The sequence below is a fragment of the Nocardioides sp. NBC_00163 genome (assembly GCF_045206295.1).
In the GTDB taxonomy this organism is placed as follows: domain Bacteria; phylum Actinomycetota; class Actinomycetes; order Propionibacteriales; family Nocardioidaceae; genus Nocardioides.
The window spans coordinates 2,431,423-2,657,522 of the sequence record NZ_CP108155.1 but is presented as its reverse complement, the minus strand read 5'-3'; the positions used below and the strand labels follow the sequence as shown (position 1 = coordinate 2,657,522).

The 226,100-nt window shown below is 69.5% G+C and carries 210 protein-coding genes, 2 tRNA genes and 1 pseudogene (2 of these 213 only partly in view); 130 read left to right on the top strand and 83 right to left on the bottom strand.

What is annotated here, in order from left to right; translation table 11 throughout:
• Together OG801_RS12790 and OG801_RS12785 are read left to right on the top strand one after the other, a co-directional pair.
• Nucleotides 1–307: the 3' portion of a sensor histidine kinase gene (locus OG801_RS12790; protein WP_406035982.1), read on the top strand. 893 nt of this gene lie to the left of the window's left edge; 307 of the gene's 1,200 nt are visible here — the last part of the coding sequence; its start codon lies beyond the left edge, outside the window; the stop codon is at nucleotides 305–307.
• Nucleotides 304–966: a response regulator gene (locus OG801_RS12785; RefSeq protein WP_406035981.1), complete on the top strand. Its 663-nt coding sequence runs from the start codon at nucleotides 304–306 to the stop codon at nucleotides 964–966. The genes OG801_RS12790 and OG801_RS12785 overlap by 4 nt, the downstream gene beginning before the upstream one ends.
• Nucleotides 967–988: 22 nt before the next feature.
• Here OG801_RS12785 and OG801_RS12780 read toward each other — a convergent pair whose 3' ends face one another.
• Nucleotides 989–1,555: a hypothetical protein gene (locus OG801_RS12780; protein ID WP_355017584.1), complete on the bottom strand. Its 567-nt coding sequence runs from the start codon at nucleotides 1,553–1,555 to the stop codon at nucleotides 989–991.
• A gap of 116 nt (nucleotides 1,556–1,671) precedes the next feature.
• Between OG801_RS12780 and OG801_RS12775 the strand changes: the two genes are divergently transcribed.
• From OG801_RS12775 to OG801_RS12755, 5 genes are all read left to right on the top strand, one after another.
• The gene (locus OG801_RS12775; protein WP_406035980.1) at nucleotides 1,672–2,493 is read left to right on the top strand and encodes an alpha/beta hydrolase; all 822 of its coding nucleotides are present in this window, start codon (nucleotides 1,672–1,674) and stop codon (nucleotides 2,491–2,493) included.
• Nucleotides 2,490–3,230, top strand: coding sequence for an ABC transporter ATP-binding protein (locus OG801_RS12770; RefSeq protein ID WP_406035979.1), 741 nt, complete (start codon nucleotides 2,490–2,492; stop codon nucleotides 3,228–3,230). The genes OG801_RS12775 and OG801_RS12770 overlap by 4 nt, the downstream gene beginning before the upstream one ends.
• Nucleotide 3,231: 1 nt before the next feature.
• Nucleotides 3,232–4,062 carry an ABC transporter permease gene (locus OG801_RS12765; protein WP_406035978.1) on the top strand — a complete coding sequence of 277 codons (831 nt, stop codon included), beginning with the start codon at nucleotides 3,232–3,234 and terminating at the stop codon, nucleotides 4,060–4,062.
• Between the two features lie 5 nt (nucleotides 4,063–4,067).
• Nucleotides 4,068–5,129: a fatty acid desaturase family protein gene (locus OG801_RS12760; RefSeq protein ID WP_406035977.1), complete on the top strand. Its 1,062-nt coding sequence runs from the start codon at nucleotides 4,068–4,070 to the stop codon at nucleotides 5,127–5,129.
• A 100-nt stretch (nucleotides 5,130–5,229) separates the two neighbouring features.
• Entirely contained in the window at nucleotides 5,230–6,450 is a 1,221-nt protein-coding gene (locus OG801_RS12755; protein WP_406035976.1) for a cation:proton antiporter, read from the top strand.
• Between the two features lie 41 nt (nucleotides 6,451–6,491).
• Here the strand turns inward: OG801_RS12755 and OG801_RS12750 are convergent, their stop codons facing one another.
• The 3 genes from OG801_RS12750 to OG801_RS12740 all read right to left on the bottom strand — a co-directional run bounded on the left by OG801_RS12750 (nucleotide 6,492) and on the right by OG801_RS12740 (nucleotide 8,751).
• The gene (locus OG801_RS12750; RefSeq protein WP_355017590.1) at nucleotides 6,492–7,049 is read right to left on the bottom strand and encodes a hypothetical protein; all 558 of its coding nucleotides are present in this window, start codon (nucleotides 7,047–7,049) and stop codon (nucleotides 6,492–6,494) included.
• Nucleotides 7,050–7,095: 46 nt separating this feature from the next.
• Nucleotides 7,096–7,506, bottom strand: a complete 411-nt coding sequence (locus tag OG801_RS12745) for a hypothetical protein (RefSeq protein ID WP_406035975.1) — start codon at nucleotides 7,504–7,506, stop codon at nucleotides 7,096–7,098.
• Between the two features lie 81 nt (nucleotides 7,507–7,587).
• Nucleotides 7,588–8,751: a beta-1,3-glucanase family protein gene (locus OG801_RS12740; RefSeq protein ID WP_406035974.1), complete on the bottom strand. Its 1,164-nt coding sequence runs from the start codon at nucleotides 8,749–8,751 to the stop codon at nucleotides 7,588–7,590.
• A gap of 178 nt (nucleotides 8,752–8,929) precedes the next feature.
• On the opposite strand from OG801_RS12740, the gene OG801_RS12735 reads away from it, so the two are divergent.
• From OG801_RS12735 to OG801_RS12700, 8 genes are all read left to right on the top strand, one after another.
• Nucleotides 8,930–9,631 (top strand): NAD-dependent deacylase, encoded by a 702-nt coding sequence (locus OG801_RS12735; protein WP_406035973.1) that lies wholly within the window; start codon nucleotides 8,930–8,932, stop codon nucleotides 9,629–9,631.
• A gap of 31 nt (nucleotides 9,632–9,662) precedes the next feature.
• Nucleotides 9,663–10,379, top strand: coding sequence for a hypothetical protein (locus tag OG801_RS12730; RefSeq protein ID WP_406035972.1), 717 nt, complete (start codon nucleotides 9,663–9,665; stop codon nucleotides 10,377–10,379).
• A 109-nt stretch (nucleotides 10,380–10,488) separates the two neighbouring features.
• Nucleotides 10,489–11,928: an MDR family MFS transporter gene (locus tag OG801_RS12725; protein WP_406035971.1), complete on the top strand. Its 1,440-nt coding sequence runs from the start codon at nucleotides 10,489–10,491 to the stop codon at nucleotides 11,926–11,928.
• A gap of 45 nt (nucleotides 11,929–11,973) precedes the next feature.
• Entirely contained in the window at nucleotides 11,974–13,122 is a 1,149-nt protein-coding gene (locus OG801_RS12720; RefSeq protein WP_406035970.1) for an acyl-CoA dehydrogenase family protein, read from the top strand.
• Between the two features lie 94 nt (nucleotides 13,123–13,216).
• The gene (locus OG801_RS12715) at nucleotides 13,217–13,732 is read left to right on the top strand and encodes a hypothetical protein (protein ID WP_406035969.1); all 516 of its coding nucleotides are present in this window, start codon (nucleotides 13,217–13,219) and stop codon (nucleotides 13,730–13,732) included.
• The gene (locus OG801_RS12710; protein ID WP_406035968.1) at nucleotides 13,716–14,450 is read left to right on the top strand and encodes a VIT family protein; all 735 of its coding nucleotides are present in this window, start codon (nucleotides 13,716–13,718) and stop codon (nucleotides 14,448–14,450) included. Before OG801_RS12715 ends, OG801_RS12710 begins: the two co-directional genes overlap by 17 nt.
• A 33-nt stretch (nucleotides 14,451–14,483) precedes the next feature.
• The gene (gene thpR, locus OG801_RS12705; protein WP_406035967.1) at nucleotides 14,484–15,044 is read left to right on the top strand and encodes an RNA 2',3'-cyclic phosphodiesterase; all 561 of its coding nucleotides are present in this window, start codon (nucleotides 14,484–14,486) and stop codon (nucleotides 15,042–15,044) included.
• Between the two features lie 85 nt (nucleotides 15,045–15,129).
• Nucleotides 15,130–15,657, top strand: coding sequence for a DoxX family protein (locus tag OG801_RS12700; RefSeq protein WP_406035966.1), 528 nt, complete (start codon nucleotides 15,130–15,132; stop codon nucleotides 15,655–15,657).
• Between the two features lie 96 nt (nucleotides 15,658–15,753).
• Here OG801_RS12700 and upp read toward each other — a convergent pair whose 3' ends face one another.
• Nucleotides 15,754–16,395, bottom strand: coding sequence for a uracil phosphoribosyltransferase (gene upp / locus OG801_RS12695; protein ID WP_406035965.1), 642 nt, complete (start codon nucleotides 16,393–16,395; stop codon nucleotides 15,754–15,756).
• An 81-nt stretch (nucleotides 16,396–16,476) separates the two neighbouring features.
• Between upp and OG801_RS12690 the strand changes: the two genes are divergently transcribed.
• The 3 genes from OG801_RS12690 (at nucleotide 16,477) to OG801_RS12680 (ending at nucleotide 17,581) form a co-directional block, all read left to right on the top strand.
• Nucleotides 16,477–16,989: a tRNA adenosine deaminase-associated protein gene (locus OG801_RS12690; RefSeq protein ID WP_160026513.1), complete on the top strand. Its 513-nt coding sequence runs from the start codon at nucleotides 16,477–16,479 to the stop codon at nucleotides 16,987–16,989.
• 26 nt (nucleotides 16,990–17,015) lie between these two features.
• Nucleotides 17,016–17,483, top strand: a complete 468-nt coding sequence (locus OG801_RS12685) for a nucleoside deaminase (RefSeq protein WP_406035964.1) — start codon at nucleotides 17,016–17,018, stop codon at nucleotides 17,481–17,483.
• A gap of 10 nt (nucleotides 17,484–17,493) precedes the next feature.
• A tRNA-Ser gene (locus OG801_RS12680) sits at nucleotides 17,494–17,581 on the top strand.
• Between the two features lie 46 nt (nucleotides 17,582–17,627).
• Here OG801_RS12680 and OG801_RS12675 read toward each other — a convergent pair.
• From OG801_RS12675 to OG801_RS12660, 4 genes are all read right to left on the bottom strand, one after another.
• Complete coding sequence (locus OG801_RS12675; protein WP_406035963.1) at nucleotides 17,628–18,485, bottom strand: fructosamine kinase family protein; 858 nt, start codon at nucleotides 18,483–18,485, stop codon at nucleotides 17,628–17,630.
• Nucleotides 18,482–18,943: a low molecular weight protein-tyrosine-phosphatase gene (locus tag OG801_RS12670; RefSeq protein WP_406035962.1), complete on the bottom strand. Its 462-nt coding sequence runs from the start codon at nucleotides 18,941–18,943 to the stop codon at nucleotides 18,482–18,484. The genes OG801_RS12675 and OG801_RS12670 overlap by 4 nt, the downstream gene beginning before the upstream one ends.
• 54 nt (nucleotides 18,944–18,997) lie before the next feature.
• Nucleotides 18,998–19,390 carry a phage holin family protein gene (locus tag OG801_RS12665; protein ID WP_355017604.1) on the bottom strand — a complete coding sequence of 131 codons (393 nt, stop codon included), beginning with the start codon at nucleotides 19,388–19,390 and terminating at the stop codon, nucleotides 18,998–19,000.
• Nucleotides 19,391–19,466: 76 nt separating this feature from the next.
• Nucleotides 19,467–20,138, bottom strand: a complete 672-nt coding sequence (locus tag OG801_RS12660) for a GntR family transcriptional regulator (RefSeq protein WP_355017605.1) — start codon at nucleotides 20,136–20,138, stop codon at nucleotides 19,467–19,469.
• A gap of 133 nt (nucleotides 20,139–20,271) precedes the next feature.
• On the opposite strand from OG801_RS12660, the gene OG801_RS12655 reads away from it, so the two are divergent.
• Both OG801_RS12655 and hisC read left to right on the top strand, forming a co-directional pair.
• Nucleotides 20,272–21,162: an arginine deiminase family protein gene (locus tag OG801_RS12655; RefSeq protein ID WP_355017606.1), complete on the top strand. Its 891-nt coding sequence runs from the start codon at nucleotides 20,272–20,274 to the stop codon at nucleotides 21,160–21,162.
• 11 nt (nucleotides 21,163–21,173) lie between these two features.
• Nucleotides 21,174–22,253, top strand: coding sequence for a histidinol-phosphate transaminase (gene hisC / locus OG801_RS12650; RefSeq protein WP_406035961.1), 1,080 nt, complete (start codon nucleotides 21,174–21,176; stop codon nucleotides 22,251–22,253).
• A gap of 100 nt (nucleotides 22,254–22,353) precedes the next feature.
• On the opposite strand, the gene OG801_RS12645 is transcribed toward hisC, so the two are convergent.
• Nucleotides 22,354–22,860, bottom strand: coding sequence for a hypothetical protein (locus tag OG801_RS12645; protein ID WP_406035960.1), 507 nt, complete (start codon nucleotides 22,858–22,860; stop codon nucleotides 22,354–22,356).
• A 603-nt stretch (nucleotides 22,861–23,463) separates the two neighbouring features.
• Between OG801_RS12645 and OG801_RS12640 the strand changes: the two genes are divergently transcribed.
• The 9 genes from OG801_RS12640 (at nucleotide 23,464) to OG801_RS12600 (ending at nucleotide 34,355) form a co-directional block, all read left to right on the top strand.
• Complete coding sequence (locus OG801_RS12640) at nucleotides 23,464–26,718, top strand: DUF2126 domain-containing protein (RefSeq protein ID WP_406035959.1); 3,255 nt, start codon at nucleotides 23,464–23,466, stop codon at nucleotides 26,716–26,718.
• Nucleotides 26,715–29,183 carry a circularly permuted type 2 ATP-grasp protein gene (locus tag OG801_RS12635; RefSeq protein ID WP_406035958.1) on the top strand — a complete coding sequence of 823 codons (2,469 nt, stop codon included), beginning with the start codon at nucleotides 26,715–26,717 and terminating at the stop codon, nucleotides 29,181–29,183. The genes OG801_RS12640 and OG801_RS12635 overlap by 4 nt, the downstream gene beginning before the upstream one ends.
• 120 nt (nucleotides 29,184–29,303) lie before the next feature.
• Entirely contained in the window at nucleotides 29,304–29,801 is a 498-nt protein-coding gene (locus tag OG801_RS12630) for a hypothetical protein (RefSeq protein ID WP_406035957.1), read from the top strand.
• Nucleotides 29,798–30,709, top strand: a complete 912-nt coding sequence (locus OG801_RS12625) for a transglutaminase N-terminal domain-containing protein (protein WP_406035956.1) — start codon at nucleotides 29,798–29,800, stop codon at nucleotides 30,707–30,709. Before OG801_RS12630 ends, OG801_RS12625 begins: the two co-directional genes overlap by 4 nt.
• A gap of 16 nt (nucleotides 30,710–30,725) precedes the next feature.
• Entirely contained in the window at nucleotides 30,726–31,196 is a 471-nt protein-coding gene (locus OG801_RS12620) for a hypothetical protein (protein WP_355017613.1), read from the top strand.
• Between the two features lie 19 nt (nucleotides 31,197–31,215).
• Nucleotides 31,216–32,217, top strand: coding sequence for a putative zinc-binding metallopeptidase (locus OG801_RS12615; protein WP_406035955.1), 1,002 nt, complete (start codon nucleotides 31,216–31,218; stop codon nucleotides 32,215–32,217).
• Nucleotides 32,218–32,272: 55 nt separating this feature from the next.
• The gene (locus tag OG801_RS12610; protein WP_406035954.1) at nucleotides 32,273–32,884 is read left to right on the top strand and encodes a CDP-alcohol phosphatidyltransferase family protein; all 612 of its coding nucleotides are present in this window, start codon (nucleotides 32,273–32,275) and stop codon (nucleotides 32,882–32,884) included.
• Nucleotides 32,881–33,342, top strand: coding sequence for a hypothetical protein (locus tag OG801_RS12605; RefSeq protein ID WP_406035953.1), 462 nt, complete (start codon nucleotides 32,881–32,883; stop codon nucleotides 33,340–33,342). The genes OG801_RS12610 and OG801_RS12605 overlap by 4 nt, the downstream gene beginning before the upstream one ends.
• Nucleotides 33,343–33,380: 38 nt before the next feature.
• Nucleotides 33,381–34,355, top strand: a complete 975-nt coding sequence (locus tag OG801_RS12600; RefSeq protein ID WP_406035952.1) for a glutathione S-transferase family protein — start codon at nucleotides 33,381–33,383, stop codon at nucleotides 34,353–34,355.
• Nucleotides 34,356–34,379: 24 nt separating this feature from the next.
• On the opposite strand, the gene OG801_RS12595 is transcribed toward OG801_RS12600, so the two are convergent.
• Nucleotides 34,380–35,417 carry a DUF2855 family protein gene (locus OG801_RS12595; protein WP_406035951.1) on the bottom strand — a complete coding sequence of 346 codons (1,038 nt, stop codon included), beginning with the start codon at nucleotides 35,415–35,417 and terminating at the stop codon, nucleotides 34,380–34,382.
• Between the two features lie 258 nt (nucleotides 35,418–35,675).
• Between OG801_RS12595 and pdhA the strand changes: the two genes are divergently transcribed.
• The 4 genes from pdhA to OG801_RS12575 all read left to right on the top strand — a co-directional run bounded on the left by pdhA (nucleotide 35,676) and on the right by OG801_RS12575 (nucleotide 41,219).
• Nucleotides 35,676–36,812 (top strand): pyruvate dehydrogenase (acetyl-transferring) E1 component subunit alpha, encoded by a 1,137-nt coding sequence (gene pdhA, locus OG801_RS12590; RefSeq protein ID WP_406035950.1) that lies wholly within the window; start codon nucleotides 35,676–35,678, stop codon nucleotides 36,810–36,812.
• A complete protein-coding gene (locus tag OG801_RS12585) occupies nucleotides 36,809–37,786 on the top strand; it encodes an alpha-ketoacid dehydrogenase subunit beta (protein ID WP_355017620.1) in 978 nt (325 codons plus the stop codon). Before pdhA ends, OG801_RS12585 begins: the two co-directional genes overlap by 4 nt.
• Entirely contained in the window at nucleotides 37,780–39,039 is a 1,260-nt protein-coding gene (locus tag OG801_RS12580) for a dihydrolipoamide acetyltransferase family protein (protein WP_406035949.1), read from the top strand. Before OG801_RS12585 ends, OG801_RS12580 begins: the two co-directional genes overlap by 7 nt.
• Nucleotides 39,040–39,152: 113 nt before the next feature.
• Nucleotides 39,153–41,219, top strand: coding sequence for a calcium-binding protein (locus OG801_RS12575; protein WP_406035948.1), 2,067 nt, complete (start codon nucleotides 39,153–39,155; stop codon nucleotides 41,217–41,219).
• A gap of 93 nt (nucleotides 41,220–41,312) precedes the next feature.
• Here OG801_RS12575 and OG801_RS12570 read toward each other — a convergent pair whose 3' ends face one another.
• The 5 genes from OG801_RS12570 to OG801_RS12550 all read right to left on the bottom strand — a co-directional run bounded on the left by OG801_RS12570 (nucleotide 41,313) and on the right by OG801_RS12550 (nucleotide 47,204).
• Nucleotides 41,313–42,950, bottom strand: coding sequence for an ABC transporter permease (locus OG801_RS12570; RefSeq protein ID WP_406035947.1), 1,638 nt, complete (start codon nucleotides 42,948–42,950; stop codon nucleotides 41,313–41,315).
• The gene (locus OG801_RS12565) at nucleotides 42,950–43,885 is read right to left on the bottom strand and encodes an ABC transporter ATP-binding protein (protein ID WP_355017624.1); all 936 of its coding nucleotides are present in this window, start codon (nucleotides 43,883–43,885) and stop codon (nucleotides 42,950–42,952) included. Before OG801_RS12565 ends, OG801_RS12570 begins: the two co-directional genes overlap by 1 nt.
• Before the next feature lie 55 nt (nucleotides 43,886–43,940).
• Nucleotides 43,941–44,612, bottom strand: a complete 672-nt coding sequence (locus OG801_RS12560; RefSeq protein ID WP_406035946.1) for a TetR family transcriptional regulator — start codon at nucleotides 44,610–44,612, stop codon at nucleotides 43,941–43,943.
• 47 nt (nucleotides 44,613–44,659) lie between these two features.
• On the bottom strand, nucleotides 44,660–45,562 hold the full coding sequence (locus OG801_RS12555) for a hypothetical protein (RefSeq protein ID WP_406035945.1): 903 nt from the start codon (nucleotides 45,560–45,562) through the stop codon (nucleotides 44,660–44,662).
• Between the two features lie 100 nt (nucleotides 45,563–45,662).
• Nucleotides 45,663–47,204: a carboxyl transferase domain-containing protein gene (locus OG801_RS12550; protein WP_406035944.1), complete on the bottom strand. Its 1,542-nt coding sequence runs from the start codon at nucleotides 47,202–47,204 to the stop codon at nucleotides 45,663–45,665.
• A 106-nt stretch (nucleotides 47,205–47,310) separates the two neighbouring features.
• Between OG801_RS12550 and OG801_RS12545 the strand changes: the two genes are divergently transcribed.
• From OG801_RS12545 to nagB, 6 genes are all read left to right on the top strand, one after another.
• Nucleotides 47,311–48,432, top strand: a complete 1,122-nt coding sequence (locus tag OG801_RS12545) for an LLM class flavin-dependent oxidoreductase (protein WP_406035943.1) — start codon at nucleotides 47,311–47,313, stop codon at nucleotides 48,430–48,432.
• Nucleotides 48,433–48,781: 349 nt separating this feature from the next.
• On the top strand, nucleotides 48,782–49,237 hold the full coding sequence (locus tag OG801_RS12540) for an HNH endonuclease (protein WP_355017629.1): 456 nt from the start codon (nucleotides 48,782–48,784) through the stop codon (nucleotides 49,235–49,237).
• Nucleotides 49,238–49,378: 141 nt separating this feature from the next.
• A complete protein-coding gene (locus OG801_RS12535; protein WP_355017630.1) occupies nucleotides 49,379–50,497 on the top strand; it encodes an ROK family transcriptional regulator in 1,119 nt (372 codons plus the stop codon).
• Nucleotides 50,497–51,948, top strand: coding sequence for a glycoside hydrolase family 3 N-terminal domain-containing protein (locus tag OG801_RS12530; RefSeq protein WP_406035942.1), 1,452 nt, complete (start codon nucleotides 50,497–50,499; stop codon nucleotides 51,946–51,948). Before OG801_RS12535 ends, OG801_RS12530 begins: the two co-directional genes overlap by 1 nt.
• A complete protein-coding gene (locus OG801_RS12525; RefSeq protein ID WP_406035941.1) occupies nucleotides 51,945–52,850 on the top strand; it encodes an ROK family protein in 906 nt (301 codons plus the stop codon). The genes OG801_RS12530 and OG801_RS12525 overlap by 4 nt, the downstream gene beginning before the upstream one ends.
• 1 nt (nucleotide 52,851) lies before the next feature.
• A complete protein-coding gene (gene nagB / locus OG801_RS12520; protein ID WP_406035940.1) occupies nucleotides 52,852–53,649 on the top strand; it encodes a glucosamine-6-phosphate deaminase in 798 nt (265 codons plus the stop codon).
• Here nagB and galT read toward each other — a convergent pair.
• The 4 genes from galT to OG801_RS12500 are packed head-to-tail and all read right to left on the bottom strand — an operon-like array spanning nucleotide 53,646 to nucleotide 58,484.
• Nucleotides 53,646–54,740: a galactose-1-phosphate uridylyltransferase gene (galT, locus tag OG801_RS12515; RefSeq protein ID WP_406035939.1), complete on the bottom strand. Its 1,095-nt coding sequence runs from the start codon at nucleotides 54,738–54,740 to the stop codon at nucleotides 53,646–53,648. The genes nagB and galT overlap by 4 nt on opposite strands.
• Nucleotides 54,741–54,764: 24 nt before the next feature.
• The gene (locus tag OG801_RS12510) at nucleotides 54,765–56,333 is read right to left on the bottom strand and encodes a serine/threonine-protein kinase (protein WP_406035938.1); all 1,569 of its coding nucleotides are present in this window, start codon (nucleotides 56,331–56,333) and stop codon (nucleotides 54,765–54,767) included.
• Entirely contained in the window at nucleotides 56,330–57,664 is a 1,335-nt protein-coding gene (locus OG801_RS12505; RefSeq protein ID WP_406035937.1) for an FHA domain-containing protein, read from the bottom strand. Before OG801_RS12505 ends, OG801_RS12510 begins: the two co-directional genes overlap by 4 nt.
• Nucleotides 57,657–58,484 carry a PP2C family serine/threonine-protein phosphatase gene (locus OG801_RS12500; RefSeq protein WP_355017637.1) on the bottom strand — a complete coding sequence of 276 codons (828 nt, stop codon included), beginning with the start codon at nucleotides 58,482–58,484 and terminating at the stop codon, nucleotides 57,657–57,659. Before OG801_RS12500 ends, OG801_RS12505 begins: the two co-directional genes overlap by 8 nt.
• A 232-nt stretch (nucleotides 58,485–58,716) precedes the next feature.
• Here OG801_RS12500 and OG801_RS12495 point away from each other — a divergent pair, with 232 nt between their 5' ends.
• The 4 genes from OG801_RS12495 to OG801_RS12480 are packed head-to-tail and all read left to right on the top strand — an operon-like array spanning nucleotide 58,717 to nucleotide 69,508.
• Nucleotides 58,717–65,022 carry an Ig-like domain-containing protein gene (locus OG801_RS12495; RefSeq protein ID WP_406035936.1) on the top strand — a complete coding sequence of 2,102 codons (6,306 nt, stop codon included), beginning with the start codon at nucleotides 58,717–58,719 and terminating at the stop codon, nucleotides 65,020–65,022.
• Between the two features lie 10 nt (nucleotides 65,023–65,032).
• The gene (locus OG801_RS12490) at nucleotides 65,033–66,001 is read left to right on the top strand and encodes a MoxR family ATPase (protein WP_355017639.1); all 969 of its coding nucleotides are present in this window, start codon (nucleotides 65,033–65,035) and stop codon (nucleotides 65,999–66,001) included.
• Nucleotide 66,002: 1 nt separating this feature from the next.
• Nucleotides 66,003–67,274, top strand: coding sequence for a DUF58 domain-containing protein (locus tag OG801_RS12485; RefSeq protein WP_406035935.1), 1,272 nt, complete (start codon nucleotides 66,003–66,005; stop codon nucleotides 67,272–67,274).
• On the top strand, nucleotides 67,271–69,508 hold the full coding sequence (locus OG801_RS12480) for a DUF3488 and transglutaminase-like domain-containing protein (RefSeq protein WP_406035934.1): 2,238 nt from the start codon (nucleotides 67,271–67,273) through the stop codon (nucleotides 69,506–69,508). Before OG801_RS12485 ends, OG801_RS12480 begins: the two co-directional genes overlap by 4 nt.
• A gap of 1 nt (nucleotide 69,509) precedes the next feature.
• On the opposite strand, the gene OG801_RS12475 is transcribed toward OG801_RS12480, so the two are convergent.
• A complete protein-coding gene (locus OG801_RS12475) occupies nucleotides 69,510–69,875 on the bottom strand; it encodes a PPOX class F420-dependent oxidoreductase (RefSeq protein WP_355017642.1) in 366 nt (121 codons plus the stop codon).
• 89 nt (nucleotides 69,876–69,964) lie between these two features.
• Between OG801_RS12475 and OG801_RS12470 the strand changes: the two genes are divergently transcribed.
• Both OG801_RS12470 and OG801_RS12465 read left to right on the top strand, forming a co-directional pair.
• Nucleotides 69,965–70,516, top strand: a complete 552-nt coding sequence (locus tag OG801_RS12470) for a DinB family protein (RefSeq protein WP_406035933.1) — start codon at nucleotides 69,965–69,967, stop codon at nucleotides 70,514–70,516.
• 1 nt (nucleotide 70,517) lies between these two features.
• Nucleotides 70,518–70,919, top strand: coding sequence for a VOC family protein (locus tag OG801_RS12465; RefSeq protein ID WP_406035932.1), 402 nt, complete (start codon nucleotides 70,518–70,520; stop codon nucleotides 70,917–70,919).
• A 73-nt stretch (nucleotides 70,920–70,992) separates the two neighbouring features.
• Here the strand turns inward: OG801_RS12465 and OG801_RS12460 are convergent, their stop codons facing one another.
• A complete protein-coding gene (locus OG801_RS12460; protein ID WP_406035931.1) occupies nucleotides 70,993–72,150 on the bottom strand; it encodes a PucR family transcriptional regulator in 1,158 nt (385 codons plus the stop codon).
• Between the two features lie 95 nt (nucleotides 72,151–72,245).
• Here OG801_RS12460 and OG801_RS12455 point away from each other — a divergent pair, with 95 nt between their 5' ends.
• The 3 genes from OG801_RS12455 (at nucleotide 72,246) to OG801_RS12445 (ending at nucleotide 75,437) form a co-directional block, all read left to right on the top strand.
• Nucleotides 72,246–73,406: a ferredoxin reductase gene (locus OG801_RS12455; RefSeq protein ID WP_355017646.1), complete on the top strand. Its 1,161-nt coding sequence runs from the start codon at nucleotides 72,246–72,248 to the stop codon at nucleotides 73,404–73,406.
• 32 nt (nucleotides 73,407–73,438) lie between these two features.
• Nucleotides 73,439–74,689 carry a fatty acid desaturase family protein gene (locus OG801_RS12450; RefSeq protein ID WP_406035930.1) on the top strand — a complete coding sequence of 417 codons (1,251 nt, stop codon included), beginning with the start codon at nucleotides 73,439–73,441 and terminating at the stop codon, nucleotides 74,687–74,689.
• Between the two features lie 196 nt (nucleotides 74,690–74,885).
• On the top strand, nucleotides 74,886–75,437 hold the full coding sequence (locus OG801_RS12445; RefSeq protein WP_406035929.1) for a hypothetical protein: 552 nt from the start codon (nucleotides 74,886–74,888) through the stop codon (nucleotides 75,435–75,437).
• Here OG801_RS12445 and OG801_RS12440 read toward each other — a convergent pair.
• On the bottom strand, nucleotides 75,434–76,147 hold the full coding sequence (locus OG801_RS12440) for a Type 1 glutamine amidotransferase-like domain-containing protein (RefSeq protein WP_406035928.1): 714 nt from the start codon (nucleotides 76,145–76,147) through the stop codon (nucleotides 75,434–75,436). The genes OG801_RS12445 and OG801_RS12440 overlap by 4 nt on opposite strands.
• Before the next feature lie 72 nt (nucleotides 76,148–76,219).
• Entirely contained in the window at nucleotides 76,220–79,288 is a 3,069-nt protein-coding gene (locus OG801_RS12435; protein WP_406035927.1) for a M4 family metallopeptidase, read from the bottom strand.
• Nucleotides 79,289–79,489: 201 nt separating this feature from the next.
• On the opposite strand from OG801_RS12435, the gene OG801_RS12430 reads away from it, so the two are divergent.
• The gene (locus tag OG801_RS12430) at nucleotides 79,490–79,753 is read left to right on the top strand and encodes a WhiB family transcriptional regulator (RefSeq protein WP_292649912.1); all 264 of its coding nucleotides are present in this window, start codon (nucleotides 79,490–79,492) and stop codon (nucleotides 79,751–79,753) included.
• Here the strand turns inward: OG801_RS12430 and OG801_RS12425 are convergent.
• A complete protein-coding gene (locus tag OG801_RS12425; RefSeq protein WP_406035926.1) occupies nucleotides 79,750–80,652 on the bottom strand; it encodes a sigma-70 family RNA polymerase sigma factor in 903 nt (300 codons plus the stop codon). The two genes, OG801_RS12430 and OG801_RS12425, sit on opposite strands and share 4 nt — an antisense overlap.
• A gap of 145 nt (nucleotides 80,653–80,797) precedes the next feature.
• On the opposite strand from OG801_RS12425, the gene OG801_RS12420 reads away from it, so the two are divergent.
• A complete protein-coding gene (locus OG801_RS12420) occupies nucleotides 80,798–81,262 on the top strand; it encodes a carboxymuconolactone decarboxylase family protein (protein ID WP_406035925.1) in 465 nt (154 codons plus the stop codon).
• A gap of 16 nt (nucleotides 81,263–81,278) precedes the next feature.
• Here the strand turns inward: OG801_RS12420 and pgm are convergent, their stop codons facing one another.
• Entirely contained in the window at nucleotides 81,279–82,961 is a 1,683-nt protein-coding gene (gene pgm / locus OG801_RS12415; protein ID WP_406035924.1) for a phosphoglucomutase (alpha-D-glucose-1,6-bisphosphate-dependent), read from the bottom strand.
• A 38-nt stretch (nucleotides 82,962–82,999) separates the two neighbouring features.
• Here pgm and OG801_RS12410 point away from each other — a divergent pair, with 38 nt between their 5' ends.
• Nucleotides 83,000–83,791: a crotonase/enoyl-CoA hydratase family protein gene (locus OG801_RS12410; protein WP_406035923.1), complete on the top strand. Its 792-nt coding sequence runs from the start codon at nucleotides 83,000–83,002 to the stop codon at nucleotides 83,789–83,791.
• Here OG801_RS12410 and OG801_RS12405 read toward each other — a convergent pair.
• The 3 genes from OG801_RS12405 to OG801_RS12395 all read right to left on the bottom strand — a co-directional run bounded on the left by OG801_RS12405 (nucleotide 83,773) and on the right by OG801_RS12395 (nucleotide 86,312).
• A complete protein-coding gene (locus OG801_RS12405) occupies nucleotides 83,773–84,606 on the bottom strand; it encodes a hypothetical protein (protein WP_406035922.1) in 834 nt (277 codons plus the stop codon). The two genes, OG801_RS12410 and OG801_RS12405, sit on opposite strands and share 19 nt — an antisense overlap.
• An 80-nt stretch (nucleotides 84,607–84,686) precedes the next feature.
• Nucleotides 84,687–85,628 (bottom strand): oxidoreductase, encoded by a 942-nt coding sequence (locus OG801_RS12400; RefSeq protein ID WP_406035921.1) that lies wholly within the window; start codon nucleotides 85,626–85,628, stop codon nucleotides 84,687–84,689.
• Nucleotides 85,629–85,703: 75 nt separating this feature from the next.
• Entirely contained in the window at nucleotides 85,704–86,312 is a 609-nt protein-coding gene (locus OG801_RS12395) for a LysE/ArgO family amino acid transporter (protein ID WP_406035920.1), read from the bottom strand.
• A 74-nt stretch (nucleotides 86,313–86,386) separates the two neighbouring features.
• Here OG801_RS12395 and OG801_RS12390 point away from each other — a divergent pair, with 74 nt between their 5' ends.
• On the top strand, nucleotides 86,387–87,289 hold the full coding sequence (locus OG801_RS12390; protein ID WP_406035919.1) for a LysR family transcriptional regulator ArgP: 903 nt from the start codon (nucleotides 86,387–86,389) through the stop codon (nucleotides 87,287–87,289).
• A gap of 5 nt (nucleotides 87,290–87,294) precedes the next feature.
• Here OG801_RS12390 and OG801_RS12385 read toward each other — a convergent pair whose 3' ends face one another.
• The 4 genes from OG801_RS12385 to OG801_RS12370 all read right to left on the bottom strand — a co-directional run bounded on the left by OG801_RS12385 (nucleotide 87,295) and on the right by OG801_RS12370 (nucleotide 92,279).
• Nucleotides 87,295–87,651, bottom strand: a complete 357-nt coding sequence (locus OG801_RS12385; protein ID WP_355017659.1) for a hypothetical protein — start codon at nucleotides 87,649–87,651, stop codon at nucleotides 87,295–87,297.
• Nucleotides 87,652–87,741: 90 nt separating this feature from the next.
• Complete coding sequence (locus OG801_RS12380; protein ID WP_406035918.1) at nucleotides 87,742–88,965, bottom strand: MFS transporter; 1,224 nt, start codon at nucleotides 88,963–88,965, stop codon at nucleotides 87,742–87,744.
• A 99-nt stretch (nucleotides 88,966–89,064) separates the two neighbouring features.
• Nucleotides 89,065–90,918 carry an acyl-CoA dehydrogenase gene (locus tag OG801_RS12375; RefSeq protein ID WP_355017661.1) on the bottom strand — a complete coding sequence of 618 codons (1,854 nt, stop codon included), beginning with the start codon at nucleotides 90,916–90,918 and terminating at the stop codon, nucleotides 89,065–89,067.
• Nucleotides 90,919–91,034: 116 nt separating this feature from the next.
• Nucleotides 91,035–92,279, bottom strand: coding sequence for an MFS transporter (locus OG801_RS12370; RefSeq protein ID WP_406035917.1), 1,245 nt, complete (start codon nucleotides 92,277–92,279; stop codon nucleotides 91,035–91,037).
• Between the two features lie 72 nt (nucleotides 92,280–92,351).
• Between OG801_RS12370 and OG801_RS12365 the strand changes: the two genes are divergently transcribed.
• Nucleotides 92,352–92,804: a nuclear transport factor 2 family protein gene (locus OG801_RS12365; RefSeq protein WP_355017663.1), complete on the top strand. Its 453-nt coding sequence runs from the start codon at nucleotides 92,352–92,354 to the stop codon at nucleotides 92,802–92,804.
• Between the two features lie 91 nt (nucleotides 92,805–92,895).
• Here the strand turns inward: OG801_RS12365 and OG801_RS12360 are convergent, their stop codons facing one another.
• The 5 genes from OG801_RS12360 to OG801_RS12340 all read right to left on the bottom strand — a co-directional run bounded on the left by OG801_RS12360 (nucleotide 92,896) and on the right by OG801_RS12340 (nucleotide 96,790).
• The gene (locus OG801_RS12360; protein ID WP_406035916.1) at nucleotides 92,896–93,528 is read right to left on the bottom strand and encodes a DUF2461 domain-containing protein; all 633 of its coding nucleotides are present in this window, start codon (nucleotides 93,526–93,528) and stop codon (nucleotides 92,896–92,898) included.
• A gap of 35 nt (nucleotides 93,529–93,563) precedes the next feature.
• Entirely contained in the window at nucleotides 93,564–94,940 is a 1,377-nt protein-coding gene (locus OG801_RS12355) for an adenylosuccinate lyase family protein (protein WP_355017665.1), read from the bottom strand.
• 158 nt (nucleotides 94,941–95,098) lie between these two features.
• Nucleotides 95,099–95,174, bottom strand: a tRNA-Gly gene (locus OG801_RS12350).
• 49 nt (nucleotides 95,175–95,223) lie between these two features.
• A complete protein-coding gene (locus OG801_RS12345; RefSeq protein WP_406035915.1) occupies nucleotides 95,224–96,006 on the bottom strand; it encodes an SGNH/GDSL hydrolase family protein in 783 nt (260 codons plus the stop codon).
• Nucleotides 96,007–96,088: 82 nt separating this feature from the next.
• A complete protein-coding gene (locus OG801_RS12340) occupies nucleotides 96,089–96,790 on the bottom strand; it encodes a hypothetical protein (protein WP_406035914.1) in 702 nt (233 codons plus the stop codon).
• Nucleotides 96,791–96,847: 57 nt separating this feature from the next.
• Here OG801_RS12340 and dcd point away from each other — a divergent pair, with 57 nt between their 5' ends.
• Both dcd and OG801_RS12330 read left to right on the top strand, forming a co-directional pair.
• On the top strand, nucleotides 96,848–97,423 hold the full coding sequence (gene dcd / locus OG801_RS12335; RefSeq protein ID WP_141794788.1) for a dCTP deaminase: 576 nt from the start codon (nucleotides 96,848–96,850) through the stop codon (nucleotides 97,421–97,423).
• Between the two features lie 7 nt (nucleotides 97,424–97,430).
• Complete coding sequence (locus tag OG801_RS12330; RefSeq protein WP_355017667.1) at nucleotides 97,431–98,393, top strand: serine/threonine-protein kinase; 963 nt, start codon at nucleotides 97,431–97,433, stop codon at nucleotides 98,391–98,393.
• Here the strand turns inward: OG801_RS12330 and OG801_RS12325 are convergent.
• Nucleotides 98,390–100,336 carry a vWA domain-containing protein gene (locus OG801_RS12325; RefSeq protein ID WP_406035913.1) on the bottom strand — a complete coding sequence of 649 codons (1,947 nt, stop codon included), beginning with the start codon at nucleotides 100,334–100,336 and terminating at the stop codon, nucleotides 98,390–98,392. The two genes, OG801_RS12330 and OG801_RS12325, sit on opposite strands and share 4 nt — an antisense overlap.
• Nucleotides 100,337–100,415: 79 nt before the next feature.
• Between OG801_RS12325 and OG801_RS12320 the strand changes: the two genes are divergently transcribed.
• From OG801_RS12320 to OG801_RS12280, 9 genes are all read left to right on the top strand, one after another.
• Nucleotides 100,416–100,919 carry a DNA-binding protein gene (locus OG801_RS12320; RefSeq protein ID WP_355017669.1) on the top strand — a complete coding sequence of 168 codons (504 nt, stop codon included), beginning with the start codon at nucleotides 100,416–100,418 and terminating at the stop codon, nucleotides 100,917–100,919.
• A gap of 39 nt (nucleotides 100,920–100,958) precedes the next feature.
• Nucleotides 100,959–101,561 (top strand): DNA-3-methyladenine glycosylase I, encoded by a 603-nt coding sequence (locus tag OG801_RS12315; protein WP_355017670.1) that lies wholly within the window; start codon nucleotides 100,959–100,961, stop codon nucleotides 101,559–101,561.
• Between the two features lie 106 nt (nucleotides 101,562–101,667).
• Entirely contained in the window at nucleotides 101,668–102,699 is a 1,032-nt protein-coding gene (locus OG801_RS12310; protein ID WP_406035912.1) for an iron-siderophore ABC transporter substrate-binding protein, read from the top strand.
• On the top strand, nucleotides 102,696–103,727 hold the full coding sequence (locus OG801_RS12305) for a FecCD family ABC transporter permease (RefSeq protein WP_406035911.1): 1,032 nt from the start codon (nucleotides 102,696–102,698) through the stop codon (nucleotides 103,725–103,727). The genes OG801_RS12310 and OG801_RS12305 overlap by 4 nt, the downstream gene beginning before the upstream one ends.
• Nucleotides 103,728–103,749: 22 nt before the next feature.
• Nucleotides 103,750–104,790 (top strand): FecCD family ABC transporter permease, encoded by a 1,041-nt coding sequence (locus tag OG801_RS12300; RefSeq protein WP_406035910.1) that lies wholly within the window; start codon nucleotides 103,750–103,752, stop codon nucleotides 104,788–104,790.
• Nucleotides 104,787–105,602 carry an ABC transporter ATP-binding protein gene (locus tag OG801_RS12295; protein ID WP_355017674.1) on the top strand — a complete coding sequence of 272 codons (816 nt, stop codon included), beginning with the start codon at nucleotides 104,787–104,789 and terminating at the stop codon, nucleotides 105,600–105,602. Before OG801_RS12300 ends, OG801_RS12295 begins: the two co-directional genes overlap by 4 nt.
• A gap of 1 nt (nucleotide 105,603) precedes the next feature.
• Nucleotides 105,604–106,542 (top strand): siderophore-interacting protein, encoded by a 939-nt coding sequence (locus OG801_RS12290; protein WP_406035909.1) that lies wholly within the window; start codon nucleotides 105,604–105,606, stop codon nucleotides 106,540–106,542.
• Nucleotides 106,543–106,625: 83 nt separating this feature from the next.
• Nucleotides 106,626–108,356: a sodium:solute symporter family protein gene (locus tag OG801_RS12285; protein ID WP_355017728.1), complete on the top strand. Its 1,731-nt coding sequence runs from the start codon at nucleotides 106,626–106,628 to the stop codon at nucleotides 108,354–108,356.
• Between the two features lie 10 nt (nucleotides 108,357–108,366).
• The gene (locus tag OG801_RS12280; RefSeq protein WP_406035908.1) at nucleotides 108,367–108,648 is read left to right on the top strand and encodes a hypothetical protein; all 282 of its coding nucleotides are present in this window, start codon (nucleotides 108,367–108,369) and stop codon (nucleotides 108,646–108,648) included.
• Between the two features lie 15 nt (nucleotides 108,649–108,663).
• Here the strand turns inward: OG801_RS12280 and OG801_RS12275 are convergent, their stop codons facing one another.
• The 8 genes from OG801_RS12275 to OG801_RS12240 all read right to left on the bottom strand — a co-directional run bounded on the left by OG801_RS12275 (nucleotide 108,664) and on the right by OG801_RS12240 (nucleotide 118,737).
• Nucleotides 108,664–109,425 carry a DUF4097 family beta strand repeat-containing protein gene (locus tag OG801_RS12275; RefSeq protein ID WP_406035907.1) on the bottom strand — a complete coding sequence of 254 codons (762 nt, stop codon included), beginning with the start codon at nucleotides 109,423–109,425 and terminating at the stop codon, nucleotides 108,664–108,666.
• A gap of 74 nt (nucleotides 109,426–109,499) precedes the next feature.
• On the bottom strand, nucleotides 109,500–110,090 hold the full coding sequence (locus OG801_RS12270) for a toxin-antitoxin system HicB family antitoxin (protein ID WP_406035906.1): 591 nt from the start codon (nucleotides 110,088–110,090) through the stop codon (nucleotides 109,500–109,502).
• 231 nt (nucleotides 110,091–110,321) lie between these two features.
• Entirely contained in the window at nucleotides 110,322–113,648 is a 3,327-nt protein-coding gene (locus OG801_RS12265) for a (Fe-S)-binding protein (protein WP_406035905.1), read from the bottom strand.
• Between the two features lie 182 nt (nucleotides 113,649–113,830).
• A complete protein-coding gene (locus OG801_RS12260) occupies nucleotides 113,831–115,114 on the bottom strand; it encodes a choice-of-anchor P family protein (protein WP_355017680.1) in 1,284 nt (427 codons plus the stop codon).
• A gap of 265 nt (nucleotides 115,115–115,379) precedes the next feature.
• Complete coding sequence (locus tag OG801_RS12255) at nucleotides 115,380–116,438, bottom strand: hypothetical protein (protein ID WP_406035904.1); 1,059 nt, start codon at nucleotides 116,436–116,438, stop codon at nucleotides 115,380–115,382.
• A gap of 171 nt (nucleotides 116,439–116,609) precedes the next feature.
• Entirely contained in the window at nucleotides 116,610–117,473 is an 864-nt protein-coding gene (locus tag OG801_RS12250; RefSeq protein ID WP_406035903.1) for an HpcH/HpaI aldolase/citrate lyase family protein, read from the bottom strand.
• 1 nt (nucleotide 117,474) lies between these two features.
• A complete protein-coding gene (locus OG801_RS12245; protein ID WP_406035902.1) occupies nucleotides 117,475–118,545 on the bottom strand; it encodes an HpcH/HpaI aldolase/citrate lyase family protein in 1,071 nt (356 codons plus the stop codon).
• A 57-nt stretch (nucleotides 118,546–118,602) separates the two neighbouring features.
• Complete coding sequence (locus tag OG801_RS12240) at nucleotides 118,603–118,737, bottom strand: hypothetical protein (protein ID WP_355017684.1); 135 nt, start codon at nucleotides 118,735–118,737, stop codon at nucleotides 118,603–118,605.
• A gap of 70 nt (nucleotides 118,738–118,807) precedes the next feature.
• Here OG801_RS12240 and OG801_RS12235 point away from each other — a divergent pair, with 70 nt between their 5' ends.
• Entirely contained in the window at nucleotides 118,808–119,776 is a 969-nt protein-coding gene (locus OG801_RS12235; protein ID WP_406035901.1) for a GlxA family transcriptional regulator, read from the top strand.
• Nucleotides 119,777–119,780: 4 nt separating this feature from the next.
• Here OG801_RS12235 and OG801_RS12230 read toward each other — a convergent pair whose 3' ends face one another.
• From OG801_RS12230 to OG801_RS12215, 4 genes are read right to left on the bottom strand one after another with little or no spacing between them, the layout of a single operon-like run.
• Nucleotides 119,781–120,323 (bottom strand): DUF1992 domain-containing protein, encoded by a 543-nt coding sequence (locus tag OG801_RS12230; protein WP_406035900.1) that lies wholly within the window; start codon nucleotides 120,321–120,323, stop codon nucleotides 119,781–119,783.
• A 25-nt stretch (nucleotides 120,324–120,348) separates the two neighbouring features.
• On the bottom strand, nucleotides 120,349–121,788 hold the full coding sequence (locus tag OG801_RS12225; protein ID WP_406035899.1) for an MFS transporter: 1,440 nt from the start codon (nucleotides 121,786–121,788) through the stop codon (nucleotides 120,349–120,351).
• Nucleotides 121,785–123,089, bottom strand: coding sequence for a M20/M25/M40 family metallo-hydrolase (locus OG801_RS12220; RefSeq protein WP_406035898.1), 1,305 nt, complete (start codon nucleotides 123,087–123,089; stop codon nucleotides 121,785–121,787). Before OG801_RS12220 ends, OG801_RS12225 begins: the two co-directional genes overlap by 4 nt.
• Nucleotides 123,090–123,141: 52 nt before the next feature.
• Complete coding sequence (locus tag OG801_RS12215; RefSeq protein WP_406035897.1) at nucleotides 123,142–124,437, bottom strand: C39 family peptidase; 1,296 nt, start codon at nucleotides 124,435–124,437, stop codon at nucleotides 123,142–123,144.
• Between the two features lie 96 nt (nucleotides 124,438–124,533).
• Between OG801_RS12215 and OG801_RS12210 the strand changes: the two genes are divergently transcribed.
• Complete coding sequence (locus OG801_RS12210) at nucleotides 124,534–125,682, top strand: GTPase (protein WP_355017690.1); 1,149 nt, start codon at nucleotides 124,534–124,536, stop codon at nucleotides 125,680–125,682.
• A 9-nt stretch (nucleotides 125,683–125,691) separates the two neighbouring features.
• Here OG801_RS12210 and OG801_RS12205 read toward each other — a convergent pair whose 3' ends face one another.
• Nucleotides 125,692–126,180 (bottom strand): helix-turn-helix domain-containing protein, encoded by a 489-nt coding sequence (locus tag OG801_RS12205; RefSeq protein WP_355017691.1) that lies wholly within the window; start codon nucleotides 126,178–126,180, stop codon nucleotides 125,692–125,694.
• A gap of 109 nt (nucleotides 126,181–126,289) precedes the next feature.
• Between OG801_RS12205 and OG801_RS12200 the strand changes: the two genes are divergently transcribed.
• Nucleotides 126,290–126,958, top strand: a complete 669-nt coding sequence (locus tag OG801_RS12200; RefSeq protein WP_406035896.1) for a dihydrofolate reductase family protein — start codon at nucleotides 126,290–126,292, stop codon at nucleotides 126,956–126,958.
• Nucleotides 126,955–127,485 carry a dihydrofolate reductase family protein gene (locus OG801_RS12195; protein ID WP_406035895.1) on the top strand — a complete coding sequence of 177 codons (531 nt, stop codon included), beginning with the start codon at nucleotides 126,955–126,957 and terminating at the stop codon, nucleotides 127,483–127,485. Before OG801_RS12200 ends, OG801_RS12195 begins: the two co-directional genes overlap by 4 nt.
• 19 nt (nucleotides 127,486–127,504) lie before the next feature.
• Here the strand turns inward: OG801_RS12195 and OG801_RS12190 are convergent, their stop codons facing one another.
• Nucleotides 127,505–127,933, bottom strand: coding sequence for a peptidoglycan-binding protein (locus OG801_RS12190; RefSeq protein ID WP_406035894.1), 429 nt, complete (start codon nucleotides 127,931–127,933; stop codon nucleotides 127,505–127,507).
• Nucleotides 127,934–128,069: 136 nt separating this feature from the next.
• On the opposite strand from OG801_RS12190, the gene OG801_RS12185 reads away from it, so the two are divergent.
• The gene (locus OG801_RS12185; RefSeq protein ID WP_406035893.1) at nucleotides 128,070–128,963 is read left to right on the top strand and encodes an SDR family NAD(P)-dependent oxidoreductase; all 894 of its coding nucleotides are present in this window, start codon (nucleotides 128,070–128,072) and stop codon (nucleotides 128,961–128,963) included.
• Between the two features lies 1 nt (nucleotide 128,964).
• On the opposite strand, the gene OG801_RS12180 is transcribed toward OG801_RS12185, so the two are convergent.
• Nucleotides 128,965–129,561 carry a nitroreductase family protein gene (locus OG801_RS12180; RefSeq protein ID WP_355017696.1) on the bottom strand — a complete coding sequence of 199 codons (597 nt, stop codon included), beginning with the start codon at nucleotides 129,559–129,561 and terminating at the stop codon, nucleotides 128,965–128,967.
• Nucleotides 129,562–129,727: 166 nt separating this feature from the next.
• Between OG801_RS12180 and OG801_RS12175 the strand changes: the two genes are divergently transcribed.
• The 14 genes from OG801_RS12175 to OG801_RS12110 all read left to right on the top strand — a co-directional run bounded on the left by OG801_RS12175 (nucleotide 129,728) and on the right by OG801_RS12110 (nucleotide 147,260).
• Nucleotides 129,728–129,850, top strand: a complete 123-nt coding sequence (locus OG801_RS12175; protein ID WP_350659950.1) for a hypothetical protein — start codon at nucleotides 129,728–129,730, stop codon at nucleotides 129,848–129,850.
• 139 nt (nucleotides 129,851–129,989) lie between these two features.
• Complete coding sequence (locus OG801_RS12170; RefSeq protein ID WP_406035892.1) at nucleotides 129,990–132,899, top strand: AAA family ATPase; 2,910 nt, start codon at nucleotides 129,990–129,992, stop codon at nucleotides 132,897–132,899.
• Nucleotides 132,900–132,989: 90 nt separating this feature from the next.
• Nucleotides 132,990–133,130 carry a hypothetical protein gene (locus OG801_RS12165; RefSeq protein WP_176883792.1) on the top strand — a complete coding sequence of 47 codons (141 nt, stop codon included), beginning with the start codon at nucleotides 132,990–132,992 and terminating at the stop codon, nucleotides 133,128–133,130.
• A gap of 59 nt (nucleotides 133,131–133,189) precedes the next feature.
• Complete coding sequence (locus tag OG801_RS12160; RefSeq protein ID WP_406035891.1) at nucleotides 133,190–136,120, top strand: AAA family ATPase; 2,931 nt, start codon at nucleotides 133,190–133,192, stop codon at nucleotides 136,118–136,120.
• A gap of 69 nt (nucleotides 136,121–136,189) precedes the next feature.
• The gene (locus tag OG801_RS12155; protein ID WP_406035890.1) at nucleotides 136,190–136,780 is read left to right on the top strand and encodes a hypothetical protein; all 591 of its coding nucleotides are present in this window, start codon (nucleotides 136,190–136,192) and stop codon (nucleotides 136,778–136,780) included.
• A gap of 50 nt (nucleotides 136,781–136,830) precedes the next feature.
• On the top strand, nucleotides 136,831–137,682 hold the full coding sequence (locus tag OG801_RS12150; RefSeq protein WP_406035889.1) for an aldo/keto reductase: 852 nt from the start codon (nucleotides 136,831–136,833) through the stop codon (nucleotides 137,680–137,682).
• A 236-nt stretch (nucleotides 137,683–137,918) separates the two neighbouring features.
• Nucleotides 137,919–139,778, top strand: coding sequence for a molecular chaperone DnaK (dnaK, locus tag OG801_RS12145; RefSeq protein ID WP_355017701.1), 1,860 nt, complete (start codon nucleotides 137,919–137,921; stop codon nucleotides 139,776–139,778).
• Nucleotides 139,775–140,467, top strand: coding sequence for a nucleotide exchange factor GrpE (gene grpE / locus OG801_RS12140; protein ID WP_355017702.1), 693 nt, complete (start codon nucleotides 139,775–139,777; stop codon nucleotides 140,465–140,467). Before dnaK ends, grpE begins: the two co-directional genes overlap by 4 nt.
• A gap of 81 nt (nucleotides 140,468–140,548) precedes the next feature.
• Complete coding sequence (locus OG801_RS12135) at nucleotides 140,549–141,739, top strand: DnaJ C-terminal domain-containing protein (protein WP_406035888.1); 1,191 nt, start codon at nucleotides 140,549–140,551, stop codon at nucleotides 141,737–141,739.
• Between the two features lie 2 nt (nucleotides 141,740–141,741).
• Entirely contained in the window at nucleotides 141,742–142,179 is a 438-nt protein-coding gene (locus OG801_RS12130; protein ID WP_355017704.1) for a heat shock protein transcriptional repressor HspR, read from the top strand.
• Nucleotides 142,180–142,654: 475 nt separating this feature from the next.
• Entirely contained in the window at nucleotides 142,655–143,968 is a 1,314-nt protein-coding gene (locus OG801_RS12125; RefSeq protein WP_406035887.1) for a hypothetical protein, read from the top strand.
• Nucleotides 143,965–144,966 carry an Abi-alpha family protein gene (locus OG801_RS12120; protein WP_406035886.1) on the top strand — a complete coding sequence of 334 codons (1,002 nt, stop codon included), beginning with the start codon at nucleotides 143,965–143,967 and terminating at the stop codon, nucleotides 144,964–144,966. The genes OG801_RS12125 and OG801_RS12120 overlap by 4 nt, the downstream gene beginning before the upstream one ends.
• A gap of 81 nt (nucleotides 144,967–145,047) precedes the next feature.
• Nucleotides 145,048–146,370: a hypothetical protein gene (locus OG801_RS12115; protein WP_355017707.1), complete on the top strand. Its 1,323-nt coding sequence runs from the start codon at nucleotides 145,048–145,050 to the stop codon at nucleotides 146,368–146,370.
• Nucleotides 146,367–147,260: an Abi-alpha family protein gene (locus tag OG801_RS12110; RefSeq protein WP_406035885.1), complete on the top strand. Its 894-nt coding sequence runs from the start codon at nucleotides 146,367–146,369 to the stop codon at nucleotides 147,258–147,260. The genes OG801_RS12115 and OG801_RS12110 overlap by 4 nt, the downstream gene beginning before the upstream one ends.
• Here OG801_RS12110 and OG801_RS12105 read toward each other — a convergent pair.
• Complete coding sequence (locus tag OG801_RS12105; RefSeq protein WP_406035884.1) at nucleotides 147,229–148,092, bottom strand: DUF692 family multinuclear iron-containing protein; 864 nt, start codon at nucleotides 148,090–148,092, stop codon at nucleotides 147,229–147,231. The two genes, OG801_RS12110 and OG801_RS12105, sit on opposite strands and share 32 nt — an antisense overlap.
• A gap of 124 nt (nucleotides 148,093–148,216) precedes the next feature.
• On the opposite strand from OG801_RS12105, the gene OG801_RS12100 reads away from it, so the two are divergent.
• Nucleotides 148,217–150,490, top strand: a complete 2,274-nt coding sequence (locus OG801_RS12100; RefSeq protein WP_406035883.1) for a transglycosylase domain-containing protein — start codon at nucleotides 148,217–148,219, stop codon at nucleotides 150,488–150,490.
• Between the two features lie 35 nt (nucleotides 150,491–150,525).
• On the opposite strand, the gene OG801_RS12095 is transcribed toward OG801_RS12100, so the two are convergent.
• The 4 genes from OG801_RS12095 to OG801_RS12080 all read right to left on the bottom strand — a co-directional run bounded on the left by OG801_RS12095 (nucleotide 150,526) and on the right by OG801_RS12080 (nucleotide 155,153).
• Nucleotides 150,526–151,377 carry a GTP-binding protein LepA gene (locus OG801_RS12095; protein ID WP_406035882.1) on the bottom strand — a complete coding sequence of 284 codons (852 nt, stop codon included), beginning with the start codon at nucleotides 151,375–151,377 and terminating at the stop codon, nucleotides 150,526–150,528.
• Nucleotides 151,378–151,573: 196 nt separating this feature from the next.
• A complete protein-coding gene (locus tag OG801_RS12090; protein WP_406035881.1) occupies nucleotides 151,574–152,794 on the bottom strand; it encodes a lytic transglycosylase domain-containing protein in 1,221 nt (406 codons plus the stop codon).
• Between the two features lie 114 nt (nucleotides 152,795–152,908).
• Nucleotides 152,909–153,922 carry an HAD family hydrolase gene (locus OG801_RS12085; protein WP_406035880.1) on the bottom strand — a complete coding sequence of 338 codons (1,014 nt, stop codon included), beginning with the start codon at nucleotides 153,920–153,922 and terminating at the stop codon, nucleotides 152,909–152,911.
• 13 nt (nucleotides 153,923–153,935) lie between these two features.
• Nucleotides 153,936–155,153: a helix-turn-helix domain-containing protein gene (locus OG801_RS12080; protein ID WP_355017713.1), complete on the bottom strand. Its 1,218-nt coding sequence runs from the start codon at nucleotides 155,151–155,153 to the stop codon at nucleotides 153,936–153,938.
• A gap of 288 nt (nucleotides 155,154–155,441) precedes the next feature.
• On the opposite strand from OG801_RS12080, the pseudogene OG801_RS12075 reads away from it, so the two are divergent.
• From OG801_RS12075 to OG801_RS12025, 11 genes and pseudogenes are all read left to right on the top strand, one after another.
• Nucleotides 155,442–155,885: pseudogene (locus tag OG801_RS12075) on the top strand (ABC transporter ATP-binding protein); the annotation flags it as partial.
• Between the two features lie 600 nt (nucleotides 155,886–156,485).
• On the top strand, nucleotides 156,486–157,208 hold the full coding sequence (locus tag OG801_RS12070) for an ABC transporter permease (RefSeq protein ID WP_355017730.1): 723 nt from the start codon (nucleotides 156,486–156,488) through the stop codon (nucleotides 157,206–157,208).
• Nucleotide 157,209: 1 nt separating this feature from the next.
• Nucleotides 157,210–158,052, top strand: coding sequence for an ABC transporter permease (locus tag OG801_RS12065; RefSeq protein WP_355017714.1), 843 nt, complete (start codon nucleotides 157,210–157,212; stop codon nucleotides 158,050–158,052).
• Entirely contained in the window at nucleotides 158,049–159,341 is a 1,293-nt protein-coding gene (locus OG801_RS12060) for an MCE family protein (protein ID WP_406035879.1), read from the top strand. Before OG801_RS12065 ends, OG801_RS12060 begins: the two co-directional genes overlap by 4 nt.
• Nucleotides 159,338–160,369 carry an MCE family protein gene (locus tag OG801_RS12055; protein WP_406035878.1) on the top strand — a complete coding sequence of 344 codons (1,032 nt, stop codon included), beginning with the start codon at nucleotides 159,338–159,340 and terminating at the stop codon, nucleotides 160,367–160,369. The genes OG801_RS12060 and OG801_RS12055 overlap by 4 nt, the downstream gene beginning before the upstream one ends.
• Nucleotides 160,369–161,382: an MCE family protein gene (locus OG801_RS12050; protein WP_406035877.1), complete on the top strand. Its 1,014-nt coding sequence runs from the start codon at nucleotides 160,369–160,371 to the stop codon at nucleotides 161,380–161,382. The genes OG801_RS12055 and OG801_RS12050 overlap by 1 nt, the downstream gene beginning before the upstream one ends.
• Nucleotides 161,379–162,407, top strand: coding sequence for an MCE family protein (locus OG801_RS12045; protein ID WP_355017718.1), 1,029 nt, complete (start codon nucleotides 161,379–161,381; stop codon nucleotides 162,405–162,407). The genes OG801_RS12050 and OG801_RS12045 overlap by 4 nt, the downstream gene beginning before the upstream one ends.
• Nucleotides 162,408–162,430: 23 nt before the next feature.
• On the top strand, nucleotides 162,431–163,756 hold the full coding sequence (locus OG801_RS12040) for an MCE family protein (RefSeq protein WP_406035876.1): 1,326 nt from the start codon (nucleotides 162,431–162,433) through the stop codon (nucleotides 163,754–163,756).
• Nucleotides 163,756–164,901: an MlaD family protein gene (locus OG801_RS12035; protein WP_406035875.1), complete on the top strand. Its 1,146-nt coding sequence runs from the start codon at nucleotides 163,756–163,758 to the stop codon at nucleotides 164,899–164,901. The genes OG801_RS12040 and OG801_RS12035 overlap by 1 nt, the downstream gene beginning before the upstream one ends.
• On the top strand, nucleotides 164,898–165,524 hold the full coding sequence (locus OG801_RS12030) for a hypothetical protein (protein WP_406035874.1): 627 nt from the start codon (nucleotides 164,898–164,900) through the stop codon (nucleotides 165,522–165,524). Before OG801_RS12035 ends, OG801_RS12030 begins: the two co-directional genes overlap by 4 nt.
• Nucleotides 165,521–166,024 carry a hypothetical protein gene (locus tag OG801_RS12025; protein WP_406035873.1) on the top strand — a complete coding sequence of 168 codons (504 nt, stop codon included), beginning with the start codon at nucleotides 165,521–165,523 and terminating at the stop codon, nucleotides 166,022–166,024. Before OG801_RS12030 ends, OG801_RS12025 begins: the two co-directional genes overlap by 4 nt.
• Nucleotides 166,025–166,069: 45 nt before the next feature.
• On the opposite strand, the gene OG801_RS12020 is transcribed toward OG801_RS12025, so the two are convergent.
• Complete coding sequence (locus OG801_RS12020; RefSeq protein ID WP_406035872.1) at nucleotides 166,070–166,297, bottom strand: hypothetical protein; 228 nt, start codon at nucleotides 166,295–166,297, stop codon at nucleotides 166,070–166,072.
• Complete coding sequence (locus tag OG801_RS12015) at nucleotides 166,285–166,719, bottom strand: hypothetical protein (protein WP_355017724.1); 435 nt, start codon at nucleotides 166,717–166,719, stop codon at nucleotides 166,285–166,287. Before OG801_RS12015 ends, OG801_RS12020 begins: the two co-directional genes overlap by 13 nt.
• A 156-nt stretch (nucleotides 166,720–166,875) precedes the next feature.
• Here OG801_RS12015 and clpB point away from each other — a divergent pair, with 156 nt between their 5' ends.
• The 4 genes from clpB (at nucleotide 166,876) to OG801_RS11995 (ending at nucleotide 171,935) form a co-directional block, all read left to right on the top strand.
• Entirely contained in the window at nucleotides 166,876–169,467 is a 2,592-nt protein-coding gene (gene clpB / locus OG801_RS12010; protein ID WP_406035871.1) for an ATP-dependent chaperone ClpB, read from the top strand.
• An 85-nt stretch (nucleotides 169,468–169,552) separates the two neighbouring features.
• Nucleotides 169,553–170,098 (top strand): phosphotransferase-like protein, encoded by a 546-nt coding sequence (locus OG801_RS12005; RefSeq protein WP_355019658.1) that lies wholly within the window; start codon nucleotides 169,553–169,555, stop codon nucleotides 170,096–170,098.
• Between the two features lie 59 nt (nucleotides 170,099–170,157).
• Entirely contained in the window at nucleotides 170,158–171,243 is a 1,086-nt protein-coding gene (locus OG801_RS12000; RefSeq protein ID WP_406035870.1) for a hypothetical protein, read from the top strand.
• A gap of 41 nt (nucleotides 171,244–171,284) precedes the next feature.
• Nucleotides 171,285–171,935, top strand: a complete 651-nt coding sequence (locus OG801_RS11995) for a hypothetical protein (protein ID WP_406035869.1) — start codon at nucleotides 171,285–171,287, stop codon at nucleotides 171,933–171,935.
• Nucleotides 171,936–171,937: 2 nt separating this feature from the next.
• Here the strand turns inward: OG801_RS11995 and OG801_RS11990 are convergent, their stop codons facing one another.
• Together OG801_RS11990 and pyrE are read right to left on the bottom strand one after the other, a co-directional pair.
• Nucleotides 171,938–172,612, bottom strand: a complete 675-nt coding sequence (locus tag OG801_RS11990) for a DedA family protein (protein ID WP_350661231.1) — start codon at nucleotides 172,610–172,612, stop codon at nucleotides 171,938–171,940.
• 68 nt (nucleotides 172,613–172,680) lie between these two features.
• Nucleotides 172,681–173,217: an orotate phosphoribosyltransferase gene (gene pyrE, locus OG801_RS11985; protein WP_406035868.1), complete on the bottom strand. Its 537-nt coding sequence runs from the start codon at nucleotides 173,215–173,217 to the stop codon at nucleotides 172,681–172,683.
• Nucleotides 173,218–173,236: 19 nt separating this feature from the next.
• On the opposite strand from pyrE, the gene OG801_RS11980 reads away from it, so the two are divergent.
• Nucleotides 173,237–174,403, top strand: coding sequence for an aminotransferase class I/II-fold pyridoxal phosphate-dependent enzyme (locus OG801_RS11980; protein WP_406035867.1), 1,167 nt, complete (start codon nucleotides 173,237–173,239; stop codon nucleotides 174,401–174,403).
• Here OG801_RS11980 and OG801_RS11975 read toward each other — a convergent pair.
• Nucleotides 174,400–175,128, bottom strand: coding sequence for a VTT domain-containing protein (locus OG801_RS11975; RefSeq protein ID WP_355019654.1), 729 nt, complete (start codon nucleotides 175,126–175,128; stop codon nucleotides 174,400–174,402). The genes OG801_RS11980 and OG801_RS11975 overlap by 4 nt on opposite strands.
• Nucleotides 175,129–175,232: 104 nt before the next feature.
• Between OG801_RS11975 and OG801_RS11970 the strand changes: the two genes are divergently transcribed.
• Complete coding sequence (locus OG801_RS11970; RefSeq protein WP_406035866.1) at nucleotides 175,233–175,922, top strand: TrmH family RNA methyltransferase; 690 nt, start codon at nucleotides 175,233–175,235, stop codon at nucleotides 175,920–175,922.
• Between the two features lie 134 nt (nucleotides 175,923–176,056).
• On the opposite strand, the gene OG801_RS11965 is transcribed toward OG801_RS11970, so the two are convergent.
• The 3 genes from OG801_RS11965 to OG801_RS11955 form a co-directional block, all read right to left on the bottom strand.
• Nucleotides 176,057–176,620, bottom strand: a complete 564-nt coding sequence (locus OG801_RS11965; protein ID WP_406035865.1) for a dihydrofolate reductase family protein — start codon at nucleotides 176,618–176,620, stop codon at nucleotides 176,057–176,059.
• A gap of 68 nt (nucleotides 176,621–176,688) precedes the next feature.
• Entirely contained in the window at nucleotides 176,689–177,180 is a 492-nt protein-coding gene (locus OG801_RS11960; protein ID WP_406035864.1) for a SigE family RNA polymerase sigma factor, read from the bottom strand.
• Nucleotides 177,180–178,307, bottom strand: coding sequence for a hypothetical protein (locus OG801_RS11955; protein ID WP_406035863.1), 1,128 nt, complete (start codon nucleotides 178,305–178,307; stop codon nucleotides 177,180–177,182). Before OG801_RS11955 ends, OG801_RS11960 begins: the two co-directional genes overlap by 1 nt.
• 162 nt (nucleotides 178,308–178,469) lie before the next feature.
• Between OG801_RS11955 and fbaA the strand changes: the two genes are divergently transcribed.
• The 4 genes from fbaA to OG801_RS11935 all read left to right on the top strand — a co-directional run bounded on the left by fbaA (nucleotide 178,470) and on the right by OG801_RS11935 (nucleotide 183,192).
• Nucleotides 178,470–179,492 (top strand): class II fructose-bisphosphate aldolase, encoded by a 1,023-nt coding sequence (gene fbaA / locus OG801_RS11950; protein WP_406035862.1) that lies wholly within the window; start codon nucleotides 178,470–178,472, stop codon nucleotides 179,490–179,492.
• Nucleotides 179,493–179,771: 279 nt separating this feature from the next.
• The gene (locus OG801_RS11945; RefSeq protein ID WP_406035861.1) at nucleotides 179,772–181,445 is read left to right on the top strand and encodes a fibronectin type III domain-containing protein; all 1,674 of its coding nucleotides are present in this window, start codon (nucleotides 179,772–179,774) and stop codon (nucleotides 181,443–181,445) included.
• Between the two features lie 368 nt (nucleotides 181,446–181,813).
• The gene (locus tag OG801_RS11940; RefSeq protein ID WP_406036270.1) at nucleotides 181,814–182,536 is read left to right on the top strand and encodes a FadR/GntR family transcriptional regulator; all 723 of its coding nucleotides are present in this window, start codon (nucleotides 181,814–181,816) and stop codon (nucleotides 182,534–182,536) included.
• The gene (locus OG801_RS11935) at nucleotides 182,533–183,192 is read left to right on the top strand and encodes a cache domain-containing protein (protein ID WP_406035860.1); all 660 of its coding nucleotides are present in this window, start codon (nucleotides 182,533–182,535) and stop codon (nucleotides 183,190–183,192) included. Before OG801_RS11940 ends, OG801_RS11935 begins: the two co-directional genes overlap by 4 nt.
• On the opposite strand, the gene OG801_RS11930 is transcribed toward OG801_RS11935, so the two are convergent.
• Nucleotides 183,184–184,662 (bottom strand): DHA2 family efflux MFS transporter permease subunit, encoded by a 1,479-nt coding sequence (locus tag OG801_RS11930; protein ID WP_406035859.1) that lies wholly within the window; start codon nucleotides 184,660–184,662, stop codon nucleotides 183,184–183,186. The genes OG801_RS11935 and OG801_RS11930 overlap by 9 nt on opposite strands.
• Before the next feature lie 87 nt (nucleotides 184,663–184,749).
• Here OG801_RS11930 and OG801_RS11925 point away from each other — a divergent pair, with 87 nt between their 5' ends.
• The 5 genes from OG801_RS11925 (at nucleotide 184,750) to OG801_RS11905 (ending at nucleotide 190,340) form a co-directional block, all read left to right on the top strand.
• Nucleotides 184,750–185,163: a DUF3151 domain-containing protein gene (locus tag OG801_RS11925; protein ID WP_350844192.1), complete on the top strand. Its 414-nt coding sequence runs from the start codon at nucleotides 184,750–184,752 to the stop codon at nucleotides 185,161–185,163.
• A gap of 107 nt (nucleotides 185,164–185,270) precedes the next feature.
• Nucleotides 185,271–186,725, top strand: a complete 1,455-nt coding sequence (gene lysS, locus OG801_RS11920; protein ID WP_406036269.1) for a lysine--tRNA ligase — start codon at nucleotides 185,271–185,273, stop codon at nucleotides 186,723–186,725.
• Between the two features lie 151 nt (nucleotides 186,726–186,876).
• Entirely contained in the window at nucleotides 186,877–187,857 is a 981-nt protein-coding gene (locus OG801_RS11915) for a helix-turn-helix domain-containing protein (protein WP_406035858.1), read from the top strand.
• A gap of 157 nt (nucleotides 187,858–188,014) precedes the next feature.
• Nucleotides 188,015–189,313, top strand: a complete 1,299-nt coding sequence (locus OG801_RS11910) for an adenylosuccinate synthase (protein WP_406035857.1) — start codon at nucleotides 188,015–188,017, stop codon at nucleotides 189,311–189,313.
• Between the two features lie 199 nt (nucleotides 189,314–189,512).
• Nucleotides 189,513–190,340, top strand: a complete 828-nt coding sequence (locus OG801_RS11905; RefSeq protein WP_406035856.1) for a hypothetical protein — start codon at nucleotides 189,513–189,515, stop codon at nucleotides 190,338–190,340.
• Between the two features lie 4 nt (nucleotides 190,341–190,344).
• Here the strand turns inward: OG801_RS11905 and OG801_RS11900 are convergent, their stop codons facing one another.
• From OG801_RS11900 to OG801_RS11890, 3 genes are read right to left on the bottom strand one after another with little or no spacing between them, the layout of a single operon-like run.
• Nucleotides 190,345–190,629, bottom strand: coding sequence for a hypothetical protein (locus tag OG801_RS11900; RefSeq protein WP_406035855.1), 285 nt, complete (start codon nucleotides 190,627–190,629; stop codon nucleotides 190,345–190,347).
• Nucleotides 190,630–190,651: 22 nt separating this feature from the next.
• Nucleotides 190,652–191,938 (bottom strand): phosphoribosylamine--glycine ligase, encoded by a 1,287-nt coding sequence (gene purD, locus OG801_RS11895; protein WP_406035854.1) that lies wholly within the window; start codon nucleotides 191,936–191,938, stop codon nucleotides 190,652–190,654.
• Nucleotides 191,939–191,963: 25 nt separating this feature from the next.
• Nucleotides 191,964–193,178 (bottom strand): DUF4032 domain-containing protein, encoded by a 1,215-nt coding sequence (locus OG801_RS11890; RefSeq protein ID WP_406035853.1) that lies wholly within the window; start codon nucleotides 193,176–193,178, stop codon nucleotides 191,964–191,966.
• Between the two features lie 39 nt (nucleotides 193,179–193,217).
• Here OG801_RS11890 and purB point away from each other — a divergent pair, with 39 nt between their 5' ends.
• The 3 genes from purB (at nucleotide 193,218) to OG801_RS11875 (ending at nucleotide 195,998) form a co-directional block, all read left to right on the top strand.
• Entirely contained in the window at nucleotides 193,218–194,648 is a 1,431-nt protein-coding gene (purB, locus tag OG801_RS11885; RefSeq protein ID WP_406035852.1) for an adenylosuccinate lyase, read from the top strand.
• A gap of 62 nt (nucleotides 194,649–194,710) precedes the next feature.
• Nucleotides 194,711–195,058, top strand: coding sequence for an NUDIX domain-containing protein (locus tag OG801_RS11880; RefSeq protein ID WP_406035851.1), 348 nt, complete (start codon nucleotides 194,711–194,713; stop codon nucleotides 195,056–195,058).
• Between the two features lie 40 nt (nucleotides 195,059–195,098).
• Complete coding sequence (locus OG801_RS11875; protein ID WP_406035850.1) at nucleotides 195,099–195,998, top strand: oxygenase MpaB family protein; 900 nt, start codon at nucleotides 195,099–195,101, stop codon at nucleotides 195,996–195,998.
• Here OG801_RS11875 and OG801_RS11870 read toward each other — a convergent pair.
• Nucleotides 195,985–196,302 (bottom strand): antibiotic biosynthesis monooxygenase family protein, encoded by a 318-nt coding sequence (locus OG801_RS11870; protein ID WP_406035849.1) that lies wholly within the window; start codon nucleotides 196,300–196,302, stop codon nucleotides 195,985–195,987. The two genes, OG801_RS11875 and OG801_RS11870, sit on opposite strands and share 14 nt — an antisense overlap.
• Before the next feature lie 58 nt (nucleotides 196,303–196,360).
• Here OG801_RS11870 and OG801_RS11865 point away from each other — a divergent pair, with 58 nt between their 5' ends.
• Nucleotides 196,361–196,939, top strand: coding sequence for an antibiotic biosynthesis monooxygenase (locus OG801_RS11865; protein WP_406035848.1), 579 nt, complete (start codon nucleotides 196,361–196,363; stop codon nucleotides 196,937–196,939).
• Here the strand turns inward: OG801_RS11865 and OG801_RS11860 are convergent.
• The gene (locus OG801_RS11860; protein WP_406035847.1) at nucleotides 196,936–197,265 is read right to left on the bottom strand and encodes an ArsR/SmtB family transcription factor; all 330 of its coding nucleotides are present in this window, start codon (nucleotides 197,263–197,265) and stop codon (nucleotides 196,936–196,938) included. The two genes, OG801_RS11865 and OG801_RS11860, sit on opposite strands and share 4 nt — an antisense overlap.
• 85 nt (nucleotides 197,266–197,350) lie before the next feature.
• Here OG801_RS11860 and OG801_RS11855 point away from each other — a divergent pair, with 85 nt between their 5' ends.
• Entirely contained in the window at nucleotides 197,351–198,559 is a 1,209-nt protein-coding gene (locus OG801_RS11855; protein ID WP_406035846.1) for an MFS transporter, read from the top strand.
• 11 nt (nucleotides 198,560–198,570) lie between these two features.
• Here the strand turns inward: OG801_RS11855 and OG801_RS11850 are convergent, their stop codons facing one another.
• The gene (locus tag OG801_RS11850) at nucleotides 198,571–199,170 is read right to left on the bottom strand and encodes a nucleoside deaminase (protein ID WP_406035845.1); all 600 of its coding nucleotides are present in this window, start codon (nucleotides 199,168–199,170) and stop codon (nucleotides 198,571–198,573) included.
• Nucleotides 199,170–199,766: a hypothetical protein gene (locus OG801_RS11845; RefSeq protein WP_406035844.1), complete on the bottom strand. Its 597-nt coding sequence runs from the start codon at nucleotides 199,764–199,766 to the stop codon at nucleotides 199,170–199,172. The genes OG801_RS11850 and OG801_RS11845 overlap by 1 nt, the downstream gene beginning before the upstream one ends.
• A 159-nt stretch (nucleotides 199,767–199,925) precedes the next feature.
• Between OG801_RS11845 and OG801_RS11840 the strand changes: the two genes are divergently transcribed.
• Nucleotides 199,926–200,822 carry a hypothetical protein gene (locus OG801_RS11840; protein ID WP_406035843.1) on the top strand — a complete coding sequence of 299 codons (897 nt, stop codon included), beginning with the start codon at nucleotides 199,926–199,928 and terminating at the stop codon, nucleotides 200,820–200,822.
• Here the strand turns inward: OG801_RS11840 and OG801_RS11835 are convergent.
• Entirely contained in the window at nucleotides 200,806–201,792 is a 987-nt protein-coding gene (locus OG801_RS11835) for a sulfotransferase family protein (protein ID WP_406035842.1), read from the bottom strand. The two genes, OG801_RS11840 and OG801_RS11835, sit on opposite strands and share 17 nt — an antisense overlap.
• An 83-nt stretch (nucleotides 201,793–201,875) precedes the next feature.
• On the opposite strand from OG801_RS11835, the gene OG801_RS11830 reads away from it, so the two are divergent.
• The 3 genes from OG801_RS11830 to OG801_RS11820 all read left to right on the top strand — a co-directional run bounded on the left by OG801_RS11830 (nucleotide 201,876) and on the right by OG801_RS11820 (nucleotide 205,538).
• Nucleotides 201,876–202,784, top strand: coding sequence for a phosphoribosylaminoimidazolesuccinocarboxamide synthase (locus tag OG801_RS11830; RefSeq protein WP_406035841.1), 909 nt, complete (start codon nucleotides 201,876–201,878; stop codon nucleotides 202,782–202,784).
• A gap of 117 nt (nucleotides 202,785–202,901) precedes the next feature.
• Nucleotides 202,902–204,464 carry a long-chain-fatty-acid--CoA ligase gene (locus OG801_RS11825; RefSeq protein ID WP_406035840.1) on the top strand — a complete coding sequence of 521 codons (1,563 nt, stop codon included), beginning with the start codon at nucleotides 202,902–202,904 and terminating at the stop codon, nucleotides 204,462–204,464.
• 102 nt (nucleotides 204,465–204,566) lie between these two features.
• A complete protein-coding gene (locus OG801_RS11820; RefSeq protein WP_406035839.1) occupies nucleotides 204,567–205,538 on the top strand; it encodes a hypothetical protein in 972 nt (323 codons plus the stop codon).
• Between the two features lie 43 nt (nucleotides 205,539–205,581).
• Here the strand turns inward: OG801_RS11820 and OG801_RS11815 are convergent, their stop codons facing one another.
• Nucleotides 205,582–206,196, bottom strand: a complete 615-nt coding sequence (locus OG801_RS11815; RefSeq protein WP_406035838.1) for a hypothetical protein — start codon at nucleotides 206,194–206,196, stop codon at nucleotides 205,582–205,584.
• A 150-nt stretch (nucleotides 206,197–206,346) separates the two neighbouring features.
• Nucleotides 206,347–207,597, bottom strand: coding sequence for an MFS transporter (locus OG801_RS11810; protein ID WP_406035837.1), 1,251 nt, complete (start codon nucleotides 207,595–207,597; stop codon nucleotides 206,347–206,349).
• A 79-nt stretch (nucleotides 207,598–207,676) separates the two neighbouring features.
• Between OG801_RS11810 and purS the strand changes: the two genes are divergently transcribed.
• A complete protein-coding gene (purS, locus tag OG801_RS11805; protein ID WP_179659934.1) occupies nucleotides 207,677–207,928 on the top strand; it encodes a phosphoribosylformylglycinamidine synthase subunit PurS in 252 nt (83 codons plus the stop codon).
• Nucleotides 207,925–208,596 carry a phosphoribosylformylglycinamidine synthase subunit PurQ gene (gene purQ / locus OG801_RS11800; RefSeq protein ID WP_355019626.1) on the top strand — a complete coding sequence of 224 codons (672 nt, stop codon included), beginning with the start codon at nucleotides 207,925–207,927 and terminating at the stop codon, nucleotides 208,594–208,596. The genes purS and purQ overlap by 4 nt, the downstream gene beginning before the upstream one ends.
• On the opposite strand, the gene OG801_RS11795 is transcribed toward purQ, so the two are convergent.
• Nucleotides 208,562–209,812, bottom strand: a complete 1,251-nt coding sequence (locus OG801_RS11795; RefSeq protein WP_355019625.1) for an ROK family protein — start codon at nucleotides 209,810–209,812, stop codon at nucleotides 208,562–208,564. The two genes, purQ and OG801_RS11795, sit on opposite strands and share 35 nt — an antisense overlap.
• A gap of 245 nt (nucleotides 209,813–210,057) precedes the next feature.
• On the opposite strand from OG801_RS11795, the gene OG801_RS11790 reads away from it, so the two are divergent.
• Entirely contained in the window at nucleotides 210,058–213,450 is a 3,393-nt protein-coding gene (locus tag OG801_RS11790; protein WP_406035836.1) for an alpha-N-acetylglucosaminidase TIM-barrel domain-containing protein, read from the top strand.
• 66 nt (nucleotides 213,451–213,516) lie between these two features.
• On the opposite strand, the gene OG801_RS11785 is transcribed toward OG801_RS11790, so the two are convergent.
• On the bottom strand, nucleotides 213,517–214,959 hold the full coding sequence (locus OG801_RS11785) for an MFS transporter (protein WP_406035835.1): 1,443 nt from the start codon (nucleotides 214,957–214,959) through the stop codon (nucleotides 213,517–213,519).
• A gap of 187 nt (nucleotides 214,960–215,146) precedes the next feature.
• Between OG801_RS11785 and OG801_RS11780 the strand changes: the two genes are divergently transcribed.
• From OG801_RS11780 to OG801_RS11760, 5 genes are all read left to right on the top strand, one after another.
• Nucleotides 215,147–215,698, top strand: a complete 552-nt coding sequence (locus OG801_RS11780; RefSeq protein WP_406035834.1) for a TetR/AcrR family transcriptional regulator — start codon at nucleotides 215,147–215,149, stop codon at nucleotides 215,696–215,698.
• A gap of 24 nt (nucleotides 215,699–215,722) precedes the next feature.
• Nucleotides 215,723–216,229 carry a general stress protein gene (locus tag OG801_RS11775; RefSeq protein WP_355019621.1) on the top strand — a complete coding sequence of 169 codons (507 nt, stop codon included), beginning with the start codon at nucleotides 215,723–215,725 and terminating at the stop codon, nucleotides 216,227–216,229.
• 101 nt (nucleotides 216,230–216,330) lie between these two features.
• Complete coding sequence (locus OG801_RS11770; RefSeq protein ID WP_406035833.1) at nucleotides 216,331–216,750, top strand: hypothetical protein; 420 nt, start codon at nucleotides 216,331–216,333, stop codon at nucleotides 216,748–216,750.
• 10 nt (nucleotides 216,751–216,760) lie between these two features.
• Nucleotides 216,761–218,557, top strand: a complete 1,797-nt coding sequence (locus tag OG801_RS11765; protein WP_406035832.1) for a M91 family zinc metallopeptidase — start codon at nucleotides 216,761–216,763, stop codon at nucleotides 218,555–218,557.
• Between the two features lie 4 nt (nucleotides 218,558–218,561).
• Nucleotides 218,562–219,152, top strand: a complete 591-nt coding sequence (locus tag OG801_RS11760) for a hypothetical protein (RefSeq protein WP_406035831.1) — start codon at nucleotides 218,562–218,564, stop codon at nucleotides 219,150–219,152.
• A 44-nt stretch (nucleotides 219,153–219,196) separates the two neighbouring features.
• On the opposite strand, the gene OG801_RS11755 is transcribed toward OG801_RS11760, so the two are convergent.
• Nucleotides 219,197–220,549, bottom strand: coding sequence for a glycoside hydrolase domain-containing protein (locus OG801_RS11755; RefSeq protein ID WP_406035830.1), 1,353 nt, complete (start codon nucleotides 220,547–220,549; stop codon nucleotides 219,197–219,199).
• A 58-nt stretch (nucleotides 220,550–220,607) separates the two neighbouring features.
• Nucleotides 220,608–221,999: a sulfatase-like hydrolase/transferase gene (locus tag OG801_RS11750; protein ID WP_406035829.1), complete on the bottom strand. Its 1,392-nt coding sequence runs from the start codon at nucleotides 221,997–221,999 to the stop codon at nucleotides 220,608–220,610.
• 182 nt (nucleotides 222,000–222,181) lie between these two features.
• Here OG801_RS11750 and OG801_RS11745 point away from each other — a divergent pair, with 182 nt between their 5' ends.
• Together OG801_RS11745 and purL are read left to right on the top strand one after the other, a co-directional pair.
• Nucleotides 222,182–222,850, top strand: coding sequence for a hypothetical protein (locus OG801_RS11745; RefSeq protein WP_406035828.1), 669 nt, complete (start codon nucleotides 222,182–222,184; stop codon nucleotides 222,848–222,850).
• Between the two features lie 41 nt (nucleotides 222,851–222,891).
• Nucleotides 222,892–225,180, top strand: a complete 2,289-nt coding sequence (gene purL / locus OG801_RS11740) for a phosphoribosylformylglycinamidine synthase subunit PurL (protein ID WP_406035827.1) — start codon at nucleotides 222,892–222,894, stop codon at nucleotides 225,178–225,180.
• Here purL and OG801_RS11735 read toward each other — a convergent pair.
• Nucleotides 225,099–225,848 carry a DUF2306 domain-containing protein gene (locus OG801_RS11735; RefSeq protein ID WP_406035826.1) on the bottom strand — a complete coding sequence of 250 codons (750 nt, stop codon included), beginning with the start codon at nucleotides 225,846–225,848 and terminating at the stop codon, nucleotides 225,099–225,101. The two genes, purL and OG801_RS11735, sit on opposite strands and share 82 nt — an antisense overlap.
• 103 nt (nucleotides 225,849–225,951) lie before the next feature.
• Here OG801_RS11735 and OG801_RS11730 point away from each other — a divergent pair, with 103 nt between their 5' ends.
• Nucleotides 225,952–226,100, top strand: partial view of a TetR/AcrR family transcriptional regulator gene (locus OG801_RS11730; protein ID WP_229788632.1) — the 5' end (the start) only. Its footprint extends 583 nt past the window's final position; the window shows 149 of its 732 coding nt (coding positions 1–149); the start codon lies at nucleotides 225,952–225,954; the stop codon falls past the right edge of the window.

Sequence of the window (226,100 nt, the reverse complement as noted above, 5' to 3'; positions counted from 1 at the left end):
CGTGCAGGAGGCACTCAGCAACGCCCGCCGTCACGCTCCCAGCGAGCCGGTCGGCGTCGATCTGACGTTGGGGGAGAAGGACCTCGAGATCCGGGTCGCGAACGCTCTCGACGGCGCCGCGCCGGCCTCCGACAAAGAAGCCGCCGGCGGTGGTCATGGGTTGATCGGCATGCGCGAGCGCGCGGGCGCCGTCGGTGGCAGCCTCACCGCCGGAGCAGGCGACGGCGGCGAGTTCGTCGTCGAGGCCCGGCTCCCAGTCCAAACCGCCGTGCACACGCCCGCCAAACGCGGTAGGAAGACCCCGTGACGGTGAAGATCGTGGTCGTCGACGACCAGGAGATGGTGCGCTCCGGCTTCGTGGCGCTGCTCAGCACCCAGCCGGACATCGAGGTGGTCGGCACCGCCGCCGACGGCTCCGAGGCGTTGCAGGTGGTGCGGCGTACGCATCCCGACGTGGTGCTGATGGACGTCCGGATGCCGGTGATGGACGGGATCGAGGCGCTCCGGCAGCTCTCCGAGAACCCGGCCACCGCACAGACCAAGGTGGTCATGCTGACCACCTTCGACGCCGACGAGTACGTCCACGAGTCGCTCCGTCTCGGCGCCAGCGGGTTCCTGCTCAAGGACGCCTCGCCCGACGAGCTCGCCTCCGCGATCCGGGTGGTCCATGCCGGCGAGGCGCTGCTCTCGCCGTCGGTGACCCGGCAGGTGATCGCGCAGTTCGCCCGCGCACCGCGCCGCCGTCGCGCCGACCCGCGCCTCAAGCAGCTCACCGAGCGCGAGCGCGAGGTGCTCGAGCACATCGCCCGCGGCAGCTCCAACAGCGAGATCGCCGCCGAGCTCTTCCTCGCCGAGCAGACCGTGAAGACCCACGTCAGCCGCATCCTCGGCAAGCTCGGCCTGCGCGACCGCGCCCAGGCCGTCGTCTTCGCCTACGAGAGCGGCCTGGTCGCGCCGCACGTCTAGTGGCGTCCCAGAAGTCGGCGGGCTACCGAGCGTGCCGGGTGCGCCACGCGTCCAGGGCGATGATGCCCAGCATGGCGAGTCCCGCGATCACGGCGGCCGCCGCACCCGCCGTCACCGTCCAGACCGCCGCGAGCAGGAGGCCGACCGCGCCGATCGTCATCAGGGTCGCCCCGATCGTGATGAACAGCGGCGCGTGGAAGGCTCGGGCGTACGGCAGGAAGTGCGCCCCCACGAAGAAGGCGATCACCGCCCCCTCCGCCCCCTCGAGTCCTTGGGCCCCCAGGAGCTTGCGGCCGAGGAAGATGCCGAGAAGCATGAAAGCAATCCCGGCGAGGTAGACGAGCCCGGCTAGCGGCCCCACCTGCTCCGGGGGCGTGAACCGCCGGGGAACCACGAAGACAGCCCAGACGTACGCGGTGAGCGCCAGGACCCATGCGGCCAGCGCAGCGGTCGGCCAGCCACCGTCCAGGAGCCCACGGTTGACGAACACGAACACCGTCGCGCCGACCGCCCCGATCGTGGTCCCCCACACCCGGGGGTCGTGCATCCGCGCACCCCCGCGCGACACCGTTCCCGCGACCTCTGTCATGGCCAGGATCGTAGCGACAGGCTCGTCTAGGGGGCATCCCGCACTACCCCGGTAGGGGGTCGAATGGCTCCCGGGAGTGACGCGCGGATCGACACCTGATTCCTACCGTCACGGCCATGACAGTTGTGACGCCGCTCAGATACGGCCTCAACGAGGCCGATGGAACCATCGGGCCCAACCTCCTCGCCTGCGACCCTCCCGGAGGGGCACGGGTCGTCGAGGCTTTCGGGGACGTCGTGACCGCCGACCACATCGCGGTCCTGGTGCCCGGCAACGGCCACCACCTCGGCAACTACTTCACCAGCACCGAGGCCCACAGTCCGCGCTCACGTGGGCAGCTGCTGCTGCGTACGATGCAGGCGACCGCGCCCGAGAGCCGGTCGGCCGTCGTGGTCTGGCTGGGCTACCACTCGCCGCCGGAGTGGTACAACGCGATCACCAACGGCCCCGCCTACGCCGGCGCGCGGGACCTGGCGAACCTCACCCACTACCTGCCGCGCGCCGCCCACCTCACCCTGGTCGGCCACAGCTACGGCTCGACGGTCGCCGGGCTCTCTCTCGCCAGTGCTCGCGCCGAGGACTGCGTCGCGCTGGGCAGCCCCGGGATGGGCGTGGTGCACCGCTCGGAGCTCGGGTCACGCACCCGGCTCTGGGCCGCGTACGGCGAGACCGACCGGATCCGGCTGGTCCCGCAGGTGCGGGTCGGCCGCCTCGGTCTGGGCCGCGGCCCGCTGCATCCCGAGCTCGGAGCGACCCGGTTCGGCACCGGCGACATCCCCGGCCACTGCGGCTACTACGCCGACGGCAGCGAGTCGCTGCTCAATATCGCCCGGATCGCTCTGGGCCGCTACGACGAGGTGACCCCGGCCGGCCTCACCACCACCCCGCGCACACCCCGACCCGCACGATCCATCGCAGCCATGGAGGCAGCAGCATGATCACCGACGAACCCGCCATCTGGACCCAGGCACTCCGCAAGAGCTACCCCGGCCGCGGCGCCGCCCTGGACGGCATCGACCTCGCCGTCCCCGCCGGTACCGTCCACGGCCTGCTCGGCCCCAACGGCGCCGGCAAGACGACGACCGTACGCATCCTGGCCACGCTCGCCTCGTTCGACTCGGGCCAGGCCTGGGTCGCCGGCCGCAACGTCGCCCGTGACCGGGCGGGCGTGCGAGCGCGCATCGGCATCGCCGGACAGTACGCCGCCGTGGATGGCATCCTGAGCGGCCGTCAGAACCTGGAGATGTTCGCCCGCCTGCACCGGATGCGGGCCCGGGAGGCACGAGCCCGCGCGGACGAGCTGCTCGAGCGTTTCGACCTCGTCGAGGCCGCCGGCCGCCCGGTGAAGGGTTACTCCGGAGGCATGCGCAGGCGGCTCGACCTCGCGGTCAGCCTCATCCGCAGCCCTCGGGTGCTCTTCCTCGACGAGCCCACCACCGGCCTCGACCCGCGCAGCCGGCTCGAGGTCTGGGACGCGGTCCGCGAGCTGGCCGACTCCGGCACGACCGTGCTGCTGACCACCCAGTACCTGGAGGAGGCCGACCGGTTGTGTTCACGCATCACGATGGTCGACCGCGGTCGTGTCGTCGCCGAGGGGTCGCCCGCCGAGCTGAAGTCCAGCGTCGGCGGCCGTGACCTCGACGAAGCGTTCCTGCTCATCACCGAAGGAGCCTGAGATGACCACGCTGACCGACACCACCGTCCACGGATCACGCATCACGTGGGCGGCGGTCGACACCTGGGTCGTGGCCAAGCGCCACCTCCTCCATCTCGTACGCCGCCCCGACGAGCTCCTCGGCACCCTGATGATCCCGGTGATGGCCGTGGCCATGTTCGGCTTCGTCTTCGGTGAGGCCTTCGGGGTCGCGATGGACGTGCCGGGCGCGGAGTACCGCGAGTTCCTGCTCCCCGGCCTCTTCGCGCTCACCATGGCGTTCGGCATCGGCAACACCACGATCTCGGTCGCCGAGGACGTACGCGGCGGGGTGCTGGACCGGATGCGATCCCTCCCGATGTCCCCGGTGGCGGTGCTGGCTGGACGCGCCCTGGCCGACATGATCCTGGCGGTGGTCGAGCTGACCATCCTGCTGGCGCTGGGGACGCTGTTCGGCTGGCAGGCCCATCTCGGCCTCGGAGCGGTGATCGCCGCACTCGGGCTCCTGGTCCTCCTCCGGATGGCCTTCTCCTGGGTCGGCATCCTGCTCGGCCTGCTGGTCAGCGGTCCCGAGGCGGCGATGAAGTACTTCGCGCTCGTCTTCCCGCTCGCCATGGTCGCCGACACGATCGTGCCGACCGACCTGATGCCGGGCTGGCTCGCCCTCCCCGCCGAGTGGAACCCGCTCTCCTCCACCGTCATCGCCACTCGCGAGCTCTTCGGCAACATGGCCGCCCCGGCCACCACCTGGGTCGGCGAGCACGCGCTGACCATGGCCGTCCTCTGGCCGGTCGCCATCATCGCGGTCTGCTTGCCGCTGGCCATGGCGCGGTTGCGCCGACTGGGCCGGTGACCACGATGACCACGCTCCCAGGTCAGGCGCACCGTCAGGTCAACGCCTACACCGAGCTGATGAGTCGGGTCAGGCAGGAGGGTCTCCTGGCGCGGTCGCCGAGGACGTACGTCCGGCGTGCGGCCCTCCTCGGCACCGGCTTCGCGCTCGCGCTGATCGCCCTGCTCGCCCTCGGACAGACCTGGTGGCAGCTGCTGGTCGCGGCAGCCTTCGGGGTGCTGTTCACCCAGACGGCGTTCCTCTCCCACGACGGCGCCCACCGTCAGATCTTCGCCTCGGGCCCGAAGAACGAGTGGGCCTCGCGGATCCTCGGCAACCTCGTCGTCGGGCTGAGCTACGGCTGGTGGATGCGCAAGCACACCCGCCACCACGCCAACCCGAACAAGGTCGACGCGGACGAGGACATCCGCCCCTCGGTCCTGCTGTTCACACCCGAGGACGTCGAGCGACGTACAGGGCTCAAGCGGTGGCTCACCGCCCGCCAGGGATGGCTGTTCTTCCCGCTGCTGACCCTCGAAGGCATCAACCTCCACGTCGGTGCCGTCCGCACCGTGATCGGCGACAGAGACCTCAAGCATCGGCGTACGGAGGCAGTGCTCCTCGCGCTGCGGCTGATCGGCTGGCCGGTGCTGGTCTGCTCGGTCCTGGGCCTCGGCCTCGGCGCGGCGTTCCTCGGCGTGCAGCTGGCCGTCTTCGGGGTCTACATGGGCGCCAGCTTCGCCCCGAACCACAAGGGCATGCCGCTGGTCCCGCGCGACACCAGGATCGACTTCCTCTCCCGCCAGGTCCTGACCTCCCGCAACATCCGCGGCGGGCGCTGGGTCGACTGGCTGATGGGTGGCCTGAACCTGCAGATCGAGCACCACCTCTTCCCCAGCATGCCGAGCAGCAGCCTCCGTCGCGCCCAGCCCCTCGTCCGCGCCTACTGCGCCGAGCAGGGCGTCCCCTACACCGAGGCCGGCCTCCTGGAGTCGTACGTCATCGTCGTCCGGCACCTCAACCGCGTAGGCCTCGGCGACCGTGACCCCTTCGCCTGCCCGTTCGTCGTGGCCAACAGGACAGGCTGACCGTACGGCCGGAGATCGCCCATCGTGGGTGAGGGGGCGGCCCCGGCGTCCAACTACCGTGCCGACGGAGTCCAGGGCCGAATCCGGGGAGAGGAATCGCATGCCTTCCGTTGCCGAGTCGCTGCTCTGGATCTCGATCGTCGCCGTCGTGGCCCCCATCGTCGCTGGCTTGATCCCACGCCGCCTGGTCCCGGAGGTCGTCCTTCTCCTCGGACTCGGAATGCTGATCGGGCCGTTCGGGCTCACATTGGCCGTCGAAGGCCCACCCATCGAGCTGCTGAGCGAGCTCGGCCTGGGCATGCTGTTCCTTCTGGCCGGCTTCGAGATCAAACCTGCGGAGCTGATCGGGCGGGCCGGACGACGCGCGGGTCTGACCTGGTTGACGTGTCTCGGCCTGGCGTTCGCCCTCACCGCCTTGCTGGCTGCAGCGGGGGTGGTTGATGGAGAAGTGGCCCTGGCCATCGCCCTGACGTCGACCGCCCTGGGAACCCTGCTGCCGATCCTCAAGGACTCCGGCATGACCACAGGTCGGGTGGGCGAGTCGGTCCTGCGCCACGGTGCGTACGGCGAGCTCGGGCCCGTCGTGGCCATGGCACTGCTTCTGGGCACCCGCGGCGCGACGACATCGCTCCTGATCCTGCTGGTCTTCGCCGCGGTGGCTCTCCTGCTGACGATCCCGTCGCTTCGGCTGCGCGGTGGCAGCTCGTGGTTGCTCGTGCACATTCGTCATGGGGCGGAGTCGACCAGTCAAACCCCAGTTCGGCTGACTCTCCTGCTGCTGGTCACCCTCAGCTTCGTCGCGCACGAACTGGACCTGGACATCGTGCTCGCTGCGTTCGCAGCCGGCTTCATCCTCCGGCTGGCCCTCCCGGACGGCGACGAGAGGTTCGAGGCGCGGCTCGAGGGCATCGCCTTCGGACTGCTCGTGCCCGTGTTCTTCGTGACCTCGGGAATGGCCATCGATCCACGAGCCATCGGGCGCAACCCCGGCGCCTTCGCGGCCGTGCTCGCGCTCATCCTGATCGCCCGCGCCCTTCCCGTGTTCATCGCCAGCCGCTTTCTCGGGCCACCCCAGGACCGCTTCGATACTCGCGACGGCGCGGCGGTGGCGCTCTTCGCCGCCACCGGGCTGCCCATCATCGTCGCGGTGACCTCGGTCTCGGTGTCATCGGGTGAGATGTCGACCGAGAGCGCCTCGGTGCTCGTGGGCGCCGGCGCTACCACCGTGCTCTTGTTGCCCATGCTTGCGACTGTGCTGTTGGGCAGGTCGCAGCCTCGCGATGAGTCCCGGTCCGGAGCGGACACGCCGACTGGCTCTTGAACCGCCCTGAAGCGCCTACCTTCCAGTCGAGACGGCATGCCCTACGAGGTCGGATCGGCGAGCACCGCTGCCCGGACCCGCCCGTGATCGGAGTAGCCCGCATCAGCCTCCACGGTGCCGGCGCCGCCGAGCTCCCTCTCCCACTCCCGGGTGAGGGACTCGGTCTCGCCCGCCTCGCGGGCTCGCCGGTCGAAGGTGACCCGGGTGACGTACCCGTCTTCGGACCAGATCAGCACCCCGTCGACCTCGGCCTCGAAGCGCTCGCCGTCGGGCAGCACCAGGTCGATCCGGTCGCTGTTGTAGTCGCGCATCCCCGGGAACTCCTCGTTGTCCTCGGGCAGGCTGGAGAGCTGGATCGGCTCGCGCAGGTCGAGCTCGATGGTGTCGGGGTCGCGGGTGAGCTGGGCGAACACGACGAGCGTGGCGATGAAGAGCACCGGCACCGCGAGCACGCCGACCCCGGACCAGGCCAGTGGCTTGGGATTCTTCCCTGACAACCGGACCACTCCGGCGGCCACGAGCAGGATCACCCCGACGGCCACGAAGAACAGCAGGATCGCCCCGACGACGATGATCAGAACCGCCCCACCCGCACCCATGGCCCCCAGTATCCCGGCCGTACGGTGCTCCGCACGCCCGAACGGGCTAGGAGACGGTCGCGACGACGCAGACGGCCAGGGTGGAGAAGTAGACGACGCCGGCGAACAGGGCGTGGAAGCCGACCCGGAGCGGCAGCCTGCGTCTGAAGATCGAGCGGATGGCGACCTTGTAGGCGTTGACCGTCGAGAGGTGGCTGCCGCCCATCCGTCGCGTACGCCACAGCAGCATGTTGTCGCCGAAGCCGTTGCCGATGGTGATGAGCAGGAGTGCGGACCACGCCCAGAGGACCTGGTCGACCAGGACGTACGTCGTCCAGCAGGCGAGTCCGAGGACGGAGAGGCCGACGTGGGTGAGCACCACCGGCGAACGGACGCGGCCATGCCGGAACCAGCCCGTCAGCAGCAGGACTCCGACCGCGGCCTGGACGAGCCACGCCACGAGGACGACGTACGACATGGTGCGACCGTACGGGCCCTCGTGGCGCGGTGGACGAGTCGAGCCGGCGATCCCCGATAGAGGGGATCGCCTCCCGGACCCTCAGAACGGGGTCAGCGTCACCGCCATCTCGGAGGCGTTGTCCTCGACGTACGAGGCGAAGCCGCCGACGTCGTCGAAGGCGAACCCGTAGGCCTTCCCGTCGACCGTGTTGTCGTGCATCGCCTTGCAGTACGCATGGACCGGATCGCCCTGGTAGAAGCCGCCAGGGTCGCTCGTGGGCTGGTCGGCGGAGGCCAGGAGAGTGGTCCGGTTGAAGCCCGCGCCGAGCACGGCGGCGACCGGACCGGTGATGCCGTCGTTGGGAGCGGCCAGCGCGCCGTCGCAGAAGAGCACGTCCCGGGTCGAGGGCCGGGTGAACGCCTTCACCCCGCCGTCGAAGACGAACTGGTCGCCGCTGACCCGGCCGGTGAAGGTGGTGTTGTTGGCCTTCACGACGAGCGACTCCGCGGCGTACTTCGACCACACCTGGTCGATGTAGGAGTCGAAGTAGGTGGCGGAGAACCGACCCGCGTCCAGACCGTGTCCCGGTGCGATGATGCGCCGGTCGTCGACGACGAGGGAGCCGAAGTCGGGCGAGGCCGAGACGGCGGAGAAGATCTTCGCGCGGCCGCCCTCGACGAGGGTGCCGGTGGTCGGGGACTCCTCGCCGGTCAGCGCGATCGAGAGCGGGACGCTGAACATGTCGACCATGGTCGTGTTGCAGTAGATCCGGCCGCTCTTGTAGGTGAACTCGACGCAGTCGTGCAGCACGCCGTAGCTGGGGTCGGACTCGACCCACGCCGCCGGATAGGCGAGCGCGTTGCCCTCGTTGACCTTGAACTTCAGCTTGTCGCCGAGCGAGAAGTAGATCCGGCCGGACATGTCGGCGGGGATCTGGGAGAGCGTGTCGCCGCTGCCCGAGAACGGGATCGCGTAGTCGGCGTAGCCGTCGGCGCCGTTGTCGGCGAGCGAGACGGGCACGAGCGTGCCCTCGGGCGTGACCCGGGACTGCTCGCCCGTGGTCAGGTTGGTGCCGACGATGTAGAAGTGGATGGAGGCGTTGTCGTACGCGCCGGTCCGGTTGGCGAAGCGGAGCCGGATGGTGGCCTGGGCTCCGATTCGTTGCGGGCGCATGGCTTGCGCGGCCTGCCAGCTGGTCCCGCCGAGGAGCGGCACGGCGAAGGCGGCAGAGGTGGCGGCGAGTACAGATCGTCTGGTCAGCATGGGACCTCCCGAGTGGGGAACTGTAGGAACCCGAATTACAGTAAGGGGCCTTTACAGTAAAAGTCCATACCTTCGGCGAGAGGCGTCGGGACGGCCTCGGTTCGATCACAAACACCGATCGAGTGACCAAAACGGCGGTCCGGGGGCAGCGGATGTCTCGTCAACCTCGCTAGCCTGAATGCTTGTGAAAGTTGTCGTGCTCACCGGAGCCGGGATCTCCGCCGAGAGCGGTCTCGCGACCTTCCGGGATGCTGATGGGCTCTGGCAGGGTCACCACGTCGACAAAGTGGCGACACCCGAGGCGTTCCATCGTGATCCCGCGACGGTCCATCGGTTCTACGACGACCGCCGCCGGGAGCTGCGCGCAGTGGTGCCCAACCCGGCCCATATTGCGCTGGCCAGGCTCGAGCAGGTCCTCGGCGACGAGCTGCTGGTGGTCACGCAGAACGTCGATGACCTGCACGAACGCGCCGGCTCCCGCCGGGTGGTGCACATGCACGGCGAGCTGCTCTCGGCCCTCTGCGACTCCTGTCAGGGCCGGTTCGCGTGGGACGACGACCTCGCCGACGCTCCCGCCTGCCCGGGGTGCGGGAACGACACGCTGAGGCCCGACGTGGTGTGGTTCGGCGAGATGCCTTACGACCTCGACCTGATCGAGCAGGCGCTCGCCCAGGCCGACCTCTTCGTCGCCATCGGCACCAGCGGCGCGGTCTACCCGGCCGCCGGTTTCGTACGCATGGCCGCCCGCGCCGGGGCCAAGACGCTCGAGCTCAACCTGGACTCGTCCGAGACCTCGCACCTCTTCGACGACGCCCGTCAGGGGCCGGCCGGCAAGCTGGTGCCCGAGTGGGTCGCCGACGTACAGGCCCTCGCGCGTTGACCGCTTCGTAAACTCTGTCACGATAGGCCGCGTGCTTCGCCATGCCGTGCTCACGACCGCCCTCATCGTCGCGCTGACCAGCGCTCTCGCCGGCTGTGGTGACGAGGAGGGATCGCTGTCCCAGGCGCGCGACTACGCGAAGGAGCCCGGCAACCAGATCGCCGAGGACGCCCGCACCGCGATGCACGACATCAAGACCGTGCATGTCGAGGGTGACGTGCTCGACTCGGAGAGCACCAAGATCACCGTCGACCTCGACGTCTCCGCCGACGACGCCTGCGTCGGCAAGGTCAGCATCGGCGACGGCCAGATCTCGCTGCGCTCCATCGACGGCTCGGCCTGGTATCAGGGCGACGAGGAGTTCTGGAAGTCGATCGCGCCGGCCAAGGGCGAGGGTGAGCGCATCGCCAAGCGGGTCGGTGAGAAGTGGGTGAAGCTCGAGGGCGAGCTGGCCAGCCTCCGCGCCTTCTGCAGCATCGACAGCCTCACCGACCAGATGGTCCCGGCCGAGGCCGAGGCCCAGGCGATCGGCCCGGCGATGGCCGCCGACGGCCCCGCGGTCCGCCTCGACGTCACCCACGGCGAGACCGAGAGCCGGACGTACGTCCGGGCCTCCGAGCCCCACCGGATCGTGAAGTGGACCCAGGGCAGCTCCGGCGAGCTCACCTTCTCCGACTTCGACAAGGAGTTCCAGGTCGAGGAGCCCGCCGCCGACGAGGTCTTCGACCTCGCCGAGCTGGAGAAGTGAGAACAACTCCGCAGCTATTCTCACTTTTCAGGAAAAGTGAGAATAACGCGTACGCATCGCGGTCCGCGCGCGAGGAATGAATGGGCAGTCGTGAGGCTTGCTAACCAATGTGTCCACTTCGATCAGGCCCACCCGCAGCTCGGTAGGACTTCGTAGCGAACGCGGGCCGATCCTGCTCGCGGTGATGGTCTCGCTCAGTCTGGTCGCGATCGACATGACGATCCTGGCGACGGCGGTGCCGAGCGTGGTGAAGGACCTCGGCGGTTTCGAGCAGTTCCCGTGGCTCTTCTCGATCTACGTGCTCGCCACCGCGGTGACCACGCCGCTCTACGCCAAGGTCGCCGACCGGCTCGGGCGCAAGCCGGTGATGGTCGCCGGGATCCTGGCGTTCCTGGTCGGGTCGCTGCTGTGCGGTCTGGCTTGGTCGCTGACCGCGCTGATCGTCTTCCGGGCGATCCAGGGGATCGGCGCCGGGGCGATCCAGCCGATGGCGATGACGATCGTCTCCGACATCTACACGCTGGAGGAGCGCGCGGTCGCGACGTCGTACGTCGCCTCGGTCTGGGCCACCGCCGCCATCGTCGGGCCGACGCTCGGCGGCCTCTTCGCCGACTACCTCGACTGGCGGCTGATCTTCCTGATCAACCTGCCGGTCGGGGCGGTCGCACTGTGGCTGCTGCGGCACTTCCGCGAGGACCGTCGGCCGGCCGACGATCAGGCCATCGACTGGACTGGTGCGGGACTGCTGACGGTCGGCGGGATCGCGCTGCTGCTCGGCCTGCTCGAGGGCGGGCACGCCTGGGCGTGGGCGTCGTGGCCGTCCTTCCTGATCTTCGCGGTCGGCATCGCGGCCCTGGTCGCCTTCGGGTTCGTCGAGCGTCGTGCAGCCGACCCGGTGCTGCCTCCGTGGGTCCTCAGCCACCGCGTCCTCGCGCCGGCCAACGCCGCCAGCCTGATCGTCGGCGTGGTGATGCTCGGGCTGACGACGTACGTCCCGCTCTATGCCCAGAGCGTGCTGGGTCACTCGGCGCTGGTGGCCGGGTTCGCGCTCGCCGGGATGAGCATCGGCTGGCCGATCGCCGCCGCCACGGCCGGCCGGATCTACCTCTCGAAGGGTTTCCGGACCGCGGTCGCGCTCGGCTCTCTGCTGGTCATCGCCGGCGGGCTGGTGCTGATCACCGTCGGCGAGAACTCGTCGATCTGGCACCTGGCGATCCCGTGCTTCGTGCTCGGCCTCGGCTTCGGCTGGTCGGTCAACCCGGGCGTCGTCGCGGCCGGGTCGGCGGTCGACTGGGAGGTGCGCGGGGTGGCGACCGGGTCCAACATGTTCGCCCGCTCGGTCGGCTCGGCGCTGGGCGTCGCGCTCTTCGGTGCGGTCGCGAACGGGTTGGTCAGGCGTGAGTACGCCGGGGGAGAGGTGCCCCCGCTCGAAGCCCTGCCTGCCGATGTCCTCGCGCCGGCGCTGCACGTTGTCTTCGTCGTAGGCCTGATCGTCTCGGTTCCGCTGGTGGTCGTGGCCTGGCGTACGCCGGTCCGGATCACCAGGTGAACAGTGGTTACCACCGAGTAACCACTGCGTCGTAGACTCCGAGGCATGCTGAAGCGCGACCACTATGAGGAAGACCACGAGGACTTCCGAGCCTCCGTCCAGCAGTGGCTGGAGCGTTCGGTCAAGCCCCACACCGACAAGCACATCGCCGACAAGGCGCTGCCCCGCGAGTTCTGGCTCGAAGCCGGTGAGAACGGCTTCCTCGGTCTCGCTATCCCGGAGGAGTACGGCGGCGCCGGCGCCGACGACTTCCGCTTCAACGCGGTCCTCGCCGAGGAGCTCGCCAAGATCGGCGCGGCCTACCCGACCTGCGTCGGCATCCACTCCGACATCACCGCTCCCTACCTGGTCCGCCTCGGCACCGAGGAGCAGAAGCAGCGCTGGCTCCCGGGCGTGGCCTCCGGTGAGATCCTGCTCGCCATCGGCATGACCGAGCCGTCCGGCGGCTCCGACCTGGCCGCGCTGAAGACCACCGCGGTCCGCGACGGCGACGAGTGGGTCATCAACGGCTCCAAGACCTTCATCACCAACGGCTACTCCTGCGACCTGGTCATCACCGCGGTCCGCACCGACCCGGAGAAGGGCGCCAAGGGCATCACCCTCTTCGCGATCGAGGCGACCAAGGAGGGCTTCTCGCGTGGTCGCAAGCTCGACAAGGTCGGCATGGAGGAGTCCGACACCGCCGAGCTCTTCTTCGAGAACGTACGTGTCACCGACGCCGAGATCATCGGCGAGCTCAACCGCGGCTTCATCCACATGATGGAGGAGCTCCCGCAGGAGCGCGTCTCGTGCGCCGTCGCCAACGTGGCGCAGGCCAAGCAGATCCTGCTCGAGACCGTGCAGTACGCCAAGGACCGCAAGGCCTTCGGCCAGTCCATCGGCGCCTTCCAGCACAACAAGTTCCTGCTCGCCGAGCTGATCACCCAGATCGAGGTCGCCGAGGCGTACGTCGACAAGTGCGTCGCCGCGCACGCCCGCGGTGAGCTCACCCCGGTCGAGGCGTCCAAGGCCAAGTGGTGGTCCTCGCAGGCGCAGTCCGAGGTGCTCGACCACTGCGTCCAGATCCACGGCGGCTACGGCTTCATGAACGAGTACCGCGTCGCTCGCGCCTGGCGCGACGCCCGCGTCACCAAGATCTGGGCCGGTTCCAACGAGATCATGAAGGAGCTCATCGGCCGCGACCTCGGCTTCTGAGTCTCACTTCGTACGTTCCCTTCGTACGTCTCTGACGGGCGTCCACCTCCGGGTGGGCGCCCGTCGGCGTATGAAGTGTGTAAAAGTGCCTCGCATGAGTCTCGGACGCAACGAACCTCGAACCGCTGACGTACCCATGGGTATGACCCCCACCAAGATCAGCACCGACATGAACAAGCGCAAGATCCGCCCCGCGGCGTACCTGCTGCCCGTTCTGGCGCTGACGCTGGCACCGACGTTGGCCGGATGTGGCTCCGAGGCGACCGACCCAGGCGCTAACGTGTCTGATGTGCCCACATCGTCCAGCCCGACGCCCGCCGAGGACCCGAAGGTCGCAGCCGCGATCGCCGACCTGGCCAAGCGTCAGGGGGTGAAGAGCGAAGAGATCACCGTCGTGTCCAACGACAAGGTGACCTGGCGCGACGGCAGCCTCGGCTGCCCCGAGCCCGGGAAGATGTACACGATGGTCCTGACCGACGGCGTACGCGTGGTGCTCGAGGTCGCGGGGAAGACCTACGAGTATCACGGCGGCGAGAGCGGCCCGGTCAGCTTCTGCGAGAACCCACAGGAGCCCGTCCCCGGCGAGGCGAGCAGTGACGCTCCCCAGTGAGGGTGCCCACGCGGGCCACGGGGACGCCGAGGAGCGGGCCGACGGGCTGAAGAACCGGCTCAACTGGCTGCGTGCGGGCGTCCTCGGAGCCAACGACGGCATCGTCTCCACCGCCGGTGTGGTGATGGGTGTCGCCGGCGCGACCACCGACGACGCCTCGATCCTCATCGCCGGCGTCGCCGCTCTGGTGGCGGGCGCGATCAGCATGGCGGCGGGGGAGTACGTCTCGGTGTCCACCCAGCGTGACACCGAGAAGTCGCTGATCGCCAAGGAGCGTCGCGAGCTGCGGGAGATGCCCGAGGAGGAGCTGCGCGAGCTGGAAGGGTTCCTGCGCGAGCGCGGTCTCGAGCCCGAGACCGCCGTCGACGTCGCTCGTCAGCTCACCAAGCGCGACGCGCTACGGGCCCACGCCGTCCTCGAGCTCGGTATCGACGTCGACGATCTCACCTCACCGTGGTCCGCGGCCTGGGCGTCGATGCTGTCGTTCACACTCGGGGCGCTGCTGCCCCTGCTGTCGATCATGCTCCTCCCGGACAGCGCCCGCATCTGGGGGACCGTCCTCACGGTCACCGCCGCGCTCGCCGTCACCGGCTGGACCAGCGCGCGCCTCGGCTACGCACCACCTGTCCGGGCGGCCCTGCGCAACGTCGCCGGCGGCCTGCTCGCGATGCTGGTGACCTACGTCGTCGGCGACCTCCTCGGCACACAACTCAGGTGACCCGGCCCCTGTCGCCGGGCACAATGGGCATCGATGAATCGAATGTTCGTGGCGGTGATCCCGCCGGAGTCGGTGATCGAGGATCTCGACGAGTTCTTGTCCGTACGCCGCGACGCGGCCGCCTTTCGCTGGTCGGCGCCTGACCAGCTCCATCTGACGCTCGCCTTCGCCGAGCACGTCCCCGACCGGTCCCTCGATGACGCGATCGAGCGGCTGGAGACGGCCGCGGGGCGGCGTACGCCCTTCGAGCTGACCGTCACCGGAGGCGGTGCCTTTCCCAACGCGACAGAGGGCAAGGTCCTCTACGCGGGCGTCGAGACCGACGCCGCCGAGGAGCTCGACCGGGTCGCCGCCGGGACCCGGAACGCCCTGGTCAAGGCCGGGGTCGAGGTCGACGGCGGCCGCTTCCGGCCACATCTGACGGTCGCCCGGACCGGGACGCCGATGGAGCTCAGCAACTGGGTGCGACTGCTCGATGCGTACCGTGGCCCGACCTGGACCGTCTCCTCCTTCGCGCTGGTGCACTCCCGGCTCGGGGAGGGGCCGAGGAAGCGTCCGGTCTACGAGGTCATAGCAGAGTTCTCCTTCGGGTGAGAGGAAGCCCCGGGCGGTACCGGTCGGGACCCCACATCGCTACCGTGTGCGCCCTGTTTCTGACCTGACCAGAGGAGAACCGGACATGAGTCGTCGAGTGGGGCGCAACGCCTACACCGGACTTTTCAACGATGTCGTGCTGCTTGCCGCCCGTGTGGTGGTCGGTGGGATCTTCGTCGCGCACGGCTGGCAGAAGTACGACCAGGGCTTCGCCGGCACCGAGCAGTTCCTGGGCGGCCTGGGGGTCCCGGAGCCCGCGATCGCCGCTCAGGTGGCGACGTACGTCGAGCTTGTCGGCGGTGCGCTCCTGGCGCTGGGCCTGTTCGCCCCGATAGCCGGGGTGCTGCTCGCGGCGCAGATGGCCGGAGCCATCTGGTACGCCCATCGCACCACCGAGGTCTTCGTCGACCAGGGCGGCTGGGAGCTCGCTGCAGCGCTCGGCGTCGCCGCCCTCGTGCTCGGTCTGGTGGCCCCCGGCCGCATCACCCTTGACCAGCTCGTCACCTGGCCCTTCAGGGCGCGGGCCGCCAGGCGTAAGGCCGAGAACGCAGAGACGGCCGAGGCCGCGGAGGTTCCGCCCCCGGTCGAGGAGAAGGTGACCATCAAGGCCTGAGCCGCCGTCGCCCGTGTAACACGTTGTTCGTAGGACTACTCGCCCTATGGGAACGACCGGATAGTCCTACGAACGACGTGTTACAGGGCCGCGAGATCAGCCTGCGACGCCGTAGAGCCGGTCGCCGGCGTCACCGAGGCCGGGGACGATGTAGCCCTTCTCGTTGAGCTTCTCGTCCATCGCTGCGGTGACGACGCGGACGGGGGCATCGATGCCCTCGAGACCCTTCTCCAGGGCGGCGACACCCTCCGGGGCGGCGAGAAGTACGACGGCGGTGATGTCGTCGGCGCCGCGCGAGACCAGGAAGTCGATCGCTGCGGCAAGGGTGCCGCCGGTGGCGAGCATCGGGTCGACCACGTAGCACTGGCGACCGGAGAGGTCGGCGGGGAGACGCTCGGCGTACGTCGTCGCCTCGAGCGTCTCCTCGTTGCGGACCATGCCGAGGAAGCCGACCTCCGCGGTGGGCAGCAGCCGGATCATCCCGTCGAGCATCCCGAGACCGGCCCGGAGGATGGGGACGATCAGCGGCTGCGGGTCGGTGAGGCGTACGCCCTGGGTCGGCCCGACCGGGGTGACGATGTCGACCGGGGCGACCCTCACTCCACGGGTCGCCTCGTAGGCGAGCAGCGTGACGAGCTCGTCGGCGAGACGACGGAACGTCGATGAGTCGGTCTCTTTGTTGCGCAGGGTGGTGAGCTTGTGGGCGACGAGCGGGTGGTCCACAACGAGGGTCTCCATGGGCTGAACCCTACGATCGCTTCGTCCTAAGGTCATCAATTCCCCCTAGACCCACGGCGGTTTCGGTGTCACTCTGGTCGTGTGTCTGATCAGCTGGAGCAGATCGAGGGTGTTGACTTCGCCGTCGCGATGTATCGCGAGGACGGCGCCTGGGTTGTGCGCGAACTCGCTCACGACCTCCTGACCGATGTCGAGACTCTGACGCACGCGCTCCACCGCTTCCCAGGCGATGGCGGTGCGATCGCGATGGCGGCGATCGACGAGGACTTCTTCGTGATCGTCCGGGTCCACGGGGCAGCGACCAAGGTGCTGCTCTCCGACGTGACCGCCGCCGACGAGTGGGAGCTGGCGGCGTCGGCTCTCGACGTGCTCGGCCTTCCGCTGCCCGAGGAGGTCGAGGACGAGGAGGAGCCCGACCCCGCCGGCGACCTCGGCATCCTGGCCGACTTCGGGATGAGCGCGGTCGAGATGGGCATGCTGCTCGACGACATGTTCGAGGACGACCTCTACCCCGACGAGACGCTCTCCGAGATCGCCCGGGCGATCGGCTGCGGCGAGGCCTTCGACGACGCCGTCGGCCTCATGCCGGCGTGACCCCAGCCAGTCGATGGGAGGCCCCGATGCGGGCCGCTCTCGATGAGGGTCGTGCTGCGCTGGCGACCGGTGACGTGCCGATCGGCGCGGTCGTCGTCGACCCGTCCGGCGCGGTGATCGGGAGGGGCCGCAACGTACGCGAGGCCGAGGCCGACCCCACCGGACATGCCGAGGTGGTCGCGCTGCGCGAGGCGGCCAAGGCACGTGGCGAGTGGCGCCTGGAGGGCTGCACGCTCGTGGTGACGCTGGAGCCGTGCACGATGTGCGCCGGCGCCGCGGTCCTGGCCAGGGTCGAGCGGATCGTCTTCGGCGCCTTCGACGACAAGGCCGGTGCGGTCGGCTCGCTGTGGGACGTCGTACGCGACCGCCGGCTCAACCACCGGCCCGAGGTCGTCGCCGGGCTGATGGCCGAGGAGCAGCGCGCGCTGCTGGAGGACTTCTTCGGATCCCAGCGAAGCAGCCCCGATTTCGGCGAAGACCCCCCGAGGTTGTAACTTATTCGGCGGTGACGTGTCCGAGCGGCCGATGGTGCAACACTCGAAATGTTGTGTAGGGCGACCTACCGTGGGTTCAAATCCCACCGTCACCGCCATCCGAAAACCCCTGGGTAACCAGGGGTTTTCTGGTTTCCCAGGGAATCAGAGGTAGCGAGCGGCCACCGTGGCGGCTCGGGCGCCGTAGCCGCCGCCGAACATGGCCGCGTGGACGAGCAGCGGGAAGAGCTGGTGGAGACCCTGGCGGTCCTCCCAGCCCTCGGCGAGGGGCGCCGCGTCCTCGTAGGCGGACATCATCCGCTCAAGGTGGGGCAGGCCGAAGAGCGCGAGCATGGCGAGGTCGACCTCACGGTGACCGGCGTACGCCGCGGGGTCGATGAGCCAGGCCTCGCTGCTCCGGTCCCAGAGCACGTTGCCGTTCCAGAGGTCGCCGTGGAGCAGGGCCGGCGGCTCCTCCGGGATCAGCGAGGGCAGCTTCCCGACGACCTGCTCTACGCGCTCGGCGCCGGCAGCGTCGATGGCGCCGCGGTCACGCACCGCCCTGAGATAGGGGAGCAGGCGGCGTACGGCATAGAACTCGGCCCAGGTGTCCGCGGGCTTGTTGGGCATCGGCAGCCGGCCGATGAACCCGTCCCTGTCGGCACCGAAACCGGAGACCGGGGCGCTGTGCAGGCGCGCGAGCGCGCGGCCGAGCTCCTCGGCGGTCTCGGCGTTGGGCCGGCCGGGCTCGATCCAGCGCAGGACCAGGCAGTCGGGCTCGGCGGCGAGGACCTCGGGAACCTTCACGGCCCCCGACTCCTCCAGCCAGCGGAGCCCGCGGGCCTCGGCGGCGACGAAGTCGTCACGTGGCGGGGAGAGAGCCTTCATCAGCACCAGGGAGCCGTCACTGAGGCGGATCTTGGTGGCGGTCGAGATGTCACCGCCCGCGACCGGAGATGTGCTCACCACCGCCGCCCCGAGCAGCTGCTCGACACGACGGGCGACCGCGGGCTGACGGGTCACGAACCGGGCCTCGCCGAGGCGGCGGATGCAACGATCGCATCACTCGTACGCTCCACCATCGCCAGCACCTCCCGGAATCCCTCGGCACCACCGTAATAGGGATCGGGCACGTCGCCGGGGCCTTCGGGATCGAAATCACGGAACATCCGCAGTCCACTGTCCGGTGCCTGACCAGCCAGATCGGCCAGATTGTCGGCATCCATCGCGAGCACGAGGTCGTACGTCTCGGGGTCGCCGACCGGCCACTGCTGGGCCCGATGCCGCTCGGGGTCATAGCCCGCCTCGAGCAGCGTCGCAGCCGCCCTGCGGTCCATCTTCTCGCCCGCGTGCCAGCCGCCGGTGCCGGCCGAGACGAGCTCGACGTCGTCGAGCTTTGCGGCGTCGAGACGATCCCGCAGCACCACCTCCGCCATCGGAGAACGGCAGATGTTGCCCAGGCAGACGACCGCGATCTTCATGGCCCGAGTTTTACATTTCCGCCAAGAACGCGTGGCGGATGTGGAATCTGGGTCTCACTCGTCGCTCTCAGGCCAGACGCGGTCGAGGCCCCAGCCGACGATCGAGATGATGATGCCGCCGAGGACCGCCGCCCAGAACCCGTCGACGTGGAAGCCCACCCCGGTCGGGCCGAGGAGCCACGCGGTCAGCCCGAGCATCGCCGCGTTGATCACCAGCAGGAGCAGGCCCAGGGTGAGCAGGATGAACGGGAAGGCGAAGAACGTCACCACCGGCTTGATGAAGGACGACACGAGGCCCAGCACGAGGGCGACGATCAGCAGCGGGAGCAGCTTCTGCTTGACCTCGTCCATGCCGCTGGTCGGGCCGTCGAAGTAGATCCCGCCGACGAGCCAGGTTGCCACGGCCAGAGCGACGGCGTTGGAGATGAGCCAGGTCACGATGCGCATGTCCGTGAGTGTGGCAGGCTCCGCGTGACGTACATAAGGGGCGCGCGCGAGGTGTGGCGACTGTGTTACCCCGGGGTCACCGCTCCAGGCCGAGCGCCTTGCAGATGGCGTGGGCGGCGTCGGAGAGGTGCTTCTCCAGGAACTGCTCGGCGTCGTCGATGCGGTCGGCGTCGAGGAGGCGGACGAGGGCGGCGTGGTCCTCGGCCTGGTCGTGGGCGTTGCGGCGGATGCGGTCGACCTGGGCGAGCGAGAGCTTGAGCTCGAGGACCAGATGCTCCTGCATCGCCACCAGCCGCGGTGACCCGGTGAGGGCCACCAGCGAGAGATGGAAGGCGAGGTGGCGCTCGTTGAGCTCGCGGTAGGTCGAGCGCTCCGAGTGAACCGCCGAGATGTACGCATCGAGCGACTCGTGCACGGCCCGGCGCGTCTCGGCGGAGGCGCTCCGCCAGTTGCGCACCCCGGCCCCTTCGAGCACCCAGCGGGCGGCGCAGACGTCACGTACCGAGGCGGCCTCGGGGGTGGCGACGGCGACGCCCTTGTTGGGGGCGCGGGTGGCCAGGCCCTCGGCGACCAGGATGGTCAGCGCCTCGCGGACCGTGGATCGGCCGACGCCCAGCGACTCGGCGAGACCGTGTTCGCGCAGCGGGGTGCCCGACTCCAGCTCGCCCTCGAACACCGCCCGGCGGAGCTCGTCGGCGACGCGGTCGACCGTCGATGCGGGTTCGTCCAGGGTGAGCGACTCGAACATGGGACCCATTGTCCTATCTGCGCTGTCTTCCGGTGCTGGCCGTTCATGCCCTAACCTATCCTCACGTGATTGTCTGACAATCAGGCAATCGGACGATCTGACGATCTGACGATCAGACCTGAGAGGGGTACGAGTGAGCACATCGCTGAGCTGGGGCCGTCACTACCTGATGACCGAGCCGACGCACTACCGCATCGACTACGCCATCAACCCGTTCATGGACACCGAGATCCAGCCGGATCCGGTCCGTGCTCGCGCGCAGTGGGACACCCTGAGGGCCACCATCGAGGAGCTCGGCGGGCGCGTCGACGTCATCGCGCCGCGCGAGGACAGCCCCGACATGGTCTACGCGATGAACCTCGGCTTCGCGGCCTCCCTCGCGGACGGCCGACGCCACGTGCTCCTCTCCCACATGCGCTTCCCCGAGCGCCGCAACGAGACGAACTCCGCGGTCGAGTGGTTCGCCGCGAACGGCTGGGGGACGGCGTACGTCGGCAAGGACGGGGTCGGGCCGACCTTCGAGGCGGGTGACGTCTTCCCGTACGCCGGCCACCTGGTCGCCGGCACCGGGCCGCGTACCGACGAGATGGCGCTGAAGACGCTGGCGACCGAGATGAACGTGCGCGTCCTGGGCGTACGGACGACCCACTCGGGGATGTACCACCTCGACCTGGCCTTCTGCCCGCTCGACGAGCGCCGCGCGATCATCTGCCCGGACGCGCTCGCTCCCGAGTCGGCGCAGGCCCTCCTCGACCTCGTCCCGGAGCCGCTGGTCATCACCGAGGAGGAGGCGCTCACCACCTTCGCCGCCAACTCGATCGTGATCGGCCGCACCATCGTGATGCCGTCCTGCCCGGACCGCATCCGCACCGTCCTCGAGGGCTGGGGCTTCACCATCCGGATCGTCGAGATGAGCGAGCTCCACCTCGGTGGCGGATCCGTTCGCTGCGTCACCAACCCGCTCGACATCGTGGTCGGTCGCGACGTTCCCGTGGTTTACGGGGGCGAGGTCATCCCGACCTAGGATCTCACGATATGAGCACCCCACAGCCCCGTCCCAGTGTCGCCGCTATGCCTGCGTACGTCGCGGGCAAGCCGCCGGTCGAGCGGCCCGGTCTGGTGACCTACAAGCTCTCGTCCAACGAGAACCCCTACCCGCCGCTGGACGGTGTGGTGGAGGTCGCCGCCGAGGCGGCGGGGCGGGTCAACCGCTACCCCGACGCGGGCAACACCGAGCTGTACGAGGCGCTCGCGACGGCCTACAAGGTGCCGGCCGAGGAGCTCGCTCTCTCGACCGGCGCCGTGGCGCTCATCTTCCAGCTGGTCTCGGCCTACTGCGGTCCCGAGGACGAGGTCGTCTTCGCCTGGCGCAGCTTCGAGGCCTACCCGATCGCGGTGCTCGCGGCCGGCGCGACAGCGGTGAAGGTGCCGGTCACCGATCATGGCCATCACGACCTCGACGCGATGGCGGCGGCCATCACGGAGCGTACGAAGGTCGTCTTCGTCTGCACGCCCAACAACCCCACCGGCACCTCGGTCACCCAGACCGAGCTCGACGCCTTCCTCGCGAAGGTGCCCGAGCACGTGCTGGTCGTGGTCGACGAGGCCTACGCCGAGTTCGTACGCATGGACGACGCCATCGACGGTGTGGCGACCTATCGCGCGCGGGCCAACGTGGTCGTGCTGCGTACGTTCTCCAAGGCCTACGGGCTGGCCGGCTTCCGGGTCGGCTACGCCTTCGCGCCGGCCCCGATCGCCGCCACCCTGCGAGCGATGGCGCTGCCGTTCGGCGTCAACGTGGTCGCCCAGGCCGCCGGCGTCGCCTCGCTCGAGCGGCAGACCGAGCTGCTGGCGCGCGTCGACGACGTGGTGGCCGAGCGGACCCGGGTGGTCGAGGGCGTCCGCGCGGCCGGCTGGGACATCCCCGACGCGCAGGGCAACTTCGTCTGGTTCGCCTTCGGCTCTCCCGAGCGCTGCGCCGAGTTCGCCGCGGCTGCCGACGAGGTCGGCCTGATGATCCGTCCCTACCCGCCCGAGGGCGTACGCGTCTCGATCGGCGAGGCAGAGGCCAACACCCGTCTCATCGAGCTCGCGGGTTCGTTCCCGAAGGGCTGAGACTCGGCCCAAGAGCCGGCCCTGCCCGGCGAAATAGCAGAGGTCCAACAGCATCGATGCTGCTGGACCTCTGCTGGTTGGGTGATGGTGGTGTGTGCTTCTACGGAACCGGGAGCTTCCCGAGGATCGAGCTGAGCAGGTCCGTCAGGACCGGGCCGACGACCGGGAGGCTGTTGACGATGCCCAGCAAGCTGTCGGTGACGCCAGGGAGCTCGGGAACGCCGGGAACTCCGGGGACGCCGGGAACGGGGACATCCGGGATCGGAACATCCGGGACCGGAACGTCCGGGACCGGGACCTCCGGGACCGGAACGTCTGCGGCAGGAACGTCTGCGGCAGGGCTGTCCGGAACGGGAACGTCCGGAGTCTCCGGGATACCCGGGCCGTCCGGTACGTCCGGGATCGGTGTGTCCGGTACGTCCGGTGTGTCGGGTACGTCAGGTGTCTCCGGGACGTCCGGGGTGCCGGGTACGTCCGGGGTCTCCGGGGTGCCGGGGACGTCCGGGGTCTCCGGGACGTCCGGAGTGCCGGGTACGTCCGGGGTCTCCGGGGTGCCGGGTACGTCAGGTGTCTCCGGGACGTCCGGAGTGTCCGGGGTGTCGGGCACGTCCGGAATCGGAGTGCCCGGAGTGCCGGGGATCGGAGGATCAGGGATCGGTGGTGGAACGGGGCTGGCCATGACTGGTGCGGCGACCGTGGCCAGTGCGAGTCCAGCGACGACAGCGGCGATTCGAGTCCGAGAATTCACGAAATCTCCTTAGCTTGCTGTTGGGTCCTGCCCGATGAATCCTGAAGCGATTTGAACCATAATGTCAAGAACACTCCTGAATTGATTATTTCCTATACCAAAGCCGGATTGAATGACGTAAACTCATCGGATCGCATTCCAACTGACGTTGAAGTCCAAGTCTTGTTGCAAGCGAAGAGTTTCGGTGTTCAGGCCCGATCCTCAGCGATAAGCGGTCGCGAAATTGCTTGCCGTGCCTGATAGGCCGGCCCCTTTCCGGCGTACCTCCCGGGGTAATAGGGCTGTTCGAACAGGCGAATGGGTAATTTCCTGGGGCGCGACACCCGGCATTTAGTCCAGGTGAAATGCGTTTACCAATCGGCGAATTCGGATCTCACTGATTCGCCTTCGTGGTAGGCCGCATTTGGAGCGCGGCGGCGGTTCGTTACCCCGGTGCAACCTCGATCGGTCAGTCTTGACCCCATGTCGATCAAGGTTGCGCTCGAACATCGGACCACCTACGAGTTCGCGCAGCCGGTGGGGGTCGGCCCGCACGTCGTACGCCTGCGCCCGGCGCCACACACCCGGACCCCGATCGAGGCCTACTCGCTGTCGGTGACGCCGTCGGCGCACTTCATCAACTGGCAGCAGGATCCCTTCGGCAACTGGCTCGCCCGGCTGGTCTTCCCGGAGAAGACCGACAAGCTCGAGGTCACCGTGGGGCTGGTCGCCGACATGGTGGTGATCAACCCGTTCGACTTCTTCGTGGAGGAGTACGCCGAGACCTTCCCCTTCGACTACGAGCCGCAGCTGAAAGCCGATCTGGCGCCCTACCTCCGCGACGTGGAGTCGGCGACGGCCGCCGATGCCTGGCGGCAGCAGCTGCCGGCCCTGCCCGAGGACGGCCTCCGTACCGTCGACTTCCTGGCGAGCGTCAATCAGGCGGTCAACTCGGACGTCGCCTACTCGGTGCGGATGGAGCCAGGCGTACAGACTCCCGACGAGACCCTGCGGCTGGGCATCGGCTCGTGCCGCGACTCGGCGTGGCTGCTGGTGTCCCTGCTGCGTCAGTACGGCCTCGCGGCGCGGTTCGTCTCCGGCTATCTGGTGCAGCTGGCCGCCGACCAGGAGTCGCTCGACGGCCCCTCCGGGCCGACCGAGGACTTCACCGACCTGCACGCGTGGTGTGAGGTGTTCGTCCCGGGAGCCGGCTGGATCGGGCTCGACCCGACCTCGGCGCTGTTCGCCGGCGAGGGGCACATCCCGCTCTCGGCGACGCCGCACCCGTCCTCCGCGGCTCCGATCGAGGGCGCCACCGATCCGGTCGAGGTCACCTTCTCCTTCGCCAACGAGGTCACCCGGATCCACGAGGACCCGCGGGTGACGCTGCCCTACACAGGCCAGGAGTGGGACCGGATCGACGCCCTGGGCGAGGCGGTCGACCAGCGTCTCCAGGCGGCCGGCGTCGAGCTGACCATGGGCGGCGAGCCGACCTTCGTGTCGTTGGACGACCAGACTTCGGCGCAGTGGAGCACGGACGCAGACGGCCCGCACAAGCGTGAGCTCGCCACTGATCTGGCCGAACGTCTGCGCAAGGTCTATGGCAAGGGCGGGATCGTCCACCGCGGCCAGGGCAAGTGGTACCCCGGCGAGCCGCTCCCGCGCTGGAACATCGACCTGCAGTGGCGTACGGACGGCCAGCCGCTGTGGAGCGACCAGACCCTCTTCGCCGACCCCTGGGCCACAACCGAGGCTGATCCGGCCGAGCCCGGCGCCGCGGAGGCCGTCGCCACCAACATCCGCAGCATCCTCGGGCTCCCCGCGGAGCAGGTGTTCGCTGCGTACGAGGACCCGCTGGCGAAGATCGCCCAGGAGGTACGCCGCCCCGACGGCCCCGAGCCGGACGACGCCGCGAACCGGGGCGATCTGAACGTCACCGAGCTCGACAAGGAGGTCACCGAGCCGGTCGGTTGGGTGATCCCGATCAACACCAACGACGGGGAGTGGACGAGCCCGCAGTGGCGGTTCCGGCGCGGGCGGCTGGTGCTGGCGCCGGGCACCTCGGCGGTCGGGCTGCGGCTGCCGCTCGACTCGATCTCGTGGCACGACCCGGAGTTCCCGGGCGAGCCGTCCTACCTGACCGCAGGCGAGCCGCTGGACCCCGAGATCCCGCAGGTCACCGTGACCGACCCCGACGAGGCGCCGACCACCGCGCTCGCGATCGAGGAGCGCGACGGGCTGGTCCACGTGTTCCTGCCGCCGACCGACCGGCTGGAGGACTACGTCGCCCTGCTCAGAGTGATCGAGCAGGCCGTCACCGAAGCCGGCGTACAGGTCGTGCTCGAGGGCTACGGCCCGCCGCCGGACGCCCGCCTGGCGCGGCTGACGGTCACCCCGGACCCCGGCGTGATCGAGGTCAACGTGCAGCCGACCGCCACCTGGGCAGAGCAGCGGGAGCTGATCACGACGCTCTACGAGCAGGCGCGGCAGGCCCGCCTGTCCACCGAGAAGTTCGATCTCGACGGGCTCCACACCGGCACCGGCGGCGGAAACCACCTCACCCTCGGCGGACGGAGCCCCGAGCGCAGCCCCCTGCTCCGGCGCCCCGACCTGCTGGCCAGCCTGATCCGTTACTGGCAGCGCCATCCCTCCCTCTCCTACCTCTTCTCCGGCCGCTTCATCGGCCCGACCAGCCAGGCGCCGAGGTTCGACGAGGGCCGCCCGGAGGCGGTCTACGAGATGGAGATCGCCCTCCAGGAGGTCGCCCGGATCACCCGTGAACACCCCGAACCCCGCCCGTGGATGATCGACCGCGCGCTGCGCCACCTGCTCACCGACCTGACCGGCAACACCCACCGCGCCGAGTTCTGCATCGACAAGCTCTACTCTCCGGACTCCTCCCGAGGGCGCCTCGGCCTGCTCGAGCTCCGCGGCTTCGAGATGCCTCCGCACCCGCAGATGGCCCTTCTCCAGTCGCTCCTGGTCAGGAGCCTGGTCGCGTGGTTCTGGGAGGAGCCGTACGAGGCGCCCCTGGTCCGCCATGGAAGCGCCCTCCACGAGGACTTCCTGCTCCCGCAGGGCTGCCTACGTGACATCGAGGAGGTCGTGGCCGACCTGCGCCGCCACGGGATCCCGTTCGAGTCGCAGTGGCTGGCTGCGTACGCGGAGTTCCGTTTTCCGCGGATCGGGCTCGCGCGGGTTGGTGACATCGAGCTGGAGCTGCGGCAGGCGATCGAGCCGTGGAACGTCCTCGGCGAGGAGGCGACCGGGTCGGGGACGGCACGCTACGTCGACTCGTCGGTCGAGCGGGTCCAGATCTCGGCGAGAGGGATCGACCTCGACCGACAGCTGGTGACGTGTCAGGGTGTTCCGGTGCCGCTGACCCCCACCTCTACCGCTGATGTGTTCTATGCCGGCATCCGGTTCAAGGCCTGGAGCCCGTGGTCGAGCCTCCACCCGAGCATCGACGCGCAGGCGCCGCTGCACTTCGACGTCGTCGACATCGCCTCCGAGACCAGTCTCGGCGGCGCGACCTACCACGTCGTGCACCCGGGCGGCCGCAGCTACGACCACCCGCCGGTGAACGCCAACGAGGCCGAGGCGCGCCGTGCGAGCCGTTTCGAGGCGCGCGGCCACACATCCGGCCGGTTGGACGTCGCGGAGATGCGCGAGCGCGCGGCTCGCGGCACGACTCCCGACAACCCGCACACCCTGGATCTCCGACGGGTGGTGCGGTGACCGTCCTTCGCGAGTACGCCGACGCCCTCGGCCTCGTCGACGCGACCGACCAGCCGTACGACGAGGTCGTCGGGCCCGACGGCACCCTGCGTCCCGCGTGGAAACCGATGGCCGAGACGGCCGTCTCGATCACGCCGGCGACGCTGAGCCGGATCGGCCACGACGTGGAGCGGTTCCTCGCCGACGACGGGGTCACCTACCTGCGTCCCGGCGCCAAGCCCGAGCCCTGGCGGCTCGACCCGGTGCCGCTCGTCATCGATCCGGCGCAGTGGCGCATCCTCGAGGTCGGACTGGCCCAGCGTGCCGAGCTGCTCAACGCGATCCTCGTCGACCTCTACGGCCCGCAGCGGCTCCTCCGGGACGGCATCGTCCCGGCCCCGGTGATCTTCGGCCACCACGGCTTCCACCGCGTCGCCGCCCGGGCCAGCAACCACGACCCGCGGCCGCTCGTCCTGGCCGCCACCGACCTCGGCCGGACCCCTGACGGTGAGTGGCGGGTGCTCGCCGACCGCACCCAGGCGCCGAGCGGGATCGGCTACGCGATGGAGAGCCGCCGGGTGATCAGCCGGGTGCTCCCCGAGCTGCACCGCGACGCCGGGTTGCACCGGATGGAGCCCTACTTCGCGGCTCTCCGCAGCGCGCTGCTGGAGTCGGCGCCCGGCGACCAGGCCGACCCCCGGGTCGTCGTCCTGTCCCCGGGAACCCACTCCGAGACCGCCTATGACCAGGCCTTTCTCGCCTCGACGCTCGGTTTCCCGCTGGTCCAGGGCGCCGACCTGACCGTACGCAACGGCGAGGTCCTCATGCGTGGCCACGGCGACCGGCTGGAGCGGGTCGACGTGATCCTGCGTCGTGTCGACGCGACCTGGTCCGACCCCCTCGAGCTCCGCGGCGACAGCCAGCTCGGCGTGGCCGGCCTGATCGAGGCCGTACGCCGCGGCAACGTGCGCGTGGTCAACGGGTTCGGGGCCGGCGTACTCGAGAACCCGGGGCTGGTTCCCTATCTCCCCGCAGCCTGCGAGGCGCTGCTCGGGGAGCCGTTGCGGCTGGCGTCGCTCGGCACCTGGTGGTGTGGCGACTCGGCCCAGCGCGAGGAGGTCGAGCGGCGCCTGGCCACGGACGACCTGGTCGTGCGGACGCTGGAAGGGACGATCGTCAACGGGACGCCCGAGGAGCTGGGCGCCAGGATCGCGGCCGATCCCTATCGCCATGTCGGGCAGGAGAGGATCACGCTCTCCCAGGCCCCGACCTGGGCCGAGGGGCGCGGCGCGGTGGGCCGGCCGCTGACGCTGCGTACGTTCTCGCTCCGCTACGGCTCGGCCTACCGCCCGCTGGTCGGTGGCCTGGCCTCGATCCGGGCCGACGAGACCGGGCTGCCGCCGTGCAGCAAGGACGTCTGGGTGCTCAAGGAGTCGCCGCAGGACGCCGACCAGGGCCTGGCCGACGTGCTCCCGATGACCCATTCCCGCTCGGTCACGGTGCTCGTCCCGCGCGCACTCGAGGACATGTACTGGTCGGGCCGCTACGCGGAGCGGGCCGAGGACCTCATCCGGCTCATCCTGGCCACGCACGTGCTGGCCGAAGACTTCAGAACCAGGCCGCGTACGTCCGGCGGCATCAGCCTCGAGGTGATGCTGAGCGCGCTCGACCGGCTGGGCGGGCACGGTCACGCCGACGCCGATATCGACGCCGAGTTCCGCTCGATGCTGCTGGACGCCGACCGGCCGGGGTCGGCCGCGCAGTCGCTGGCCGGGATGCGACAGGCCTTCAGTGGCGTACGCGACCAGCTCAGCCCCGACATGTGGCGGATCTTCTCCTCGACCGACCGGGCCGCCGAGGACCTCCGGGTCAACCCGCACTCGCTGCAGATCGCCGAGTCGGGGGCCGAGATGCTGCACGGCATCCTGGCGATGCAGGGGATCGTGGCGAGCATGATCCGCGACGAGGGCTACCACTCGATCCGGCTGGGACGGTTCCTGGAGCGGTCGATGCAGGTCTGTCAGCTGCTCCGCACGACGACCACGGTGCGGAGGGGGCTCGAGGTCGACCGGGCCGTGCTCAACGCGGTCCTCGCCTCCGCCGAGTCCGCGGTCACCCACCGCCGCCGCTACCGGGGTTACGTACGCACCGGCGGCGTGCTCGACCTGCTGATCATGGACCGCGACAACCCGCGCTCCCTGGCCTTCTGCCTCGACGAGCTCCGCCTCCATCTCACCAAGCTCCCCGGCTCGACCGGCTCGTCCCGCCCCGAGCGGCTCCTCGACGACATCACCGACATGCTCGACCGCACCGAGGTCGCCGGCCTCGTGGCCATCGGCGGCGTCGGCCGCCCCAACCTGGAGTCCTTCCTCGACCAGGTCCAGGCCCAGCTCGTCCGCCTCGCCGACGCCATCAGCGACGTCCACTTCGCCACCGGCCCCGCCCCCCAGCCCCTCAACGCACTCCCGGCGCAATCGCATACTTGAGCATCCAAGACGTCGTAGGTTGGCGGCATGGGGAGTACGTCTGATCAGCAGCATCAGGAGCCGTTCCCCCGCCCGACACACGGTCGCCGTGTGGTCTGGGCGGGGAAGCGGCGACCCGCCGTGGAAGGTGCTCCGATCGCGCTTCCGGGCGTTGTCACAGAGGACTTGCCCGACGGCTGGACGTTCGTGTCGTGGCTCGACAAGGACGGCTGGTACAGCCCTGATGCGGTCTATGAGGTGAAGAACCTACGAGTGGTCTCCGAAGCTGAGTTCGACGACGCGGTCCGTGCTGTCCGCGGCAGTCCAGACTGGCAGGGGATCGTCCATGATGTCGTGGACGATCCGGAGCCGTCGCCGTACGTCGTCGGCGCCTCGGTCATGTGGATCGGGCCGGTTCTTGGGGACAACGGCTGGGACCCTTGTATCGACGCCTGGAGACTGGCGGTGTTCGGCAATGCGTCGGGGCCGCCGACTCGTGGCCATCGGGGTCGAATCGTCGAGATCTCGCAGAGCGGGGCGCTTCGCGTGCGGTGGATCGACAGGGATGGCGAATTCGAGGGACGAGTCTTCATCGACCCCGGCGACGTGGCGGTGGTCGGGATAGCATCCGGCGGGTGAGATACCGGGTCCGCCACACGACGACCTATTCCTACGACGAGGACGTGACGAACTCGTTCGGGATCGCCAACGTGACCCCGCGGGAACTGCCTCACCAGCACGTCGAGAAGGCGGAGGTTCAGGTCACGCCGGCGCCCGCGGACCAGTCGAGCGATGTCGACTTCTATGGCAACACGGTGACGTACTTCCAGGTCCTCGAGCCGCATCGGCTGCTCGAGATCACGGCGGTCTCTGAGGTCGACGTCAGCACCCCGGTCTATGAAGAGACGAGCTTCGACCAGCCGTGGGAGCGGGCGCGGCCGCTGGTGGACCCGACTCTTCCGGGCGCCTGGCGGGCGACCGACCTGGCGGTGGCCTCGCCGCTCGTGGAGCACACCCAGGAGGCGTACGACTTCGCTGCCGTCTCCCTGACGCAGGGGCGCGGGATCGTGGAGGCGGCGGAGGATTTGATGCATCGGATCCATGCCGGGTTCGACTACGACGACACGGCCACGACCGTCACCTCGACGATCCCGGAGATCTTCGAGGCCGAGGGTGGGGTCTGCCAGGATTTCGCTCACCTGATGTTGGCCTGTTTCCGAGCGCACGGGCTCGCGGCCCGCTATGTTTCCGGCTACCTCGCCACTACCCCTCCGCCGGGGGAGCCGCGGCTCGTCGGAGCCGATGCCTCTCATGCCTGGGTGGAGGTGTGGGTGCCCCACTACGGGGCAGACCTCAGCGGCGCGGGGACGGGCCAGTGGCTCGCCCTCGACCCGACGAACGACACCAGGGCCGACGATCGCTACGTGAGCGTCGCCTGGGGACGTGACTATGCCGATGTGCCTCCTGTGAAGGGGGTCATCTACACCGAAGCCACCACCTCGACCTTGACCGTCTCTGTCGATGTGGCCCCCGACCAGCAGGAGTGAAGTTACGGTGTTGCTCGTGGGACAGCCTCCGCAGCGGGCGAGCATCGTGACCCGCGGCAGCCGCTGGCGTCGCGGAGTTCGCATCTCCGGAGTGCTGGTGCTCGCCGCGGCTCTCACCGCGCTCACGCTCTGGCTGCTGGCGCGCGGCTCGACCCCGGCCGAGGTCACCCGCGAGTTCATGGAGACCACCTCGGTCAGCACCCTCTACGAGCTGGCCTCCGACGAGGGCGACGAGCTCCTAGACGGTGGCGGCGCCCGCGCGATGATCGACGCCGCTGAGGGGAAGCGGACCTACGCCGACCCCAATCCGCGCGCGGTGAGACGGACCATGGTCTTCGGCGAGCCAGAGATGGAGGGCAACGCCGCCCAGGTCACCATCAGGGTCTCCTACACCGGCGAGGACGGACCTGTCCCGGACGAGTCGATGGTCGTGGTCCTCGTCCAGGAGGACGGCGAGTGGCGCGTCGAGAGCTGGGGGACGGCCTGAGACGGCCGATGATGAAGCCATGGAAGCGTTCAGCTGTCGGGAGTGCGGCAACCGTCTCTACTTCGAGAACTCGGCGTGCGTCTCGTGCGGCTCCCGGCTCGCCTACTCCCGCGAGGAGCGCGCGATCGTTCCGGTCTCGCCCGAGGGCAGGTACGTCGACAGCGACGGCTACATCTGGTGGGTCTGCGCCAACACGCTCGAGACGGGATGCACCTGGCTGGCCCGCATCGAAGGCGGCATCTGCTTCGCCTGCGAGCTGACCAGGACCCGGCCCAACGACGCCGCACCCGAGTTCGTCCAGCAGCAGTACTCCCTCGCCGAACAGGCGAAACGTCACCTCGTGGTCGAGCTCGACAACCTCGGTCTGGAGATCCGCACCAAGGCCGAGGACCCTGCCGAGGGGCTCACCTTCGACCTGCTGGCCAGCGATGGTGTCGCGTCCACCCCCGACGTGGTCATCGGTCACGACGGCGGCGTGATCACGATCGACCTGGCCGAGTCCGACGACGCCTACCGTGAGCACGTCCGAGCGACGCTCGACGAGCCCTACCGCACCCTGCTCGGCCACTTCCGGCACGAGGTCGGCCACTACTACGAGTGGCAGCTGGTCCGTGGGCCCGAGCTGATGGAGCGCTGCGCCGAGGTCTTCGGCGACGAGTCGGTCTCCTATGAGGAGTCGCTCCAGCGCCACTACTCCGAAGGACCGCCCGCGGGCTGGACCGAGAACTACATCTCCACCTACGCGACCATGCATCCCTTCGAGGACTTCGCCGAGACCTGGGCCCACTACCTGCACATCCGCGACACGCTCGGGTCCGCGGCGGCGTACGGGCTCACCGACCCGGTGCCCGCCGAGATGCCGTTCCGGCAGGTCGTCACCGATATCTGGGTGCCCCTCTCGGCCGCGCTGAACGTCATCAACCGGTCCATGGGCCACGACGACCTGTACCCCTTCGTCATCCCGCCCGCGGTGCTGGACAAGCTCGACTTCGTGGCCTCGTTGGTGCGCGATCCGCGCTGAGCCGCGGGGCGATATTCCATCGGGCTACGCTCATCGGCACTCTATGCTCCGGACCATGACCGACACCGCCGTCATCATCGAGGCCAAGGAGCGCGCCCGCCCCGAGTCGGAACGGCTGTGGACGTCGGCGACGGTGATCACGTTCGTACGCACCATCGCGTCGGTGGTGCTGGCGGCGAGCGCCGCGTACCAGGGGAGCCTGAAGCTCCTGGTCATCGCGCTGATCGTCTACTGGGTCGGGGACAGCCTCGACGGGGCGGTCGCCCGATGGCGCGATGAGGAGACGCGGATCGGCGGGGTGCTCGACATCTTCTCCGACCGTCTCTGCGCGGCGGCGTTCTACGTCGGGCTGGCGTTCCTGCAGCCGGACCTGTCGCCGGCGATCTTCGTCTACCTGGCGGAGTTCATGGTGATCGACTGCTTCCTCTCGATCTCCTACCTGGCCTGGCCGATCAAGAGCCCGAACTACTTCTACGTCATCGATCGGACGCTGTGGCGGTGGAACTGGTCCCACCCGGGCAAGGCGGTCAACTCGGGGCTCTTCGCGATCCTGCTGCTGGTCACCGGCTGGATGTGGGTGGGCCTGGCGATCGCCACGGCCCTGCTGGTCATGAAGTGCGTCTCGCTGGGACGGCTCCTCAGGATCGGCTTGCCCGTGCCTCGATGAGACTTCTGATCGGCACCCTGCTCTTCTGTCTCGGCTCTGCGCTCATCCCGGTGATGAACGCAGAGGCGTACCTTTCCGTCGTCGCCGAGAACTCCGACTGGTGGCCACCGTTGCTCGGGTTCGTCGCCGGGCTCGGCCAGACCGGCGGCAAGGTGGTCTGGTACTACGCCGGTCGTGGTTCCACCAAGATCCCCTGGATCAAGAAGAAACTCGAGTCGCCCAAGTGGCAGGGCTCCTATGACCGCTGGTACGCCCGGACCTCAGGCCGCCCGGTTCTGGCCACCGCACTCCTGGCCGCGTCAGGCTTCTCCGGCTTTCCGCCGCTCGCGGTGATGGCAGTGCTCTTCGGCGCCCTGCGGTTCAACCTGCCGATCTTCACGCTCACGGTGCTCGTCTCCCGTGCGCTGCGGTTCTGGGTGATCCTGGAGGCGGCGGGTCTCGCCTGGACGTACCTCTGATTCGCTTCAGGATTCAACCACAACGTTAGAGTGAGTCCATGCAGGAGCAGGCGACCTACGTACAGCCCGGCAACGAGTTCAACCGGGACATGAACTACATCCCGGACCGGATCACGCGAGACGCGCGGGCGCCCGAGTTCGGGCCGAGCGACGTGCCGTTGTGGCCGGTCGAGCCGGGCCGCTACCGGCTCGTCGCGGCCGCCGCGTGCCCGTGGGCCAACCGGGCGATCATCGTGCGCAACCTGCTCGGGCTGCAGGACGTCATCTCCCTCGGCCTCGCCGGGCCGACGCACGACGCCCGGTCGTGGACCTTCGACCTCGACCCCGGCGGAGTCGACCCGGTGCTCGGGACCGAGCGGCTGCAGGAGGCCTACTTCAAGCGCTACCCCGACTACCCGCGCGGCATCACGGTGCCGGCGATCGTCGAGGAGGCCTCCGGCAAGGTCGTCACCAACGACTTCCCGTGGATCACCCACGACTTCTTCCACGAGTGGACCGACTTCTTCGCCGACGACGCGCCCGACCTGTGGCCGCGCGCGCTGCGCGAGGAGATGGACGAGGTCAACCAGCGGGTCTTCACCGAGGTCAACAACGGGGTCTACCGGTGTGGCTTCGCCGGCTCGCAGGAGGCGTACGACGCGGCGTACTCACGTCTCTTCGCTGCCCTCGACTGGCTCGAGGAGCGGCTCTCCGGGCAGCGCTACCTGGTCGGCGACCAGCTCACCGAGTCCGACATCCGGCTGTTCACGACGCTGGCCCGCTTCGACGCGGTCTACCACGGCCACTTCAAGTGCAACCGGCAGAAGCTGGTCGAGTTCCCGGCGCTGTGGGCCTACGCGCGCGACCTCTACCAGACCCCCGGGATCGGCGAGACGCTCGACTTCGACCAGATCAAGCAGCACTACTACGTCGTCCACACCGACCTGAACCCGACACAGATCGTCCCCGTCGGTCCCGACCTCTCCGGCTGGGACGAGCCGCACGGGCGCGAGTCGCTCGGCTCAGACCAATAGGCGTACTCCTCGGTGCGTGGGCGATCAGCTCGCGTTGGGGATGAAGATGTGGCCGACGGCGGGGTCCGTCGATCCGTCGTGAAATCCGGCGATGACTGTCGGGGCGTCCTCGAGGCCGGTGTGCTCGAGCAGCTTGATCGATGGCTGCTCCGTACCTCCCACGCGCTCGAGGAAGTCTCGCTCGTCGTGTCGATAGCGCTGCATGAACGCGCGCGACTGGCCTTCGGCCTTGTAGGCGTCGAGCTGGAGGGCTGCGAAGAAGAAGACCGGAGCCGGTCCCACGAGGGTGGCGTCGTCCTCGGGGAAACCGTCGGCCTGGGTCGACCCGATGAGGCAGTCGAAGGCGAGCCGGTCACCGAAGTGCTCGTGAACCCGGCGGCGCAGGTCACCGTCGCCTGACAGGTCGACGTAGACGGTCCGTCTGGTGCTGTCGATGGCTGCCAGGTCGGCGTACTCATGTGCCGCGGTGTAGTGGCCGAGGCCCTTCACGAACTCCATGTTGCGGGCCGAGGTGAGCGCGATCTTCTGAGCTGGTGAGTCGGCGAGGCAGTAGGCGGTGCCGTACGCCGTCTTGCTCGACGCGCTCGAGATCACGAACTGCTCGGCGTCGAAGAAGTCGCGGTCACGGAGGTAGTCGGCGGCGGTGTAGGAGGTGATGAACAGGGCGCGGAAGATGGCGGTGAGGCTGTCCAGGCGGGGATCGGATTCCCGGGGTTCGAACTCGTAGAGGTTGTAGACCTGGGGCGTCCCGGTGCGGTGTTCGGCACCGTCGACGAAGCTGCGGGAGGTGACCGATGTCGGTCGCATCGTCAGATGGGTCGCGATGGGGAAGTAGCCGAAGATCCGCGTCCCCACGGGGATGTCGGAGGCCCTCGACTCGACGATCTCCGCGTGCCCCCACGCCGGCATGCAGCCGTACCCGGACTGTTCGGCCGGGAACAGATTCCAATAGCCCAGGGCGTCGCCGTAGACCGCGTAGGTCATGTTGTTCGTCGTCAGGGCGAAGCGTTCGATCCGCGCCAGCACCTCACCCTCGTCGAGCTGCGGTGTCGGGAGATCCACCAGGTCAGCCACTCCAAGGTCGCTCTTGAGCGTTTCCACTCGGGCAAATCGAGTCATCGGTTCCTCATCTCCTGGGCCGGGGGTCAGCGCGTCTCGTAGAACTTACTAAGCGCTTGCTTAGTTGTCTATGTTCATGTCACTCGGGCCCTTCTCTCCCCGGGGGCGGGTACCGTTTGGCTATGCCGATGTGCCACGGATCACAAGCCCGTGATCGGCGTAGCCAGCGGTGGCAACCCCACCCCGTGTGAAGGAAGCGTGATGACTGAATTTCTGGATCCGAGTCCCAGCCACACCGACATGGTGCAGCTGCTGAACCCCGAGGGAGAACGGGTCTCGCACCCGGACTTCGAGTTCTCACCCGACCGACCTGAGGACGAGGCCGTACGCGGCTTCTACCGCGACATGGTGCTCACCCGCCGCCTCGACGTCGAGGCCACTGCGCTGCAGCGCCACGGCGAGCTGGGCCTGTGGGCACAGCTGCTGGGCCAGGAGGCGGCGCAGATCGGCGCGGCCCGCGCGCTCGCGCCCCAGGACTTCGTCTTCCCGACCTACCGCGAGCACGGCGTGGCCTGGTGCCGCGACGTCGACCCGATGCAGCTGCTCGGACTCTTCCGGGGCACCGACCAAGGTGGCTGGGACCCCGCCGAGCACAACTTCGGGCTCTACACGATCGTCATCGGCGCCCAGACCCTGCACGCGACCGGCTACGCGATGGGGGTGCAGATGGACGGCCTCGTCGGCACCGGCGACCCGACCCGCGACACCGCCGTCGTGGCCCACTTCGGCGACGGCGCCTCCTCGCAGGGCGACGTCAACGAGGCGATGGTCTTCGCCGCCTCCTACAACGCCCCGGTCGTCTTCTTCTGCCAGAACAACCAGTGGGCCATCTCCGAGCCGGTCGAGCAGATGGTCAAGGTGCCGCTCTACAAGCGCGCCCAGGGCTTCGGCTTCCCGGGCATCCGCGTCGACGGCAACGACGTGCTGGCGACGTACGAGGTGATGAAGTCGGCGCTCAAGCGGGCCCGCGAGGGTGGCGGTCCGACGATGATCGAGGCCTACACCTACCGGATGGGCGCCCATACGACCACCGACGACCCGACCCGCTACCGGCTGTCCGACGAGGTCCAGGCGTGGAAGCTCAAGGACCCGATCGCCCGGGTCGAGGCCTATCTGCGCCGCGGGGGTGGCGCCTCGACCTCCTTCTTCGCCAAGGTGGAGGCCGAGGCCGAGGAGTTCGGCGAGCGTCTGCGTGCCGGGATCCACGCTCTGCCCGAGCCCGATCCCGTACGCCTCTTCGACAACGTCTACACCGAGATGCCCGACGAGCTGCGTGAGCAGCGCGACGGCTACGCGGCGTACCTCGCCTCTTTCGAGCACGAGGGGGCTTCCCGATGACGAAGATGACGCTGGCAAAGGCGCTCAACGCCGGTCTGCGGCGAGCGATGGAGGACGACGACAAGGTCGTCCTGATGGGTGAGGACATCGGCCGGCTCGGCGGTGTCTTCCGGATCACCGACGGGTTGCAGAAGGACTTCGGCGAGGCGCGGGTCGTCGACACTCCACTGGCGGAGTCGGGGATCGTCGGCACGGCGGTCGGCCTCGCGCTGCGGGGCTACCGGCCGGTGGTGGAGATCCAGTTCGACGGCTTCGTCTACCCGGCCTACGACCAGATCGTGTCGCAGGTGGCCAAGTTCCACTACCGCTCCGGCGGCCGGGTCGCGATGCCGATGGTCATCCGGATCCCGTTCGGTGGCGGCATCGGGGCCGTGGAGCACCACAGCGAGTCGCCGGAGGCGCAGTTCGCGCACACCCCTGGTCTCAAGGTGGTGGCCTGCTCGGACCCGGTCGACGCCTACTGGATGATCCAGCAGGCGATCTCCCACCCTGACCCGGTGATCTTCTTGGAGCCGAAGCGGCTCTACCACTCGACCAAGGCCGACGTGGACGTCGACGCCACGCCTGGCCCGCTGTTCGCCTCGCGGGTGACGCGGACCGGCACCGACCTGACGATGCTCGCCTACGGGCCGACCGTGAAGACCGCGCTGACCGCCGCCGAGGCGGCCGCGGGGGAGGGCAAGTCGGTCGAGGTGATCGACCTGCGCACGCTCTCGCCGCTGGACATGGGCCCGGTCTACGAGTCGGTGCGGCGTACGGGTCGTGCCGTCGTCGTCCACGAGGCCCATGTCAACCTCGGCCTCGGCGCCGAGCTCGCCGCCCGGATCACCGAGACCTGCTTCCACTCACTGGAGGCGCCGGTCCTGCGCGTGGGCGGCTTCGACACGCCCTACCCGCCGGCCCGGGCGGAGGAGTACTTCCTCCCCGACCTCGACCGGGTCCTCGATGCCGTCGACAGGAGCCTGGCATGGTGAACGAGTTCAAGTTGCCCGACGTCGGCGAAGGCCTCACCGAGGCCGAGATCGTCGAGTGGCACGTCGCGGTCGGTGACGTCATCAAGGTCAACGACCCCGTCTGCGACATCGAGACCGCCAAGTCCGTCGTCGAGCTCCCCTCGCCCTACGCCGGGGTCGTCCAGGAGCTCCTGGTCGAGGTCGGCACCGAGGTCCAGGTCGGCACCCCGATCATCCGCATCGGCGACGCCCCCGCCGAGACGTCAGTTGCGTCGGCCGAGACGTCAGCTCCTGAGCCGGACGAAGCCGAGAAGCCGCTGACGCTGGTCGGCTACGGCTCCAAGGAGGACGCGGTCGTACGCCGCAACCGCACCGTCTCCGCGCCGGCAGCCGCCGCGGGCACCGGTGTGCTCGCCAAGCCGACCGCCCGCAAGCTCGCGCGCGACCTGGGTGTGGACCTGGCGACCGTCACCCCGGAGCGGGACGATGGCGTGATCACCACCGCAGACCTGGAGAACCTGACGTCTGGGCCGGACTCGTCGACCGAGCCGGCAGCGCCGGTCGGTGGTGAGCGTCGTGAGCCGATCAAGGGCCTGCGCAAGCAGATGGGTCAGGCGATGGTCGACTCGGCGTTCACGCTGCCGCACGTGACCATCTGGACGACGATCGACGTGACACGTACCTCCGAGCTGGTCGCCACCCTCAAGGCCAACCGAGACTTCGCCGAGGTCCGCGTCAGCCCCCTGCTGATCGTGGCCAAGGCGACGCTGCTGGCGATGCGACGTACGCCGATCGTCAACTCCTGGTGGGACGAGGCCGCCCAGGAGATCGTCTTCAAGGAGTACGTCAACCTCGGTATCGCCGCGGCCACTCCCAGGGGCCTCCAGGTGCCGAACGTGAAGGGCGCCGACCGGATGTCCCTGGTCGAGCTCGGTGCCGCGATCAACGCGCTCACCGCCACCGCTCGCACCGGCAAGACGCCGCCGGCCGACCAGACCGGCGGGACGTTCACGATCACCAACATCGGTCCGTTCGGCATCGACGGCGGCGCCCCGATCATCAACCCGGGCGAGTCCGCGATCCTCTCCGTCGGGGCGATCAAGCGTCAGCCGTGGGTTGTCGGTACCGGCGACGACGAGCGCATCGAACCCCGCGATGTCTGCACCCTCGCGCTCAGCTTCGACCACCGCCACATCGACGGCGAAGCCGGCTCCCGCTTCCTCGCCGACGTGGCCAGGATCGTCGAAGACCCGAGCACGGCGCTGCTGTTCTGACCCGTTCGACAATCACTCCACAGATCCTCAATTCGCTACCTCGAGGGGTATCGGATCTGGCACGATCCTCAGGCCCGCGCTGACGCGGGCCTGAGGATCTTCTGGAGGCAGGAATGGTGCTCCTGACGGGGCGCACGCTGCTTGCCGGGATCGTCGCGATGGCCGCCTCGGCGACCGTACTCGTGGCGAGCCCCGCAAGCGCGGCGACAACATCCACCGGCGTACGTTGCACGATCGTCGGCACATCGGGCGCGGACGTCTTGCGGGGGACATCGCATCGCGACGTCATCTGCGGTCGCGGTGGCGGCGATGTCATCTATGCGCGTAGCGGCAACGACCTGGTCGACGGTGGTGGCGGAAACGACCGGATCTACGGAAGCTACGGCACCGACAAGCTGATCGGTGGGACCGGGCGAGACAGTATCCGTGGTGAGGCCGGCGCCGATGTCATCTACGGGGGCTCTTCGTCCGACTACCTCTACGGCGGAACCTCGGACGACACGATCCGCGGTGGCTCCGGGAACGACCAGATCCAGGGCGATGACGGTCACGACCAGATCTACGGCGAAGCCGATCCGGACACGATCAACGGTGGGACCGGCTGGGACGTGCTCTACGGCGGGACAGGTGGCGATCGCATCCTGGGTGGCAAGGGCAACGACCGCGCGTACGGCGGAGACAACGCGGACGGGCTGTACGGCGGGGCGGGCAACGACCAGCTGCACGGCGGCAACCACAACGACCTGGTCCTCGGCGAGGCCGACGCAGATCGTTTGTGGGGCGACTCGGGAGCCGATCAGATAAGAGGTGGCAGTGGTGCCGACCAGCTCGCCGGCGGCGACGGCAACGATCAGCTCGAAGGCGAGGGCGACAACGACGCCCTCAGCGGTGGCGCCGGGACTGACCAGCTGACCGGCGGCACAGGCGTCAACCGCTGCAGCTATGACACCTATGACTATCTGCTCGGCGGGTGCGGCACCGACAAGTCGGCACCGAAGGTTCTCGGCGTCACCTTCTCCCCGAGCTCGATCGACACCACCCTGGCCGACGTGAAGGTGCGCGTGCGGGCACACCTCACCGACGACATCGGGGTCACCTGGGCACAGGGTCATGTGGTCGACCCCGAGCGCCCGAACAGCGGGCCCTCGCTGTACATGCAGAACATGACGAAGGTCTCCGGCGGCCCCCGCGACGGCTGGTGGGAGTACGTCATCACCGTCCCGCGCTACACGCCGGCCGGCACGCTGCGAGCGAGCGTCCTGCCCGAGGACGCCGCAGGCAGGATGGGCAGCGGCTACGAGATGGGGTCGCTCACGGTCGCGAACCGTGACCCCGACACCGAGCCCCCGACGATGAGCGTGACCGCGCTCTCCCCGAAGACCATCGACGTGACCACCGGCGCGAAGACCGTCCAGGTCTCGGTGCGCGGTGTCGACCCGAAGGCGGGGATCGGCAGGGTCGACATCTGTCTCTCGCAGCCGGGCATCGCGACGAGCGTCGACCCGCATCCGATGTACGACGGAGTCGCCTGCCAGGACGCGGTCCCGAGGACGTCCGGCACGATGCGCGACGGGATCTGGATGACCAAGCTGACCGTTCCGAAGAACTCCCCGGGCGGCGTCTACAACGTCGTGGTAGACGCCGAGGACCGCATCGGGTTCCGGGCGACCTGGATGGGCCCCGAGGCATATCAGGCCTACGCGGCGGGCACCTGGTCCGCTGGTGACGTCCGCGAGCTCACGGCCGCGCTCACCCGCGTCGAGGTCAAGGGACCGGGGCGTGACACGACGCCCCCGAAGCTCGCTCAGGTGACGGTCTCGCGGACGAGCGTGAGCACGGCCGCCGGCGACGCGAAGATCCGTGTCCGTGCCCGGGTGACGGACGCGTACGGGCCGAACTCGGGGGTCAAGGGAGTCGACGCGAAGGTCCTGTCCGGAGGGTTCAGCTCCGACCCGTCCTTCCCGCGCATCACCTTGAAGCGGACGAGCGGAACCGTGTTCGACGGCTGGTGGGAGGGCGATGTGGTCGTCTCGCAAGGCACGCCCTCAGGGACCTACCACCTGTGGATCGGAATCTCCGACGTGGGAGGCAACGGCGACGGCTACACCGACGCCGATCTCGCCGGCGACGGGAGCTACCGGGCGCATCCCGACATCCCGGTGCTCACTGTCACCGGCTGACGCGGGCTCCGCCGAGACGTCAGCAACGCCGGTCGAGTGGGCACCGAGGTGCCTACTCGACCGGCGTATGTGACGCCTCGGCCATGGCCTGGGTCAGGCGGGGATGTTCCGGCGGCGGAAGCCGACGAAGGAGACCAGCAGCAGGATCGCGGCGACGGCGCTGAGGCCGATCATGTGCGAGGCCTCGATGGGCTCCTGCGGGTAGCGGCCGACCCACCAGAAGGGGGAGATGCCGGCGACCGAGTCCGGGAGGTCGAACAGCGGGCCGAACATGCCGGTGATGCACGTGAACGCGAAGAGCGCCCAGATGACCGGCGTGATCTTCGGGACCCAGGCATAGAGGGCCGCGGTGAGAGCCATGAAGACCGCGACCGCCGGCAGGAACGCCGCGCCGCCCTTCAGGAAGGTCCCCAGCTCGACCTCACCGTTGACCAGCGCCCCTGCCCACAGCGCGAGGGCTCCCGAGATCATGGTCAGGACGAACGCGCCGATCGCCACGACCGCGAGGTGTGAGCCGAACCAGCGACCGCGTGAGACCGGCTTGGCCAGCGTGATCTCGAGGCGGCCTTCGGTCTCCTCCGTCTTGGCCCGCAGGGTGGTGGCGATCGCGTACCCGGCGGCGGCCAGTGCCGCGTACAGGATCATGATCGCCAGGAATCCGGTGAGCGGGTCGTCGCCGAACATCTCGGTCCCGCCGGGCACGTCCGTCATCATCTCCTCGACACCCTCGCCGAGGTAGGTGCCGGTCGCGCCGAACATCACGAAGGTGCCGAGGAACCACCAGAAGAGAGCCGTACGCTGCTGGCGCCACGCCATCGCGATCGGGGACGAGAGGGTCCCGGTCGCCTCGGCCCGGCCGGAGCGGCCGGCGAGCAGTGCGCCGTCGAAGTCGCGCTTCGAGGCCAGGAACGCCCCGAGGGCGAGGAGGACGACGACCGCCACAACGCTCAGCGCCAGCGGCCACCAGCGCAGGTCGACGTACGCCCTCATCTGCTGTGTCCACGCGATCGGCGAGAGCCAGGAGAGCCAGGTCCCGTGCTCGCCGGGCTCGGCCTGCAGGTCACCGATGCCGCGCACGAGCACCGCGACGCCGAGCACCGCGAGCGCGAGGCCGGTGGCGCCGCGCCCGTGGGTTGTCAGCTGCGAGGTGACCAGCGCGACCGCGGCGAAGACCAGGCCGCTGACGGCGATCGACGTGGACAGGGCGAAGGTGTCCTCGACCGCAAGGTCTCCGGCGGAGATCAGCAGCGCGCTACCGAGGACCGCGAAGACGACGTTGGCGATGACCACCGTCAGGAGCGAGGCGGCGACCGCCGCGTGCCGGCCGACCACGCGGGAACGGACCAGCTCCGCCCGCCCGCTCTCCTCCTCGGCGCGGGTGTTGCGGACGACCTCGAACATGTTCATGACCCCGAGCAGAGCGATCATCCACAGGGTCATCTCGTTGGCGAACATGGCGCCGATCGTGTAGTCGTCGAGCCCATAGTTCGGCCCGCCGAGGAACACCGACGCCGGCTGCTCCATCAGCGCAGCGCGCCCCTCGCGGTCCTCGGCCGTGGGGTAGACGGTGCTGAGCGCGGTGACGAAGTAGGCGTACAGCGCGAGCAGCGAGACCGTCCAGACGGTCAGCCGCACCCGGTCGCGCCGCAGCATGAAGCGGGTCAGGTGCCAGGTGCCGGCGAAGGAGGTCAGTGGCGTACGCCGGGGGAGGGCCGGAGCAAGCGTGCTCATCACGCCTCCTCCGTCTCGATGACGTCGCCGTAGTGCCGCATGAAGAGCTCCTCGAGCGACGGCGGCGTGATGGTCAGGCCACGTACGTCGAGGTCGGTCAGGGTCTTGAGCACGTCCCCGACGGCGTGGTTGTCCACGTCGAAGGCGACTCGGGTCCCGGCGCCGTTCTGGCTGGTCACCAGGTCGTTGACGGCCTGCAGCCCGCTCAGCGCCGACGGGTCGCCGCCGACGGTGGCGACGACAGCGGAACGGGTCAGGTGGCGCAGCTCGTCGAGCGTGCCGGACTCGACGGCGACCCCGGCCCGGATGATCGTGACGGTGTCGCAGACCTTCTCGACCTCGCTGAGGATGTGGCTGGAGAGCAGCACCGACGAGCCCGCGGCCTTGGCCTCCCGGGCGTACTCGGTGAAGACAGCCTCCATCAACGGGTCCAGACCGGAGGTCGGCTCGTCGAAGATGTAGAGCTCGGACTCGTCGAGGAAGGCCGCGACCAGGGCGACCTTCTGGCGGTTGCCCTTGGAGTAGGTGCGCGCCTTCTTGGTCGGGTCGAGCTGGAACCGCTCCAGCAGCTCGGCCCGGCGTGCCTTGCGCCTGGCCTTGTCGCCGCCCGGCTTGAGGCGGGTGAGGTAGTCGATGCACTCGCCGCCGGTGAGGTTGGGCCACAGCGACACGTCGCCAGGGACGTACGAGATCCGCTTGTGCAGCTGGACGGCGTCGCTCCAGGCGTCACCGCCGAACAGCTTGGCGGCGCCGGCGTCGGCGCGCAGCAGCCCGAGCAGGACCTTGATGGTGGTGGACTTGCCGGCTCCGTTGGGGCCGAGGAAGCCGGCCACCTGGCCGGGCTGGACGGTCAGGTCGAGGCCGTCGAGGGCCTTGAAGGAACCGAAGGACTTGTGCAGGCCCGCGATCTCGACCGCGGGGATGTTGTCGGACATGGGAACTCGCTTCCGCGTTGGGAGGATAGGAGGACGTACGCCGACGGGCCTGGCGTCATGCAGACGGGGGCTCCGTGGCGGCGTCCTGCGGCGGGTCCGGGACATAGAGCAGGTATTCGTCGAGCATCCGGCGGGTCGTGAACACGCCCTGCGTGTAGAGCTCGATCATCGGCAGGTAGCTCGTGGACAGGAAGCCACGCACCATGCCGCTGATGTCGCTCGGGTCCTGGGGCGGGTTGAGGGTGAGCTCGAGCATGAGCGTGCCGAGGGCGGAGAGGACCAGATAACGGGCCCTGGCCGTCTCGTCGCGGCTGGGCTTGATCAGCCCGGCCTCGATGCCGTGCTTGGTGTAGCCGACCGCGTCCTCGATCATCTGCTCGATGAAGGTGCGGCCGACCGGCCCGCCGTCCTGCAGGGAGCGGAGGACGTAGCCGAGCATCGGTGCGTACTCGTCCGCGGCGGCGAACCTGTGCAGGATGCCCTGGCCCGAGGCCAGCTCGTCGATCGTCTCGTTCTTCGACGCCCGGATCTCGGCGAGCACCCGCTCATCACACTCGGCGTGGAGCTCGTCCTTGGAACCGAAGTGGTGGATCACCAGGGCCGGGCTGACCCCGGCGTCGGTCGCGATCGAGCGGACCGAGGCACCGAAACCGTCGCGCGCGAACCGCAGGATCGCCGCGTCGCGGATCCGCTCGCGGGTCGTCGGGTCGCCAGGGGCTGAACGCATGTTTAATCCTAAACACGTGTTCAGCCCCTGCGCAAGGGGTTACCCGATCAGTTGATGGTCCAGGTGAAGTCGACGGCGATCGGGAAGTGGTCGGAGAGCATCAGGCCGGTGCCGTTCTCGCGGAAGTCGGCGTCCAGGTTGCGGTAGGAGGTCGCGCTCAGGTCGACCCCGCCGCCGTCGCGGTAGAGCACCTTGTCGACGACCTCGCACTCCACGCCCGGGTTCACCTCCGGGCACCCCAGGGCCGGGCTGCCGCGGTCGGGCTCGTCCCCGCTGCGTACGAGCTCCACCCAGGCGTCGGTGAGGCCGTTGGTGGCGGCGAAGTCGGAGATCCGGTCGCCCTCTCTGGTGTAGCGGGTGTTGGTGTCGCCCATGACCAGGACGGCGTTGCCGGCGGAGTGCTCGGAGATGTACGCCGTGAGCTGCTCGAGATTGCCGCGGCGAGCGGCCTCGTCCAGGCTGTCGTCGCCGGCGTCGGCGTGCAGGTTGTAGACGTCGATCCAGGTGCCCGGGGCGATCTGTGCGCGGTGGAAGGTGAAGCCCTTCGGCGTCAGGCAGTCGGCCTGGTTGATCCAGCAGTCGTCCCAGGTGACGCGGTCGAGCGCCTCGTACGGCTGGTGGTGCAGGCTGTTCAGCCCGCTCCCGAACGGCACTCCGCCCGAGGTCGGGGTGCGGTGGGCGTGCACGTCGGTCTCGTAGAGGTAGGCGTGGTAGTTGAAGTCCTCCTGGACGTTGACGATGTCGAATCCGTCGATGCGCCGGCCGATCTCGTTGGTGGCGGACTTGCGTGGCGTCGGTGCGCTGGAGATGGCCTCGGGGAGGCCGGCGATGTTGTACGTCAGCGCACTGAAGCTGCCCTCGGCTGCCTGCGCCGGGGCGCCGAGGAGGGGAAGGGCCGCGGCGAGCGAGGTCGCGGCGGTGAGGGCGAGGAGACGCTTGATCTGAGGCACGAGAAACTCCGATCGAGTGTGGGGGTCGAGGGCTCGTCGCGAGCCCACCCCATCGTGGCGGAGTTCGTGGTGCGTGTCCGAAGATCTCCTGCGTACGTCCTCAGCCCGCGTAGCGAGCGGCCCGAGCCGTCGGCTCGCCCGGCCCGGAGGCGAGGAGCGCGAGCAGCTCGTCCTCGAGGACCTCTCCGACCCGGCGGCAGAACGTCTCCGGCTCGTCGGCGGCATCGGGGGACTCCGCGACGATCCGGTCGACCACGCCGATCTGCTGGAGGTCGACGGCGAGGACCCGCTGCGCCTCGGCCATCTCCGCGGCATGGTCGGAGTCGCCGTACACGATCGCGCTCGCGCCCTCCGGCGGAAGCGGGGAGAGCCAGGCGTGCTGGGCGGCGACCACCCGGTCGGCGGGGAGGAACGCGAGCGCGCCACCGCCGTTGCCCTCGCCCAGCATCAGGCTGAGCGTCGGGGTCTCCACGTTGACGAGCGTGCTCAACGTACGCGCGATCTCGCCGGCGATGCCGCCGTTCTCCGCCTCCGCCGACAGTGCGGCGCCGGGGGTGTCGATGACGGTCACGACGGGGAGCCCGAGCCCGGCGGCGAGCTTCATCCCGCGCTGCGCCTCGCGCAGGCCCTCCGGCCCGAGCGGCTGGTGTGCCTGCTCGCGCCGGTCCTGGGCCAGCACCAGACACGGCGCCGAACCGAACCGCGCCAGCGCGATGATCAGGCCCGGGTCTCGCTCGCCCTGCCCGGTGCCGTTGAGGGGTACGACGTCCGAGGCCGCGATCCGGAGCAGCGCCCGCGCTCCCGGCCGGTCCGCGCGCCGGGACCGCGTGATCGCATCCCAGGTGTCGACCGCCGAGAAGTCGGCCCCGTCGGCCGAGGCGTCACCGGCTGACGTCTCGGGCGACGCGAGCGACGTCTCGGCCGACGTGGGTGACTTCTCGGGGCGGAGGTCGAGGATGGTGAGGACGCGGTCGACGAGCCCGGCGAGCTCGTCGGGAGGTACGACGCCGTCGACGAGACCGTGGGCGAAGAGGTTCTCCGCGACCTGGACGCCGGAGGGGAAGGGGCGCCCGTTGAGCACCTCGTAGACCTTCGGACCGAGGAACCCGAGGAGTGCCGCGGGCTCGGCGACGGTGACGTGTCCCAGGGATCCCCACGAGGCCATCACGCCGCCGGTGGTGGGGTGGCGCAGGTAGACGAGGTAGGGGAGTCCGGCGGCCTTGTGGCGGGTGACCGCCTCGGCGATACGCACCATCTGCACGAACGCCGGCGTACCCTCCTGCATCCGGGTCCCGCCCGAGGCCGGGCCGGCCAGCAGCGGCAGCCCCTCGCGGGTCGCCCGCTCCACGGCCGCGATCAGCCGCTCGGCCGACGCGCGCCCGATCGATCCGGCCAGGAACCGGAACTCGGAGAGCACCACGGCCACCCGCCGCCCGGCGATCCGGGCCTCGCCGGTGACCACCGACTCGTCGGTTCCGGCCCGTTCCCGGGCGCGCACCAGGTCGGCGGCGTACGCCTCGGAGACCTCGCCGGCTCGATTGCCTCGGGCTCCGCTTCGGCCGTGGACGGGCGGGGTGTCCCAGGACGTCCAGGTGCCGGGGTCGAGGACGAGGTCGATCAGCTCAGCGGAGGTCAGGCCCATGGATCGGACGATACCCAGGAATTGGCTCAGTGGCTGAGCCTGTCCCGAGGGGCGACACCAGATGCGTTAGTCTATTAACTCAATAGACAATCCGAAGGAGTCTGGAATGAACGCCCCCACGAACCCCGAGCTCCTCTGGTATCTGCCCAACTTCGTCGAGGCCGGCCACCGTGGCGACACCGCGTCGCCGGAGGACGGCTACGGCACCCTCGACTACCAGGCCGGTCTCGCCGAGGCGGTCGAGAACGCCGGTTGGACCGGTGCCCTGCTCGGCACCAGCTGGGGGAGGCCCGACACCTTCACCGTCGCGACGGCCCTGGCCGCGCGCACCACGACCTTCGAGCCGCTCGTCGCGATCCGCCCGGGCTACTGGCGCCCGGCCAACTTCGCCACCTCGGCGGCCACCCTCGACCAGCTCAGCCGGGGCAGGGTGCGGGTCAACATCGTCTCCGGCCAGGACGACCTGGCCGCCTACGGCGACCGCGAGGACTCGCGCGCGGCCCGCTACGCGCGGACCAAGGAGTTCATGCGACTGGTGCGGCGGCTGTGGACCGAGGAGAACGTCACCTTCGACGGCGACCACTTCCAGGTCGCCGGCTCCACCATCACCCCGCGTCCGTACGCCACCGAGGGCCGCCCGCACCCCAGGCTCTACTTCGGCGGCGCGTCCCCGGAGGCCGAGGCGGTGGCCGCGACCGAGGCCGACGTACAGCTCTTCTGGGGCGAGCCGCTGGACGGCATCGCGGAGCGGGTCGAGCGCCTGCAGAACCTCGAGCAGTCGCTGGGCCGCGACCTCGCGCCACTCGAGTTCGGGCTGAGGATCACCACGCTGATCCGCGACACCCGCGAGGAGGCCTGGCGTGATGCGGAGGAGAAGGTGCACCGGATGGCCGACTCCGTCGGGGACCGCGAGTTCCGCCGCGGGCGGTCAGCGGTCGGGCAGAGCCGCCTCCTCGACCTCGCCGACCGTGGCGACGTGCTCGACGAGTGCCTCTACACCGCTCCCGGGAAGTACGGCGGCGGCGCCGGAACCACCTGGCTGGTCGGATCCGCGGACGACGTCGCCGCCGCGCTGGGCCGCTACCAGGAGCTCGGCGTGACCCACTTCGTCCTCTCGGACACGCCCTACCGGACCGAGGTCACCCGGGTCGGCGAGGCGCTGATCCCGAGGCTCCGCGAGGCGGACCGGGTCGCGCTAACGGGTCCAAACGGCGTACGTCGGGCGTAGTTAACCGGAAAGACACGCTCCTGACCTGGGAAAACCGTTGGTAGCTGGAGGGTGTTCGCTCTATTCTGGTAGCACCCGGTTTCGCCGCCGGGTGCCACCACTTGACCTTTTGAAGGGCCCACCATGAGCACGCAGCACTCGACCACCGCCCCGGCGGCCTGGTCGCTGACCGCTGCGCACGAGCGCGACCCTCATGCCCGCGGGAGCCGACAGTGACCTGGGTGCATAGCCGCACCGGATCACTCCGGGCCGCTCCTGCGAGACATGTCTGTCTCGTCGGGGCGGCCCTTTTTGTTTCCACCCGACCTGCACGCGATCTCTATCCGACTCTCCTGGGAGGTAACCGAGTATGACTACGACCATGGGCGCCGTGACCCTGTATAACGCCTCCTTCGAGCCGCTCGGAAGGGTCTCGTTCAAGCACGCCGTGCGGATGCTGTTCCGTGAGGTGGCGGTGGTTCACGAGCAACAGGGCGACAAGATGATCGGGCCACATCCATGGCCCAAGGCGGTGCGGCTGGTCCGCTATATCGCCATGCATTGGATGTACCGGCCGGCCGGCTACTCCCGCGAGGGAGTGCTCAAGCGCGACCAGCATCGTTGTGCCTACTGCGGCGGCCATGCCCGCACCATCGACCACCTGCTGCCACAGTCACGCGGCGGCAGATGGACATGGATGAACACCGTGGCGGCGTGCGGCAGGTGCAACGGCCGCAAGGGCAACCGCACCCCGGAGGAGGCCCACATGGTCCTCCGCATCGAGCCGTACGTCCCGACCCGTGCCCAGCTTGCCGCCATCATCTGACCCGCCGAGAGGTCAGTTTCTGCCACCGAGGAGTCGATCGCTGTCAGAAACTGACCTTTCGGCGTCAGAATGTGACCTCTCGGCGAGGAAAATGCCGTGTCGACTTGACGCAGCATTAATAAGTACGATGGACTAACAAACATGTCCAAGGCGAGACGTCGTACGTTGCGGCCGATCGGGAAGTTGCTGCAGGAAGATGCGCGGCGGCATCACCGGTCCCTGGTGCTCCAGCACCTCTTCGCGGTGGGTCCGGCGAGCCGCGCCGACCTGGCCCGAGCCTCGGGGCTGACCCGGGCGACGGTCTCCGATCTGGTCGGCAGCCTGCTCGAGGACGGGCTCGTCGAGGAGCTCGGCGCGCCGGTGGAGAGCCGGGTCGGGAAGCCGCCGATGCTGGTCGGTCTCGCCGCTGACGCCACGCACATCGTGACCATCGACGTCTCCGGTGACGACCAGGTCGCCGGAGCCGTGCTCAACCTGACCGGCGATGTCATCCATCGCACCACCAGGTGCCGGGAGGGCCGCACCGGAAGCGAGGCCGTGCGCCTCGTGAAGGAGCTGGTCACCGAGCTGATCGCGAGCACCGACCGGCCGATCCTCGGCATCGGGATCGGCAGCCCCGGTGTCGTCGCGGCCGACGGCACCGTGGTCGCCGCGCCCAACCTGGGCTGGACCGATGTCGGCCTGGCCGATCAGGTGCGCCGTGAGACCGGCCGACCGACGTACGTCGCCAACGACGCCAACACCGCGGTGCTGGGGGAGTACACCTTCGGCCAGTCCGGCGACGGCGGGCTGATGCTCGTGCGGGTCGGCACCGGTGTCGGTGCGGGGCTGGTGCTCGAAGGGGCGCTGCTCCACGGGTTCGTCGACGCCGCCGGTGAGGTCGGGCACGTGACCGTCGACCCCGAGGGTCCGCTGTGCGCGTGCGGCCGCCAGGGCTGCCTGGAGACCTTCCTCGCGGTGCCGCGCCTGCGGGAGCGCCTCGAGACAGCCCACGACGATGCGCTCGTGGAAGCCGGCGAACATCTTGGAAAGGCATTGGCCCCTGTGGTCGGAACCCTGAATCTTCACGAGCTGGTCCTCTCCGGGCCGGCCGACCTCCTGGACGGACCGCTGCGCGAGACCGCCGACCGGATCATCCGCGAGCGGACGATGCCGGTCAGCGGCGAGCCGCTGGAGTTCCGTACGTCGACGCTCGGCGAGGACGTCGTCATCGTCGGCGCCGCGGTGCTCGTCCTCGCCGGTGAGCTGGGGGTGTCGTGATGCCTTCCCCGACCACCGTCGAGACCCTGGCGCTGCGCGTCCAGGTCTCCGCCTTCGCCGGCCCCACCCTGCCGCCCGGCTACGCCGAGCTGCTCCGCGGGGGCCTGGGTGGGATCTGCCTCTTCGGTCCCAACACCGAGGCCGGTGAGGATTCCGTACGCAGCCTGGCGGCCGAGATCCGGGCCGCATCCGCCGAGGGCGGCTGGGCGCCGGTGATCACCATCGACGAGGAGGGCGGGGACGTCACCCGCCTGGAGGCTCTCACCGGTTCCTCGGTGCTCGGCGCCGCCGCCCTCGGCGCGGCCGACGACCTGGCGCTGACCGAGGAGACCGGCCGGGCGGTCGGGTTGCGGCTGGCGCGAGCCGGCATCAACCTCAACCTGGCTCCTGTCGCCGACGTGAACTCCAACCCCGACAACCCGGTGATCGCGACCCGGTCGTTCTCCCACGACGCCGGCGTGGCCGCCAAGCACGTGGCCGCCTGGGTGAAGGGCCTGGAGTCGACCGGCGTCGCCGCCTGCGTCAAGCACTTCCCGGGCCACGGCGACACCGGCCAGGACAGCCACGTCGCCCTCCCCGTCCTCGACGCCTCCCTGGACACGCTGCGCGACCGTGAGCTGGTCCCGTTCCTGGCCGCCGCCGAGGCCGGTGCCGCCTCGGTGATGACCTCCCACATCGTGGTGCCGGCGCTGGACCCCGAGCTGCCCGGCACGCTCTCCGCGCCGGTGCTGGGACTGCTGCGCGAGCTGGGCTACGACGGGCCGATCGTCTCCGACGCCCTCGACATGGCCGGTGCGTCGGCGAGCCGGGGGATTCCGGCCGCTGCGGTGCTCTCGCTCGAGGCAGGCGCCGATCTGCTCCTGCTCGGCCCCGACAAGCCCACCTCGCTGGTCCGCGACACGACCGCCGCGATCGTGGCCGCGGTCGATTCCGGTGAGCTGCCGCTGGAGCGGCTCCAGGACGCGGTCGCGCGCATCGACCGGCTGCTCGCCGACCTCACCGACACGCAGCAGCGACCGGACGGCGCGCTCGACCCCCGGTTCGAGGAACGCTCCGTCGAGGGCGCTCGCCGGGCGCTCGCGACTGCCAGCGACGACCTCAGCGAGATCCCGCACCTCGCCGGTGCCCGGGTCGTGACCGTCGACACGGAGGCGAACATCGCCGTGGGTGACGTGCCCTGGGGGCTGCCGCCGGACATCGTCATCCGCCCTGGCGACCCGCTCCCGGATCTCCCCGACGCACCCCTCATCGTGCAGGTGCGTGACGCGCACCGCCGTCCCGAGGTCGGCCGGACCGTCGCCGAGCTTCCGGGCGCCGTGGTGCTGGTGGAGTGGGGGTGGCCCGGGGCGTACGACGGACCGGGGGTGCCGCGACTGTGCCCGCAGGGGTTCTCGCTGCCGGGCATGGCCGCTGTCACCGAGGTGCTGCGACGATCGGGCTGGAACCGGTGAACGGGGCGCGGGTAGGCCTCGACATCGGCGGCACCAAGATCCACGGCATCGCGATCGGCGCCGACGGGGCGGTGCTGGCCGAGGACCGTGCCGCCACCACCCCCGGCGGCGAGGGCGTCGTGAAGAGCGCGGCCGCGGTGGTCGCGAGCCTGCGTGACGCGCTCGACGGCGGCGAGATCCGCTCGATCGGGGTCGGCATCCCCGGCATCGTGGACACCCGCGCCGGCACCGTGAAGCATGCGGTCAACCTGGGCCTGGACGGCGACGCCTTCCCGCTCGCGGAGCTGCTCGGCGCCCGCACCGGAGCTGTCGTCACCCTCGAGAACGACACCAACGCGGCAACGCTCGGCGCGCACGCCGTCGAGGACGTCGACGACCTGGTCTACCTCTCGCTCGGAACCGGCCTGGCGGCCGGTCTCTACCTCAGCGGCGCGCTCCGCCGAGGCTTCCACGGCGCCGCCGGGGAGGTCGGGCACCTCCCGGTCGACCCGGAGGGCCCGGTGTGCGGGTGCGGCCAGCGCGGCTGCCTCGAGCTGGTCGCCTCCGGTGCCGCGCTCGCGGCGGCTTGGCCGACCGCCACCGGCCACCCCGCCGCGGCGCTCTTCACCGCCGCCGCCTCGGGCGACCCGGCGGCCGTGATCGTGCGGGACCGCTTCGCCGACGGCGTCGCCGCCGCCGTACGCTCCCTCGCTCTCGCCGTCGACCCCGAACGCGTCGTCATCGGCGGCGGTGTCGCGACGGTCGGCGAGCCGCTGCGGGAGGCGATCGCGCACGCGCTGGTCCGGCAGACCGAGACATCGCCGTTCCTCGCCTCCCTCGAGCTCGCCTCGCGCCTGCGGGTGGTCTCGGCCGCCCCGGTCGCCGCTATCGGCGCCGCTCTGATCACCCCGACGAAGGACTGACATGGAAGTAGTTGTCCTCGAGACCCCCGCCGAGGTGGCATCCCTCGCCGCGGACACGATCGAAGACGTCGTACGCCGCCGGGCGGCCGCCGGCACCGCCGCCGTGCTCGGGCTGGCGACCGGCTCGACGCCGCTGGCGACGTACGAGGAGCTCATCCGGCGTGCCCGGGACGGTCGCGGGCCGTCCTATGACGGTGTGGAGACGTTCAACCTGGACGAGTACGTCGGCCTCCCCGACGGGCACGAGCAGTCCTATCTGGCGACCATCCGGCGCGAGTTCACCGACGCGATCGGTATCCCGCCGGAGCGGGTCCACGGACCCGACCCGACCGAGGAGACGCTGCCGACGGCCGGGGAGCGCTACGAGGCGGCCATCGTGGCTGCGGGCGGGATCGAGGTGCAGATCCTCGGCATCGGCTCCGACGGACACCTGGCCTTCAACGAGCCCGGCTCGTCGCTGGCCTCGCTGACCCGGATCAAAACGCTCACGGCCACGACGCGCAAGGACAACGCGCGCTTCTTCGGCTCACCCGAAGCGGTGCCGCACCACGTGCTCACCCAGGGTCTCGGCACCATCACCCGCGCCGGCCACCTGCTTCTCCTCGCCACCGGGGAGGGCAAGGCCGAGGCGGTCGCCGCTGCCGTCGAGGGCCCGGTCTCGGCGACCTGCCCGGCCTCGGTCCTCCAGCTCCACGGCCACGTCTCGGTCCTTCTGGACGAGGCCGCGGCGTCCCGGCTCGTACGCCGCGACTACTACCGCGAGGTCTACGCCGGGAAGCCGGACTGGCAGGGGCTCTAGAGTGCGTCGCGGAGCCGCTCCGCGGCGGTCTCCGGCGGGATGTCGTTGACCCAGAGCGCGACGCCGGACTCGATGCCGGCCAGGTACTTCAGCCGTCCCGGCGCCCGCCGGATGGTGAAGATCTCGGCGGCCAGGTGCCAGGTGTCCTCACGTCCGGTCGGGGCCTGCTGCCAACCGGCGATGTAGGGCACCGGGCCGGCGTCGTCGAGCCCGTCCATCCGCCGCAGGCACTCCTGGTAGAGCGCGGCGAGGTCGTCCATCTCCTCGGCGGTCAGACCGGGCAGCGAGCCCACGTGGCGCCGCGGCACGACGCGGATCTCGTAAGGCCAGCGTCCGGCATAGGGGACGTACGCCACGAACGTCCCGTTCTCGGCCACCACCCGCGACCCGTCGGCGATCTCGTCGGCGAGCACCGCACACTGCAGGCACTCGCCGGTCGCCTCGCGATGGGCGTCGGCGGCGTTCACGAGGGACTCGATCCTCGGCGGCAGCACCGGCATGGCGTAGATCTGCCCGTGGGGGTGCTGCAGCGTCACCCCGATCTCCTCGCCGCGGTTCTCGAAGCAGAAGACGTACGCCACCTCCGGCATCGCCGTCAGCTGCTCGGTGCGATGGGCCAGCGCCGCGAGGACCGTCCGCACCCGCTCGGGAGGAAGGTCCACGAAGCTCTGCTCGTGGTCGCTGGTGAAGCAGACCACCTCGCACCGGCCACGCCCCGGCTGGGAGACGAACGGCTCCCCGGTCGCCTCGCCGACCGCGACCGTCGAGAGCGCCGGGAACCGGTTCTCGAAGGCCACCACGTCGTAGCTCTCGGCCGGGATCTCGGTGAGCCGCCCGTCGACCGACGGGCACAGCGGGCACTCGTCCGAGGGCGGCTTGAACGTACGCGTCTGCCGGTGCCCCGCCACCGCCGTCCAGGTCGCGGTCAGCCGGTCCCAGCGCAGCTGCGACCCGCCCGCCCGCGGCTCCAGCGGCCGCTCGTCGTGCACCGAGCGCAGCGTCGGCTGCTCGTCGAAGAACCAGATCTCGCGTCCGTCCGCCAGCTTCGCTGACGTGGCCACCGGGTTGGTCGGCGCAGGGGTGTTCGGCATGCGCTCAGTATCGCCTGCGCCGGGCTACTTGCTGACGCAGGCCTGCGCTGCGCCCTGCGAGACGTTGCCGTTCTCGCCGAGGGAGCGGACCTGGATGCAGACCTTGGTGGCGCCCTCGAGGCGTACGACCGCCTTGGGACGGTCCACGTTGCCGCTGGTGGAGTTGTCACCGACCCACTTGTAGCCGGTCGCTCCGGGCACGCCGGACCAGGTGAAGACGGCGCGGTTGCCCTTGAGGGCGCCCTTGACCTTGCCCGGCGCGGCTGGGCCGGTGACACCGGGGAGGTCGGTCTCGACGGGCGGGGGCGGGACCTCGTCGGGCTTCTCGTCCTCGCCGCCGCGGGAGAGGACGATGCCGATGGCTGCGGCGAGGAGGAAGAGGACGACGACGCCGATGATCGCCGGGGTCTTGCTGCGGCTCTCCGCCGGGCGCGCGCCGGTGAGGACCGAGGGGCCCTCCTCCGTCCGCGGGTAGCTGAACCGGGTGCGGTCGGCCGAGGCCGAGCCGGCATCCGCCACCGGTGCCGACGCGAGCGAGGCCGGCGGCTGGGTGATCGGCGCCTGCGCGATCACCTGGGACGGCGGCTTGAGCTCGGTGGCCTTCTCCATCTCCGGGTCGGAGGGTGGAGAGGAGAGACGTGAACGGCCCGAGCCCGTGGTCGGACCCTCACCCCGCGCTGCCGGAATGTCGGGAACGACCGGGATCGACCCGCTGCCACCGGCATCGCGGTCGAGGACCTGCACCTCGGTGCGGCCCAGCCGCAGCTCCTGCTCGATCCGCTGGAAGTGGCGGGCCAGGTCGAGGACGGTCCGCGGCCGGTAGGTCGGGTCCTTCGCCATCGCCTGCTGCAGCACCCGGTCCAGGGACGGAGGTACGTCGGCCCTGCCCGTGGCAGGGGGAGCCGTGTGCAGGATGCGGGAGAAGACTGCGCGGTCGGAGTTGTTGCCCCGCTCCGCGAAGGGCGAGCGGCCCACGAGCAGATGCCAGACGGTGGCGGCCAGCGAGTAGACGTCGGAGGCGACCGAACCGTTGGACGCCGAGGTGAGGACCTCGGGCGGCGACCACGGCAGGGAGACCCCGATGTCGCCCTCGTCGTCGCGCGGGCGGCCGGCGATGCCGAAGTCGGCCAGGCCGGGCACGTCGTAGCGGGAGAGCAGGATGTTGGACGGCTTGATGTCGCGGTGGATGATCCCGGCGCGGTGCGCGGTCTCGACGGCCGACGCCATCTGGATCCCGAAGCGCAGCGCGTCCTGCACCTTCATCGGGTTGTTGCGTACGCGGGCACCGAGGTCCGCGTTGGGGTAGTAGCCCATCACCAGGTAGGGGCGGCCGTCCGGCGTCTCGCCGGCGCTGTGCACCGGAACGATGAACGGGTGCTCGGCCAGCTCGGCCATCACCGCCGCCTCCGCGGCGAACTGCGCGCGCTGCGCCTCGGCGAGGTCGGAGGAGCGCATCAGCTTCACCGCGACCCGGACCTTCGGGTGGTGGCGCTCGTAGAGGTAGACGTCGGCGAAACCGCCCGAACCGAGCCTGCCCAGGCAGTTCATCCCGGGCAGCTCGGGGCCGAGCTCCGGGTGTGGTGTTTGAGTCACCCGAGGACCTCGTAGTTCAGGTTGATCGAGCCGGCGAGGCTCACCACGGCGCCGGGCTCCAGTGCGTACTCCTCCATCGGCCGCATCTGCTGCGGACGCCCGCCGGGCAGGGTCAGGTAGGACCCGTTGGCGGAGCCGAGGTCGCGGACGAGCACCTGCCACTCCTCCAGGCGCACCTCGGTGTGCAGCCGGCTGATGTCGGGCAGCATCACCTTCACCAGATGCGGAGGTACGCCACCAGCCCCCGTGTTGCCGTTGGCATCAGCGCGCGGCGACCGCCCGAAGACGGCACCTCGGTCCAGGATGACGACCCGGCCGTCGCCCAGCTTGAGCTGGCCCAGCGCGGGGCGCGGGACCGAGACCGGCTGCTGGTGCGGCGGCAGCGCCATCCGGCAGATGCGGCAGGTCGGGGAGTAGGGCGGTGAGGCGTGGCCCTGCGGGCAGTAGACCGCCCACACGGTCGGCCCGCCCGCCGGTGGCACCGGGGTCGGCGTCGCGACGTCGCGGACCCGGGTCGCCATGTCGTTGGGCGGCGTCGGCGCGGGCGCGGGCATCGGGGGAGGCGGCACGGAGGGTCGAGCCGCGGGCGGCGCAGCGGGCGGGGGCGAGGGCTGCCGGTCCGGCGGGCCCCACGCGTTGGGATCGGGCTTCTTGGCACCCTTCTTCCGCCACGGAAGACCGTCGATGATGCCTTTCTTGGCTTCGGGCGCAGGCTGGGGCGGTGCCACCGGTGGCGGCGGCACGGGCGAGGGGGGAGGGCTCTGGAAGGACGAGACGCCCGGCACTCCCGGAGGGGGCGCCGCGGGCGGCGGAGAGGCCGCCAGGTCCGAGCGCCGGATGGTGTGGTCCAGCGGCATCATGGTCGATTCGGCCTGAACCTGAGCATAGAAGTCGGGGTCGAAGACGACGTCCAGCGAGCGAGCGTGGGCGGTGTCGACCAGCGGCTGGTCCTCCTCCATCCCACCCCAGGCCCCGTTGGCGAGCTCGGCGCGCTCGGGGACGGCAGCGAAGTGGCCGTCGGCCCACTTGCCGGCGACGTCGATGCCGTCGATGAAGACCGGCACCTCGTTGACGACGGCGGTCACCTTGGCAGGGGAGCGCACGGCGTACCGCACCCGCGGGCCCTCGCGCCCGATCAGCGCGAAGCCGGGGGCTCGCGGTCCGTCGACGGAGAGCAGCCCGGCGATCGCGTCGACCGGGTGGGGGTCGGACAGTGCGGCCTGGACGCCGCCGACCCGCGGGTCACCGGGGCCGAGCTGCACCAGCGCCCAGCACCGGTCGCCCTTCAACGCGAGCCAGTGCCCAGCACAGTAGGTAGCGGTATCACTCATGGGACGACGAGACGTCCCCTGCGGATCGTGAGGAGCCTGATGTCGAGACGTCAGTCTCCGCGGGCGCGGCGAAGAGCGAGGGAGGGGGTGTCACGAGTACCACAGTGACATTGTCGCGCCCGCCCGATGCAACCGCAGCGTCCACCAGCCTCTGGGCGAGGTTGTCGATGCTTCCGCCCACACCGAGCGTCTTGGACGCGATCTCATGGATCTCGTGGTCCTCGAGCTCGCCGGTGAGGCCGTCGGAGCAGAGCAGGAAGAGGTCGTCGGGCGACACGGCCACCAGCCACGTGTCCGCCTCCGGAGACGGGTAGGTGCCGAGCGACCGGGTGATGACGTTGCGCAGCGGGTGGACGCGGGCCTCGGCGGCGGTGATCATCCCCGCCTCGACCATGACGGCGACCTCGGAATGGTCGACGGTCACCTGCGTGACGCCGGCCGGCGAGAGCCGGTAGACGCGCGAGTCGCCGACGTTGAACACCAACCAGTGGGGAGCGCCCTCGAACTCGACGAGCGCCACGCCGGTCAGGGTGGTGCCCATGCCCTGCTTCTCGGAGTTGCGAGCCGCCTCCGAGGTGATCGCGGAGTTGGCGGCGTGGACGGCGTCCTGGATGTCCTCGGGGACCGGGCAGATGGTCGCGAAGCGGCTCTGGAAGGTCTCGACCGCGAGGGCACTGGCGACATCGCCGCTGGCATGACCGCCCATCCCGTCGGCGACGACGGCCACGGCGGGCAGCATGACGAACGAGTCCTCGTTCACCTCGCGGACCCGGCCGACATCAGTCGCCCCCGCGGCACGCAGGGCTGGGTAAGCGGTCATGCTGTTCCTTTGCGGTGCCAAGTATCTGGGGCATCCCGGGCAGGATGCGAAAATAGTGGTGCTGGAAGCGGACACTTTAGAACATCCCGTACGGTAACGGTGAGCGTGTTCACTGAGCCGTGTGCCACGTTTGGCTAGTTCGTGTGGCTTCTACCCTGAGGCGCGCCTAGAGTAAGCCCGACTTTTTGTGTCGGCTGGCCATTTGGCCTGGAAGGACTTGGGGAGAGTCTTGGTGGCACGTTTCGGGATGGCGTCCGGGTGGATGCGGCGTCATCGGACCTCCATCGCGTCCTGGGCGGCTCTTGCCGTCGTTGCGAGCGGTTTGACCGTCTACGCGATCCAGTCGACGGGTTACCCCGTGCACAAGGCCGATCTCGACGACGGCGGCATCTGGGTGACCAACCAGTCCTGGGGCACCCTGGGCCGCCAGAACCGCCCCGTCGCCCAGCTCGACGGTGTCGTCTGGGCCGGCAACGAGGCCGGGTCCAGGTCCGAGCGCGCCGGCCTCGACGTGGTGCAGAACGGCATCGCGGTGGCGTCCGTGGACCGCGACGCCCGCACCATCACGCCGGTCAACACCAAGCTCGCCGAGGGCATCGACGACGACGCGGTGACCGTGAAGGACAGCCGCGTAGTGATGGGTGGCAACACCATCGGCGTCGCCGAGCAGAAGACCGGCAAGGTCTGGCTCACCTCCGTCGACCCGACCGCCGGCGTCGGCGACCTCTCCGACCTCTCCGGCTCCACGAAGCCCACCGAGACGGTCGGCGCCGACGCGGTGCTCACCATCGGCACCGACGGGACCGCGTACGCCGTCTCCGCCGCCAAGCGGACGCTGACCACCTTCGCCCCGGACGGTGAGCGGTTCGCCGATCCCGAGGAGACCAAGCTCCCGAAGGCTCCGGAGTACGCGGAGACCCCGACCTCGGCGACCGTCGTCGGCCGCGACGTCATCACCCTCGACCAGGCCGGCTGGCTGCTCGGCGCCGCCAAGGGCTCCGACATCGCCGTGGACTTCGGTGACACCGCGGAGAGTGCGGTCCTCCAGCAGCCCTCCGTCAAGGCCAAGGAGGTGCTCGTCGGCGACGCGACCGGCCTCAAGGCCGTCGCCCTGAGCAACGGCGAGATCCGCCACGTCGCCGAGTCCGCCGGTGACCCGGCCGCCCCGGTCCGGCTCGGCGACTGCGTCTTCGGTGCCTGGGCCAACGGCTCGACCGGCTCGGTGGCGACCCAGTGCGGCGAGGGCGAGCCGATCCTGGGCGAGATCCCGACCCTCGGCCCGGCCGCCGAGCTGGAGTTCCGGATCAACCGTGGCCAGCTGGTGCTCAACGACCTGCGCAACGGTGATGTCTGGGAGATCGACGGCGCCGACATCAAGAAGATCTCCAACTGGGAGGCGTTCCAGCCGCAGACCCAGAAGCAGAACCAGAAGAAGGACAAGCAGCAGCAGCAGACCAAGGCCGCCCAGGCGCCGAAGGCCAAGGACGACCAGCTCGGTGCCCGCGCCGGACGCACCACGGTGCTGCACGTCCTCGACAACGACTCCTCGGCCAAGGACTCGATCCTGAGCGTGGTCTCGGTCGGCGAGGCCTCCGTCAAGGGCGTCGAGGCGACCATCGCTCCCGACCGGCAGTCGGTCCTGGTGACCGCCCCCGAGTCGGCGCAGGGGAAGAAGACCAGCTTCAAATACACCGTCGACGACGGGATGAAGGGCAAGGCCGGCCAGGACGACGCCAGCGTCGAGCTCAGCATCGAGGGCTCGGGAGGCACCGGCAAGCCGACGCTGCGTGAGCACTACACGCCGACCGACTACACCGTCGCGGCCGGCGGCACCGTGGAGATCCCGGTGGTCGGCGACTGGCGCGACGAGCGCTACGGCGACCCGGTCACCGCTCAGTCCCCGACCGCGTCCAAGGGCAAGGCGAGCGTGACCCCCGACGGGCTGCTGCGCTACACCGCCGCCACGGACGCCTCCGGCAGCGAGAACCTCGGCTATCAGGTCAGCACCGGCGGTAAGCCGTCGAAGGACAAGGTGCGGGTCAACATCGTCGCCGGAGCCACCACTGCCTCCCCGGAGCCGAAGGACGACGTCGCCGAGGGCACCCAGGGCTCCTGGGTGACGATCCGCCCGCTCGACAACGACATCCCCGGCGCCGACCCGTCCAACCTCGACGCGAGCCTCACCCTCGCCGGCGACGTCCCTCCCAAGGGCGGCCTCGAGGTGAGCACCGACCGGGAGACCGGCGTCGTGCGCGCCCGAGGGAGCTCGCCGGGCACCTACCAGCTCAGCTACAACGCCGGGTTCGGGGCCGCGAAGCCCGCCGCGGCGAAGATCCGCGTCGACGTCAAACCCGCCTCCCAGGCGGCGGACGAGCCGATCGCGACGCCGGACACGACCGCCGTCCTCGGCACCTCGACCCGCACCCTCGACGTCCTCGCCAACGACTACGACTCCCGGGGCCGGCTGCTCGCCGTGACCCATGCCGAGCCGGTCGGCGACAGCGACCTGACGGTCGCGGTGCTCGACGGGCGCTGGCTGCGGATCCAGGCGTCCAAGCCCGACATGGACCCGTCCACCCAGGCGATCCGCTACACGATCAGCAACGGCGCGGCCGAGGCCGAGGGGTCGGTGACGGTGAGCCAGCGACCGGCGCTGCGCGGCGCCGAGAACGCCCCCGAGGCGGTCGACGACGAGGCCACGGTCCGGGCCGCCGACTCCGTCTCGATCCCCGTCCTCGACAACGACTCGACGCCCTCGGGTGACCCGGTCGGCCTGGTCGTCGACCAGACCATCGAGACCAAGGGCCAGCTGCAGGTGCTGGGCCAGCCGACGGTCGGTGAGGCCTACATCGACGGCAACCGGGTCCGCTACGTCGCCCCCGACGACGTGAAGGGGCCGGTCGACGTCGACGTCCGCTACGTCGTGCAGAACACCGGCGACCCCTCCGCGGAGCACTCCTCGGGCAACATCCGCATCCACGTCAAGCCGTTGCCGAAGAAGAAGGCCGACAACTCCGCGCCCGCACCGAAGGCGCTGGAGTCGCGGGTGGTCCAGGGCGACGAGGTCACGCTGCGGCTGCCCACCGTCGGCACCGACCCCGACGGCGACTCGGTCTCGGTGACCAGGATCAACAGCGCGCCCGCCTACGGCCGCGTCCTGGCCCACGGCGCCAACACGATCACCTACCAGGCCTTCCCCAACGCCGCCGGCACCGACGAGTTCACCTACGAGGTCAGCGACCCGTTCGGTGCCGTCGCGACCGGCACGGTGCGGATCGCCGTCGTCGCGCCCGGCGCGCCCCAGCGCCCGGTCGCCGTCGACGACCTGGTCACGCTCGACCCCTCCAAGAAGCTGACCTACGACGTGCTGGCCAACGACCTGCGTACGCCGGGGACCGAGCTGCACCTGGCCTCGACCGACGCGACCGAGGGCTCCAACGTCAAGCAGCGCTCCGACGGCATCGTCACCGTCCAGGGTGGCTCCGGCGAGCCGTTCCAGCACATCCCCTACCGCGCCACCACGGGCCTCCACGAGGACACCGGCGAGCTTGCGATCCGCTATCAGGAGGGCTACGACAACCCGCCGATGGCGGGGATCGTGGTCGCCCACCCCGGGGGCGACTCGTCGACGACCACCGTCGACGTGATGACCAAGGTGACCGACATCGACGATTCGCTCGAGGACCTCACCGTCGACGCGGTCAAGGGTCCCTCGGTCGGCGAGGACGAGTCCAAGCCGAAGATCGACGACGGCAAGGTCACCCTGCCGGTCGGCGACAACACCCGGGTGTGGACCTACCGGGTCACCGACCCCGACGGTGCCCAGGCGGTCGGCTCGATCTACGTCCCCGCGCGTCCGAAGGACGCCCCCTACCTGAAGCCGGGTTCCGAGCTCCAGCTCAATCCTGGCGAGACGAAGAACGTCGACATCACCGACTACGTCGAGGACCCCGAGGGCGACCCGGTGGTGCTGACCACGACCGACAAGATCGTGGCCGCTCCGGAGGGCATGCTCAACACCGGCGACACCACCGCGACGACGGTCAAGGTCACCGCCGGCGAGACCAAGGGTCCGGCGACCCTGACGTTCGAGGTCGCCGACCGCGAGAAGATCACCTCCGCCGACGCCCACCTCTCGGTGATCTCGCTGCCGGTCCAGATCGGCAAGGAGGAGCCGGAGATCAACTGTCCGAGCACCCCGGTCGAGGTCCCGGAGAGCGGCAACGGCGCGCTGGTCGACATCGCCGCCATCTGCCACGTGTGGACCGCCGACCCGGGCGACGCCGACGACCTCGACTTCACCGCCGAGGTCGGCGACGGGCTCGACGGGGTCGAGGTCAAGCCCGAGGACGGTGGCCTGCGGCTCACCGCCGACCGCGCCGACGCCGGCGCCCAGGGCGCCCTGGAGATCGGCGTCGAGGGCACGGACGCGACCGGACAGCTCCTGGTCACCGTCATCGCGCTGCCCGCGCCGTCCCTCTCTCCGATCAAGCCGCTGCAGACCGAGGCCGGGAAGACGGTCGCGATCGACATCGCCGACTATCTGCAGACACCGGTGCCGTCGGAGTCTCAGGAGGTGGTGATCACCAAGCTCGACCCGGTCGATGGCGACTCGCCCGACATGGGCAAGGCCAGCGGCTCGAAGATCACCTTCAACACGCCCGAGGAGGGTCACGGCCACTACCGCTACGCGATCGAGGTCAGCGACTCCGGCAAGGACTCCAAGCGGGTCAAAGCCACCGGCGTCATCGAGGTGGACGTCATCGACGTCCCCGGCGCGCCGACGGCGCTGCGTACGACCTCCGACTTCCTCTCTAACGTGGTCGCGCTGTCGTGGAACGCGCCGAAGGACAACGGCGACGACCCGATCCAGCGCTACGAGGTGGAGGCCAACGGCGACCACGTCCAGGACTGTCCGTCGACCTCGTGCCGGATCACCGGGCTGAAGAACGGCGTCGTCTACGACTTCCGGGTGCGTGCGGTGAACTCCGTGGGCCCGAGCCGCGAGTGGAGCAACTCGGCCGAGGGCGAGCCCGACGCCTACACCGGTCCGGTGCAGAACCTCCGTGTCACCCGCCAGCGCGACCACAAGGTCGAGCTGAGCTGGAGCAAGCCGGCCCCGTGCGACTGCTCGGACGTGCAGAAATACCGGATCAGCTGGCCGGGCGGTGGCATCAAGGACATCTCCGCAGGTCAGACGACCTATCCGGCGGCAGTCGCCACCAACGGCGACCCGGTGCAGTTCACGGTCGTGCCGCTCAACGACAAGGGCGTCAAGACCAACAAGGGCCCCTCGGCGACGGTCGAGGGGATGGGCGCCGGCAAGCCGGACACCCCCGCGACCCCGACCTTCGAGTGGGCCAACACGGCCAACAACTCCGGCAAGGCGGTGACCGTCTCGTGGAGCCCGGTCGCGGCCAACGGCCCGGCGCCGGTCACCTATGAGGTACGCCGCACCGGCGGCACCGGCGAGAAGATCGTCTGCTCCTGGGTGACCGAGACCAGCTGCCGCGACGACGTCGCCAACGACGGCACGATCTACACGTACGCGGTCAGAGCCCGCAACGCGGAGGCGACCTCGCCCCGCGAGACCGGGTCCGGCGGTTCGCCGGAGGCGCACATCTCCAGCTACTCGGCGGGAGGCAAGGTCGAGGCGGCCGCGACGCCCGAGGCGGTCTCGTTCGCGAGCGCGACCCCGACCGGGGCAAACGGCACGGCCGAGATCGTCTTCACCCCGCAGGCCTCGCACGGCAAGACCAACCGGGTCGAGTGCCTGCGCAACGGCTCCTCCTGCGGGAGCTGGACCTATCCGCCCGACGGCGCCGGCCAGCAGACCAAGACGATCACCGGCTTCACCAACGGCACCTCGACGGCCGTCCAGCTGCGGGCGTGCAACGACTCCTCCGGTGGCACCGGGGCGGGGGCGTCCTGCGGCGCCTGGTCGTCGAAGAACGTGACCACGTACGGCCCGCTGGGCACGCCGTCGATCTCGGCGAGTGTCGACGGCAACAAGGTCAACTGGAACGTCAACTACAACCCCAACGGCAAGGCTGCGACCGTCACCGTCAAGCGTGGTGGCACCGAGGTCGCCCAGTTCGGCACGGGCACCGGCGCGGGCAGCCGCTCGGGCACGGACACCGCGCCCGAATGGAACACGTCCTACACCTACACCGTGACCATCAGTGACTCGCCGCGGGCGAGCAAGTCCGACTCGGTCACGGTGCGGACCGACCCGCCGCCGGACCCGATCCTCGAGGTGAACAAGGCCGGCGAGTGCTCCGGCGCCTCCTGCCCCGAGCCGGACGTGGCGTGTGGCGGCACCTGTTGGTACGTCGGCTCGACCATCACCGACCTCGCCTTCCCCGGCAAGACCTGGGAGTGCAGCACCAACTCCACCACCTCGCGTTGGAATGTGAACATCGGGAGCAACGGCAAGGGCACGGGCAGCGGTCGCGGCTGGGTCGGCGCCAACACCCCGTTCCGAGTGACCTGCACGACCTCCGGTCGACCCAATCTTTCGAAGAACGTTACGTGGTAGGAGAGAAGAAATGACCGTCACGACCGAGCAGGCTCGTTGGTTCCACGAGACCTTCGAGAAGCTTGCCGACAACGTCGAGAAGGCGGTGCTGGGCAAGCGCAACGTGATCCGCCTGGTGCTGACCGCGCTGCTCTCCGAGGGCCACCTGCTCCTCGAGGACTACCCCGGCACGGGCAAGACCCAGCTCGCCCGCGCACTGGCCAACACGGTCCAGGGATCGCACGCCCGCATCCAGTTCACGCCGGACCTGCTCCCGTCCGACGTCACCGGTGTGACCGTCTACGACCAGGGCAAGGGCGCCTTCGAGTTCCACCCGGGCCCGATCTTCCACTCGATCGTGCTCGCCGACGAGATCAACCGCGCCTCCCCGAAGACCCAGTCGGCGCTCCTGGAGGTCATGGAGGAGGGCCGGGTCACCGTCGACGGCGCCACCCGCGACGTCGGCCGTCCGTTCATGGTGATCGCGACCCAGAACCCGATCGAGCAGGCCGGGACGTACCGGCTGCCCGAGGCGCAGCTGGACCGCTTCCTGATGAAGACGTCGGTCGGCTACCCCGACCAGAACGCCACCGTCGAGCTGCTGATGAACTCCTCGGTCCGCGACCGGGCCACGCTGGTCACCCCGATCATCACCGCCCCGACGGTCACCCAGATGGCCGAGATGGCCGATCAGGTCTACATCGACCAGGCGATCGTCGCCTACGTCTCCGCGCTGGTCGACGAGTCGCGTCGCCACAAGCACGTACGCCTCGGGGCCTCCATGCGTGGCTGCCTCGCCCTGGTGCGCACCGCCAAGGTCTGGGCGCTCGCCGAGGGCCGTTCCCAGGTGCTGCCCGACGACATCAAGTCGCTCGCCGAGCCGGTGCTCTGCCACCGCCTGATCCTCGACCCGGAGGCGATGTTCAACGGCGTCACGGTCGAGGACGTCATCGGCGACCTGCTCACCTCGATCCCGGCTCCCACTGAGCGTGTCGCCTGAGATGAGCAGGCTCAGTGTCCGCAACATCGTTGCTGACCTGCGGAAACGACTCGCCCCGGTAGCGTCCGGGGCGGGTTCGGTCTACTCGTTCGTCGCCGATCGGGTCCGTCCGTGGTTCGGCACGGTGACGTCGATCGGCTGGGGCGTGCTGCTCCTCGGCGCGCTGGCCTGGGTCGCCGCGACCGCGCTCGGCTGGATCGAGGCGTCCGTGGTGGCGATGGCGGCGCTGTTCCTCGTGATCGGCGCGGCCTTCTTCATGATCGGGCGCACCCGGCTCGCGGTGGCGACCGTGGTCGAGCCGCCGCGCGTCGCGGTCGGCCAGGCCCTGACCGGCGAGCTGCGGGCCCGCAACGAGGCGCGCGGTCCGCTCGTCTCGACGAGCCTGGAGTTCCCCATCGGAGCGGGCGGGGTGACGTACGACCTGCCGATGCTGCTCCCCGGCGCCGAGCACACCGAGCTGTTCGTGGTGCCGACCCAGCGCCGCGGCGTGATCGACGTCGGTCCCGTCCGGACGGTGCGCGGCGACCCGCTCGGGCTCTTCCGGCGGGTGCAGGAGTGGACCGACCGCACCGAGGTGTTCGTCCACCCGCGCACCACCCACCTGGAGCCCTTCGGGGTCGGTCTGGTCCGTGACCTCGAGGGGTCCACGGCACAGAACACCTCGATGAGCGACCTCGCCTTCCACGCGCTGCGTGAGTACGTCCCGGGCGACGACCTGCGCCACATCCACTGGCGCTCCTCGGCACGCCACGGCCAGCTGCTGGTGCGGCAGTTCCTCGACACCCGCCGCTCCCACATCGTCGTCATCGTCGACTCCTCGCCGATGTCCTACGACAGCGAGGACGAGTACGAGACCGCGATGTCGATCGCGGGCTCGCTGCTGCGCCGCGGGATCCTGGACGAGTTCGACGTATCGTTCGCGACCGGTGACGTGCTGATGGTGCGCGCCACCGCGGCGAGCGGGGGAGGGCGTACGGCTCTCGACGCCTGCTCCCGGGCGAAACCGCAGCAGACCAACCTGATCGAGATCACCGCCGAGGCGGCCCGGCAGGCGCCGGACGCGTCGCTGGTGATGCTGGTGACCGGGCGCTACCCGGAGTTCGTCGCGCTGCAGCGCGCGGCCGGCCAGTTCTCGGTCGATGCCACCACCGTCGCCGTCCGGGTCGACTCCTCGCAGCGTGCCGGCTTCAAGGCCGTCGCCGACCTGCCGATGATCACCCTGCCCGACCTGGACCAGCTGCCGATCGTGCTGTCGAAGGGGTTGTCCGGATGAAGAAGCACCACGCCGTAGACGGCCTCCTCCTGTTCCTTCTCGGCACCATCGCCTTCCTCGGCTTCGACGACACCTACGCCGGCTGGACCTACCTGGTCGCCGGTGTCGCCGGGCTGCTGCTCGGGATCCTCATCGCCTTCGTCGGCCGCGGACAGCCGGTGGTCGTGCTGGCCGTCGGGCTGCTGGCCGCCTTCTTCGTGCTCGGCGGCGCGGTCGCGCTGCACGGGATCGGCGACCTCTCGTTCCTCCCGGTCCCCGACACGATCGGCACCCTCGCCGACAACTCCGTGCACGGCTGGAAGCGACTGCTGACCACGCTGCCGCCGGTCGACGGCGGGGCGCTGCTGACGATCCCCTACATCCTCGGCCTGGTCGCCGGCTGTGTCGGCTTCGCGCTGGCGGTGCGGACGAAGGCGGCGCTGCCGCCGGTGCTCGTCGCGTTCGCGCTGATGGCCGGCGTGATCCTGCTCGGCGTACAGGACCCGTCCAAGACCGCTCTGCTCGGCGCGCTCTTCGGAGCGATCGCGATCACCTGGCTGTGCATCCGCGGCATGCGGGCCCGTGCCCTCGCCGCCGGCGGCCGCCGTCTCTCGCGGACCGCCATCGGAGCCGGCCTGTGCCTGGGTGCGGCCGGGCTGGCGTTCCTCGGTGGGCCGCTGCTCCCGGGTCTCGCGCCTGAGCGCACCGTGCTGCGCGGCGAGATCGAGCCGCCCTTCAACGTCGGGCAGTACCCGTCGCCCCTGGCCGGCTACCGCGTCTACACCAAGGGCTACCAGACGCCGGAGGACGACCGCCGGCTCTACGAGAAGGACCTGTTCACCGTCTCGGGCCTGCCCGAGGGCACCCGGGTCCGGGTCGCCGCGATGGATTCGTACGACGGCACCGTTTGGCGTGCGGCCAACGACTCCGGCGAGACCGAAGGTCCCGATGACACCTTCCAGAAGATCAGCTCGACGCTGCGAAACCCGCTCGCCGACGGCAAGCAGGTGCGCGGCACGATCACGATCGGCGAGGACTTCGGCGGCGTCTGGGTGCCGCTGCCGACCGCGCTCACGCACATCTCGTTCGACGGCCCCGACTCCGACTCGTTCCGCTACAACCTGGCGACGTCCACCGGTGTCCTGCCGTCGGCGCTGAAGCCCGGCGACTCGTACTCCTTCACCGCCTCGGTCGTCGACGAGAAGGTCGGGGAGAAGAGCGAGAACTGGTCGGGCGGGTCGCCGATCGGCGACGAGGCCGCCCAGTTCCAGGCGCTCGCCGCCGAGTACGCCGGCGGTGGTGACTCACCGATCACCAACGCGCTGGCGGTGGCGGAGAAGCTCAAGGAGGAGGGCACATACACCGACGGGGAGCCGCCCAACCAGCAGTACCCGGCCGGTCACTCCCTGCGTCGTCTCGCCGACTTCACCGCCAAGGGCGGCCAGCTCGCAGGCAACGACGAGCAGTACGCCGCGCTGATGGCGATCCTGGCCAACCAGGTCGGCGTCCCGGCCCGGGTGGTCCTGGGTGCCGTCGTCGGCTCCGACGGCGTCGTCGAGGGCAAGGACATGCATGCCTGGGTCGAGCTGCGGATGTCGGACGGGTCCTGGGCCACCCTGGACTGGTCCGAGTTCATGAACACCGAGAAGCCGCCCGAGCAGAACGCCCCTCAGCCCGAGGAGCTCGTCACCGGCAAGGTCGTCCCGCCGCCGGCGCCCGTACGCCCGCCCGCGACCTCCGGCGACCCGCTGGACGAGTCGGTCAACCAGAAGGCCAACTCGCGGCCCGACGGGTTCACGCTGCCCGGCTGGCTGATCGCCGTCTTCACGTACGTCGGCATCCCGCTGCTGCTCATCGCAGCCGTGTGCGGGGCGATCATCGGCGCCAAGATCTGGCGGCGACATCGCCGGCGGACACGTGGGACCCCGGTCGCGCGTCTCTCCGGTGGCTGGCGCGAGGCCCTCGATCACGCCCGTGACTTCGGGGTCGGGGTGCCCGTCGGCGCGACTCGCCGCGAGCAGGCAACCGCGCTGTCCGGGTCCCCGGGCATGGACGGTGCGCCGGGGCTGGCGCTGCTCACCGACACCACCATGTTCGCCGAGGCGGGGCCGCAGGACGACGAGGTCGCCGCCTTCTGGGAGCAGGTCGGGACGCTTCGCTCGTCGATCTCCGACTCGCGCACCAGGTGGCAGCGCATCCGGGCGGCGATCAACCCGCTCTCGCTGGTGCCCGCCCGGCTGTTCCGGAAGCGCTGAGTCAGTCACCCAGTCCGTAGTCCCTGATCGAGTCCGCCGTGATCCGGAGGACCTCCCGTGAGGTCCCCGGCATCGGCGGGTCCACGTCCGTGAGTGCCTCGGCCGTGCCGCGGATCTCGACCATCCGCGGCTTCCACGGGTTGGTGGACTCGAGATCGTCGACCACGAAGGCCACCTTGGCGTGCTTCTGGGCGTTCCGGAACTTCCGTGATCGGCCCATCTCGTAGCCGCCGATCACGATCCGGTGCTCCTCGTCGATCGTGAACCCCACGGGGTTGTTCTGGAGGCCCCCGTCGGGGGCGAGGGTCGCGAGCCTGCCCAGCGGCTGGGTGCGGAGGTAGCGGAGCTGCGTGTCGGTGAACTTCATGCCCCCAGCCTCGCGGCTCAAGTCGAGTTGAGGTCAAGGAGAGGCGTAAGCGGAAGGCGTACGTCCGGAACCCGGCCTAGCGTGGCGTCATGACCACCACCGACGTCACCCAGCCGGTCGAGATGACCCCGGTCATGGACGAGACCGGCACGCTGCTCAGCACCCTCGACCGCATCCGGCGTACGTTCGCGTGGAAGTGCGGCGGCCTCAGCGACGAGCAGCTGCGCCAACGGCTCGAGCCCTCGAAGATCACGCTCGGCTGGCTCCTCAAGCACCTCGCGTTCTGCGAGGACCACTACTTCACCGCGGTCCTCGCCGGCAACGGCTATCCGGACGTCTGGGTGCGCTACGGCCCGGATGAGGAGGGCTGGGACTGGAAGACCGAGGCCGAGGACACCGCCGACGGCCTGATGGAGCTGTGGGAGGGTGCGGTCGCCAGGTCCCGCCGGTCGATCGCCGAGGCCCTCGGCAAGAACGGGATGGACACGCTGGCGACCAACCCCGAGTGGCAGCTCGAGGCCAACGCCCGCCGCTACGTCGCCGACATGATCGAGGAGTACGCCCGCCACACCGGCCACGCCGACCTCATCCGCGAGTCCATCGACGGTCTCGTCGGCGAGGACCCCAGGGACGGTGAATGAGATGGCCGGGATCAGGGGCGCCACCGGATGGATCGGTGTCAACGTCGCCTGTACCGACCCGCTCGCACTCGCCACCTTCTATGCGGACCTGTTCGGCTGGGAGGTCAGCAGCTCCGAACCGACGTACGCCACCGTTCTCATCCGTGATCCGTCGGGCAACGCAACTCACAGCAACCTCGCCTTCGAGTTCGACCGCCACTACCGGCCGCCGGTCTGGCCGAGCGAGCCCAACGCCCAGCAGCAGATGGTCCACCTGGACATCGGAGTGACCGACCTGGCCGCGGCAGTCAACGACGCCGCCGACCTGGGTGCGCAGCTCGCGGACTTCCAACCCCAGGACGACGTACGCGTCATGTTCGACCCCGACGGCCACCCCTTCTGCCTCTACCTCGATCAAGGCTGAACGACGCGGAAACGTGACGCCGAGCGAGCATGCTGTCGCAGACTCGAGTGACGCCCTGGGCTGACCCTGCTGATCAGCCCAGGGCGACGGTGAGGGCGAGGAGCATCGCGGGATCGTCCAACCGGTCCCCGTACACGTCGCGCAGCTGCCCCATCCGGTACCGGACGGTCTGGGGGTGGATGAAGAGGTCGGCGGCGACCTCGTCGCGCCGGCCCTGGTGGAGGAGCCAGGAGCGGAGGGTCTCGGTGAGCTTCTCGGCGGTGGCGGGGCGCAGGTCGGCCAAGGGGGCGAGGACCTGGGCGCGCAGGTCCTCGCGGGCGTCGGTGTCGGCGGAGAGGACCAGCTCGACCAGGTGCTGCTCGGTGTCGGAGCCGAGACCCGCGTCCTGGGCGCGGCGGGCACGCTCGTACGAGACCCGAGCCTCGCGCCAGGGCTTTGCCGGGCCGGCGACCGACCGGCGGCCCTCCAGCGCCTTCATCAGTGCCCGGCGCCGGCGACCGTGCGCGTCGGGGACCAGCAGAAGAGTGTGGTCGTCGAGGTCGCGCAGGTCGTCGTGCTCCAGGGTGCCCTGGTTGACCTTGGCGAGAATGGTGCCGACCTGGGAGTTGGGGACGAGCACGGCGGTCAGCGTGCTCGGCGGGGTCCATTCGGCCCGTACGGCCGCGTCGTCGAGCTCCTCCGGGGTCGTCTCGGCCAGCAGCTTGCGGGCGAGCCGTTCGCGCAGCTGTCGGCGTACGCGTCCGGTCGTGGCGCGCTCGTCGGCATGCCCGGCCGCCGAGGCCTCCGAGATCTCGTCGATCCAGGCGAAGACCAGCGCGGAGAACTCCACCAGCATCGCCGGTGCCATGCCGCCCTCGACGGCCTTGCCTGCGAGCTCACGCCAGGCCACGCGGGCGCCTATGCGGTAGGCGGCCAGCAGGGCCTCCATGGTGCGCCCGCTCCTGGCCTCGCCTCGCCCCAGGTCATAGGCGCCCTGGACCGCAGGCGGCGTCGCGGCCGACACGTCGGAGGCCAGGCCCGCCCCGGAGGCGAGCGACAGGAAGCCGCCCAGTGCTACGCCCACGGCGTTCCGGATGGTCTCGCCCATGTGTCCCGAGAGCGCGTCCTGATACGGCGGCACCTCGGCGATGATCGCCGCGACCACGTCCTCGCCGACCTGGGGGAGCACGGCACGGATCGAGGCGACGACCTCGGGCGTCAGGTGGACGTCATAGGACGAAAGATCGGGCACATCTCGGGAACTTTTGTTCGTCACGTATAAATCCGCCTATCAGATTCACGTCGCTAACACAGGAGTTTACCTCGCATAAGTAGCACTATGGATACATGGCTGAGATCTCTACATCCCCCGCCCTGTTCGCCCCGGGCGAGGCCAGGCGACCCGCGCTGCGGGAGAGGCTCTCCCGCAAGGTGTGGGGAGTCGCCGAGAAGATCGCCACGCCCCTGGCGCCGGCCGACTACCTGGACATGTTCAACCCCCTCCGACCCGGCGCTGACCTGCGCGGACGCGTCGTCAAGGTCACCCCGGAGACCGCCGACGCGGCCACCATCGAGATCAAGCCGGGCGCCGACTGGAACGGCCACACCCCGGGTCAGTACGTCCGTGTGGGCGTCGACGTCAACGGCGTACGCCACTGGCGGGCCTACTCACTGACCCACGGCCCCCGCAAGGACGGCCTCATCTCGATCACCGTCAAGGCCGTGCCCGACGGCAAGGTCTCCAGCCACCTGGTGCGCCGCCTGAGCCCCGGCAAGATCGTCCACCTCGAGCAGGCAGCCGGCGACTTCGTCCTGCCCAGCGACCTGCGCGGCCACAAGTTTCTGATGGTCACCGCCGGCTCCGGAGTGACCCCTGTCATCGGGATGCTGCGCAACCTCTTCCCGGTCACCGACGAGGGCGTCGTCGAGCACCAGCGGCTTGACGTCACCGTCGTCCACGTCGCCCCCAGCCGCCCCGACTCGATCTTCATCCGCAACCTCGAGTCACTCGCCGAGGCCGGCGCGATCCGCCTCGTCACCCGCTACACCGGCTCCGAGGGCCGCATCGACATCGACACCCTCACCGAGCTCGTCCCCGACCTGAGGGAGCGCAAGGCGTACGCCTGCGGTCCTGCGGGTCTCCTCGACAACCTCCAGGCCTGGTACGACGAGGCGGGCCTGCCGCTCCAGACCGAGCAGTTCCGACTGGCCACCGTCGTGACCAGCGAGGGCGGCACCGTCGCCTTCACCGGCAAGACCGTCGACGCACCTGGTGACAGGCCGATCCTCGACGCCGCCGAAGAGGCCGGCGTCCTCATGCCGAGCGGTTGCCGTATGGGCATCTGCTTCGGCTGTGTGCTTCCGATGAAGGAGGGCGCCGTCCGCGACCTCCGCAACGGCGAGCTCACCGTCGCCCGCCCGGGTGAGACCGGCCCCGAAGGGGTACCCATCCAGACCTGCATCTCCGCCGCCGCCGGCGAGTGCGTCATCGACCACCCTGCCTCCTGAGGCAGCCCCCACAAGACGAGAGCGAGACAGCCATGACCATCGCACCCGATGCCCCGGCCTACACCGGCCCGATCGCCCACCTGACCCGCGACGACATCGAGCAGCTCGGCCGCGAGCTCGACGCCATCCGCCAAGAGGTCATCGACACCCGCGGTGAGCGCGACGCTGCCTACATCCACAAGGTCATCAAGGTCCAGCGCTCGCTCGAGCTCGGCTCCCGTGCCGTCCTGCTCGCGAGCATCTTCCCGCCGGCGTTCGTCGTCGGCACCGTCGGTCTCTCGATCGCCAAGATCCTGGACAACATGGAGATCGGCCACAACATCATGCACGGCCAGTGGGACTGGATGCGTGACCCGAAGATCCACTCCACCGTGTGGGAGTGGGACAACGCCTCGACGAGCGAGGGGTGGAAGCACTCCCACAACGAGCTGCACCACACCTACACGAACATCGTCGGCAAGGACAACGACCTCGGCTGGGGCATCATGCGCGTCGACGAGGAGCAGCGCTGGACGCCGTCGAGCCTGTTCCAGCCCGCGATGAACTTCATCAACATGTGCATCTTCGAGTATGGCATCGCGATGTACGACCTCGAGCTCGGCCGGGTGATCCGGCAGAAGAAGAAGGGTCGCCGCCCGTCCGCCGAGTGGCAGATGTCGGCGAAGCGTACGCTCGCCAAGATCCGCCGCCAGGCGTTCAAGGACTACGTCGCCCACCCGCTCGTCTCGATGGTGACCCTCTCCGGTCCGACCACGCTGCTGGCCAACGTGATCGCCAACTTCACGCGCAACGTCTGGACCCACTCGGTGATCATGTGCGGCCACTTCCCCGAGGGCGTCGAGACCTTCGAGCTCAAGGACATCCCGGAGAACGAGACCCGCGGTGAGTGGTACGTCCGGCAGATGCTCGGCTCGGCCAACATCTCCGGCTCGAAGTTCCTGCACGTCATGTCCGGCAACCTGTCCCACCAGATCGAGCACCACATCTTCCCGGACCTGCCCTCGAACCGCTACGCCGAGATCGCGCCGAAGGTCCGCGCGCTCTTCGAGAAGTACGACCTCAACTACCACTCCGCGCCGATGCCGCAGCAGGTCGCTTCCGCCTGGCACAAGGTCCTGCGACTCTCGCTGCCCAACGGCTTCCTCGAGTCCACCAACGTACGCAACGCCCCCTCGCAGGCCGTCAAGCTCGTCAAGGCGGTCCGCGGCGACACCCGCACCCGTCGCCGCCTGCTCAAGGAGTTCGAGGCCGCCGGCGCTGCCTCCATCGGCAAGGCACTCTGACCAGCTGATACGACGGGACGTTCTCGCCGGTTACCTCCGGGTAGACCGACGAGAACGTCCCGTCCTATCTGTCAGGCGTCGTAGGCGCCCGAGCGCCGCTGGTGAACACCTCGGCCACACCTGGACCACGGTGACGAATGTCGTATGGACATCACCCGCCAGGACCGGTAGACAACTAGCCACTATGGAGAACGAGTTGATTCCCGGAACCGGGTCGCCGACCGCGGTGCGCAGCTATGTGACCGCCAACAAGCCGAACCCGTCGGCGCTCGCCGAGGGTTTGTGGGTGCTTCCTCCCGACGTGCTCTCCAGCGGTGACCGCGCGGTCCTCTTCGACCAGTACAAGCTCTATGTCGCCGAGGCCGAGCGGCTCAGCGTGCGGCGTACCCTCACCAGCGCGTTCCTGCTGGTCCTCAACGTCGGGCTCCTGGTCGCGGGCACGGCTCTCGTGGCCAGCTCGCCCGAGCGGCCTTGGATCTTCACGGTCGCCCTGATCGCCGCCCTCGGCTCGTGCCTCGGCTGGTTCTGGATCATCCGCTCCTACCGGCAGATGGCGAGCGGGAAGTACTCCGTCATCTCCCACCTCGAGAAGCAGCTCCCCGCGGCTCCCGGCGTCGCGGAGTGGTCGGCCGTCGGCCTCGGTCGCGACAGCTCGCGCTACCTGCCGATGAGCAACGTCGAGGTGTGGGCGCCCGCGCTCTTCGGGTTCTGCCACGTCGCGACGTACGCCCTGCTCTACCTGCCCTAGTCGAGCACCCTGACCTCGAGCGGGGTCTCCCCGTCCGGCCCGACGGCGTAGGCGACTCCGTCGGGCCGCTCGCTGATCGCCTCGACCAGCTCGCCGTCGCGCCACAGCAGGGCGACGCCGTCATCGGCCGCGTAGCCCGACGGCAGCGCCCCGGAGCCGACGAACCGGACGTACGTCTCGCGCCGGTCCTCCTCGCCGAGGTAGTGCGGGCAGAACGAACCGGGGAGGAAGCCCAGTCCGTCGGGGAGCGGCGCGGTGGGGCCGAAGGAGTCGGTCGAGGACGCCTCGTACCAGCAGTTCGCCCCGGCCGAGATCCCGGCCAGGATCGTCCCGCCGGCGGCGGCCTTCTCGAGCAGGGCGGGCAGCCCGTGCAGGCGCCACACCGCGAGCAGGTTGGCCGTCGACCCGCCGCCGACGTAGACGATGTCCTGGTCGAGCAGCTGCTCGAGGTCGTTGATCGGAAGCTCGTGCCCCTCGGGCGCCTTGTTGAACAGTGACAGCACCTTCGCCTCGGAACGGCCGGCGTACGCAGCGAGGAACTTGTCGTGGTAGCTGTCCGCGTCCCCGCTCGCGGTGCCGATGAAGCAGACCTTGGGCCGCGGCTTCCCGCTCAGCCGGTTCAGCTCTGCATCGAGGGGAGACACCTCCCGCCCGTGCACCTCCGGCATCGAGAAGCCGCCACCGCCCATGGTCAGGATCGTTCCGCGCATGGCGTGAGTGTAGGGACAAAGAGGGCCCCGCCGAACTGGATTGTTCGGCGGGGCCCTCTGAAGGTGTGACGGCTACTTGACCCTGACGGTCACCGTCTCGGTGATCGCCTCGTTGTTCCGGTCACCCGAGTAGACCACCTTGTAGGTGTGGGTGCCTCGGAACGCCCGGAAGGTCGCCTCCTCCTTCTTCAGCCGGAAGCGGCCGACGCGGATGCCCTTCTCGCTGACGACGATCTCGCCGGAGGCGCGCTCGCCGTCGACGGTGATCTCGACCTTGCCGCGCTTCGGCGAGGTGGCGGAGATCTCCGGGACCGCCTTCTCGGTGCAGTAGCTCACCGAGACGTTGTCAACGGCCCAGCCCTCGACGCCGTTGCAGCCGTCGCGACCGAGGTCGAAGCGGAACTTCACGGTGTCACCGGCGTCGGCGATCGCATCGAGGTCGACGATCGTCGTGCCCCACTGACCGGTGAACTTGCCACCGTCGGTGCCCGTCCAGGCGGGCTCGCTGGCGAGGTAACCGCTGTCGGGGTCCATCGTCGCGCCCGGTGCGTTGAACAGGTACGCAGCCTGGTCGACGAGCGTGAAGTCGCCACCGTTGACCGACACCTTGACGTTGCCGCCGTCCCAGCTCGACTCGGTGCGCACCGAGTGGTCGAACGTGAGGCGAGGCGTCTGGCCCGCGGGCACGGTGATCTCCGGGGAGATCAGGCCGTTGCGGCTGGTGATGTCACCAGTCGCGTCACCGCACTGGCCCTCGACGGGGTCGGGGCCCCACGCCGCCTTGGTCTCGTTGCCCTCGACGCCGCTCAGGGTCTCCCAGGGGTAGTCGTTGCCGGGGACCAGGGACTCGGCGTCCTGGGCCCAACCGGTCAGACCGTCCTCGAAGTCCTCGGTGTAGGTGGTGACCTCGTTGGTGCCCTCGCCACACAGGGCGGGGGTGTTCGGGTCGAGCATCGGGCCGAAGTTGCACTGAACCGGCTCGTCGGCGAGCTCGGTGGCCGTGTTGGCCGCCGCGACCGCCGCGCAGTCAGCGGCCGTGATCGGCTCCAGAGCCGGAGCCGCGGCCTCGCCACCCGGAGTCTCGCCACCGCCGGTCTGCGGCGTCGAGGTGCCCAGGGTGAGCTTCTTGAGCGAGTTCACGCCGGTCAGATCGGCGCACGAGGAGACCATCGCCTGGGCGTACTCGGGGAAGCCCGAGGTCGGCGTCAGGTAGTTGGTCTGGGCGTGCCAGATCAGGTTGGCCGCCTTGTCCAGGCCGATGCCGGCCACGGTGACGTCGTTGTAGGCGCCGCCGTCCACGAGCAGGGCGTAGTGGTGGTTGATGACACCCGAGTTGGAGTGCACGCCGCCGGAGTCGTCGGTGGTGCAGTGGTACTCCTCGTCGGAGACCTTGCCCGGGTCGCCGTAACAGGTCGGGTTCCACATGTCGCGGATCGCGCCGCCGAAGGCGGTGGAGTCCTCACCCATCAGCCAGCGTACGGACTCGTCCTTGGACTCGGCCGAGGCGTCCTTGATGGTGATGTTGACCGCGCCGGTGGCGTTCTTGATCTTCTGACCGGTGGCGTAGTCGGTGGTGGCACCGTAGATGTCGGAGTTGCCGGCGATGCTGCCGAGCGGCTGGCCCTCCAGGAACGCGATCACGACGCCCTTGGCGCCGGCGTTCTTGGCGTTCGCGACCTTCTGGGTGAACGGGCAGGTGCCCCGGTCGACGAGCACGAACTTCCCGTTGACCGCAGCGGCGTTCTCCAGCGGCGAGCAACCGTCGGTGGTCGTCGGGCCACCGGCGTCGGCAGCGTCGAGGCCGACCACGATGTCGCTGGTCACTCCGGCGGTCGGGAACACCGGACCGAAGCTGGCAGCCGCGGCCGGACAGTCTCCGGCCACGTCGGCCGGCGAGTTGATCGTCAGCGTGATGGCGCCGCGGGTGGAGGAGGAGCAGTGCCCATCCGTACGGGCCACGTCGTCGGTGGTGTTCTCACGAGTGTTGAGGAAGTCGAGCGTGTTGCCCCACATGTCGGAGTACGCCTCATTGAGCGCACCCGGCTGCCACTGGTAGATCAGGCCGGAGGTGTGCTCGGTGTAGGCGTGGCCCCACTCGTGCGCCACCACGTCGTCGGAGGTGACCCCGGAGCAGTAGTTGGTGGTGGCGCCGTTCCAGTTGGCGTTCGGGCACGAGATCGCCGGGTCGTTGTTGACCGTGACCATCTTCGAGCCGGAGCCGTCGTAGGAGTCGCGGCCGAAGGTGTTCTTGAAGAGCCAGTAGGACTCGCCGGTGGTGGCGACCTCGTTCTGCTGGTCCTGGTCGAGGGTGCCCGGGAAAGCGTCGTTCTCGACCCAGACGGTCGCGTCGTCGCCGGTGTCGGGCGTGTTGTGCTTCTCGACCAGCTCTCGCTCGTTCGCCGAGTGGATCATCGAGTAGCGGTTGACCGGCTTGCCGCTGGCGGCGTCGATCACGACGGTCTCGCGCACGGTGGACCGGTTGGACACCTCGACGACCCAGGCGAGCAGGCTCTTGCCGCTCACGCCCTGGGCGGCGCCCATGCGGTAGACGTTGAGGTCGGCCTTGACGACCTCGACGCCGGTGGTGTCGACCTTGCTGTCGGTGTGGGCCTCGGCCGGCTTGGACTTCACAAGCTCGAGCGCCTTGGCGCTGGCCTTCTCCTTCGACCACTTCGGGGTCGTGCTGAGGTCGAGGTTCGGGGCGGCGAAACCGTTGACCGAGGTCAGGTCACCGGCCTTGTCGACGTGGGCCTTCAGGACGCCGCCGAAGACCGGCACGTCCTTGTAGGCCTGCTCGAACTCGACCGTCCACCCCGCCGGGGTGGTGCTGACCTTCGACTGGTCGAGCTGGCCGGCCTCGGCGCCGAAGACCGGGGCGTACTTGTCGAGATACTCGCGTGCCTTCGCGGCCGCCTCCGACTTGCTGTCAGCGGCGACGCCGGGCAGCAGGTCGCCCTTGGTGGACGCGTAGCCGATCAGGCCGGTGGCGCCCTCCTTCTTGAGCGTGACGGTCTGATCGGCCGCAGCCTTCAGTTGGTCGATGCCGCTGGGATCCGGTTCCGCGGCGAAGGCGGCGATCGGTGTGGCCACCAGGCCTGCCGCGACGAGCGCAAGGCTGATTCCTTGCTTTCCGAGCTTCACGGGTTGCTCCTCTCGGGGTTCCGCCGCGTCGAGTCGCGGCGATTTCGCATCGTAGAGAGATTTGCGATGAAGAAGGGTGCAAACGCGAAACACGAGTCCGAAACGATTCGCCCTCGGGAGATTCTCAGTGGAAGCTCCTCAGGGGAGATCTAAGGTAGTTTCCCGATGTGCGGGCCTACCTCAGGCGCAGATTCTCAAGGGGTGCCCTTGGAGATCATCCCGCCTCTGTACGCCGCCGGCCTTCCGTGCCACGGAGACGACTCTGCGTTGTGGTTCTCAGAGTCCCCCGCCGCCCTCGAGGTGGCGAAAGATCGCTGCCTCGACTGCCCGGTGATGCGTGAGTGTCTCTCCGGTGCTCTGGCCCGCTCCGAACCCTGGGGCGTCTGGGGCGGCGAGATCGTCGAACGCGGCCAGGTGGTCACCCACAAGCGTGGCCGCGGCCGACCCCGCCGCCAGGCCGCCTAGGCCTGGCCGTGCGCTGACTCCAGCCCCAGGCTCGCGGCGAGCTTCGCGACCTGGGCGGGGGCGGCGTACGCCTCGATCTCGGTGATCCGCCCGTCGACCACGGTGAACGCCATGACGCTGTAGAGCTTCCCGTGGAAGGTGATCGCGACGCCGGCGGAGCCGTTGACGAGGGCCGAGTGGGTGACGCGGTCGGCGTGGGCGTACATGACGGCGTTGCCCGCGACCTTGGCCGCGCCGCGGTAGGTGGTGATCCCGGAGCCGAGATCGGCATGCAGGACGACGTCGGGGTGGAGCGCACCGATCAGCCGGTCCAGGTCGCCGTCCTGGGCGGCCGCGAAGAAGGCGTCGACGACCTCGCGCTGAGCGGTGACGTCGTTCCCGGGGCTACGTCCTCGGACCCTGCGCCGGGCGCGGCTCGCGAGTTGACGAGTCGAGTCCGAGGAGCGGTCGAGCATCGTCGCGATCTCGTCGAACGGCACGGCGAAGAGATCATGGAGTACGAAGGCCAGCCGCTCGTCCGGGGAGAGCTGGTCGAGCACGACGAGGAGGGCGATGCTGACCGAGTCGGCGAGCATCGCGCGCTCGGCCGGGTCCTGGGTGGTGCCGTCGTCGAGGACGACCGTTGGGTCCGGCAGCCGGCTCCCGAGTGGCTCAGCATCGAGGGACAGCTCGCCGCGGGTCTTGCGTGAGCGGAGCATGTTGAGCGAGACCCGTGCCACCACGGTCGTCAGCCAGCCGCCGATGTTGTCGATCTCGTCGGCGTCGCTCCGGCTCAGCCGGAGCCAGGCGTCCTGGACCGCGTCCTCGGCCTCGGAAGTCGATCCGAGCATCCGGTACGCCACCCCGAACAGGTGCCGCCGCTCCTCCTCGAAGCGCTCGGCCAGCCACTCCTGCTGCATCGTCGGTCCTCTCGTCGTCGGCCCGTACAGTCCGGACCCCTATGGACCCGACCCGCGAAGCAGACCAGATGTGACCGCTTCCGTGAAAGAAATTTTTCTTTCACCGACCTGTCACATCGATGCGGCGGGGCGGGTCAGGGATGGCATGAGCAACCGAATGAAGAACCCCGCAGAAGTCATCCCGCAGGCATTCAAGGGCATCGGCAACCTCCTGGCCGCCGTGGCCGAGGGTGGCCTTCCCGAGACCACGACCGAGCTCGTCGCGATCCGGGTGAGCCAGCTCAACGGCTGTGCCGCCTGCCTCCAGGGGCATGCCGTACGTCTCGCCGAGGTCGGCCTGCCGATCGAGAAGGTCGTCGGCCTGGCCGCCTTCCGTGAGTCGCCGTTCTTCGACGAGGCCGAGAAGGCAGCCCTCTCTCTCGCCGATGCCCTCACCCGCCTCGCCGACTCCGAGGATGCCGTGCCGGACGAGCTCTGGCGCGAGGTCACCAAGCACTACGACGAGAAGCAGACCGCCGCCCTCGTCCTCTGCATCGCCACCCACAACCTGTTCAACCGGGTCAACGTGACGGTGCGCGAGGACGCCGAGCACCCGTTCTGGACGCGCTGATCCCGGTGTGAGGCGGTCAGGCCAAGGCGGCGGAGACGACCGCCTTGGCCTCCTCCTGAACCTTCGCCAGGTGGTCAGGCCCGCGGAACGACTCGGCGTAGATCTTGTAGACGTCCTCGGTCCCCGACGGCCGGGCGGCGAACCAGGCCGACTCGGTGGTCACCTTCAGGCCGCCGATGGCCGCACCGTTGCCGGGCGCCTCGGTGAGCTTGGCGGTGATCTCCTCGCCGGCCAGGCTCGTCGCGGTCACGGCCTCGGGGGAGAGGGCGGCGAGCTTCGCCTTCTCCTCGCGGGAGGCGGGGGCGTCGATCCGGGCGTACGCAGGGGCACCGTGCTGCGCTGGATTGAGTTGGGCGACCAGCTCCGCGTAGCGCTGCGACGGCGTCTTCCCGGTGCGCGCCAGGATCTCGGAGGCGAGCAGGGCGAGGATGATGCCGTCCTTGTCTGTGGTCCACACGGTGCCGTCGAAGCGCAGGAACGAGGCGCCCGCCGACTCCTCGCCGCCGAAGCCGAACGAGCCGTCGATCAGCCCCGGCACGAACCACTTGAACCCGACCGGGACCTCGACCAGCGGCTTGTCGAGCGCACCCGCGACCCGGTCGATCATCGAGGACGAGACCAGCGTCTTGCCGATGCGCGCGGTCGCCGGCCAGTCGGGGCGCGCGCCGCCGAAGAGGTGGTCGATCGCGACCGCGAGGAAGTGGTTGGGGTTCATCAGCCCGGCGTCGCGGGTGACGATCCCGTGCCGGTCGGAGTCGGCGTCGTTGCCGGTGGCGATGTCGAACTCCGGGGTGCTCTCCACGAAGCGCACCAGCTCGGCCATCGCGCTGGGGGAGGAGCAGTCCATCCGGATCTTGCCGTCCCAGTCCAGCGGCATGAAGCGCCAGGTCGGGTCGACCAGCTCGTTGACCACGTTGAGGTCGATCTTGTGCCGCTCGGCGATCTCGCCCCAGTAGGCGACCGAGGCCCCACCCAGCGGATCGGCGGCGATCTTCACCCCGGCATCGCGGATGGCGGCCAGGTCGACCACGTTGGGCAGGTCGTCGACGTAGGAGCCGAGGAAGTCGTACGCCTCGGCCTTGCGCCGCGCGGCGGCGAACGGCACCCGCTTGACGCCGGAGAGCCCAGCGCGGATCAGCTCGTTGGCGCGGGCGGCGATGACCTTGGTGGCATCGGAGTCGGCGGGACCGCCGTGGGGCGGGTTGTACTTGAAGCCGCCGTCGGACGGCGGGTTGTGGGACGGGGTCACGACGATCCCGTCGGCGAGACCGGACCCTCCGGTGGTCGAGCTTGTCGAGACCCGCCCGGCGTTGGCACGAAGGATCGCGTGCGAGACCGCCGGCGTCGGCGTGTAGCCGTCGCGGTCGTCCACCAGGACGCGTACGTCATTGGCGACCAGCACCTCCAGCGCGCTCGCCCACGCGGGCTCGGAGAGGCCGTGGGTGTCGCGCCCGATGAACAGCGGCCCGTCGATTCCCTGCGAGGTCCGGTAGTCGACGATCGCCTGGGTCGTGGCCAGGATATGCGTCTCGTTGAAGGCCGACTTGAGCGAGGACCCGCGATGCCCCGAGGTGCCGAAGACGACCTGCTGGGCCGGATCGTCCGGGTCCGGCTGCAGGTTGTAATAGGAGGCGACCAGGTGAGGTACGTCGACCAGGTCGGCGGGCGTAGCGAGCGTTCCAGCGCGTGGGTCAGCCATGTGCCCCATCATGCCTACTGCCCCGTAATGTTCTCCCCATGCCCCTCGTCACCACCGAAATCAACGACGGCATCGCCCAGGTGCGTCTCAACCGCCCGGACAAGCTCAACGCGCTGACGCTCGAGCTGCTCCAGGAGCTGGTCGACACCGCCAAGGTGCTCGGCAAGAACCACGACCTGCGCGCCGTGGTCATCGCCGGTGAGGGGGACGCGTTCACCGCCGGTCTCGACTTCGCCTCGGTCCTGCGTGACCCGAAGAAGATCGTCGGCGCCTTCCTGCCCCGGCCCTTCCGTGGGACCAACCTCTTCCAGGAGTCGGTGTGGGCCTGGCGCCGGCTGCCGGTCCCGGTGATCGCGGCCGTCCACGGTCACTGCCTCGGCGGTGGCGTACAGATCGCCCTCGGCGCCGACTTCCGCATCGCCGAACCCGACTCGCAGTGGTCGGTCCTCGAGGGCAAGTGGGGCATCATCCCCGACATGACCGGCGTCCGGTCGCTCTCCGAGGTCGTCGGCATCGACACCGCCAAGAAGCTCACCATGACCGCCGAGCAGTTCTCCGGCGAGCGCGCCTACGAGCTGGGCCTGGTCACCGAGCTCTCCGCCGACCCGGTCGCCACCGCGACCGCCTTCGCCCGCAAGCTCTCCGAGCGTTCCCCCGACCAGCTCGCCGCCGCCAAGCGCCTCTTCAACGACACCTGGTACGCCCCCATCAAGCGCACCTTCTCCCGCGAGCGCATCGAGCAGCTCCGCCTCCTCTTCGGCGAGAACACCAAGATCGCCCGCGAGGCCGCCTTCAAGCGCGAGAAGCCGACCTACAAGCCCCGCCGCTGACCCTCCTCCGCCGAGGCGTCGCCCCGGTCGGCCGAGGCGTCGCTCAGGTTGGCCGAGGCGTCACGCGCGTCGGTTGAGGCGTCACCCGCTGACTTCTCGGCCAGCGGGAGTGACTTCTCGGCCGACGTACCTGACGCCTCGGCCTGTGCGGCTGACGCCTCGGCGTGCTTGCGGCGGCGCTTGATCTCGCCCTGGGCCAGGACGAAGGCGAGGACGATGGGCCAGACGTACTTCAGGTGGTTGGCGACCCACTTGACCCATTCGGGGACCTGTACGTTCGGCAGGTCCGGCCACGGGATCGATGGCCACGGGATGCTGGGCAGGTCGGGGAGCGGCAGGTCGGGGAGATCCGGCAGGTTCGGGAGCGGGAGGTCGATGTCCGGGAGCGAGATCCGGGCGACGATCCACGCGACGATCATCGCGGCGACGATGCCGCCGACCACGCCCGCGGCGCCGCCGAGGGTCTCGATGAGCGCATAGCGCTTGGGGTGGTCGATCACCCTTTGTTCGTACGCAGCGGCCCGTGACCCCGGCTCCGGGGTGAGGTCGGTGCCGCCGATGCCGGCCATCCCGGCCAGGTCCTCGCCGGGCTCGAAGTAGGTCGCGCGACGCGGCGTGCCGAGCCCGGAGTGGATCACGAGCAGGCTCCCGTGCTCTTTGCTCTCCAGCCGCGCCCGGTCGTCGGAGGTCTTCTTGGTGAGGATCTCCTCGCCGTCGACGGTCCACACGAACCTACGGATGATCTCCCCGGTCACCTCGAGATGATGGGCGTGCCCGGAGATCGTCCGGGACCAGATCTGGACCTTCTTGCTCACCCTGGTGAATCTAGGATCCGAGGCCCCCTCGAGGCATCGGCCGGAGGTAGCGACACGGGTCAGACTTTGGTCTGGGCCGGTCAGGGATAGGCGATGCCGGTGGTCTGCTCGGAGAGCTCCCACAGCGCCCGAGCAGCCTCGGGGTCGCGGGCGAGGCGCGAGGCGTTGACCGGCTTCGGCACACCGCGACCCTCGAAGGCGTCGCTCGGCCCGACGTACGTCCCGGGCTCCAGCCCGGGGAAGGTCGCCGCCATCAGGGCCGGCCAGGCGCCGGCCTCCGGGGTCTGCGCCATGGCCCGGACGGCGGCCTCGCCGATGCTCGCGATCGGCGCGATCATGGTCCGGGAAGCGCCGTTGGCCATCAGCCGGGTCGAGGCGAGCCCCGGGTGGGCGGCGTACGCACCGACCGGCAGCCCCGCCTTCTCCAAGCGCCGCTGGAGCTCGAAGGTGAAGAGCAGGTTGGCGAGCTTCGACTGGGAGTAGACGCCCCACGGCGAATAGCGCCCGACCTGCACCGTCGGGAACCCGAGCGGCGCCTTGCGGGCCACCTTGTGCGCCACGCTCGCCATGGTCACGATCCGCCCCTCGCCGCTCTCGGCCAGCGGCTCGAGCAGCAGCCCGGTCAGCAGGAACGGCCCGAAGTGGTTGGTCGCCATCTGCAGGTCGAGGTCGTCCACCGTCCGCGACTGCGGCGTCGCCATCACGCCCGCGTTGTTGACCAGCAGGTGCAGCGGCCCGCCGCCGTCGAAGGTCGCCGCCGCGATCGCCTCGGCCCCCGCCCGTACCGCCTGGAGCGAGGAGAGATCGAGCGCGACCCGGTCGAGGCTCGCGCCGGGAACCTCCTCGGTCAGTGCCTCCGCGGCCGCGTCGAGCTTCTCCCAGGACCGTCCTGCCAGGATCACCCGTGCCCCAGCAGCCGCGAGGCCGCGCGCGACGAAGTAGCCGATCCCGCCCAGCGTCGGTCCGGTCACCACGGCGTTCTTGCCGGTCAGGTCAGGAATATCGGAGGTCGTCCACGGCATGCGGCCACACTAGGCGGCTGGTCAACACATTGGCCGGATTTGACTATGGCCGGATTTGAAGGGCGGCCCGCCCGGTCAGCCCAGCCCGCCCAGCGCGAGCCCGCCGGCGATCGCGAGCATCATGCACCCGATGAGACTGTCGAGCACCTGCCAGGCACGTCGGCTGGCGAGCAGCGGCGCGAGGAGCCGAGCGCCGTAGCCGAGACCGGCGAACCAGATGATGCTGGCCAGGCATCCGCCGATGGCGAACCCCCAACGTGTCGAGCCGTAGGTCGCCGCGATCGACCCGTGGAGCACAAGTGTGTCGATGTAAACATGCGGGTTGAGCCAGGTGAAGGCGGCCGCTTTGGCGATCACCCGGGGGAGTGTCTCCCGGGGCGCGTCCGCGGCATCCATCCCCGAGGGCCGCAGCGCCCGCCGGAACGACCCGATGCCGTACCAACCGAGGAACACGACCCCGAACCAGCGCAGTACCTCCACCGCCCACCCGGCGCTCTGGACGACCGCTCCCATGCCGGCGACCCCGGCACAGATGAGGAGGAGGTCGGAGACCGCACACACGGCCACCACGGCGAGCACGTGCGAGCGCAGGATGCCCTGCCGCAGGACGTACGCGTTCTGGGACCCGATGGCGATGATGAGGCTGAGCCCGGTGAGGAGCCCGGCGAGGCTGGCGGTGATCACATCAGCGACGCTAAGCCGCCACGCGTCTACAGACCAGCGAAAGAATCTAACCGAAGATAAGTAACACTTAAGACATGCCCGCCCTCGACCCGACCCAGCTCGAGACCCTCGTCGTGATCGCCGAGGAAGGCACCTTCGACGCCGCGGCGAGACGCCTCCACATCACCCCGAGCGCCGTCAGCCAGCGGATCCGGGCGCTCGAGCGCGCGGCCGGGCAGGTGCTGGTGCGGCGTACGACTCCCTGCACCCCCACCGAGGCCGGCGAGCCCCTGATCAGGCACGGCCGACAGCTCCGCCTGCTGCTCGACGAGGCCGCCGCGACCCTGAGCGCTGACAAGACCGGCGACGCCACTGTCGTCGACCTCTCCGTCGTGGTCAACGCGGACACCCTCGCAACCTGGTTCCGTCCGGTGCTCGACGAGGTGGCGACCTGGGATCGGACGGCGCTGCGGATAACCGTGGAGGACCAGGGCTACTCGGCCGACGCGCTGCGCCGCGGCGAGGTCCTCGCCGCGGTCACCAGCGAGCCTAAGCCGGTCCAGGGGTGCACGGTCGAGCCGCTCGGCCGGCTCCGCTACACCCCGGGCGCCGCCCCGACGCTCATCGAGCGCCACCGCAAGGGCCGAGGCATCGACTGGGGCGCGATCCCGATGATCGTCTTCAACGAGAAGGACCACCTCCAGGACGAGGTGCTGGCGGCGCACGGCGCGACCCGACCACCGGTCGTCCACCGGGTCCCGAGCAGCCACGACTTCCACGAGGCCATCAGGCGCGGTCTCGGCTGGGGGATGCTCCTCGACGCGCAGGCCGAGGCCGACCTCGAGTCAGGCGCGACGGTCCCGCTCCCGGGCGCGAGGCCGATCGACGTCCAGCTCTTCTGGCAGCGCTGGCGCCTCGACTCGATCGCGCTCGACGACCTGAGCGAAGCGGTACGCCGCGCCGCCCGCGACCAGCTACGCCGGACGCGTCGTCGCTGATCGGGTCAGGCCCGGCCGCCGGGGTGGCCGGAGCCGAACTGCTGACCGTGAGGAGCGCCCTGCATGGGCTGGCCGGCCGGCGGGTAGTGCCCCTGCGACGGAGGGCCAGGAGGGTAAGCCCCCTGGGGGCTGCCGCCATAGGGGCTGGGGTCGTACTGCCGGTGCTCGACGGCGGTGGTGTGCTGGGACCGGTTCACCGACAGCAGCACGCCGATCACGATCGCGAGGCCGCCGGCGATCACGAAGATCCAGCCGAGTGGCTCGCTGGCGATCGCGTTGGCGAGCTCGTCGGGCAGATCCACCGCGCTGGTGAGCAGGATGAGTCCGAGGACCAGCAGGATGATCCCTAGGCCGATGGTCATGGCAGAACTCCAGAGGTTGGGGGTGGCGCGCCACGCTACCCAGCCGGTTCAGGCCCCCATACCGTCCCCCGCATCACGGCCTGCCGCAGATCAGGCCGTACGCCGCGCCCCCGCCACCCCGCGAGCCGCGACCCCGAGCAGCACCAGCAGGAGCGCGCCGAAGGCGAGCATCGCCGGCTCGGTCGCGACGTACTGCACCAGGATCCCCAGCAGCACCACCGGCACCGTGATCCCGAGATAGGCCATCAGGAAGAGCCCAGCCAGCGCCTCGCCACGGCTGTTCGCCGGCGCCACCGAGATGACGGTGGCGACCGCGGCCTTGAACGACATCCCCGACCCGGCCCCGGTGACGACGGCCCCGACGACCAGCACCCAGAACGTGCCGGACAGCAGGGCGCCGACGACGAGGAGCAGTCCGGCGGTCAGCGCGACCAGCCCCGTGGCGTACAGCCGATGGCGAGGCCAGCGCCCGGCCAGCACCTGGAAGAGCGCCGCGGCACCGAAGATGGAGAACCCGACCACGCCCGCGACGGCGTGCGAGCGCATGCCCAGATCCTCGGCGAGGAACGACGGCACCAGCGAGGTGAAGAAGCCGAACATCGCGAACGCCACGAAGCTCGCCATCCCCGCGGCGAAGTAGGCGCCGCGCGCGTCGGCCGGGACCCGCACCCGCTGCGGCCGGTAGGTCCACCCCGGCTGGTCGGTGTCGACCGTCTCCGGCGCCGCCACGACCGCGAGCAGCCCGAGCACCATGAGGAACGCGAAGACCGCGTACGGCGTGTAGAGCGGTCGCGGCGCCCACTCGGCCAGCGCGCCCGCGACCAGCGGGCCCAGGCCCAGTCCGCCGATGTTGGCCGCGGTCGCGACCACCTCGGCCCGGGTCGCCGGAGCCTCCGGCCGGCTGCGCCGGTGCAGCTCGGCGAGATGGGCCGTTGCGGTCGCGGTCAGCATCCCGACGCCCAGTCCGGACAGCAGCCGCGCCAGCAGCAGCCAGCCCAGCTCATGGGTCGAGAGGAAGATCAGCGCGGAGAGCACGTTGAGCAGCACCGCCGGCGCCACCACCCGCCGCCGCCCGAACCGGTCCGAGAGGTGGCCGGCGAGGAAGAGCGAGATCGCCACCCCCGCGCCGTACGTCGCGAACACCACCGTGATCACGAACGAGCTCCAGCCCTGCTCGTCCACGTAGAAGACGTAGAGCGGCGCCGGCGCGGCCGCGAAGCCCATCGTCACCGCGAACAGGAACGCCACCGACCAGAAACCGCGGGTGTGTTGCGCGGAGTTCGTACGCAGCCGGGGCTCGGTCACAGAGGTCACGTGACTTCTCAACCACTTCGGGTGCCCTAGGAATTCCGTCAGACGCACCGCGGCCCGCCCGGAGAACCGGGCGGGCCGCAGCGTACGAGCGGATCAGCCTCAGAAAGCAGACTCGGGCAGATCCATGATCGAGTTGTCGATCGCCTCGGCGATGGCCCGCTCAGCGGTCAGCTTCGGCAGGTTGTAGGAGGCGAAGAACTTCGCGGCGGCGACCTTGCCGGTGTAGAAGTCCTTGTCCTTGCCCGGGTCACCCGCGAGGGCGGCGAGGGCGATCTCGGCCTGGCGCAGCAGCAGCCACGCGACCACGACGTCGCCGACGGCGAGCAGCAGGCGCGAGGTGTTCTGGGCGACCTTGTAGATGTTGGTGATCTCCTCCTGGGAGGCCATCAGGTCGTTGAACATGTGCCCGACGATCGCGTTGACGTCCTCGAGAGCGGTCCCGAGCAGGGCACGCGACTCCTTGAGCTCGGCGGAGCCCTCGGCGTCGAGGAAGGCCTGGATCTCGCCGGCGATCTGGCCGAGCGCGGCGCCCTGGTTCTTCACGATCTTGCGGAAGAAGAAGTCCTGGCCCTGGATCGCGGTGGTGCCCTCGTAGATCGAGTCGATCTTGGCGTCGCGGACGTACTGCTCGATCGGGTACTCCTGCAGGAAGCCCGACCCACCGAAGGTCTGCAGCGACTCGGTGCCGAGCAGCACCCAGGCGCGCTCGGAGCCGTAGCCCTTGACGATCGGCAGCAGCAGGTCGTTGACCGCGGCGGCCAGCTTGTTCTCGTCGGAGCCGTCCTCGGTGAGGACGACCTTCTCCTGCCACGCGGTCGTGTAGTAGACCAGCGCGCGCATGCCCTCGGCGAACGACTTCTGCACCAGCAGCGAGCGGCGTACGTCGGGGTGGTGGGTGATCGTGACGCGCGGGTCCGTCTTCGCGGCGGCGACGAGATCGGCGCCCTGGACGCGGGTCTTGGCGTACTCCAGAGCGTTCAGGTAGCCGGTCGAGAGGGTGGCGATCGCCTTGGTGCCGACCATCATCCGAGCGTTCTCGATGACGTCGAACATCTGGCGGATGCCGTCGTGCACCTCGCCGAGCAGCCAGCCCTTGGCGGCCTCGCCGCCGCCGACCTGCGGGTCGCCGAAGGTGAGCTCGCAGGTGTTGGACACCTTGATGCCCATCTTGTGCTCGACGTTGGTGACGTATGCACCGTTGCGCTCGCCTGTGAGCTCACCGGTCTCGTGGTCGAAGTGGTACTTCGGCACGAGGAAGAGCGAGAGGCCCTTGGTGCCCGGGCCGCCGACGCCCTCGACGCCCTTCGGGCGGGCGAGGACGAGGTGCATGATGTTCTCCTGCAGGTCCGACTCAGCGCTGGTGATGAAGCGCTTGACGCCGGTGATGTTCCAGGAGCCGTCCTCGTTGGGCGTGGCGAAGGTCTTGCCGGCGCCGACGTCGGAGCCCGCGTCGGGCTCGGTCAGCACCATGGTGGAGCCCCACAGCTTCTCGACCATGAACTTGGCGATGCGCTTGTCGCGCTCGTTGCCGTTCTCGAAGACGACCTTCGAGAAGAACGGGCCGGCGGCGTACATCCAGATCGCCGGGTTGGCCCCGAGCAGCATCTCGGCGGTCGCCCACACGAGCGAGTTCGGGGCCACCTGGCCGCCGATCTCCTCGGGAGTGTGCAGGCTCCAGAAGCCCGACTCCATCCACGCGTCGTACGACTTCTTGAACGCGGCCGGGACCGGCGCGGTGTTCGTCTTGGGGTCGAAGACCGGCGGGTTGCGGTCGGCCTCGACGAACGACTCGGCGAGATCCTCGCGCGAGAGACGCTCGACCTCGGCGAGGATCTCCTTCGCGGTGTCGACGTCCAGGTCCGCGAAGGGACCGGTGCCGAGAACCTTGTCGGTGCCGAAGACCTCGAACAGGTTGAACTCGATGTCGCGGAGATTGCTCTTGTAGTGGCTCACTGATCCACCTTCATAACCTTTGTCGGATGTACCAGTTGCGGGAGCGCCGGTCGGCACGCACTACTGGCGGGTAACATTAAGAATAGGCTTGCCCTCGAGGGGTGGCAAGCCCGGGGCTACTCACAGGTAGGGTTCTTCGTCACAACGGTGCGCCAGGGAAGCAGTCCGGAGGAGAGCAGAAGTACGCCTCCGGCCACCGCGATCGCGGTCCGAGGGCTCGTCGCCGCGGCCAGTGCGCCGGCTGCCAGGACGCCGACGGGCTGGGCGACCTTCATGGTGATCGACCACGCCGCCTGCACCCGGGCCATGTGGTCGTCGGTGGTCTCGCGCATCCGGTACGTGGCGAAGGTCGGGTTGAAGACGCCGGCGCAGAGGATCAGCCCGAAGTTGGCGGCGGTGAACCACACGAAGCCGGCCGGGCCGCTCGGGGTGAAGGCGATCGGGATGGTCCAGAGGGTGCGCGCGACCCCGGAGCCGAGCAGCACCGCCCGCTCGCCGAGCCGGTTCGTGAGGCGAGGTGCGCACATCGCGCCGAGGATGCCGCCGAGGCAGGGCAGACCCATGGCGACGCCGTACATCCACGGCTCCATGCCGAGCACCCGCAGGGTCAGCACGGTCTGCAGCGGGCTGGTCGCGATCACGCACGAGCCGAAGAGGGCCGCGTTCAGGAAGAGTGCGCGCAGGTCGCGCCTGGCGAGGATGTAGCGCCAGCCGGCGGTCACCTCGGCCAGCCAGTGCTGCGGCTTCCTCGTCGGTGGTTGCGGTTCCGGCGTACGGATCGAGCGGATCCCGAGCGCGGAGAGCAGGTACGTCATCGCGTCGACGAGCACGGTCAGCGTCGGCCCGAACGCCGAGACGAGGGCGCCGCCGGCCGGCGGGCCGGCGGTGAAGGTGGTCCAGAACGTCGTCTCCAGCCGGCTGGTGGCGACCAGTCTGGCCTCCGGGGCGACCAGTGCCTTCAGGTGGGCGCCGGCGGCCGCGGTGAAGGCGAGCTCGCAGGTCGCGGCGAGGACGCCGACGACACACAGGTGGGCGTAGGTGAGCAGGTCGAAGATCCCCGCCGCCGGGATGCTGAGCATCGCCGCGAACCGGATCAGATCGGCGCCGATCATCGTCGGCCGCTTGAACCGGTACTCGATCCACGGCCCGAGCCGGACCCCCGCCGCCGCGGCCGTGAACCCGGACAGCGCCGCCAGCAGCGACACCTGGAACGTCGAGGAATCGAGCACCAGCACCGCGACCAGAGGCAGGGCGCCGTACGCGATGGTCGACCCGGCCTGGCTCGTCGCCGTCGCCAGCCAGAGCCGATCGAAGTCCCGCCCCGGTGTCGCGGTCCCGCGAGCGGTCTCCGAGACGGTCACCCGGTGACCCTATCCGGGCGGGACTCCACGATCAGGTAGAACACGTTCCAGTTTCGGCGTACGATCTGCCGCATGATCTCCTCCGACGCCATCACCTGGAACGCCCCCGACGACGAACACCCCGCACGTACGGCCGGGCAGCGCTCCTATGCCGCCGTCGCCAAGGGCGATCTCGACGAGTGGCTGACGATCTACGCCGAGGACTGCGTGCTCGAGGACCCTGTCGGGCCGTCGATGTTCGACCCCGAGGGCAAGGGCCACCACGGCCACGAGGGCCTCAAGGCGTTCTGGGAGAAGGCGATCGCCTCGGTCCACAAGTTCGAGTTCGAGATCAACGACTCCTTCGCCAACCCCGCCGGCAACACCTGCGCCAACATCGGCAAGATCAAGACGTCGTTCCCCGACGGCAGTTACACCACCACCGAGCTGATCATGGTCTACACCGTCAACGACGAGGGCCGCATCGCCTCCATGAAGGCCTTCTGGGAGCCAGAGCGCACGATGGCGAGCTTCACCAAGCCCTGACGCCAGATAGTCCGGGACGTTCGAGCCCATCTACCGACTGGTAATGGGCTGAAACGTCCCGGACTATCTCGACCGACTCGCACGCAGGAGTTCACGCCAAGGCGTGCTCGGCGATCCACTCGACCAGCGGACGCATGGCCCGCCAGTCCTTCTTCACCTCGCCGACCAGGTCGGGGGTGTGGATGATCGGCTCGAAGCCGATGGTGCGGCCGAGGTGGATCGACTTGTAGCGGAGGAGCTCGATCTTGGGGTGGTCCTTGGCGAAGCCGCGCGGGGCGGTCTTGAGGCGGTCGCCGGTGACCTCGTAGCCCTTCTTCTCCGCGACCGCGAGGCGTCTCTCCAGGTCAGCGCCGTAGTGGTCGTGGACGATGGCGTCGCGGAAGGCGGCCAGCCGGGGCGGCTCGAACCAGTAGCAGCCGCCACCGGTGCGGATTCCGCGCGGTGAGACCTCGACGTAGTAGCCGGTCTGCGGCGCCACGGCCACGAAGGCACCCTGGTGGGTCTTGTAGGGGAGCTTGTCCTTCGAGAAACGTACGTCGCGGTAGGGCCGGAAGATCTTGGCGCTGCCGAACTCCTCGGCGAGCTCGTCGGTGAGCGCCTTCATCGGCGCGTGGACCGACTCCTTGTAGATGTGCTTGTGGGCTTCCCAGAACGACTTGGTGTTGTCGACCTCGAGGTCGTCGTAGAAGTCGAGCGCTGCTACGGGAAAACCTTCGAAAGACACGTACGCAGCCTATCGACGTCCGTGGAACGCCAGCCTCAGACGGCGGGAATCTGGATGTCGTCGGCCACCCGGCGGGCGTGCTCGGCCATGGCGCGGGCGATGTTGGCGGACTCGCCGAGGTGGCGGCACGGGTCGAGCAGGTCGGCGATCTCGCTGCGGGTGAAGTGCTCGGAGACCTCGGGCGAATCGGCGAGGAGCGAGGCGAAGTCGATGTCGTCGACCGCGGAGCGCTGGGCGAGCTCGAAGACGACGTCGTGGGCGACCTGGCGGCCGATCCGCTCGCCGAGCTCGAGCATCAGCGACTCGGAGCCGATCAGGCCGCCGGAGAGAGCCAGGTTGGCGCGCATCCGCTCCTCGTCGAAGGTCAGGCCGGTGAAGATGACCACGAGCCTGGCGAGTACGTCCCCGGCCAGGCGAGAGGCCTGCGCGACCGCGTCCTCGAGGATGCCGGTCATGGCGCCGTTCGCCTCGTGGTCGTGGAGCATCGACTCCATCGCCGGTGCGACGAGCCCGCGCAGCTGGGTGGCGGCGGTGATGACGTCGAGGGTGAGCTGCGGGTTGCGCTTGTGGGGCATCGTCGAGGAGCCGATGGTGCCCTCGGGGATCGGCTCGAAGGCCTCCCCGAACTCGGGCTGCATCATCGAGTAGACGTCCTTGCCGATCTTGCCGGCCGTGCCGCCGAGCATCCCCAGGATCGAGACCCACTCGACCATGCCGTCGTTGATCGCGCGCGAGGGGACCGGCATCGAACCCATGTCGAGCCGGGAGGCCGTCTCGGTCTCGATGGCGCGGGCGTGGGAGCCGAAGGAGGCCATGGTGCCGGCCGCGCCGCCCATGAGCAGCCGGAAGACGCGGTCCTCGACCGAGCGGAGCCGGTCGACGTGGGCGGCGATCTCGTCGATCCAGATGGCGACCTTGAAGCCGAAGGTGATCGGGACCGCGTGCTGGGAGTGTGTGCGCCCCGGCATCGGCACCTCGGCGCCGGCCTCGGCGACCTTCGAGAGCGAGCGCAGCAGATCGCCGAGCAGGTCGAGGATCTTGTCGTGTGCCTGGCGCAGCAGGATCAGGTCGGCGGTCTGGGTGATGTTCTGCGTGGTGGCGCCCCAGTGGACCCAGCCACCGTGCTTCGCGCCGACGACCCGGCAGAGCTCCTCGACCAGCGGCGTCAGCGGGTGGCTGTGCTCGGCGGTGGCCTTCTCGATCCGGTCCATGTCGAGCTTGCCCAGATCGGCGGCCTCGGCGATCGCCTCGCCGGCCTCCGCGGGGATCACCTTCACGGCCGCCTCGGCCTCGGCCAGGGCCGCTTCGACGTCGAGTCGCGCCTGGAGGCGCGCCTCGTAGGTGAACAGATCTCCGATGCCGTGGTCGGGGACTCGTCCGTCGGTGAATCGGTTGCTCGAGCCCGCGGGCATGTCGAGTGATCCTTTACGTGTCGTTCACACAATGATTGGAAAACAGAAACCCAATCTTAATGGACGCAAGTCGCAAACACCCGCGATCGTGTGCTGCGTCACTTGGATCGTGCAAGTGAACTGAAACAGGCCGCGCCACATGGCACGGCCCGAATCTATGGAGCGGACGACGAGATTCGAACTCGCGACATCAACCTTGGGAAGGTTGCGCTCTACCAACTGAGCTACGTCCGCAGGTGCGACCAGGATGTTACCCCACACACCCAGCCAGGTGTGAAACCGGTCAGGAAAGTCGCGTCATCTGGGGATAGCGGGCCGAGAGCCCGTCGCCCGCGGGGCCGCGGAGCACGCGGCGTACGGCCCAGGGGAGGGCGCGGGCAGCCAGCCGCCGGACCTCGCGGATGGGCCCGCCGATGCTCGGCTCCTCGATGACGACCAGGGGTTTCGGGGTGGGCAGGTGGTGGCGTACGCCGAGGGTGTCGAGGACCTTGATCGCCATCAGCTGGTGGCCGGGGGCGCCCAGGAAGCCGTGGCCGTCCCAGTAGCCGGCGTCGTCGTACTCGGTCATCCGCCAGAAGTCGACCAGCGTCGCGCCGCGCCGCTGCGCGATCTCGCGGACGGCCTCGTTGTAGACCGCGAAGCGTCCGCGGAGCAGGCGCCCGACGGTCGACGCCCGCGCGCCGTACGCCGTGAAGACCAGCACCTTCGCGCCGCTGTCGACGAGCTGCTCGATCGCCGACTCGTAGGTCGCGAGCAGGGCGTCGATGTCGACGTGCGGCCACATCAGGTCGACCGACCCGCCGTAGATCGTCACCATGTCCGGCTCGAGCGCGATCGCCGCCTCGACCTGCTCCTTGACGATCCGGTCGATCCCGCGGCCGCGGACGGCGAGGTTGGCGTAGGTGAACTCGGGAGTCCGCTCGGCCATCACCTCGGCGACCCGATCGGCCCAGCCGCGTACGCCGTTCGGGCGGCGGGCATCGGCGTCACCGACGCCCTCGGTGAAGGAGTCGCCCAGCGCGACGTACCGGCGATATCCGCCGGGGATCAGCGCATCCAGTGCCATGGCCCCGATTCAATCGGGTTTGCCCCGGGACGTACGACTCTGTCGCGGAATCTGTGACGCATGGGGCAAATGGTGCTGAGGCTCACGGCAGGACAGTGGGGACCAGGTCGCTCAGCATGCTCTTGACCGTTGCGGTGGCGGCGACCGCGCTGAACTTCTCGTCCGAAAGCGTGACGACGAGCACCACTCGATCTACGCGGACCGCGCCCGCCGCCCAGCCGTCGTCGGCGTTGATGGTGGCTTGGTCCCCGATGTCGTACGGAGCGCCATCGGTGATGTAAGGCGCCTCTGAAGCCGCAGTGGCGACGTCCGGAAACTCGAGGACGTTGAGGATCGTCTCGGTCTCCGGGTCGTTCTCGGGCTCATCCTTCGGGAGGATCCAGCAGAACGTAGCCGAGGTCGGTTCTGTCGACAGTTCCGACGACAGGTCAGCGAGCCAGGGGAAGGTCTCTTGCTGCTGGCTCCATTCCGGTGACCCGGCCTTCGCGATGCCGAATTGCGACTTCACTTCCGACTCGCTCGTGAAGTAGGCGTCGGACTCGGCCAACGACTTGCATGGTTCCGTGTAGGCGTACACGTCCTGGATCGACTTGATCTGCGATCGCTGTGGGGTTGGTGAGGTCGACGATGTCGGTGTCGGGCTCGCCGACGTAGCCGGTGTGCTGCCGGCGGCGGACGGATCGGAAGCCGCGCTCGTGCTCGAGGTGGATCCGCAACCGGTGCCAAACAGCGCGACCCCGACGAAAAGTGTGAGTGCCCGAGTCACATGGGAGTTGTGACGCACAAGCGCAGCGTATGGCGGCGGCCAACGGCGCGCACGAGAACCGGTAAGTTGGGTCCCGTGCTGCTCAGCGACAAGGACATCCTGACCGAGATCCACGACGGAAGGATCGTCATCGACCCCTGGGACGAGTCGATGCTGCAGCCGTCGTCCGTCGACGTACGTCTGGACCGGTTCTTCCGGGTCTTCGACAACCACAAGTACGCCACGATCGACCCGGCCGTGGACCAGTCCGAGCTGACCCGGCAGATCGAGACCGAGGGGGATGAGCCGTTCATCCTGCACCCGGGCGAGTTCGTGCTCGGGTCGACGTACGAGACGGTCAGCCTGCCCGACGACATCGCGGCGCGCGTGGAGGGCAAGAGCTCACTCGGGCGGCTCGGGCTGCTCACCCACGCCACCGCCGGCTTCGTCGACCCGGGCTTCTCCGGCCATGTGACACTCGAGCTGGCCAACGTCGCGACCCTGCCGATCAAGCTCTACCCGGGGATGAAGATCGGTCAGTACTGCTTCTTCAGGCTCACCTCGCCGGCTCAGAACCCCTACGGCAGCGAGAAGTACGGGAGCCGCTACCAGGGCCAGCGCGGCCCAACCGCCTCGCGCAGCTTCCAGAGCTTCCACCGCACCAAGATCTGAGCGGCCGGTGGGCGAGGTCTTCGCGGGGCGCTACGAGCTGCTGGAGCCCATCGCGGAGGGAGGGATGGGCGCGGTCTGGCAGGTCCAGGACCGTCGCGAGGGCGACATCAAGGCCGCCAAGCTGCTGCGTCAGCGCGATGCCGCCTCGTTGCTCCGGTTCATCCGCGAGCAGGCCACCCGGATCCACCACCCGCACGTCGTGACCCCGCTCGGCTGGGCCGGCGAGGACGACAACGTGCTGTTCACGATGCCGCTGCTGCGCGGTGGCTCGGTCGCCATGTTGCTGGGTGACTACGGCGGGCTCTCCGAGCAGTGGGTCGACGCGGTCCTCGACCAGACGCTGGCGGGTCTCGAGGCGGTGCACGCCGCCGGCGTGGTGCACCGCGACGTGAAGCCGGGCAACCTGCTGCTGGAGGTGACCGGCGCGGGCGTCCCGCACGTGCGGCTCTCCGACTTCGGCGTCGCTGTGCCCGCCGACCAGCCGCGGCTCACCGAGGCGAACGTGATGATCGGTACGCCGGGCTACATGGCACCTGACCAGGGGTTCGACCCGGACCCCCGTGACGACCTCTACGCCACCGCGGTCACCGGCCTGCATCTGCTCACCGGGATGAGGCCGCCGCACGATGCCGCGTACGTGCCACCGACGCCGCTGGGGCGGCTGCTGCTGCGCGCGGTCGGCGAGGATCGCGCCGCCCGGCCGCAGTCCGCGGGGGAGTTCCGGCAACTGCTTGCCGAGGCCGTGCCGTCGAGGCCGTGGGAGCCGGGCGAAATCGAGGTCCTGGACCAGTACGCCGCCGGGCGCATGTCGCCTCCGCCCCCTCCGCCTCCGCCGACGCCCCGGGACACTCGGGAGAAGACCGCGATCCGGCGTACGAATCAGCACGACGACCGGCCGGTGTGGCCGATCGTCGTGCTGGCGCTCGCCGGGGTCCTGCTGCTGGCGGGCAGTGCGTTCCTGTTGAGCTAGGCGCGCCGCCTCCGGATCAGCAGCACGGCCGCCGCCGCGAGCGCGGCGATCCCGAGCCCGGCACCGCCGATGCCGGCGACCAGCTTGACCGTGTCGCCGGACGCCTTGGCGTCGTCGTCCGTGCCGGTCCCGTTGCTCGCCTCGTTCTTGCCGGAGCCACCCGAGCCGTCCGGGTCCTCGGCGCCGTCCGCCGAGTTCAGGTTGAGGTCGGCGGTCGGCGGCGTGAGCCCGGAGACTTTCTCGTAGTCGGGTTCACCGGCGCCGTCCTCGCCGACGGTCTCGATGGTGAGGGTGTAGGGCACGTTGATGTTCTCGTCGAGCTGGTACTGCACCCGTACGTAGTGGACACCCGGCAGGCCGGTCGAGGCCTCCGCGTCGGCGTAGTCGAATCGGTTGCGGTAGGCGATGACGTTGGAGAGGGTGCCGGTGCGCCAGGCGTCCGGGCAGTTCTGGAGCAGTCCCGTGGTGCACCAGCTCTCCGGCGACTTGCTGCCGAGGTCGACCGTGGCCTCGCCGCCGAGCGGCCCGATGACGTCGAGTTCCACGCCCGCTCCGAGTCCCCACTCGCGGCGGAGTGCGTCGGTCATCCTGGCGTCGAACTGGGCCTGTAGGTGCTGGCCCCAGCCGACGGGGACGCCGATGACCTGGTTCTCACCAGGATTGATGTCGAAGGAGTATGTGCCGTCCTCGAGGATCGGCGCGTTGGCGATCGCACTGCCCGGGACGATGTCGCTGGTCGGCTCGACCGGCGACAGGTCCGTCCAAGTCGGCTCCTCGGTCTGCGGAGGCAGGGCGTCGAGCGCGGCCGCGCTCACCGGTGGCTCCTCGTAGACCATCAGCTGGACCGGCTTCCCGGCGATCGCACCGGTGTCCTTGCCGCCTGACTCGGTGTCGAAGAACAGCTCGTCGGCGGTGTTGCACGGCGCCTCCGGGTCGGTGTCCGCGCTGTGGGTCGAGCCGAAGATGAGCCGGCTGCCGTCGCCGTGAGTCGTGCTCTGCACGACCGCCCGTCGGCACTGCCTGAGGTCGCCGTTCTCGTCCTCGATGCTGATCTGCGCGTTCAGGTTGCTGACCAGATCCTCGGACTCGCCCTCGAAGATCAGGCCGAAGTGCACGGTGGTGCCCGGCGCGGTGCGCTCGAAGCGGTAGTAGCGCTCGCCGCGGGTCTGGATCGTGTCCAGGTACTGTCCCGCTTTCACGACGGGTGCGGCGGCGGCGTCCGGCGTGCCCTTCACCGGCGTGCCGGTGAACTCGAACGGCCGCAGCGCCCGCTGCGAGGCGCCCGAGATCGACTCGCCGATGCCCTCGGCGTCGTCGGCGTCGTAGTAGGTGCCGTTGCCCTTCTCGGCGATGCACTCCAGCTGCCTTCGGGCCTTGCCTGAGACGGAGAGGCCGACGACGTCGATCTGCAGGTCGATGCCGTGCCCGGCGATCGCCTGCGCTGCCGGGCACGGGTCGCCACAGGTCGACTCGCCGTCGGAGACGAGGATGATCGACCGCTTGCCCTCGGCCCCGATGTCCTCGGCGGCGCGCTCGAGGGCAACCGGGATCGGGGTCTCGCCATAGGGTTTGTAGCCGCTCACCGCCGACCTCAGGTCGTCGCGGTTGCCGGTGCCGGGCTCGACGACCAGCTGGGTGTCCTCACAGGCGCCCTTCTGATTGCGTCCGAACACCTTCGCGCCGAACACCCGCATGCCGACGTCGGCGTCCTCCGGCAGGTCGTCGATCACTGTGTTGAGCGCCTGCTTGGCCGCCTCGATCTTGGTGCTGCCTCCGCCGGCCGGCTCCTTCATCGAGCCGGAGGAGTCGAGCACCAGGATCATCCGGCCGTACGTCCCCTGGGTCTGCTCCTCGGCGGCGGCAGCGGGGGCGACGCCGGTGCCGGCCACGGCTAGGGCGAGGACCCCGGCGAGGCCGGCGGCGATGACACGTCCTGTTCGCATGGGCAGCACCCTAGATTCACTAACGTATACGCCGCAAGTACGTTTGCAAACTTCTTGTCTACTTGTGTAGATTGCCGGCATGGGCGTCGAGGAGAACATCCGGCAGCAGCGCGAGCTGTACGGAGAGCCGCTCGGTGAGCTGGTGCGGCGCGCGACCTCTCCGCTGGGTCTCACCCAGGCGACGACCGCCAAGGTGCTCGGCCTGAGCCCGGCGATGCTGTCGCACCTGATGACCGGGCAGCGGGTCAAGATCGCCAACCCGATAGCGCTGGCACGTCTGCACGCGCTGATCGACCTCGGCGCCGAAGCGGGTGGCCTCACCACCTCCCAGATCAACGAGCGGCTCGACGAGATCCGTGAGCTCTCCTCGGAGCTGACCACCGGCTCCCGTGCCGCGGCCGTCGAGGGTGGTGCGGCGGTGCGCGGCGTACTGCGCGCGGTGGCGTCCGGCCGGGAGCTCCAGCAGGCCGTCGACGCCCTGCGCGATGTCGCCCCCGGCCTGGCCGAGGTCCTCCAGATCTATGGCTCCGGGACCGACGACGAGATCCGGGCTCACTTCGCCTCGATCCGCCATCTGCTTTGAGAAAGGTGGATGTCGGTGGTCGCGGCTAGGGTCGGGTGGATGAGTGAAGCACCATTCCTGGCCCCCGACGGCCAGACGCGCTGCGCGTGGGCCGGAGGGGCGCCGGAGTTCCTCGGCTACCACGACACCGAGTGGGGATTTCCGGCCGGCGGTGACGTACGGCTCTTCGAGAAGATCTGCCTGGAGGGATTCCAGAGCGGGCTGTCCTGGCGCACGATCCTGAACAAGCGCCCCGCGTTCCGGGAGGTCTTCGCCGGCTTCGACTACCACCTGGTGGCCGAGTTCGACGAGGGCGACGTCGAACGGCTCCTGCAGGACGCGAGGATCATCCGCCATCGCGGCAAGATCGAGGCGGCGATCAACAACGCCCGCCGCGCGGTCGAGCTCATCGAGGAGCGCGGGTCGCTGGCTGCGTACGTCTGGGGGTTCGAGCCCGAGCCGCTCGAGGTCCCGGAGGTGGTGGCCACCTCCGCCGCCTCGATCAGCCTCTCCAAGGACCTCAAGAAGAGAGGCTGGAAGTTCGTCGGGCCGACGACGATGTACGCGTTCATGCAGTCGATGGGGATCGTCAACGACCACTCGCTCGACTGCGTGATCCGCGATCGGGTCGAGGCTGAGCGGGTGGCGTTCGTCAGGCCCTGACCGCCCGCTGCGTCGTCCCAAACTCTGGGGGCCGATATCTCGTGGAAACCAGAATGTGTTTAGGCTGTCCTAACTAAGCATTGCCTAACCCGAGGTGGTTCCCCACGTGATCCGTCGTCCCGTACTCATCGCAGTGAGCACCGCGCTTGCTGTCTCCGGCCTGGCTGCCTGCAGCACGGGCTCCACCGACTCCGCCGACTCCGGCCAGGAGTCCACCTCGAAGGCCGACTCGGGTGCCTTCCCGGTGACCATCGAGCACGCCTTCGGCGAGACCAAGATCGAGGAGGAGCCGAAGCGCATCTCCGTCGTCGGTGTCAACGACGCCGACATGCTCCTCTCGCTGGGCGTCGTGCCCGTCAGCATCCCCAAGGTCACCTGGGGCGGCGACGAGGACGGCACCACGCCTTGGTTCGACGAGAAGCTCGAGGAGCTCGACGCCGACATGCCGGCGATCCTCGACCAGACCGACGCCATTCCGGTCGACGAGGTCGCCAAGCAGACCCCCGACCTGATCCTGGCGACCTACTCGGGCATCACCGAGGAGGAGTACAAGAAGCTCTCCGAGATCGCGCCGGTCGTCGCCTACCCGGACCAGCCCTGGGCGACCGCGTGGGAGGACTCCCTCGACATGGTCGGCAAGGCCACCGGTCGCAACGAGCTGGCCGACGAGGTCGAGGCCGACACCCAGAAGCTCTACGAGGACGTCAAGAAGGACACCCCGGAGATCCAGGGCAAGACCTTCGTCTGGGCGGCGCTGTCGACCGCCGACCTCTCCCAGATCCCGTTCTACACGACCGAGGACGCCCGCCCGGACTTCCTCTCCGACCTGGGCATGAAGAACGCGCCGGTCGTCGAGGAGAACACCAAGAAGGGCGAGTTCTTCGCCCAGGTCTCCGCGGAGAGGGCCAGCGAGCTCGAGTCCGACTTCCTGTTCACCTATGCGGTGGAGGACGCGGACGCCGAGACGTACGCCAAGGACAAGCTGATCGGCCAGATCCCCGCGATCAAGGCCGGCCACATGTGGGCCTCGACCGACAACGTCGCCTCGCTCGCTGCCGGTACCCCGACGCCGCTGTCGGTGCCTTACGCCATCGATGAGTTCGTCCCGGGCATCGTCAAGGCTCTCGAGGGTCAGTGACCCTCACGACGACGCTCAACCGAGCCCCGGCCGCGGATCCGCGCGGCCGGGGTCGGTCGTCGATGCTGCGGGTCGTGATCCTGCTCGCCGGCGTCCTCCTGGTCGCCGTCGTCGCCTCGATGCTGATCGGCGCGAAGCTCGTCTCCCCGCTGGATCTGTGGCGTGAGGGCAGCGTCGGTCAGGGCATCCTGGAGACCCGGATGCCGCGTACGGTCATCGGGCTGATGGTCGGCGCCGCGCTGGCGCTCTCCGGCGCCTGTCTGCAAGGTCTGACCCGCAACCCGCTGGCCGACCCGGGGCTCCTCGGGCTCAACTCCGGTGCCACGTTCGCGATGGTGCTGGCGGTCTCGGTCTTCGGCATCGGCTCGCTCAACGCCTACCTCTGGTTCGGCTTCGCCGGCGCCGCGGTCGCCGCGGTGCTCGTGCACACGGTCGCCTCCTTCGGCACCGGTGGCGCGACCCCGGCCAAGCTGGTCCTCGCGGGAGCCGCCGTAGCCGCCGGGGTCACCTCGTGGACCACCGCCGTCCTGCTCACAGACAAGGCCACCTTCGACGTGATCCGGCTGTGGCAGGTCGGCACCATCGGCGGCCGTGGCTGGGACATCGTCCTGACCGGGCTACCCTTCCTCGCCGTCGGTGCGCTGCTGACCCTGGGTGGTGCCCGCACCCTCGACACGCTCGCCCTCGGCGACGACCTCGCGCGCGGGCTCGGACGGCGCACCGGCATCGACCGCGCCGTCATCGGCCTCGGCGTCGTGCTCCTCACCGGCACCGCCACCGCACTGTGCGGGCCGATCGGTTTCGTCGGCCTGATCGTCCCGCACATGGTCCGGGTCATGGTCGGCTCGGCCTACACCCGCGTGCTCCCCCTCTCGGCGGGCTTCGGCGCCGCCCTCACCCTCCTGGCGGACGTGGTCGGCCGGGTCATCTGGCCGCCCTCGGAGATCCAGGTCGGTGTGATGACAGCCGTCGTCGGCGTACCCGTCTTCGTCTTCTTCCTGCGCCGCGGACGGATGGCCGGACTATGAGCGAGCGTCAGCGAGCGAACAGATGAGCGTTCAGTCGATCAACCCCACCGCAGTCGTACGCAGCGCCCGGCGCATCCCGCAGCGGCGGCTCGTCCTGGTGGCCGGTGGCCTGGGGTCGGCCCTGTTCGGGCTGTTCGCGCTCCGGGTGCTCGCCGGCGACTACATCATCACGCTGCCGGACTTCTTCCGGATCCTCGGCGGGGAGGAGATCCCCGGCGCGACCTTCATCCTGATGGAGTCGAAGCTGCCGCGGGCGGTCCTGGGTGTGCTCGCGGGAGTCGCCTTCGGCGCCGCCGGCGCGATCTTCCAGTCGACGTTGCGCAACCCGCTCGCCAGCCCCGACATGCTCGGCATCTCGCTCGGGGCGAGCGCGTCGGCGGTCTTCGCGATCGTGGTCCTCTCGCTGAACGGATCGGCGCTCTCGGTCGCCGGGATCATCGGTGCGGTGCTCACCGCCGTCACGATCCGGCTGGTGGCCGGCAGCGACGGTGGTTACCGGCTGGTGCTCGTCGGCGTCACCGCTGCCGCCGGACTGGTCGCCGTGATCCAGTACCTCTTCACCCGCGCCAACGAGTACGACGCCCAGCTCGCGCTGCGCTGGATGACCGGCAGCCTCAACTCGGCCTCCTGGCCGACGATCCGGATCCTGCTCGTCGCCCTGGTGGTCCTGCTCCCGCTGGTCGCCTGGACGGTGAAGTCGCAGCGGGTGCTCGAGCTCGGTCCGGACGTGGCCAACGCGCTCGGCGTCACCCACCGCTACGCCGACCTGCTGCTCCTCCTCGCCGTGCTGCTGTGTGCGCTGGCGGTCGCCGCGACCGGCCCGGTCGCGTTCGTCGCCTTCGTCGCCGGGCCGATCGCCCGGGTCCTCAACGGCGGGCGTACGACGATCCTCGGTGCGGCGCTGGTCGGCGCCGTCGTGATGGTCGGGGCCGACTACGTCGCGGCCTACGGATTCCCCGGCACCAACCTCCCGGTCGGTGTCGTCACAGGTGCGTTCGGGGCGCCGTTCCTGTTGTGGTTGCTCGCCAGCGGGCGGGCTGGACGAGCTGGAAGGAAGTCATGAGACTCGCTGCGGAGAGTGTGAGCCTCGGCTACGGCGCTGATCCCATCGTCGACGAGGTCTCGCTGGAGATCCCCGATGGCCTGACCACCGTGATCGTCGGTGCCAACGGCTGTGGGAAGTCGACCCTGCTGCGCGGGATGGCGCGGCTGCTCCGGCCCATCTCCGGGCAGGTGGTCCTGGACGGCAAAGCCGTGCACAAGCAGCCCACCCGGGCGGTGGCCAAGACGCTCGGCCTGATGCCGCAGTCGCCGATCGCACCCGAGGGGATCACCGTCGTCGACCTGGTCGGCCGCGGTCGCCAGCCCCACCGGGGCGCGCTGCAGCGCTGGTCGCCCGAGGACGACGCGGCGGTCGCCGAGGCGCTCGAGCTGACCAACACGCTCGACCTCGCCGACCGGATCGTCGACGAGCTCTCCGGTGGCCAGCGGCAACGGGTCTGGGTGGCGATGGCGCTGGCTCAGCAGACCGACCTGCTGCTCCTCGACGAGCCGACCACGTTCCTCGACGTCGCCCATCAGATCGACCTCCTCGACCTGCTCCACGGGCTCCGCTCCTCGCGAGGCACCACCGTCGTGATGGTGCTCCACGACCTCAACCTGGCCGCCCGCTACGCCGACCACCTGATCGCGATGAGCGGCGGAAAGATCGCCGCCACCGGCACGCCCGCCGAGGTGGTCACCGCCGACCGCGTCGAGCAGGTCTTCGGTCTGGAGTCCCAGGTCATCGTCGACCCCGTCTCGGGCACACCGATGGTCGTCCCCATCGGACGTCACCACCGACCGACCGCTCACCCCCACGCACAAGGAGCCTGACATGCCCATCCTCGCCCGCGTCTCGGTGCGCTCCGTCGAGCGCCTCTCCCCGTCCTTCGCCCGGATCGAGCTGGCCGGCGACGACCTGGCCGACTTCGGCAACGACGGCCCGACCCTCGACCAGCGCATCAAGCTCCTCTTCCCGGCCACCCCGGGCGTGCTGCCCGCGCTCACCGCCGAGGACTGGTACACCGAATGGCTCGCCCTCCCCGGGGAGGAGCGCCCGCGGATGCGCACCTACACGATCCGCTCGGTCGAGGGAGAGGGCATCGAGAAGCGTCTGTACGTCGACTTCGTGCTGCACCCCGGCGCGCACGGTCCCGGCTCCGACTGGGCCGGCGCGGCCAAGCCGGGCGACGAGATCCTGGTCGCCGGACCCAAGCTCGGCGAGCCCTACGGCGGGATCGAGTGGCTTCCTGGCGACGCCACCCGGCTGCTGCTGGTCGGCGACGAGACCGCCGTCCCGGCGATCGTCTCGATCCTCGAGTCGCTGCCGGCGGACGCCACCGGATCGGCCTTCCTGGAGGTGCCGGTAGCTGATGACGTACAGAAGGTTTCTGCGCCTGATGGGCTGCAGGTCAGCTGGCTGCCGCGCGAGGGCACGCCCGTGGGCGGCTCGGCCCTGGCCGCCGTCGGTGGGCTGCTCGGCTTCGAGGCGACGCCCGAGGACGTGACCTCGGTCGAGGTCGAGGACCCGGACCTGTGGGAGACCCCGGACTACTCGTCCTCGGGCGAGGAGGTCGCCGGCCCGGAGAGCGGCGCTGGGGACGGTGCTGGGAACGGTGCTGAGAACGGTGAGGACGGGCGCTACGCCTGGATCGCCGGGGAGTCCCGGATGGTCACCGCGCTGCGCCGTCATCTGGTCAACGAGCTCGAGATGCCCCGCAAGCAGGTCGCCTTCATGGGCTACTGGCGAGAAGGCGTGTCGATGAAGGGGTGACCCAGCGCATTTTTGAGGCGTACGCGTGGTTAAGTTTGGTGCGCCCAATCAAATAGAAGGGTCTCGGAATGCAAGCAAGCATCCTGGCCGCGGACACCCTGATCCAGGCCAACGCGGTCGACTATCTCCTCATCGCGATCTACTTCGCGTTCGTTCTCGGCATCGGCTTCCTGGCCAGCCGCGGCATGTCGAGCTCGGTCGACTTCTTCCTCTCGGGTAGGTCCCTGCCCGCGTGGGTCACCGGTCTCGCCTTCATCTCAGCAAACCTCGGCGCTGTCGAGATCATGGGGATGTCGGCAACGGGGGCGCAGGTCGGGCTCCCCACCGTCCATTACTTCTGGATCGGTGCCATCCCGGCCATGCTGTTCCTGGGCGTCGTGATGATGCCCTTCTACTACGGCTCGAAGGTGCGCTCGGTCCCCGAGTTCATGAAGCGCCGTTTCGGCACCGGCGCCCACCTGGTCAACGCGCTCTCGTTCGCGGTGGCGCAGCTGCTCATCGCCGGCATCAACCTCTACCTGCTCGGCTCCATCGTGCACGCGCTGCTCGGCTGGCCGCTGTGGGTGGCCCTGATCGTCGCCGCGGTGATCGTGCTGTCCTACATCACCCTCGGTGGTCTGAAGGCCGCGATCTACAACGAGGTGCTGCAGTTCTTCGTGATCGTCGCCGGGCTGCTGCCACTGACCATCCTGGGCCTCCACCGGGTGGGCGGCTGGGACGGCCTGACCTCGCAGATCGAGAAGGCCGCGGCCGCCAACCCCGACACCATCGCGCCGGCCGCCGACCAGCTCAACTCCTGGCCCGGCACCGCCCTGACCGGATTCTCCTCCGACTTCCTCTCGGTCGTCGGCATCGTGTTCGGTCTCGGCTTCGTGCTCTCCTTCGGCTACTGGACGACCAACTTCGTCGAGGTCCAGCGAGCGATGGCCGCCGACTCGATCAGCGCGGCCCGCAAGACACCGATCATCGGTGCGTACCCGAAGATGTTCATCCCGTTCATCACCATCCTCCCCGGCATGATCGCGGCGGTCCTGGTCACCGAGATCGCCCAGACGAAGGCGGGGGAATCGGTCGCCGGCGGTGCCTCGGGTGAGGGTGTGACCTACAACGACTCGCTGCTCTATCTGATGGCAGAGGTGCTGCCCAACGGTCTGCTCGGCCTGGCGATCACCGGTCTGCTGGCGGCGTTCATGGCCGGTATGGCGGCCAACGTCTCCGCCTTCAACACGGTGGTGTCCTTCGACATCATCCAGGAGTACATCATCAAGGACCGCCCCGACGACTTCTACGTGAAGCTCGGCCGCTGGGCGACCGTCGCGGCGACGGCCATTGCGATCTTCACCGCTGTCCTGGCGTCCAGCTTCTCCAACATCATGGACTACCTGCAGACGCTGTTCGGGTTCTTCAACGCGCCGCTGTTCGCGACGTTCATCCTGGGCATGTTCTGGAAGCGGATGACCGCGACCGCCGGTTGGGCGGGTCTCGTCTCCGGCACCTTGGCCGCGGTGGGCGTCGGCATCCTCGCCGACGGCACGCTCGGCGGGCTCTCCGTCGGCGTCCTGCCGCTCTCGGGCCAGGGTGCGTCGTTCGTGGCTGCCGGTGTGGCCTTCGGCGTCGACATCATCGTCAGCGTGCTCGTCTCGCTGGTGACCGCGCCGAAGCCGGAAGGCTCTCTGAAGGGTCTGGTCTACTCCGAGACCCCGAGGGAGGACCTGGTGGACCCCGAGGACGCCGGTCGCCCGTGGTGGCAGCGTCCGGTGCCCCTCGCGGGTCTCGCGCTGGTCATGGTCACCATCCTGAACGCGATCTTCTGAGGAGACTGAGATGTCCAGCGAATCGAACACAGCCAAGACCAACAAGGGTTTCCTCGGCACGCTGCTGTCGCTCTTCGACATCCGCAACGTGATCGGGTCCCTGCTCGCGGTCTACGGCGTCATCCTGCTCCTGATGGGCCTGTTCGGCGACCCCGAGGTCGACAAGACCGGCGGGCCCAACGCCAACCTCTGGGCGGGCATCGCCCTGCTCGTCGTCGGGGCCGCCTTCATCGCCTGGGGTGTGCTCCGGCCGGTCGTGCCGGACGCGCCTCATCCCACCAAGGAGAAGTAGCCCGCCCTCCCGGGCTCAGAGCCCGATGAGGGTGATGTCACCACTCACGGTGGTGGTGCGGAGCTCGACGTAGGGCTCACCCGCAGCCGGTGCGCCAGCGCTCTCGACAGTGCTGGTGCACCGGCCGGTCACCGTGTTGACGTCGGTCCACACCGGGGTGCCGTTCGGGATCCCGATGCGTACGTCGGAGGAGGCTCCCTTCACCGAGATCCGGCCCGCACTGACGGAGTGGATCGCGAAGTCGCCCGCGCCGGTCGAGTGGCTCACGTCGCCCTCGACCTCATCGATCTCCACACTGCCTGCGCCGGTCTTGGTCTGCAGGTCGTGGACCGTACCGATCCGGATGTCACCGGATCCGGACTTGATCGAGGCGCGCCCGTCGAGGGTGTCCGCCTCGACGTCCCCCGAGCCGGACTCGACCTGGAACTCCTCGGTGACCCGCTCGATCCGAATGTCGCCCGACCCGGTCTGGAGCCAGGCTGCCCGCAGGACGCCCTGCGTGGCGATGTCGGCGGTTCCGGTGCGGGCTCGCAGCTGGCTGCGGGCGGGAACCGTCACGCTGATGTCGTATCGCCGCGAGCGGCTGAACGGGCCCTTGTGCGGGTCGATGATGTTGATCGTGTCGCCGCTCTGCTCGACGACCAGACTCTCGGCGTCGTCGCCGTCGATCTCGACGACGGTCTCGTCGGTATCTGTCGCCTGGACCTCGAGATTGCCCTTGCCGAACTCGACGAACAGCTTGGCGGGGGCGGTGGACATGAAGGTGTACGTGCTCATGATGGTGCTCCTCAGGGTGTGCGGATCTGCCGGACCGGCCGGGCGGCCGTCCGTGGTCGTGCCTAGAGGTCAGGTCAGAGCCAGCCGGTCATCCGGCGGTCGGACCTGCCGCGGTTGCTCCCGCGGAACGGATCGAGGCTGCTCATCGCCTCGCTGACGATGTGTGGGATCGCGGAGAGGTCGACGTCGACGTTGACCGCGTTCTCGCGGGTCGCCGCGCGGACCGCTCCGACGAGCCAGGTGTTGAGGGACTGGCCTGCGTCGGCCGCAGCCTCCTCGGCCTTCGCCTTGAGCGACTCCGGGATGCGGAGGGTCACTCGGGCGAGGGCGTCGTCGCCCTCGGGCTCCGGCGGGGCTGGTGGGGCCGGGGGTGCGGGCGGTGTCGGCGGCGTAGGCGGCGTCGGGGGAACCGGCTCGGCGAGCTCGGGAAGCGTGACCCCGAACTCCAGGTCGCGCCCTCGCAGACGTACGTCCACATTGCCCGCCGGCAGCTCCGCCGTGATCTCCGCGGCCGCCTGGCTCACCGCCTCCATCACCGCCAGCCGAGCGGCCGGGTCGAGGGCGTAGGTGAGCCGCTCCGCGGTCTCCCGCGCCTCCGGTCCCGATGCCTCGGCCGCGGCCAGGAGGTCCCGTCGCAGGCTGTCGATGTACGGCGTGATGTCCATACGCACCACTATGACATCATCATGACGTCATCACAACCCCAATCTGACGCCACGTGATGTCAGGCCCCTCGCTGAGGCGTCACCCCGGTCGGCCGAGACGTCGGGTACGTCGGTCGAGTGGGCACGCTGGTGACGTCTCGGCCGACGCGAGCGACGTCTCGGCTAAATGACGATGACACCTTGTGAATCACTCACAAGGTGTCATCGTCTGGTGCAGCGGACCGCGGTGGGTCAGAGGTCGAAGAGCGACCCTGCCTCGTGGATGTCGACGTCCGTACGCGGCGCGTGCGCGTCTCCGCTCACGGCCGGCGCCGGCTTGGGCTCCGGTGCCGGGGCGGGCTTCTCGGGCTCCGGCTCGGGCTCGGGCTCGGGCGGCGTCTCCACCTCGACCGCCGCTTCTTCGACGGGTGCGGAGGGTGCCTCGTCGACCACGGTCTCCGGGGCAGCCTCGGCCACAGGTGCGGCCTCAGCGGGAGCAGCCGGAGCCGCAGCTGCGACTGCGCCCTCCGGGGCCTCGATGTCGAAGAGCGAGCCGAGGCTGTCGAAGTCGACGTCGGTCTTCGGGTCCGAGGTCACTCCTGAACCTGCCACAGGCGCGGCCGGAGTCGCGGCCTCGACCGGAGCAGCAGGCTCGGCGGCCTTGGCCGTCGTCGGCTCGGGCTCGCTGGCCGGGATGTCGAAGAGCGAACCACCCGCGCTGAGGTCGACGCTCGGCTCCTCGGCGGCCGGCGGAGCAGCCGGAGCCGCGGGCTCGGCTGCCGGAGCAGCCTTCGCCTCCTCGGCCGGTGCGGCCGGGATGTCGAAGAGCGAGCCGCCTCCACCGAGGTCGACAGCAGGCTCCTCGGCGGGCGCCGGAGCGGCCGGAGCTGCCTTCGCCTCTGGTGCGGCAGCAGGCTCCGCCTCCTGAGCCGGTACGTCGAAGAGCGACCCACCAGCTCCGAGATCCGCAGCAGGCTTGTCGGCAGGCTCCTCGGCAGGTGCCTCCGCAGGCGTGTCGAAGAGCGACCCGCCGTCGTCGAACAGCGAGCCACCGGAGGCCGGCTTCTCCGGCTCAGCGGCTGGAGCGGGGGTGTCGAAGAGCGAGCCGCCACCCGACGTACCTCCCGAGGCCGGCTCGGCCGGGGCAGGGGTGTCGAAGAGCGAGGACGCGTCGGCCGGAGCCTTCGCGGTCTCGGTGGTCTCAGCAGCCTCGGCGGGGGAGTCGAAGAGCGACGAACCCGCAGCGGCGGTGGCAGCACCGGCGGCCGGAGCGGCTTCCTCGACTGCCGGAGCAGCCTTGGCGGCGGCACCGACCTTCGCACCCTCGCCCGGGGCCAGCTTGGTCGCCTGCTCGCCCTTCACGGACGCGAGCAGCATCTGCGCGACGTCGAGCACCTCGACCTCTTCGCGTGCGGCGCCGTTGGCCTGGGCCTTGGTCAGACCGTCGGAGAGCATGACGCGGCAGAACGGGCAGCCGACGGCGATCTGGTCGGCACCGGTGGCGACGGCCTCATCGGTGCGGTTCTCGTTGATCCGCGACCCGATCTTCTCCTCCATCCACATCCGGGCGCCACCGGCACCACAGCAGAAGGAGCGCTCGGAGTTGCGGGGCATCTCCTTGTATTCCGCACCCGGCATGATCTGCAGCAGCTCGCGCGGCGGCTCGTAGACGCCGTTGTGGCGGCCGATGTAGCACGGGTCGTGGTAGGTGATCGAGCGCTTCTGGGCGCCCGCACCCTCCGCGACCGGGGTCAGCTTGCCCTCGCGGACGAGGCGGTTGAGCAGCTGGGTGTGGTGGACGACCTCGAGCTCGATGCCGAACTCCTTGTACTCGTTCTTCAACGTGTTGAAGCAGTGAGCACAGGTGGTGACGGCCTTCTTGACCTTGAACTCCTTGAACGTCTCGACGTTCTGCTGAGCCAGGCCCTGGAAGACGAACTCGTTGCCGGCGCGGCGGGCGGAGTCGCCGGTGCAGGTCTCGCCGTTGCCGAGTACGCCGAAGGAGACCCCGGCCATGTCGAGCAGCTCGGCCACGGCGCGGGTGGTCTTCTTGGCGCGGTCCTCGTAGGCGCCGGCACAGCCGACCCAGAACAGCCAGTCGACCTCCTCCAGCGACTCGATGTCCTTGCCGACCTCCTTGACGTCGAAGGGCAGGTCCTTGGCCCAGTCCATGCGCGCGTTGGCGTTCATGTTCCAGGGGTTGCCCTTGCCCTCGAGGCCCTTGAAGAGGCCGTTGAGCTCGGAGGGGAAGTTGGACTCGACGAGCACCTGGTAGCGGCGCATGTCCATGATGTGGTCGACGTGCTCGATGTCGACGGGGCACTGCTGGACGCAGGCACCGCAGGACGTGCAGGACCAGAGGACGTCCTCGTCGATGACGAAGCCGCCGTCCTCCGGGTTGTAGAACCAGTCGAGGACCTCGGCGTTGCTCTCGGCACCGGCCGGGGCGCCGTCGGCCTTGCCGATCAGCGGCTTCTCCTTGAGGTCGGAGTCACCGGCGGCGGCGTACGCGTGCTCACGCAGGCCCATCATCAGCAGCTTGGGCGAGAGCGGCTTCTCGGTGTTCCAGGCGGGGCACTGCGACTGGCAGCGACCACACTCGGTGCAGGTGGTGAAGTCGAGGATGCCCTTCCAGGAGAAGTCCTGGATCGAGCCGACACCGAGGATGGCGTCCTCGGGGATCCGGTCCTCCTCGACGTCCTCGAGGGTGACGGGCTTGCCGTCGATGAGCATCGGCTTGATCGCGCCGAGCGCGGTGCCGAGCGGGCGGGCGCCGTCAACGGCAGAGGTACGCGACCCCGGCTCGCGCTTGAACCAGATGTTGAACCAGGCGGTGAAGCGGTGCCAGGCGACACCCATCGTCAGGTTGGACGAGATCACCATGAGCCAGATCAGCGCGGAGAGGATCTTGAAGGCCGCGATGAGGTAGATGATGTTCTCCAGCGACCCGATCGCGTCGGGACCGGTCGGGTAGAGCGCACCGAAGAACTGCGAGATCGGGAAGTGGAAGCCGGTGGCGTGCTCGGCGTGCTCGCCCCCGTGGGCCAGAGCCAGGTTGTACTCCGCGCCGCGGATGAACAGGATCGCGATCGACTCCAGCAGCACCATCGCCTCGACGAAGAACGCCTGCCACATGACCGAGCCGTAGAACCGGGTCCCGCGACCCAGCTTCTTCGGCTGGTGCAGCAGCCGGTAGATGATCAGGGGGATGATGCCCAGGGCGCCCAGCAGGCCGAGGCCCTCGGCCACCCACTCGTAGAGGAAGAACTTCCCGATGAAGGGGATCGTCCACTCGGCCGAGAAGAGCTGGAAGTACGCCGAGCCGACGGCGGTCGAGAGCACGATGAACGCCGCGAAGGCGAACCAGTGCAGGATGCCGACCCAGGTCCACTGCAGCATGCGCGTGTGGAGGACGGTCTCTTTCAGCATCGTCAGGGTGCGGGCCAGCGGCTGGTCGACGCGGCTGATCGGCGTACCGATCTTGATGACCGCGAGCATCGACCTGACCGCCTTGGTGGTCAGATAGACGGCGGCCACCGTTGTCGCGAGGCACACGACGATGGTGATGATCTGCAACATGCCTAGGCGCTCCTCATCAGGGGGCAGGACTGCCGGAATGAACCGAGCCTAATGCTTGGCGCCGGTTCGAGTGCGTACGGGTGGGTTGATACTACCCGTGAGTAACTTCAGGATGAAGAAACGGCCCGCGACCTGGTCAGGACGCGGGCCGTTTCTTAGGACAGCCTCAGTGGATCAAGGCCTCACTTGTTGGCGTTCACCTTGAACTTCGCGTGACCGATGTTGACGACCGTCTTGGTGCCCTCGGTCGCGTCGAGGAGCGTCAGCCGCAGGGCGACGACCTCGACCAGGTTCTTGCTGCGCTCGACGACGACCTTGGTCTCGATCTTGGCCAGGCCGGGGATGTCGACGCGGGAGAGCGCCGACTCGAGCTGGGCGAGGGAGACCTTCTGCTTGCCGATGTAGATGTCACCGAACTTGGTGCCCGAGATGGACGTCGTCGAGCCCTTGCCCTTGACGAAGTTCGCGTTCGCCTGGGCGCGGATGGCCTCGATGCGGATCGCGCCGTCGCCGATGTTGACGTTGGCGACCTCACCGAAGGTGTAACCCCCGGCGGTGGTGCTGGTCTGGTTCGAACGCTGACCGCTCGTGAGGCCCTTGACGTCCACGATGTCGCCGACCTCGCCCAGCGGGACGTGGCCGATGGACTTGGTCTTCAGCTTGCCCTTGGTGCCGGCGCAGCCGGCATTGGTCAGCGGGTTCTTGCCGACCTGGACGGCACCGCCGAGAGCGGAGGCGTCGACGGAGTTGGAGAAGCCGGAGAAGACGCCGGAGAACGCCTGGCCGTTGATCTCGGCGCGGGAGCGACCGACGATGACCTCGGAGTCGGTGCCGTGGAGCTTGATCCAGATGCCGTTGGCGTAAGCCTCGGCGCCGTCGGCGTTGGTCTTCTCGACGGTGTTGCCCAGACCGATGGTGGCAATGCCCGGGATGACGAGCGGCTTGTCGCGGCCGGGGATCGGAAGGTCGATCTTCTGGCCGGGGCCGGCCGGGTCGAGGACCACGTGAGCGATCTTGGCCTTGGAGTCGGCCTTGTAGCCCTTGCCGTCCCACCAAGCCTGGGACACCGAGCTGAGACCCTCGACGGTGACCTTGCCCAGCGGGCTCTTGTCGAGCACGACGTCGGCGATCTTGTGCTCCGAGATGGACTTGACCGTCGAGCCGGACTTGACGGTGCGCTGCTTGGTGGTGGTCGCGCCGATCGTGCCGAGGCCGGGCACCTTGGCGCCGGCGGTGTTGTTGTTGACGTCGTAACCAGCCTTACGGGTGCACCCGATGGTCTGGTATCCGAGGTCTCCCGAGTTGGCCGGGATGCTTCCACCGGTCACGCGGCTGCCGAATCCGGCGGCGAACATCCCGAAGGAGGTGTTCGTCAGCGCGGCCTGTGAGGGCGCCGGCACAACCAGGACTGCGCCGACGACGGCGGCAGCGGCTGCGGACAGCGCGAACGTACGGATGTTACGCATTGTTGGTTGGACTCCGATTCTGCGGTGGGGATCCCCCAAGATCCCCGCAACGGGGCCGTGCCACCTGCCAGATCCGGGGGAACCTGGCGCACTCCCGAGTTAAGGGGTGGCACATCGCTCAAACGAGAGAAAACCACGGAAGTTATCGGGACGGAGGTCCTATTTCTAGATGGCCCGTCCTTGTCATGGGTAACCCACCCGGGCATACGCAAACGGGGCCGTGACCTCGGATGAGGTCACGGCCCCGTTCTGGGCCACTCGATGACTACGGGGTCAGGTCGAGCTTGATTCCGGTGAGACCGTCGATGACGCCCGTCACCGTGTCGAGCACCGGGGCGACCACGTTCTCGCCCAGCGACGGCTGCGTCGGCACGGGGGTCGGTTCGGGTTCGGGCTCCGGCTCGGGCTGCGGAGCGGGCTCCGGGGCCGGCTGCGGGGCCGGTTCGGGAGCGGGCGCCGGGTCCTTGTCGGACAAGGTGTCCCCGCTGCGCGGGGTGGAGACCGCCCCGCTGGAGGAGTGAGCGCCACCGTAGGTCTCGGCGCTGGAGGGCGCGTCGTAGTCGCCGTTGGAGTGCTTGCCGCCGGAGGTGGTGCCTGGGGCTGCGGGGGAGAACGGGGACGTCTTCTCCGGGGCGATCACGCCGGGGGCGTCGATGACCTTCTGGTCGGCGATGTCGACCACGGGTACGGCGTCGTACTGGCCGGCGTGGGCTTTGGCCTGCGTGGTCTCGAGGTCCGGTCCGACGTTGGCCTGGGCGAAGGCGCCGATGCCGGCCGAGGCGATCGCCATCGCGGCGAGCGGCAGCAGCACGGCCTTCTTGTTGCGGGCGCGGCTCTTCGGAATCCGCTGTTCCTCGACCACGCCGTTCCTGGTCGGCACCTGCGCGGCGGCGTACGACGGCATCGCCGGGTTGGCGAACGTCACCGGCCCGGCAGGGTGGAACTGCTGTGCCGTGTAGGGGCTCGGCTGGTAGGCGTACTGCGGCAGCTGGGGGTGCGGAGGCACTGGGCGCTGGTAGGTGGCCCGCGGCGGCTGGGGGTAGCCGCCATCGGAATGTCGCAGGACGAGCGCCGTGCCGGGCTGCGGCTGTGGTGCGTACGGCGTGTGATGCGGTCGCACTCGCTCCACGGCTGGGTTCGTCTTGGGATTGGTGAACCACGACTCGTCCGCCGGCGACAACCCCTCGAGAGCGCGGCGGGCGATCTCGAGGGGTTCGGGCGCGGTGTCGTTCGTGGGGAGCATCGGTGTGGCGGGGTGTCGAGCCGGCGTGGGTGGGACGTTCGAGTGGTCCCCCGTCGCGGGCCGACGATTCGCTTCAGTCATCTGACGCTGTCTCCTGAGCGCGTAGCGAGTGTCGGTTGTGTCGCGCAGCACGTAACGGAACCAGAATCTCGACCGCTTGTCACCTTCTTCTCAGAAAAAAGTTACTGACAAGGCCAAATGGGCTCAGGAGGTAACGAGGGAGATACACCTAGGGGTATATCTCCCTGTGGATTACAACGCTGCGATGGCCTCGGCGATGCTCAGCGTGCGCCGCGCGGACTCGACGTGGAGGTTCTCCACCATCTTGCCGTTGTAGGTCACCACGCCACCGTCGCTCGCCTCCCAGGTCTCGATGAGGCCCTTGGCGTCGGCCACCGCCTGCTCGCTGGGCGCGAAGCCTGCGTTGGCGCCCTCGACCTGGGCGGGGTGGATCAGGGTCTTGCCGTCGAACCCGAAGATCCGGCCCTGCTCGACCTCGGCCGCGTAGCCCTCGGCATCCTTCACGTTGTTGTAGACGCCGTCGAGGATGACCTTGCCGCTCGCGCGCGCGGCGAGCACGGCCAGCTGGAGGCTGGTGACCAGGTTGGCGCGGGCCGGGACGTGGTCGACGTACAGCTCCTTGACCAGGTCGTTGGTGCCCATGACGAGCACCGTCAGCCGCTCGGAGGCGGAGGCGATCTCCTCGGCGTGGAGGATGGCGTACGGGCTCTCGATCATCGCCCAGAGCTTGGTCTGCTCCGGGACGCCGGCCTGCTCGAAGGCCGCGACGAGGTCGTGCACCTGCTGGGCGCTGTTGACCTTGGGGACCACGATCGCGTCGGGTCCTGCCTTGGCGGCGGCGGCCAGGTCGTCGGCGTGCCACTCGGTGTCGGCGCCGTTGATGCGGATGGTGAGGTACTTGTTGCCGTACTCGCCCGATGTCACGGCCGCGGCCGCGTTCTCGCGCGCCTCCGGCTTGGCGTCGGGGGCGACGGCGTCCTCGAGGTCGAGGATCAGCGCGTCGGCGGTGATCGTCTTGGCCTTCTCGAGGGCACGCGTGTTGGAGCTCGGCATGTAGAGAACCGAGCGCAGGGGGCGGAAGGTGGTCTCGGTCATCTCAGTCCTCGATCTCGATGGCGTCGTAGAGCTCCTTGAGCTTCGGGTCGATGGCGGCCAGCTCCTCGGCGAGGTCGACGAGCACGAGGCACTGCTTGAGGCTGGCGTCGTCCTCCATCTTGCCGTCGAGCATGACCGCGCCGGTGCCGTCGCCCATGGCGGCGACCACGCGACGCGCGTGCTTGATGTCCTCGACGCTGGGGGAGAAGACGCGGTTGGCGATCTCGATCTGCTTGGGGTGGAGGCTCCAGGTGCCGACGCAGCCGAGCAGGAAGGCGTTGCGGAACTGGTCCTCGGCCGCGACCACGTCGGTGATGTCGCCGAACGGGCCGTAGTAGGGGTAGATCCCGGCCGCGGCGCAGGCGTCGACCATCTTCGCGATCGTGTAGTGCCACAGGTCCTGCTGGAAGACCGTGCGGTTGCCGTGGATTTCGCCGTCGACCGGGTCCTGGCGGACCAGGTAGCCCGGGTGGCCGCCACCGACGCGGGTGGTCTTCATCTTGCGGTCGGCCGCGAGGTCGGCCGGGCCGAGGCTGATGCCCTGCATGCGCGGGGAGGCGAGCGCGATCTCCTCGACGTTGGCCACGCCGCGCGCGGTCTCGAGGATGGCGTGGATGAGGATCGGCTTCTGTACGCCGCCCTTGGCCTCGAGCTGCGCGAGCAGCCGGTCCACGTAGTGGATGTCCTCGGGGCCCTGCACCTTCGGCACCATCACGACGTCGAGCTTGTCGCCGATCTCGGTGACCAGGGTGACCAGGTCGTCGAGCACCCACGGGGAGTCGAGCGAGTTGATCCGGGTCCACAGCTGGGTCTTGCCGAAGTCAGTCTCGGAGGCGATCTTCACCAGACCCTCGCGTGCGGCGACCTTGTTGTCGGCCTTGACCGCGTCCTCCAGGTTGCCGAGGAGCACGTCGACGGTGCCGACCATGGCGGGCACCTTGGCCGCCATCTTCGGGTTCGACGGGTCGAAGAAATGGATCGCACGACTCGGCCGTGCCGGGATCTCCCGCAGTGGTGCGGGAGCGCCCACCGCCAACGGTGCGAAGAAGTCCTTGGGGCTCTTGTGACTCATGCCGGTCACCCTAACGGCCGGCGGTTACCGGCCGGTAGGCGTCTCGGCTTGTAACGATCACGACCGACGTCGGGAGGGATGGTCCTTCGGAACCTGGGCGCCGTGACGGATCCGGGCGCCGGCGTCGAATCCGGCGAGGACGGAGCGGACGGTGGCGCGGACCTTGCTGGGGTTCTTCTTGTAGTTGGTCATGACTCCAGCGTGCTCTCGCGGAGCGCTGAGGAGGAGTGGCAGGATTGACTAAGAGTGATAGATTCTTGCCATGCCTGTGAAGCCGTCCATCGCCATCCCGATCGTCGACGGGATGACCCTGTTCGAGATCGGGATGCCGCTCGAGGCGCTCGGCTACGACTGGGACCACGACGCCAGCCCGCTCTACGACGTGGTGCTGTGCGGCGATCTGCGTGGGGTGCGCGTCCACGGTGGACCGCGGCTGACGCCGCAGCGGCCGATGGCCGCGCTGGCCGAGGCCGGAACGGTCCTGGTCCCGGCGATCCGACCGGGCGAGCCGGTCAGTCCGACACTGGTCCGGGAGCTGCGCCGCGCCGCCGCGGGCGGTGCCCGGATGGTCTCGCTGTGCACCGGTGCCTTCGCCCTTGCCGAGGCGGGGCTGCTCGACGGTCGCCGCGCCACGACCCACTGGCGGTGGGCGGAGCTGTTCCGGCGTACGTTTCCGCAGGTCGACCTCGACCCGCGGGCGATCTACGTCGACGACGGCGTGCTGACGAGTGCGGGCTCGGCCGCAGGTCTGGACCTGTGCCTCCACCTGATCCGTACCGACCACGGCCAGCATGCCGCCAACACGATCGCCCGCAACCTGGTCATCGCCTCGCACCGCGACGGCGACCAGGCACAGTACGTCGCTGCCGACCCGCTCACCGAGCAGGCCCACTGGCTCGACGAGCTGCGCACCTGGCTCCGGGCCAACCTGCACGAGGACATCACTCTCGAGCGTCTGGCGGCGGCCGCCGCGGTCTCCCCGCGCACCCTCGCCCGGCGCTTCGAGCGCGACCTCGCCACCACCCCGATGCGCTGGGTCACCGCCGAGCGCATCGCGGTCGCCAAGACCCTCCTCGAGACCACCGACCTGCCGATCGAGCGGATCAGCCACGAGTCCGGCTACTACTCACCGGTGACCTTCCGGGCGGGCTTCACCGCGGAGGTCGGCGTGACTCCGGGGCGCTACCGATCGCGGTTCTCGCGTCGCGAGCACGATCGCGAGATGAGCTGACCGCTCAGCCGCGGCGCCACCAGCGGCGCTTCCGGCGCTGCTGCCGGCTGCGTACTTCCTTGGCGGCTGCCACTCGGGCGGCGCGGCGGTCGCGCCAGGCATCGAGCGTGGCGTCGACGTCACGGGGCATGGTGATCAGCGGCGGGCCCTCGGGCGCGCCATAGCGGGCCGCGATGACGCGCTCGTTGAACTCCTCGATGATCCTGCGGGCGCCGTCCTCGGTGGTCTGGGTGTCGAGGAGATCGTCGAGCTCGGCGTCGTCCTTGCGGAGCTGGACGGACCGGGGGAGCACCACGATCTGCTCGCGCTCGATGAGCTGCTTGACCCACCAGTCGGGATCGTGGTCGCGGTCGAGGTTCTTGATCGGCTTGCCGGCGCCGGGCAGGTCGTCGAACTCGCCGCGCTGGATCGACTGCTGCACCTGGAGGTCGACCCACTTGGTCTGGTTCTCGATCCGGGCGGCTGCCGCCGCCTTGCTTGCAGTGTCGGAGAGAGGGGGCACCTCCGTCTCCGGGCGCTCCTCGGGCCGGTCCTCGCTCGTGTGCATGTGATCACCTCCAGCGCGGCAAAGTTTACCCAGCGCTGGTCGCGCGGCGGGGCAGCAGGAGCAGCAGACCGGCGACGAGGGCGGTGACGCCGCACACCGCCCACACCGTGAGGTAGCCCGAGAGCGGCGCGTGCGCCTCGCCGGTGATCGATCCGTCCGCAGCGAGCGCGATCGCGAAGACCGCGGAGGCGATGGCGCCGCCGACGGTCTTGGTGGCGTTGGTCATGCCGGTCGCGAACGCGGTGCGGGAGGACGGCGCGGCCGCGGCGGCGGCCGCCGGCAGCGAGGCGACCAGGGCACCCGAGCCGAGCCCGACGACGGCCATGTTGAGGAGTCCCTGGCCGGTGGAGTCATGGAACGGGAGCCACATCAGATAGCCGGTGGCGACCAGGAAGCAGGCGACCGCCTGGGCCCGCACCGGCCCGAGGAACCGCGCCCACAGCGGCAGGGTGAAGGCGGAGATCGCCATCGCGATGACGTACTCCGCGATCAGCAGCGACACGAACGACGCGTCCGCGCCCAGCCCGAAGCCGGCCTCGGCGGGATCGGTGCGCGCGAAGGTCGACAGCGGGATCTGCGCTCCCAGCACCGACATCCCGAACAGGAACGCGGTCAGCTGGATCGGCCATTGCCCGCGCGAGACCAGCAGACGTACGTCGATCAGCGGCTCGGGCCCGCCGGCATCGTCCAGCGCGGTCTCGATGCGCCAGAACGGGACCAGCGTGAGCAGCCCCAGGATCACGAGGGCCCAGGCGAGGAGAGACCCGGCCCCGAGGACGCGTACGCCGACCAGGCCGGCCATGACCAGGCCGAGCACGAGGGTCAGCACCGTCAGCCCGAGCCAGTCGAAGGCGCCGCCGCTGGTGCCGGAGTCGGGCTCGATGCCGACAGCGATGACGACGAAGACAGCGGTCACGGCCACGGCCGGGAAGGAGAGGATCGCCCACATCGGGAGCACCCCGACGAGGGCGCCGGCGGCGATCGCGCCGATGATCACCGAGAGCTGCAGCGCGCCGACCAGGACACCGGCGGCCCGACGGGTCAGGGCGGTGTCGCCGCCCGTGCGCTTGTGGACGATGGCGACCTCGAGCGGCAGCCAGATGACGTAGGCGCCCTGGATCGACCAGGCGACCAGGAACGAGCCGAAGTCGGGAGCGACCACGGTCCACCAGGTGGCGAGCGCGGTGATCCCGGTCGCCAGCAGGAGCACCTTCTTGTGACCGATCAGGTCGCCGAGCCGGGCGAGCGGCGGCACGCACAGCGCGGAGACGATCAGCTGCCCGGCCTCGAGCCAGTTGAGGTCGGCGTCGGAGACGCCGAGATGGTCGGCGAGATCGGAGAAGATCGGGGTGTAGTAGCCCTGCAGGATGCCGCTGGCGAACTCGACGGACACCAGGAAGCCGACGATCACCCAGATTCCGCGCGCGGCCTTCTCGACGCCGGTGCGCTGACTTTCGGTGGTCACAGTGACTCGATCAACCTTCGGTAGAAGCGGATCCCGTCGAGGTAGTCATCGACCCTGATGTTCTCGTCGGCGGCGTGGATGGTGGCCCGCTGGGCAGCGGTCATCCGGAACGGCGCGAACCGGTAGACCCGGTCGCTGATCTCGTAGAAGAAGCGGGAGTCGGTCGCGGCCATGACCGTGTAGGGAGCCGGCACGGCCTCCGGGAAGATCTCCGCGATGGTGTCGGTGACCAGCGAGAACGCCTCGTCGCGAGGCGAGACCGGCGACGGCTCGCCGGCCCGGACGACCTCGATCTCGACCTGCTTGTCGCCGATCGCGGCACGCAGCCGCTCGACGACCTCGGCGACCGTCTCGCCGACCATGATCCGCAGGTTGACCCCGGCCGAGGCGGCCGAGGCGATGACGTTGGCCGCCGGGCTGCCCTCGAGCGTCGTGATCGCCACGGTGGTGCGGGTCAGCGCGGCCGGCTCGGGTCCGAGCCGGGTCAGCAGCCGAGCCAGAGCCGGCGCCAGCCGGCCGGCGTTGGCCAGCACGGGTCGCATGGGCTTGGCTGCGTACGGGGCGATCTGCTCGAACATCTCGACCGTCGGAGCCGGCAGCCGGACCGGCATCGACATCCGGTCGAGCCGGGTGATCGCGCGGGCCAGCCGCGCGGTCGGACCGTTCTGGCGTGGGGTGGAGGAGTGGCCGCCGTCGCCGGTCACCTTGAGGCGTATGTCGGTGGTGCCCTTCTCGGCGACGCCGACGACCCCGATCGGCGCCGCGACGCCCGGGAACGCGTCGAAGGCGACCGCGCCACCCTCGTCGAGCACGAACCACGGCTCGACCCCCTGGTTCCGGAGCTCCTGGACCGCCGCCCGCGCGGCCGCGCCGGTCGTCTCCTCGTCGGAGCCGAACGACAACCACACGTCGTACGCCGGCTCGAACCCGTCCGTGAGCAGCCCCTCGACCGCGGCGCAGATCGCAACCAGCTGCCCCTTGTCGTCGAGGGTGCCGCGCCCGTGGATCACCCCGTCGACGATCTCGCCGCCGAACGGGTCGTGGGTCCAAACGCCGGCGATCGGGACGACGTCCTGGTGGGCCATCAGCACGACCGGATTCTCGGCCGAGGAGCCGGGCCAGCGGAAGAGGAGCCCGTGCTCGCCGACCGGGGTGAGGTCGAGGGTCGCGTGCAACAGCGGGAAGTGCTCGCGCAGCGCCTCGTGGAGCTGCTCGAATGCCTGGGTCTCTGCGCCGGAGCCGTCGTTGACGGTCGGGGCTCGAAGTGCGGCCTGAAGAGCGGCGACGGCATCGAGTGTCATGGCCGCAACCTAGTCGGCGACGGTGGCGTGGATCACCGCGGTGGCGTCTCCGTCACCAGTTTGTAGCCTTCTGTGCGCCGGGCAGCCGCACGTCGCGCGGGTGGATGACGTAGGTGATCCCGTCGGTCGAGGTCTGCCAGACCCGCTCGAAGTTCTCGCGGGTGTAGACGTTGCGCACCTCGTCGTTGGAGGAGTGGTTGGGGTCGTAGACGATCGGGTCGCCCTCGGCGGTGAAGCCGCCGATGACCAGCAGGTGGCCGTCGGTGCCGTAGCCCGACTCCGGCATCTCCTCGAACTCCCAGTTGGCGGAGACGACCAGCGGGAAGCCGGCCGCCACCAAGGCCTCGGCCTCGGCCAGCGAACGCAGCCGGGTCACGAACCCGTCCAGGCCCCAGCGGCCGGCGTAGGCGGTGTTGAACGGCCAGTTGCCCGCGCCCTCGTAGGCGTAGTCCCAGGTGTTGATCGCGGCGTAGGCGACCTGCGGGTCGCCGTTGGGCGCCTCGATGTCCGTCAGCTCGCCCGCCGGGACCTCGTGACCCCAGTGGTACTGCACCATCGTCGTCGAGGTCGGTGAGCACCAGACCTGGCCGCCGCCACCGAAGTCCGGGTATTCGCCGCGGTGGATGTTCTGGCTGAACGGCGGGACACGGAGGTCGATCGCGTCGTCGAGGGTCGGTGTGCTGGTGCCGGGGTAGGCGGAGTCGGGCAGGTATTCGTTGGTCAGCGTCGAGACCGTTCGCAGGCTGGGGGAGACGGTCGCGCCCTCGGGGCGCAGCAGGGTGACCCTGGTCTGGAACGCCTCGGGCTCCTTGCCGGTCCTGGCGACGTACGTGTCGGTGTAGAGCGCCGCGTCGGTGTCGCTCTGTCCCTCGACGGAGGTGCGGTGGATGTCGCCGGCCGCGAAGTCGTCGCCGGCCGTCCAGCGACCCATCACGAACCACTTCGTCCAGGTGCCGTCCGCCTTCCGGCCGCGGAACCGGATCTCGGCCCAGGTGCCGGTCGGGGTGTCGACGTCCCACGAGGTGACCGACTCGTCGATCGGGTATCCGGTCTTCACCACGGGCGAGGTCCAGGTGCCGTACTCGTAAATCTTCGCCGAGCCGTCGCCGAACGGGTCGGCATAGGCCGTCGTCTCGCTGCCGCGGCCGATCCGGAGGGTGCCGTGCCGGTCGGGGCGCAGGTTGCTCGACCTGCCCTTCGCGAAGTCTTCGAGACTGTTCCACCGGGTGAGGGTGATATCGGTGGACTGGGTCCCCGGCTCGGCCGCGTGGACCGGAGTCGTGGGCGCGACCAGGACGACTGCGGCGGCGAGGGCGGCAACGTACGCGAGGCGAGACCGTGGGCTCATGCCCGGCACGCTATTCCTCCTCGGAGGCCCCTGCCATGACAATTCAGGTGTCCGACTCCCCGGAAACTTCGCTGCGGGCTGGCATCCTTGGTCGACGTGAACAACTTCGCATCCGACGGCTGGTTCAAGGACGAGTTCCACAAGAGGTATTCCGAGTCGGCCAAGGAGATCGGCCGGTTCAACCTCGCCGTCTTCGGCAAGACCGGGGTCGGCAAGTCGACGCTGGTCAACGCCGTCTTCGGGGCGGAGGTGGCGAAGACCGGGATCGGCGAGCCGGTGACGAAGGAGTCGACGCTCTACCTACACACCAGCGGCTTCTTCGGGCTGCTCGACACCCAGGGCCTGGAGATCGGCATCGAGGGCGACCGGGTGATCAAGGATCTCGCCAAGCTGATCCAGGAGCGACGCCGCAAGCCGCAGTCCGAGCAGATCCACGTCGCCTGGTACGCCGTACGTTTCGCCGACCGCCGCTTCGAGGACACCGAGGCCGCGTTCATCCAGAAGCTCGCCGACCTGGGGCTGCCGGTCGTGCTGGTGATGACCCAGGTGCCGACCTCGCCGACCGGTGCCTTCCACCCGGACGCGGTCGAGTTCGCCCAGCAGATCGACGCGCGGGGACTGCCCGTGCACGGGGCGCGGGTCTACCTGACCAACGCCAAGGCCGACGACTTCTCCGGCCAGCAGGTCCACGGGCTGCAGGAACTCGTTGATGCCACCTTTCGATGCGCGCCTGCAGGGGTCGAGGAGGCCCTCACCGCGGCGCAGAGGGTGGATCTCAAGCGTAAGCAGGAGCAGGCGAACACCGTGATCGCGGGTGCCGCGACGGCGGCCGGGGCGGCCGGCGCCACTCCGATCCCGTTCTCCGACGCGGTCGTCCTGGTGCCGATCCAGCTCGGGATGATGGCGCGCATCTCGGCGATCTACGGCATCGAGGTGGACAAGGCCGCGATGGCCTCGATCGCGGCCACCGCGGCCGCCACCCAGGCCGGCCGCACCGTGGCCGGCAACCTGCTCAAGATGATCCCCGGGTTCGGCACCGTCGGCGGTGGGGCGATCAACGCCACCGTCGCGGCGGGCTTCACCGGCGCGATCGGCGCCGCCTGGTCGGCCGTCTGCGTCAAGCTCGGCGAGGGCAAGCTGCGCGGGGTCAACGGGGCCCTGGACACCGAGAGCATCAGGACGCTCTTCCTCGACGAGCTGAAGAACCAGATCTCGAGGCTGAAGCTCCACGGCAAGGAGAAGTGAGGCCTCGGCTCACTCCGCCATGGCCGCCTCGTACGCCGCGGCGAGCTGCTCGCTCGCCCGCGGGGCGTCCGGGTCGGGCCGCGGCGTCCCCAGGTGGAGCTCGCGCAGCTCGTCCATGAACGACGCCACCATCTCGGGGCCGGCATCGCGCAGCAGCTCGGCACGGACCCGGAGCTGCCGGGTGCCGTCGCGGTGGGCGAGCCCCCAGTTGCCGAGGGCGACCATGATCGGCAGCGTCTGGATGCCTGCCTCGGTCAGCGCGTAGGCGGCCTTCTGGCCGCGGCCGGCCTCTTCCTTGGTGAGCAGGCCGCCGTCGACGAGCTTCTTCAGCCGGCTGCTGAGGATGTTGGACGCGATGCCCTCCTCGGAGCTGCCGAGCAGCTCGCGGAAGTGGCGACGGTTTCCGAACATCACGTCGCGCAGCACGATCACCGACCAGGGGTCCCCGAAGACCTCCACGGCTGCGTTGATCGGGCACCCCGATCTGGGCTGGCTCACTCGGTGTCTCCTGCACTCGGAAATAGTGGTTGCAATCTGCAATCGGAAAGTCTACCCTCGACGCCAGTGATTGCAAAGTGCAATCACTCTTGATTCGAGGGAGATCGACATGTCACGCGTACGTGCTCACAACATCGGCATCTCGCTGGACGGCTTCGCCACCGGCGAGGGCCAGAGCCTGGAGGCTCCGTTCGGTCACGCCGGCCACCGGCTGTTGGAGTGGTTCTTCCCGACCGCGACGTTCCAGGCCGCCACCGGCGTTCGGGAGCGCGTCGAGGTAGACCCGGCCGCCGAACCCGACGACGTCTTCGCCAGGCGGTCCTGGGAAGGCATCGGTGCCGAGATCATGGGTGCCGGCAAGTTCGGTCCTCCCGGATGGCAGGACGACGCCGACTGGACCGGCTGGTGGGGAGTGGAGCCGCCGTTCCACACACCCACCTACGTCCTGACGCATCAGCCCCGCGAGTCGATCGAGAAGAAGGGCGGCACCGTCTTCCACTTCCGCGACGCGCCCATCGAAGAGGTGCTGGCCGAGGCGCAGGAGGCAGCCGCCGGCCAGGACGTACGCATCGGCGGCGGGCCGTCCTCGCTCCGGGACTTCCTGGCAGCCGGTCTCGTCGACCACCTGCACGTCGCCGTCGTCCCGATCATCCTGGGCTGTGGCGTACGGCTGTGGGAGGGGTTGGAGGCGCTGGAGGACGGCTACGAGGTGGCCTCGACCACCACGCCGAGCGGCGTCACCCACGTCACCTTCGACCGGACGGATGCGGCCCGATGAGTGGGAAGGTGCTGTGGCACTTCTCCATGTCGCTCGACGGGTTCGTCGACGGACGCGAGCCGGGGATGGCGTGGCTGAGCGACGTCACCGGCCCACCCGGTGTCGAGGAGGCGTACTCCTCGCAGCTCGGCGCCGTCCTGGGTGGGCGCAACGGTCACGACGCCTACCCCGACGCGATGCCGTACGGCGACTGGCAGGGGCCGGTCTTCATCCTCACCCACCATCCCGAGGACGCCCGGCCGCAGGAGCACGTCACCTTCCTCAGCTGCGACGTCGGCGAGGCGCTGCGGATCGCGATCGAGGCGGCCGACGGGAAGAACGTCGAGGTCCATTCCGCCGACATCGGCCGCCAGCTCCTCGAACGCGGCCTGATCGACCAGATCGACCTGCACGTCGCGCCGGTCCTCCTGGGCGACGGCATCCGCCTCTACGAGAACCCCGGCGGCGAGCCGATCCGGCTGCACAACCTCATCGGCGACGATCCGCACCTGGAGGTCGACCTCCGCTACGCGCCGGTGCGCCCGTGACGCCCTGGGGTCGGCGGTCTCAGACCCGGCAACCGGCCGCGCGAGCGACGGCGAAGGGGTAGGACTGCGCCGGGCCGGTGCCGTAGTAGTACGGCGAGCACAGGTAGGCCCAGGTCCTGGGGCCGACGATGCCGTCCACCACCACCGAGGAGTCCCAGTAGCGCCACGACGTCTGACGCGCGACCACGGCCTGACGCGTCAGGTTGCCGTACGCTCCGTCGACCGCCAGGTCGATGCCGGGCTGCCAGTTGAGCAGCGTCTGGATGTAGCTGACACACGTGCCGTTGCCGCCGTAGGAGTAGTTGTACGACGTGCAGGTCGCGGCGTGGGCCGGGGTCGGGGCCGCAAGACCGCTGACGGCTGCGCCGGTGATCGCGATGAGGGTCGCGGAGACGATCCCGGCGATCCGCCGCTTCCACGTACGCGGGACGATGCTGGTGGTTGACATGTTCTCTCCTGGGATCGTGCGGTGGTGTCGGCTTCGGGCCGACATCTCGACGCGTCACGCTAAACGCCTCATACCCGGGCCGGCACCCAACGAATCCGCGGAAACGAACCCCAGTCGAGGTCGCTAGGGTGCGGGAGTGGTCAGCCTGTTCTCGCTTCCGCTCCTGCAGACGCCGCGCGCCCGGGTGGCGCGCACGATCCGGGCCGTGACCGGTGCTCCCGGCCCTCTCGCGGGCCGCACGGTGCTGATCACCGGCGCCAGCTCCGGTATCGGTGAGGCGACGTCGTACGCCGCGGCTCGACGTGGCGCGCACGTGCTCCTCGCCGCCCGCCGGGCCGAGGAGCTCGAGCGGGTGCGGAAGACCATCGAGGAGAGCGGCGGGCGGGCGTCGACCTACCTCGTCGACATGGCCGACGGTGACTCGATCGACTCGCTGGTGGAGCAGCTGCTCGCCGAGCACGGGGCGGTCGACTACCTGGTCAACAACGCCGGCCGGTCGATCCGGCGGTCGCTGGAGCTGACCCACGACCGCTTCCACGACTTCGAGCGGATGATGGCGGTGAACTACTTCGGCGCGGTGCGGCTCACGATGGGCCTGCTGCCGGCGATGCGCGCCCAGCGGTTCGGCCACGTGGTCAACATCGTCACCTGGGGCAACCAGATCAAGGCCCCGAAGTTCGCGGCCTACATCGCCGCGAAGTCGGCCCTCGACGTGTTCGGTCGGATCCTGAGCCGCGAGGCCTACTTCGAGAACGTGACCTGCACCAACATGCGCGTCGCGATCGTGCGTACGCCGATGATCGCCCCGACCGCCGAGTACGAGGGCCGAGGCGAGAGCCCCGAGGAGTGCGCCGAGCGCGTCGTCCGGGCCCTCGAGGACCGGCCGGTGACGGTCGACGGCGCCTTCGGCTCGGTCTACGAGGTCCTCAACATCGTCACGCCGCGGCTGGCCGATCTCGCGATGGCGGTCTCGCATGTTCGTGGGTCGGACTCCGTTGCCGCCCGCGGGGCGGCTCGGACCACGGACTGAGTCACCAGCGACCGCGGTGGACGACGTCCTCCAGCGGGGTGCGCTTGCGGCGGGTGGGGGAGCCCTTGGCGCCGCCGGAGGCGGGGTGGCCGATGGTGACGGCGCCGATCGGGTCGAAGGCGTCGGGGATGTCGAACGCCTTGCGGACCGCGGCGTCGGACTCCGGCGGGATGCCGAAGTAGAGGGCGCCGAGGCCCTCGTCGACCACGGTCTGCAGGATCAGCATGGTCGCCATCGCGGTGTCCATGTGCCAGAACGGCATCGGCCAGTGGGCCTCGTCGCGGTCGGTCCAGCCCTTGTCGGGCTGCGCGTACCGGTCGAGGTAGGCCGCCTTGGAGGAGCACGGGATCACGATCACCGGGGCCTGCATCATCCCGGTCAGCCAATTGTCGGGGTTGTCGACGTCGGCCGTCGCCTCCCAGTAGCGGCGTACGTCCTCGGGGTTGTCGAGCACGAGGAACCCCCAGCCCTGGGAGAAGCCGGCCGACGGCGCCCGGGTGGCGTTGTGCAGGATCTTGTCGATCACCGCCGGGTCCACCGGATCGCCGGTGTAGTTGCGGACCATCTTGCGGCGACGTACGACCTCGGAGAACTCCATAGGCCCAGTGTCCCGTCTAAGGCGCGGAGCGCCTGCCCTAGGTCGGAAAGTAAGGCGCCCGGGTCGGTAAGTAGGGCGCGCGACCGATTCGGGTGCCTACCTCAGCGGAGGAGTGTTCTCGATGTCAGCAGGACATCCCAGCAGGACAACTCACCAGGAGATCGAGATGTACAGCACCGTAGGTTACGAAGCAGAGGTCAAGTACCGCCGCCAGCAGATCCAGAAGGACCTGGCCAAGCGCCAGCGGGCCAGCGAGGCTCGTCAGGCGCGACGCAACCGCACCCGCTGAGATGCGGGCGCGGGACCATCAACGCCGAGCAGGAGAGATCCCGCTCGGCGTTGCTTCATGTCCAGGGCACGGCAGTCTCGACCCCTGGGCCGACCCCTGGGCCGAGCCGGTGTTGTCGGAAGGCGCGATGATTGCGCCCATGGCGCAGAGTGCCGAGAGGCTGGTCGGACGTGATGCCGACCTGGAGACACTGGCGGGGCTGGTGGGGCTGGACGGCACCGCACAGCCGGGCGGACGTAGGCATGTCCTCCTCGCGGGCGACGCCGGTGTCGGAAAGACCCGGATCCTGCGCGAGCTCCGCGGCCGTGCCGCCGCCGACGGCAGGCAGGTGCTGGTCGGCCACTGCCTCGACTTCGGCGACAGTGCCGAGGCCTACCTGCCCTTCACCGAGATCCTCGACAACATCACCACCGCGCTGCCCGACGTGGTCGCGCAGGTCGCCGACGTACATCCGGCGCTCCTGCGGATGGCGCCCGTGGCCCGTGCGCTCGGCGGGGCTGACACCGCCGTCCAGGAGGCGCTCGACCGGGGCAACCTCTTCGCCGCGATCCACTCACTCCTGGAGCGCGCGGCCGAGAAGGCGCCGCTGCTGGTCATGGTCGAGGACACCCACTGGGCCGACCAGTCCACCCGTGACCTGCTGACCTTCCTCTTCACCCGGCCGTTCGACGGCCCGGTCACGATCCTCGCCTCCTACCGCGCCGACGACCTCCACCGCCGTCACCCGTTGCGCCGCCAGCTCGCCGAGTGGACCCGGCTGCCGTCCGTCGAGCGGTTCCACCTCGGCCGGCTCTCGGACGATGACGTACGCATCCTGGTCGGTGAGCTCGCCGGTGACCTCACCGACGGGGTCGACGTCGAGAGCGTCGTACGTCGCGCCGACGGCAACGCCTTCTTCGTCGAGGAGCTGGTGCAGGCCGCCGGTGCCGACGAGCTGCCCTGGGACCTCGCCGACCTGCTCCTGATCAGGCTGGACCAGCTCGACGCGACCGCGCGCGAGGTGGTCGACACCGCCAGTGCCGCCGGGCGCGACGTCAGCGACGAGCTCCTCGAGGCCGTCGCCGGTCTCGACCGCGCCACCCTCGACGCCGGGCTGAGGCAGGCGATCGAGCGCGCGATCCTGGTGCCGCGCGAGGACGGCTACTACGTCTTCCGGCACGCGCTGCTCGGCGAGGCGGTCTATGACGACCTGCTGCCGGGGGAGCGGGTCCGGCTCCATCAGCGGTACGTCGAGGCGCTGAGCAGCGACCTCACGACCGGCAGCGCGGCCGGTCTCGCCCGTCACGCCCGTCTTGCCGGCGACCACGAGACCGCGCTCGCGGCCGGGATCGCCGCCGGTGACGAGGCGGCCGCCGCCGGTGGTCCCGACGAGGCGTCGCAGCACTATCAGCAGGCGATCGCCCAGCTCGCCGGTCGTGCCGACTCCGACCACGACACCCAGCGGCTCGTCGACCTGGTGGTCAAGGCCAGCGACGCGATGGTGGCCGCCGGGCACGCCGACAGGGCCGGAAAACTGGCCCGTGAGCAGCGGGAATCGCTCCCGGCCGACGCACCCGGCCTATGGCGCGCGCAGCTGATGACGGTCGAGATCGAGACCAGCTTCGCCTACGTCAACGACGTCCGGGTGGGGGCGCTCGCGGAGAAGGCGATGGCCGAGCTGCCCGAGGACGCCCCGCCGTTGGTGCGGGCGCGACTGCTCGCGGCGTACGCCCGGTCGCTGATGATCTACCGCCGTCACGAAGACGCCGAACGAGCCGGCCGGGAGGCGCTGGCGCTGGCCGAGGAGCTCGGCCGGACCGGCCTCGCCGCGGAGGTCGCGGCGACGCTGGCCGGGTCGTGGGGGCGTCCGCCTCAGCTGTGGATCGAGCCGCTCCGTGAGGCGGTGGCGCGGGCCGCCAAGGTCGGCGCGCTGCACCCGGAGTTCCGCGCCCGGCTCCAGCTCGCCTTCGCCCTCGACGCGGCCGACCGTCGCGACGAGGCCGGCGAGAGCTACCGCAGCGCCTTCGAGCTCAGCGTGGAGCGGGGCGTCCCCTGGGCGCCGTACGCCTTCGACGCCCGGATCGCCTGGCTCGACTACCTCCACACCGCCGGCCGCTGGGACGAGGCGCTCGCGCTGACCGACGCGTACGGCATCCCGCCGGTGCTGTGGCCGTGGCTGGAGTCCAAGCGGCTGATGATCGAGCAGGCCCGCGGCGCCGACGTCGGTGCTGAGGCCCGGCGGCTGCGGCCGTCGTGGAAGCAGGAGGTGGCCACCGCGAGCGAGTCGGCACCCGTGGAGATCCGGGCCGCCGCAGGTCGTGGAGACATCGACGGTGCGATCGAGGCCTACGACGCCGGCGTCGCGGCACTCACCACCGGCTGGGGAGAGTGGTTCGGCGCCCATGCCCGGCTCTCGGCGATCGCCGTCGGTGCGATCGGCTCCGCAGTCCCGGCCGTCCCCGTCGGTGCGCGCCCGCAGGTGATGGCGCAGGTGGACCGCATCCTCGAGGCCGGCACGCGGCCCGTCGAGACCGAGCAGCCCTGGGGGCTGGAGGGGCAGGCCTGGTCGGCGCGGCTGCGGGCCGAGGGGCTTCGTGCCCACTGGCTGGCCGGCATCTCCGTGCCCGAGCAGGCCGAGCTCGTCGAGGCGTGGCGCGAGACCGCGGCCGCCTTCGAGGCCTTCCCGCACGTCCACGAGCTCGCCTGGTCTCGGGTCCGGCTCGCCGAGATCCTTCGCGCCGGTGGCGACACCGCCGGCGCACGTGTGCTGGCTGACCAGGCCAGGGACGCGGCGAAGCGGCTCGGTGCTCGACCGCTCCTCGACCACCTGCTCACCCTCGGCACCACGCCACAGCGGTCGGCGGCCGGTCCCTCCGGCCAGCTGACCGCCCGGGAGAGCGAGATCCTCGCTCTGGTCGCCGCCGGACGCAGCAACGGCGAGATCGGCAAGCAGCTGTTCATCTCGACCAAGACCGTCTCGGTCCACGTCTCCAACATCCTGGCCAAGCTCGGCGCCTCCGGCCGCACCGAGGCAGCGGCCATCGGCCGCCGCCGGGGGCTCGTGGAGTGACGCTGATCACGCCCGAATGAGGCACCCCTGACGTACGCCTAAGGCAGGCGCCTCATGCGTGGCGCTACCTCAGGAGCCGAGTCTGGATGCATGACTTACACCAACCAGATCAGCTACGACGCCGAGCTGGCGTACCGCCAGCAGAGCATTCGCCGCGCGACCGCGGCCGACCGTCTCGCCCGCCAGGTGAGGCGCCGCCGTCCCCGCCGGATGGACTCGATACACAACTGAGTCCCCGGAGGTCGGTAATGCGGGAGAATCCCGGGCCCGGAGGCGCGATGATGGGGGACATGGCGCAGAGTGCTCGGTCCTTCGTAGGTCGCGACTTCGAGTTGCAGACCGTCAGTGGGCTGCTCGGAGTCGCCTCGACAGGCTCGACCCCCGATGCCCGACGGCAGCACGTCCTCCTCGCCGGCGACGCCGGCGTCGGCAAGACGCGCCTGCTCACCGCGCTGCGCGACAGTGCCGTCTCCGACGGCTGGCAGGTGCACGCGGGCCACTGCGTCGACTTCGGCGAGAGCGCCGTGGCGTACATGCCGTTCTCGGAGATCCTCGACCGCATCGTCGCGGACCTGCCCGACGTCGTCGAGCGGGTGGCGGCCGACTACCCGGCGCTGGCCAGGCTGAGGCCCGTACGCCGCGTGATGGGCGCCAACCAGGGAGCCGCCCCGACCGGCACCGACCGTGGGCAGCTCTTCGATGCCGTCCACACCCTCTTCGAGGCGGCCGCTGAGAAGGCGCCGTTGCTGGTCGTGGTCGAGGACACCCACTGGGCCGACCAGTCCACCCGCGACCTGCTGACCTACCTCTTCACCCGGCCCTACGTCGGCCCGGTCGCGATGGTCGCGTCCTACCGCGCCGACGACATCCACCGCCGGCACCCGCTGCGCCGCCAGGTCGGCGAGTGGGGCCGGCTGCCCGACGTCGAGCGGATCGTCCTCGAGCCGCTCTCCGACGACTCGGTGCGACTGCTGGTCCACGAGCTGGCCCCCGGCAAGGTCGACGCCGAACGAGTCGTACGCCGCGCCGAGGGCAACGCCTTCTTCGTCGAGGAGCTGGTGCAGGCCGGCTGCGACGAGGACCTCCCGGTCGACCTCGCCGACCTGCTGCTGGTGCGGCTCGACCGGCTCGACGGCTCGGCCCGGAGCGTGGTCCGCACGGCGAGCATCGCCGGGCGCCGGGTCACCCACGAGCTGCTCGCCGCGGTGACCGAGATGAAGACCGACGAGCTCGACGACGCACTGCGCACCGCGGTCGAGCAGAAGGTGCTCGAGCCGACCGGCTCGCGCTACACGTTCCGGCACGCGCTGCTCGCCGAGGCGGTCTATGACGATCTGCTTCCCGGCGAGCGGGTTCGCCTGCACGCCCGGTTCGCCGAGGTGCTGAAGGAGGCACCTGGTCTGGGTGCGGCCGCGGAGCTCGCGCTGCACGCCAAGCACGCCGGGGACCTCGCGACCGCGCTACGGGCTCGCATCGCCGCGGCCGAGGAGGCTCGCAGCGTCAGTGGCGTGGGCGAGGCGGCCCACCACTACGAGAGCGCGCTGGGTCTCGCCGCGGACCCGAAGGTCGCCCAGGCGGCCGCGGTCAACCTGGACCGGGTCTACGAGCGTGCCGCCGACACGCTCATCCTCGCCGGGCTGCCCTCACGGGCCGACGCGATCCTGGCCGAGCGTCTCGACGCCATCCCGGCCGGCCCGTCGGTGGGCCGCGCGCTGCTGCTGGCGACCCGGGCGGAGGCGGCCATCGCCATGGAGAACGGCGACCCGCTCACCCACTCCCACGACGCGATGGTCGCGCTCCCCGCCGACGCCGAGCCGAAGGCGCGGTGCGCGGTTCTCGCCGTGCGCACCCGGACGCTGGTCGCCTATCGCCGCAGCGAGGAGGCCGAGGCGGTCGGGCTGGAGGGCATCGAGATCGCCGAGCGGCACAGTCTCTCCAAGCTCGCCTCCGACATGGCCACCAGCCTGTCGATGCTCAAGGTCCGCACCCGCCGGGGTGGCGGCGACAAGGTCGAGGGCTTCCGCCAGGTGCTGCGCGAGACCATCGAGCAGGCGCGGCAGGTCGGTTCGACGTACGCCGTCAGCCGGGGATTGTTCGCGCTCGGCCGCTCCTATGACGAGGCCGGTGACTACGCGGAGGCGCTGAAGTGGTTCCGGGCGGTGCTCGATGACGCCGGCGGGGAGTCGCTGCAGTGGTCCATGTACCTCGCCGCGGCCCGAGCCGACATCGTCCGGATCCAGATGGTCCTGGGGGAGTGGGACGAGGCGCTCGCGCTGGCCGGCGGCAACCTGCCCGATGCGCCGCCGGTCCCGGTCGCGCTCCTCGACGTGCTCCGGATGATGATGGAGCAGGCACGGGGCGCGTCGGTCGGTGACGCCGCCGCGGAGCTGCGTCCGTTCTGGACCCAGGAGGGCCTGATCGCCCTCTACGGCTCGATCGTGGAGATGACCGCGTCGGCCCGTGGCGGCGACCCCGAGGGAGTGCTCGGGGTCTACGCGGACGCGGTAGAGACGCTCTCCCAGTTCTGGACCGAGTGGTTCGGCGGCCGGGTGCGGCTGGCGGTCGTGGCCGCCTCCGGGATCGCGCAGATGCTGCCTTCGCTGCCGGCCGCGCGCTGGCCCGCGTTGGTGGAGGCCGTCGACGGGCTGCACAGCGACGGCGAGCAGGTGGTCGCGCAGTACGAGCCCGGAGAGTGGGGCCCAGAGGGACGCTCCTGGACCGCTCGGCTGGAGGCGGAGGTGCTCCGCGTCCACTGGCTGGCCGGCATCGACGCCCCGCCTCAGGAGTCGCTGCTGGCGGCATGGGAGCGCGCCGAGCAACAGGTCGAGGCCTACGGCGATGTCCCAGGTCTGGCCGCCGTCCGGACGACGTACGCCACCATCCAGCGGGCCACGGGCGACGTGGCCGGCTCGCGGGTGACCGCCGACAAGGCCCGGACGACCGCGAAGCGGCTCGGGCTGCAGCCGTTGCTCGACGAGCTGAGATCGCTCGGCGCGACGGCGGTCAAGCAGCAGCAGGCGACGTCGACGTCGCTGACGCCGCGGGAGAGCGAGATCCTGACGCTGGTGGCCGCGGGACGCAGCAACGGCGAGATCGGCAAGCAGCTGTTCATCTCCACGAAGACGGTCTCCGTGCACGTCTCCAACATCCTCGGGAAGCTGGGCGCCGGGAGTCGCACGGAGGCGGCCGCCATCGCGCGCCGCCAGCAGCTGATCAGCTGAACCTGTGGTGCTCGACAGGAACGTGTGGCTCAATTGTCACCATCACCACGGGCGGGTCGAGGAGCAGATGTGAAGCAGGGCGGGCAGCACCCGATCGCAGCCGGAGTCACGGCGCTCGTCGCGGTCGCGGTCGGGGTGGGGCTGATCATCGGGATCGGGATGTTTCTCGGTGCCAACATCCTTGGCCTCGGTGGCGGCGGTGCCGCCGACGACCAGGCCACCGACCCGGATGCGGGTGCCTCGCTCTACGCTCCGTCGCCGAAGCCGACCAAGACCGCGAACGGGCCGGCGATCACACTCGACTCTTCGCCCACGAGCACTCCGGAGAAGCAGGCGGCCTCCACGAGCCCGTCGCCGTCCAAGACCGTCGAGGAGAAGCCGGCGAAGAAGGAGATCACCCTCCAGGCCGGAATCGTCCAGGCGAAGCCGATGGAGCGGATCGACCTCACCGGGATCTACCCGCGCGGCGAGGGCGCCATCCTCCGCCTGGAGCGCAACGACGGCCAGGGCTGGGAGGAGTTCGGGATCCCGGACGTACGAGTCACCGGCGAGCAGTTCTCCACCCCGATCCAGTCCGGCCGGATCGGGAAGCACAAGTTCCGGATGAAGGACATCGACACCGGCACGTACTCCAACGTGGTGACCGTGACGATCGGCTGAGATCGAACCGGGGATGGAATAGGCCATCGCACGCTTGGTTGTATGGGGATATGACGGTTCCCACGATCAAGCTCAATGACGGCACTTCGATCCCGCAGTTCGGTCTCGGCGTCTGGCAGGTTCCGCTGGACGAGACCGAGCAGGTGGTGAGCCAGGCTCTCGAGGTCGGCTACCGCCACATCGACACCGCGCAGATGTACCAGAACGAGGCCGGAGTCGGCGCCGCGCTGAAGAGCGCCGGACTCGCCCGCGAGGACGTCTACGTCACCACCAAGCTCAACAACTCCCAGCACGACCCGGTCAACGCGAAGGCATCGCTGGAGAGGTCCCTGGAGCTGCTCGGCCTGGACCGCGTCGACCTGTTCCTGATCCACTGGCCGCTGCCGACGCAGTACGACGGGACGTACGCGAAGACGTGGGAGGCCCTCGTCGGCCTCCGCGAGGAGGGCCTGACCACCTCCGTCGGCGTCTCCAACTTCCAGCCCGACCACCTCGACAAGATCGTCGCCGAGACCGGCGTCGCGCCTGCGGTCAACCAGATCGAGGTCCACCCCTACTTCGCCAACGAGGCCGCGCGCGCCGCCACCCTGGGCCACGGCGCGAAGGTCGAGTCGTGGTCCCCGCTCGGGCAGGGCGGCGGCGAGCTCGCCGACCCGGTGGTCGCCGAGATCGCCTCCGCCCACGGCAAGTCGCCCGCCCAGGTCCTGCTCCGCTGGCAGATCGACCGTGGCGACATCGTCTTCCCCAAGTCCGTACGCCGCGAGCGGCTCGAGGAGAACCTCGCGATCTTCGACTTCGAGCTGAGCGCCGACCAGGTCACCGTCCTCGCCGCCCTCGACAAGGGCGAGTCCGGTCGCTCCGGCCCCAACCCCGACACCTTCGACTGGATCCCGTCCTTCTGATCCCCGATCCCCGCCGAGTCGGCTCGTCATGACGAGCCGACTCGGCATGGTTTTGGCCGGCGTTGGAATAGGGGGCGTAGGGTCTTCGTTGTGGACAGTGAACGAAGTTGAGTTGATTCGACTCAACTTGTTTGCAACACTCGGCGGCAGCAGCCGCCAGGGCGGCGCAGACCACAGTCTTCCGGGGCTCCCCGGATTCCACATACACACAGCTTCAACAAGCGGAGGTAGCAAAGATGGCACGTGCCGTCGGTATCGACCTCGGGACCACCAACTCGGTCGTCTCGGTTCTGGAGGGTGGCGAGGCCACCGTCATCGCGAATGCCGAAGGCGCCCGTACGACGCCTTCTGTGGTCGCGTTCAGCAAGTCCGGTGAGGTGCTGGTCGGCGAGGTCGCCAAGCGCCAGGCCGTCACCAACGTGGACCGCACGATCCGTTCGGTCAAGCGTCACATGGGCACCGACTGGAAGGTGTCCATCGACGACAAGGACTTCACGCCGCAGCAGATCAGCGCGTTCGTCCTGCAGAAGCTCAAGCGCGACGCCGAGGCCTACCTCGGTGAGACGGTGACCGACGCGGTCATCACCGTCCCGGCCTACTTCTCCGACGCGCAGCGCCAGGCCACCAAGGAGGCCGGTGAGATCGCGGGCCTCAACGTCTCCCGCATCGTGAACGAGCCCACCGCCGCGGCGCTGGCCTACGGCCTCGACAAGGGCGACGACCAGACCATCCTCGTCTTCGACCTCGGTGGCGGCACGTTCGACGTGTCCCTGCTCGAGATCGGTGAGGGTGTCGTCGAGGTCAAGGCGACCTCCGGTGACAACCACCTCGGTGGTGACGACTGGGACAACGCGATCGTCAAGTGGATGGTCGAGAAGTTCAAGGCCGCCAACGGCGTCGACCTGGCCGCCGACAAGATCGCCGCTCAGCGCCTCCAGGAGGCCGCCGAGAAGGCGAAGATCGAGCTCTCCTCGAGCCAGAACACCTCGATCCACCTGCCCTACATCACCCACGGTGAGTCCGGCCCCCTCCACTTCGAGGAGACCATGACCCGGGCGGAGTTCCAGAAGATCACCGCCGACCTGCTCGACCGCACCAAGAAGCCGTTCGAGTCCGTCCTCAAGGACGCCGGCGTCGCCCTCAAGGACATCGACCACGTCGTCCTGGTCGGCGGCTCGACCCGGATGCCGGCCGTGACCGACCTGGTCAAGAGCCTGCTCGGTGGCAAGGAGCCCAACAAGGGCGTCAACCCCGATGAGGTCGTCGCCGTCGGTGCCGCGCTGCAGGCCGGCGTGCTGAAGGGCGAGGTCAAGGACGTACTGCTCCTCGACGTCACCCCGCTGAGCCTCGGCATCGAGACCAAGGGCGGTGTCTTCACCACCCTGATCGAGCGCAACACCACCATCCCGACCAAGCGCTCCGAGATCTTCACCACGGCTGACGACAACCAGCCGAGCGTCGAGATCAAGGTCGCCCAGGGCGAGCGCCCGATGTGGTCGGAGAACCAGCCGCTGGGCAACTTCGAGCTCACCGGCCTCCCGCCGGCGCCGCGTGGCGTGCCGAAGATCGAGGTCGCCTTCGACATCGACGCCAACGGCATCGTGCACGTCTCCGCCAAGGACCAGGCCTCTGGCCGCGAGCAGTCCATGACGATCTCCGGCGGCTCCGCGCTGTCGAAGGACGACATCGACCGCATGGTCAAGGAGGCGGAGCAGTACGCCGAGGAGGACGCCAAGCGTCGCGAGTCCATCGAGATCCGCAACCAGGGTGACAGCCTCGTCTACACCACCGAGAAGTTCATCACCGACTCCGGCGACAAGGTCCCGGACGACGTGAAGACCGAGGTGCAGGCCGACCTGGACGCCCTGAAGAAGGTCCTCGAGGACACCGAGGCCGACAAGGACGCCATCCAGACCGCGATCACCAAGCTCGGTGAGTCCTCGCAGAAGATGGGTGCGGCCATGTACGCCGCGGCCGAGGCCGAGCAGTCCGCTGCCGGTGGTGCCACCGGTGCGACCGGTGAGGCCGACGACGACGTCGTCGACGCCGAGATCGTCGACGAGCCCGTCGAGGGTGAAGAGGGCGACAAGAAGTGACGAAGCGCCGCCCCGGCGGGGCGGAGGAGGCCGTCGAGGAGACGACCTCCGAGGCCCCGCCGCCCGAGACCGACGAGGAGTCGACCGAGGGCTCCGAGGTGGACGCTCCTGAGGGCGACGCCTTGGACTCGGACGACGCCGCCGACGCTGCATCCGACGAGGATGGCTCCGCCGAAGAGGCGGAGGACAAGGCGGACGAGGCAGACGATGAGGAGGACGTGATCGAGGACGACAGCGAGGTGGACTTCATGGGCGATGCCGCCGACGAGGTCGACAAGCGGGTCGCCGAGCTGACCACGGACCTGCAGCGTCTCCAGGCCGAGTACGTCAACTACAAGAGGCGGGTCGACCGTGACCGCGAGCTGGTCTCGCAGAACGCGACCTACAAGGTGCTCGCTCCGATCGTCGAGGTGCTCGACACCATCGACCGTGCCCGCGAGCACGACGAGGTCGACGGCGGCTTCAAGGCCGTCGCCGACCAGCTCGAGAAGATCGTGACCAACCTGGGTCTGAAGAAGTTCGGCGAGCCGGGCGACGTCTTCGATCCCAACCGTCACGAGGCGCTCAGCCACATGGGCACCGACCCGGAGGTCGAGGAGACCTCGGTCAAGCTGGTCGCCAAGGCCGGTTACATGATCGGCGACCGGGTGGTCAGGGCCGCGCAGGTCCTGGTCGTCGACCCGGAGTGACCCGGAGTGACAACCATGGGTGGCCGGGGCTGTCGAGAGATCGACAGCCTCGGTCACCGAGAAGAAGGGAGGAGGGGCTAGGTGGCTGAGAACGACGGGATCCGGCCGGACTGGATCAACAAGGACTACTACGCCGAGCTGGGTGTCAAGAAGGACGCCTCGGGCGACGACATCAAGAAGGCCTATCGCAAGCTCGCGCGGGCCAACCACCCCGACTCCAACCCGGGCGACGACGCCAAGCACGAGAAGTTCAAGAAGGTCGCCGAGGCCTACGACGTCATCGGCGACACCGAGAAGCGCAAGAAGTACGACGAGGTACGCACCCTCGGCGCCTCGGGCGGGTTCCCTGGTGGCTTCGGCGGCACGGGTGGCGGTCGCGGCTACAACTTCGACGACCTCTTCGGCGCCGGTGGTGCCCAGGGCGGTGGCCTCGGCGACATGTTCGGCGACCTCTTCGGTGGTGCCGGTGGTGCCGGTGGAGGCTTCGGTGGACGGCGTACGACCCCGAGGGCTCGGCCGATCAAGGGCGCCGACGTCGAGACGAGCGCCACGATCGGGTTCACTGACGCGCTCGACGGCGTGACCATCTCGCTGCGGCTGACCTCGGACGCCGCCTGTCCCGACTGCAACGGCACCGGTGGCAAGCCCGGCACCAAGCCGCGGGTCTGCCCCGAGTGCGAGGGCGCAGGCTACGTCGTCAACTCCGTCGGCGGCGCGTTCTCGATGAACGAGACCTGCCCGCGCTGCGGTGGCCGCCAGCTGATCTACGACGAGGCCTGCCCGACCTGCCACGGCTCCGGCCGCGGCACCTCCGCGCGCACCATCCAGGCGCGCATCCCGGCCGGTGTCAAGGACCGTCAGCGGATCCGGCTCAAGGGCAAGGGTGCCGCCGGTGAGAACGGCGGCCCGGCCGGTGACCTCTACGTCACCGTGCGCGTCATGCCCCACCGCGTCTTCGGTCGCAAGGACGACAACCTCACCATCGACGTACCGGTCGGGTTCGACGAGCTCGCCCTCGGCGCCGAGGCCAAGCTGCCGACGCTGTCCGGCTCGCCGGTGACGCTGCGGATCCCCGCCGGGACCCCCAACGGGCGTACGTTCCGGGTCCGCGGCAAGGGGTTCCGTCGCTCGGACGGCACCGTGGGTGACCTGCTCGCGACCGTCGAGGTGCAGATCCCGGCCGTGCTCGACGCCGAGGCAAAGGCCGCCGTCGAGGCTTATCGGTCCGCGATGGCCGGCAAGCCCCTGCGTACGTCTCTTCTCGAGGAGTGATGATGAGTGACGGATTCGGCAGCCCGGCGCCGGATGCGGCGGTCTACGTGATCAGCGTCGCCGCGGAGCTGACTGGGCTGCACCCGCAGACGCTGCGTACCTATGAGCGGATGGGCCTGATCACCCCCGGTCGCACCGGGGGCGGCGGGCGGCGCTACTCCTTCCACGACATCGAGCTGCTGCGCTCGATCGCGGACCTGACCGCGGCCGGCATCGGCATCGAGGGGGTGCGTCGCATCCTCGCTCTCGAGCAGCACGTCGACGCCCTGCGCCGACGCAACGAGGAACTGCTGCACGAGCTGGCCGCGACCCGCGAGGCGCTTGCCCAGGCGAGGGCGGCGGCGCCCGAACCGAAGGGACCCACCAACAGGCTTCCTGCGGTTCGCCAGGCCCCGCCAGGACAGGCGATCGTGGTCTGGCGGCGCCAGCAGCAGGGCTAAACGGCCCTACTGATCGCTTGACAGATTTGTTGGGGAGTTGTGGATTTCGGGTAAAACCGATGTTGGTGCGATGCCCGCATACTGATGAGTAAGCCGCGGGTGTCGGACCAACCCCCATATGGTCGGGGCACACGCGGCGGACCCGGTGGAGCCGACCCGAGACGGACCCACCGGGTCCTTCCAATTTTCAAGGTTGGTGGTCGTTGGAATACCCGGTTAACCGGGTATTCCTGCACTTCTCTGGCAATGCAACACCTGAGAAGTGCAGGAATTGCCTGTTTCCTGTGACAGATGTGGCGCCCGGTGCGAGCGTCGCCCTGGACCGAACCCAGGTGATCGGGCAGGATCTGAAGTGACGCCTGCGCGCAGCGCGGGCGAGATATCTCCCAGCTCGGTGACTCTCGGCGCGCCTCTGTGTTGATCGGTGCAGTCTCCGGATAGCGGGAGACTCACTGACCGAAATACAAGGGGTCCCGTGTCTAGCGTCGTCGACGTGCTCTCCGGGTGGGACATCGATTGGTTCGAGTTCTGGTCGGTCCCGATCTTCACCGCCGTGATCGGCTGGCTCATCAACTGGTCGGGGCTGTGGATGCTCTTCTCCCCGATCCATTTCCACGGGATCACCGTGCCGGGACTCAAGCAGATCGCCGGCTCGCTGCCGCGCAAGGTCCAGGAGATCCCGGGCATCCTGCGCGGCGGGCTCGGCTGGCAGGGGATCGTGCCGGCACGGGCCGCGAAGATGGGCTCGATCGCCGTCGACCGGGCGCTGTCGCAGATGGCGACCGCCCGCGACTTCTACGAGCAGCTCGAGCCGGACAAGATCGCCGCCCACATCGTCGACGTCTTCCGTCCCGAGATCCCGCTGCTCGTCGACGAGATCATGTGGCGTGAGCATCCCCGGTTCTGGCGCGATCTGCCGCGCCCGCTGCGTACGGTCGTGATCCAGCGGGTCCAGGACCGGCTCCCCGAAGTCGTCGGTGAGGTGACCGTCGAGATCGGCAACCACATCGACCAGATCTTCGACCCGAAGATCATGGTGATCGAGAACTTCGAGAAGGATCCCTCGATCATCGTGCGGATCTTCAAGGACTTCGGGGCCCGTGAGCTGCGGATGATGGTCGTCTTCGGGGCGATCTTCGGCTTCCTGCTCGGCATCCCGGTCGCCGTCGTCGACCAGGCCTTCCACATCTGGTGGCTGCTGCCGATCCTCGGTGTACTGGTCGGCTGGACGACCAACCTGCTCGGCATGCTGCTCATCTTCGAGCCCGCCGAGCCCAGGCGGATCGGGCCGTTCAAGATCCAGGCGCTCTTCGCCCGGCGGCAGTGGCAGGCCTCCGACGTCTACGGCAAGCACATCGCCAAGGACGTGATCACGCTCGAGCACATCGGGGAGCACCTCCTCAACGGGCCGTCCGGCGACCGCACCCGGCAGATGCTCGCCGCGGCCCTCGAGCCGGCGGTCAACGCCGCGGTCGGACCGGCGTACGGCGCGGTCCGGGTCGCGGTCGGGACCAGGAGGTTCGACGCGATCCGGTCCTCGGTCGCCGAGCAGGCCGTCGACTACACGCTCACCCCGCTGCGCGACGCCGCCTTCAGCCAGCAGCAGTCGTGCAACATCCGCCGGCTGATCGCCGACCGGTGCCGTGCGCTGCCTCCGAAGACCTTCGTTGAGATGATGAGAGCCGCGATCAAGGAGGACGAGTGGCTGCTCTACGCCCATGGGGCGATCATGGGGCTGGCGGGCGGGTTTCTGCACGTCGCAGTCTTCGAATGGTGGAACGTGCTGTGAGCGCCCTCCACATCAACACCGAGCCGGAGGCCCGTCGACCACGCTCGATCGAGCCGCCCGAAGAGCTCGTCGAGGGCCGGGAGGGGATGCACCGCATGCCCACGCCGGCCCCGAGCGGCGGTCTCGTCGACGATGCGATGGAGGCCCTCCCGGGCCTGCTCCGGATCTCCGCGGTCACGGTCGCCCACACCGCGGGCTGGGGGCTGAGGACGTACGCCCGAGGGGTGGGGCGGGTCGCGAAGGCGGTCGTCGATCCCGACGAGGCGGTCCGGCTCACCGAGGACGTGGCGACCAACGCCCGCCAGGTGACCGCCCTCGCGAAACGGGTCGCCACGGGCAACCCGGTCACGGGTCTGCTGGAGCGGTTCGCGCTGCCGGCCGCCGAGAGCGCGCGGGCGGCGATGGAGGGTCGCGCCGCGCGGGTCAACGGAGTCGCCCCGGGCACGGAACCCGACCGACTGCGGCGGACCGGCGAGGAGCTGCTGCGCCGCTCGCGTGACGTATGGGACGAGAACGAGCGCCATCCGGCCTTCGTGTCGATCCTCAACGAGCTGGCCCCCGACGAGGCCCGCATCCTGGTGCTGATGCTCAAGGACGGCCCACAGCCGGCCGTCGACGTGGTCGAGGGCGGCCTGATCGGACACCTTCGCGGGGCTCGGATGATCGCCCGGGGACTGACCATGATCGGAGCGCAGGCCAGCGTGCGCTACCCGTCGCTGGTGCCGCAGTATCTCAACAACCTGACCCGGCTCGGTCTGGTCTGGCAGTCCGAGGACCCGGTCAGCGAGCTGATCCGCTACCAGGTGGTCGAGGCGCAACCCGACGTACTCGCGGCTCTCCACGCCAAGGGCAGCGCCCGGATCAAGCGACGCTCGATACACCTGACCCCGTTCGGGCAGGACTTCGCCCGGGCCTGCTTCGCCGACGTCGAGGATCTCGACCGGCTGCCGAGCCATGAGATCCCGCCCGGCGCCGCGACGGAGGCCTCAACCGAATAGCAGACGCTTCAGGGTGTTTGCGTTCGCCTGTGGGTAGGGTACGCATACTGACGGTCTGTAACTCTGGCGGAAGGAGCTCGGATGTCGCCGGAGTGGCAGGACTCGCTGGTCAGCTGGTTCGAGGACTGGGCTGCCCACGTCCACTGGCTCTCGCTGATCACCATCCCGATCTTCACCGGGGTGATCGGCTGGCTGATCAACTGGTCGGGCCTCTACATGCTCTTCTCCCCGCTCTCCTTCAAGGGGTTCCAGGTGCCCGGGCTGCGCGAGCTGACCAGGGTGCTGCCGCACAAGCTGCAAGAGGTCCCGGGCTTCGCCCAGGGCGGGATCGGCTGGCAGGGCATCATCCCCGCACGGGCCGCGAAGATGGGCTCGATCGCCGTCGACAAGGCGATCGCCAAGCTCGGCACGCCCAGCGACTTCTACCAGCAGCTCGGCCCCTCGGAGATCGCCACGCACATCGTGGAGACCTTCCGCCCGGAGGTGCCCGAGCTGGTCGAACAGATCATGATGCGCGAGCACCCCCGGCTCTGGCGCGACCTGCCGCGGCCGGTCAAGGACGCGATCGCCGTCCGGGTGCAGGCGCAGCTCCCCTCGATCGTGCACAAGGTCACCGACGACATCGGCGTACACATCGACCAGCTGCTCGACCCGAAGCTGATGGTCATCGACCACTTCCGCAAGAACCCCGCCCTGGTGGTCAGGATCTTCCGTGACTTCGGGCAGCGCGAGCTCAACCTGATGGTCGCCTTCGGGTTCATCTTCGGCTTCCTGCTCGGTATCCCGGTGGCGCTGATCGACCAGACCTTCCACGTCTGGTGGCTGCTTCCCGTGCTCGGCGTGGTCGTCGGCTGGGTGACCAACCTGCTCGGCATGTGGCTGATCTTCGAGCCCGCCGAGCCGCGACGCATCCTGGGGATCAAGGTGCAGGGCCTCTTCCCGCGCCGCCAGGAGCAGGCCGCGGAGGTCTACGCCGACATCATCGCCACCGACGTGATCACGCTCGAGCGGATCGGCGACTTCCTGCTCGACGGCCCCCGCGGCGACGCCACCCGCAAGCTGCTGATCAACGCGCTGATGCCCGCGGTGGACCGGGCGGCCGGGCCCTACCGGGGTGCGGTGCGGATAGCGCTCGGCTCGGAGCGGTTCGACCGGATCAGCACCTCGGTGGCCAACGAGGCGGCGGATCGTACGCTGGTGCCGTTCCGCGATCCCGGCTTCAGCCGTCACCAGGCGGACAAGATCCGTGACCTGGTCGCGCGGCGCACCAAGGAGCTCCCGCCGGGCGACTTCGTGGACATGATGAGGTCAGCGATCAAGGAGGACGAATGGATGCTCTACGCCCACGGCGCGATCATGGGACTCGCGGGCGGCTTCCTTCACCTTCTAATCTTTCCGACATGAGTCTCCTCGGCAAGGTCATCCCGACCGCCTCCGCCGTGGCCGGCACCGCTCCCGGTCTGGCGAGGGTGGCCGCGGGGGCTGCCTGGCACACGGCCGGGTGGGGGCTGCGCACCTCCGGCCGCGCCGGGATCCGGGTCGCCCGGGCGATGGTCGACCAGGACGTACGCGTGGGGCTGGTGCGGGAGACGGCCGAGGCGGTGGGCATCGTCGCCGGCACCGCGGCCCGGATCATCATGCCCGGCACCAACCAGGTGATGGAGCTCTCCGATGCCGACTACGAGGCCGCCGGTCGCGATGTCGTGCTCGCCCGCACGCGGGAGGCCGAGGCGTCCCAGGACTCCCTGCCGGTCCTGCGCCGACGAGGGGCCGAGCTGCTCGACCGCTCCCGCGACGTCTGGGCCGATGAGCAGGGGCACCCGGCGTATGGCCGGATCCTCGACGAGCTCGCGCCCGACGAGGCGCGGATGCTGCTCTACCTGCTTCAGGCCGGGCCGCAGCCCTCGGTCGACATTCGCACCGGTGGGCCGGCAGGGCTCGTCGGCAGCACCATGATCGCGCCCGGTCTCAACATGATCGCGGGGCGCAGCGGCGTGCGTTATCCCGACCGGGTGCCGGCCTATCTCAACAACCTGTTCCGGCTCGGGCTGGTGTGGTTCTCCAAGGAGCCGCTGCCAGACCCGTTGGAGTACCAGGTCCTCGAGGCCCAGCCGGACGTGCTCGGGGCGCTGCACTCGGTGAAGTTCGCCAAGATCGTGCGCCGCTCGGTGCACCTGACGCCGTTCGGCGAGGCCTTCTGCCGCACCACGCTGGTGGACGAGGTCTCGGCCGAGGCCACCTTCCCGCAGCATCAGGCTCCGGTCACAGGCGGGGCGGATCTGCCAAAGGCGTAGCGATCGCCTCGGCGAGCTTCGTGAACTCGGGGTCGACGGTCTGCAGCGACACATCCGCGTCGCGTTCGAGCATGATCCCGGGTAGCCGTCGCCCGGCGTACGCCTCGACCGCGGTCGCGAGCAGCGACAGCACCGGCGCCGGCATCGGGTGGGCATGGGTGTCGATGTAGAGGCCCTCGCGCTCGGTGCCGCCGGCGACGTGCATGTAGGCGACCGCGTCGAGCGGGAAGCGGGCCAGATCGGCGACGGGGTCGGAGCCACGGGCGACCGCGGAGGCGTAGAGGTTGGCGACATCGAGGACGAGGCGTACGCCGGTGCGCACGACGAGCTCGGTGAGGAAGTCGGGCTCGCTGATGGCGTCCTCGGGCCAGGTGAAGGTGGCGGCAATGTTCTCGACCGCGAGCGGCACCGGCAGCTGGCCCTGCGCGATCCGGACGTTGTCGACCAGCACGTCGAGCGAGTCCTTCGTGCGCGGCGGCGGCAGCAGGTGGCCCGCTTCCAGGACGTCGCCGTGCAGCGGGTCGGCGGAGTCGCTCGCCCGCACGAACGCGACGTGCTCGGAGACGAACGGGCTGTCCAGTACCTCGGCGAGCTCGGCCAGCCGGGTGAGGCGGTCCGCCGCCGGGTGGTCGGCGCCGGCCAGACCGAGGGTGACGCCGTGCGCGATGACCGGGACGCCGAGATCCAGGACGGCCTGCGGGACCCGCGCCGGTGCGGTGTTCTCCGCGACCACCTCGGTGAACCCGAGACGGCCGGAGGCGGCGTACGTCTGGAGGAGCTCGGCGATCGCGGGGCGCCATGCCACGGCGATGCCGGAGACCGATGGGTTCACAGGGTGAAGTGTGGCGGATCGAACGCGGCCGGTGTGGGCCCTTCCGGTATTCTGAACACCTGTTCTCCGATCTTCAAGCAACCCTCGCCGGTCCTGGCTCGAGGCCCGGGTAGGAGCCCCCATCTTGGCGCGCAAAGTCGTTCGTTCCCTCCCCTTTCATCGCGTCGTGATGCGGTTCGCGGCTCTCATCGGCGTCGCCGCGGTGACCGGGCTGGTCGCCTCCGGCATGGCGGTCCCGTTCATCCACCTGACCGGTGTCGCGGCCAAGTCCGGCGCCCAGGCGATCGACGAGCTGCCCCTCGACATCGACATGGGCGAGCTGTCGCAGACGACCCGCATCCTGGATGTGCACGGCAAGGTGATCACGACCCTCTACGACCAGAACCGGTCCTACAAGGCGCTCGACCAGATCTCGCCCAACATGCCGAAGGCGCTGCTCGCGATCGAGGACAGCCGCTTCTACGAGCACGGCGCGATGGACCTCAAGGGCACGCTTCGGGCGCTGCTGCGCAACTCGGCCTCCGAGTCGGGCTCGGTGCAGGGCGGCTCGTCGATCACCCAGCAGCTGGTCAAGACGACTCTCGTCTACGGGGCCGACACCGACGAGGAGCGGGCCGCCGCGACCGAGAAGTCCACGGCCCGCAAGATCCGCGAGCTCCGCTACGCGATCTGGCTCGAGGAGAACCACGACAAGGACTGGATCCTCGAGCGCTACCTCAACGCGGCCTACTTCGGTGACTCCGCCTACGGGGTCCAGGCTGCCGCGAAGCACTACTTCGGCGTCGACGCCGCCGACCTGACCTGGGGCCAGGCCTCGATGCTGGCCGGTATGGTGAAGAACCCGACCGGCTACGACCCGACCGACTACCCAGACGCCACGGTGGCGCGCCGCAACCTGGTGCTCGAGCGGCTGGCCCAGGTCGGCGACCTGCCGCGGGCCGACGCGGAGAAGCTCAAGGAGAGCGAGCTGGGGCTCAACGTCCAGGACAGCCGAAACGGCTGCTTCGGATCCTCGGCTGAGTTCTTCTGCGACTACGCGCTGCAGTGGCTGCTCGCCGACAAGTCGCTGGGCGAGACCGAGGCCGAGCGCTGGCGGCTGCTCCAGACCGGCGGCCTGACCATCAGGACGACCCTCGACGCGAGCTTCCAGAAGGCGGCGCAGCGGTCGGTGAGCGGCCGCGTCTCGCCCACCGACAACGCCGTCGGCGCCCTGGCGATGGTCGAGCCCGGCACCGGCAACGTCAAGGCGCTCGCGCAGTCGCGGCCGATGGGCGAGAACCGGAAGAAGGGCGAGTCCTACCTGAACTACCTGGTGCCCAAGGAGTACGGCGACGCCAACGGCTTCCAGGCAGGCTCGACCTTCAAGGTCTTCGTCGGCGCCGCGGCGATCGAGAAGGGCTTCCCGCTCAGGCAGGAGATCCCGTCGCCGGCCAAGAGGACGTTCAACCAGGGGTCCTTCGCCAACTGCCCCGGCGAGGGCAACTTCAGCTCCAACCCCTACCCGGTCGGCAACTCGACCACCTCGGGCAACAAGAACCTCTACACCGGCACCCGCGAGTCGGTGAACACCTTCTACGTCCGGCTCGAGCAGTTCACCGGCGTCTGCGCCCCCTACGCGCTCGCGAAGAAGATGGGTGTCAGCCTGACCGATCCCGCCCACGAGCGGGTGCCGTCCTTCACCCTCGGCCCGGTCGATGTCAGCCCGCTGGAGATGGCCGAGGCGTACGCGACGTTCGGTGCTCGCGGCAAGCACTGCGACTCGCGGCCGGTGACCGAGATCGTCGGCCCCGACGGGAAGACGATGAAGGAGTACGCCTCCTCGTGCGAGCAGGTGATGCGTTCTGGCACCGCCGATGCCATGAACGACATCCTCCGCGGCGTGCTGCAGCCGGGAGGGTTCGGGCAGCGGCTCGCGCTGGGCGTGCCGTCCGCAGGCAAGACCGGGACCACCAACAGCAACCGCGCGGTGTGGTTCAACGGCTACACGCCCAAGCTGGCGACCGCTTCGATGATCGCCGGCGCCAACTACGAGGGCAAGTGGGTCTCCCTCAACGGGCAGCGCCTGCGCGGCGGGTACGTCGCCTCGGCGTCGGGCTCGACCGTCGCCGGCCCGATGTGGGCCGACGCGATGCGGGCGATCGACGGCAAGCTGGGCTCCGCGAACTTCGTACGTCCCGGCGCCAGCGTCGTCAACGGCAAGGGCGTCAAGATCCCGAAGGTCGAGGGCCTGTCGGTCGCCAAGGCCACCGCCCGGCTCAAGGCGGCCGGGTTCAAGCCGGTCGTCGGCAAGCGGGTCAAGTCACGCTGGAAGGCGGGCACGGTCGTCGGGACGGTTCCCGGAAGCCGGGCGATCAAGGGCGCGACGGTCGAGATGCTCGTGTCGAAGTGGCGCGGGTGACGGTGGGATGTTCACCGAGGTAGCTCGGTGAACATTCAGGCGGCCGCGCGTGCCCGAGCTGCCTCGACCGCCTCGCGGAAGGCGCGAGTGACGTAGTCGGGGACGGGGAGGCCGCGGTCGCGGGCCCAGAGGAGCTCCTGCTCGACCCTGGCCACGTCGGCGGCGAGGTCGCGGCCTTCGTGATCGACACCCAGGGTCTCCATGACGTCGCCGAAGTCGGCGAGCTGGGTGACGTTGTTGACCCCGACGGGGGCGAAGGAGATCCGGCGCAGGCGTCGGACCAGCCACTTCTGCCAGGCCGCGAGCGTGGCCCAGTGGGCGCGGGCCGAGAGCTGGTAGAAGGCGTAGTGGCCCGGCTCCTGACGCTTGATCGGCGCGATGACGGTGTCGGCGACGGCGTGCTCGCCGGTCTCGATGACCCCGTCGTGGAGCAGGTTGTAGGCGATCACCGCGGAGCGTTCGGTGGCCATGCCGGTCAGGTAGTAGAGCATCCGGCAGACGTCCTGGAACGGCTCCAGGTGAGCCAGCAGGCCGAGCACCTTCAGCTTCAGGCCGACGTGGTCCAGGTCGGTGGTCGCCGGCGGGCGGCCGAGGATCTGCTGGAGGCGGTCGAGGATCAGTCCGTGCTGGATCTCCTGCGGCTGCCACACCTCGGCGTAGAACTGCTTGTCGACCTCGGGTGGGTTGGGGAGCATGGTCGAGATCTCGAGTACGTTGCGGTCGACCTCGAGCTCGACCCGCGCCATGTAGTCGAGCACATGGCCGAAGCGGGCGCCGAAGCCTGTCGGGTCGTTCATGGTGAAGTCGACCGAGTCCATCGGGATCGGTGGGTGCTCCTCGCCGAGGCGCGCGACATGAGCAACGAGACGTTCGGTATCGGTCGGCATCGAGGCGGCTCCCGGTGGGGTGTCAGCAGCGTCTCCCAGTGTGCCCGCACTGAGTGGCCTTGTAACGCGATTTACCGTGAACGAGGGGTGTTGGCCTCGACACTTTTCGTGCGCCGGCTCGACCAGCGGGGGAGAGCGATGGTCGAGAGGGTGCGAGGGGAGGGCGCGCCGAGGCCAACACGGTTGGGGCCGAGTCTCAGGACGTGCTCGCGGAAGCCTCCGGGCCGGCGGACTCGGTGGCCGTCTCGGTCGCGGTCGGGGTCTCCGACGGAGCCTCGGTCGGGGTCTCGGTGGGTGTCGGCTCCTCGGTGGGTGTCGGCTCCTCGGTGGGTGTTTCGGTCGGCGTCTCCGTGGGCGTCTCGGTGGGCGTCTCGGTCGGTGACCCCGTGGGGGAGCCGCTCGGGTCCGGGCCCGAGGTGGGCGACGGGACGACGGACCCGTCATCGCCGGGGGAGCCCGACGGCGAGGGGGAGGAGGGCGTGGTCGAGCCGCCGCTGGGCGTACCGGTGTCCGTCCCGCCCGAGGGTGAGCCGCCTGAGCGCCGAGGCGGCTGGGCGCTGGGCGAGGCGCCGGAGAGCGGCTCGAGGTCGGAGGCGGAGGTGACCGGGATCTGCGCGGCAGGCAGGACGACATCGGTTGGTGCCTCGAAGGTTCCGAGCCGATAGCCGTCGGCGATCTGCAGGACCGCCGAGACGTACGCCTCGCTGTGGTTGTAGCGCAGCACCGCCGAGCGCTTCCCGGCCTCGGTGGACAGGTCGGCGGAGCCGGAGCACAGGTAGACCGCGGCGGCGAGCGCGGCGTCGTCGACGTCCTGTGGGTCGCGGCGTCCGTCGCCGTCGGCGTCGACCCCGACATCGGACCAGGTCGACGGGATGAACTGCATCGGCCCGACCGCGCGGTCGTAGACGAGGTCGCGGTCGTAGGTGCCGCCGTCGGTGTCGAGGATGCGTGCGGTCCCGGCGGCCCCGGTGAGAGGTACGCCGAAGATCCCGGGCGTCGCGACCCCGGAAGCGGACAGCGTGTTACCCCCGGCACGGCCGTGGTCGGACTCGACCCGCCCGATGGCGGCGATCAGCGACCAGTCGAGATGACAGCCCGGGTCGGCGTCGGCCAGCACCGTCGCGGCGCGCTGGTAGGCGGAGAGCGCGGTCTCGGGGATGACGCCGGCGGCCGCCTCGGCGGCGAACCCGGCAGGCTTGGCTGCGAGGGTGGGACTGACCTTGGGGATGGGCTTGACCGCGGAGACGCTCACCGGCGGCAGCAGTTCCTGAGTCGGCACCTCGACCGGCACCTGACGCACGCTGGCCGTGGCGTCGACGGGCCGGCCCTCCTGGATCGCATGGATCGTCCAGGCGGCGGTGGCGGCGGCGACGGGCAGCGCAGCTGCCTTGAACAGCAGACCGGGTCGTGGGGTCATCCTCGGTCACATCCTCGGGTCGGGCGGGGTGGGGCGATGTCACCGATCCAGCCATCATGTGAGCCCCGCCACAACGGGCTGAGCGCGATCCGGGCCGAGAATCCCCGAAACTACTCACGTACGTGACAAGTTTCCGGTCCTCGACACCGGAATCGCCCCGGCCACGGCCGCGGTCACCAGGCACAGCAGCGCGCACCCCGCGGCGAGCAGGACCGAGCCGGCGCCCAGGATCGTCAGCACCGCCCCGACCACCGCCGGCACCAGTGCGACGGGCCCGGCCCAACGGCGCCCCACGACAGCCCCGCGAGCGAGCGAGATCAGCTCGGCGACGCGCCGGACGTCGAGATCCGCCAGCCGTACGCCGGAGCTCCCGCCCACGGCCAGGTCGGCCGCCGCCTGGGCCTCGGCGTCCTCCGGGCGAGCGCTCACGAAGGCGACCACCCGTCCCTGCTCCTGCAGCTCGGCGACGAGCCGCTCCCGCTTCTCGGGGGCGATCTCGGAGTGCCACCGCTCGATCCCGCAGGTCTCGGCGAGGTGCTCGGTCTCGCGGTCGGTGTCGTCGGAGACCAGCACCGGCGTCACGCCCGCCGCTGTCAGCCGTGACACCGACGCGCCCGCGTCTTCGCGCGGCTGGTCGCCGACCACGACATAGCCCAGCGGCCGACCGTCGAGCTCGACGCCGAGGACGGTGCCGCGGTCGGTGCGCTCGGCCATGCCGACCCAGGACGGCCGCCCGACGCGTACGGGATGCCGGTCCACCGACCCCCGCACCCCTGATCCGGGAACGACACCGAAGTCGGTCACCTTGCCCCGCGGCGAGAGCCGGGCGACCGCGCGGGCGAGCGGGCCCTCGGCCTCGTGCTCCAACGCTCCCGCGAACCAGCGCAGGTTGCGCAGGTGGTCGGGGTCGAGCGGGTCGACGGTGGTCACCACGAGCCGCCCGGTGGTCACCGTCCCCCACCGGTCGAGCACCACGGTGTCGACTCTGGCAGCGAGCGCCCAGGAGGACCGCGGCACCGACTCGATCCCGTGCCGGCGCCCGGCCCAGCCCGCGACGATGTGCGGGAAGGCCGACCCCAGGACGTACGCGACGACAGCACCGGCCATGAGAACGATCACTTCCACCATGAGCGGCTCCAAGTCAGCCGGTCTGCTGCTGGTAGCGGTCGAAGTCGCTCTGGTCGCCGGCGACCCACAGCGGCACGCTCGCCTTGAGCAGCAGCAGGAGCTGGGTGACGAACTCGGGGTCGCGCAGGGACTCCCCGAAGAGCTCGTTGATCCGCTTCCAGCGGTAGCGGATCGTCTGCGGGTGTACGCCGAGGACCGCCGCGATCGCCGGGGCGCTCTCCCGGGTCTCGAGCCAGACCAGCAGGGTCTCGGTGAGGATCTCGCGGGAGTTGGCCGACTCGGCCAGCAGCGGCTCGAGCAGCTCCTGGGCGAGCTGGCGGCGCATCACCGGCTCGGCGTGGAGCCAGATCTCGGTGCGGTAGGCGAGGCAGTCGATGACCGGCTTGGCCGGGATCACCCGGGCGTTGACCAGCGCCAGGGCGCGGTTGGCCCAGCGCCAGGCGGCGGGTACGTCCTCGGGTGGCACGGGCCAGCAGATCGAGACCCGCGCCTTGGGGGCCGCCGCCCGGACCTCCTTGGTCACCGCCTCGGTGTCGCGAGGCGGGCACATCACCACCTGGGTCGGCTCGCGGCGACGGGTGAGGGCGGTGGCGGACAGAGCGTCGGACGGGATCCGGCCGCCGTCTCGCAGCTCGACCGCCATCACGGTCACCTTCTCGGGCAGTGCCCAGTCGCCCAACGCTGCCTGCACCTCGATCTCGTCGGCGGAGGCCCCCGACAGCATCCGGTCGATCAGCCGCGCCCGGGCGACGTCGTTGTCCTGGTCGCGAGCCTCGGTGCCGGCCTCGAAGCCCTTGCTGACCTGCGAGGTCAGGTGGTCGACGTACGTCGTCATCATCTCGTTGAGCGCGTTCAGGGCCGCGGCGGAGAGCTCGTTCTCGACCGCCCGGCGGCGCAGCTCGTCCCAGAGCTCGGTCGTGGCCATGTCGATGCCCTGGTCGACGATGGCCCGGTCCTGGCCCAGTGCGGCGACCTTGAAACCGACCTTGCGGAAGTGGTCGTCGATCGCGATGTAGGGCGCCGAACGCCCGAGGCCCAGGTCGATGAAGTGCGACATCGCGCCGTGCACAGCGGTGAAGATGAGCTCCTCGAAGCCCTCGGTCTCAGCCGGCAGCCCCTCGCGCAGGTGACGGGTGATCTTGCGCGCGATCGGCCGCACCTCGCTCTCGAGGCTCTTCAGCATCCACACGGCGGAACCGGGTAGACCGGGGGACTGCTGGGTCTGCGTCATCTCGTGCTCCGTCGCACGTCAAACTCCTTCGTCCAACATGCCCGAGAAGGTGTCGACCACCATGGCACGTCTTTGCCAAGCCTGCCCCCGAATTGCGGTACGACTGTTCCACCAAGCGGGCCGAACGGCGTGAGTGCGCCAGATCCAGTCGGCCGATTTGTCATGCGCGTGACAAATCAGGGCACTCATTTGATGTCTGAGCGAATTTACTCTCCCGTGTGATCAGTGCCACACGTACTGTCCCGATCGTCGACGCACCCCACAACGGCAGAACAGGGAGGTCCCGCGATGGGCGGAACCGTGGAGGTCACCGGGCTCACCAAGAGCTTCGGGTCCCAGAACATCTGGAGCGACGTGACCCTCACGTTGCCGCAGGGCGAGATCACCGCGCTGCTGGGGCCCTCGGGCACCGGGAAGTCGGTGTTCCTGAAGTCGCTGATGGGGCTGCTGCGGCCGGAGGCCGGCGCCTGCCTGGTCGACGGGGTCGACATGGTGAAGGCGCGCGAGTCGCAGCGCCAGGAGCTGCGCAAGCGGTTCGGCGTGCTCTTCCAGGACGGTGCGCTCTTCGGCTCGATGAGCGTCTTCGACAACGTCGCGTTCCCGCTGCGCGCCCACACCAAGAAGCGCGAGTCGGAGATCCGGCAGATCACCAACGACAAGCTCGACCTGGTCGGGCTGCTCGGCCAGGAGCACAAGCTGCCCGGCGAGATCTCCGGCGGGATGCGCAAGCGCGCCGGCCTGGCCCGCTCGCTGGTCACCGAGCCCTCGATCATCCTGTGCGACGAGCCCGACTCGGGGCTCGACCCGGTGCGTACGGCCAACCTCGCCCAGCTGCTGGTCGACGTCAACGCGGCCACCGACGCCACGATGCTGGTGGTCACCCACAACATCGAGCTGGCACGTACGCTGCCGGACAACCTCGGCATGCTCTACCGCCGCCGCCTGGTGATGTACGGCCCGCGCGAGGAGTTCCTGCTCACCGACCACCCGGTCGTCTCCCAGTTCATGAGCGGCGACCCGATCGGGCCGATCGGGATGAGCGAGGAGACCGACCACGGGGTCAACGACGACTACGTCGAGGGCGAGGCCTACTACCCGTCCGGCGGCGTGGCGACCGTACGCGCCGGGGCCCGCGCCATCGAGGTGCTGCCGCGCCAGCTCGCCCCCGCCAACGGCTCCCCGCGGGCCGCGGTCGAGCGGCACAGCGCTCGGGTCGCGAGCGGTGCGGCGACGCTCTACACCGCTGATGACGACGACGTTGACCGAGCACCGAAGACGAAGGTCAAGGACCCGGTCAGCCGGGGGCTCGACCAGGTCGGGGCGCTCTTCGCGCTGGGTCTGGACACCTTCCGGGCGGCTTTCCGCAGGCCGTTCGCGGCCCGCGAGCTGCTCGACCAGTTCTGGTTCGTCACCTCGATCTCCTGGATCCCGGCGATGCTGGTCGCGATCCCGTTCGGAGCGGTGATCGCGCTGCAGCTCGGCACGCTGACGGTGCAGATCGGGGCGCAGTCGTTCACCGGTGCAGCCTCGGTGCTCGCCGTCGTGCAGCAGGCGGCACCCATTGTGACTTCGCTGGTGATCGCGGGGGCCGGCGGAGCGGCGATCTGCGCCGACCTGGGGTCCCGGACGATCCGCGACGAGATCGACGCCATGCGGGTGATCGCGGTCGATCCGATCCAGGCGCTCGTGGTGCCACGCGTGCTCGCCTGCGTGCTCGCGGCGGTGCTGCTCAACGGCCTGGTCAGCGTCGTCGGCGTCCTGGGCGGCTACTTCTTCAACGTCATCATCCAGGGCGGGACGCCCGGGGCGTACCTCTCCTCCTTCACCGCCCTCGCCCAGCTCTCCGACCTGTGGGTGGGCGAGCTCAAGGCGGTGCTCTTCGGGCTCATCGCCGGCCTCGTCGCCGCCTACCAGGGGCTCAACACCAAGCCCGGGCCGAAGGGGGTGGGGGAGGCGGTCAACCAGTCGGTCGTCGTCACCTTCCTGCTCCTCTTCTTCGTCAACTTCGTGATCACGACGCTCTATCTCGAGCTCGTCCCCGGGAAGGGGGCCTGACATGGCCACCGTTGATGTGGTCAAGAAGCGGTCGAGGCTCGATCGCTCCCTGGACGGGCTCGTGCAGACCGGGAAGGACATCCGGTTCTACGGGAAGGTGCTGGTCGGGATCCCGACGGCGATCCGGCACTACCCGCGCGAGATCCTCCGGATCCTCTCCGAGGTCTCCTTCGGCACCGGCGCGCTCGCGGTCATCGGCGGCACCATCGGCGTGATGACGGGGATGAGCATCTTCGTCGGCACGGTCGTCGGCATGCAGGGGTACGCAGCGCTCGACCAGATCGGCACCTCGACGCTCAACGGCTTCATCTCCGCCTACTTCAACACCCGCGAGATCGCGCCGCTGGTGGCGGCACTGGCGATGTCGGCGACCGTCGGCGCCGGGTTCACCGCGCAGCTCGGCGCGATGCGGATCAACGAGGAGATCGACGCGGTCAAGGTGATGGGGCTGGGCACGATCCCCTACCTGGTCTCCACCCGGGTGGTCGCCGGCTTCGTGGCGATCATCCCGCTCTACGTCGTCGGGCTGCTGACCTCCTATGCCGGCTCGCGGATGGTGACGGTCTACTTCCACGGGCAGTCGGCCGGGACGTACGACCACTACTTCCAGCTCTTCCTGCCGCCCATCGACATCCTGCTGAGCTTCGGGAAGGTGCTGATCTTCTCGATCCTGATCATCCTGATCCACTGCCGGCTGGGCTTCTACGCCAGCGGCGGGCCGTCGGGGGTCGGGATCGCGGTCGGGCGCTCGGTGCGGCGGACCATCGTGGTCGTCGCGCTGCTCGACCTCGCCCTCTCGATGGCGATGTGGGGCGCCACCACGACGGTGAGGATCGCGGGATGAGGCCCCCGAAAATTGAGCTCAGCAGGCTTCGCGATGCCTTCCTCGGCCTGTGCTACCTGGCCGTGGTAGCGGCGGTGGCGCTCGGCGCCTGGCTCGCCTACGACCAGACCTTCGTCGACCGTTCCGAGGTCACGCTGACCACCGGCACCCTTGGCAACGCCCTCCAGGAGGGCTCCGACGTCAAGCTGCGTGGGGTGCCGGTCGGCACCGTCCGCACCGTCTCTGCCCGAGAGGGTGGCGCCGAGCTGACCCTCGCGCTGGAGCCGGACGTACTCTCCGATCTCTCGGCCGACACCACCGCGCGGCTGCTGCCCAAGACCCTCTTCGGGGAGCGGTACGTGGCGCTGCAACCGGCCTCGGGGCCGGAGTTGTCGGCCGGCGACACCATCGAGCAGGACCGCTCCGACGAGGCGGTCGAGCTGGAGGAGGTGCTCGACGAGCTGCTCCCGGTGCTCAAGGCGATCCAGCCCCACAAGCTCAACGCGACGCTGAGCGAGCTGGCCACGATGCTGCGAGACAACGGCGACGACATCGGCCAGGTCTTCTCGGCGTGGGCGGACTACCTGAGGAAGCTCAACCCGCTGGTCCCGCAGCTGGCCGACGACCTCGCCTCGCTCGGCCGGGTCGCGGGCCACTACGAGGAGGCCGCGCCGGATCTGCTGGACGCGCTGGACACCATGACCGTGACCGCCGAGACCCTGGTTGACCAGCAGAGACAGCTCGCCGACACATTCCGGTCGGTGACCACGACGGCGGCCGACACCGACCGCTGGATCGAGCGCAACCGGGAGACGATCGTGGTGCTCTCCGACACCTCGCGCGACGCGCTCCGCGCGGTCAGCCCGTACGCCTCCTCCTTCCCGTGCCTCTTCAGCGCCCTGCGCGACTACGCGCCGGCGATGGCCAAGAACCTCGGCAAGGGCACCGACGAGCCCGGCTTCCATGCGCTGGTCAGCGTCTCCGACATCCGGCAGCCCTACCCCTCCGGCTACGTCCCGAAGCTGCGCACCGGCGGCCCCCGATGCCCGTACGTCACCGGCCGGACCGGCAGCCAGCCGGCCGTCACCGGGACGGCCGACACCGCCGAGCGGATCGAGGCACCACCGACGGACAGGGTGCGCACCTTCGGCGCGACCACGGGCCTGGGCGAGCAGAACTCCAAGAGCGAGAACCAGCTGATCGCCGAGGTGATGGCACCAGCGGAAGGCCTGGCACCTGATGAGTATCCGACCTGGTCGAGCCTGCTGCTCGGCCCGACCCTGCGAGGCACGGAGGTGATCGTCCGATGAGGCTCAACAGCGGCGGCTCGGTCGCGGTGACGCTCACCAAGTCGGTGGTCTTCGCGCTGGTGACGGTCCTGGCGATGGCGGCCCTGGCGACGACGATCTCCAACGGATCGACCTCGTCGGGGCGTACCTTCACGGCGCTCTTCACCGACGTGACCAGCCTCAACAAGGGCGACGACGTGCGGATGGCGGGGGTGAAGATCGGCACCGTCCAGTCCATCGGGCTGCACCACAACGACACCGCCGAGGTGGTCTTCACTGCGGCCGACTCGGCGCCGATGGTCGAGGGGACCCGCGCCGAGCTGCGGTTCCGCAACCTGATCGGGCAGCGCTACATCGCTCTCGAACCGGGGTCGCCCGGAGGCGAGCCGCTGCGCGCCGGCTACACGTTCTCGCTCGACGAGACCCAGCCCGCGTTGGACCTGACGATGCTGTTCAACGGCTTCCAGCCGCTGTTCAAGTTCCTCGACCCGGAGGACGTCAACAACCTCAGCGCCCAGATCATCGCGGTCTTCCAGGGCGAGGGCGCGACCGTGGAGTCGCTGCTCTCCTCGACGGCCTCGCTGACCTCGACCCTCGCCGACCGGGACCAGGTGATCGGCGATCTGATCACCAACCTCAACTCGGTCCTGGAGGTGGTCAGCCAGCGCACCGGGATGCTCGACACCACCCTGGTGACGCTGCAGCGGCTGGTCTCCGGGCTGGCCGCTGACCGCAAGACGCTCGGCTCGACCATCGAGGGGATGGGGGAGCTCTCCCAGAGCGTCTCCGGGCTGCTGGAGGAGGGCCGCGAGCCGCTGCGCGACTCGATCGACTCCCTCGGCGACGTCTCGGAGAACCTCGCCGAGAACGACGAGGCGCTGACGAAGTTCCTGACCACCATGCCGCAGAAGACCGACCAGATCGGCCGGATGGCCACCTACGGAGGCTGGCTCAACTTCTACATCTGCTCCATCGACGGGCGGATCCCGAAACCCGAGGGCTACTACGGCGACCTCGGCGTGGACTCGCCGGCAGGAAGGTGCCAATGATGGCCCGCTATCCGAAGTCGTTCGCCGAACGCAACAAGATCGTCATCGCCGTGGTCGGGATCCTGGCCATGACCGGCGTCTTCTTCGCCACCTTCTACGCCGAGGACCTCCCCGTCGTCGGCGGTGGCGACACCTACGAGGCCTACTTCGCCGAGGCCGCCGGGATACGTCCCGGTGACGAGGCGCGGGTCGCCGGGGTGAAGGTCGGCGAGGTCTCCGAGCTCGAGCTCGACGGCGACAAGGTGCTGATCAGGTTCCGGGCCAAGGACGTCTCGCTCGGCTCGCAGACCACCGCGTCGATCAAGGTGAAGACGCTGCTCGGGCGCAAGTTCCTCGCCCTGGACCCGGGCGGCTCGGGCCGTCTCCGGGAGCCGATCCCGGTCTCCCGGACCACGACCCCCTACGACGTCAGCGCCGCCTTCTCCGACCTCTCCACCACCGTCGGGGAGATCGACATGGCGCAGGTCGAGGAGTCGATGAACGCCCTCTCGGAGGTCTTCGAGGACACCCCCGAGGACGTACGCGGCATGGTCTCCGGCCTCACCCGGCTCTCCCGCACGATCTCCTCGCGGGACCAGGAGCTGGCCGAGCTGATGAGGACGACGACCGAGGTCACCGGCACCCTTGCCGAACGCAACGAGGAGATCGGGCTCCTGATCGAGGACGGCGACAAGCTGCTCGAGGAGCTCGCCGCCCGCCGTCAGGCGATCCACCAGATGCTCACCTACACCGACGACCTCGCCAAACAGGTCACCGGCCTGGTCGAGGACAACCAGAAGCGGCTCCAGCCGGCGCTGAAGAAGCTCGACCAGGTCTCTCAGATCCTGCAGCGCAACCAGGACCACCTCGACAAGGCGCTCTCCCAGATCGGCGCCTACTACCGGGTGGTCGGCGCCTCGATGAGCAACGGGCCGTGGATCGACGTCTACGGCTGCGGCCTCTTCGACGAGAACAACGCGCCGGTGCTCGACAACGACGTCCAGCGCGACTGCAAGCCGGGAGGGACGAGATGAGAAGGCTCATCGCTGGGCTCCTCGTGATCGCCGTCGTCGGCGCGATCGGGTGGGGTGCTGCGTACGGGATCCGGGAGGGGCGGAAGGGCACCACGTTCTCCGCGCTCTTCGAGGCCTCCGTCGGCCTCTATCCCGGCTCCGACGTGCAGATTCTCGGAGTGCCGGTGGGCGAGGTGACCTCGGTGACCCCGGCCGGCGAGCACGTGAAGGTCTCGATGATGCTCGACCCCGGCCAGACCGCCGCGGCCGACACCGAGGCGGTGATCGTCGCTCCGACACTGGTCTCGGACCGCTTCGTCCAGCTCACCGAGCCGTACGTCGACGGGCCCGAGCTCCGCGCCGGCACCGTCATCGAGGAGACCGCGGTGCCGGTCGAGATCGACGACCTCTACGCCTCGCTGACAGAGGCCGGCGATCAGCTCGGTCCCAACGGCGCCAACAAGAACGGTGCGCTCTCGCGGTTCCTGGAGGTTGTGGCGGCCAACCTCGACGGCCAGGGCGCCGACATCAACCAGGTGATCCGGGAAGGCGCCGATGCGTCGGCGACCCTGGCCGACATCGACCAGGACTTCTTCGCCACCGTCGAGAACCTCGACACCTTCAACAAGACCTTGCTCGAGCACGACGACGGGGTCGAGGACGCCAACCGCCGGTTCGCGCAGGTCACCGAGTACCTCGCCGAGGACCGCGACGACCTGGCCTCCGCGGTCAGCAACCTCGGCGAGGCGCTCGCGCTGCTGGAGTCCTTCATCAAGGACAACCGCGGCGAGATGCGCACCAGCGTCGAGAACCTGCAGGGCCCGACCCAGGTCCTCGTCGACCAGAACGAGTCGCTCGAGGAGGCGGTCGCCACGATCCCGCTGGTGCTGCAGAAGTTCGTCAACGCCTACGACCCGGACTCCAACACCCTGGTCGGCCGCACCAACCTGAACGAGCTGAGCGTCTGGTCCGGCGACGGCCTCACCGGCCAGACCTCCGAGGACGCGCCACCGGTCCTGCTTCCCGGTGTCGGAGAGGAGCAGTGATGTCGCGCTTGTCGAGACCGCTCGTGGCCCTACTGGCTACGGCCACCCTGACCCTCTCCGGCTGCGGCCTCGGTGCCGTCAGCGGAGGCGTCTACGAGGCCCCGCTGCCCGGCGGCGCCGACGTGGGGGAGGACCCGATCACGCTGAGCGCCGAGTTCAGCGACGTACTCGATCTGGTTCCCCAGTCCAGCGTCAAGATCGACAACGTCGCGGTGGGCCGGGTCTCCAAGATCCGGCTGACCGAGGACGGCCGCAGCGCGCGGGTGTCGCTGGTGGTCAACGACGACGTCGAGCTCCCCGCCGGCACCACGGCGCGACTGCAGCAGACCTCCCTGCTCGGAGAGAAGTACGTCGCACTGATCCGCCCCGCCACGACGGTCGCGGGCGCGCCCCTGGGTGATGGTGCGGTCCTCGGGAGGGGTGACACCGCGGCGGCCGCGCAGGTCGAGGAGGTGCTCGGGGCCCTGTCGATGGTGCTCAACAGCGGCGGCATCGCGCAGTTCCAGGAGATCTCCCGCGAGCTGCAGAAGGTCTCCGACGGCCGGCCGGAGGAGATCAAGGCCTTCCTGACGGAGATGGACCGGTTCGTCTCGGTCCTCGACTCGCGCTCGGCCTCGATCACCTCCGCGATCGAGTCGCTCAACGAGCTCGCGGTGACGCTGGAGAAGGACAAGACCAAGATCTCGAACGCGTTGGAGGGACTCTCACCGGGCATGCAGGTGCTCGTCGACCAGCGTCCGCAGCTGGTCGCGATGCTGGAGGCGCTCGACAAGCTCTCCAAGGTCACGATCAGCACCTTGGACGAGGCCCAGGACGACATCGTCGCCGACCTGAAGCTGCTCGACCCGATCCTCGACCAGCTCGCCAAGGCCGGCTCCGACCTGCCCTACGCGCTCGAGATCCTCTTCACCTACCCGTTCCCCGACGAGGTGCTCAACGCGCTCCGCGGCGACTACATGAACCTGTTCATGATCACGAACTTCCGTACTCCTGCCGGTTGCCAGTCCAAGGGGTGTGAGTGGCTGCAGCCGGCGGTCGCAGGCGGGTCCGGCGGCTCGGTCTCCTCCCAGTCCGGGTCGTCGGACGCACCGCCGGGGCTGTTGCCCTCGACCACCTCACCGGTGCCGGGCTCGTCCTCGCCGTCGATCCCGGGGGAGTCGATCCTGCCCTCCGATCCCGGCTCGTCCTCGTCCTCCTCGGATCCGTCGGAGTCCGGGTCGTCCTCGTCGTCTCCGTCCGATCCCTCCGAGTCGCCATCTGAGTCACCGACCGAGTCGGGGTCGGCGACCTCCGAGACCTCACCGGAAGGCACGGCGGGCGACGCCGGCTCCGTGGAAGGGAGCGAATGATGCAGCGGCTCACCGGAGGCGTACGCGTCAAGCTCGGGCTCTTCGTCGCTCTCGCGCTCGTGGGCACCAGCTATGTCGGGGCTCGATACGTCGGCCTGGACCTGTTCGACGAGCCCTACCGCGTCGACGTCTCGCTGCCCGAGGGCGGCGGCCTCTTCGTGAACTCGGAGGTGACCTACCGCGGGGTGCCCGTGGGCGAGGTGACCTCCCTGGAAGCAGGCTCCGACGGCGTACGCGCGGTGCTGGAGATCGAGGGCGACGCGCCCGCGATCCCCGAGGACGTGACCGTGAAGGTCGCCAACCGTTCGGCCATCGGCGAGCAGTACCTGGACCTCCGCGGTGGCGCTGTCGGCTCCGCCCGGCTCACCGACGGCGACCGGCTGAGTGCGGGGGAGGAGGCATTGCCGTACGACGCCTCCCAGGTCATCGAGACCGGCCGCGACTTCGTCGCCTCGGTGCCCGAGGAGGCGCTGGTGACGACGATCGACGAGTCCTACCTGCTGTCTCAGGGAGCCGGGTCCGACCTGCGGAAGCTGGTCGACACCTCGCTCTCGTTCCAGCAGGAGGCCGACCGCAACTTCCTCGTCTCCGCGAGCCTGATCCGCAACTCCGACCAGGTGCTCGCGACCCAGGAGGAGTCGGCGACCAGCATCAAGGCGTGGAGCAACGACCTCGCGCTCTTCTCCTCGACCCTTGCTGATTCCGACAAGGATCTGCGCGACCTGATCGGCGCCGCGCCCGGCTCGGCCACCGAGATCTCGCTGCTGGTCAAGGAGGTCGGTCAGCCGCTCGGGATCCTGATGAGCAACCTGGTCACGCCGGCGACGCTCTTCGGGACGAACGCGGCCGCGCTCGAGTCGACCTTCGTGACCGTCCCGGAGGCGGTCAGCATCGGCTGGGCGATCAACACCTCCAGCGGGCCACGGCTGAGCCTGATGCCGTCCTTCTTCAACCCGCCGGCCTGCGTCTCCGGCTATGAGGGCACCGACCTGCGCGCCGGCACCGATGTGAGCAAGGGCAAGCCGTTCAACACCGCGGCCGGCTGTTCTGCCGTACCCGAACCGAAAACCACGAAGACCGAGACAGTCGAGCCGGGGACGGTTAGCGTCCCCACCACGCTCGCCGGACTGATGGGGGAGCGATGAGCACGACAAGCACGACAACGGAGAGACGTACGGAGGCCTCGGTGGTCGAACAGAAGGCGTCGGGGTCTGAACGAAGTGGCCCCGAGGTTGTCGAGACCCCGCCGTCGAGGCGCGACCGGGTGCTCGCCTGGGGCCTCCCGCTGGTGGCGCTGTGCGTGCTGGTCGCGGGCGCACTGACCTGGTGGCGCGCGACCGGCCACGACCAGGAGATGGTCGACGAGGCCGCCCTGCGCGACCGGGTGCTGATCGTCGCGACCAGCCACATCGAGACCCTCAACTCGCTCGACTACCGGAAGGTGGACGAAGGGCTGAAGGGGTGGGCCGCGGTCACCACCGGAACCCTGCACGACCAGCTGACCGGCGTCTCCGAGGAAGACCGCAAGGTCCTCGCCGAGCAGGAGAAGATCTCGACCGGCTCGGTGATGGACGCCGCCGTGACCGAGCTCGACGACGACAGCGCGACCGTGATCGCGGCGGTCGAGATCACGGTCCGCGACGGCTCTGCTTCCGGTGAGGACGCCGAGCCGACGGTCAAGCGCAACAGGTTCGCGGCCGACCTGGTCAAGGTCGGTGACGACTGGCTCCTGGAGAGCCTCGAGCAGGTAGCGGTGAACCTGTCATGAGTCTTCTCGTACGCCGTTGGGCACCGTTCCTCGCCGCGCTCGCCCTGATCCTGGGCCTGGGAGCTTTCTGGCAGGCCGACCGGGAACGGAAGACCGACCACGTCGGCAACCGCGCCGTCGTCGACGCCGAGGCGACCACCGAGGTGCAGTCGGCCGTCACCACCGGCCTGCTCCAGGTCTTCTCCTACGACTTCTCCGACCCTTCGCCGACCGCTGCTGCGGCCGATGATTTCCTCGCCGGCGACGCCCGCAAGGAGTACGACCTCCTCTTCAAGCAGCTCCAGGAGAAGGCCCCCGGTCAGAAGCTCGTGCTCAGCGCCGAGGTCCAGGTCGCCGCGGTCAAGTCCCTCGACGCCGACTCCGCCGAGCTGCTGGTCTTCCTGGACCAGGCCTCCCAGCGGTCCACCGACAAGGAGTCGTCCATCTCGGCCGCCCAGATCGCCGTCGAAGCCGCCAAGGTCGACGGCCAGTGGAAGGTAACCGCCCTGGACCTCTTCTGATGCCGAGTCGGCTCGTCATGACGAGCCGACTCGGCGGGGAAGGGGTCAGTCGCCGCCGCCTCCACCGCCGCAGCTCGAGCCGCAGGAGGAGCTGTTGCACGAGCTGGTGTGGTTGTCGCCGGAGTCGTAGGTGGAGCCACCCGAGCTCGAGCTTGAGCTGCCGTGGCCGCCGCGCCTGCGGGGACCTCGGCGGCGGTTGCGACCCTTGAGTGCGGGCTCGATCAGTAGGTAGATGACCAGGCCGAGGACCCCGAGGATGATCAGGATTTCCACGTGAAGCTCCGTTTCCAGGTGCGGCGGGTGAGGTGCCAGATCTGTGAGCCGAGACCGATGGTGAGCACCCGGCGCCCGGCGATCCGGGTGAGCGCCAACCGACGCCGGCCCTCGTAGACCTCGTGCAGGCGGAGCCAGTCGGCGCCGATGGTGGTCAGGAAGTCGCGTACGTCATCGTGGGCGCAGCCCTGCTGTGGATGCTGCGCGGCCCAGGTGTGGAAGCGGTCGCGCCAGTCCGGGAGCAGGTCGAGCTCGGGGGCGGCGTGCTCGGCGGCCGAGGAGCGCTTGTGGTGGAGCACCCGCGTCGTCGCGGTCGTCCCGGCGGGCTCGAACCCCGGCGGCGTACGTCCCGCCAGCAGGTCGTCGAGGACCTCGCGCTGCCGCGCGGCGAGCTGCTCGCGTACCGCGCCTCGTGAGTCCACGGGAGGAGTGTGCCCGATCGTTTGGTCCGCCGCCGCAATATATGTAAAAGTCAAAGTTGAGTGGAACAGACTCAACTTTGGTTGTGTTGAGATAGATGCGGGTGACAGGCACTCGCGGCAGACTCAGGTGCGTCCCCAGGAGGAGAGCAGACACAGATGAGCCAGTTTTCGGCAGACAAGTTCACCACCAAGGCTCGCGAGGCGATCGAGGCCGCGCAGCTTGCCGCCACGACGGCGGGCAACACCACGACCGAGCCGATCCACCTGCTCGTCGCGCTGCTGCAGCAGGACGAGGGCACCGCGACGTCGATGGTCACCAAGTCCGGTGTGGACGCCGAGGAGCTGTCGCGGGCGGCGGCCGCCGACCTCGCCGGGCTCCCGCGCGCCAGCGGGTCCACGGTGCAGCAGCCCGCTGCCTCGGGCGGGCTGACCCGTGTCCTGGCCGGGGCGATCACCCTGGCCACGTCCCTGAAGGACGACTACGCGGCCACCGAGCACCTGCTGATCTCGCTGGCCACGGTCGAGTCGTCGGCGCAGAAGGTGCTCAAGAAGGCCGGGCTCACCGAGAAGGGCCTGCGCGAGACGCTGAAGGCGGTCCGCGGCAACCGCCGGGTGACGAGCCAGGACGCCGAGGACTCCTACGAGGCGCTCGAGAAGTACTCCCAGGACCTCACCGAGGCCGCCGAGCGCGGCAAGCTCGACCCGGTCATCGGCCGTGACTCCGAGATCCGCCGTGTCATCCAGGTGCTATCGCGGCGTACGAAGAACAACCCGGTCCTCATCGGTGAGCCGGGCGTCGGCAAGACGGCCGTCGTCGAGGGGTTGGCTCAGCGGATCATCGCGGGTGACGTACCGGACTCGCTGAAGGGTCGCCGTCTCCTGTCGCTCGACCTGGCGGCGATGGTCGCCGGTGCGCAGTACCGAGGCCAGTTCGAGGAGCGGCTCAAGGCCGTCCTGGAGGAGATCAAGGCCGCCGAGGGGCAGGTCATCACCTTCATCGACGAGCTCCACACCGTCGTCGGCGCGGGCGCCGGTGGCGACTCCGCGATGGACGCCGGCAACATGCTCAAGCCGATGCTCGCGCGCGGTGAGCTGCACATGATCGGTGCGACCACGCTCGACGAATACCGCGAGCGCATCGAGAAGGACCCGGCCCTGGAGCGCCGCTTCCAGCAGGTCTTCGTCGGCGAGCCGTCGGTCGAGGACACCGTGCAGATCCTGCGCGGCATCCAGGAGAAGTACGAGGCGCACCACGGCGTCCGCATCACCGATGCCGCTCTGGTGGCCGCCGCGACCCTGTCCGACCGCTACATCACCGGCCGGCAGCTGCCCGACAAGGCGATCGACCTCATCGACGAGGCCGCGTCCCGGCTGCGGATGGAGATCGAGTCGTCTCCCGAGGAGATCGACCAGCTCCGCCGCGCCGTCGACCGGCTGAAGATGGAGGAGTTCGCGCTCTCCAAGGAGTCCGACGACGCCTCGCTGGAGCGTCACGCGGCGCTGCGCAAGGAGCTCGCCGACAAGGAGGAGGAGCTGCGCGGACTGGAGGCGCGCTGGGAGCAGGAGAAGGCCTCTCTCGAGGGCGAAGGTGCCCTGCGCAAGCAGCTCGACGCGCTCCGCAGCGAGGCCGAGCGGCTCCAGCGAGAGGGTTCGCTGGGGGAGGCCTCGGAGATCCTCTACGGCCGCATCCCGGAGCTGGAGCGGCAGATCGCCGAAGCCGCCGAGGCCGAGGGCGAGGACAACGTCACCGACCGGCTGGTCGGTGAGGAGGTCGCTGCCCAGCAGATCGCCGAGGTCGTCGAGGCCTGGACCGGCATCCCGACCGGCAAGATGCTCCAGGGCGAGCAGGCCAAGCTGCTCGAGATGGAGACCGAGATCGGTCGCCGGCTGATCGGGCAGAGGTCCGCCGTGACCGCCGTCGCCGACGCGGTGCGCCGCTCGCGAGCCGGGATCGCCGACCCCAACCGCCCCACCGGCTCGTTCCTCTTCCTGGGCCCGACCGGCACCGGTAAGACCGAGCTCGCCAAGTCGCTCGCCGACTTCCTCTTCGACGACGAGCGCGCGATCGTACGCATCGACATGTCCGAGTACTCCGAGAAGCACTCGGTCGCCCGGCTGGTCGGAGCGCCTCCGGGCTACGTCGGCTACGACGAGGGTGGTCAGCTGACCGAGGCGGTGCGACGCCGTCCCTACTCGGTGGTGCTGCTCGACGAGGTCGAGAAGGCTCACCCCGAGGTCTTCGACATCCTGCTGCAGGTGCTCGACGACGGGCGGCTGACCGACGGTCAGGGCCGTACGGTCGACTTCCGCAACACGCTCCTCATCCTCACCTCCAACCTCGGCTCGGCGTTCCTGGTCGACCCGGTCATGGACGAGCACGAGAAGCGCGAGTCGGTCATGGCGGTGGTCCGGGCGTCGTTCAAGCCCGAGTTCCTCAACCGCCTCGACGAGGTCGTCATGTTCGACGCCCTCTCGCTCGCCGACCTGACCAAGATCGTCGACATCCAGCTCGGTCTGCTCGAGAAGCGTCTGGCCGCCCGCCGCATCTCGATCTCCGTCACCCCCGAGGCTCGGGAATGGCTGGCCGAGACCGGCTACGACCCGGCGTACGGCGCCCGGCCGTTGCGTCGCCTCATCCAGTCCGCCATCGGCGACCCGCTGGCGCGGATGCTCATCGGCGGCGAGGTCTCCGACGGTGGCCAGGTCACCGTCGACCGCGACGGCGACGGGCTCACCCTGAAGTCCTGACCGGGGCGTCACCCCGGTCGGCCGAGTGGGCACGCAGGTGCCCACTCGGCCGACGTACGTGACGCCTCGGCAGTAGTCTCCTCGCGTGCGCAAGGGTCGGATCCTCCTGTTGAACGGGGCGTCGAGCTCGGGCAAGAGCAGCATCGGGCAGGAGCTGCTTCCGCTGCTCGAGGACCCGTGGTTCCTCGTGCCGGTCGACGGGATCAGCGGGATGCGGTCGACGGTCCATACGCGGGAGCTCGACGACGCCGAGATCGCCGAGATGCTGCGGCGGACCAGGCTGGGCTACCACCGCGCGGTCGCGGCCCTGGCCTCGGTCGGCAACGACGTGATCATGGACTACCCGCTCAGCGAGATCTGGCGGCTCGAGGATCTGCTCGAGGTGCTCGACGGCTACGACGTCACGCTCGTCGAGGTCTGGTGCTCGCCCGAAGAGCTCGAACGCCGGGAGGCCGCCCGCGGCGACCGTCCTGCCGGCCTCGCCCGGTCGCAGACCCTGGTCTACTCGCACCCGTACGACCTCCGCGTCGACTCCACCACCGCGACCCCGGCCGCATGCGCGAAGGAGATCGCCGAGGCCCTTCCCGCCCTCACCGCGCCGAAAGCCTTCGACCGCCTCCGCGCCGAATAGTCGCGTACGTCGCCCTCGCGGCGGGTGGGGTTGGCAGGGATGAGAAAATGATTCCCGACATGTCTGAAACGAAGCTTCCCCGCCCCGGTCAGGCCACCCTCGCCGGGTGGCTCATCGTGCTCGGCTCACTGCTCACCGTGGTGACGGCCTGGGACCAGATCTCCGGGCTGCGCAGCCTGGACACCCGGGAGCGGGTGGAAGAGGTGCTGGCCGAGCCGCCACTCGCCGGCTCGGGGATCGGCCTCGACAACATCCTCGATCTGATGCACGTGATGGCGCTGGTCACCGGCGCCATGGCGGCAGCGGCAGTGATCCTCGGCTGGCACGTGCTGCAGCGCAACAAGCAGGCTCGGCTCGCGCTCACCGTCATCGCGGCGCCGCTCTTCTTCGCCGGCATGTTCGGCGGAGGGTTCTGGTCCACGCTGTCCGCGGTGGCTGTCGTACTCCTGTGGATGTCGCCCACCCGCGACTGGTTCGACGGCGTCTCGCCGACGAAGCGGGAGGCGCTCGACAGCGGCGACCCCGACCAGGAGTCGTACGTCGCGCCGGCCCCGCCGGAGACCCCAGCTTCGACCACCCCGACCTCCCCGGCCGGCTCGACCTCCGGACAGGCTCGGCTCTCACAGCAGCAGCCGCCGCCGTGGACCGGTGCGATCGCCCAGCCCGCCAAGGCAGCGCCCAAGCGCCGTCCGGGCGCCGTGACGGCGGCGGCGGTGCTCACCTGGATCGGCTCCGGGTTGACCGCGCTGATGATGCTCGCCTCGGCGGTGACGGCGACCGCCAACCCCGACCTGATCCTCGAGCAGGTGCGCAAGCAGGCGGAGAGCGACCCGAACATGCGGGAGGTGGCGGCGCTCTACACCACCGACGTCATCGTCGCCTCGGTCTGGATCATGGCCGTGCTGGTGGCGCTCGTCTGCGTCGCCGCCGCCGTGTTCGCCGCCTTCGCGATCCGCCGCCACTCCTGGGCCCGGGTCGCGCTGATGATCTCCGCAGGCGTCTCGGCGCTCTCGCTGCTCCTCTTCGCGCTCGCCTTCCCGCCGGCGGTGGTCCTCTTCGGCGCCGCGGTCGCGAGCTTCTCGTTCCTGCTGCGGCCCGAGGTCGCGGCCTGGTTCCGTGGCCGAAGCGAAGGCCCGCGGCAGTAAAGCAGCGCGGCTGACCCTGCGGGCCGGATAGGCTCCGCGACATGTCTGACCAGTACGGCTCCTTCGACAACCCCTATGGCGGCGAGCCGCCGTTCCAGGGGCAGGAGCCGCCGCCCCCGACGCCGTACGCCGCCCCGCAGCCGACACAGCCGCAGCAGCCCCAGGGATGGGGCCAGGCGCCCCCGGTCTACGGTCAGTACGCGATGGGTCAGCAGCCCCCGGCGTACCTTCGCCCTCACTATCCGCAGCCCGATCCCGACACCCGCCCAGGGACGGTGGTCGCGGCGTCGGTCATGACGATCGTGGGGTCCGTGATCGCGCTGCTGATCTCGGTGTTCATGGTGCCCGCGGGGATCGCCGACTACAACGACCCGACGTCCTCGGACAAGGGCGTGACGCTGTTCATGATCATCTGGTTCGCCGTCTGCGGCGTACTCAGCCTGGTCGCCATCCCGCTCGGGATCATGGTGCTGTTCCGCTCCAACGTGGCCCGGATCCTGCTCACCGTGGTCGGCTCGATCGCCGCGCTGCTCTCGCTCTTCGTGGTGCTCTATCCCGCGCTGATCATCGCCGCGCTGCTGATGCTGTACGTCGGCAGGGCAGGCAACTGGTTCGCCCGGCGGAAGCCCGCCGACCCCTGGCAGCCGCCGGCGGCGCCGGGTATGACACCGCCGACCCACCAGCAGTTCTAGACCTAGGAGACGAGCGAGTCGTCCTTGGCTCCGTTGTCGGATCCGCGGACGATCTTGTAGATGCGCAGGCCGATCCAGGCCACGACGGCGACGGCGACGACCACGATGACGACGTTCTGGAAGCGCCCGACGATCGGCTCGACCTTCTCCCAGTTGTCGCCCAGCTGGTAGCCGGCGACGACGAAGATGGTGTTCCAGATCGCCGAGCCGACGGTGGTGAGGAGCAGGAACTTCCAGATCGGCATCCGGGTGACCCCGGCGGGCACCGAGATCAGCGATCGGAAGATCGGGATGAAGCGGCCGAAGAAGACCGTCCAGGCGCCGTACTTCTCGAAGAACGCCTCGGTCTTCTCCAGGTCGGAGGTCTTGACCAGCGGCAGCTTCTCGCCGATCCAGTAGACCCGCTCACGGCCGATGGCAGCACCGATCAGGTAGAGCACGAGCGCGCCGACGACCGAGCCGAGCGTGGTCCAGATCAGCGCCTCGGCGATCGTGAAGCGTCCCTGCGCGGCGGTGAACCCGGCCAGCGGCAGGATGATCTCCGAGGGCAGCGGCGGGAAGAGGTTCTCCAGCGCGATACCGAGCCCCGCACCCACCGGGCCGAGTTTGTCCATCAGGTCGACCGCCCAGCCGGCGACGCCGGTGAGCTCCTCGGGCTGGGTGGCGGTGAGGATCATGATGCTCTCTTCGAAGTGTGTGGGTGGGCCGGGGCGGGCGAAGCCTAGCGACCTGAGTTGTGGATCCCCTAGGAGGCCGCGTTGACCGCGTCCAGGTCGGCCCGGGTCAGCACCGACCGGATCTCCAGCTCGACGTCACGAAGGGACTCGCCGGGCTCGGGCGACCGGTCGATCGCACACACCACAGTGTCCACGACCGCACCAAGCGGACGGAGCGCGTTGACGGCATCCCGCACCGCCCCGCCACTGGTGATCACGTCCTCGATCAGGGTCACGCGCTTCCCGTCGAAGGAGGGACCCTCGGCGAGCTTGGCGGTGCCGTACTCCTTGGCCTTCTTCCGGATGAAGATCGCCGGGATGCCGGTCTTGGCCGACACCATGGTCACGATCGGGATGCCGCCGAGCTCGAGGCCGCCGAGCAGCTCGGTCCCCTCCGGGAGCAGCTCGACCATCCGTGCTGCGACGCGGTCCAGCAGAGCCGGGTTCGCCTCGAAGAGGTACTTGTCGAAGTACGTGTCGCTGACCTGCCCCGAGCGGAGCGTGAACTCCCCGTGCAGGCGGCAGGTGGCGTCGATGTCGGCAGCAAGGGCAGCGTCGGTTGTCACGGCCCCTAGCCTAAGTCTTATGACCGCGCGACGACTCCACGGCATCCCGCCGACGATCTTCTCCGAGATGTCCGCCCTGGCCGCCGCCACCGGCGCGGTCAACCTCGGCCAGGGCTTCCCCGACGTGGACGGCCCAGACGAGATCATCAAGGAAGCCGTCGCTGCGCTCGAAGGTGGACGGAACCAGTACGCCCCCGGCCCCGGCATCCCGGCGCTGCGCGAGGCGGTCGCGGCCCACCAGGAACGCCACTACGACCTCACCTTCGACCCGGCACGCGAGGTCGCGGTGACCACCGGCGCCACCGAGGGCATCGCGGCGGCGATCCTCGCCCTGGTCGACCCGGGCGACGAGGTGATCCTCGTCGAGCCCTACTACGACAGCTACCCGGCCATGGTGCAGTTCGCTGGCGGCGTACGTCGCCCGGTGACGCTGAGCCTGGACGCGTCCGCGGCGGGCGGCAGACTGCCGCGCGAGGCGCTCGAGGCCGCCGTCTCTTCGAAGACCAAGGTGCTGCTGCTCAACTCCCCGCACAACCCGACCGGCACGGTGCTCACCCGTGAGGAGCTGGAGACGGTCGCCGCCTTCGCGGTCGAGCACGACCTGACGGTGGTCTCCGACGAGGTCTACGAGCACCTGACCTTCGACGACGTGGAGCACGTCCCGATCGCCACGCTCCCCGGGATGCGCGAGCGCACCCTGACCCTGTCGAGCATCGGCAAGTCCTACTCCTTCACCGGCTGGAAGGTCGGCTGGGCGACCGGCCCCGAGCACCTGGTCCAGGCGCTTCTGGGCGCCAAGCAGTGGCTGACGTTCACCTCCGGTGCCCCGCTGCAGCCGGCTGCCGCGTACGCGCTCGAGCATCTCGACCACTGGCCCAAGGAGCTCGCCCTCGACCTGCAGGGGCGGCGCGACCTGCTGTGCGACGGGCTTAAGCAGATCGGCCTGGACGTGACGATCCCGGAGGGCACCTACTTCGCCGTCTCCGACATCACCGACCTCGGCTGGAACGACGGGCTCGAGTTCTGCCGCGCGCTGCCCGAGCGGGCCGGCGTCGTGGCCATCCCGTTGCAGGGGTTCTACGACACCGATGCCGGGAAGCAGCTGGTCAGGTGGACCTTCACCAAGCAGCGCGAGGTGATCGAGGAAGCCCTGGAGCGACTTGCCCGAGGGCGTCTGAGGCGTTAGTGGTCGGCCCGGTGGTCGGCGTCGTCCGCCGGTGTGCGAGGTCGGACGGCCAACCCCAAGATGTCGCGGTCCGCGTGACCGTCGTGGTCGAGGTCCCCGGCGAGCCGGGAGGCCGTACGCCGCCGGCGCCACCACTCCACCATCGCGGGCAGGAACGCGAGCGCGAAGAGCAGCAGGATCAGGTAGTCGATGTTGTCGGCCAGCCAGGGCCAGCGGGATCCGACGAAGAATCCGAACAGCGTCACCGCGAGCACCCACAGCACGCCGCCGACGAGGCTCCAGAAGTAGAACCGTCGCCGGTCCATGTGGGTGACTCCAGCGACGACGGTGACATAGGTGCGTACGAAAGCGATGAACCGGCCGATCACCAACGCCTTGTTGCCGTGCTTGTCGAAGAACTCACGGGTCTGGTCGAAATGCCTCTTTTTGATGAACCGGCCGTCGCGTTCATAGAGCCGCGGACCGATCTTTCGGCCGATCTCATAGCCGGTCACGTTGCCGGCGAACGCCGCGGCGACGAAGAAGAGCATCGCGATGACGATCTCGACGCCGGGTGGCCCGGGAAAGATGTCGATCTTGCCGGTCGCGATGAAGATTCCGAGCGCGATCAGCAGGCTGTCACCGGGGAGGAACGGGAAGAAGAGACCGCACTCGATGAAGATGATGATCAGGCTGATCCAGAAGAGCGGCTCGCCGAAAGTGGCCAGCAGAAAGTCCGGACTCATCCATTCCAAACCGGCCAACATCGGCGCAAAATTCCCCGCACCTGTCACGGCCCCTACGGTACCCATAGGTAACAACTCTTGTTGTCGAATATTCTGACTCGTCGATGAACGAGACACGACCGTCCGAGGCTGATTCCAGAGCGCCCTACGACCCGATGCCCCACGGGCAGCCGGAGGTCGGACTGGGCCCGTGGCCGGGTGAATGGCCCGAGGGGGAGCACTGGGATCCGGAGCTGTTGGCCAACGGCGACCGCCGCAACGTGGTCGACCGCTACCGCTACTGGACGCTCGAGGCGATCGTCGCCGACCTCGACCAGCGCCGCCACGGCTTCCACGTCGCCATCGAGAACTGGCAGCACGACTTCAACATCGGCACCATCGTCCGCACTGCCAACGCCTTCCTGGCCGCCGAGGTGCACATCGTCGGCAACCGCCGCTGGAACCGCCGCGGCGCGATGGTCACCGACCGCTACCAGCACGTCCATCACCACCCCGACGTGCCCGCGCTCGCGGCGTACCTCCATGAACGAGACGTACGCCTCCTCGGCATCGACAACCTGCCGGGCTCGCTCCACCTGGAGACCATGGAGCTGCCGAAGTCGGTCTGCTTCCTGTTCGGGCAGGAGGGCCCGGGTCTGTCCGAGCAGGCTCGCGAGAGCGTCGACGGCACCTTCTCGATCGCCCAGTTCGGCTCGACGCGGTCGATCAACGCCTCCGCCGCGGCGGCGATCGCGATGCACTCCTGGGTCGTCCAGCACGCCGACCTCTCCTCCGAGCAGGCCTGGCGCGGTTGACGGCGGGTTGTAACCCGGTTACGACCCGGTGTCACCCACGAGAAATGGATCCGCTAAAGTTAACTCCCGGGTCGCCCGGATGTGCCCCACTTTCGTGGGTGCGTGGCCTCGGGGCCGGGCGGCAGCGGGGGCTTTCAGCGCCTCTCGATCCGGTAGCGGATCTGCACCTGCTCGCCGGTCCGCAGGACGTCGATGACGCTCATCCGCTTGCTGGTGATGCGGCGGGGGAGCAGTGGCGCCCCGGCGCCGAGGGTGACCGGGCAGATCCCGGCGACGACCTCGTCGAGCAGACCGGCGTCGTCGAACTGGCCGACCAGGTCCCCACCACCCACGAGCCAGATCCCGCCGTCGACGGCGGCCGCGATCTCGTCGTAGACGGGCTTCACCTCGCCCTGCACGAAGCGGACCTGCGTGCCCTGGACCTCCGGGAGGTCGGTCGCGTGCGTGAACACCCACACCGGCCGCTCGTCGTAGTACTCCCGCCACTTCTCTGGGCCGGTCAGCATCTCCGGATCGTGGTCGATCATCCAGCGGTACGTCGTACCGCCCATCACCAGCGCCGCCGACTCCGCCATCAGCCGCTCCCATGAGCTCTCGTCGTCGCCGTGCGGCGTCTCGAAGAGCCAGTCCAGCGAGCTGTTCTCATCGGCGATGTAGCCGTCCAGGGACGTCGCGGTGAAGTAGGTGACTTTGGGCATGCCCCCGACGCTAGGCGCGTCAGGGGCATGCCCGCCCGACCGTTCTTGCTCCGTCTCCTGCTGGTCGGTCAGGTCCGGGAGGCGTCCCCCCACTCCAGGGAGGTACGCAGCGCGGCGAGGCCGCGCGAGGAGTGGCTCTTGACCGTGCCCTCGCTGATCCGCAGCTCGCGCGCGGTCTCGGCGACCGACAGCTGCAGCCAGTGACGCAGGACGACCACCTTGCGCTGCATCTCCGGCAGCGCCTGGAGCGCCGCGAACAGCTCGGACCGCTCCTCGACCTGGTCCGCGGGACCGGGCCGTTCCGGCAGGTCGCCCGACCGCTCCCGCTTCCACCACGGCCGCCGGGTCTGGTCGATGTGGGCGCGGACCAGGATCGTCCGGACGTACGCCTCCTCCGACCCCGACTCGACCCGGCGCCACGAGGCGTACAGCTTCAGCAGCGACGTCTGCACCAGGTCGTCCGCCCGGTGCCAGTCGCCGCACAGCGCGTACGCCAGCCGCACGAGGTGCGGCCGCCTGGCCGCGACGAACGCGGTGAAGGCCTCGTCGTGCGCGCTCATCACCAAAGCCCCGATCCGGGAGTCATGCGACGGTCGACCATTTCCGCGAACTCGTCGAGGGTGAGCGGTCTGCGGTCCTCTGCTCGCGGCGCCGGGAGCACGGAGAAGGAGTAGGCCTGCGTGACGCCGTCCTTCTCGCGGACCAGCACGTATCGCTCCTTGCTGCCGACCGTGATCCGCGCGGCCGCGGTTCGCGATGTCCCCGTGGCGAACGAGTGACCGATGTCCGGGTCGGCGACCTGCTCGACGATCTTCACCCGGTCCTCGCTGGAGACGACCTCGGAGCCTGATCCGAACTCGACCGCCTCGGTCGGTTCGATGCTGAAATCGACGTTGCCGGGACGGTAGTCCTTGCGGTCTGTCGCGACCTGGACGGCCAGCCATTCCTCGATGGTCTGGCCGGGGATGGCATAGACCGCGTCCAGCCCGCTCGACTCACCGCCATCTTTCGGACGGTTGCCGCTGTAGAGGATCCACTGCTCGACGCCCTCCCGTTCGACGACTGCGCCGACCGAGTCCCAGGGTGCCGCGTAGCCGAGCGGGTTGGGAATCTCGCGGACGATCTCCCAGCCGTTCTGCTTCACGCGGAGCTTCCCACCTGCGTTCCAGGTGGCACTCAGGTGATGGGCTCGCACGTCGTCGACCCAGGCGCGGAAGCTCGTGGCGCTCGTGCGGGAGGCATCGGTGTAGGAGATCTCGGTCGGGTTCATGAAGTGCGCGTACACGGTTCTGTTGCCCTTGGTCGCCGCGACCGCCAGCGCGTTCCCGGAATCGAGCGGACCGACCTGGTCGGTCTCCTTCCAGCCTCGATAGAGGGTCACCTCGCCGGTGCCGTGGTCGTACGCGACGGGCGCGAGGTCGCTCAACGGGATGTCAGCCTCGGGCGGCCACTCGTCCTCGGCCGTCGACTGGGTCGCGATCGGCGGGTTCGGGGTGGCGCTGTCGCGCGAGGGAACGACGATCGCGCCGATCCCGACCACCGCGGCCACCGCGGCGGCGGTGCCGGCGACCACGGCGAGCCGCCGGCGGCGTACGAGCTTCTTCCCGTCGGCCAGCAGCGAGGCCGGGTCGGGGTGCGTGGGCGGGGGTTGGGGGATCGCCCGTTCCAGGGTTTCCTGCCAGTCCATGTTGCCTCCAAGATCAGTCTCACCTGTGGATACGGATCTCGCGGCAGATCGGTTGTCCTGCTTGATCGATCCAACTCCGAGCGTTGGCAACGGGTGGTCGGGGGCGCATTACGCTGGCCACCAGCGCACCGGTCGACAACGGATCTCAAGGAGAACCTCCAGATGCCCATCGCCACCCCCGAGAAGTACGCCGAGATGCTCGCGACCGCGAAGGAGAAGGGTTTCGCCTTCCCCGCGATCAACGTCTCCTCGTCGCAGACGCTCAACGCGGCACTGGCCGGCTTCGCGGAGGCCGGCTCGGACGGCATCATCCAGATCTCCACCGGCGGCGCGGAGTACCTCTCCGGCCCCACGGTCAAGAACATGGTGACCGGCTCGGTGGCCTTCGCCGCGTACGCGACCGAGGTCGCCAAGTCCTACGACGTCAATATCGCGCTCCACACCGACCACTGCCCCAAGGACAAGCTCGACGGCTTCGTACGTCCCCTCCTCGAACTCTCCGCCGAGCGCGTCCAGCGCGGTGAGGCGCCGCTGTTCCAGAGCCACATGTGGGACGGGTCCGCGGTGCCGCTGGCCGAGAACCTGCAGATCGCCGAGGAGCTGCTGGCAAAGGCCAAGGCCGCCCACATCGTGCTCGAGATCGAGGTCGGCGTCGTCGGTGGCGAGGAGGACGGCATCGTCGGAGCGATCGACGACAAGCTCTACTCGACCCCCGAGGACGCGATCGCGACCGCCGACGCGCTGGGCGTCGAGGGCTACCTGACCGCGCTCACCTTCGGCAACGTGCACGGCGTCTACAAGCCGGGCAACGTCAAGCTCCGTCCTGCGATCCTGCGTGACGCCCAGGACGCCGTCGTCGCCAAGCTCGGCCTCCCGGCCGGTGCAAAGCCGTTCGACCTCGTCTTCCACGGCGGGTCCGGCTCGAGCGCCGAGGAGATCGCCGAGGCGGTCTCCTACGGCGTGGTCAAGATGAACATCGACACCGACACCCAGTACGCCTACACCCGCGCGGTCGCCGGCCACATGCTCGCCAACTACGACGGCGTTCTGAAGGTCGACGGCGAGGTCGGAAACAAGAAGGCGTACGATCCTCGCGCGTGGGGCAAGCTCGCTGAGGCCGGTATGGCCACTCGGGTCGTCGAGGGTGCCCAGCATCTCGGTTCTGCGGGCAATTCCATCGGCTGAGCGACACGCCGGGGATGGGCCAATGGTCCCGGTTCGGAAAACGTTGTGGCACACGGCATAGCAAACTCGGGCTTATGTCGTTGTGCCGGTCATTGGTAAAGCGATTCAATGCCCTAGCTGGACGGCGACCCTCGGGTAACAAGGTCGGACCGTCCCTTTGGCGTTGATCTTGGGAGGGACATCCTCGGTATGGAAACCACTGCGCGAAACCGCACAATCGGCGGAATCGTCATAGGCGCGATCATTCTGATCCTGCTACTCGTCTTGTTCTCGTGCACCGTGAACAGCGATCCACAGAGCTCGCCGAAGGAGGATCCGACCACCGGGGAGTCTTCGCTCCCCAGTGATCCGGACACTCTCGAGCCCGACGACAAGCCGTCGGAGAAGGACTCCGACGAGCCGGAGGTCGTCGACGACGACATCGTCCCGGCTGCGAACACCGGTGTGACCTTCATCCCCGCGGGCAACGTCCCGTCGGGCAGCACGCCCACCTGTGAGCTCGACCCCAGCGCCTGCGAGGACACTCGTCCGCCGGGCGCCGGTGTGGACATCTGCGAGATCCGCCCGGACCTGACCCAGTGCCAGGAGCCGACTCCGCCGACCACGCCGCCGACGACTCCGCCCACGACTCCGCCGACGGAGGAGCCCACCGAGTGTGAGCTGTTCCCGTGGCTGCCGCAGTGTGACGACGGCGAGGAGCCGGGCGAGGAAGACGAGACCGCTCCCGACCCGGTGACGATCGCCGGCTGCAGGGTCCTGAGCAACACCGCCGTGACCATCGACTGGTCCGAGGCGCAGGACAAGAGCGGGATCTCCCACTACACGGTGACGTCGCGTCCCAACGCCGGCAACCCGGGTGACACCGACCGGACCTCCGCGACCTTCAACGACCTTCGGGCCGGGGAGACCTACCGGTTCTGGGTCACTGCGACCGACAAGGCCGGCAACGAGTCCGAGGACAGCAACGACGTCGAGTGCGTCATGGACGTCACGGCGCCTGAGGTGCCTGCGGACCTGACCGTCGAAGAGGGCGACCCGAGCGACAGCACGCTCAACGTGAGCTGGTCCGACTCCGACGACAACGAGAACGGCGTCGGCGACGTCTCCTACAACCTCTACCGCAACGGCGACCTCGTCGGCCCCGTCAACGGGACGTCGTACGAGGACACCGGTCTGAAGGCCGGCACCGAGTACACCTACTCCGTGCAGGCCGTCGACGGCGCCGGCAATGAGTCCGCACGCTCCGCCGGGGTCTCGGGCACGACCACGAAGATCGCGCCGACGGTCCCGACCGGCCTCGACGCGAGCGCCGAGGGTCCGCTCGGCTTCACCCTGACCTGGAATCCGTCGGTGGACGAGGACGGCGTCACGCCGGCCGCGGAGATCGACTACCGGATCAGCGTCAACGGTGGACTGTGCTTCGGTGGCACGGTCACCGGTGAGACCACGTTCCAGGCGACCTGTGTCCTGCTGTGGGACACGACCAGGGTCACGGTGACGGCGATCGACGGTGACGGCAACGAGTCGGCTGCCAGCCGGACGCTCACGGTGAACTCGGACGGTAGCGAGGCCAGGGAGCTCAACGGCAACACCGCGCTCCGCTCGAACACGCCGGGCGAGGACAAGTCCGACGCTCCGGCCGACAAGCCGGCGTCGCCGGAGGCCCCGGCCGAGGACGCTCCTGCCGAGGAGCAGCCGACCGAGGAGAACTCGCCGCTGCTGCCGGGTCTGGATGACATCCTCCCGGGCGGCGAGGACACCGCTGAGGCTCCTGCTGAGGAGCCGGCGGAGCCCGAGGCGACGCCGAGCGAGTCGGAGACCCCGGCCGCGCGGCCGACGACCGAGGAGCCTGCTGACGAGGCGACCGAGGACGCTCCCGCCGAGGAGGACGAGGGTGGCCTGCTGGAGAACATCGGTGACGCGCTGACCAGCGCCGTGGCCGCGGTGTTCTAGCCGACACACGCCGAGAAACAGGGCGGGGAGAGCCGAGAGGCTCTCCCCGCCCTGTTGCGTTTTCCGGCTGCGTCTCGAGTGGCGACGCGACGCTCACCGAGGTAACTCGGTCGGCATCCATCGCACAGGCGCCCCAAAACCAAGGAGTCGGATGCCCAGCGCCCCCCACAAGCCCTGGACATCCGACGATCTTGGGTGACCGACACCAGTGTGCGCCAGCCGTGCGCACAGGTTAGGCATAGAAACGCCCATGGATCCAGATGGTTAAGACGAAATTCATGAAGTTCCTGTGTGCATTCGAACAGATTCGAACAGATCTGAGGGCCGAATCATCTAGATCCATACATTAGGATTTCGGTGTGCGTGTGATGACCTCCCGAGCTCGCGCGGCAATCTTCGCCCCGATCGGCGACGAAGGCCGGGCAGCGCGCGTCGAGAACCGGCTCGCGGAGGCGATCCGCTCCGGCGTACTCGCACACGGCGAGCGGCTCCCCAGCGAGCCGGAACTGGCCCAGATGCTCGGCGTCGCGACGGTCACCGCACGGGAGGCATTGGTCGCACTGCGCGCCAAGGGACTGGTGGTGACGACACGGGGGCGGGGCGGTGGCTCGTTCGTACGTGCCCCCGAGAGCGGCGACCTCGTCGAGGACCGGCTCACCTCGATGTCGCGGGTCGAGCTGCGTGACCGGGCCACGGTCTACCTGGTGGTGCTCACCGGTTGTGCGGAGATCGCGGCGGAGCGTACGGACCCTGACGAGGTCGAGGACCTGCGCGACCTGCTGATCCCGCTCAACGTCAGCGACGTGGCCCGCTGGCGCAGCGCCGACAGCGAGCTCTACCTGTCGGTGGCCGCGTTGACCCAGTCGGCCCGGATGACCCGCGAGGTGGTGCGCCAGGAGGCCGACTTCGGCGCGCTGCTCCGGATCCCGCTCAACGAGCCGGGCTTCCGGGAGGCCACGGCGACCCGCCATCAGGAGCTTGTCGAAGCCCTCGCAGCAGGAGATGCTGTCAGGGCACGGGAGAGCGTACGCGAGCACGTCGCCCACTCCCTTGAACGCTTGGCCGAGATCCATGAGGCGGTGCGACGATGACTAACACGATGACTCCCCTCGACTGTGTGGCTCAGGTCGAGCAGCATTTCGGGCCGATCGTGACCGAGCTCGAGCGCGTACGCAGCGAGGTGGCCGCCCTCTTCGAGGCCGGCCCGGTCACCACCGCATCCCTGCGGGAGCGGCTCGAGCCCGGCTCGCTGGAGTTCCTGCGCAACCCCAACCTCATCGGTGGTGGCTTCGTCGTGGCCCCGGGCGTGCTGAGCGACCGCCGGCTCTACCTCGTCTGGTGGCAGGGCGAGGAGCGTGACTTCCTCGGCGACGCCGATGCGCCGGGCACCGGCGAGGCGATCGACTACACCCGCCAGCCCTGGTATCGCTCCCCGGAGCGCACGGGCGAGCTGACCCTCGTCGGGCCGTACGTCGACTTCGTCTGCACCGACGAGTACGTCATGACCACGACGATGCCCGTCTATGCCGGGGGCCGCATGGTCGGCGTCGCGGGAGCCGACACCCTGGTCGAGACGCTCGAGACGATGCTGCTGCCGGGGCTGCGTGAGGCCGGCGCGACGCTGGTCAACGGCCACGGCAAGGCAATCGTCTCCGCCGACCCGCAGCTGGCCACCGGCGCCCCGCTCACCACTGCCCGCGACATGATCCCGTGCCGCGGGCTGCCGCTCTCCGTCGCCTTAGGCTGACGGCTTCACCATGTGACGCGGCGTGGTGAAGAAGAGCACCGCCACGAAGCCGACCGCCAGCGCGACCGCCGGCAGCAGCATCACCTCGGACATCGCCTCGGCGAACTCCGTAGCCACTGCGGGCGGGACCGAGGAGCCCGCCGCGGTCTCGTGGCCGCCCGCCAGCGATCCGCCGAGGCCGTGGGCGTTGAGGCGGAGGTCGATGAGCACGGCGACCGCGGCGGAGCCGATCACCGACCCGACCAGCCGGGTGGCGTTGTAGACCCCGGCGCCCGCGCCGGCCAGCCGCATCGGCACGTTGCGGGTGGCGGTCGCCGCGAGGGGCGCCCACACGGCGGCCGAGCCGAGGCCGAAGACGGCCATCGGCACCAGCAGCTGCCACAGCTGGGAGTCGACGGTCATCGGCACCGCGAGCCAGAAGAGCGAGACGGAGCAGAGGAAGAAGGCGACGCCGGTCAGCAGCCGCGGATGCATCCTGTCGCTCAGCCGGCCGACCAGCGGCGCGGCGAGGAGGGAGACCAGCGCCATCGGGACCATCAGCAGCGACGCCTCGAGCGCGGTGTAGCCGCGAACGAGCTGGGCGTAGAGCATCAGCGGGAAGCCCTGCGCGACGGCCGCGAAGCCCATGCAGGAGATCGCCAGGCTGGAGACGGAGAAGTTGCGGTCGGTGAAGATGGACAGCGGCACCAACGGCTCCTTGCGGTTGTGCGCCTGCCACCAGACGAAGAGCGCCATGATCGCGACGCCGCCGGCGACGAGCGCCCAGGTGACGGCGTCCCAGCCGCGCTGCTCGCCGTTCTGCAGGCCGAAGACCACGCAGAACATCCCGACGCCGCTGAGCGCCACGCCGAGCCAGTCGAAGACGTGCGCGTGGGTCTCCAGCGCGGGAACCATCAGCCAGTTGAGGACGATCGCGATGATGCCGATCGGCACGTTGACGAAGAAGATCCACTCCCAGCCGCCGATCGCGACCAGCGCCCCGCCCGCGAGCGGGCCGACGAGCGTCGCGATGCCCGCCGTCGCGCCCCACAGCGCCATCGCGGAGCCACGCCGCTCGGCCGGGAAGATCCGGGTGATGGTCGCCATCGTCTGCGGCGTCATCATCGCCGCGCCGAGACCCTGCACCGCCCGGGCGGCCACCAGCGACTCGATGCTGCCGGCGAGCCCGCACCACAGCGACGAGGCCGTGAAGACCGCCAGGCCGGCGATGTAGACCCACTTGGGCCCGAAGCGGTCACCGAGCCTGCCCATGATCAGGACCGGCACGGCGTAGGCCAGCAGATAGGCGCTGGTCACCCACAGCACCGCGTTGGCGCTCGCGTCGAGCTCGGCCATGATGTCCGGCGTCGCGACGGTCACGATCGTCATGTCGACCAGCAGCATGAAGAAGCCGATGCACAGCGCGAACAGCGCCCGCCACGGGCGCTCGGTCGTCTGCGCTGAGGTCGTCTGCGTCACGGGCTGGGTCATGGCCACAGTCAACACCCGCGCGCCGACATCTCCCTGATCGGTCTGCCCGGGGAAAGACGGTCGGTGGCTGCGGGCACAATGGTGCGTATGACCCACCAGGACCTGATGGCCGGACCGCCGCCGACCCACCTCCCCGCCGACCCCGCGACCGACGAGCTCGCCGCCGGCACCGACCCCGCCGAGGTCGTACGCCGCCACCCGGCCTCGCCCTCTGCCTGGGCCGCTCTCGCCACGGCCGCCAAGGAGGCCGGCGCGGAGGACGTGACCATCTACGCCTACGCCCGCGTCGGCTACCACCGCTCGCTCGACATGCTGCGCCGCAACGGCTGGAAGGGCCACGGCCCGGTGCCGTGGGAGCACGAGCCCAACCGCGGCTTCCTGACCAGCCTCGCCCTGCTCGCCGAGCAGGCCAAGGCGATCGGCGAGACCGAGGAGTGGGAGCGCTGCAGCGAGTTCCTGCGCGACAGCAGCCCGACGGCGTACGACACGCTTCTGGGGTGAATACCGAATCGCGTCGGACCAGCGATTTCGCCTAGCCTTGACCCGTGACTGAGCAGACGACCAACGCGCCCGCTGAGCCCAGTGATGGGCCTGACCTGAACGAGCAGATGATCGTTCGGCGCGAGAAGCGCGAGCGCCTGCTGGCCGAGGGCAAGAAGGCGTACGCCATCGGGGTCGGCCGCACGCACACGCTCGCCGAGGTGCGCGAGGCCTACGAGGACAAGCTCGAGGCCGGCGAGGAGACCCAGGACGTGGTCACCGTTGCCGGTCGGGTCATGTTCGTCCGCAACACCGGCAAGCTCGCGTTCGCGACGCTGCAGGAGGGCATCGGCACCCGGCTCCAGGTGATGCTCTCGCTCGCCGAGGTGGGGGAGGAGTCGCTCGCGGAGTGGAAGAGCCTGGTCGACCTCGGTGACCACGTCGCCGTGACCGGCCGGGTGATCTCCTCGCGGCGCGGCGAGCTCTCCATCATGGCTTCGAGCTGGGAGATGGCGTCCAAGGCGCTACGGCCGCTGCCGGTGCTCCACAAGGACCTCTCCGAGGAGGCCCGGGTCCGGCAGCGTTACGCCGACCTGATCGTGCGCCAGGAGGCGCGCGACATGGTGCGTACGCGCGCGAAGATCACCCAGGCGATCCGCCGCCGTCTCGAGGACGACGGCTACCTCGAGGTCGAGACGCCGGTCCTGCAGCTCATCCACGGTGGTGCGCACGCGCGGCCGTTCAACACCCACATGAACGCGTTCGACCAGCCGATGACCCTGCGCATCGCGCTCGAGCTCAACCTCAAGAAGGCGGTCGTCGGCGGCGTCGACAAGGTCTACGAGATCGGCCGGATCTTCCGCAACGAGGGCGTCGACTCCACGCACAGCCCCGAGTTCACGATGATCGAGGCCTACCAGGCCTACGGCGACCAGTTCACGATCGCCGAGGAGATGCGGCAGATGTACCTCGCCGCCGCCGACGCGGTGGGCTCGCGCCAGGTGGAGACGGACGCCGGCGTCATCGACCTCGACGGCGAGTGGAAGTGGCTGCCGGTCTACGAGGGCGTCTCCGAGGCCGTCGGTGTCGAGGTCACCCCCGACACCGACGTCGACACGCTCAAGGCGCTCGCCGACAAGCACGACGTCGAGCTCGACCCGGCCTGGGACGCGGCCAAGATCGTCATGGAGCTGTGCGGCGAGCTGGTGGAGCCCCACCTGATCCAGCCGACCTTCCTGTGCGACTTCCCGGCGATCGCCCAGCCGCTGGCGCGGATCAACGACGAGGAGCCGGGCAAGGTCCTCGCCTGGGACCTGATCATCGGCGGTGTCGAGCGCGGCACCGGGTTCACCGAGCTGATCGACCCGGTCGTGCAGCGCGAGGTCCTCACCGCCCAGTCCCTCCTCGCCGCCGGCGGTGACCCCGAGGCGATGCAGCTCGACGAGGACTTCCTGCGGGCGCTGGAGTACGGCGCCCCGCCGATGGGTGGTCTCGGGCTCGGCCTGGACCGGGCGATCATGCTCTTCACCGGTGCCGGGATCCGCGAAACGATCCTCTTCCCGCTGCTCAAGCCGGAGGCCTGACCGGCCTCTCGCTGGTCGAGCCGGATTCGCGAGGAACGAGCGAATCCGTGTCGAGACCAACACGGCTCGTACGCGACTGTGTTGGTCTCGACACCCGCTCGCTGGCGCTCGCGGGGCTCGACCAGCGGTTGGTGAGACTAAAGTGCCGGGTATGGAGAGCGGCCGGTCGGAGACGTTGATGACCGCGCTCGGGTTCGACCCGGGCGCGGCGCAGCTCTACAGCCGCCTCCTTCCGCTCACCGGGTGGCCGTGCATGGTGGTGGCGGCGACGCTGTCCACCTCCGAGGAGGAGCTGAAGGAGGAGGCCGCGCCCCTGGTCGAGAGCGGAGTCATCAGCTGCGGTGAGACGTTGACCGTGCTCAGCCCGACAGCGGTGGTCGCCCACATGCTGGAGCGGGCCGCGACCAGGGCCCAGGACGCCCACGACCATCTGCTGAAGATCTCCCAGTCGGTCCCGTACGTCGCAGGCACCGCCGCGCGGCTTCCGGCCCAGATCGGCGAGGAGCACCCGATCGAGGGCGAGGTGATCGCGACCGAGTTCACGCCGGAGACCTTCGAGCGGCTGGTCTCGACCACCTCGGGCGACATGATGTGGCTGCGCCCGGCGGTGACCGTCCACCCCTCGGAGATGCGGTTCATCTCGGTCATCGAGTCCACGATCAAGTCGGGTCGCCGGTGTCGTGGGATCTACCCGGTGGCAGCCCTGAAGCAGGCGCCCGACGTGCTGCGGATGCGGATCGAAATCGGTGAGGAGGTCCGAATCCTGCCGCGCGTCGGCACCCACCTGATGGTGGTCGGCAGCACGCACGCGATGTTCCCCGACCCGCTCGGCCCGGTGGAGCAGCCGATGATCAACGTACGCCAGCGGGGCATCGTCGAGGTGGTGACCAGCTACTTCGAGGAGCTGTGGCGCCGCGCCCTCCCGGCGGCCGAGCTCGAGGACCTGCCGAGCGCCGAGCGCCGCCTCTTGCTCGCCGAGCTGGCCAGCGGAGCCCAGGACGAGCAGATCGCCCGGAGGCTGGGGGTCTCGCTGCGTACGGTCCGGCGACGGGTCGCCGAACTGCTCGAGGAGCTCGGTGCGACCTCACGGTTCGAGGCGGGTGTGGAGGCCGCCCGGCGAGCCTGGCTGTGACGTACGCGCCTGAATTTGCTAGCGTGTGGTCGCAAGAGCCCTGGTCTTGCCAGGGTTTTTTGCATTTGTAGATGGATCCAACACACACGAGATATTGGTGCGTTGAGCAGCCGGGCACGCCCGGAGGGACTCCGTCCGGAGCGAAGGAGCGACACACATGCCCGCGATCACGATCATCGGTGCCCAATGGGGCGACGAAGGCAAGGGCAAGGCGACCGACCTGCTCGGTGAGCACGTCGACTACGTCGTCAAGTTCAACGGCGGCAACAACGCCGGCCACACCGTCGTCATTCGCCAGGAAGACGGGCAGAGCGAGAAGTACGCCCTCCACCTGCTGCCCAGCGGCATCCTGACCGCCGGCGTGACGCCGGTGATCGGCAACGGCGTGGTCGTCGACCTCGCGGTCCTCTTCGAGGAGCTGACCGGTCTGGAGGCGCGCGGCGTCGACATCTCCAAGCTGAAGCTGTCCGCCAGCGCCCACGTCATCGCCGACTACAACCGCCAGCTCGACAAGGTCACCGAGCGCTTCCTCGGCTCGCGCAAGATCGGCACCACCGGCCGCGGGATCGGCCCGACCTACGCCGACAAGGTCAACCGCATCGGCATCCGCGTCCAGGACCTCTTCGACGAGTCGATCCTGCGCGGCAAGGTCGAGGGCGCCCTGGAGCTGAAGAACCAGCTGCTCTCGAAGGTCTACAACCGTCGTGGCTTCACCGTCGACGCGGTCGTCGAGGATCTGCTGTCCTACGCGGACCGGATCGCGCCGATGGTCTGCGACACCGGCCTGCTGCTCAACCAGGCGCTCGACCGGGGCGAGACCGTGCTTCTCGAGGGCGGCCAGGCGACCCTGCTCGACGTCGACCACGGCACCTACCCCTTCGTGACCTCCTCCAACGCCACCTCGGGCGGCGCCTGCACCGGCTCCGGGATTCCGCCGACCCGGATCGACCGCGTCGTCGCGATCGTGAAGGCCTACACCACCCGCGTGGGCGAGGGGCCGTTCCCGACCGAGCTCTTCGACGCATCGGGCGACTACCTGCGTGACAACGGCCACGAGTTCGGCACGACCACCGGACGCCCTCGCCGCTGTGGTTGGTACGACGCGGTCATCGCCCGCTACGCCGCCCGCGTCAACGGCGTCACCGACTTCGTCCTGACCAAGCTCGACGTGCTCGACGGACTCGAGGAGATCCCGGTGTGCGTGGCGTACGACGTCGACGGTGTCCGCCATGACGAGATGCCCGTCAACCAGTCCGACTTCCACCACGCCAAGCCCATCTTCGAGATGCTGCCGGGCTGGAAGGAAGACATCTCGGGCGCGCGGTCGTTCGCCGACCTCCCGGCCAATGCTCAGGCGTACGTGAAGTACGTCGAGGAGATCTCCGGCGCCCCGATGTCGGTCATCGGCGTCGGCCCGGCCCGCGACGAGACCGTCATCATCAACTCGCTGACCTGACGTTGTGAAGCTGAGAGTGGCCTATAGGTCACTCTCAGCTTCACAACTCGTGGTTATCCACAACCTCCACCTATTGCTGTTGCCCGGCGTGGCCGGGTGGGTTGGGGTAGCAGCCATGGGGAGCGGAGTTGGACGCTGGCGAGGCGTTGCTGATGAGCAGGGTGGACTGATCACTCGCGCGCAGTTGGCCGAGGCGGGTATGACCCGTTGGAGCGTGGCGCACAGGATCGAGTCGGAGCGGTGGCAGCTGTTGTCGCCGACCGTGATCGCGACGACGACCGGGGAGCTCAGTGACGAGCAGCGGATCTGGCATGCGGTCCTGCACGCCGGTGACGGTGCGATGGCCGGAGGACTCACGGCTGCGACGCTCGCCGGCCTGAAGAACTGGCACCGGGACGAGGTCACGGTCCTCGTTCCGTACGCACGTGGGCGGCCCAGCCCGCTCTCCGACGTTCGCTTTGTCAGGATCCGGCGATCGCTGCGTGAGGTGGGTTCACCGCCTCGGTGTCGCATCGAGCCGGCGGTTCTCCTCTTCGCGGCCGCCGATCGGTCAGAGCGGACGGCTCAGGGGGTGCTCGCGGCCGTGGTCCAGCAACAGCTGACCAGCCCTGAGGATCTGCTCGAGTGGCTGGAGAGGCTGGCTCCGCTGAGACGCGCCGCGACGTTGCGGCGGGCGATCGAGGACATCGGGGGAGGCGCTCAGTCGCTGGCGGAGATGGACGTCAAACGCATGTGCCGGAGCTTCGGCTTGGCGAAACCCACGCGCCAGGTGAAGCGCAGAGATGCCGACGGACGGACCCGCTACACCGACTGCGAGTGGCAGCTCCCGGACGGACGCACTCTAGTGCTCGAGGTGGACGGCGGCTTCCACATGGAGGCCGAGCACTGGGAGGACGACCTGGCAAGGCAACGTGCCTTGGCAGCAACCGACCGCATCATCGTCAGGTGCACAGCCCGCGAACTGCGTGATGAGCCGGAGCGGGTGGCTCGGGACCTGCTGGCGCTGGGAGTGCCAGCCGCGGCGTGAGAGGTCAGGTCACCGAACGGCGGATGGTGACGCGTCCGGCCTTCAGGTCGACCCCGTAGGGCGGGTCGTCGCCGTCGGGCGAGGGGACCACGTGACCGACGTTGTCCTGGTCCTCGAGGTCGCGCGCGGCGCGGGCGTTGCCCGGGTCGAAGACGTCGATGAAGTTGCCGAGACCGTCGCCGATCCCGGCGGAGACGCCGCGGCGCGAGGAGCGCAGGGCCTTGTGGCAGGCCGCGATGATCAGGCCGAGCACGACAACGACTGCGACGCCGAACACGACCCAGGTCATGTTCGGCAGGGTACGCCGATGCTCAAAGCAGCGAGGCGCCCTCGACGACACCGAGCGGCTCGGCCGCGATGTCGGAGCGTCGCTGGAGACCGTCGAAGCTGATCAGGTCGGCGGCTGCGTACGCCCGCGAGCGCGCGTCGTCGATGTCGTAGCCCTTCGCGCGGACCGCCAGCACCCGGCCTCCCGCGGTGACCAGGTGGCGGTGGTCGGGCTCCTCGGGAGTGGAGGCGTCGACGATCGCCGTGCCGGCGTGGATCACGTCCACGTCGTTGATCGAGTTGGCGTTGCCGGCGCCGGTGATGACGTCGCCCTTCGAGGACGACTCCGGGTAGCCGGCCGAGGCCAGCACGACGGTCACCGAGGCACCGTCGGAGAAGGTCGGCGCCTCGACGGTGTCCAGCGCACCCGTGGCCGCCGCGAGGAGCAGGTCGCCGAGGGAGGACTCCAGAAGGGCGAGGACCGGCTGGACGTCGGGATCGCCGAAGCGGCAGTTGAACTCGATCACCTTCGGACCCTTGGCGGTCAGCGAGAGCCCGACGTAGAGGCACCCGACGAAGGGAGCGCCGCGCTTCTCCATCTCGACCAGGGTCGGCTGGACGACGGTCGTCAGCACGACGTCGGCCAGGTCCGGCTGCGCCCACGGCAGCGGCGAGTATGCACCCATTCCACCCGTGTTGCCGCCCTTGCCGCCGTCGAAGATCCGCTTGAAGTCCTGTGCCGGCTGCAGCGCGTGGGCCCGCGTCCCGTCGCAGATCGCGAACAGCGAGACCTCGGGGCCGTCGAGGAACTCCTCGATGACGACCCGCTCGCACGCGGCCGCGTGGGCCAGCGCCTCCTCGCGGTCACGCGTCACGACGACACCCTTGCCCGCGGCGAGAGCATCGTCCTTGACGACGTACGGAGCGCCGAACTCGTCCAGCGCGGCGGCAGCCTCCTCGGGGGTGGTCGCCACGCGTGATCCCGCGGTCGGCACGCCGGCCACCGACATCACGTCCTTGGAGAACGCCTTCGAACCCTCGAGCTGCGCGGCAGCCTCCGACGGCCCGAAGACCGGGATCCCCGCCTCACGAACCGCGTCGGCCACCCCGGCCACCAGCGGCGCCTCGGGCCCGACGACGACCAGATCGGCGCCCAGCTCGCCGGCCAGGGAGGCGATCGCGGGACCGGACATGATGTCCACGTCCCGGAGCGTGGCGAACTCCGCGATCCCGGGGTTCCCGGGCGCGGCGTACACCTCGTTCCCTTCCTGGGAGAGCTTCAGAGCGAGCGCGTGCTCACGACCACCGGTGCCGACGACGAGGATCTTCACGTGGCCACCTTATGACGGGCCCGGCTCACTCCTCGCCGGGCGGGGTGACGGCCTCGTCGGGCCGGTGCTGGATGACGTCCTCGTAGTAGGACTCGGCGGCATTGATGAGCTTGACCCACTCGCCGGCGAACTGGGAGAGCACCCAGCGGTGCTCGAGGATCTCGTGGAACATCTGCGCCGGGGTCAGCTTGGCGGCGGCGCCGGGCGGACGCATCGCGACGATGGGCTCGTAGACCTCGCGCAGCCAGCGGCTCGCCGCGACCTCGATCGGCCGGTCTCCGAGGTCGCGGGTGGCGCGGAAGGCGGAGATGTCGTTGAGGATCCGCCGTGCCTGGGCGTCCTGGACGTCCAGCCCGGTCAGCGTACGCAGCTCGCGGCGGTGGTGGCCGAGCTCGACCACCCGCGGGCGGAGGGCGACGGTGTCGCCGTCCTCGCTGGTGGTGATGTCGAGCTCCTCGACGTCGAAGCCGAGGTCGTGGAGGCGCTCGATGCGCTGCTCGATGTGCCACATCTCCTCGGCGGAGAAGACCTGCTCCTCGGTGAGCTCGCGCCACAGAGCGTCGTAGCGGCTCTGCAGCCGCTCGACGATCGCGTCGATCGGGAAGGCCTCGGGCAGGGACTCGCTCGCCTGCAGGTCGAGCAGCTCGCCGTAGATGTTCTGGTAGGCGACCTCGAGGTCGTACTCCCGCAGCCGGTCGGAGAGCTCAGGCTTCAGCTCCCCGGTCTCGGCGTCGACCAGGTAGGCCGCGAACCCGTTCGCGTCGCGCACGAACAGGACGTTCGACAAGGACACGTCGCCCCAGTAGAAACCGGCCAGGTGGAGGCGTACGAGCAGGACGACGAGGGCGTCGATCAGGCTGGGGAGCCGGTCGGCGGCCAGGCCCCGCTCGAACAGGGCGCGGTAGGGGAGCGAATAGGTGAGGTGCTCGGTCATCAGTGCGGCGTCGAGGTCGTTGCCGTCGCGGTCCTTGCGACCCGTGACGACGCTCTTGGCGACCACGGTCGGCAGGCCGAGGCGCTGCAGCTCGCGCAGCATGTTGTATTCCCGCCGGGCGACGTCGGCCTGGGTCTCCTTGACCGCGTAGATGTTGTTGCGCACCCGCACGATGCGTACGACATGACGACTCAGCCCGCGGGCCAGCGGCACCACGACATCATCCGGCCAGTCCTCCAGGGGAAATGACCAGGGCAGGGTGTAGATCGCCGGATCGGGCCGGCTGGCGAGGATCCGCAGGGCCATACCGCCACGTTAGTGGGGGTGGGCACGGAGCATGGGAGAATGTCCGCCGTGACTGTGGTGCCCAACGTTCTCGCCAACCGCTATTCCGCGGCCGACCTCGCCGGGATCTGGAGTCCCGAGCACAAGATCGTCCTGGAGCGTCAGCTCTGGATCGCGGTGCTCAAGGCCCAGAAGGATCTCGGCATCGACGTCCCCGACGGGGTCGTGGAGGCGTACGAGAAGGTCGTAGATGACGTCGACCTCGACTCGATCGCCGCGCGCGAGCGGGTGACCCGCCACGACGTGAAGGCGCGGATCGAGGAGTTCGCCGCGCTGGCCGGTCACGAGCACATCCACAAGGGCATGACCTCGCGGGACCTCACCGAGAACGTCGAGCAGCTCCAGGTGCTCTCTTCGCTGAAGGTGATCCGCGACCGTGCCGTCGCGACGCTGGCCCGCCTGGCGCGGCTCGCGGCCGAGCACGAGACCACCGTCATGGCCGGCCGTTCGCACAACGTCGCTGCCCAGGCGACGACGCTCGGCAAGCGGTTCGCGACCGTCGCCGACGAGATGCTGGTCGGGCTCCAGCGGGTCGAGGAGCTCATCGCCCGCTACCCGCTGCGCGGGATCAAGGGTCCGATGGGCACGGCGCAGGACATGCTCGATCTGCTCGACGGTGACGCCGACAAGCTGGCCGCGCTCGAGGAGCGGGTCGCGGCCCACCTCGGCTTCGAGAACGTCTTCACCAGCGTCGGCCAGGTCTACCCGCGCTCCCTCGACTTCGACGCCGTCTCGGCGCTGGTCCAGCTGGTCTCCGGCCCCTCCAACCTCTCGACCACGATCCGGCTGATGGCCGGCAACGAGCTGGTCACCGAGGGTTTCAAGGAGGGCCAGGTCGGCTCCTCCGCGATGCCTCACAAGATGAACTCGCGCTCCACCGAGCGGGTCAACGGCCTCTCGGTGGTGCTCCGCGGCTACCTCTCGATGATCTCCGAGCTGGCCGGCGACCAGTGGAACGAGGGCGACGTCTCCGACTCGGTCGTGCGTCGCGTAGCGCTCCCGGACGCGTTCTTCGCCGCCGACGGCCTCTTCCAGACCTTCCTGACAGTGCTCGACGAGTTCGGCGCCTTCCCGGCCGTCATCCAGCGCGAGCTCGACCGCTACCTGCCGTTCCTGGCGACCACCAAGGTGCTGATGGCCGCCGTCCGCAACGGTGTCGGCCGCGAGGAGGCGCACGAGGCGATCAAGGAGGCCGCTGTCGGCACCGCGCTCTCGATGCGCAAGGGCCAGGCCGAGAACGACGTCTTCGCCAAGCTGGGCGCCGATTCCCGTCTCGGTCTGACCGAGGACCAGATCCAGTCGCTGGTCGCCGAGCCGATCGAGTTCACCGGTGCCGCCGTCGCGCAGGTCCAGGAGGTCGTACGCCGGGTGGAGGCCGTCACCGCCCGCCATCCCGAGGCCGCCGCCTACGTGCCGGGAGAGATCCTCTGAGCCCGAACCCTGGGCTGGTCATCACCGTCGCGGCCGTCGTCTTCCGTGACGGTGACGGGCGGATGCTGACCGTCCGCAAGAACGGCACCGCGAAGTTCATGCTCCCCGGCGGAAAGCTGGAGCCGGGGGAGTCGGCCGCGGAGGCGGCCGTCCGCGAGGTGGCGGAGGAGCTCGGCGTACGGCTTCGGGTCGAGGACCTGGCGCTGCTCGGCGAGTTCGAGGCGGACGCCGCCAACGAGCCGGGCCACCTGGTGCGCTCGACGGTCTTCACCTGGGCCGGCGAGGTCGCCCCGGACGCCGCCGCCGAGATCGCGGAGCTGCGCTGGGCGACGCTCGCCGAGATCACCGACGGAGCCGACTTCGCCCCGCTGACGAGGGAGTACGTCGTCCCCGCCCTCGAGCCCGCCTGAACCCTCGCGGCCGGCCGCGGCGCGGTGTCAGACTGTCGGTGTGCCCGGGTACTTCGCCGCCGACTCGATGGTCGTCCGTGCCATGCGTCAGCGGGTCGTCGGGCTGAGCTGGGGACAGCGGGCCCTGGTGATCGGCGGCCTGCACCCACGGCTCTTCGTCGGCACCGCGCAGCACACGGTGCACCGGGCGACGCCCTACACGCGGCTCGCGGTGACCGCTCGGCTGATGGAGACGGTCTTCCTCGGCACCAAGGAGGAGGCCGACCGGGCGCTCGCCTTCACTGCGAGGCGGCACGTGCCCGTCGCGGGGACGATGGAGGTCCCCGGCGGCCCCGCGCATCCCGCGGGGTCGCCCTACTCGGCCGCCGACCCCGGGCTGATGTGGTGGACGGCGGCGTTCGCGCTCGACTCGGTCGAGTTCATGTACGACGCCCTGGTCCGCCCGCTCCGCCCGGACGAGCGCGAGGAGCTCTTCGACGGGTTCGTGACCTGGGCCGGTCTCTTCGGCATGCCGGCCTCGGCCGCGCCCGCCTCCTATCCCGACTTCCGCCGCCGCTTCGACGCCTGGCTCGCCTCGGACGAGCCGTATCTCGTGGACGAGGCGCGCCTGGTCGGCCGCCACATCGCCGGCACCGCCGGCTACCACCTCCCGGGCGGGCCGCCGACCTCCGAGACGCTCCGGACCGTCGTCCAGGGCAGCCTCCAGGCGGTCGTCCGCGAGCACTACGGCATCCCGTGGTCGGCGGCTGCCGAGAGGAGGTGGCGGGCCGTACGCACCGCCAGCCGCCTCGCCCACGGCCGCCTCTCGCTCCTCGGGCCCACGCCGTTGCTGCGCGGGCGGAGCGAGAACTTCTACAAGGTCGTTCAGCAGGGTGAGCAGGCGCTGGTGGGCCGAGGAGGCGTCAGCATCCCCGGCGTCTCCGACGTCACGCCGGCTTGACGTCCAGGACTACCTCGAACTCCAGCAGGTCGGCTCCGGTGGCAACGGGCTTGCGGGGCGCCTCGCCCGGCGGGGTCGCGTGCGCGGCCCGGGCATCCCCGTCGCGCCAGGCCGCGAAGGACTCCTCGGAGTCCCAGTGGGTGACGACGAAGTAGCGGTCGTCGCCGGCGACCGGGCGCAGCAGCTGGAAGCCGAGGAACCCCGGCGACTTCTCGACCGCCCCGGCTCGCGCCGCGAACCGCTTCTCGAGCTCCGCGCCCGCCTCGGCCGGAACCTGGATTGCATTGATCTTCACCACAGTCATGCCGCAAACGTATGCGACGGCTGGGGAGGCGGCGTACGTCCCTGCGACGATGGACGGCATGTCCGAGCCGGTAACCGTGACCATCGCCCGTCGAGTCTCCGTGGAGCGCCGCGACGAGATGGTCGCCTGGATGCAGGCAGGGATCCGGCTGGCCAGCGAGTTCCCCGGCTTCCTAGGCGCGGGCTGGGTGCGGCCGTCACCGGACTCCGACCAGTGGCACCTGCTCTACCGCTTCGACTCCCACGAGACCCTGGGCAGCTGGGACAACAGCCGACAGCGCGGCTGGTGGCTGGGTGCGGGGGAGCCGTTCGTCGAGGAGACCCGGATCGAGCGGCGTACCGGCATCGAGGGCTGGTTCGACCCGCCGAGCACGTACGACGTCGAGCAGGTCTCCGGGGTCGCGACGGCCCCGCCGCGGTGGAAGCAGACGATCACGATCTTCCTGATGTTCTACCCGGTCAGCCTGCTCGCCAACTGGCTGCTCGGGCCGCTGGTCGCGGAGTGGGCGCTGCCCCTGAAGGTGCTCGGGGTGATGGTCGTGACGCTGCCGTTCATGACGTACTTCGGACTGCCGTGGATCACCCGCAACATGGAGTGGTTCCTGCACGGCCGCGCGGCGCCCTGGCGCCGAGGTTAGGCCTTCGGACCGTCCTCGGCGGAGAGCACCGAGTCGAGGAGCCCGGGGAACCGCGCGTCGAGGTCCTCGCGGCGCAGCGAGAGGCGCCGGGCGCGGCCGTTGGCCTCGTTGCGGACCACGCCCGACGTACGCAGCACCTTCATCAGGTGCGACTTGGTCGACTTCGGCACGTCCGGGTTGCTCAGGTGGCACTCCGCCATGTCGAGAGGTCCGTCGACCAGTTGGCGGGCGATCGCCAGGCGCTCGGGGTCGCTGAGCGCGAAGAGCACGGTCGTCAGCGAGATCTCCGACCGCTCGGGATGCGGGAGGTCCGGGGAAGAACTCATGGTTCGATAATAGTTGCACAGTCAGCGGAAGGCACGTACTCTCCATAAAAGGTTCGAAAAAATTCGAACGATGGATGGAGTGGTGATGTCGGCAGACGTAGTGAGCGGTACGACGACGGACGCCGTCGTCGGGCGGCGACTCGGCGCGGGGGTGGCCCTCGGGGCGGTGGTGCTGATGATGGCCGGGGCCAGCGCGCCCTCGCCCTTCTATCCCGACCTCCAGGTGGGCCTGGGGCTCGAGCCGTGGGTGATGACGGCTGTCTTCGCCGTCTATGCCGTCGCTCTGCTGGGCACCCTGCTCGTCTTCGGCTCGGTCTCCGACCACGTCGGCCGGCGTCCGGTGGTGACCATCGGGTTCCTCCTGCTGGCGGCCAGCTTCGCGCTCTTCCAGGGCGCCGAGACCGCCGCCGTCCTCTTCGAGGCGCGGATCCTGCAGGGGGTCGCGAGCGGCCTGCTGCTCTCGACGCTCTCGGCCGCCATCGCAGACTTCGAGCGGCCCTCGCGGCCGGGCTCCGCGGCGGTGGTCAACGCCGTCGCTCCGATGGTCGGACTGGCGATCGGCGCCATCGTCGCCGGCGTGGTCCTGCAGGTGGCGGCGGACGCGCAGCTCATCGTGTTCGACGCCCTCGTCGTGCTCTCCCTCCTCCTCGCGGTCGGCGTGTGGCTGGTCCCCGAGACCGCGCCCCGTCACGAAGGCCTGCTCGCATCGCTGCGTCCGCGGATCGCCGTCCCGCCGGCCATTCGGGGCCTGCTCAGCCGCAGCGCCCCGGCGATCTTCGCCGGCTGGGCGACCGGTGGGCTCTTCCTCTCCCTCGGTGCCGCGATCGTACGCACCGAGCTGGGCGCCAGCAGCCATGTCCTCCAGGGGCTCGCGATCGGTGCCCTCGCCGGGTCCGGGGCGGTGGCGGCGTACCTCTTCCGGAACCGCTCGGCCCGGGCGACGACGCTCTACGGCACGGCCGCGCTGGCCGGCGGCACGGTGCTGAGCCTGCTCGCGCTCCCGACCGGCTCGGCGGCGGCGTACCTCGTCGCCGTGGTCGTCGCGGGCTCGGGCTTCGGGACCGCCTTCTTCGGCATCCTGCGCTCGATCATGCCGCTCCTTCCGGCGCACGAGCGGGCGGAGGTCTTCGCGGTGATCTTCATCGTGTCCTACCTCGCCTTCGGCATCCCGGCGGTCATCGCCGGGCTGCTGACGCCGCAGATCGGTCTCACGACCACGACCTATGTCTACGGCGCCGTCGTCGCGGTGCTCTCAGCAGTGGCCGGGTTGCTGCGCTGGCGCAGCGGGGACTGACAGGGCCCTGGTCAGGGGTGCGCGATCGCGCCGCCACCCTTCCTCTCCTGGTACGTCGCCGAGAGCTCGTCGTAGGTCCGGGTGATCCGGGCGAGCTGGTCGGGGTCGGCGAGCGGGGCGAGCCCGGTGCTGACGAAGTAGGCATTGGTGCGGTTGTAGAGGTCGCGCCCCGGAGCGACCTCGTCGCGGTCGGGATCGGGGACGGCGTAGACGCCCTTCAGGATCGCCAGGTCGTAGGGGATCGCGAAGGAGTCGGCCGAGTCCTGGTGGCTGAAGAGATAGGCGAACTCGGGGAACCCTGACCAGGCGATCCCCGACAGGCACAGCGAGCACGGCTCGTGGGTCGCCAGCAGCAGGCAGTCGGCGGGAGCCGGCCGGTCCGCGGCCGGCAGCTCGAAGAAGCGCTTGATGGCATGGATCTCGCCGTGCCACAGCGGGTTCTCGGTCTCGTTGTTGGTCTCGGCGACCACCGTCGAGAGGTCCGCGCGGCGCACGATCGCGGCGCCGAAGATCTTGTTGCCCGCTTCCACGCCGGCACGGGTCAGCGGGACGATCTCCTGCTCGATCACGTCCAGCAGGCGGCGTACGTCTGCCTCGTCGGTCAGGTCCATCAGACCAGCGCCTCGCCGCCGTGGGTGGCGAGCTTGCGGGCGACCTCGGCGAGGTCGGCGCGCCAGATCTCCTCGGGGCCGGGTGGGAGGATGTCGTCCCAGTCGGGCGAGAAGCTGCCGCGTACGGAGAGCAGGTCCTTCGGGCGGGCCAGGAACCACATGTGCAGGTGCTCGGCACCGTCGCCGATCCGCATCGCGTGGCAACGGGCGATGTTTGGCAGGCTCTCCACGATCCTGGCGAGCCGCACCGTGAGAACCCCGAACTCGGCCGCCTGGTGCTCGTCGAGATCGGGCAGGTCGTAGTGCTCGAGCGGCTCGAGGATCAGCACCAGCGGCAGCCCGGACTGCGCCAGGTGCTTCACCCGCCAGCTCTCGTCCTGCCAGATCACGCCCGGCAGGTCGGTGCCGCACAGGTTGCAGTCCACCCCGTCCTCGCCGCTGCGTGGCTCCTCGGGAGCCGGGGGAGCGAGCGGCTTGGGGGCGATCTCGCCGTCGCGTACGACCCACGGGAAGACGTCCCACTCGGTCACCCTCGGAGCGGGCAGGTCGCCGCCGGCCTGGACGCGGGCGTAGATGTGATCAGCTGTCTCGGCCATGGCTCGAACGATGCCACAGCGGGCGGAGATGTAACACGCTGTTCGTAGGACTAACCGGTCGTTCCGATAGGGCGAGTAGTCCTACGAACGACGTGTTACATCAAGTGGCGCCGCGGCGTGGATCCTTAGGCGAGTGAGTGACTTGACTAAGATGACTCTATGACCACCGGTGTGCTTCCGTCCCTCCCGTCCTACGACGGCGCCGAGCTCGTGATCCCGGCGCCGGGCGAGGGTCCGGGCAACTGGGCCGGTGCGTCGAGCGCGGTCCTGGTCGACGGGGTCTTCTGGCTGACCTGGCGCAACCGGCGGCCGCTCTCGGACGGGCGCGGGGTGACGGTCAGCGTGGCTCGCTCGACCGACGGGGTGCGGTTCGAGACGGTGACCGAGGTCCACCGCGACCAGTTCGGCTGCGAGTCGCTGGAGCGGCCGGTGCTGGTGCCGTTGCCCGAGGGCGGCTGGCGGCTCTACCTCTCCTGCGCCACCTGGGACTCCAAGCACTGGTGGGTCGACAGCCTCACCGCCGACACCGTAGCCGGGCTCCCTGAGGGAAACCGCCAGGTTGTCCACCCCGGCAGCGACACCGTCGCGGTCAAGGACCCGGTGATCGCGATCGACCCGGTGACCCAGACCTGGCAGATGTGGCTGTGCTGCCACCCGCTCACCGAGCCCGGCCACGAGGACCGGATGACGACCCGCTATCTCACCTCGACCGACGGCCTGGAGTGGCACGACGACGGCGAGGTCCTCGCCGGACGTCCGGGCCGGTGGGACGCCCGCGGGGCCCGGGTCACCACGGTCGTCTCCCACGACCCGCTCGTCGTCCTCTATGACGGCCGCGCCGACGCCGCGTCCAACTGGTACGAGACCACCGGCGTCGCCCGCTGGGACGGCACCCGTCTGGTCGCCGACCCCGATGCGGCCCCGGTCGCCAGCCCCCACTCCGACGGCGCCTTCCGCTACGCCAGCGCGGTGGCGCTGCCCGACGGCCGGATCCGCTACTACGTGGAAGCCGCCCGTGAGGACGGCGCCCACGACCTGATCACGCTGGTTCGCTGAGGCTCTCCGCGAGTCTCGCGCGCTCCTGGAACGATCCCCGGCTCGAGGTGGAGAGCCAGTCGGAGAAGTCCTGCCCGCTCACCTTGATGAGCAGCTCGATGTCCTCGGCGAAGGCGGGCAGCAGCTGCTCGCGCTGCTCCGGGGTCAGCCGGGGCCGGTGGTGGTCGCCCGGTCCTGCCAGCTGGCGCAGCAACGGCGGGTAGCTCCTGCGCCAGACCTCCGGCGGCGCGAACTGGGCGAGCCAGGCACCGCCCCTGATCACGGGCCCGAGCACCTTCGGGCGCCAGCCGGGTTCGACGTACGTCCTGCTGTTGTCCTTCGGGATGTGACCGACATGGCCCTGCTCGATGCCGAGGAAGCGGCAGGCGCGGTCGACGGTCGCGGCGGGCTCGTCGACGATGTCGCGGTAGCGCACCACCAGCACGCGATCCTCGCCGACCAGCCCGTAGAGGTGGTCGAGCTGCCGGCCGTAGAGCCCGAGATCGCGGTAGCGCCAGAACGGTGCCCAGCCGTCGTGGGCGCGCCGGTCCTGGAGCCGGAACGCCGTGGGGAAGTCGGCGACGGGCTCCAGCCCGTCGCACCACAGATGCATCCAGTTGGAGTAGGCGCGGTCGATCGGGTCACGCACGACGGCGATCAGCTTCACGTCCGGGAGCTCCTGGGCGATCCGCCGCTGGGCGCTGGTGGAGTAGAGGTAGAACGGCGTGCTCTCGCCCCTGATCGCGTGCTCGGGGGCGGCGGCGAAGAGTCGGTCGTAGTCCGTACGCCGCCAGACCCACTCCTGCTGGGAGTGCTTGTCCCCGGGGCCGCGCCAGTGCGGCGGCGGAGCGTCGTCGCAGAGCCAGTACTTCGGCTCCTTCGGTGTCGTGGCGAACACCTGCGGGTGCCTCGCCAGTGCCGAGTGCAGTGCCGTGGTCCCTGCTTTCGGTGCCCCGATGATCAAGAAGTCTGGCTGTGGTCGTCGCTCCATGGGCGGCCCTTCCGCTTAAATCGCTCGAAACAGTCTACTTAAGCGAGAAACGGTTCAGGAGGACTATCTCTTAGGCTGATCCCGTGGCTGAACTCAACATCCCGCCGGCGCCGGCGATCCCGGGCGCGAAGCACCTCCACTCCGGCAAGGTGCGCGACCTCTACGAGCTGGAGGAGGGTCCGTACGCCGGTCAGCTCCTGATGGTCGCCAGCGACCGCATCTCGGCCTTCGACCACGTCTTCGACACGGTCATCCCGGACAAGGGCGAGGTCCTCACCCGGCTGTCGCTGTGGTGGTTCGAGCAGTTCGAGGACCTGGTGCCGACCCATGTGCTCTCGACCGACGTCCCTGCGGCCGTCGAAGGTCGGGCGGTGGTCGCCCAGAAGCTCCACATGCTGCCCGTCGAGTGCGTTGCGCGCGGCTACCTGACCGGGTCGGGTCTGCGCGAGTACGAGGCCACCGGCGAGGTCTGCGGCATCCGGCTGCCGGCCGGTCTGGTCGACGGCTCCCGGCTCACCCCGCCGATCTTCACCCCGGCCACGAAGGCGGAGCTCGGCGACCACGACGAGAACGTCACCTACGAATACATCTCCAAGCTGATCGGCGAGGACGACGCCGCCGCGGTGCGCCGGCTGACGCTGGCGGTCTACCAGCGCGCCGACGAGATCGCCCGCGGCTGTGGCCTCATCCTGGCCGACACGAAGTTCGAGTTCGGCGTACGCCAGGACGACCTGGGCATCCGCACCATCGTGCTCGCCGACGAGGTGCTCACCCCGGACTCCTCCCGCTACTGGGACGCGAGCCAGTGGCACCCCGGCGCCGCGATCCCCAGCTTCGACAAGGACGTGATCCGGCGCTGGCTGCTCTCGCCCGAGTCCGGCTGGGACCGCGCCGCCGGTGGTCCGCCGCCGGAGCTGCCCGAGGAGATCGTCGCGCGCACGCGGGCGAAGTACGTCGAGGCGTACGAGAAGCTCACCGGCCACCGCTTCTGATAGAACGCCAGGCAAAGTTTCAGGGACACGTGTCGCAGTAAAAACCGAGACCGTGTTCCGCGAGAAGCTACGCACGGGTAGGTTGTGACGCGTAACACGCACACCACTGGAGGCCATGTGTCCACGTACAACCTCGCTTCGCTGCTCGAAGACTCCGCGGCGAACTATCCCGAGCGCACCGCGATCGTGCTGGGAGACATCCGTCTGAACTACGCCCAGATCAACGGTGCCGCCAACCAGGTCGCGAACCTGCTGGCGAGCAAGGGCATCGGTGCTGGTGACCGGGTCGCTCTGATGAGCCCGAACCTGCCCTACTTCACGATGGTCTACTTCGGCATCCTCAAGGCTGGCGCCACCGTCGTGCCGCTCAACGTGCTGCTCAAGGGGCGCGAGGTGGCCTACCACCTCAAGGACTCCGACGCGAAGGCCCTCTTCGCCTTCGAGGGCACCCCGGAGCTCGCCATCGGCGCCGAGGCGCACGCCGGCGCGCAGGAGGCCGGGGTCGAGAACCTCTTCCTGATCACCGCCGACCCGACCGCCGCGTCGCCGATCGAGGGCGTGACCACGCTCGGCCAGGGCATTGGGACCCAGCCGCCGACCTTCGAGACCGTGGCCACCGACGAGGACGACACCGCGGTCATCCTCTACACCTCCGGCACCACCGGGCAGCCCAAGGGCGCCGAGCTGCGTCACCGCAACATGCGCGACAACGCGCTGGCCGGCGCCGACCTCTTCGGTGCCTCGGCCGAGCAGCCCGACACCTATCTCGCCGTGCTGCCCCTCTTCCACGCCTTCGGCCAGACCGTGGTGCAGAACGGCGCGATCGCCTTCGGTGGCACCGTCGTGCTGCTGCCCCGCTTCGACGCCGCGGCCGCGCTGGCGACGATGCTCAAGGAGAGTGTCACCTTCTTCGCCGGCGTGCCGACGATGTACTGGGGCCTGCTCGGTGCCCTCTCCGAGGACACCGACGTGGCCACGCTCGCCAAGAACCTGCGTGTCGCCGCCGCCGGTGGCTCGGCCCTCCCGGTCGAGATCCACAAGGAGTTCGAGAAGCGCTTCGGCGTGACCATCCTCGAGGGCTACGGCCTCTCCGAGACCTCGCCGGTGGCGTCGTTCTCGCTCTACGGCCAGCCGGTGCGTCCGGGCTCGATCGGTGTCCCGATCCCGGGTGTCGAGATGCGCCTGATCGACCCGGCGTCGTGGGACGACGTCGAGTGGACCGCCGACGCGATCGGCGAGATCGCGATCAAGGGCCACAACATCTTCAAGGGCTACTACAACCGCCCCGAGGCCACCGCCGAGGTGCTCACCGACGAGGGCTGGTTCCGCTCCGGTGACCTCGCCAAACGCGACGAGGACGGCTGGTACTACATCGTCGACCGCGCCAAGGAGCTCATCATCCGCGGCGGCTTCAACGTCTACCCGCGTGAGATCGAAGAGGTCCTGCTGACCCACCCGGCGGTCTCGCTGGCCGCCGTGATCGGTGTCCCGCATGACTCCCACGGTGAGGAGATCAAGGCGGTCCTCGTGCTCAAGCCCGGCGCCTCCGCGACCTCCGAGGAGATCGTCGCCTGGAGCAAGGAGCAGATGGCGGCCTACAAGTACCCGCGCATCGTCGAGATCGTCGACGCCCTCCCGATGACCGCCACCGGCAAGATCCTCAAGCGCGAGCTCAAGTAAGAGATTTCGTACGCCGGCAGCAGCCGTAGCTCGAAGATCGCAGTCACTGGGTGGCTGCGATCTTCGAGTTTACGAAGGTCCGATCTGGGGTAGAACGGTTTCGTGGAGCACTCGGGAGACGCGAAGCAGCCGTTCGACCATGACGGCATGGTGCGACTGCGCGATGAGATCCAGGGAGGCGTTGTCGCGCGATGGCAGTTGCGCGAGCTGCACGCACAGGATCACGACATCCGTCGCCTCGTACGCAAGCGCGAGCTCACCACGATCTATCCTGGCGTCTACGTCAATCACACCGGCAACCCGACTTGGGGTCAGCGTGCCTGGGCGGCGGTGCTGGTGTGGTGGCCGGCGGCTCTGGCGGGTCGATCCGCACTGCCGAAACCGCCCGAGCGCGCACCGATCGAGGTGATGGTGCCTCTCGACCGCACCGTGCGTGCACCCCGTGGCGTGATCGTCCGGCGGCGCGCTCGTTTCGATGGGTACGTCGACTGGGCCGCCTACCCGCCCCGGCAGCTGCTCGCCGAGGCTGCGATCGACGCGGCAGCCGAGGGGAGTGATGTCGGTGAAGCGTTCTCGATGCTTGCCGGCCTCGTTCAGACCAAGGCTGCGACGGCGTCGGCCCTGATTCAGGCTCTCGGCTACCGCAAGCGGTTGACCAACCGGGGCCTTCTGACAGAGCTGCTCGAGGACCTGAAGGCCGGCGCGTGCTCGGTCCTCGAACGCGAGTACCTGCGCCGCGTCGAGCGCGCCCATGGTCTGCCCGCGGGTGAGCGCCAGGTCGCCGACTCGATTCGGGGCTTCTCGGTTGAGCGTGACGTTGCCTATGCGGCGTACGGGCTGGTCGTGGAACTCGACGGCCGTTCCTTCCACGGCAGCGCTGCGGCTCGAGACGCCGATCATGTTCGTGATCTGGATGCGGCGGTCGCGCGTGGGTTGCGGACCGTTCGGCTCACATATGGGCAGGTGCTCGGTGACCCGTGTCGAACGGCCATCGGCATCGGTGAGCTGCTTCGGCTCGGGGGTTGGGAGGGCCGGATTCGCTCGTGCACGGACTGTCCGGCGGGCTCTGCGTGACTAGCTCGAAGATCGCAGTCACTCGGTGGCTGCGATCTTCGACCTACGGTCCGATGTGATCGTTGCGATCCACGCCGAGCGCGTCGAGAGCCGCCTCGACCGCGGCGATACGCCCGGCTCGGTCGGCTGGGATGAGCTCGACGGAAGCGTGACCGTCGGCGATCCGGATGCCCAGGAGGGTGCGTTCGGCGTGAGGGAGCCGTTCGACCCGCACCTGGAAAGCTGTCGCTCTCCGGTCGAGGACCCATCTCGGCTCCGTGTCGCCCATTCCCCAGATCTCGATCAGACCAGGGCGGACACCGAGAGCGATCGCCGCACCGTTGTTGAGGCCGACCAGGTTCACTCCCAGTGCCCGCGCGTGATCCCTGGTGCCCTTCGACGCGAACCCCGTGACGACGGCGGCATCGGGATGGGCCGCAAGAATGCGCTCGGCGATGACGCGCCGGCGTCGGGTCATCATCGGCATAACCAGGACGATCCCGACCGCGATCAGAGCCCAGGACACGGCCACGGTGATCAGGACCTCGATGGCTTTGCCGTCTGCGCCGAGCGCTTGGGCCATCAGTAAGGCAGCAAGTGGCGCGACACCGAGCGTGACCTTCACAAGATGGTTGCGGCGCTCTGCACGTTTGTCGAGCAGTATGTGTGGTGCGGTCATCGCGGGATCTCCAGTCTCCAAGAGCACTGAATCATCGCGTATCGGGACGTGGCGGGCCATGTCTTTGGGGACCGCTGGCCTCCACGGGGTGGTGAACCCCGACGAGCCAGACGTGCGCCGCCGACCTGAACCAGAATCGTCCGGCGGTAGTCACCCGGTGGCTGTGGTCTTCGAGTTTGTGGTTCCTGCACGGAAGGTGAGCATCGGCCGGGAGGTGGCGCCGACGGCGGCCAGAGCGAGCAGGCAGGTGATGCCCCCGCTGACCAGGGCGAACGAGCCCGAGGTGAGTTGGGCGACAGCGCCGCCGCGGAGGTTGCCGACCTCCGGCCCGCCGGCGCCGACGATCATCTCGATCGCGGCGGTGCGGCCGCGCAGATCGTCGGGCACCGCGAGCTGGATCAGGGTGCCGCGGGTGACGACGCTGACAGAGTCGGCGGCGCCGGCGACGGCGAGCAGGACGAGGCACAGCCACGGTGAGGTGACGAGCCCGACGGCGCCGAGGCTGGCACCCCACACGGCTGCGGCGCCGATCGTGATCGGGCCCGGGCGGCTGCGTCTGGTGAACGAGCCCGAGACGAGCGAGGCCGCGACACCTCCGACGGCGATCGCGGTCAGGAACAGCCCGAGGGTGCGCGGGTCGCCGCCGAACCGGGCCTCGTTGACCAGCGGAAACAGGCTCACCGGCATGGCCAGGACGGTGGCCGCCAGGTCGACGAGGAGCACGCCGCGTACGACCGGCTGGGTGGCCGCGAAGCGCAGGCCTTCGAGGACTCCGCCGCCGCTCGACCTCGTCGCGGGCGCGAGAGCCGGGAGGCCGACGACCCCGAGGAACCCGGCGGCGAAGGAGGCCGCGTCGACGGCGTACGCGATCTCGAGGCCGGCGTAGCCGATGATCAGTCCGCCGATCGCCGGGCCGAGGAGCATCGATCCCTGGAAGCTCAGCCGGTTGAGGGCGAGCCCGGCCGCGACCTGGTCGGTGGCGAGGAGCCGCGGGATCACGCCCATGCTCGCGGGGGCGGCGACCGAGCCCGCGGCGGCCATCAGCGCGACCAGCACCAGGACGGGCCCGAGCGAGGACGGCGAGGTGCCCAGCCAGAGGGCCTGCACCATCAGCAGCAGTGCCAGCACGAGCTGGGTGAGGGTGGTGACCAGCAGGATCGAGCGCCGGTCCGCGCGGTCCGCCACCGCGCCTCCCCAGAGCCCGATCGTGAGCATCGGGACGAGCTGCGCGAGCGCGACGCTGCCGGACCAGAACGGGCTGTGGGTCGCCTCCCAGACCTGGTACATCACCGCGACCACCGAGATCTGCCCACCCAGCCCCGACACCGCCCGCCCGATGAAGAAACGGCGGAAAGCAGGAGACGTACGCAACGGGGTGATGTCGATCAGCAGATGGCGCACGAGGAGCGATCGTAAAGACCGGGCAGGGAGGGGGGCAACGGTTTAGGTGAGCGGCGTATGGCCCACCTAGACTGCAGCCATGCCTCGCGTTGTCGTCGACGTCATGCCCAAGCCCGAGATTCTCGACCCGCAGGGGAAAGCCGTACTCGGCGCCCTGCCGCGGCTCGGGTTCACCGGGGTCACCGAGGTCCGTCAGGGCAAGCGGTTCGAGCTGGAGATCCCCGAGGTCACCGACGACGCGCTCGCGCAGATCGAGAAGCTCGCCGAGACCTTCCTGGCCAACACGGTGATCGAGAACTTCGTCGTGCGCGTGGAAGAGCCCGCCAAGTGAAGATCGGCGTCATCACCTTCCCGGGCACGCTCGACGACGTCGACGCGCAGCGCGCCGTCCGTGTCGGCGGCAACGAGGCCGTTGCGCTGTGGCACGGCGACCACGACCTGCAGGGCGTCGACGCGGTGATCCTGCCGGGCGGCTTCTCCTACGGTGACTACCTGCGCTGCGGTGCCATCTCCCGCTTCGCGCCGATCATGACCGAGGTCATCGAGGGTGCCCAGAAGGGCCTTCCGGTGCTCGGGATCTGCAACGGCTTCCAGATGCTCGTCGAGTCCCACCTGCTCCCCGGCGGCCTGCTGCGCAACGACCACCTCAAGTTCATCTGCCGCGACCAGAAGCTGCGCATCGAGAACGCCTCGACCGCCTGGACCTCCGCGTTCACCCAGGACCAGGAGATCGTGGTCCCGCTGAAGAACGGCGAGGGGCAGTACGTCGCCGACGCCGACACCATCAAGCGGCTCGAGGGCGAGGGCCGCGTCGTCGCGCGCTACCTCGACGTGAACCCCAACGGCTCGGTCAACGACATCGCCGGCATCACCAACGAGGCCGGCAACGTCGTCGGCCTGATGCCCCACCCCGAGCACGCCGTGGAGACCCTCACCGGCTCCGGCACGGACGGGCTCGGCTTCTTCACCTCGCTGGCCGAGAAGGTCCTGTCCCGCTGACCGACCAGGGGTGACCTGGCTGCACCGAAGCGATCAGCTCGTCCCAGGCTCTGCTCGCCGCCAGCGTGAGCGCGCCGGCGAGCACGGCACGGTCGGCAGGGACCAGCAGGGCAAGCTCCGGTGGGACCAGTGTGAACCGGGGCAGATGCAGGCGCAGCTGGTCCATCAGGAAGTCGCCGGCATTGGCGATGCCCCCGGTGAGGACCACGACGTCCGGGTCGATCGCCAGAAAGACCGGGGCCAGTCGCTCCACCATCTTCTTGGCGACCGTGGACACGGCCACGACGGCGGCCCGGTCGCCCTCGGCGGCTGCTGCGAAGACCTGTTGGGCCGTCAGGGGCTGGTCGGCAGACAGCGCTCCGCCGGGGTGACGGGACGCCTCCGCCCTGGCCAGCTCGGCAATTCCCGCAGCGCCGAGGGCATGCTCCAGTGGCCCCCGGCCGTGCTCGTCGAACTGCACGCCCTCGTCGGAGACCGGGATCAGGCCGACCTCGCCGGCCGCGCGGTGCGCCCCGCGATGGAGGGCGCCGTCGATCACCACGCCGGCCCCCAGGCGCTCACCCCAGTGGATCACGACCAGTGTCCGGCCCGGGTGCTCGGCGCTGGCCGCGATGGCAGCCAGGTTCGCGTCGTTCTCCACCAGCAGCCTCGCCGGGAATCGACGGTCGAGGTCGGCAAACAGTCCGGCATCGGTGATGCCGGGGGCGGACGGCGCTATCGTCACTCGGCTCAGCTCCGGGCCGACCACACCGGGCGACCCGGCAACCACCGCTCCGATCCGGTCGGCTGGCAGCTCCGCAGCCTCTAGTACGCCGTCGACCAGCGTGCCGACCTGACGTCGGACGGCGGCGGGGTCGGCGCCCAGCGGCACCCCGATCGACTCGTGCGCGAGCGGGTCACCCTGAATGTCGACGATGGACGCCGCGACCCGGTGAGGTCCGATGTCCAGTCCGAGCACGGGCAGCAGCCCGCGGCGCAGAACGTACCGGGTGGCGGGCCGTCCGGCTCCGGACGGTTCCGATGGTGCCAGTGGCTCGACCACGGCGGCGGAGGACAGCTCGTCGATCGCCTGCGAGACGGTCGGCCGGGTCAACCGGGTGTCTGCCGCCAGCTCGGTGATACGCGCTCCGGCCGAGCCTGCCGCCCGGACGCCTTCGAGGACCGCGGTGGTGTTGAGCCGCCGCAGCACGCTGTTTCCGCTCGACTCTCCCCTCATCGCGCACCCCGATTTCCACCCATGACGAACAAGTTACCGGCTTCCCTTCCCCCGTCAGCATCGACCGAAACCCCTTGACCGCCGCCATGTCCGGGAGGAGTATGAGCCCACATTACGAAAATGTTCTGCATAATTCTGGAGGCACGATGCCGAAACGCCAGCGACGCAGTGAACAGGCTCATCCGACGAGCGGTCGGCAACACCCGACGCAGATCAGAGGAGTCACCCTCGGCATCGTCGTGGCGATGCTGCTCGGTCTGATCACCGCCACCGGATCGGCCGCTGCCGCACCGGCTGGCCTGCGCGGCCAGCCGTCCGGCTTCGCGGCCTCGTCGGGCCAAGGTGCTACCCGCCCGGCCCGCGAGGCTCTCGTCAGGATCCTCGGCAGCCGGCACGCGGCCCGGTTCGAGCTGTCGGTGCATCCGGGTGACAGCGACCGGTATCGGGTCAGTTCCCGCGGGGGCCGGATCCTGGTGGAAGGGACGAACACCCCAGCAGTCCTGATGGGGGTCAACACCTACCTGAAGAAGGTCGCCAAGGCGGACGTCTCCTGGACCGGGAACCAGGTGCCGATCCGCGGCTCCCTGCCTCTGCCCAAGAACCCCATCGAAGGCACGTCTGTGGTGTCACACCGGTTCTCCGGCAACGACACCGAGGACGGCTACTCGGGGCCGTTCCGCACCTTCAAGGACTGGCGAGAGCTCGTCGACATCAACGCCATGCACGGCGTCAACGAGATGTTCCTCCCGGTCGGGTCCGAGATGGTCTACTACCGGTTGCTGCAGGATTACGGCTACTCCGAGACCGAGGCGCGGGCCTGGATCCCGTCGCCGGTCTATCAGCAGTGGTGGCTGATGCAGAACATGTGGAACTTCACCGACCCGGTCACTCCCGCACTGCTGGAAGAGCGCGCCGACCTCGGCCGACGCATCGCCGACTACATGCGCTCGATGGGGATCACACCGGTGCTCCCGGGCTACTTCGGCACCGTGCCGACCGACTTCGCCGACCGGAACCCGGGCGCCGTCACCGTCCCGCAGGGCACCTGGTCCGGTCTGCGGCGGCCGGACTGGTTGGCCCCTACGCAGGAGCTCTTCGGTCAGGTGGCCGCACGTTTTTATCAGATCCAGAACGACGTCGTCGGAGCGTCGACGATGTACAAGATGGACCTGCTGCACGAGGGCGGGTCGGCGGGTTCTGTCCCGGTCGGCCAGGCGTCGGTGGCGGTCCAGGACGCCCTGGAGGCCGCGCATCCCGGTGCCATCTGGGTTGCCCTCGGCTGGCAGAGCAACCCGCGCCAGGAGACTCTCGACGCGGTGGACCGCAGCCGGATGCTGATCGTGGACGGGCTCTCCGACCGGAACCTCGATCCGCAGCGAGACACCCAATGGAAGGGCACGCCGTACGCCTTCGGGTCGATCTGGAACTTCGGCGGCAACTCGACAGTCGGCGCCCCGATCAAGGCCTGGAACGAACGGTTCTTCGAGTTCCGAGCCCGCCCGAACAGCGCGCTGGACGGCATCGCGATCCTCCCGGAAGCCAGCTACAACAATGCCGTCGCGATGGAGTTCCTGGCCGAGCTGCCCTGGCAGACCGGGCCGGTCGACCTGGACGCCTGGTTCGCTGAGTACGCGGACGCGCGCTACGGCGCGACCGACCCGGCAGCGCGCGCCGCGTGGAAGACGTTGCAGGACACTGCCTACTCGATCGCTCCGAACAACAACCGCTCGGCCGGAACCAGCGGTCTGTTCGCCGCTGTACCGTCGCTGACGGCCACGCGGCCCAGCCAATACACGGCCCCGGGGAATCGCTACGACCCGACGGACTTCGCGGCGGCACTCCCGTCGCTGTTGCAGGTGAAGTCCTCGCTGCGCGCCAGCGACACCTACCGGCACGACCTCGCCGAGATCGCGCGGCAGGTGGTCGTCGAATACTCCCACCCGTTGCTGACCCAGATCCGGCAGGCGTACGCGGAGCGTGACGCCGCGGAGTTCGACCGGCTCACCACCGCTTGGATCGAGGCCATCGACACCGCCGACCGGGTCAGCGCCACCCGGGCCGATCAGATGGTCGGACCCTGGCTGGCGGCGGCACGCGCCTTCGCCTCCTCGCCCGACGAAGCCGCCGCCCTCGAGCATGATGCCCGCCGCGTCCTCGCCTCGTGGACGCTGACCCTGTCGCTGACCGACTATGCCTACCGCGACTGGTCCGGCCTGCTCAACGGCTACTACGCACCTCGGTGGGAACGCTACTTCGCCACGCTGCGCGAGTCGCTGCGGACCGGTGAGGCGCCGACAGCGATCAACTGGCAAGCGGTCGCCGACGAGTGGTCGCGGGCAACGGATCGCTACCCGACGAAGCCGGCCGGGGACACCTACGCCGAAGCCACCCGTGCCCTGCAGCAGCTGTCGACGGCGGACTTCGGTGCGGCGGTGTCGCTCCGTCCGGCCGGGACGATCGGCGAGAACCCGGGCACGGTCGCGTTGACGGTGGTCAACAACAACCCGTTCGCCGCGCTGGAGAACCTGACGGCCCGGGTCACCGCTCCGGACGGCATCACGGCCACGGCGACTGGCGAGCTGCCGTCGCGACTCGCGCCCGGCGGCACTGCGACGATGAGCTGGACGGTCGCTGCCGGCGCCGATCTGCCGTCGGAGACCACCGAGGCCGAGGTCGACGTCGAGGTGACGTACGACCAGCAGGCCGGGACGAAGCAGAAGGCGGCCAGCGCGGTGCTGCCGGTTGACAGACCTGGCCGGATTCAGCTCAGCGACCTGCCGTTCTCCTCCTCACGCAACCACGACGGGGAACATCCGGTCGCCCGCGACACGGTGACCCCTGCGACCCCGTCCGGTGCAGGCGCCCCCATCCTGCTGGACGGTGTCGCCTACTCGAAGGGCCTCGGCACCAACGCCGCCGGGGAAGCTCGGTTCGAGCTGGGCCAGGGATGCCAACGGTTCACCACCGTCGTCGGTATCGACGATGCGATGAATCATGCCGCCGACGGCGACGTCGTGGTGGAGGTGTGGGGCGACGGCCGGCGGATCCACGCCACACCGGTGCTGCGCAGCGGGTTGGCCACCACCGGCACCGAGGCGATCCGCCTCGACGTGGACATCAGCGGAGTGCGTCAGCTTCGGATCGTGATCGATCGGTCCGACGGTAACCGTTCCTTCGATGCGGCCTCGTTCGGGCTGCCGACCCTGATCTGCAGCGGCGAGCTTCCCACGCCGCTCAGCGAGGGCAAGCCGGCCACTGCGTCCAGCAGTCAGGGCACGGCGAAGCCGGACCGGGCGGTCGACGCCAAGCTGCACACCAACTGGCTGTGCGACCCGGCGCAGTGCGCCGGCAAGCCCGCGTGGCTGCAGGTCGATCTGGGTGACGCACGCCCGGTGTCCGGGGTCAGGGTGACGCCCTACTACGCGGATGGGCGGTCCTACCGCTACACCGTGGAGGGAAGTGTCGACGGCATCAGCTACACGCCCATCGCCGCCAAGACCGCGGACTCCCCGCAGACCGACGTGGGGGACTGGTATCCGGTGAGCGGGACCTTCCGATACGTCCGGGTGACCGGCACGAGCAACACCAGCAACGCCTACACCTTGCACCTGCAGGAGCTGGCCGTCTACGGCGACTGACCCCGGCGTACGAATCGGCCCCGGCTTGCGATCGCAAGCCGGGGCCGAACGTCGGTACGCGATGGATCAGTCGACCTCGACCGCTGCCCGCCCGGTGACGTACGAAGGTGTCCCGGAGGGTCGCCGGAGCACCACGCTCAGCGAGGCGATGATGCCGAGAGTGCCCAAGGCAGCCGCGGCGTAGAAGGCCTCGCGCATCCCGGGTACGACCTCGCCGGGGGTGCCGTTGGCGACGTAGACGGAGGCGATCACGGCCAGCCCGATCGAGCCGCCGAGCTGCTGCATCGTCTGCACCAGACCCGACGCCGAGCCGGCGTGGGCGGCGTCGACACCCTCCAGGCCGAGAGCCGTCGTGGAGGTGAAGACGAGCGAGGCGAAGGCGCCGTTGAGCAGGAACGGGGCCAGGACGGCGCCGGCGTACGTGCTCGTCTCCGAGAGCGTGCTCAGCCACAGGAACGACGCCGTGAGGCCGGTGGCACCCAGGACCAGCACCCGCGACATCCCGATCCGGGCCGCGATCCGAGGCGCCACCCGCGACATCGCGAAGATCATCAGGGTGAGCGGCAGGAACGCCAGCCCGGAGGCGAGCGGCCCCATGCCCAGCACGCCCTGCAGGTAGATCACGGTCAGGTAGAACGTCGCGAACTGAGCCCCGACCAGGCCGACCGCGGCGATGAACGCGGCGACACGGCGGTGGCTGTTGAAGAGGTGGAGCTGCAGCAGCGGGTGGGTGACGCGGCGCTCGGTGAGCACGAGGGCGACCAGCAGGAGCAGGCCGATCGCGATCCCGCCGAGGGTGCGCGCGGAGGTCCAGCCGTGCTCCGGGGCGCCGATCAGTGACCAGACGATCGCGGCCGCACCACCGGTGGCGGTCACGGCGCCGACGATGTCGAAGCGTCCCGGTCGCGGGGCCGTCTCGGCGACGAGGCGCCCGACGAGGGCGAGCACGACGAGCCCGATCGGTACGTTGATGAACAGCGTCCAGCGCCACGACGCGATGTCGGTCAGGATGCCGCCGAGGATCAGCCCGATCGAGGCACCGCTGGAGGAGACGGCCGAGAAGAGCGCGATCGCCCGGGCACGGCCGGCCTCGTCCTTCGCCGACGTGGTCAGCAGGGCGAGCACCTGAGGCGCGGCGATCGCGGCACCGAAGCCCTGCAGGGCGCGGGCGATGACGAGCAGGTCGTCGGTCGGCGCGAACCCGCCGGCCAGGGAGAAGAGGGTGAAGACGGAGAGGCCGGCGACGAACATGCGCCGCCTGCCGAAGACGTCGCCGAGGCGACCGCCGAGGAGCAGCAGGCCGCCGAAGGCGAGGGTGTAGCCGTTGAGCACCCAGGTGAGTGCCGCCGGGGTGAACTCGAGGTCGTCGGCGATCCGGGGGAGCGCGACGTTCACGACTGCCGCGTCGAGCACGATCATCAGCTGGGCGACCAGGACCAGGGCGATCCCGGCGCCGGCGGCGGCCTTGGCGGCCGCGGGTGGCTTGGGTGGTGCCACGGTGGATGTCATTCAAGAGCTCCTGTTGGAGACGGAAGAGGAGTACAGTGAAGCGGAGGAAGCCTCCGCTTGATTGGAACACTACCGGAGAGTGTCTCCGGTTAGCAACGCTTTTTGGACGAGTGCAGTGCTGATGTGGCGGAGGCTGCTGTTAACGTGAGGCCCCCGCAGCCCTGCGGGAGCCACTGAGGAGGTCCGGATGAGAGCCGACGCGCAGCGCAACCGCGAGCGGCTGATCGAGGTCGCCCATGTGGTGTTCAAGGAGCGCGGTCTCGACGCACCTCTCGACGAGGTGGCTCGGCGTGCGGGCGTCGGTCCCGGCACCCTCTACCGCCATTTCCCCACGCGTGAGGCGCTCCACGAGGCGATCATGGCGACCTGGATCGAGGAGGTCTCCGCCCACGTCGAGAAGGCGATGGCGACCGAGGGCGGTTGCCGGGAGAAGCTGCTCGCCTGGTTCGAGGAGTACGTCTCGCTGCTGACCCGCCACCAGGGCGCCGCCGCCAAGATCACCGCCTCGCTCGGCTGCCAGGACTCCCCGCTGCGCACCAAGTGCCAGACCTACGCAGACGCCAACGAGAGCGTCCTGACGGAGATGGCCGAGCATGGCGCGCTGCGCGAGGGTGTCGACAACCTCGGCGTGTGCCGCCTCCTCGGCGGCGTCGCGACCATGGCCGACCACTCCTCGCTCGAGCCCAAGGACGTACGTCCCATGCTCGACGTCATCGCGAACGGCGTCCTCAAGAACTGACCTCTGCTGGGGCACACTGGGGCTATGTCCTTCACCTCGCCGGTCAACGGCCCGCAGAGCCCGCTGAAGCTGGAGTTTCCCCAGTCGCTCGCGACCTATGACGACTACGCCGCCGCGCAGAAGACGGTTGACTTCCTCGCCGACAAGGAGTTCCCGGTCGAGAACTGCATGATCGTCGGCACCGAGCTGAAGCAGATCGAGCGGATCACCGGCCGGCTCACCTGGAGCAAGGTCGCCCTCGCCGGGGTCCTCTCCGGCGCCTGGCTCGGCGTCTTCGTCGGCCTGATCATGTCGCTCTTCAGCAACGAGAACTTCCTCTTCGTCCTGCTCTCGACGGTGCTCCTCGGCATCGTCTTCGGCCTCATCTGGTCGCTGATCGGCTATGCCGCCACCCGCGGCACCCGTGACTTCTCGAGCGTCAAGGTCATCGTGCCGACGAAGTACGAGGTCCTCGTCGAGCACAAGGTCGCCGCCCGTGCCCGCGAGCTCCTCGCCGATCTCCCGGGTGCCCTCCCCAACCCGTTCTCCTGACGGGCACCGTTCTCCAACGTCTCGGATCGTGAGATAGGCGCGGCGTTCGCGTGTAGCCACGCGTGTTCCGGGGAAGAACTCCGATGGAGAAGGAGGCCCCGATGTCATCTCAGATCAACGTACGTCCCGCCGAGCTCGTCAGGCTCGCTGACCGCTGCATCGACTGGGCGATGGACCTGACCGGCGCGACCACGGACAACGCCGGCGCACTCGTGGTCGCCTCACGCGACGCCGGCAACACCCAGGGCGGCTACGACACCACGGCTGCGCACGGGCCGCTGGTCGAGGCCGCGTCCAGCGCGCTCGAGTCGTTCGCGGCCGTCTTCGAGGCGGACGCCGACGCCCTCGTGCTGTGTGCGTTCGACATCTCCGCGACCGACGAGGAGGTCGCCCGGGCCGCCCAGTCGAGCAACTCGCTGGAGCCGGGTCCGACGCCGCGGCCTCCGGAGCCGACCCCGGGGCCGCCGCCTCCTTCACCCACTCCGAGCCCGTCGCCGGGCCCCACCCCGACCCCGCGCTGAGGAGCCAGAGATGTCCGAAGGCACCTGGAAGCTGTGGGACGACGCGGCGTCCATCGATGACGCGTCGCGTGGCTGGACCTCGATCGCGAAGGCGCTCGACGGCGTCACCGAGTCGTTCATCAGCGGCTCCAAGGACGTGGTCGCCGACTGGGAGGGCCAGACGGCCGAGTCCTACGAAGGGCATCGCAAGACGCTCCTGACCGACCTCGACAAGGCGCGCGAGCTCGCCGACAAGGCGTCCTCGTCGACGGCGCGCATCGCCGGCACCGTACGCATCGCCCAAGGCCACCTCGACCAGTCCTGGGCGACGGTGGCCCACATCCCGCACCAGGGCAGCCCGTCGGGCGACATCCGGTTCGAGCCCGAGACCCCCGAGGACAGCAAGCTGGTCACCGACGCCATCGCGCGTGCCTCCGAGATCCGGACCGGCCTCGATCGCGACCTCAATGCCGACCGGCAGGTGCTGGTCGACGCCACCGCTGCCTGGCAGGGGTTGTCGACGAGCATGGCGGCGATCGCCGAGGCCGGACAGGACCCGTTCCACCTCCCCGCCGACGTGGACTCGGTCGGCATGATCAACGTCGACGGGAAGACGTACATCAACACGGGCAGCGGCGACGACGTGGTCACGGTCGGGATCAACCCGTTGACCGGCAAGCAGGTCGTCACCGTCAACGGTCAGATGTACGACGTGCCTCCCGGCAACGAGATCGTCATCCGCGCCGGCGAGGGCAACGACGAGATCAACGTCCCGCAGGGCACCAACGTCAACCTCTCGCTGCTCGGCGGCCGAGGTGACGATCGGCTCAACGGCGGCAGCGGGAGCGACCGCATCCTCGGCGGCCAGGGCCGCGACCACATCTTCGCCGGCGACGGCGACGACCGGGTCTCGGGTGGCACCGATCGCGACTACATCGACGCCCAGGGCGGCAACGACCTCGCCACCGGAGCGGGCGGCGACGACACCGTCTACGGCATGGCTGGAAACGACCGGATCAGCGGCGGTCGCGGCCAGGACTACCTCGAAGGGGCCGATGGCGACGACCTGCTCGTCGGCGGCGACGGCAACGACATCGCCTCCGGCGGTGACGACAACGACCGGATCCACGGCGGCGCCGGAGACGACGTGACGTACGCCGGGCGGGGGACCGACACCACCTACGGAGGCTCGGGTGACGACAAGGCCCACAGCGAGTCCGGCGACACCGACGAGGACGTCGAGCAGCACGTGACGGTCCAGATCACCGAGGTCCCGGAGTGGATCAAGATCGAGGGTTCGCCGGAGTTCGTCGCTCGCACCCGCGCCGACCTCGAGATGCTTGCCGCGTCGCCGACGGGCCAACAGATGCTCGCCGCGTTGGACCGGAGACACGACGACTCGGGCGTGTTCGGGATCGGACAGGAGAACCTGACCATCCGCGAGTACGTCGGTGACACACCGAACAGCTCGGCCTCCAACGGACCGATGGGCGGCAACGAGATCGAGTACATGCCGGACATCGACACGATGAACACCGGCAACCGTGCTCCCCAGACGCCCGTCGACGGCCCGCCGGTCGCGGTGCTGTACCACGAGATGGCGCACGTCTACGACTACATGCACGACACGCTCGAGCCCGGCGAATATCACGGCGACGACCCCGAGAACCAGGGGACGAACAACCGTGAGCGCGAGGCTGCCGGTCTTCCCGTCGACCACGACAACGACCCCAGCACCCCGGAGCAGATCGACCCGGACCACCCGTACGTCTACACCGAGAACGGGCTCCGCGACGAGATGGGAGCTCCGCACCGTGACCACTACTAGGTTGATGCTGCTGGCATCGCTGCTGACGGCAGGAGGTCTGGTGATGAGCGGCTGCGCGAAGGTTCCGGAGGGGGAGCGCGAGATCGAGGGGGTCCGGTTCGAGTCCGAGATCGCCCAGACCGGTGGCGCGCTCGAGGTGAGCTATCGGGTGGTCAACGACGCGGATGCCGACGTCTACGTGATCGACTCGGTGCCGACGTACGCCAACGGGGCGCTGCAGCCGGCCTCGGCGGACACCGTCTACGTCCTGGGCAGCGGCGGGAGCCGGGCCGAGGTCAGCAAGCGGGTCTTCGCGCTGCCGGACGACAAGTCGTTCGCGCAGATGCCGGCGGTCGGTTGGGTCAAGCTGGCGGCGGGCGAGGAGCTGAAGCGGGACGTACGCGTGCCGTTGCCGCTCGAGGAATACCGACCGTTCGACGACGACTCCGTCCCGGAGCTCCCGGACCCGGTCGAAGAGGTCATCTTCTGTGTGGGTGTCCTCGACCTCCGCGACCTCTACCCCGATGGCGTCCCGGCCGAGGTCACCGGGCTCGCCCACTCCGACTCGGCCGCGGAGTCCCAGCAGATCTTCTGTTCAGAGCCCGAGGAGTTGTGAAGCTGAGCGTGGTCCATGGGCCACGCTCAGCTTCACGACCTCGGTCAGCGGCCGTGGGCTAGGTCGTACCAGGTGACCTCGGTGGCCATGCCGTTCGCGGTGCGGCCGAGGCGCTTCTGGTAGGCGACGAGGGCGACCTGGGTGTTCCAGTCCATGACGCCGGTGATCTTCGGGCGCTCCGGCGCGGAGGTGGCGCTGAGGGCGCGCTGGAGGTCGCGGACGCTCTCGCCTGCGGAGCCACGCTTCAGGAGCGGGCGGCTGTTGGCCGCCCACAGCGTCTTCCAGGCACCCTGGGTCCAGGTCTTGCGCACCGTCAGGCCGTGCGAGCGCTGCCAGGCGTTGACCGAGCTCACCAGCCCCCGGTCGTACGTCCCGTCGATGGGGCCGCCGAAGTTCCCGCGCTCGCGGAGCATGCACTCGAGCGCCTTGGTGTAGATCGGCGAGGGGGTGTAGGAGCTGGTGCGCGGCTTGAGGGCGGGATAGCTGGTGAAGCTGACCGGCACGCCGCCGCAATGCGTCACCGGCCGCGCGTAGGAGCCCCGGCCGAGGTCGACGAAGTTGGAGTCGATCTCGATGGTGGTGCCGCCGTGGGTTTCCTTGTGCGGGCCGCGGTACTGCTTGACGCGGCGGTGCGGGTTCCAGGGCTTGTCGGGGATGTACCGGGTCGAGGTGCCGGCGCGGCCGTCCCAGTCGGCGATCCACAGGTCCGCGGGGTAGACGAAGCCGCGCGGCTGGGCGTGCCAGACGGCGTACATCGCCTTTATCCCCGACGACGCGCTCGAATACATCCCGGGGCGGTAGCCGAGCTTCTTGATCCGGTGGCTCCAGGCCGAGACGAACCACATCGCCGACTCACGGCAGCGCTTGTTGCCGATGTCGAAACCCTCGAGGTCGTAGAACATCGTGCTCCCGGCGGCGATGCCGTAGCGCCTGGCGGCGTCCACGGTCGCGTTGGCCTGGTTGATGCCCTGGCGCTTGGCGGTGGCGTACTGGTCGGTCGAGCGGGCGCTGATCCGCGGGTCGTCGCGGTAGCGCGGGAAGTGCGGGTTGCACGAGGCCTGCGGGCCGAGCGTGATCGGCAGCAGCCGCCAGCCACGGGCCTGCTGCTTGCGCACCCAGGTCGCGCTGAGGTTGGTCTGGGTGCGGCAGCCGCGCGAGTTGCCGGCGATGTAGATGCCGACCGCGCCGAAGTTCGAGTGCTTCCACCAGCTGTCCATCGCCGCCTGCGACGGCGCCTGGCACTGGTCGAAGCCATAGCCGGTGAAGTTGCCCGGAGTGACCGGGTTCGCGGCCGCCGCGGGGCTGGGTGTTGCCAGCCCCGCGACGCCGACGACGCCCGAGATCAAGCCCGCGCCGAGTGCCCGTCTGACGTACTTGAACCTGGTGTAGTCCCCCATATTTCGTCACGGTAGTCACAACCGTCACTTAGTTACCAGTGGACTCGCCAGGCGTACGTCAGGAGTACGCCAGCAGGGTCTCGTCGATCTTCTCCCAGGCCGCGCGGAGCTCCGCCAGATCCTCGGGCCGCTTCCGGGCCAGGTCGGCCTGCTCGCGTACGTCCTCGCCCAGGTCGTAGAGGTGGTCGGTGCCGTCGAGCTGCAGGTACTTCAGCGAGCCGCGGCGCAGCGCCCGCTGGCCGCGCATGCGCCAGAAGAGGTCCTGGGTCTCGCGCGGCCGGCCGCCGAAGAGGAGTGGCACCAGGCTGGTGCCGTCCAGCGGATACTCCGGCGACGGCGTCGCGCCGGCGAGCTCCAGGAAGGTCGCGGTCCAGTCGGTCGTGACCGCGGGCTCGTCGCTGACCTGGCGGCCGGGCAGGGTGCCGGGCCAGCTCAGGATGGTGGGGACCCGGATGCCGCCCTCGTTGAGGCCCGACTTCGCTCCGGTGAACGGCCACACGTTGGAGAACCGCTCGCCGCCGTTGTCGCTGGCGAAGAAGACGACGGTGTCGCGGAGCTGGCCGGTACGCTCGAGCGCTCGGATGACCTGGCCGATCGACTGGTCGAGGTCCTCGACCATCGTCTTGTACGTCGCCAGCGAGCCGCCGTCGTTGTGGAAGAGCACGCCCTTCTCGCCGTTCTCGATCCGGGCGGTCAGCTCATCGCTCACCGCCTTGTCCTCGGGGCCCTCCCAGGGCCAGTGCGGGGTGGTGAAATTGAGGTTGAGGAGCCACGGGGCATCGTGGTCGCGCTCGATGAAGCTGACGGCCTTCTCGGTGACGATCTCGGTGTAGTAGCGAAGGTCCTCGACCTCCACCTCGTCCTCGTAGAGGTCGTACGCCCCGTTGTGGCTGAACTTCGAGAAGTAGTCGATCCCGCCGGAGAAGTTGCCGAAGAACTCGTCCCAGCCGACCCGGGTCGGGCTGTACCAGGGCAGGAAGCCGCAGTGCCACTTGCCGAAGAGCGCCGTCGCGTAGCCCTGGTCCTTGAGCAGCGAGGCCAGCGTCGGGTGGTCGAGCGGGATGCCGTGCAGCTCGTTGGGCGAGCTGATCGGCTCCGGCAGGCCGCCGGAGAGGCGACCGGGGTAGCGCCCGGTGTAGAGGCCGAAGCGGGTGGGGGAGCAGACCGAGGAGGCGGAGTACGCATCGGTGAACCGCACGCCCGAGGCCGCGAGCCGGTCCAGGTTGGGCGTCTTGATGTCAGGGGAGCCGTAGGCGGACAGATCGGCCCAGCCGAGGTCGTCGCCCAGGATGACCAGGAGGTTGGGCCTGCGCTTGGGCCGGTTGACCTTACGGGCCTTGAACGGAACCTCGGTGGCTGCGTTGGCGGGGGTGGTGAGGCCGGTGGCGGCGACCGCGCCGGCTCCGGTGGCGAGCAGGCTGCGTCGGCTGAACGTGTTGGGGGAGGACACCAAATGGCCTTTCTATAGTGAATAACTACGAATAGAAGACTAGGGGTTGGTCCAGCCTGCGGGCAGAGGTCTCGGTCGGCGGACGCGACGGGACGTTGGTCCTGGTGCATATGGGCCCTAACCAAACCCGCCTGGCGGCGTTACCTTGGTAAAGGAATGGATCGCCAAGGGGGTGGGGGCCTGTGCGGCAGCGACGCGATCGGGTGACGCCGGTCCTCTTCGCGATCACGGTCATGCTCGCGCTGACGGTCGCCGGGATCATCCATGTCGCTCACGGCGGAGAGGTGATCGGGCCCTTCGCGGTCGCCGACCAGGTCAGCTCGACCACCAAGCAGGTCAACACGCCATACGTCTGCTGGGACGGTAACGGTTCCGGCTCCCTGACCCGGTGCCCGGACCCGCGCGGTGCGGACGGCCTGAAGTGGGTCTTCCCGGGCTACGAGAACGCCTTCCGGAGTGGTGATTGCGCCCAGGGGGAGACCGGCGATGGCGACCCTTCGACAAGCTCAGGACATCGCCTCTTCGTGGAGTGCTCGATGTCCTGGCGCGGCACCCAGGTCTACCTCCACTACGCCTACTGGAGCGAGTGGCAGACCGGTCAGAGGAAGTACGCCGCCACCGGCTCGACCCCGAGGATCGAGCAGCGCCTCGACGGCGCGATGTCGCTCTCCTGGCGCCCGCGCCGGTTGCCCACCCCGCACGGCGAGGCCTCCTGGGTCACTGCCGAGATGGTGCAGGGTCACGGCTGGAGCGTCGCCGCCTACGCCGGGGACGGCGAGGTGGCTCGGCAGGCGCTCCACGAGTTCGGTGAGATCCGCGACCTGCGGCAGTGGCGCGGGCTGCCCCGCTGAGGACTCGGGGGATTGGGCACTTCTGACGTAGATTTCTGCCCGTGACCGAGACTTCGTCCGCTGCCGTTGAGTCCGATCTTCCGCTCCTGGACACCGTGCACCACGCTGCCGGTGATCCCGACCGAGAGCAGCCCTGGGCCGAGCTCGGCCTGAAGGAGGACGAGTACGCCGAGATCAAGAGCATCCTCGGCCGCCGGCCGACCGGCGCGGAGCTGGCGATGTACTCGGTGATGTGGTCGGAGCACTGCTCCTACAAGTCCTCCAAGGTGCACCTGAAGCAGTTCGGCGAGATTCCGCAGGAGACCCCGGCCGGCAAGATGCTCGCCGGCATCGGCGAGAACGCGGGCGTGCTCGACGTCGGGCAGGGCTACGCGGTCACCTTCAAGGTCGAGTCCCACAACCACCCCTCCTACGTCGAGCCCCACCAGGGCGCCGCGACCGGCGTCGGCGGCATCGTCCGCGACATCCTCGCGATGGGCGCGCGGCCGGTCGCCGTGATGGACCCGCTCCGCTTCGGACCGCTGTCCGAGGAGGACACCCACCGGGTGCTGCCCGGGATCGTGTCCGGCATCGGTCACTACGGCAACTGCCTGGGTCTGCCCAACATCGGCGGCGAGGCGGTCTTCGACGCCTCCTACCTCGGCAACCCGCTGGTCAACGCGCTCTGCGTCGGCGTGCTGCGTCACGAGGACCTCCACCTCGCCAAGGCGTCGGGCGCCGGCAACCTGGTGATCATGTACGGCGCGCGCACCGGCGGCGACGGCATCGGCGGCGCCTCCATCCTCGCGAGCGTCGAGTTCGACGAGGACGGTCCGGCCAAGCGCCCGAGCGTCCAGGTCGGCGACCCGTTCATGGAAAAGCTGCTGATCGAGTGCACCCTCGAGCTCTTCGCCGCCGGCATCGTGCGCGGCATCCAGGACTTCGGTGCGGCCGGCATCTCGTGTGCCACCTCCGAGCTCGCCGCTGCCGGTGACGGCGGCATGCACGTGCACCTCGAGCGGGTGCCGCTGCGCGACTCGACGCTCGCTCCGGAGGAGATCCTGATGAGCGAGTCGCAGGAGCGGATGATGGCGGTCATCGCGCCCGAGGACGAGGCGACCTTCATGGACATCTGCGCCAAGTGGGACGTCGAGGCGGCCGTGATCGGCACCGTGACCGGCGAGGGCCGGCTGCGCGTCGACTGGCACGGCGAGACCATCGTCGACGTCGACCCGACCACCGTGGCCCACGACGGCCCCGTCTACGAGCGCCCCTACGCCCGCCCGTCGTGGCAGGACGCGCTGCAGGCCGACGTGGCCGAGAAGCTCCCGCGCGCGGCCTCGGCCGACGAGCTCCGCTCGACCGTCCTCCAGCTGGTCGCCTCGGAGAACCTGTGCGACAAGTCCTGGATCACCGAGCAGTACGACCGCTACGTGCGCGGCAACACCGTCCTGTCCCAGCCTGCCGACGGCGGCATGATCCGCGTCGACGAGTCGACCAACCTCGGTGTCGCGCTCGCCACCGACGCCAACGGGCGCTTCGCCAAGCTGGACCCCTACGCCGGTGCCCAGCTCGCCCTCTCCGAGTCCTACCGCAACGTAGCGTCCGTCGGCGCCAAGCCGCTGGCCATCTCCGACTGCCTCAACTTCGGCTCCCCGGAGGACCCCGACGTGATGTGGCAGTTCGCCGAGGCCACCCGCGGTCTGAAGGACGCCTGCCTCGAGCTCGGCATCCCGGTCACCGGCGGCAACGTCTCCCTCTACAACCAGACCGGCGAGACCGCGATCCACCCCACGCCGGTGGTCGCGACGCTCGGTGTGATCGAGGACGTCACCACGCGTACGCCTTCGGACTTCCAGGCGGCCGACGAGGTCGTCGTCCTGCTCGGTGAGACCCACGAGGAGCTCTCCGGCTCGGAGTGGGCCCACGTCGTCCACGGTCACCTCGGCGGGCTGCCACCCAAGGTGAACCTGGCGGCCGAGAAGGCGCTCGCCGAGCTGCTGCTGGAGGCGCGTTTCGTCACCTCTGCCCACGACCTCTCCGACGGCGGCCTGATGCAGGCGCTGGCCGAGCCGGCGATGTCGTCGGGGATCGGCGTCTCGGTCACGCTCGCCGGCGACCCGTTCGTCGCGCTCTTCTCGGAGTCGGTCGCCCGCGCGATCGTCACCGTGAGGGCCGCCGACGTCGAGCGGCTCACCTCGCTGGCCGAGCGCCACGGGGTCGCGTCGACGCAGCTCGGTGTGACGGGTGGCGCTGCGTACTCGATCGCCTATGACGGCGGCAGCGTCGAGATCCCGCTCGAGGAGCTCACCGGTGTCTGGCGCTCGACCCTGCGGGACGCACTGGCCTGATCGGTGCGTCGCCGGCGCGGCTTGCGGTGGATGATCCACTCGGCGATCAGCAGGTTCACGACCCAGCTGACCCACGCTGAGGCCGCGGCGGCGCTGGCGAGGGTGGGGTCGTCGGTGCCGAGGTCGGCGCCGTTCATGAGGTCCGGCACGAAGATCATGATCAGGACGGTGCCCCAGAAGCGGTTGGCGATGATCGAGAACGCCATCGCATAGCTGCGGTACATCCATTCGCGGTGGTCCTTGAAGCGACGCTGCCGCGCGGCCCGGTAGCCCTGCACGGTGAACAGCAGGAACAGCACGGCCAGGAACGTGTTGCCGACCTGCTGGGACGGTCCTGCGGCGGGGAACTGGCTGGTGACCAGCGCCCCCAGGCCGGTGGGGATCGCGGTGACGACATAGGTGCGACCGGTCCAGCGGTGCACCTTCGGATGGTTGGCGCGCAACCACGGCCACAGCTGGAGTACGCCGCAGCAGAGCATCACCGAGCCGAAGAAGATGTGCGTCACCAGCGCGGGGTAGAAGGCCGGCCCGCGGTCGGTCTCGACGAGCGACTGTGACGGGTCCAGTCCGACGTACCGCGGCAGCGCCGTCACCAGGAAGATCACCGTCGCGGCGGCCAGCGGGAAGACCCACCACTGGCGCGCCAAAGGTCGTTTCAAAGTGCTCATGAGCCGTCCGATCTAATAGCGTACGTGATTAACAGTTTATAGAGTACGCAGAAGATAGGGCCGGTCAACCCGTTTCTGGAGGGAGCAGGGCATGATGGAGGTGATGAGTTCCGACCTGATCCCTCGTCTGTGGGGCAAGTCCCCGCCCGGCCGGCGCGGCCCCAAGCCGGCGCTGAGCGCCGCCCAGATCGTCGAGGCCGCGTACGTCATCGCTGATGAGCAGGGTCTTGCTGCCGTCTCGATGGCTCGGGT

Excerpts from the sequence above, each read along its gene's own strand:
- OG801_RS12780 (WP_355017584.1), bottom strand. The coding sequence starts at position 1,555 with ATGACAGAGGTCGCGGGAACGGTGTCGCGCGGGGGTGCGCGGATGCAC.
- OG801_RS12775 (WP_406035980.1), top strand. The coding sequence starts at position 1,672 with ATGACAGTTGTGACGCCGCTCAGATACGGCCTCAACGAGGCCGATGGA.
- OG801_RS12770 (WP_406035979.1), top strand. The coding sequence starts at position 2,490 with ATGATCACCGACGAACCCGCCATCTGGACCCAGGCACTCCGCAAGAGC.
- OG801_RS12765 (WP_406035978.1), top strand. The coding sequence starts at position 3,232 with ATGACCACGCTGACCGACACCACCGTCCACGGATCACGCATCACGTGG.
- OG801_RS12760 (WP_406035977.1), top strand. The coding sequence starts at position 4,068 with ATGACCACGCTCCCAGGTCAGGCGCACCGTCAGGTCAACGCCTACACC.
- OG801_RS12755 (WP_406035976.1), top strand. The coding sequence starts at position 5,230 with ATGCCTTCCGTTGCCGAGTCGCTGCTCTGGATCTCGATCGTCGCCGTC.
- OG801_RS12750 (WP_355017590.1), bottom strand. The coding sequence starts at position 7,049 with ATGGGTGCGGGTGGGGCGGTTCTGATCATCGTCGTCGGGGCGATCCTG.
- OG801_RS12745 (WP_406035975.1), bottom strand. The coding sequence starts at position 7,506 with ATGTCGTACGTCGTCCTCGTGGCGTGGCTCGTCCAGGCCGCGGTCGGA.
- OG801_RS12740 (WP_406035974.1), bottom strand. The coding sequence starts at position 8,751 with ATGCTGACCAGACGATCTGTACTCGCCGCCACCTCTGCCGCCTTCGCC.
- OG801_RS12735 (WP_406035973.1), top strand. The coding sequence starts at position 8,930 with ATGCTTGTGAAAGTTGTCGTGCTCACCGGAGCCGGGATCTCCGCCGAG.
- OG801_RS12720 (WP_406035970.1), top strand. The coding sequence starts at position 11,974 with ATGCTGAAGCGCGACCACTATGAGGAAGACCACGAGGACTTCCGAGCC.
- OG801_RS12715 (WP_406035969.1), top strand. The coding sequence starts at position 13,217 with ATGAGTCTCGGACGCAACGAACCTCGAACCGCTGACGTACCCATGGGT.
- thpR (WP_406035967.1), top strand. The coding sequence starts at position 14,484 with ATGAATCGAATGTTCGTGGCGGTGATCCCGCCGGAGTCGGTGATCGAG.
- OG801_RS12700 (WP_406035966.1), top strand. The coding sequence starts at position 15,130 with ATGAGTCGTCGAGTGGGGCGCAACGCCTACACCGGACTTTTCAACGAT.
- upp (WP_406035965.1), bottom strand. The coding sequence starts at position 16,395 with ATGGAGACCCTCGTTGTGGACCACCCGCTCGTCGCCCACAAGCTCACC.
- OG801_RS12685 (WP_406035964.1), top strand. The coding sequence starts at position 17,016 with ATGCGGGCCGCTCTCGATGAGGGTCGTGCTGCGCTGGCGACCGGTGAC.
- OG801_RS12670 (WP_406035962.1), bottom strand. The coding sequence starts at position 18,943 with ATGAAGATCGCGGTCGTCTGCCTGGGCAACATCTGCCGTTCTCCGATG.
- OG801_RS12665 (WP_355017604.1), bottom strand. The coding sequence starts at position 19,390 with ATGCGCATCGTGACCTGGCTCATCTCCAACGCCGTCGCTCTGGCCGTG.
- OG801_RS12660 (WP_355017605.1), bottom strand. The coding sequence starts at position 20,138 with ATGTTCGAGTCGCTCACCCTGGACGAACCCGCATCGACGGTCGACCGC.
- hisC (WP_406035961.1), top strand. The coding sequence starts at position 21,174 with ATGAGCACCCCACAGCCCCGTCCCAGTGTCGCCGCTATGCCTGCGTAC.
- OG801_RS12640 (WP_406035959.1), top strand. The coding sequence starts at position 23,464 with ATGTCGATCAAGGTTGCGCTCGAACATCGGACCACCTACGAGTTCGCG.
- OG801_RS12615 (WP_406035955.1), top strand. The coding sequence starts at position 31,216 with ATGGAAGCGTTCAGCTGTCGGGAGTGCGGCAACCGTCTCTACTTCGAG.
- OG801_RS12610 (WP_406035954.1), top strand. The coding sequence starts at position 32,273 with ATGACCGACACCGCCGTCATCATCGAGGCCAAGGAGCGCGCCCGCCCC.
- OG801_RS12605 (WP_406035953.1), top strand. The coding sequence starts at position 32,881 with ATGAGACTTCTGATCGGCACCCTGCTCTTCTGTCTCGGCTCTGCGCTC.
- OG801_RS12600 (WP_406035952.1), top strand. The coding sequence starts at position 33,381 with ATGCAGGAGCAGGCGACCTACGTACAGCCCGGCAACGAGTTCAACCGG.
- pdhA (WP_406035950.1), top strand. The coding sequence starts at position 35,676 with ATGACTGAATTTCTGGATCCGAGTCCCAGCCACACCGACATGGTGCAG.
- OG801_RS12585 (WP_355017620.1), top strand. The coding sequence starts at position 36,809 with ATGACGAAGATGACGCTGGCAAAGGCGCTCAACGCCGGTCTGCGGCGA.
- OG801_RS12580 (WP_406035949.1), top strand. The coding sequence starts at position 37,780 with ATGGTGAACGAGTTCAAGTTGCCCGACGTCGGCGAAGGCCTCACCGAG.
- OG801_RS12575 (WP_406035948.1), top strand. The coding sequence starts at position 39,153 with ATGGTGCTCCTGACGGGGCGCACGCTGCTTGCCGGGATCGTCGCGATG.
- OG801_RS12570 (WP_406035947.1), bottom strand. The coding sequence starts at position 42,950 with ATGAGCACGCTTGCTCCGGCCCTCCCCCGGCGTACGCCACTGACCTCC.
- OG801_RS12565 (WP_355017624.1), bottom strand. The coding sequence starts at position 43,885 with ATGTCCGACAACATCCCCGCGGTCGAGATCGCGGGCCTGCACAAGTCC.
- OG801_RS12560 (WP_406035946.1), bottom strand. The coding sequence starts at position 44,612 with ATGCGTTCAGCCCCTGGCGACCCGACGACCCGCGAGCGGATCCGCGAC.
- OG801_RS12550 (WP_406035944.1), bottom strand. The coding sequence starts at position 47,204 with ATGGGCCTGACCTCCGCTGAGCTGATCGACCTCGTCCTCGACCCCGGC.
- OG801_RS12545 (WP_406035943.1), top strand. The coding sequence starts at position 47,311 with ATGAACGCCCCCACGAACCCCGAGCTCCTCTGGTATCTGCCCAACTTC.
- OG801_RS12540 (WP_355017629.1), top strand. The coding sequence starts at position 48,782 with ATGACTACGACCATGGGCGCCGTGACCCTGTATAACGCCTCCTTCGAG.
- OG801_RS12535 (WP_355017630.1), top strand. The coding sequence starts at position 49,379 with ATGTCCAAGGCGAGACGTCGTACGTTGCGGCCGATCGGGAAGTTGCTG.
- OG801_RS12530 (WP_406035942.1), top strand. The coding sequence starts at position 50,497 with ATGCCTTCCCCGACCACCGTCGAGACCCTGGCGCTGCGCGTCCAGGTC.
- nagB (WP_406035940.1), top strand. The coding sequence starts at position 52,852 with ATGGAAGTAGTTGTCCTCGAGACCCCCGCCGAGGTGGCATCCCTCGCC.
- galT (WP_406035939.1), bottom strand. The coding sequence starts at position 54,740 with ATGCCGAACACCCCTGCGCCGACCAACCCGGTGGCCACGTCAGCGAAG.
- OG801_RS12505 (WP_406035937.1), bottom strand. The coding sequence starts at position 57,664 with ATGAGTGATACCGCTACCTACTGTGCTGGGCACTGGCTCGCGTTGAAG.
- OG801_RS12500 (WP_355017637.1), bottom strand. The coding sequence starts at position 58,484 with ATGACCGCTTACCCAGCCCTGCGTGCCGCGGGGGCGACTGATGTCGGC.
- OG801_RS12490 (WP_355017639.1), top strand. The coding sequence starts at position 65,033 with ATGACCGTCACGACCGAGCAGGCTCGTTGGTTCCACGAGACCTTCGAG.
- OG801_RS12485 (WP_406035935.1), top strand. The coding sequence starts at position 66,003 with ATGAGCAGGCTCAGTGTCCGCAACATCGTTGCTGACCTGCGGAAACGA.
- OG801_RS12480 (WP_406035934.1), top strand. The coding sequence starts at position 67,271 with ATGAAGAAGCACCACGCCGTAGACGGCCTCCTCCTGTTCCTTCTCGGC.
- OG801_RS12475 (WP_355017642.1), bottom strand. The coding sequence starts at position 69,875 with ATGAAGTTCACCGACACGCAGCTCCGCTACCTCCGCACCCAGCCGCTG.
- OG801_RS12470 (WP_406035933.1), top strand. The coding sequence starts at position 69,965 with ATGACCACCACCGACGTCACCCAGCCGGTCGAGATGACCCCGGTCATG.
- OG801_RS12465 (WP_406035932.1), top strand. The coding sequence starts at position 70,518 with ATGGCCGGGATCAGGGGCGCCACCGGATGGATCGGTGTCAACGTCGCC.
- OG801_RS12455 (WP_355017646.1), top strand. The coding sequence starts at position 72,246 with ATGGCTGAGATCTCTACATCCCCCGCCCTGTTCGCCCCGGGCGAGGCC.
- OG801_RS12450 (WP_406035930.1), top strand. The coding sequence starts at position 73,439 with ATGACCATCGCACCCGATGCCCCGGCCTACACCGGCCCGATCGCCCAC.
- OG801_RS12440 (WP_406035928.1), bottom strand. The coding sequence starts at position 76,147 with ATGCGCGGAACGATCCTGACCATGGGCGGTGGCGGCTTCTCGATGCCG.
- OG801_RS12425 (WP_406035926.1), bottom strand. The coding sequence starts at position 80,652 with ATGCAGCAGGAGTGGCTGGCCGAGCGCTTCGAGGAGGAGCGGCGGCAC.
- OG801_RS12420 (WP_406035925.1), top strand. The coding sequence starts at position 80,798 with ATGAGCAACCGAATGAAGAACCCCGCAGAAGTCATCCCGCAGGCATTC.
- pgm (WP_406035924.1), bottom strand. The coding sequence starts at position 82,961 with ATGGCTGACCCACGCGCTGGAACGCTCGCTACGCCCGCCGACCTGGTC.
- OG801_RS12410 (WP_406035923.1), top strand. The coding sequence starts at position 83,000 with ATGCCCCTCGTCACCACCGAAATCAACGACGGCATCGCCCAGGTGCGT.
- OG801_RS12400 (WP_406035921.1), bottom strand. The coding sequence starts at position 85,628 with ATGCCGTGGACGACCTCCGATATTCCTGACCTGACCGGCAAGAACGCC.
- OG801_RS12390 (WP_406035919.1), top strand. The coding sequence starts at position 86,387 with ATGCCCGCCCTCGACCCGACCCAGCTCGAGACCCTCGTCGTGATCGCC.
- OG801_RS12385 (WP_355017659.1), bottom strand. The coding sequence starts at position 87,651 with ATGACCATCGGCCTAGGGATCATCCTGCTGGTCCTCGGACTCATCCTG.
- OG801_RS12365 (WP_355017663.1), top strand. The coding sequence starts at position 92,352 with ATGATCTCCTCCGACGCCATCACCTGGAACGCCCCCGACGACGAACAC.
- OG801_RS12355 (WP_355017665.1), bottom strand. The coding sequence starts at position 94,940 with ATGCCCGCGGGCTCGAGCAACCGATTCACCGACGGACGAGTCCCCGAC.
- OG801_RS12345 (WP_406035915.1), bottom strand. The coding sequence starts at position 96,006 with ATGGCACTGGATGCGCTGATCCCCGGCGGATATCGCCGGTACGTCGCG.
- OG801_RS12325 (WP_406035913.1), bottom strand. The coding sequence starts at position 100,336 with ATGCGAACAGGACGTGTCATCGCCGCCGGCCTCGCCGGGGTCCTCGCC.
- OG801_RS12320 (WP_355017669.1), top strand. The coding sequence starts at position 100,416 with ATGGGCGTCGAGGAGAACATCCGGCAGCAGCGCGAGCTGTACGGAGAG.
- OG801_RS12315 (WP_355017670.1), top strand. The coding sequence starts at position 100,959 with ATGAGTGAAGCACCATTCCTGGCCCCCGACGGCCAGACGCGCTGCGCG.
- OG801_RS12300 (WP_406035910.1), top strand. The coding sequence starts at position 103,750 with ATGAGCGTTCAGTCGATCAACCCCACCGCAGTCGTACGCAGCGCCCGG.
- OG801_RS12295 (WP_355017674.1), top strand. The coding sequence starts at position 104,787 with ATGAGACTCGCTGCGGAGAGTGTGAGCCTCGGCTACGGCGCTGATCCC.
- OG801_RS12290 (WP_406035909.1), top strand. The coding sequence starts at position 105,604 with ATGCCCATCCTCGCCCGCGTCTCGGTGCGCTCCGTCGAGCGCCTCTCC.
- OG801_RS12280 (WP_406035908.1), top strand. The coding sequence starts at position 108,367 with ATGTCCAGCGAATCGAACACAGCCAAGACCAACAAGGGTTTCCTCGGC.
- OG801_RS12275 (WP_406035907.1), bottom strand. The coding sequence starts at position 109,425 with ATGAGCACGTACACCTTCATGTCCACCGCCCCCGCCAAGCTGTTCGTC.
- OG801_RS12270 (WP_406035906.1), bottom strand. The coding sequence starts at position 110,090 with ATGGACATCACGCCGTACATCGACAGCCTGCGACGGGACCTCCTGGCC.
- OG801_RS12265 (WP_406035905.1), bottom strand. The coding sequence starts at position 113,648 with ATGTTGCAGATCATCACCATCGTCGTGTGCCTCGCGACAACGGTGGCC.
- OG801_RS12260 (WP_355017680.1), bottom strand. The coding sequence starts at position 115,114 with ATGCGTAACATCCGTACGTTCGCGCTGTCCGCAGCCGCTGCCGCCGTC.
- OG801_RS12255 (WP_406035904.1), bottom strand. The coding sequence starts at position 116,438 with ATGACTGAAGCGAATCGTCGGCCCGCGACGGGGGACCACTCGAACGTC.
- OG801_RS12250 (WP_406035903.1), bottom strand. The coding sequence starts at position 117,473 with ATGACCGAGACCACCTTCCGCCCCCTGCGCTCGGTTCTCTACATGCCG.
- OG801_RS12245 (WP_406035902.1), bottom strand. The coding sequence starts at position 118,545 with ATGAGTCACAAGAGCCCCAAGGACTTCTTCGCACCGTTGGCGGTGGGC.
- OG801_RS12240 (WP_355017684.1), bottom strand. The coding sequence starts at position 118,737 with ATGACCAACTACAAGAAGAACCCCAGCAAGGTCCGCGCCACCGTCCGC.
- OG801_RS12235 (WP_406035901.1), top strand. The coding sequence starts at position 118,808 with ATGCCTGTGAAGCCGTCCATCGCCATCCCGATCGTCGACGGGATGACC.
- OG801_RS12230 (WP_406035900.1), bottom strand. The coding sequence starts at position 120,323 with ATGCACACGAGCGAGGACCGGCCCGAGGAGCGCCCGGAGACGGAGGTG.
- OG801_RS12220 (WP_406035898.1), bottom strand. The coding sequence starts at position 123,089 with ATGACACTCGATGCCGTCGCCGCTCTTCAGGCCGCACTTCGAGCCCCG.
- OG801_RS12215 (WP_406035897.1), bottom strand. The coding sequence starts at position 124,437 with ATGAGCCCACGGTCTCGCCTCGCGTACGTTGCCGCCCTCGCCGCCGCA.
- OG801_RS12200 (WP_406035896.1), top strand. The coding sequence starts at position 126,290 with ATGTCACGCGTACGTGCTCACAACATCGGCATCTCGCTGGACGGCTTC.
- OG801_RS12195 (WP_406035895.1), top strand. The coding sequence starts at position 126,955 with ATGAGTGGGAAGGTGCTGTGGCACTTCTCCATGTCGCTCGACGGGTTC.
- OG801_RS12190 (WP_406035894.1), bottom strand. The coding sequence starts at position 127,933 with ATGTCAACCACCAGCATCGTCCCGCGTACGTGGAAGCGGCGGATCGCC.
- OG801_RS12180 (WP_355017696.1), bottom strand. The coding sequence starts at position 129,561 with ATGGAGTTCTCCGAGGTCGTACGTCGCCGCAAGATGGTCCGCAACTAC.
- OG801_RS12175 (WP_350659950.1), top strand. The coding sequence starts at position 129,728 with ATGTACAGCACCGTAGGTTACGAAGCAGAGGTCAAGTACCGCCGCCAG.
- OG801_RS12170 (WP_406035892.1), top strand. The coding sequence starts at position 129,990 with ATGGCGCAGAGTGCCGAGAGGCTGGTCGGACGTGATGCCGACCTGGAG.
- OG801_RS12165 (WP_176883792.1), top strand. The coding sequence starts at position 132,990 with ATGACTTACACCAACCAGATCAGCTACGACGCCGAGCTGGCGTACCGC.
- OG801_RS12160 (WP_406035891.1), top strand. The coding sequence starts at position 133,190 with ATGGCGCAGAGTGCTCGGTCCTTCGTAGGTCGCGACTTCGAGTTGCAG.
- OG801_RS12150 (WP_406035889.1), top strand. The coding sequence starts at position 136,831 with ATGACGGTTCCCACGATCAAGCTCAATGACGGCACTTCGATCCCGCAG.
- dnaK (WP_355017701.1), top strand. The coding sequence starts at position 137,919 with ATGGCACGTGCCGTCGGTATCGACCTCGGGACCACCAACTCGGTCGTC.
- OG801_RS12130 (WP_355017704.1), top strand. The coding sequence starts at position 141,742 with ATGAGTGACGGATTCGGCAGCCCGGCGCCGGATGCGGCGGTCTACGTG.
- OG801_RS12115 (WP_355017707.1), top strand. The coding sequence starts at position 145,048 with ATGTCGCCGGAGTGGCAGGACTCGCTGGTCAGCTGGTTCGAGGACTGG.
- OG801_RS12110 (WP_406035885.1), top strand. The coding sequence starts at position 146,367 with ATGAGTCTCCTCGGCAAGGTCATCCCGACCGCCTCCGCCGTGGCCGGC.
- OG801_RS12095 (WP_406035882.1), bottom strand. The coding sequence starts at position 151,377 with ATGCCGACCGATACCGAACGTCTCGTTGCTCATGTCGCGCGCCTCGGC.
- OG801_RS12090 (WP_406035881.1), bottom strand. The coding sequence starts at position 152,794 with ATGACCCCACGACCCGGTCTGCTGTTCAAGGCAGCTGCGCTGCCCGTC.
- OG801_RS12085 (WP_406035880.1), bottom strand. The coding sequence starts at position 153,922 with ATGGTGGAAGTGATCGTTCTCATGGCCGGTGCTGTCGTCGCGTACGTC.
- OG801_RS12080 (WP_355017713.1), bottom strand. The coding sequence starts at position 155,153 with ATGACGCAGACCCAGCAGTCCCCCGGTCTACCCGGTTCCGCCGTGTGG.
- OG801_RS12065 (WP_355017714.1), top strand. The coding sequence starts at position 157,210 with ATGGCCACCGTTGATGTGGTCAAGAAGCGGTCGAGGCTCGATCGCTCC.
- OG801_RS12060 (WP_406035879.1), top strand. The coding sequence starts at position 158,049 with ATGAGGCCCCCGAAAATTGAGCTCAGCAGGCTTCGCGATGCCTTCCTC.
- OG801_RS12055 (WP_406035878.1), top strand. The coding sequence starts at position 159,338 with ATGAGGCTCAACAGCGGCGGCTCGGTCGCGGTGACGCTCACCAAGTCG.
- OG801_RS12050 (WP_406035877.1), top strand. The coding sequence starts at position 160,369 with ATGGCCCGCTATCCGAAGTCGTTCGCCGAACGCAACAAGATCGTCATC.
- OG801_RS12045 (WP_355017718.1), top strand. The coding sequence starts at position 161,379 with ATGAGAAGGCTCATCGCTGGGCTCCTCGTGATCGCCGTCGTCGGCGCG.
- OG801_RS12035 (WP_406035875.1), top strand. The coding sequence starts at position 163,756 with ATGCAGCGGCTCACCGGAGGCGTACGCGTCAAGCTCGGGCTCTTCGTC.
- OG801_RS12030 (WP_406035874.1), top strand. The coding sequence starts at position 164,898 with ATGAGCACGACAAGCACGACAACGGAGAGACGTACGGAGGCCTCGGTG.
- OG801_RS12025 (WP_406035873.1), top strand. The coding sequence starts at position 165,521 with ATGAGTCTTCTCGTACGCCGTTGGGCACCGTTCCTCGCCGCGCTCGCC.
- clpB (WP_406035871.1), top strand. The coding sequence starts at position 166,876 with ATGAGCCAGTTTTCGGCAGACAAGTTCACCACCAAGGCTCGCGAGGCG.
- OG801_RS12000 (WP_406035870.1), top strand. The coding sequence starts at position 170,158 with ATGTCTGAAACGAAGCTTCCCCGCCCCGGTCAGGCCACCCTCGCCGGG.
- OG801_RS11995 (WP_406035869.1), top strand. The coding sequence starts at position 171,285 with ATGTCTGACCAGTACGGCTCCTTCGACAACCCCTATGGCGGCGAGCCG.
- OG801_RS11990 (WP_350661231.1), bottom strand. The coding sequence starts at position 172,612 with ATGATCCTCACCGCCACCCAGCCCGAGGAGCTCACCGGCGTCGCCGGC.
- OG801_RS11980 (WP_406035867.1), top strand. The coding sequence starts at position 173,237 with ATGACCGCGCGACGACTCCACGGCATCCCGCCGACGATCTTCTCCGAG.
- OG801_RS11975 (WP_355019654.1), bottom strand. The coding sequence starts at position 175,128 with ATGAGTCCGGACTTTCTGCTGGCCACTTTCGGCGAGCCGCTCTTCTGG.
- OG801_RS11970 (WP_406035866.1), top strand. The coding sequence starts at position 175,233 with ATGAACGAGACACGACCGTCCGAGGCTGATTCCAGAGCGCCCTACGAC.
- OG801_RS11965 (WP_406035865.1), bottom strand. The coding sequence starts at position 176,620 with ATGCCCAAAGTCACCTACTTCACCGCGACGTCCCTGGACGGCTACATC.
- OG801_RS11960 (WP_406035864.1), bottom strand. The coding sequence starts at position 177,180 with ATGAGCGCGCACGACGAGGCCTTCACCGCGTTCGTCGCGGCCAGGCGG.
- OG801_RS11955 (WP_406035863.1), bottom strand. The coding sequence starts at position 178,307 with ATGGACTGGCAGGAAACCCTGGAACGGGCGATCCCCCAACCCCCGCCC.
- fbaA (WP_406035862.1), top strand. The coding sequence starts at position 178,470 with ATGCCCATCGCCACCCCCGAGAAGTACGCCGAGATGCTCGCGACCGCG.
- OG801_RS11940 (WP_406036270.1), top strand. The coding sequence starts at position 181,814 with ATGACCTCCCGAGCTCGCGCGGCAATCTTCGCCCCGATCGGCGACGAA.
- OG801_RS11935 (WP_406035860.1), top strand. The coding sequence starts at position 182,533 with ATGACTAACACGATGACTCCCCTCGACTGTGTGGCTCAGGTCGAGCAG.
- OG801_RS11930 (WP_406035859.1), bottom strand. The coding sequence starts at position 184,662 with ATGACCCAGCCCGTGACGCAGACGACCTCAGCGCAGACGACCGAGCGC.
- OG801_RS11925 (WP_350844192.1), top strand. The coding sequence starts at position 184,750 with ATGACCCACCAGGACCTGATGGCCGGACCGCCGCCGACCCACCTCCCC.
- lysS (WP_406036269.1), top strand. The coding sequence starts at position 185,271 with ATGATCGTTCGGCGCGAGAAGCGCGAGCGCCTGCTGGCCGAGGGCAAG.
- OG801_RS11915 (WP_406035858.1), top strand. The coding sequence starts at position 186,877 with ATGGAGAGCGGCCGGTCGGAGACGTTGATGACCGCGCTCGGGTTCGAC.
- OG801_RS11910 (WP_406035857.1), top strand. The coding sequence starts at position 188,015 with ATGCCCGCGATCACGATCATCGGTGCCCAATGGGGCGACGAAGGCAAG.
- OG801_RS11905 (WP_406035856.1), top strand. The coding sequence starts at position 189,513 with ATGACCCGTTGGAGCGTGGCGCACAGGATCGAGTCGGAGCGGTGGCAG.
- OG801_RS11900 (WP_406035855.1), bottom strand. The coding sequence starts at position 190,629 with ATGACCTGGGTCGTGTTCGGCGTCGCAGTCGTTGTCGTGCTCGGCCTG.
- OG801_RS11890 (WP_406035853.1), bottom strand. The coding sequence starts at position 193,178 with ATGGCCCTGCGGATCCTCGCCAGCCGGCCCGATCCGGCGATCTACACC.
- purB (WP_406035852.1), top strand. The coding sequence starts at position 193,218 with ATGTCCGCCGTGACTGTGGTGCCCAACGTTCTCGCCAACCGCTATTCC.
- OG801_RS11880 (WP_406035851.1), top strand. The coding sequence starts at position 194,711 with ATGCTGACCGTCCGCAAGAACGGCACCGCGAAGTTCATGCTCCCCGGC.
- OG801_RS11870 (WP_406035849.1), bottom strand. The coding sequence starts at position 196,302 with ATGACTGTGGTGAAGATCAATGCAATCCAGGTTCCGGCCGAGGCGGGC.
- OG801_RS11865 (WP_406035848.1), top strand. The coding sequence starts at position 196,361 with ATGTCCGAGCCGGTAACCGTGACCATCGCCCGTCGAGTCTCCGTGGAG.
- OG801_RS11860 (WP_406035847.1), bottom strand. The coding sequence starts at position 197,265 with ATGAGTTCTTCCCCGGACCTCCCGCATCCCGAGCGGTCGGAGATCTCG.
- OG801_RS11855 (WP_406035846.1), top strand. The coding sequence starts at position 197,351 with ATGTCGGCAGACGTAGTGAGCGGTACGACGACGGACGCCGTCGTCGGG.
- OG801_RS11850 (WP_406035845.1), bottom strand. The coding sequence starts at position 199,170 with ATGGACCTGACCGACGAGGCAGACGTACGCCGCCTGCTGGACGTGATC.
- OG801_RS11845 (WP_406035844.1), bottom strand. The coding sequence starts at position 199,766 with ATGGCCGAGACAGCTGATCACATCTACGCCCGCGTCCAGGCCGGCGGC.
- OG801_RS11840 (WP_406035843.1), top strand. The coding sequence starts at position 199,926 with ATGACCACCGGTGTGCTTCCGTCCCTCCCGTCCTACGACGGCGCCGAG.
- OG801_RS11835 (WP_406035842.1), bottom strand. The coding sequence starts at position 201,792 with ATGGAGCGACGACCACAGCCAGACTTCTTGATCATCGGGGCACCGAAA.
- OG801_RS11815 (WP_406035838.1), bottom strand. The coding sequence starts at position 206,196 with ATGACCGCACCACACATACTGCTCGACAAACGTGCAGAGCGCCGCAAC.
- purS (WP_179659934.1), top strand. The coding sequence starts at position 207,677 with ATGCCTCGCGTTGTCGTCGACGTCATGCCCAAGCCCGAGATTCTCGAC.
- OG801_RS11795 (WP_355019625.1), bottom strand. The coding sequence starts at position 209,812 with ATGAGGGGAGAGTCGAGCGGAAACAGCGTGCTGCGGCGGCTCAACACC.
- OG801_RS11790 (WP_406035836.1), top strand. The coding sequence starts at position 210,058 with ATGCTGCTCGGTCTGATCACCGCCACCGGATCGGCCGCTGCCGCACCG.
- OG801_RS11785 (WP_406035835.1), bottom strand. The coding sequence starts at position 214,959 with ATGACATCCACCGTGGCACCACCCAAGCCACCCGCGGCCGCCAAGGCC.
- OG801_RS11780 (WP_406035834.1), top strand. The coding sequence starts at position 215,147 with ATGAGAGCCGACGCGCAGCGCAACCGCGAGCGGCTGATCGAGGTCGCC.
- OG801_RS11775 (WP_355019621.1), top strand. The coding sequence starts at position 215,723 with ATGTCCTTCACCTCGCCGGTCAACGGCCCGCAGAGCCCGCTGAAGCTG.
- OG801_RS11770 (WP_406035833.1), top strand. The coding sequence starts at position 216,331 with ATGTCATCTCAGATCAACGTACGTCCCGCCGAGCTCGTCAGGCTCGCT.
- OG801_RS11765 (WP_406035832.1), top strand. The coding sequence starts at position 216,761 with ATGTCCGAAGGCACCTGGAAGCTGTGGGACGACGCGGCGTCCATCGAT.
- OG801_RS11760 (WP_406035831.1), top strand. The coding sequence starts at position 218,562 with ATGCTGCTGGCATCGCTGCTGACGGCAGGAGGTCTGGTGATGAGCGGC.
- OG801_RS11755 (WP_406035830.1), bottom strand. The coding sequence starts at position 220,549 with ATGGGGGACTACACCAGGTTCAAGTACGTCAGACGGGCACTCGGCGCG.
- OG801_RS11735 (WP_406035826.1), bottom strand. The coding sequence starts at position 225,848 with ATGAGCACTTTGAAACGACCTTTGGCGCGCCAGTGGTGGGTCTTCCCG.